Annotated in this window: 188 protein-coding genes, 9 pseudogenes and 1 other annotated feature (1 of these 198 cut by a window edge); of the genes and pseudogenes, 85 read left to right on the top strand and 112 right to left on the bottom strand. The window is 62.9% G+C overall.

Annotated features, from left to right (window positions below; all coding sequences use genetic code 11):
* Window positions 1-248: IS3 family transposase (locus QMG56_RS13770; protein ID WP_281822885.1), on the top strand; the 248-nt coding region annotated here is incomplete at its 5' end.
* Window positions 249-418: 170 nt separating this feature from the next.
* Here QMG56_RS13770 and QMG56_RS13765 read toward each other — a convergent pair.
* From QMG56_RS13765 to QMG56_RS13730, 8 genes are all read right to left on the bottom strand, one after another.
* The gene (locus QMG56_RS13765) at window positions 419-856 is read right to left on the bottom strand and encodes a DUF411 domain-containing protein (RefSeq protein WP_021244004.1); all 438 of its coding nucleotides are present in this window, start codon (window positions 854-856) and stop codon (window positions 419-421) included.
* Window positions 857-937: 81 nt separating this feature from the next.
* Window positions 938-2,182 carry an MFS transporter gene (locus QMG56_RS13760; protein ID WP_281822884.1) on the bottom strand — a complete coding sequence of 415 codons (1,245 nt, stop codon included), beginning with the start codon at window positions 2,180-2,182 and terminating at the stop codon, window positions 938-940.
* The gene (locus QMG56_RS13755) at window positions 2,179-2,964 is read right to left on the bottom strand and encodes a copper resistance protein B (RefSeq protein WP_051187084.1); all 786 of its coding nucleotides are present in this window, start codon (window positions 2,962-2,964) and stop codon (window positions 2,179-2,181) included. The genes QMG56_RS13760 and QMG56_RS13755 overlap by 4 nt, the downstream gene beginning before the upstream one ends.
* A gap of 173 nt (window positions 2,965-3,137) precedes the next feature.
* Window positions 3,138-4,829: a copper resistance system multicopper oxidase gene (locus QMG56_RS13750; RefSeq protein WP_021244001.1), complete on the bottom strand. Its 1,692-nt coding sequence runs from the start codon at window positions 4,827-4,829 to the stop codon at window positions 3,138-3,140.
* A gap of 191 nt (window positions 4,830-5,020) precedes the next feature.
* Window positions 5,021-5,521 carry a MucR family transcriptional regulator gene (locus tag QMG56_RS13745; RefSeq protein WP_281822883.1) on the bottom strand — a complete coding sequence of 167 codons (501 nt, stop codon included), beginning with the start codon at window positions 5,519-5,521 and terminating at the stop codon, window positions 5,021-5,023.
* A gap of 163 nt (window positions 5,522-5,684) precedes the next feature.
* Window positions 5,685-6,059, bottom strand: a complete 375-nt coding sequence (locus tag QMG56_RS13740; protein ID WP_281822882.1) for a hypothetical protein — start codon at window positions 6,057-6,059, stop codon at window positions 5,685-5,687.
* A gap of 39 nt (window positions 6,060-6,098) precedes the next feature.
* The gene (locus QMG56_RS13735) at window positions 6,099-8,786 is read right to left on the bottom strand and encodes a vitamin K epoxide reductase family protein (protein WP_281822881.1); all 2,688 of its coding nucleotides are present in this window, start codon (window positions 8,784-8,786) and stop codon (window positions 6,099-6,101) included.
* A 138-nt stretch (window positions 8,787-8,924) separates the two neighbouring features.
* Window positions 8,925-9,119, bottom strand: a complete 195-nt coding sequence (locus tag QMG56_RS13730; protein ID WP_230187306.1) for a heavy-metal-associated domain-containing protein — start codon at window positions 9,117-9,119, stop codon at window positions 8,925-8,927.
* Window positions 9,120-9,254: 135 nt separating this feature from the next.
* On the opposite strand from QMG56_RS13730, the gene QMG56_RS13725 reads away from it, so the two are divergent.
* Both QMG56_RS13725 and cueR read left to right on the top strand, forming a co-directional pair.
* A complete protein-coding gene (locus QMG56_RS13725; protein ID WP_281822880.1) occupies window positions 9,255-11,708 on the top strand; it encodes a heavy metal translocating P-type ATPase in 2,454 nt (817 codons plus the stop codon).
* Window positions 11,709-11,719: 11 nt separating this feature from the next.
* Window positions 11,720-12,115 (top strand): Cu(I)-responsive transcriptional regulator, encoded by a 396-nt coding sequence (gene cueR, locus QMG56_RS13720; RefSeq protein WP_281822879.1) that lies wholly within the window; start codon window positions 11,720-11,722, stop codon window positions 12,113-12,115.
* 379 nt (window positions 12,116-12,494) lie between these two features.
* Here the strand turns inward: cueR and QMG56_RS13715 are convergent, their stop codons facing one another.
* From QMG56_RS13715 to copC (QMG56_RS13695), 5 genes are all read right to left on the bottom strand, one after another.
* Entirely contained in the window at window positions 12,495-12,965 is a 471-nt protein-coding gene (locus QMG56_RS13715) for a nuclear transport factor 2 family protein (RefSeq protein WP_281822878.1), read from the bottom strand.
* Between the two features lie 16 nt (window positions 12,966-12,981).
* Window positions 12,982-13,707 carry a DUF2231 domain-containing protein gene (locus tag QMG56_RS13710; protein WP_281822877.1) on the bottom strand — a complete coding sequence of 242 codons (726 nt, stop codon included), beginning with the start codon at window positions 13,705-13,707 and terminating at the stop codon, window positions 12,982-12,984.
* A 190-nt stretch (window positions 13,708-13,897) separates the two neighbouring features.
* The gene (gene copD, locus QMG56_RS13705; protein WP_281822876.1) at window positions 13,898-14,536 is read right to left on the bottom strand and encodes a copper homeostasis membrane protein CopD; all 639 of its coding nucleotides are present in this window, start codon (window positions 14,534-14,536) and stop codon (window positions 13,898-13,900) included.
* A complete protein-coding gene (locus QMG56_RS13700; RefSeq protein ID WP_281822875.1) occupies window positions 14,473-14,832 on the bottom strand; it encodes a hypothetical protein in 360 nt (119 codons plus the stop codon). Before QMG56_RS13700 ends, copD (QMG56_RS13705) begins: the two co-directional genes overlap by 64 nt.
* Window positions 14,833-14,837: 5 nt before the next feature.
* On the bottom strand, window positions 14,838-15,152 hold the full coding sequence (copC, locus tag QMG56_RS13695; RefSeq protein ID WP_281822873.1) for a copper homeostasis periplasmic binding protein CopC: 315 nt from the start codon (window positions 15,150-15,152) through the stop codon (window positions 14,838-14,840).
* Window positions 15,153-15,712: 560 nt separating this feature from the next.
* Here copC (QMG56_RS13695) and QMG56_RS13690 point away from each other — a divergent pair.
* The 7 genes and pseudogenes from QMG56_RS13690 to QMG56_RS13660 all read left to right on the top strand — a co-directional run bounded on the left by QMG56_RS13690 (window position 15,713) and on the right by QMG56_RS13660 (window position 18,823).
* A complete protein-coding gene (locus tag QMG56_RS13690) occupies window positions 15,713-15,958 on the top strand; it encodes a hypothetical protein (RefSeq protein ID WP_281822872.1) in 246 nt (81 codons plus the stop codon).
* Window positions 15,959-16,184: 226 nt separating this feature from the next.
* Window positions 16,185-16,313 (top strand): hypothetical protein, encoded by a 129-nt coding sequence (locus tag QMG56_RS23480; RefSeq protein ID WP_375713697.1) that lies wholly within the window; start codon window positions 16,185-16,187, stop codon window positions 16,311-16,313.
* A 388-nt stretch (window positions 16,314-16,701) separates the two neighbouring features.
* On the top strand, window positions 16,702-16,980 hold the full coding sequence (locus QMG56_RS13680; protein ID WP_281822871.1) for a hypothetical protein: 279 nt from the start codon (window positions 16,702-16,704) through the stop codon (window positions 16,978-16,980).
* On the top strand, window positions 16,977-17,414 hold the full coding sequence (locus tag QMG56_RS13675; RefSeq protein WP_281822870.1) for a periplasmic heavy metal sensor: 438 nt from the start codon (window positions 16,977-16,979) through the stop codon (window positions 17,412-17,414). Before QMG56_RS13680 ends, QMG56_RS13675 begins: the two co-directional genes overlap by 4 nt.
* Window positions 17,411-17,983, top strand: a complete 573-nt coding sequence (locus QMG56_RS13670) for an RNA polymerase sigma factor (RefSeq protein WP_281822869.1) — start codon at window positions 17,411-17,413, stop codon at window positions 17,981-17,983. Before QMG56_RS13675 ends, QMG56_RS13670 begins: the two co-directional genes overlap by 4 nt.
* 91 nt (window positions 17,984-18,074) lie before the next feature.
* Window positions 18,075-18,185 (top strand): annotated as a pseudogene (locus tag QMG56_RS23475) (twin-arginine translocation signal domain-containing protein); the annotation flags it as partial.
* Between the two features lie 203 nt (window positions 18,186-18,388).
* A complete protein-coding gene (locus tag QMG56_RS13660; protein ID WP_245648918.1) occupies window positions 18,389-18,823 on the top strand; it encodes a potassium channel family protein in 435 nt (144 codons plus the stop codon).
* An 8-nt stretch (window positions 18,824-18,831) separates the two neighbouring features.
* Here the strand turns inward: QMG56_RS13660 and QMG56_RS13655 are convergent, their stop codons facing one another.
* From QMG56_RS13655 to QMG56_RS13645, 3 genes and pseudogenes are all read right to left on the bottom strand, one after another.
* Window positions 18,832-20,049 carry an acetate/propionate family kinase gene (locus tag QMG56_RS13655; protein WP_281822867.1) on the bottom strand — a complete coding sequence of 406 codons (1,218 nt, stop codon included), beginning with the start codon at window positions 20,047-20,049 and terminating at the stop codon, window positions 18,832-18,834.
* Window positions 20,046-21,005 (bottom strand): bifunctional enoyl-CoA hydratase/phosphate acetyltransferase, encoded by a 960-nt coding sequence (locus tag QMG56_RS13650; protein ID WP_375713696.1) that lies wholly within the window; start codon window positions 21,003-21,005, stop codon window positions 20,046-20,048. Before QMG56_RS13650 ends, QMG56_RS13655 begins: the two co-directional genes overlap by 4 nt.
* A pseudogene (locus QMG56_RS13645) lies at window positions 21,002-21,217 on the bottom strand (integrase core domain-containing protein); the annotation flags it as partial. The gene QMG56_RS13650 and the pseudogene QMG56_RS13645, both read right to left, overlap by 4 nt.
* Window positions 21,218-21,447: 230 nt before the next feature.
* Here QMG56_RS13645 and QMG56_RS13640 point away from each other — a divergent pair.
* The 12 genes and pseudogenes from QMG56_RS13640 to QMG56_RS13585 all read left to right on the top strand — a co-directional run.
* Window positions 21,448-22,443: pseudogene (locus QMG56_RS13640) on the top strand (glycoside hydrolase family 130 protein); the annotation flags it as partial.
* Between the two features lie 174 nt (window positions 22,444-22,617).
* Entirely contained in the window at window positions 22,618-22,779 is a 162-nt protein-coding gene (locus QMG56_RS13635; RefSeq protein ID WP_281822866.1) for a hypothetical protein, read from the top strand.
* Window positions 22,780-23,017: 238 nt separating this feature from the next.
* A complete protein-coding gene (tkt, locus tag QMG56_RS13630) occupies window positions 23,018-25,120 on the top strand; it encodes a transketolase (RefSeq protein WP_281822865.1) in 2,103 nt (700 codons plus the stop codon).
* On the top strand, window positions 25,105-27,912 hold the full coding sequence (locus QMG56_RS13625; protein ID WP_281822864.1) for a bifunctional transaldolase/phosoglucose isomerase: 2,808 nt from the start codon (window positions 25,105-25,107) through the stop codon (window positions 27,910-27,912). Before tkt (QMG56_RS13630) ends, QMG56_RS13625 begins: the two co-directional genes overlap by 16 nt.
* Before the next feature lie 11 nt (window positions 27,913-27,923).
* On the top strand, window positions 27,924-28,907 hold the full coding sequence (gnd, locus tag QMG56_RS13620) for a phosphogluconate dehydrogenase (NAD(+)-dependent, decarboxylating) (protein WP_047100356.1): 984 nt from the start codon (window positions 27,924-27,926) through the stop codon (window positions 28,905-28,907).
* Entirely contained in the window at window positions 28,904-30,334 is a 1,431-nt protein-coding gene (gene zwf, locus QMG56_RS13615; RefSeq protein ID WP_047100357.1) for a glucose-6-phosphate dehydrogenase, read from the top strand. The genes gnd (QMG56_RS13620) and zwf (QMG56_RS13615) overlap by 4 nt, the downstream gene beginning before the upstream one ends.
* Before the next feature lie 20 nt (window positions 30,335-30,354).
* The gene (locus QMG56_RS13610) at window positions 30,355-31,146 is read left to right on the top strand and encodes a Cof-type HAD-IIB family hydrolase (protein WP_281822863.1); all 792 of its coding nucleotides are present in this window, start codon (window positions 30,355-30,357) and stop codon (window positions 31,144-31,146) included.
* A gap of 54 nt (window positions 31,147-31,200) precedes the next feature.
* Window positions 31,201-31,980 (top strand): HAD-IIB family hydrolase, encoded by a 780-nt coding sequence (locus QMG56_RS13605; protein ID WP_230187284.1) that lies wholly within the window; start codon window positions 31,201-31,203, stop codon window positions 31,978-31,980.
* Window positions 31,981-32,061: 81 nt separating this feature from the next.
* Window positions 32,062-33,363, top strand: coding sequence for a glycoside hydrolase family 130 protein (locus QMG56_RS13600; RefSeq protein WP_084718454.1), 1,302 nt, complete (start codon window positions 32,062-32,064; stop codon window positions 33,361-33,363).
* Window positions 33,364-33,494: 131 nt separating this feature from the next.
* Window positions 33,495-34,199 (top strand): 6-phosphogluconolactonase, encoded by a 705-nt coding sequence (pgl, locus tag QMG56_RS13595; protein ID WP_281822862.1) that lies wholly within the window; start codon window positions 33,495-33,497, stop codon window positions 34,197-34,199.
* Between the two features lie 883 nt (window positions 34,200-35,082).
* On the top strand, window positions 35,083-35,457 hold the full coding sequence (locus QMG56_RS13590; protein WP_230187282.1) for a hypothetical protein: 375 nt from the start codon (window positions 35,083-35,085) through the stop codon (window positions 35,455-35,457).
* A gap of 68 nt (window positions 35,458-35,525) precedes the next feature.
* Window positions 35,526-36,368, top strand: coding sequence for a class I mannose-6-phosphate isomerase (locus QMG56_RS13585; protein WP_281822861.1), 843 nt, complete (start codon window positions 35,526-35,528; stop codon window positions 36,366-36,368).
* 133 nt (window positions 36,369-36,501) lie between these two features.
* Here QMG56_RS13585 and QMG56_RS13580 read toward each other — a convergent pair whose 3' ends face one another.
* The 3 genes from QMG56_RS13580 to QMG56_RS13570 all read right to left on the bottom strand — a co-directional run bounded on the left by QMG56_RS13580 (window position 36,502) and on the right by QMG56_RS13570 (window position 41,215).
* Window positions 36,502-38,073 carry an oleate hydratase gene (locus QMG56_RS13580; RefSeq protein WP_281822860.1) on the bottom strand — a complete coding sequence of 524 codons (1,572 nt, stop codon included), beginning with the start codon at window positions 38,071-38,073 and terminating at the stop codon, window positions 36,502-36,504.
* Between the two features lie 349 nt (window positions 38,074-38,422).
* Window positions 38,423-40,837 (bottom strand): phosphoketolase, encoded by a 2,415-nt coding sequence (locus QMG56_RS13575; protein WP_309298566.1) that lies wholly within the window; start codon window positions 40,835-40,837, stop codon window positions 38,423-38,425.
* 81 nt (window positions 40,838-40,918) lie between these two features.
* Window positions 40,919-41,215 (bottom strand): hypothetical protein, encoded by a 297-nt coding sequence (locus tag QMG56_RS13570; RefSeq protein WP_281822859.1) that lies wholly within the window; start codon window positions 41,213-41,215, stop codon window positions 40,919-40,921.
* Window positions 41,216-41,274: 59 nt separating this feature from the next.
* Here QMG56_RS13570 and QMG56_RS13565 point away from each other — a divergent pair, with 59 nt between their 5' ends.
* The 13 genes and pseudogenes from QMG56_RS13565 to QMG56_RS23365 all read left to right on the top strand — a co-directional run.
* Window positions 41,275-41,712 carry a heavy metal-responsive transcriptional regulator gene (locus QMG56_RS13565; RefSeq protein ID WP_047100364.1) on the top strand — a complete coding sequence of 146 codons (438 nt, stop codon included), beginning with the start codon at window positions 41,275-41,277 and terminating at the stop codon, window positions 41,710-41,712.
* 174 nt (window positions 41,713-41,886) lie between these two features.
* On the top strand, window positions 41,887-42,105 hold the full coding sequence (locus tag QMG56_RS13560) for a hypothetical protein (protein WP_281822858.1): 219 nt from the start codon (window positions 41,887-41,889) through the stop codon (window positions 42,103-42,105).
* 169 nt (window positions 42,106-42,274) lie between these two features.
* Window positions 42,275-42,685, top strand: a complete 411-nt coding sequence (locus QMG56_RS13555; RefSeq protein WP_158014297.1) for a hypothetical protein — start codon at window positions 42,275-42,277, stop codon at window positions 42,683-42,685.
* 45 nt (window positions 42,686-42,730) lie between these two features.
* Window positions 42,731-42,898 (top strand): hypothetical protein, encoded by a 168-nt coding sequence (locus QMG56_RS13550; protein WP_281822857.1) that lies wholly within the window; start codon window positions 42,731-42,733, stop codon window positions 42,896-42,898.
* 429 nt (window positions 42,899-43,327) lie between these two features.
* On the top strand, window positions 43,328-45,067 hold the full coding sequence (locus tag QMG56_RS13545) for an FAD-binding oxidoreductase (protein WP_281822856.1): 1,740 nt from the start codon (window positions 43,328-43,330) through the stop codon (window positions 45,065-45,067).
* 1 nt (window position 45,068) lies between these two features.
* Window positions 45,069-45,752 (top strand): iron reductase, encoded by a 684-nt coding sequence (locus tag QMG56_RS13540; protein ID WP_230187277.1) that lies wholly within the window; start codon window positions 45,069-45,071, stop codon window positions 45,750-45,752.
* On the top strand, window positions 45,749-46,444 hold the full coding sequence (locus QMG56_RS13535) for a cytochrome c3 family protein (RefSeq protein WP_281822855.1): 696 nt from the start codon (window positions 45,749-45,751) through the stop codon (window positions 46,442-46,444). The genes QMG56_RS13540 and QMG56_RS13535 overlap by 4 nt, the downstream gene beginning before the upstream one ends.
* A gap of 529 nt (window positions 46,445-46,973) precedes the next feature.
* Window positions 46,974-48,356 carry an NAD-dependent succinate-semialdehyde dehydrogenase gene (locus QMG56_RS13530; RefSeq protein WP_047100369.1) on the top strand — a complete coding sequence of 461 codons (1,383 nt, stop codon included), beginning with the start codon at window positions 46,974-46,976 and terminating at the stop codon, window positions 48,354-48,356.
* A gap of 74 nt (window positions 48,357-48,430) precedes the next feature.
* Window positions 48,431-49,465: an alcohol dehydrogenase AdhP gene (gene adhP / locus QMG56_RS13525; protein WP_047100370.1), complete on the top strand. Its 1,035-nt coding sequence runs from the start codon at window positions 48,431-48,433 to the stop codon at window positions 49,463-49,465.
* Window positions 49,466-49,470: 5 nt separating this feature from the next.
* Window positions 49,471-51,417 carry a copper resistance system multicopper oxidase gene (locus QMG56_RS13520; protein ID WP_281822854.1) on the top strand — a complete coding sequence of 649 codons (1,947 nt, stop codon included), beginning with the start codon at window positions 49,471-49,473 and terminating at the stop codon, window positions 51,415-51,417.
* Window positions 51,418-51,430: 13 nt separating this feature from the next.
* A complete protein-coding gene (locus QMG56_RS13515; protein ID WP_158014298.1) occupies window positions 51,431-52,306 on the top strand; it encodes a copper resistance protein B in 876 nt (291 codons plus the stop codon).
* Between the two features lie 58 nt (window positions 52,307-52,364).
* Window positions 52,365-52,676 (top strand): DUF2933 domain-containing protein, encoded by a 312-nt coding sequence (locus QMG56_RS23470; RefSeq protein ID WP_375713695.1) that lies wholly within the window; start codon window positions 52,365-52,367, stop codon window positions 52,674-52,676.
* 598 nt (window positions 52,677-53,274) lie between these two features.
* Window positions 53,275-53,439: pseudogene (locus QMG56_RS23365) on the top strand (hypothetical protein); the annotation flags it as partial.
* Between the two features lie 111 nt (window positions 53,440-53,550).
* Here the strand turns inward: QMG56_RS23365 and QMG56_RS13505 are convergent.
* Window positions 53,551-56,391, bottom strand: a pseudogene (locus QMG56_RS13505) (Tn3 family transposase); the annotation flags it as partial.
* 296 nt (window positions 56,392-56,687) lie between these two features.
* Here QMG56_RS13505 and QMG56_RS13500 point away from each other — a divergent pair.
* On the top strand, window positions 56,688-57,137 hold the full coding sequence (locus tag QMG56_RS13500; protein WP_235209629.1) for a flagellar hook-basal body complex protein FliE: 450 nt from the start codon (window positions 56,688-56,690) through the stop codon (window positions 57,135-57,137).
* A gap of 356 nt (window positions 57,138-57,493) precedes the next feature.
* Here the strand turns inward: QMG56_RS13500 and QMG56_RS13495 are convergent, their stop codons facing one another.
* Window positions 57,494-58,003 (bottom strand): nuclear transport factor 2 family protein, encoded by a 510-nt coding sequence (locus tag QMG56_RS13495; RefSeq protein ID WP_235209630.1) that lies wholly within the window; start codon window positions 58,001-58,003, stop codon window positions 57,494-57,496.
* A gap of 256 nt (window positions 58,004-58,259) precedes the next feature.
* Between QMG56_RS13495 and QMG56_RS13490 the strand changes: the two genes are divergently transcribed.
* On the top strand, window positions 58,260-58,466 hold the full coding sequence (locus tag QMG56_RS13490; protein ID WP_051519908.1) for a DUF6118 family protein: 207 nt from the start codon (window positions 58,260-58,262) through the stop codon (window positions 58,464-58,466).
* 63 nt (window positions 58,467-58,529) lie between these two features.
* Here QMG56_RS13490 and QMG56_RS13485 read toward each other — a convergent pair whose 3' ends face one another.
* From QMG56_RS13485 to copC (QMG56_RS13470), 4 genes are all read right to left on the bottom strand, one after another.
* Window positions 58,530-60,395 (bottom strand): cytochrome c/FTR1 family iron permease, encoded by a 1,866-nt coding sequence (locus tag QMG56_RS13485; RefSeq protein WP_281822888.1) that lies wholly within the window; start codon window positions 60,393-60,395, stop codon window positions 58,530-58,532.
* A 308-nt stretch (window positions 60,396-60,703) separates the two neighbouring features.
* On the bottom strand, window positions 60,704-63,391 hold the full coding sequence (locus tag QMG56_RS13480; RefSeq protein ID WP_043150630.1) for a vitamin K epoxide reductase family protein: 2,688 nt from the start codon (window positions 63,389-63,391) through the stop codon (window positions 60,704-60,706).
* A 63-nt stretch (window positions 63,392-63,454) separates the two neighbouring features.
* Window positions 63,455-64,381 (bottom strand): copper homeostasis membrane protein CopD, encoded by a 927-nt coding sequence (gene copD / locus QMG56_RS13475; RefSeq protein ID WP_037475979.1) that lies wholly within the window; start codon window positions 64,379-64,381, stop codon window positions 63,455-63,457.
* A gap of 4 nt (window positions 64,382-64,385) precedes the next feature.
* On the bottom strand, window positions 64,386-64,754 hold the full coding sequence (copC, locus tag QMG56_RS13470; protein ID WP_037475981.1) for a copper homeostasis periplasmic binding protein CopC: 369 nt from the start codon (window positions 64,752-64,754) through the stop codon (window positions 64,386-64,388).
* Window positions 64,755-64,974: 220 nt separating this feature from the next.
* Here copC (QMG56_RS13470) and QMG56_RS13465 point away from each other — a divergent pair, with 220 nt between their 5' ends.
* Together QMG56_RS13465 and QMG56_RS13460 are read left to right on the top strand one after the other, a co-directional pair.
* Window positions 64,975-65,958 carry an NAD(P)/FAD-dependent oxidoreductase gene (locus QMG56_RS13465; protein ID WP_309298564.1) on the top strand — a complete coding sequence of 328 codons (984 nt, stop codon included), beginning with the start codon at window positions 64,975-64,977 and terminating at the stop codon, window positions 65,956-65,958.
* A 281-nt stretch (window positions 65,959-66,239) separates the two neighbouring features.
* Window positions 66,240-66,644 carry a four-helix bundle copper-binding protein gene (locus tag QMG56_RS13460; RefSeq protein ID WP_043150631.1) on the top strand — a complete coding sequence of 135 codons (405 nt, stop codon included), beginning with the start codon at window positions 66,240-66,242 and terminating at the stop codon, window positions 66,642-66,644.
* 87 nt (window positions 66,645-66,731) lie between these two features.
* On the opposite strand, the gene QMG56_RS13455 is transcribed toward QMG56_RS13460, so the two are convergent.
* From QMG56_RS13455 to QMG56_RS13405, 11 genes are all read right to left on the bottom strand, one after another.
* Window positions 66,732-67,457, bottom strand: coding sequence for a DUF2231 domain-containing protein (locus QMG56_RS13455; protein ID WP_281822851.1), 726 nt, complete (start codon window positions 67,455-67,457; stop codon window positions 66,732-66,734).
* 158 nt (window positions 67,458-67,615) lie between these two features.
* The gene (locus tag QMG56_RS13450; RefSeq protein ID WP_051519909.1) at window positions 67,616-68,065 is read right to left on the bottom strand and encodes a DUF411 domain-containing protein; all 450 of its coding nucleotides are present in this window, start codon (window positions 68,063-68,065) and stop codon (window positions 67,616-67,618) included.
* 58 nt (window positions 68,066-68,123) lie between these two features.
* Window positions 68,124-68,507: a DUF305 domain-containing protein gene (locus tag QMG56_RS13445; protein ID WP_037472990.1), complete on the bottom strand. Its 384-nt coding sequence runs from the start codon at window positions 68,505-68,507 to the stop codon at window positions 68,124-68,126.
* 48 nt (window positions 68,508-68,555) lie between these two features.
* Window positions 68,556-69,833, bottom strand: coding sequence for a copper resistance protein B (locus QMG56_RS13440; RefSeq protein WP_047100381.1), 1,278 nt, complete (start codon window positions 69,831-69,833; stop codon window positions 68,556-68,558).
* A complete protein-coding gene (locus QMG56_RS13435) occupies window positions 69,823-71,883 on the bottom strand; it encodes a copper resistance system multicopper oxidase (RefSeq protein WP_043150636.1) in 2,061 nt (686 codons plus the stop codon). Before QMG56_RS13435 ends, QMG56_RS13440 begins: the two co-directional genes overlap by 11 nt.
* Window positions 71,884-71,971: 88 nt before the next feature.
* Window positions 71,972-72,544 carry an RNA polymerase sigma factor gene (locus QMG56_RS13430; protein ID WP_281822850.1) on the bottom strand — a complete coding sequence of 191 codons (573 nt, stop codon included), beginning with the start codon at window positions 72,542-72,544 and terminating at the stop codon, window positions 71,972-71,974.
* Window positions 72,541-72,960: a periplasmic heavy metal sensor gene (locus tag QMG56_RS13425; protein WP_037473048.1), complete on the bottom strand. Its 420-nt coding sequence runs from the start codon at window positions 72,958-72,960 to the stop codon at window positions 72,541-72,543. The genes QMG56_RS13430 and QMG56_RS13425 overlap by 4 nt, the downstream gene beginning before the upstream one ends.
* A gap of 20 nt (window positions 72,961-72,980) precedes the next feature.
* Entirely contained in the window at window positions 72,981-73,265 is a 285-nt protein-coding gene (locus QMG56_RS13420) for a hypothetical protein (RefSeq protein ID WP_043150728.1), read from the bottom strand.
* Between the two features lie 589 nt (window positions 73,266-73,854).
* Entirely contained in the window at window positions 73,855-76,005 is a 2,151-nt protein-coding gene (locus QMG56_RS13415) for a TonB-dependent siderophore receptor (protein WP_043150640.1), read from the bottom strand.
* Between the two features lie 210 nt (window positions 76,006-76,215).
* A complete protein-coding gene (locus QMG56_RS13410) occupies window positions 76,216-76,812 on the bottom strand; it encodes a recombinase family protein (protein WP_021245550.1) in 597 nt (198 codons plus the stop codon).
* Window positions 76,813-77,051: 239 nt separating this feature from the next.
* On the bottom strand, window positions 77,052-78,095 hold the full coding sequence (locus QMG56_RS13405; protein WP_256960009.1) for an IS110 family transposase: 1,044 nt from the start codon (window positions 78,093-78,095) through the stop codon (window positions 77,052-77,054).
* 191 nt (window positions 78,096-78,286) lie between these two features.
* Between QMG56_RS13405 and QMG56_RS13400 the strand changes: the two genes are divergently transcribed.
* Window positions 78,287-79,147, top strand: coding sequence for an APC family permease (locus QMG56_RS13400; protein ID WP_051519911.1), 861 nt, complete (start codon window positions 78,287-78,289; stop codon window positions 79,145-79,147).
* Window positions 79,148-79,170: 23 nt separating this feature from the next.
* Here QMG56_RS13400 and QMG56_RS13395 read toward each other — a convergent pair whose 3' ends face one another.
* The 3 genes and pseudogenes from QMG56_RS13395 to QMG56_RS13385 all read right to left on the bottom strand — a co-directional run.
* Window positions 79,171-79,608 carry a DUF411 domain-containing protein gene (locus QMG56_RS13395; RefSeq protein WP_043150644.1) on the bottom strand — a complete coding sequence of 146 codons (438 nt, stop codon included), beginning with the start codon at window positions 79,606-79,608 and terminating at the stop codon, window positions 79,171-79,173.
* 76 nt (window positions 79,609-79,684) lie between these two features.
* A pseudogene (locus tag QMG56_RS13390) lies at window positions 79,685-80,041 on the bottom strand (MFS transporter); the annotation flags it as partial.
* Between the two features lie 27 nt (window positions 80,042-80,068).
* Window positions 80,069-81,316: pseudogene (locus QMG56_RS13385) on the bottom strand (Tn3 family transposase); the annotation flags it as partial.
* Here QMG56_RS13385 and QMG56_RS23465 point away from each other — a divergent pair.
* From QMG56_RS23465 to QMG56_RS13375, 3 genes and pseudogenes are all read left to right on the top strand, one after another.
* A pseudogene (locus QMG56_RS23465) lies at window positions 81,245-81,445 on the top strand (hypothetical protein); the annotation flags it as partial. The pseudogenes QMG56_RS13385 and QMG56_RS23465 sit on opposite strands and share 72 nt — an antisense overlap.
* Before the next feature lie 162 nt (window positions 81,446-81,607).
* Window positions 81,608-81,769: a hypothetical protein gene (locus QMG56_RS13380; RefSeq protein WP_281822847.1), complete on the top strand. Its 162-nt coding sequence runs from the start codon at window positions 81,608-81,610 to the stop codon at window positions 81,767-81,769.
* On the top strand, window positions 81,769-82,917 hold the full coding sequence (locus QMG56_RS13375) for a DGQHR domain-containing protein (protein ID WP_281822846.1): 1,149 nt from the start codon (window positions 81,769-81,771) through the stop codon (window positions 82,915-82,917). Before QMG56_RS13380 ends, QMG56_RS13375 begins: the two co-directional genes overlap by 1 nt.
* Window positions 82,918-83,424: 507 nt before the next feature.
* On the opposite strand, the gene QMG56_RS13370 is transcribed toward QMG56_RS13375, so the two are convergent.
* Window positions 83,425-83,769: a WGR domain-containing protein gene (locus QMG56_RS13370; protein ID WP_281822845.1), complete on the bottom strand. Its 345-nt coding sequence runs from the start codon at window positions 83,767-83,769 to the stop codon at window positions 83,425-83,427.
* 88 nt (window positions 83,770-83,857) lie between these two features.
* Between QMG56_RS13370 and QMG56_RS13365 the strand changes: the two genes are divergently transcribed.
* Window positions 83,858-84,184: a hypothetical protein gene (locus QMG56_RS13365; RefSeq protein WP_281822844.1), complete on the top strand. Its 327-nt coding sequence runs from the start codon at window positions 83,858-83,860 to the stop codon at window positions 84,182-84,184.
* 22 nt (window positions 84,185-84,206) lie between these two features.
* Window positions 84,207-84,647 (top strand): DUF1810 domain-containing protein, encoded by a 441-nt coding sequence (locus QMG56_RS13360; protein ID WP_281822843.1) that lies wholly within the window; start codon window positions 84,207-84,209, stop codon window positions 84,645-84,647.
* Here QMG56_RS13360 and QMG56_RS13355 read toward each other — a convergent pair.
* Both QMG56_RS13355 and QMG56_RS13350 read right to left on the bottom strand, forming a co-directional pair.
* Window positions 84,631-85,017: a type II toxin-antitoxin system VapC family toxin gene (locus QMG56_RS13355; protein ID WP_281822842.1), complete on the bottom strand. Its 387-nt coding sequence runs from the start codon at window positions 85,015-85,017 to the stop codon at window positions 84,631-84,633. The genes QMG56_RS13360 and QMG56_RS13355 overlap by 17 nt on opposite strands.
* 3 nt (window positions 85,018-85,020) lie before the next feature.
* Window positions 85,021-85,272, bottom strand: coding sequence for an AbrB/MazE/SpoVT family DNA-binding domain-containing protein (locus tag QMG56_RS13350; protein WP_375713694.1), 252 nt, complete (start codon window positions 85,270-85,272; stop codon window positions 85,021-85,023).
* Between the two features lie 250 nt (window positions 85,273-85,522).
* Here QMG56_RS13350 and QMG56_RS13345 point away from each other — a divergent pair, with 250 nt between their 5' ends.
* The 4 genes from QMG56_RS13345 (at window position 85,523) to QMG56_RS13330 (ending at window position 89,818) form a co-directional block, all read left to right on the top strand.
* The gene (locus QMG56_RS13345) at window positions 85,523-86,110 is read left to right on the top strand and encodes a recombinase family protein (RefSeq protein ID WP_281822840.1); all 588 of its coding nucleotides are present in this window, start codon (window positions 85,523-85,525) and stop codon (window positions 86,108-86,110) included.
* Window positions 86,111-86,343: 233 nt separating this feature from the next.
* Window positions 86,344-87,147 carry an abortive infection family protein gene (locus tag QMG56_RS13340; protein ID WP_230189220.1) on the top strand — a complete coding sequence of 268 codons (804 nt, stop codon included), beginning with the start codon at window positions 86,344-86,346 and terminating at the stop codon, window positions 87,145-87,147.
* A gap of 427 nt (window positions 87,148-87,574) precedes the next feature.
* Window positions 87,575-88,150 (top strand): hypothetical protein, encoded by a 576-nt coding sequence (locus tag QMG56_RS13335; RefSeq protein WP_281822839.1) that lies wholly within the window; start codon window positions 87,575-87,577, stop codon window positions 88,148-88,150.
* A 357-nt stretch (window positions 88,151-88,507) separates the two neighbouring features.
* Entirely contained in the window at window positions 88,508-89,818 is a 1,311-nt protein-coding gene (locus QMG56_RS13330) for a hypothetical protein (RefSeq protein WP_230189216.1), read from the top strand.
* Window positions 89,819-89,844: 26 nt separating this feature from the next.
* Here the strand turns inward: QMG56_RS13330 and QMG56_RS13325 are convergent, their stop codons facing one another.
* The 11 genes from QMG56_RS13325 to QMG56_RS13275 form a co-directional block, all read right to left on the bottom strand.
* Entirely contained in the window at window positions 89,845-95,007 is a 5,163-nt protein-coding gene (locus QMG56_RS13325) for an AAA family ATPase (RefSeq protein WP_230189215.1), read from the bottom strand.
* Window positions 95,008-95,856: 849 nt separating this feature from the next.
* Window positions 95,857-96,300 carry an MgtC/SapB family protein gene (locus QMG56_RS13320; RefSeq protein WP_375713693.1) on the bottom strand — a complete coding sequence of 148 codons (444 nt, stop codon included), beginning with the start codon at window positions 96,298-96,300 and terminating at the stop codon, window positions 95,857-95,859.
* Between the two features lie 123 nt (window positions 96,301-96,423).
* Window positions 96,424-97,344 (bottom strand): NAD(P)/FAD-dependent oxidoreductase, encoded by a 921-nt coding sequence (locus tag QMG56_RS13315; RefSeq protein ID WP_230189212.1) that lies wholly within the window; start codon window positions 97,342-97,344, stop codon window positions 96,424-96,426.
* Entirely contained in the window at window positions 97,341-99,851 is a 2,511-nt protein-coding gene (locus QMG56_RS13310; protein ID WP_230189211.1) for a heavy metal translocating P-type ATPase, read from the bottom strand. The genes QMG56_RS13315 and QMG56_RS13310 overlap by 4 nt, the downstream gene beginning before the upstream one ends.
* Complete coding sequence (locus QMG56_RS13305; protein ID WP_230189210.1) at window positions 99,851-100,456, bottom strand: cation transporter; 606 nt, start codon at window positions 100,454-100,456, stop codon at window positions 99,851-99,853. Before QMG56_RS13305 ends, QMG56_RS13310 begins: the two co-directional genes overlap by 1 nt.
* The gene (locus tag QMG56_RS13300; protein ID WP_230189209.1) at window positions 100,453-101,136 is read right to left on the bottom strand and encodes a ZIP family metal transporter; all 684 of its coding nucleotides are present in this window, start codon (window positions 101,134-101,136) and stop codon (window positions 100,453-100,455) included. The genes QMG56_RS13305 and QMG56_RS13300 overlap by 4 nt, the downstream gene beginning before the upstream one ends.
* Before the next feature lie 31 nt (window positions 101,137-101,167).
* Window positions 101,168-101,371: a hypothetical protein gene (locus QMG56_RS23360; RefSeq protein WP_309298563.1), complete on the bottom strand. Its 204-nt coding sequence runs from the start codon at window positions 101,369-101,371 to the stop codon at window positions 101,168-101,170.
* A gap of 173 nt (window positions 101,372-101,544) precedes the next feature.
* Window positions 101,545-102,042: an SRPBCC family protein gene (locus QMG56_RS13290; RefSeq protein ID WP_230189207.1), complete on the bottom strand. Its 498-nt coding sequence runs from the start codon at window positions 102,040-102,042 to the stop codon at window positions 101,545-101,547.
* A 63-nt stretch (window positions 102,043-102,105) separates the two neighbouring features.
* Window positions 102,106-105,333, bottom strand: coding sequence for an efflux RND transporter permease subunit (locus QMG56_RS13285; protein ID WP_230189206.1), 3,228 nt, complete (start codon window positions 105,331-105,333; stop codon window positions 102,106-102,108).
* 4 nt (window positions 105,334-105,337) lie between these two features.
* Window positions 105,338-106,510 (bottom strand): efflux RND transporter periplasmic adaptor subunit, encoded by a 1,173-nt coding sequence (locus QMG56_RS13280; protein ID WP_375713698.1) that lies wholly within the window; start codon window positions 106,508-106,510, stop codon window positions 105,338-105,340.
* A 9-nt stretch (window positions 106,511-106,519) separates the two neighbouring features.
* The gene (locus tag QMG56_RS13275) at window positions 106,520-107,833 is read right to left on the bottom strand and encodes a TolC family protein (protein ID WP_230189204.1); all 1,314 of its coding nucleotides are present in this window, start codon (window positions 107,831-107,833) and stop codon (window positions 106,520-106,522) included.
* Window positions 107,834-108,852: 1,019 nt separating this feature from the next.
* Between QMG56_RS13275 and QMG56_RS13270 the strand changes: the two genes are divergently transcribed.
* On the top strand, window positions 108,853-109,041 hold the full coding sequence (locus tag QMG56_RS13270; protein ID WP_281822836.1) for a hypothetical protein: 189 nt from the start codon (window positions 108,853-108,855) through the stop codon (window positions 109,039-109,041).
* Between the two features lie 193 nt (window positions 109,042-109,234).
* Here the strand turns inward: QMG56_RS13270 and QMG56_RS13265 are convergent.
* A pseudogene (locus tag QMG56_RS13265) lies at window positions 109,235-109,791 on the bottom strand (HAD family hydrolase); the annotation flags it as partial.
* A 51-nt stretch (window positions 109,792-109,842) separates the two neighbouring features.
* Window positions 109,843-111,074, bottom strand: a protein-coding gene (locus tag QMG56_RS13260) for an IS3 family transposase (protein WP_230189203.1) whose coding sequence is annotated in 2 segments (ribosomal slippage) — window positions 109,843-110,783 and window positions 110,783-111,074 — 1,233 coding nt in all. Because the reading frame shifts where the segments join, the coding sequence is not laid out codon by codon here.
* Window positions 110,674-110,790: a sequence feature (AL1L pseudoknot), on the bottom strand. Its footprint overlaps the gene before it by 117 nt.
* A gap of 191 nt (window positions 111,075-111,265) precedes the next feature.
* Here QMG56_RS13260 and QMG56_RS13255 point away from each other — a divergent pair.
* Window positions 111,266-112,483, top strand: a complete 1,218-nt coding sequence (locus QMG56_RS13255; RefSeq protein WP_230189202.1) for an NRAMP family divalent metal transporter — start codon at window positions 111,266-111,268, stop codon at window positions 112,481-112,483.
* 19 nt (window positions 112,484-112,502) lie between these two features.
* Here the strand turns inward: QMG56_RS13255 and QMG56_RS13250 are convergent, their stop codons facing one another.
* The 9 genes from QMG56_RS13250 to QMG56_RS13210 all read right to left on the bottom strand — a co-directional run bounded on the left by QMG56_RS13250 (window position 112,503) and on the right by QMG56_RS13210 (window position 119,059).
* Window positions 112,503-114,146: an IS66 family transposase gene (locus QMG56_RS13250; protein ID WP_281822835.1), complete on the bottom strand. Its 1,644-nt coding sequence runs from the start codon at window positions 114,144-114,146 to the stop codon at window positions 112,503-112,505.
* A 72-nt stretch (window positions 114,147-114,218) separates the two neighbouring features.
* Window positions 114,219-114,539: an IS66 family insertion sequence element accessory protein TnpB gene (tnpB, locus tag QMG56_RS13245; RefSeq protein ID WP_354957993.1), complete on the bottom strand. Its 321-nt coding sequence runs from the start codon at window positions 114,537-114,539 to the stop codon at window positions 114,219-114,221.
* 17 nt (window positions 114,540-114,556) lie between these two features.
* Window positions 114,557-114,925, bottom strand: coding sequence for a transposase (locus tag QMG56_RS13240; protein ID WP_281822833.1), 369 nt, complete (start codon window positions 114,923-114,925; stop codon window positions 114,557-114,559).
* A 353-nt stretch (window positions 114,926-115,278) separates the two neighbouring features.
* Complete coding sequence (locus QMG56_RS13235; protein WP_281822832.1) at window positions 115,279-116,766, bottom strand: phospholipase D-like domain-containing protein; 1,488 nt, start codon at window positions 116,764-116,766, stop codon at window positions 115,279-115,281.
* Window positions 116,767-116,827: 61 nt separating this feature from the next.
* The gene (locus QMG56_RS13230) at window positions 116,828-117,157 is read right to left on the bottom strand and encodes a DedA family protein (protein ID WP_281822887.1); all 330 of its coding nucleotides are present in this window, start codon (window positions 117,155-117,157) and stop codon (window positions 116,828-116,830) included.
* Window positions 117,112-117,435 (bottom strand): DedA family protein, encoded by a 324-nt coding sequence (locus QMG56_RS13225; RefSeq protein WP_281822890.1) that lies wholly within the window; start codon window positions 117,433-117,435, stop codon window positions 117,112-117,114. The genes QMG56_RS13230 and QMG56_RS13225 overlap by 46 nt, the downstream gene beginning before the upstream one ends.
* A 312-nt stretch (window positions 117,436-117,747) precedes the next feature.
* On the bottom strand, window positions 117,748-118,056 hold the full coding sequence (locus QMG56_RS13220; protein WP_281822831.1) for a hypothetical protein: 309 nt from the start codon (window positions 118,054-118,056) through the stop codon (window positions 117,748-117,750).
* A gap of 288 nt (window positions 118,057-118,344) precedes the next feature.
* Complete coding sequence (locus QMG56_RS13215) at window positions 118,345-118,680, bottom strand: hypothetical protein (RefSeq protein WP_281822830.1); 336 nt, start codon at window positions 118,678-118,680, stop codon at window positions 118,345-118,347.
* Window positions 118,681-118,732: 52 nt separating this feature from the next.
* Window positions 118,733-119,059 carry a hypothetical protein gene (locus tag QMG56_RS13210; RefSeq protein ID WP_230189199.1) on the bottom strand — a complete coding sequence of 109 codons (327 nt, stop codon included), beginning with the start codon at window positions 119,057-119,059 and terminating at the stop codon, window positions 118,733-118,735.
* An 836-nt stretch (window positions 119,060-119,895) separates the two neighbouring features.
* Here QMG56_RS13210 and QMG56_RS13205 point away from each other — a divergent pair.
* Window positions 119,896-120,228, top strand: coding sequence for a zf-TFIIB domain-containing protein (locus QMG56_RS13205; protein ID WP_230189230.1), 333 nt, complete (start codon window positions 119,896-119,898; stop codon window positions 120,226-120,228).
* A 59-nt stretch (window positions 120,229-120,287) separates the two neighbouring features.
* On the opposite strand, the gene fliE is transcribed toward QMG56_RS13205, so the two are convergent.
* The 4 genes from fliE to QMG56_RS13185 all read right to left on the bottom strand — a co-directional run bounded on the left by fliE (window position 120,288) and on the right by QMG56_RS13185 (window position 125,199).
* Entirely contained in the window at window positions 120,288-120,656 is a 369-nt protein-coding gene (fliE, locus tag QMG56_RS13200; protein ID WP_375713692.1) for a flagellar hook-basal body complex protein FliE, read from the bottom strand.
* Window positions 120,657-120,993: 337 nt separating this feature from the next.
* A complete protein-coding gene (locus tag QMG56_RS13195; protein ID WP_230189198.1) occupies window positions 120,994-122,286 on the bottom strand; it encodes a glycoside hydrolase family 130 protein in 1,293 nt (430 codons plus the stop codon).
* 409 nt (window positions 122,287-122,695) lie between these two features.
* On the bottom strand, window positions 122,696-124,675 hold the full coding sequence (locus tag QMG56_RS13190) for a cytochrome c/FTR1 family iron permease (RefSeq protein WP_230189197.1): 1,980 nt from the start codon (window positions 124,673-124,675) through the stop codon (window positions 122,696-122,698).
* Window positions 124,676-124,779: 104 nt separating this feature from the next.
* Complete coding sequence (locus QMG56_RS13185; protein WP_230189196.1) at window positions 124,780-125,199, bottom strand: helix-turn-helix domain-containing protein; 420 nt, start codon at window positions 125,197-125,199, stop codon at window positions 124,780-124,782.
* 67 nt (window positions 125,200-125,266) lie between these two features.
* On the opposite strand from QMG56_RS13185, the gene QMG56_RS13180 reads away from it, so the two are divergent.
* Together QMG56_RS13180 and uppP are read left to right on the top strand one after the other, a co-directional pair.
* Window positions 125,267-127,789 (top strand): cation-translocating P-type ATPase, encoded by a 2,523-nt coding sequence (locus tag QMG56_RS13180; RefSeq protein ID WP_230189195.1) that lies wholly within the window; start codon window positions 125,267-125,269, stop codon window positions 127,787-127,789.
* 66 nt (window positions 127,790-127,855) lie between these two features.
* Window positions 127,856-128,728 (top strand): undecaprenyl-diphosphatase UppP, encoded by an 873-nt coding sequence (gene uppP / locus QMG56_RS13175; RefSeq protein WP_230189194.1) that lies wholly within the window; start codon window positions 127,856-127,858, stop codon window positions 128,726-128,728.
* Window positions 128,729-128,936: 208 nt separating this feature from the next.
* Here uppP and QMG56_RS13170 read toward each other — a convergent pair whose 3' ends face one another.
* Window positions 128,937-129,350 carry a helix-turn-helix domain-containing protein gene (locus QMG56_RS13170; RefSeq protein ID WP_137788256.1) on the bottom strand — a complete coding sequence of 138 codons (414 nt, stop codon included), beginning with the start codon at window positions 129,348-129,350 and terminating at the stop codon, window positions 128,937-128,939.
* An 89-nt stretch (window positions 129,351-129,439) separates the two neighbouring features.
* Here QMG56_RS13170 and QMG56_RS13165 point away from each other — a divergent pair, with 89 nt between their 5' ends.
* Entirely contained in the window at window positions 129,440-129,811 is a 372-nt protein-coding gene (locus QMG56_RS13165) for a mercuric reductase (RefSeq protein ID WP_230189193.1), read from the top strand.
* Window positions 129,804-130,031 (top strand): GDCCVxC domain-containing (seleno)protein, encoded by a 228-nt coding sequence (locus QMG56_RS13160; protein ID WP_088185132.1) that lies wholly within the window; start codon window positions 129,804-129,806, stop codon window positions 130,029-130,031. Before QMG56_RS13165 ends, QMG56_RS13160 begins: the two co-directional genes overlap by 8 nt.
* Before the next feature lie 82 nt (window positions 130,032-130,113).
* Here the strand turns inward: QMG56_RS13160 and QMG56_RS13155 are convergent, their stop codons facing one another.
* The 8 genes from QMG56_RS13155 to QMG56_RS13120 form a co-directional block, all read right to left on the bottom strand.
* Window positions 130,114-130,314: a copper-binding protein gene (locus QMG56_RS13155; protein WP_137788257.1), complete on the bottom strand. Its 201-nt coding sequence runs from the start codon at window positions 130,312-130,314 to the stop codon at window positions 130,114-130,116.
* Window positions 130,315-130,685: 371 nt separating this feature from the next.
* Window positions 130,686-131,036 (bottom strand): PDZ domain-containing protein, encoded by a 351-nt coding sequence (locus QMG56_RS13150; RefSeq protein WP_230189192.1) that lies wholly within the window; start codon window positions 131,034-131,036, stop codon window positions 130,686-130,688.
* Between the two features lie 11 nt (window positions 131,037-131,047).
* Window positions 131,048-131,920, bottom strand: a complete 873-nt coding sequence (locus QMG56_RS13145) for a retropepsin-like aspartic protease (protein ID WP_281822829.1) — start codon at window positions 131,918-131,920, stop codon at window positions 131,048-131,050.
* Window positions 131,921-131,943: 23 nt separating this feature from the next.
* Window positions 131,944-135,180, bottom strand: coding sequence for an efflux RND transporter permease subunit (locus QMG56_RS13140; RefSeq protein ID WP_137788258.1), 3,237 nt, complete (start codon window positions 135,178-135,180; stop codon window positions 131,944-131,946).
* On the bottom strand, window positions 135,177-136,331 hold the full coding sequence (locus QMG56_RS13135; protein ID WP_230189190.1) for an efflux RND transporter periplasmic adaptor subunit: 1,155 nt from the start codon (window positions 136,329-136,331) through the stop codon (window positions 135,177-135,179). Before QMG56_RS13135 ends, QMG56_RS13140 begins: the two co-directional genes overlap by 4 nt.
* Window positions 136,328-137,596, bottom strand: a complete 1,269-nt coding sequence (locus QMG56_RS13130; protein ID WP_137788260.1) for a TolC family protein — start codon at window positions 137,594-137,596, stop codon at window positions 136,328-136,330. The genes QMG56_RS13135 and QMG56_RS13130 overlap by 4 nt, the downstream gene beginning before the upstream one ends.
* A 52-nt stretch (window positions 137,597-137,648) precedes the next feature.
* A complete protein-coding gene (locus QMG56_RS13125) occupies window positions 137,649-138,149 on the bottom strand; it encodes a hypothetical protein (protein ID WP_137788261.1) in 501 nt (166 codons plus the stop codon).
* Window positions 138,103-139,440 carry an MFS transporter gene (locus tag QMG56_RS13120; protein WP_137788269.1) on the bottom strand — a complete coding sequence of 446 codons (1,338 nt, stop codon included), beginning with the start codon at window positions 139,438-139,440 and terminating at the stop codon, window positions 138,103-138,105. Before QMG56_RS13120 ends, QMG56_RS13125 begins: the two co-directional genes overlap by 47 nt.
* A gap of 117 nt (window positions 139,441-139,557) precedes the next feature.
* Here QMG56_RS13120 and QMG56_RS13115 point away from each other — a divergent pair, with 117 nt between their 5' ends.
* Entirely contained in the window at window positions 139,558-139,827 is a 270-nt protein-coding gene (locus QMG56_RS13115) for a metal-sensing transcriptional repressor (protein WP_088185138.1), read from the top strand.
* A gap of 33 nt (window positions 139,828-139,860) precedes the next feature.
* Here QMG56_RS13115 and QMG56_RS13110 read toward each other — a convergent pair whose 3' ends face one another.
* The 10 genes from QMG56_RS13110 to QMG56_RS13065 form a co-directional block, all read right to left on the bottom strand.
* Window positions 139,861-140,436, bottom strand: a complete 576-nt coding sequence (locus tag QMG56_RS13110) for a YgjV family protein (RefSeq protein ID WP_230189189.1) — start codon at window positions 140,434-140,436, stop codon at window positions 139,861-139,863.
* Window positions 140,437-140,563: 127 nt separating this feature from the next.
* On the bottom strand, window positions 140,564-140,956 hold the full coding sequence (locus QMG56_RS13105; RefSeq protein ID WP_171007680.1) for a copper-binding protein: 393 nt from the start codon (window positions 140,954-140,956) through the stop codon (window positions 140,564-140,566).
* A gap of 11 nt (window positions 140,957-140,967) precedes the next feature.
* The gene (locus QMG56_RS13100; protein ID WP_137788263.1) at window positions 140,968-144,111 is read right to left on the bottom strand and encodes an efflux RND transporter permease subunit; all 3,144 of its coding nucleotides are present in this window, start codon (window positions 144,109-144,111) and stop codon (window positions 140,968-140,970) included.
* Complete coding sequence (locus QMG56_RS13095) at window positions 144,108-145,589, bottom strand: efflux RND transporter periplasmic adaptor subunit (protein ID WP_230189188.1); 1,482 nt, start codon at window positions 145,587-145,589, stop codon at window positions 144,108-144,110. Before QMG56_RS13095 ends, QMG56_RS13100 begins: the two co-directional genes overlap by 4 nt.
* The gene (locus QMG56_RS13090; RefSeq protein ID WP_230189187.1) at window positions 145,586-146,815 is read right to left on the bottom strand and encodes a TolC family protein; all 1,230 of its coding nucleotides are present in this window, start codon (window positions 146,813-146,815) and stop codon (window positions 145,586-145,588) included. Before QMG56_RS13090 ends, QMG56_RS13095 begins: the two co-directional genes overlap by 4 nt.
* Before the next feature lie 128 nt (window positions 146,816-146,943).
* A complete protein-coding gene (locus QMG56_RS13085) occupies window positions 146,944-147,225 on the bottom strand; it encodes a hypothetical protein (RefSeq protein ID WP_024018517.1) in 282 nt (93 codons plus the stop codon).
* Window positions 147,226-147,328: 103 nt separating this feature from the next.
* The gene (locus QMG56_RS13080) at window positions 147,329-147,688 is read right to left on the bottom strand and encodes a hypothetical protein (protein WP_024018516.1); all 360 of its coding nucleotides are present in this window, start codon (window positions 147,686-147,688) and stop codon (window positions 147,329-147,331) included.
* A 43-nt stretch (window positions 147,689-147,731) separates the two neighbouring features.
* On the bottom strand, window positions 147,732-148,178 hold the full coding sequence (locus tag QMG56_RS13075) for a DUF411 domain-containing protein (protein ID WP_031308719.1): 447 nt from the start codon (window positions 148,176-148,178) through the stop codon (window positions 147,732-147,734).
* 328 nt (window positions 148,179-148,506) lie between these two features.
* Complete coding sequence (locus QMG56_RS13070) at window positions 148,507-151,191, bottom strand: NAD-dependent epimerase/dehydratase family protein (protein ID WP_024018514.1); 2,685 nt, start codon at window positions 151,189-151,191, stop codon at window positions 148,507-148,509.
* Window positions 151,192-151,318: 127 nt separating this feature from the next.
* Window positions 151,319-151,909 carry a DUF305 domain-containing protein gene (locus QMG56_RS13065; RefSeq protein ID WP_024018513.1) on the bottom strand — a complete coding sequence of 197 codons (591 nt, stop codon included), beginning with the start codon at window positions 151,907-151,909 and terminating at the stop codon, window positions 151,319-151,321.
* Between the two features lie 612 nt (window positions 151,910-152,521).
* On the opposite strand from QMG56_RS13065, the gene QMG56_RS13060 reads away from it, so the two are divergent.
* The 21 genes from QMG56_RS13060 (at window position 152,522) to QMG56_RS12960 (ending at window position 173,404) form a co-directional block, all read left to right on the top strand.
* Window positions 152,522-152,881, top strand: a complete 360-nt coding sequence (locus QMG56_RS13060; RefSeq protein ID WP_024018512.1) for a hypothetical protein — start codon at window positions 152,522-152,524, stop codon at window positions 152,879-152,881.
* A 135-nt stretch (window positions 152,882-153,016) separates the two neighbouring features.
* Window positions 153,017-153,397 carry a hypothetical protein gene (locus QMG56_RS13055; RefSeq protein WP_230189186.1) on the top strand — a complete coding sequence of 127 codons (381 nt, stop codon included), beginning with the start codon at window positions 153,017-153,019 and terminating at the stop codon, window positions 153,395-153,397.
* 174 nt (window positions 153,398-153,571) lie between these two features.
* A complete protein-coding gene (locus tag QMG56_RS13050; protein ID WP_230189185.1) occupies window positions 153,572-154,051 on the top strand; it encodes a MerR family transcriptional regulator in 480 nt (159 codons plus the stop codon).
* Between the two features lie 2 nt (window positions 154,052-154,053).
* Window positions 154,054-154,269, top strand: a complete 216-nt coding sequence (locus tag QMG56_RS13045; protein WP_024018509.1) for a hypothetical protein — start codon at window positions 154,054-154,056, stop codon at window positions 154,267-154,269.
* An 86-nt stretch (window positions 154,270-154,355) separates the two neighbouring features.
* Complete coding sequence (locus QMG56_RS13040; RefSeq protein ID WP_024018508.1) at window positions 154,356-154,694, top strand: hypothetical protein; 339 nt, start codon at window positions 154,356-154,358, stop codon at window positions 154,692-154,694.
* A 102-nt stretch (window positions 154,695-154,796) separates the two neighbouring features.
* A complete protein-coding gene (locus tag QMG56_RS13035) occupies window positions 154,797-155,261 on the top strand; it encodes a heavy metal-responsive transcriptional regulator (RefSeq protein WP_230189184.1) in 465 nt (154 codons plus the stop codon).
* Between the two features lie 80 nt (window positions 155,262-155,341).
* Entirely contained in the window at window positions 155,342-155,716 is a 375-nt protein-coding gene (locus QMG56_RS13030; RefSeq protein ID WP_147418818.1) for a hypothetical protein, read from the top strand.
* Window positions 155,716-156,087 (top strand): DUF1622 domain-containing protein, encoded by a 372-nt coding sequence (locus tag QMG56_RS13025; protein ID WP_230189182.1) that lies wholly within the window; start codon window positions 155,716-155,718, stop codon window positions 156,085-156,087. The genes QMG56_RS13030 and QMG56_RS13025 overlap by 1 nt, the downstream gene beginning before the upstream one ends.
* 195 nt (window positions 156,088-156,282) lie before the next feature.
* Window positions 156,283-156,609: a hypothetical protein gene (locus QMG56_RS13020; RefSeq protein WP_230189181.1), complete on the top strand. Its 327-nt coding sequence runs from the start codon at window positions 156,283-156,285 to the stop codon at window positions 156,607-156,609.
* Between the two features lie 12 nt (window positions 156,610-156,621).
* Window positions 156,622-158,601, top strand: a complete 1,980-nt coding sequence (locus QMG56_RS13015; protein ID WP_230189180.1) for an FAD-binding oxidoreductase — start codon at window positions 156,622-156,624, stop codon at window positions 158,599-158,601.
* A 1-nt stretch (window position 158,602) separates the two neighbouring features.
* The gene (locus QMG56_RS13010; RefSeq protein WP_029622672.1) at window positions 158,603-159,286 is read left to right on the top strand and encodes an iron reductase; all 684 of its coding nucleotides are present in this window, start codon (window positions 158,603-158,605) and stop codon (window positions 159,284-159,286) included.
* On the top strand, window positions 159,283-159,978 hold the full coding sequence (locus tag QMG56_RS13005) for a cytochrome c3 family protein (RefSeq protein WP_230189179.1): 696 nt from the start codon (window positions 159,283-159,285) through the stop codon (window positions 159,976-159,978). The genes QMG56_RS13010 and QMG56_RS13005 overlap by 4 nt, the downstream gene beginning before the upstream one ends.
* Window positions 159,975-161,468 (top strand): NRAMP family divalent metal transporter, encoded by a 1,494-nt coding sequence (locus tag QMG56_RS13000; RefSeq protein ID WP_230189178.1) that lies wholly within the window; start codon window positions 159,975-159,977, stop codon window positions 161,466-161,468. Before QMG56_RS13005 ends, QMG56_RS13000 begins: the two co-directional genes overlap by 4 nt.
* A gap of 465 nt (window positions 161,469-161,933) precedes the next feature.
* The gene (locus QMG56_RS12995) at window positions 161,934-164,339 is read left to right on the top strand and encodes a glycosyltransferase family 4 protein (protein WP_230189177.1); all 2,406 of its coding nucleotides are present in this window, start codon (window positions 161,934-161,936) and stop codon (window positions 164,337-164,339) included.
* Window positions 164,336-166,420: a transketolase gene (gene tkt / locus QMG56_RS12990; protein WP_230189176.1), complete on the top strand. Its 2,085-nt coding sequence runs from the start codon at window positions 164,336-164,338 to the stop codon at window positions 166,418-166,420. Before QMG56_RS12995 ends, tkt (QMG56_RS12990) begins: the two co-directional genes overlap by 4 nt.
* Window positions 166,417-169,224 carry a bifunctional transaldolase/phosoglucose isomerase gene (locus QMG56_RS12985; protein WP_281822828.1) on the top strand — a complete coding sequence of 936 codons (2,808 nt, stop codon included), beginning with the start codon at window positions 166,417-166,419 and terminating at the stop codon, window positions 169,222-169,224. The genes tkt (QMG56_RS12990) and QMG56_RS12985 overlap by 4 nt, the downstream gene beginning before the upstream one ends.
* 11 nt (window positions 169,225-169,235) lie before the next feature.
* Window positions 169,236-170,219: a phosphogluconate dehydrogenase (NAD(+)-dependent, decarboxylating) gene (gnd, locus tag QMG56_RS12980; protein ID WP_230189174.1), complete on the top strand. Its 984-nt coding sequence runs from the start codon at window positions 169,236-169,238 to the stop codon at window positions 170,217-170,219.
* Complete coding sequence (gene zwf / locus QMG56_RS12975) at window positions 170,216-171,646, top strand: glucose-6-phosphate dehydrogenase (RefSeq protein ID WP_230189173.1); 1,431 nt, start codon at window positions 170,216-170,218, stop codon at window positions 171,644-171,646. Before gnd (QMG56_RS12980) ends, zwf (QMG56_RS12975) begins: the two co-directional genes overlap by 4 nt.
* Window positions 171,643-172,458: a Cof-type HAD-IIB family hydrolase gene (locus tag QMG56_RS12970; RefSeq protein WP_281822827.1), complete on the top strand. Its 816-nt coding sequence runs from the start codon at window positions 171,643-171,645 to the stop codon at window positions 172,456-172,458. The genes zwf (QMG56_RS12975) and QMG56_RS12970 overlap by 4 nt, the downstream gene beginning before the upstream one ends.
* A complete protein-coding gene (locus QMG56_RS12965) occupies window positions 172,455-172,661 on the top strand; it encodes a hypothetical protein (protein ID WP_230189171.1) in 207 nt (68 codons plus the stop codon). The genes QMG56_RS12970 and QMG56_RS12965 overlap by 4 nt, the downstream gene beginning before the upstream one ends.
* Complete coding sequence (locus QMG56_RS12960) at window positions 172,658-173,404, top strand: HAD-IIB family hydrolase (RefSeq protein ID WP_230189170.1); 747 nt, start codon at window positions 172,658-172,660, stop codon at window positions 173,402-173,404. The genes QMG56_RS12965 and QMG56_RS12960 overlap by 4 nt, the downstream gene beginning before the upstream one ends.
* A gap of 138 nt (window positions 173,405-173,542) precedes the next feature.
* Here the strand turns inward: QMG56_RS12960 and QMG56_RS12955 are convergent, their stop codons facing one another.
* The 5 genes from QMG56_RS12955 to QMG56_RS12935 all read right to left on the bottom strand — a co-directional run bounded on the left by QMG56_RS12955 (window position 173,543) and on the right by QMG56_RS12935 (window position 180,892).
* The gene (locus QMG56_RS12955) at window positions 173,543-174,832 is read right to left on the bottom strand and encodes a glycoside hydrolase family 130 protein (protein WP_230189169.1); all 1,290 of its coding nucleotides are present in this window, start codon (window positions 174,830-174,832) and stop codon (window positions 173,543-173,545) included.
* Window positions 174,833-175,066: 234 nt separating this feature from the next.
* Window positions 175,067-176,650 carry an oleate hydratase gene (locus tag QMG56_RS12950; protein ID WP_281822826.1) on the bottom strand — a complete coding sequence of 528 codons (1,584 nt, stop codon included), beginning with the start codon at window positions 176,648-176,650 and terminating at the stop codon, window positions 175,067-175,069.
* Window positions 176,651-176,826: 176 nt separating this feature from the next.
* Window positions 176,827-177,864, bottom strand: coding sequence for an alcohol dehydrogenase AdhP (adhP, locus tag QMG56_RS12945; RefSeq protein ID WP_230189167.1), 1,038 nt, complete (start codon window positions 177,862-177,864; stop codon window positions 176,827-176,829).
* A 57-nt stretch (window positions 177,865-177,921) separates the two neighbouring features.
* Window positions 177,922-179,442 carry an aldehyde dehydrogenase family protein gene (locus tag QMG56_RS12940; RefSeq protein WP_024018492.1) on the bottom strand — a complete coding sequence of 507 codons (1,521 nt, stop codon included), beginning with the start codon at window positions 179,440-179,442 and terminating at the stop codon, window positions 177,922-177,924.
* A gap of 226 nt (window positions 179,443-179,668) precedes the next feature.
* Window positions 179,669-180,892, bottom strand: coding sequence for a retropepsin-like aspartic protease (locus QMG56_RS12935; protein WP_024018491.1), 1,224 nt, complete (start codon window positions 180,890-180,892; stop codon window positions 179,669-179,671).
* 213 nt (window positions 180,893-181,105) lie between these two features.
* On the opposite strand from QMG56_RS12935, the gene QMG56_RS12930 reads away from it, so the two are divergent.
* The 7 genes from QMG56_RS12930 (at window position 181,106) to QMG56_RS12900 (ending at window position 186,547) form a co-directional block, all read left to right on the top strand.
* A complete protein-coding gene (locus tag QMG56_RS12930; RefSeq protein ID WP_024018490.1) occupies window positions 181,106-181,468 on the top strand; it encodes a hypothetical protein in 363 nt (120 codons plus the stop codon).
* A gap of 225 nt (window positions 181,469-181,693) precedes the next feature.
* Window positions 181,694-183,412, top strand: a complete 1,719-nt coding sequence (locus QMG56_RS12925) for a copper resistance system multicopper oxidase (protein ID WP_031308709.1) — start codon at window positions 181,694-181,696, stop codon at window positions 183,410-183,412.
* A 44-nt stretch (window positions 183,413-183,456) separates the two neighbouring features.
* Entirely contained in the window at window positions 183,457-184,347 is an 891-nt protein-coding gene (locus tag QMG56_RS12920; RefSeq protein WP_375713691.1) for a copper resistance protein B, read from the top strand.
* Window positions 184,348-184,395: 48 nt separating this feature from the next.
* Complete coding sequence (locus tag QMG56_RS12915; RefSeq protein WP_024018487.1) at window positions 184,396-184,845, top strand: four-helix bundle copper-binding protein; 450 nt, start codon at window positions 184,396-184,398, stop codon at window positions 184,843-184,845.
* 300 nt (window positions 184,846-185,145) lie between these two features.
* Complete coding sequence (locus QMG56_RS12910) at window positions 185,146-185,652, top strand: hypothetical protein (protein ID WP_169574011.1); 507 nt, start codon at window positions 185,146-185,148, stop codon at window positions 185,650-185,652.
* A gap of 35 nt (window positions 185,653-185,687) precedes the next feature.
* Window positions 185,688-186,125 (top strand): YeeE/YedE family protein, encoded by a 438-nt coding sequence (locus tag QMG56_RS12905; RefSeq protein WP_024018485.1) that lies wholly within the window; start codon window positions 185,688-185,690, stop codon window positions 186,123-186,125.
* Window positions 186,122-186,547, top strand: a complete 426-nt coding sequence (locus QMG56_RS12900) for a DUF6691 family protein (RefSeq protein ID WP_031308708.1) — start codon at window positions 186,122-186,124, stop codon at window positions 186,545-186,547. Before QMG56_RS12905 ends, QMG56_RS12900 begins: the two co-directional genes overlap by 4 nt.
* A gap of 52 nt (window positions 186,548-186,599) precedes the next feature.
* On the opposite strand, the gene QMG56_RS12895 is transcribed toward QMG56_RS12900, so the two are convergent.
* From QMG56_RS12895 to QMG56_RS12795, 20 genes are all read right to left on the bottom strand, one after another.
* A complete protein-coding gene (locus QMG56_RS12895) occupies window positions 186,600-187,775 on the bottom strand; it encodes an MFS transporter (RefSeq protein ID WP_024018484.1) in 1,176 nt (391 codons plus the stop codon).
* Between the two features lie 214 nt (window positions 187,776-187,989).
* On the bottom strand, window positions 187,990-188,457 hold the full coding sequence (locus QMG56_RS12890) for a response regulator (protein WP_309298561.1): 468 nt from the start codon (window positions 188,455-188,457) through the stop codon (window positions 187,990-187,992).
* A gap of 46 nt (window positions 188,458-188,503) precedes the next feature.
* Window positions 188,504-189,130, bottom strand: a complete 627-nt coding sequence (locus QMG56_RS12885; RefSeq protein WP_031308706.1) for a response regulator transcription factor — start codon at window positions 189,128-189,130, stop codon at window positions 188,504-188,506.
* Window positions 189,120-190,652: a PAS domain S-box protein gene (locus QMG56_RS12880; protein ID WP_088181988.1), complete on the bottom strand. Its 1,533-nt coding sequence runs from the start codon at window positions 190,650-190,652 to the stop codon at window positions 189,120-189,122. The genes QMG56_RS12885 and QMG56_RS12880 overlap by 11 nt, the downstream gene beginning before the upstream one ends.
* 467 nt (window positions 190,653-191,119) lie before the next feature.
* Window positions 191,120-192,679, bottom strand: a complete 1,560-nt coding sequence (locus tag QMG56_RS12875; RefSeq protein WP_024018479.1) for a multicopper oxidase family protein — start codon at window positions 192,677-192,679, stop codon at window positions 191,120-191,122.
* A gap of 366 nt (window positions 192,680-193,045) precedes the next feature.
* On the bottom strand, window positions 193,046-194,242 hold the full coding sequence (locus QMG56_RS12865) for an acetate/propionate family kinase (RefSeq protein WP_031308703.1): 1,197 nt from the start codon (window positions 194,240-194,242) through the stop codon (window positions 193,046-193,048).
* Window positions 194,239-195,660: a bifunctional enoyl-CoA hydratase/phosphate acetyltransferase gene (locus QMG56_RS12860; RefSeq protein WP_066608841.1), complete on the bottom strand. Its 1,422-nt coding sequence runs from the start codon at window positions 195,658-195,660 to the stop codon at window positions 194,239-194,241. Before QMG56_RS12860 ends, QMG56_RS12865 begins: the two co-directional genes overlap by 4 nt.
* Window positions 195,661-195,663: 3 nt before the next feature.
* Window positions 195,664-197,421, bottom strand: a complete 1,758-nt coding sequence (locus QMG56_RS12855) for an alpha/beta hydrolase (RefSeq protein WP_024018194.1) — start codon at window positions 197,419-197,421, stop codon at window positions 195,664-195,666.
* A 158-nt stretch (window positions 197,422-197,579) separates the two neighbouring features.
* Window positions 197,580-199,961, bottom strand: a complete 2,382-nt coding sequence (locus QMG56_RS12850) for a phosphoketolase (protein WP_031308588.1) — start codon at window positions 199,959-199,961, stop codon at window positions 197,580-197,582.
* Window positions 199,962-199,963: 2 nt separating this feature from the next.
* A complete protein-coding gene (locus tag QMG56_RS12845) occupies window positions 199,964-200,131 on the bottom strand; it encodes a hypothetical protein (protein ID WP_169793963.1) in 168 nt (55 codons plus the stop codon).
* Window positions 200,132-200,174: 43 nt separating this feature from the next.
* Window positions 200,175-201,041 carry a F0F1 ATP synthase subunit gamma gene (locus tag QMG56_RS12840; protein ID WP_024018191.1) on the bottom strand — a complete coding sequence of 289 codons (867 nt, stop codon included), beginning with the start codon at window positions 201,039-201,041 and terminating at the stop codon, window positions 200,175-200,177.
* Window positions 201,038-202,558, bottom strand: coding sequence for a F0F1 ATP synthase subunit alpha (locus QMG56_RS12835; RefSeq protein ID WP_024018190.1), 1,521 nt, complete (start codon window positions 202,556-202,558; stop codon window positions 201,038-201,040). Before QMG56_RS12835 ends, QMG56_RS12840 begins: the two co-directional genes overlap by 4 nt.
* Complete coding sequence (locus QMG56_RS12830; RefSeq protein WP_024018189.1) at window positions 202,539-203,291, bottom strand: ATP synthase F0 subunit B; 753 nt, start codon at window positions 203,289-203,291, stop codon at window positions 202,539-202,541. Before QMG56_RS12830 ends, QMG56_RS12835 begins: the two co-directional genes overlap by 20 nt.
* Window position 203,292: 1 nt before the next feature.
* The gene (locus tag QMG56_RS12825; RefSeq protein ID WP_010405656.1) at window positions 203,293-203,535 is read right to left on the bottom strand and encodes a F0F1 ATP synthase subunit C; all 243 of its coding nucleotides are present in this window, start codon (window positions 203,533-203,535) and stop codon (window positions 203,293-203,295) included.
* Window positions 203,532-204,236: a F0F1 ATP synthase subunit A gene (locus QMG56_RS12820; protein ID WP_024018188.1), complete on the bottom strand. Its 705-nt coding sequence runs from the start codon at window positions 204,234-204,236 to the stop codon at window positions 203,532-203,534. The genes QMG56_RS12825 and QMG56_RS12820 overlap by 4 nt, the downstream gene beginning before the upstream one ends.
* The gene (locus tag QMG56_RS12815; protein WP_024018187.1) at window positions 204,233-204,499 is read right to left on the bottom strand and encodes an ATP synthase subunit I; all 267 of its coding nucleotides are present in this window, start codon (window positions 204,497-204,499) and stop codon (window positions 204,233-204,235) included. The genes QMG56_RS12820 and QMG56_RS12815 overlap by 4 nt, the downstream gene beginning before the upstream one ends.
* Window positions 204,496-204,777 (bottom strand): AtpZ/AtpI family protein, encoded by a 282-nt coding sequence (locus QMG56_RS12810; RefSeq protein WP_024018186.1) that lies wholly within the window; start codon window positions 204,775-204,777, stop codon window positions 204,496-204,498. The genes QMG56_RS12815 and QMG56_RS12810 overlap by 4 nt, the downstream gene beginning before the upstream one ends.
* A complete protein-coding gene (locus QMG56_RS12805) occupies window positions 204,774-205,184 on the bottom strand; it encodes a F0F1 ATP synthase subunit epsilon (protein ID WP_024018185.1) in 411 nt (136 codons plus the stop codon). Before QMG56_RS12805 ends, QMG56_RS12810 begins: the two co-directional genes overlap by 4 nt.
* Window positions 205,181-206,599 (bottom strand): F0F1 ATP synthase subunit beta, encoded by a 1,419-nt coding sequence (atpD, locus tag QMG56_RS12800; RefSeq protein ID WP_024018184.1) that lies wholly within the window; start codon window positions 206,597-206,599, stop codon window positions 205,181-205,183. The genes QMG56_RS12805 and atpD overlap by 4 nt, the downstream gene beginning before the upstream one ends.
* 171 nt (window positions 206,600-206,770) lie before the next feature.
* A protein-coding gene (locus QMG56_RS12795) for a hypothetical protein (protein WP_281822825.1) crosses the window boundary here: on the bottom strand, window positions 206,771-206,886 show its 3' portion. 1,123 nt of this gene lie beyond the right edge of the window; only the last 116 of its 1,239 coding nucleotides appear in the window; the start codon falls outside the window, past its right edge; it ends in the stop codon at window positions 206,771-206,773.

Raw genomic sequence — 206,886 nt, 5'->3', positions numbered from 1 at the left:
AGAAAAAGCTGCAGGCCTATGGCCTGCGTCCATCGATGAGCGGCAAGGGAAATTGCTACGACAATGCGTCCGTCGAGACCTTCTTCAAATCCCTGAAGGCCGAACTCATCTGGCGGCAGAGCTGGCCGACACGGCGTCAGGCAGAAGCCGCCATCTTTCAGTACATCAACGGGTTCTACAACACCCGCCGCCGACATTCATATCTGGGCGGCATCAGCCCGCTCGCCTTCGAAGCCAAGGTGGCTTAATGAGATAGGTGACCGGCACAAAACCGTTACAAGTCCACACAGCGCGCAAAATCGCCGGGGTCATTAAAGGGGTCTTCTAATCCGCTCCGCGTGACAGCGCAGAGGTTGAAGGTGCAGCGGCCACCAAAGGTCCGAACGCTCCGACAATGCGAGACCGGCATCTATGCAATTCAATGTCGTGCGAAGACCCGCGGGCCGGCAGCGCCAAAGGCGATGACATCATAGCTATGGGACTTGACGCCCGGCACTTCCATGCCTTCCGAGCCAAGCGGCATGCCAGCGACGGCGAGCCCCTTGACGCCTGCGGGACGGGTGGCGAGCAAACGCTTCATGTCGGAAATCGGGACATGGCCTTCGAACGCATATCCGTCGATCAGGGCCGTATGGCAGGAAGAAAATTGCACGGGGACGCCGACCCTGCGCCGCAAAGCAGGCCGCGCGGCATCGTCCTCCATGATGACCTTGCGGCCGAGCTTCGCCTGGACAGCCCGCGCCCACTTCTCACAGCATCCACATCCCGGGTCCCGGCGAACGACGACATCGCTGGCGGCGAGAGCGACGCCCGGCATGGTGAGGAACAACAAGGCGGCAGACAAACGGGTCTTCATGGACAGATTCCTGAACAGTGACGATGAACGGTAGACGTTTGCACCTATTGTTCAATACGCACCAATGCCGCCTCCCCCTCATCAAACGGTGGCATTTGTCGAACCCGGCCTGCGTCGCCAGACCAGCGGCAGCGCCACAAGGAGAAGGATCGACATCCAGCCGATGCCTATCAGGATCAACGACTGCTCCCCTGGATCGGCTAAGGCAATCGCCAGTGGCGCCAGAGCCTGGCCAATGCTGGCTGCGGCATGCTGCAGCCCCAGCTTCCAGCCGGACGGAAGCGGGGGGCCGCTGATCCAGAAGCTCGTCACGAGACGAAGGCTCGCGGAACTCCAGCCGGCCGCGACAATGAGGCCGGCGATCACGATCATCGACGACGCATAGGGAAAGACGAACAAGGCGGCGGCGAGAAGCCCAAGCGTAAGGCACGCGAGCAATCTGGGGGCTGTCACCAGCCACGGGACCCTGGTGTGGAACAGCTGCGCCGCCAACATCGCCAGTCCGCAAAGGCTGAGCATCCATGCAATCGCCTCGCGGTTGAGACTGGCTTCAACGCGGGTCACCAACAAGCTGACATGCATGGCGGCAAGGCCCCCACCGCCGACGACCGTGACAAGGAGCAGGATCGAAGTGGTCGGAAGCGACTGTGCTTCGCCATCACCACCGCTCCCGGGCCGCGCGGCGCCGCGCACCGGCAGGGGCGCAACCAACATGAGCACGGCGATCATGGCGACGGCGACCGACAGCATCAGGAGCGGCGCTCGAGGAAATACCGCCCCGGAGACCTCCGCGAGCAGCGGAGCGGACAGATCGCCCAGGAAAACGAAGGCGGTGAGCCAGGTGAAGTGCATCGCCCGCTCGGCCCGTCCACCTCCGGCAAAGCTCGTGGAGAGCAATGCGAGCGGTATGATCGCGGCCGCGGACATGCCCGCGAGAGCGCGCAGGAGATAGAGTGTCGGAAGCGCCACGACCCCGACCGGCGCCAAGGCAAAAGCGAGAAGGATGAGCGCGGCGCGCAGCAGGACCCGATAGTCCATGCGGTCCGCGAGCCAGCCCCAGAGCGGCGCAAAGAGCAATGCCGCAAGGGGATGCGCCGCACTCAGGCTCGCTACGTGGAAGTCATGGGCGCGCAGCGACAGTGGGACCGGTCCCTCGTCGACGAGCGACGGCAGGAACGCAAGGATAGCGGTCTGGCCCGCCGCCGCAGCGGCGACGGCGAACTGCAGCAAGATCGGCGAGCGGAAGGCTGTCTCCTTCTCGCCGTCCCCTTCGTCGCGACGCCCGGGTTCGTTCAATGATCCTGCCGGCGCCGCATTGCGGGTCACCACCACACGCGCAAGCCGACCACGACGCGATGCTCGGTCACAAGCTCGCGATCCGCGCGCCGGAAATCGGCGGTGCCGCCCAGCGCGCGTTCCCAGACGAAGCCGACATAGGGCGCGAACTTGCGCGAGATTTCATAGCGCAGCCGGCCGCTCAGTTCGACATTGCTGAAGCCGCTGCCGAGCTCGCGGTCGGTGGAGCGCTTGGAATAGACGTTGGTCTCGACCTGCGGCGTCAGGATGAGCCGATTGGTGAAGAGCACTTCATAGGAAGCCTTGGCACGGGCCGCCACACGGCCGTCGTCACCTACATAGCCGGTCAGCTGGACGTCGAACCAGTAGGGCGCCAGACCCTCGACGCCGGCGGCGAGCCAGGTCGTGGCACCCTTGCCGAGATCTTGGCGAACGCCCAACAGCGTGCCCCAGAACGGGTTCTTGCTGTGCCACCAGAGCGCCTCGACGCTGCTCTCGGGATCGAGGCGATCGCCGGAGTTCTTCAGTCCCTGGCTGCGCAGCCAGAGCTTGTCGTTGTCCTGTCCCCTGGTGACCAGCACCGTCCAACCGAAACCTTGCCCTTCGTTGCCGGTGGCAAACTCCAGTTCGTCGACGAGGATCTTGGGGATCGAGAGCTTGTCGGCCATCTCATAACCCGGCAGGCTGGAATTACGGTAGCCGTCGGCATAGTCGTTGGAGTCGCGCGCGTCCGGCGGGGCCTTGCCGCCCTGCATCCGGCCCATGTCCATCTTCGTGCTGCCGCCCGACACGTCGACCCCGGACATATCCATGCCGGCATGGTCCTCGGCCCGGGGCGGTTCTTCCGGTTGAACCTGCTGCGCGATCGGCGGCGCGGCCGGGACGTGTTGGTGAGGCGCGACCTGAGCATGGGCGGGCGCGACCGCCACAGCCAAGAGCGCAATGACAAAGGCGAACGGAGCACCTTGTGGGCGAGCAAGGCCGGTCATGCGACCACCACCTCCCGGAACATGCCGGCGGCCATATGGTAGAGCAGATGGCAGTGGAACGCCCAACGGCCCATCGCATCCGCCGTGACCCGGAAGCTCACCCGCTGGGCCGGCTGGACCACCACGGTATGCTTGCGGACCTGGAAAGTGCCGTCCGGCGCTTCGACGTCGCTCCACATGCCGTGGAGGTGCATCGGATGGGCCATCATCGTATCGTTGACCAGGGTGATGCGCAGCCGCTCGTTCGGCTTGAAGTGAAGCGGCCGCGAGTCGTTGAGCTTGATCCCGTCGAGCGCCCAGATGAACCGCTCCATATTGCCGTTGAGGTGGAGCTCGATCTCGCGTTCCGGCTCGCGCGGATCGGGATCTCCGGTCGGTGTCCTCAAGTCTGCCAGCGTCAGGACGCGCCATGATCGACCGCGCAAGCCCGCCCCCGGGTCGTCGAGATTGGCGCGAGGATAGTCGACGCGCATGTCGGTGTTCGCGCCATATTCGGTGCGGGCATGCCGGGCCTTGGGCGGCATCTCCGTCATGCCGTGCCCCGCATGTTCGCCGCCCATTGCGGTCATGGCGCCCATCATGTCGACGGGGTCGAGCCAGGGCCGCGCATCGAGCGCCGGCACGGGCGCGACCATGCCGGGCGCGGGCGCGATCGTGCCGCGGGCGAACCCCGTGCGGTCGATCGACTGGGCGAAGATCGTGCGGGCATCACCGTCCGGCATGGTGAACTCGACATCATAGGTCTCGCCGGGCCCGATCCGGAACTCCTCGACCGTCACCGGCACCACCGCCTGCCCGTCGGTCGAGACGATCGTGAGCGCGACACCGGGGATACGCACGTCGAAGAAGGTCGCCGTCCCGGCGCCGACGAAGCGGAGGCGAACATGCTCGCCCGGCGCGGCGATGGCGGTCCAGTTGCCCGCGGGCGTCGTCCCGTTCATGAGATAGGTGTAGGTCGCGGCGGAAATATCGCTGTAATCGGTCGGATTCATGCGCGACGTGTTCCACATTCGCCGGCGCTCGAGGGCCTTGCCAAGCCCCATCGAGCCGACGTCCTTGAGGAAGTCGCCTGCGGTCGGCTGCGCGAAATTGTAATAGCTGCTCAGCTTCTTGAGGTTCGTGAAGATCTGGAGCGGCGGCTCGTCCGACCAGTCGCTCAGCATGATCGTATAATCGCGGTCGGGAACAGAACCCGTCGGCACCTTGGGATCGATGACGATCGCACCGTAAAGCCCGGTCTGCTCGGCGAGCGTGTGGGCATGATACCAGTAGGTCCCCGTCTGGCAAACCTCGAACCGGTAGGTAAAGGTCTCGCCCGGCGCGATGCCCGCGAAGCTGATGCCCGGGACGCCGTCCATTTCGGCGGGCAGGATGATCCCGTGCCAGTGGATGCTCGACATTTCCTTGAGGCTGTTGCGAACCCGCAGCGTGACGGTGTCGCCCTCGCGCAGGCGCAAGACGGGTGCCGGGACCGCCCCGTTCACCGCCGTCGCGACCCGGCGCTTGCCGGTATAGTTGACCGGCAGCTCGGCGATCTCGAGGTCGAACTCGGTTCCGCGCAGTTCGCCGGCCGACGCGGAAAGGGATTTCGCCAGCAGCGCCGGAGCGAATCCGGCAACGCCTGCGCCGACCGCCAGCCCCTGGACGAAGCGGCGCCGCGCGATCGGGAAACTATGAAACGAGGGCATGACCGTCGCTTTCGTCAAATATGGTCAGGGGTGCCGGCAATTGCCAATGGTGCGCTTACGTTTCAGCATGGTCACGGCGGTCCGCCAGACTTACTGGAGGGATGCCCACGCGCAATCAATACCGGTCTGAAGGCCGCCACCGCTAGGAGATGCTGAGTAAAGGATCAGGTGCGCGAGCACCGCCCGCCCCGTCAGCCCTTTGCCGCGATCTTCAGCTTGCGTCGCGGGGTCTTAGGCGAGGGAGCCGACTCCGGGGTGGGTTCAGGTTCGGGAGCTGCCGGTGCTGGCTCCGCCATCGGTGAGCGCTTCCGACCGAGTCCGATGCTGTGCGCAAGCTCGCGTCGCCGCTCGGCATAATTGGGAGCCACCATTGGATAATCCGCGGGCAGCTTCCACTTTGCTCTGTATTCCGCCGGCGTGAGATTGTAACGCGTCGCGAGATAGCGCTTCAGCATCTTCACGTGCCGGCCGTCCTCTAGGCAAATGAGATATTCCGGCTTGATCGAGGCGCGGAGCGCCACAGCCGGCTTTGTGGCTTCGGCTGCGGGCACCAGCGGCCGACCCAGACTGACAAGCGCGGTGTGGACAACCGAGATCAATGCCGACACGTCGCCTACGGAGACGCTGTTATGGACAACGTACGCCGCAACAATGTCGGTGGTGAGGCTAACAAGATCCTCCGGCGAAGTCATATCCGGCAAGGTCGGTTCTCCAGGGTGCACCGCGAAAGAGTGAAGTACGAGCCGATGCGCGGGAACGGCGAACATCCATAACCGTCCACTTGCGTTAGCGCCAGCACGGGTGCCAACCTCGGAAAACGAGCACGCACAATCCCCCCTGTCGGCTGAACGGTCGTCATTCTTTGCGTTCGGCGGCGGCGGTCTTGTAGTGAGCGGCTCGCTCTACAAGCGCCAGCATGTTGCGGGCCGCCTCGACCGTCAGTCGGTGAGGCGTCATGCCGGGCCTGGGTGAAATATACGCAGCCATCTCGCGTACCAGCGCGGACTGGCTGTCAGGTGCTCCGGCGAGCAAGGCGACGACGAGGTTCTCAAGCGCGATAAGGCGCACGCGCAGGTTGCCGGCCTCGGCATCGCCGATCTCGCCGGCGACCGTCGGCGTCCGGTGCTGGTGCAAGCCGGCGAACGAGCCGCCTTCGTTTTCCCACCGCCCGATCGCACGGTCGTGGACCTGGCACCGCGCCGCGTCGAAGCCGGCGCCCTCAATAGACATGGCGTACCCTTCCCTGCTCGATCCCCAGCGAAGCGAGCCTCAGATCACGTATTTGTCCCAGCTCGCATAATGTTCGGCGCTGCGCTTGCCGCGCGGCAGACTGAGGCCGATGAGGGCGATCCCCAATACCACCGACGTGACAGCGCCCAGATGGCCGACGCCGGTCAGCAGGAAGGGCGCGGCGACGAGCCAGGCGCCGAACGCGACGTTGATAAAGCGCAGGGCGCGGGCGACCTCGGCGGTGGCGATGATCGCGACGGTGATAACCAGCGCACCCACCACATGGTCGCTGTTCGCCATTGCGCCTTCGTTGCCCAGGGTCACCCGCGTCAGCATGAGGAAGACGCCGAGCGCGATGCTAGCTGCCAGCGTCCACGGCAGCGTCAGCCCGCGCTTCGCATCCGCCCAGAAGGCAGAAGGAGAGGCCATCACGTCGGATGCGTCCTCGGCCCCCGCCTCGATCGCGTCACCCTGGAAGAAGGTGCGGATCAGCGGCTTGCCGCGGCGCTTCGCCCAGGCGAGGAACTGGCCCATGGCGATGACCTCGTCCAATGCGAACGGGATCATGATCAGCATGGCGAGCGCCGCGATCAGCGCCAGTGTGCTCCACGTGCCGATGACGATCGGCTGGCTGATGATGAAATAGATGCTGATGACGCCGAGCGGGATGACGAGGATGCCGAAGAAGGTCACCATCCACGGCATGGTCCGCCAGCGGTCGCGGGTGCCCATCACCGCCATCAGGATCTCGAGCACGTAGCTGATTGTGCCAAGGCCCCCATCAGGGATCGGCCACGCCTTCGACATGCCCGAAGTGATTATCTCCTCGGTGCCGTTGCGAGGATCACTCAGCGAACCAGCGAAAAAAGGCTCCCAAGCGGTATCGATGTGCCCCAACTGGTAAGCCGTCAGGATGCGCGAGGTGAGAAGCCCGATCAGGCCCATGGCAACGATCGGCAGGCGTTGCGCATCGGTCGACGGCGAATAGGTCCAGCCGGGCGGGATGTTCTTGGGGTCCATCATGCCTGCCATGCTCATGCCCGGCATCATTGGCACGAGCACCGACAGGGCGATCACGGCCGAGCCGATGAGCAGGTTGTTGTTGTACTGCGCGGCGCTCGGGCTCCAGAAGATCAGCGGCGCGAAGAACAGCCAGATGCCGACGAACGCGACAGCCCACTGCGCCCATGTCTTGGTGCGCGGGGCGAGCGACAGCGCGCCGAACAGCGCGATGGCGAGCCCGCTGACGACATCGCTGATAGCCAGTGCGCTAGCCCGCCATTCGATCGAAGGCAGCCCGCGATCGACGGTTACGAAACGCGCGGCTTCGCCGACGCTCTGCGTGGTCATGGAGTCATAGATGAGCGGGCTGGAGGCGAGCCACAGACCGAGACCAATGTTGGCGTAAAGCGCCCAGCGTGCGCGGCGCTCATCGCGGTCCATCAAGGCCATGTGATCGCCGTGCCCGCCGTGGTCCGACATGGCCGCGACCGCGGCGCCGGGCCCGTGCCCCATCGCCGCGTGGTCCATTTTGCTGTGATCCATCCCGCCGTGATCTATGCCGCCCGTTCCGGCGGCCGCTGCGGGCTGGTGGTGGCCAGACCCCGCAAGCTCGGCCTCTGGCTCTTCATCCCACGCGACCAGGTTCTCGTTGAGCTTGTTGTTCCGGTACCAGGCCCGCGGATGCCGCTTGAGCGCAGCGACGATCGCCGGGAGCGTGTCGCGAAGGCTGTGCTTCGGTTCCCACCCGAGCAGCGACCGTGCGCGCGAGATGTCGAGGATATAGTGGTCGTTGCTGCTGTCGATCATCCAGGGCTGGATAAAGTCGTCGCCGCCGAGCGCTTCGTTCTGCAGGATGATCCCGGCCTTCGCGAGCGGCTGCGGGATGCGGATCGTCTTCCAGCCCTCGCCGTGGAGCGCCTCCCCGATGATGTCCTGGATCTCGGCATAGCCGGGCGGGTCGGGTTCGCCGACGAGCAGCGGCAGTTCTGACGGCAATTCGTGCCGCCGATCGACCAGGCGCAACACGGCGTCGGCCAAGTCCTCGCGGTGCACCGATGACTGTGCCGCGCACAGCATGCCGGGATAGAAATGCGAGATCAGGCGGTGCTCGTAGATCTGCGATATCTGCTGCGCGAGAAACGCCGAGCGCCCGTCGTCGTCATAAACTCCGGCGGCGCGGAGGAAGACAACGGGGATCTTCCCGCGCCGCGCGTGCAGCAGTGCTTCCGTATCGACTTTGGACTGCGGATACGCCCAAGACGCGCCGATGGGCGACTTCTCGCTGATGCGCTCGTCCGGAGTAGGGGTCGGCTTGTGGACCAGCATCGTGCTCGCGAAGAGGAACTGCTCGACCTCGAACGACTGCAGCCCGTCGATCAGTCGGCGGGTGCCCTGCACGGTGACCTTCTCATAGAGCGGATTAGGATCGCCCGTGACGTCGTAATAAGCGGCAAGGTGGATCACCGAGGCGATGCGATTGCCAAACCGCGCGCGCACCTCGTCGAGCGCGGCGCGGACCGCTTCGTCCGATCCGAGGTCTATGTCGATCGCCGCCGCGGGCGGCGGCGGGTCCGGCGGACCGGCGCGATCGAAGCCGACAACCGTGTAGCGTTCGCCAAGCCTAGCGATCAGCGCGGCGGCTATAAAACCGCTCGCACCGGTGATGAGGACCAGTTCGCGCGCGTCCTTGTCGCTCACGGACCCGCTGCGTTCGATGTCGGTCATGACGCTGCCACCCTCATTCATTTGTGCTGCGGAACGTGGACAGGCCCGCTGCACTTATGATCGCGAGGCGGGCACGTGCGGATCACCGCACAATCCCTTTACGCGCCCGCCCCGCAAAGCCCTCAGATAAAATCGGGTTTATTGCGTCACCACAAAGCCGGCCTTCTCGATGGCCTGCTTGAGTTGCTGTACATCGGCTGCCGAGCTTACCGACACCGTCTTGCTCGCCAGGTCGACGTTGACGACGGCATCCGCATCGACGCGTTGAAGCGCGTTCGTCACACCCCGCACGCAACCGCCGCAGGTCATTCCCTGTACCTTGAAATCGATCATCTTCGTTCTCCCATGAGGTGAATGAAGCAAATGTGGGGTTTGACACTGTGTCAGGGTCAAGGGGTAAGTTTTCGTTGTTGACCTTGACACGATGTCAGGGACGATAAGCTCGTCGACTCGATATTGGAGACGACCATGAACGCACCGGCACGACTGCAGGCGACAGCGCACGCGGGAAGAGAAGAGATGCTGTCGCTGCCCATCGAAGGCATGACCTGCGCGACGTGCGTTGGTCGGGTCGAGCGTGCTATCGCCGGGGTGCCCGGCGTCGTCGTCGCCTCGGTCAACCTCGCGACCGAGCGGGCAAATGTCGAATTCGTCGACGGACGATCCGATGTCGGCGCCGTGGCCGATGCGGTGCTCGCGGCGGGCTACACGCCGGTGACGCAAACGACCGAGCTGACGATCACCGGCATGACCTGCGCGACGTGCGTCGGTCGGGTAGAAAAGGCGCTGCTGAAAGTGCCCGGCGTCCGCTCCGCGAGTGTCAACTTGGCGGCCGAAACGGCGAGGATCGAAGCGGTAGGGGACGTCCCCGCGTATGTCCTGATCGAGGCCGTCGAAAGCGCCGGTTACACCGCATCCGCGCGCACCGGCTCGGCGGAGACGGAGCGGGGCATCGAGGACGCCCGCCGCAACGCCGCCGCGACAAGAGAGCTCCGCCATGTGCTGATCGCCGCGGCGCTGTCGCTGCCGCTGGTCGTGCCGATGCTGCTGGCCCCGTTCGGTATCGAGGTGGCGGTGCCAGGCTGGATCCAGCTACTGCTCGCGACACCCGTGCAGTTCTGGCTGGGCGCGCGCTTCTACCGCGCGGGTTGGAAGGCCGCGCGTGCCCGCACCGGCAGTATGGACCTCCTGGTCGCGATCGGCACATCGGCCGCCTATGGGCTCAGCCTCTACCAGCTGCTGTTCGCGCCGATGCACGGCATGGACGCGCATTACTACTTCGAGGCTTCGGCCGTCGTCATCACGCTCATCCTGCTTGGCAAGTGGCTCGAAGGCCGCGCCAAGCGCCAGACCGGCGAGGCGATCCGCGCGCTGATGGCGCTGCGACCCGACCAGGCGCGCGTCGTCGGCGCCGACGGTGCCGAACGAGAGGTCGCCCTCTCCGAGGTGCGTAACGGCGACCGGGTGCGCGTCCGGCCCGGCGAGCGCATCCCGGTCGACGGGCTGTTGATCGACGGGGCTACCCATGTCGACGAGTCGATGCTCACGGGAGAAAGCCTGCCGGTGCCCAAAGCCGCCGGAGACAAGGTGACCGGCGGGTCGATCAATGCGGACGGGCTCATCCTGGTCGAGACGACAGCCGTGGGCGCCGAGACCACCCTCGCGCGCATCGTGCGCCTGGTCGAGAGCGCGCAAGGCGCCAAGGCTCCGATCCAGCGGCTCGTCGACCGGGTTAGCGCCGTGTTCGTTCCGATCGTCCTCGTCATAGCCTCGCTTACCCTCGCCGGCTGGCTGATCGCCGGCGCCGGAGTGGAAGTTGCGATCCTGAACGCGGTGGCGGTGCTCGTCATCGCCTGCCCGTGCGCGCTTGGCCTGGCCACGCCGACCGCAATCATGGCCGGCACCGGGGTCGCCGCGCGAGCAGGAGTGCTGATCAAGGACGCGGAGGCGCTCGAGACCGCGCACCGCATCAACGTCGTCGCGTTCGACAAGACCGGCACGCTCACCGAAGGCAAGCCCTCGCTGCTGGCGGGACTGCCCGCCGCCGGAGTGGAGCGCACCCAACTCATCGAGCTCGCCGCAGCACTGCAGGATGGAAGCGAGCATCCGCTCGCGCGGGCCGTCATGGCATGGGCCAAATCGGAAGGCGTCCAACCCGTCAGCGCTGAAGGCATGCGCGGCCTGCCGGGTCGCGGCGTCGCTGCGGACGTCAACGGCCGCAACTTGATCCTCGGCAGCACGCGCTTGATGGCGGACGAAGGTATCGCCCTGGAGCAGCTGGCCGTCGAAGCGGCCAGACTGGAATCGGAGGGACGGACGGTCTCCTGGGTCGCGGAACGCGCTCCCGAGCGCCGCCTCCTCGGCCTCCTCGCGTTCGGTGACGAGGTGAAGGCCTCCGCTGCGGCCGCCGTGGCGGCGCTGCATGGCCGCGGTATACGCAGCGTGATGCTTACCGGGGACAATGCGGGAAGCGCGCGCGCAGCGGCCGCCAAGCTGGGCATCGCCGACGTCGTCGCCAATGTCCTGCCGGAAGGAAAGTCGGATGCGGTGGCAGCCTTGCGAGGAGAGGACCGCACGGTCGCCATGGTCGGCGACGGGGTCAACGACGCCCCTGCCCTCGCGGCAGCCGATGTCGGCATCGCCATGTCGACGGGAACGGACGTCGCCATGCACGCGGCCGGCATCACGCTGATGCGCGGCGACCCGCGCCTGGTCGCGGATGCGATCGACATCTCGAAGCGGACCTATGCCAAAATCCGCCAAGGGCTGTTCTGGGCGTTCATCTACAATCTTGTCGGCATTCCGTTGGCGGCCTTAGGTTATCTGAGCCCGGTGATCGCCGGCGCGGCCATGGCGCTGTCGAGCGTCAGCGTCGTCGCCAACGCTCTGACGCTTCGCCGTTGGCGCCCAACCGCGGCTTGAGGAGAGGACAAGTGAACATAGGACAGGCCGCGAAAGCCTCAGGGGTCAGCCAGCGAATGATCCGCCACTATGAGGCGATCGGCCTCATTCCGAAGGCCGCACGGCGTGATTCCGGCTACCGTGACTATGGCGACCGCGAGGTTCACATGCTGCGCTTCATCCGACGCGCGCGCGATCTCGGCTTTCCCATTCCCGAGATCGCGCAGCTCGTCGCGCTCTGGCAGGACGGTGACCGGTCGAGCGGCGAGGTCAAGGCACTCGCGCTCGCACGGGCACGGGAAATGGAGCGCAAGGAGCGGGAGCTCCGCACGATGCGCAAGTCGCTCGAAGATCTGGCTCGTCGTTGCGCTGGTGGAAATCGGCCGGACTGCCCGATCCTGGACGATCTTGCGATCGGGACGGCCTAACCACCTCCGACGCTCAGTGCAGGCAGATCCAGCGGGAGGGCTCGCCGTCGAACCATTCACTATGCCGCAATTCGCCCGCGCCAACGTTATCAGCCCTTTTGCGGTGCGATCGACTGAGGTGAGGGCGAGCCCTTGAAGAGGGCAAAAGGATTGGTTTGCCTCAGGCGCTTCGGTTGGCGCCACACACCGCCGATACAGGCGTGGCCGCTGGATCGACATTGAATGTTGTGCGGGCGCCGCCGCTCGAGCGCGTTCGCTAGTCTAGACTTGGTAGACAGCCGTGACGCGCGTTCGCGCTGTTGCTGCTCAGCGGATGCCGCGTCGAACGCTGACCCGCAATGAGCAGCCCAGAGATCTTGGTATATGACAGATGTGGCGGTCAGGATCCCTTGGGGCGGCGGCCGCTATTGTGCATGCTGACGATTTTCCACGTGCCGCCGACCTTCTTGAGCACGCTCGTCGCGACACCGATCCGCTCCGCGACATCTCCAGTCTTGGGCTCGATCCGGTAGCGATAGGTTTCGGTGGCGAGCGCAATCGGCCCTTCGAACCGCACGTCGACCTTGTAGTCTGAGAATTTGAAAGACTTGAAGGCAGCGAGCTCCGGCCGGAGGTGATGGCTGAGGTAGTTGGCGTAGGTTCCTTCCGAGCCGCCAGTTTCGAATATCTGCGAATCCGGCGTGAACAGCCGCTCGGTCCCCGCCCCGTCAAGTTTCTCGATCGCCGCTTTATATTGCGACAGAACTGCCTGCACGGCGAGCGTGTCGGTGGCATGGTTCGAAGGCTGCGCGGTTGCTGCGGTAGGCAGTAGCAGCGACGCCACCAATATCTTCTGCAAGCGGAAAGCCATATCTTCACCCACGATTTCAGAATGCCAGATGGTTCAAGCCGCCGTGCATGAACGTTCCTCCAAGAAAGCCTTGTACCGAGATCGCCAGCGTCATCAAGCCGAGCAGGACCAGGTAGAGCTTGCGTGATCGCTCCGGCGCGCGGCGGTGACCTGCCGCCAAGTAGACCAGCACCAGCCCGACACCGGCAATGGCGGTTCCAAGCCAGCGGTGCGTCATTAGAATCGGATTGCGGTCGGTTAGGTAGAAGCCGCCTGCGAACCAGCCCAGGAACGCTGCGACGATCGCGCCTAATGCCCCGACCACGAGCATCACGTGAGCAACGTGCTGCATGTCACGGTTGCGGCGCCATAGTCCGAACAACTCGACGGCAAATGCACCGATGAACATGGCGATTGGAAAATGAATGACCATCGTGTGTAGGCGGCCGAGCCAGCTCACGATGCGCTGTCCGAAGGTCTTGTTCTTGTTCGCGGCTTCTTCGTGCATTCCGCCCATGTCCATGTCATCGCCCGCAATGCCGCGCCCGCCCAGGTTCATATCGACGGTCGACATCGATCCCATGCCCACGTGGCCGTCGGTCGCGTCCGCCTTGTCGGCTCGCTGGTTCGGGGTGGCATTTTTCGCCGGCCCTGGGCCCGCGCCTATAGCGTCATGATTCTCGTGCGCCGATGCGATCGAACCGGCCGACAAAGCCAGCACGGCAAACACCATCAGGATCGCGCGTCTTGCCCCGTCGAACATCCAGCTGCCCCTTCTCAATCCATAGTGTCTCCGTTCCTCATACGCATGGGCCCGCACTTGCCCTCACACAGGAAGCGGTTTTATCGCGGACGCGGCCCTCCCGACTCTTGTCGCGATTAGCGGAGCCGATCGCTCCACCATCGAGGTGCTGTAGCCTAAAAACAGACACGCGTAGCGCTATGAGGCGCACTCAAATCGCGCCTGACGCCGGAGGCGCCAGAAGTCCGAGCCAGGCGACCGCGGCCAGGATGGTGATCGCTATCGCGCTCTCAAGAGCCAGGCTTCTCCGCAAGGCGGCGACGGCCGTAGCGTGATCCCCGTTGTCGAGCGATGCCTCGAGAGCGGGCGTTAGACGGAATCGATTGCTCGCCGCCAGACCGAGTATTCCTGCAAACAGCACGAGCTTGGCGATAAGAAGCTGGCCGTAAAGAGTCGTGGGCAGGGCCGCCAGATTGGCTGGGCCAACGAGTATCCAGCTATTGATCAGACCGGACACGATGATAAGGCCCACCACTAGCGACCCCACTGCCGTGAAGCCGTCCAGAGTGCGGTGCGAAAGGATGATGTGATCGGCGGTCAGTGTGGCGGACGGTCGCAACAGGAGCATGGTGAGCGCAAGCAGCGCACCGATCCAAACGCCGGCCGCCAGAAGATGAATGATATCGGCGACCAGGTGGGCCCACCCTAAAGCGCCCTCGTCGGCCGCCCCATGCCCGGTCCACGCCAGCGAGCCAAGCGCAACTGCGGCAGCGGCCGTCGTAAGCGTCAACAGGACGACCGGCCGGCGCCACCCGGAAAAAGCGAGCCATGCAGCGGCAAACAGCGCCATGATGCGGGCCTGCCACGCAGTGCCGATGCTCCCGTTACCACCATGCCGATTGCTTCGCGGTCGACAGCACCAGGTCCCACCCCGCTCATCGCGGCCGCAAGGAGGATCAGCGCTACGGACGATAGCGCTACACCGATAAGGGCAAGCGGCCAGATCAATCGTCGGAACGGGAGGACCGAGCCGGACACCCGCTCGGTCCCACGAAGGGCGTACAGACCGAACAGCGGCAGGCCGAAGAGAAGCATCAGGTCCCCATAGAGCGCGAACCGGACGGCGACCGAAGCCACCTCGATCATGGGTGTCACTTCACCTTGAAGCTGTAGCCGCCATTGATGCGGTGCGTGTCGGCCGAAACGACATGATAGTCGAGCTTGTAGGTGCCAGCGGTCAACGGCTTGGCGGGCAGTAGCATCAAAGTCTTGCCATCGGGCCCGAACATCGTCTTCACCGCCACTTTCATCGGTGCGTTCATTTTCATCCCTGGCATGTCGGTCATGACGAGTTCGGCGCCCGAGAACTTGTTCACTAGCTTCTCGCTAAAGCGCAGCATGATGCGCGCCGGACTCGCGACCGTGGCGTTGGCGGCGGGCGTCGAGGAGGCAAGCTTCGGGATCATGGCGACGGTTCAGCTCATGGGAGCGTAGGGAGGAGGGACCCTGATCGAGCGCGTCGTTGGCAGATCAATGACGCCGGCGCTTAAGGAAAAAGGTACCCGGCCGCCTTTCGCTGGCGGCCGGGGTCAGGTGACGCCATCACCGTGACGAACGGCGGTAGCGCCGAAGGCCGACCTATTTTGCTCTAGGTGCCGACCTGCCGCACGGTCAGGACCGGGGCGTTTTCGCCTTTTCCGTTCGCCCGATTCGTACGCATTCATGTGGCTTGATACCTGCCGCGAGCGCCCGCCTTGTCGCTTCGCCTGCAATGTACCGCTTTGATCTGCGTCAATGACGCGACCTGCGTCCACGCGCAGGGCTTAGCAGCAGTCCGCTAACCTGATTTCCTGGGCGAGCGGAGAAAACTTACCGATCAATTGAGCCCAGGCTTTGATCCTAATGAAAAGGATTTCACATGAACATCTCGATATCGCGCTCCCAGATGGGCCTAATCTTCTCAGCACTGCTGCTAACTTCGGGCACCGCACTTGCTCAAGACCGCGCGGCACCGCCGGCGAAGCCGATGGGCGGCGGCATGATGGGCCATGACAACATGATGCCGGGGATGAAGGACGGCAAGATGAAGGGCAACATGCCTGCCTCGTCGTGTATGTCGAAAGCTGGCATGCAAAAAATGGGCATGAGCCAGAAAAAGATGGCCGAAATGGGTGCCAAGTGTCGCGCGGAGAAGAAGCGCGGTACCGGGCCCGTCGGCGCCAAGCCCAAACCCGACGCGATGAAGCCGATGCCTATGGAACACGATATGTGAGAAGTCGGCGGGGACGGCTTAAACCTGAGCGATGAGCAGTGTCTGCGCCGCGCTTATGCGCGCGCGGCGGGCGAGTTTCTGGCTGGCGCGAGGCGCGCGAGGTGGCGTCGAGCGCGGACGTCCAGCCGCTGCAAGGCGGTGCCTGGATCGAGGCGCTAGCGCGAAAGGTGAGCGCGCCCACGGTCAAGCAGCGCTCGCCGGCGTGCGGCACCTGTTCGATTGATTGGTGACCGGCCAGGTGGTGCCGGCGAACCCGGCAGCGTCGGTGCGCGGGCGGGCGCATAACGTCAGGCGCGGCAAGACCCCCGTGCTGGAACTCGACGAGGCGCGGCTGCTGCTCGACGCGATCGACTGACGACCCCAGTCGGCTTGCGCGACGATCGTATGGGGCCGCTGTTCCGCACGATCGCGCGCGGGACTTAGGGACGAGGCGACACCCCCTGCCCCAGGCCAATGCGTTCCAGATGGTCGCCGACGTGTGGGCGCGGGCGGGATCAGACGGCGAGTGGCACCTACTCGTTCCGGTCAACCGGCATCGCCGCCCATCTGAATACGGTGGCACGCTTGAACCCGCCGCGAGGATGGCGAACCAAAGGCAAGTGCCACGACGCGGACTTGCGTCCTTCGCCGAAGATGGCGACAGCCCTCATTGGCTGGTCGCCCTGCCAGGTTCATCGCGTCGCAACCCGATTTGAGGGATGATCGATTATGACGCGTATTCCAGGTGAGAGGAGCAGATCGACATGAACATTGATTTGGAGGCGGCGCTGAGCCGACTTGCTGTGGCGCCGACGCATCCGGGTCTCGCCAACCTGGAAGCGGCTGTGTTTCAGAAGATCGCGGAGCAGCGGCGGTATGATTCGCGCTCGCCGCTCCGTTTCGGACTGCTCGCCGCGACCGGAGCGGTGCTGATGGGCGTCGCCGGCGCAAGCCTTACTTCGGCTGCGCCGGCGCCGATGCTCTCTCCCTTCGGTCCAGCAGCGCCACTCGCGCCTTCGACTATGCTGGCCAGCATTCAATGACCCCGGCACGGCGAACGTTGCTGATTGGCGCGATTGCTTTCGTCGCAGCGCTCGGTGGGGTGCTACTTGGGCGCACCCTGTTCCTTCCGGCTCCCCATGGTGTCGAATTGCACGACGTACTGCATGACCAGCTCGATCTGGATGAGCGCCAGCGCGCACAACTTCAAGTGGTGGAGCAACGATTTGCCGTTCGACGACGCGCGCTAGAGCTAGAGCTCCGCGCGGACAATGCCCGCTTGGCCGACGCCATAGAGGCGGAGCATGGCAACGGCCCGCAGGTGGCAGCGGCCGTCGACCGGTCGCACGAGGCAATGGGCGAACTGCAGAAGGAGACGCTCGCCCATATCTTCGCGATGCGGCAATTGCTTCGTCCCAACCAAGCCGCCAAATTCGACCAGGCGGTGGTGCAAGCGCTCACCGCCGACGAGCGGTGACGCTCGAGCTCGCGGGCTGCTCCGACGGCGAACTGGCGGCGTTGACGCTCGGCGGGCGCCAGGCCGCCTTTGCGGAGATCATGCGTCGTCATCGAGAGCCGATCTATCGGATGATCCGCGGTCATATCGGGGACCCCGAAGAGGCGCTCGATCTGACCCAGGACTGCTTTTTGGCCGCTTTCCAGCATCTCGGCGGTTATGACGGGAACCGCCCGTTGCGCGCTTGGCTAACCAGCGTCGCAATCAACAAGAGCCGCGACTGGATGCGGCGTAGGCGGGTGCGGCAAATCCTGACGTTCGCATCAGCGCTGCCGTTTGATACGATCGAGAACGTGCAGGATCAGGCGCCAGCCGTGGACGTGGCGACCGCGGACCGGGCGGAACTCGCGCGCTTGTGGCAAGCGGTGGCGCGGTTACCTGCCGCGCTCAAGGAAACTCTTCTGCTCCGCACGGTGGAGGGATTGTCTCAGTCCGAAACGGCGGCAGCGCTGGCGATCAGTGAGAAGGCGGTCGAGACCCGCCTTCACCGCGCCCGAGCCCGCTTGGGCGAAATCCTGGAAATAATCTGAGGGCTTTGGCGGGCCCGTGCGTAATCGAGTGTGAGGGCGGTCGGGTTTCCCGTTCGCACGTACCACCGTGACTGATCCACGAGGAGACGGCATGAGCCGGAATTTCGACCGCCGCCAGCTGTTGCGCGGTGCTACCTTGGCGGGAGGCGGGCTTGCGCTCTCCGCCTACATGCCCGCATGGGCGCAGCCCGTCTCCGCGGGTACCTGCCGCGACGGTAGAGCCGCCGGCGCTAGAGACACATTGACGCACGTCAAAGTGCATGCGCGAGGAATGATCAATGCGAGCTGAATGACACGCCGGCGACCTAGAGCCCACGAGCGATGATTGATTCTTAGTTCCTGCCAAGGTTCTAGCAGGTCGTCGAGGATCGAACGTCCGGCGATCCCCTGAGACACGGAGATATTGTGCCGCAGCTTGTCATCGCCAGCATCATGGTCGCGCTGACCGTCGTCATGCACCTGGTTGGACTTGGATTGCTTGTCGCGCTCATGCGCCGACACCAGCGCCGGCTTCAGGTCCGTCGCACTCGGCTTCACCAGCTCATTGTCATCTTTGGCGCCGCGTTCGGGCTGTTCGCCCTCCACACCATCGAGATCTGGACCTACGCGATTCTGTACGCGGCGGTCGGGGCGCTCCCGACCTTCGACGACGCGCTCTATTTCTCGACCACGACCTACTCCACTCTCGGATACGGCGACGTCGTTCTCCCGAGAGCCTGGCGGTTGGTCGGCGCCATCGAAGGTGCCAACGGAATCATCCTGCTTGGATGGTCGACCGCGTTCTTCGTCTCCGTCATCAACCGGATCAGGCTTTTCGAGGAGGATGCCGAAGAACGCTGATGCGAAGCTCATCGGACCGAAGGCGGCGAGCGCCGCTTACCGCCGCTGCGCCCTGCCAGGCCCGCCGTCAACTCTCGCGTCGCGGTCGCTATCACAAGCTCCTCATTGGCCGGTATGACGAAGACCTTCACGCGTGCTGCCTCCGCGCTGATGCGGGGCAGGCCCTGCTCATTTCGGGCGGGATCAAGGATAACGTCAGCCCAACGCAGCCGTTCGCAGATGGCGGCGCGAAGGGACGCAGAGTTTTCGCCGATGCCCCCGGTAAATACGAGGAGGTCCAAGCCGCCGACCGCCACCATCAACGAGCCAATCTCGCGCGCTGCCCGGTACGCGAACAGGTCGAGCGCCTCGGCGGCGGAGGGATCCGGGCTCTGCGCCAAGATGCGAACATCATCGCTCAGCCCTGACACGCCGAGAAGACCGGAGCGGCTGTTCAAAAGGTCGCCAACGGCTTCTACCGTCATGCCGCGGTCGCGTATCAGATAGAGGATTAGCCCGGGATCAATCGACCCCGAACGGGTTCCCATCATCAGCCCCTCGAGAGAGGTGAACCCCATCGTCGTGGCGACGCTCTGTCGATTCCGCATCGCGCAGAGGCTCGCACCGTGCCCGAGATGCGCCGCGATCACGCGGCCATTGGCGTGATCAGGGGCCACCTCGACAAGTGCCTGTGCGACATGCTCGTAAGAGAGTCCGTGAAAGCCGAACCGCAGCAATCCCTCGTCGCTGAGTGCCCGCGGCAGCGGATAGAGCTGCGCCACCCGCGGTTGGGTGCGATGAAACGCCGTGTCGAAGCAGGCAATCTGGGGCAAGTCCGGCGCCATCGCCGTTACGGCGGCGATCGCAGCGATGTTGTGCGGCTGGTGAGCCGGCGCAAGCGGAATGAGCCGCCCCAGTTCGTCGAGCATCGCTGCATTCACGATGGCCGGTTCCGCAAACGTTGTGCCGCCGTGGACCACTCGGTGTCCGACGGCCGCCAGCGGCCTGTCGACAAGCTTGGTTGCGGCGGTCCTCAGTAGCCATTCGATCCGGGCCGGCAGGGTTGCCCCTGCAGCTCCCGGCAGAGCGGCGAAGGCGGGGGCATAGGGGCCGCTTGTACTGACCGGGAATCCAGCGCCCCGATCTTCGATTACACCCCGACACAAGAGATCAAGTCCGGCACCGTCAAAGAGCGCGAACTTCAGCGTAGACGAGCCGACATTGAGGACCAGGATGGAGGATGTCATAGGGCACGCGACAAGCGGCTGCGAATGAAGATCTGCGCCAGCGCGCAGGACGCGACCCGTGCCAACGCGCCGTCGGCACGGCTGGTCAGCATGATCGGCACGCGGGCGCCGAGGACCAGGCCCGCGGCATCGGCCCCGGCGAGATAGATCAGCTGCTTGGCGATCATATTGCCCGACTCCAAGTCTGGCGCGAGAAGAATATCGGCATCGCCGGCCACGGACGATGCGATGTGCTTTGCTGCCGCTGCCTCCTTTGAGATGGCGTTGTCGAACGCGAGCGGCCCGTCCAGCAAGCCGCCCGTAATCTGCCCGCGCTCGGCCATCTTGCACAGCGCGGCCGCCTCGACCGTGGAACTGATCTTGGCATGGACCATCTCTGTCGCTGAGAGGATGGCGACCTTAGGTGGGTCGATCCCGAGCGCGACACACAGTTCGATTGCGTTCTGGACAATGTCTCGCTTGTCGTCGAGCGTCGGGTAGATGTTGATCGCAGCATCGGTGATGAACAGCGGCTTGTGGTAGCTCGGGACATCCAGCGCGAAGATGTGGCTTATCCGCCGCTCGGTCTTGAGACCGCTGCCACTGGCCACGACCGCGCCCATGAGCTCGTCGGTATGGAGCGCCCCCTTCATGAGGGCCTCCACCTGCCCTTCGCGGACCAGTGCCACGGACTTTTCCGCAGCAGCATGACTATGGGGAACGTCGATCAGCTCGAATGCGCCCAGGGGAAGCCCAGCCGCCTCTGCCGCTTGCGCGATCCGGGCGGCGGGGCCGACCAGGATTGGCACGATCAGCCCAGCATCAGCCGCTTCGACCGCCCCGCGAAGCGAAGCTTCGTCAACTGAATGCACGACCGCGGTTCCGATCGGGGGCAGGCCTTGCGCCTTCTCCAGCGCCGCCCGATAGCGGGCACTGAACCGCCCCGGGTCTGCCGGAGGCCTTGGGTTGTGAGTCATGCTGCCATATCGATGTTGTCCGCGGCAGCATAATATTGATCTTCGGCTTCGGCGGGCGGGATGTTGCCGATGGGCTCCAGCAGCCGACGGTGGTTGAACCAATCGACCCATTCGAGCGTGGCGTACTCGACGGCTTCGAAGCTGCGCCAGGGTCCGCGCCGGTGGATCACCTCGGCTTTGTAGAGACCGTTGATCGTTTCGGCCAAAGCGTTGAGGCTCCTATATTTGTCAAGCGCTGGTCAGAGATGCTTTTGGGCGACATAGGTGGGTAAAGATTTCGCGAACGATGTATCGCTTAAGGCAGCGTATAATCTCCCGGTTGCTCTTTCCCTCCATTTTTCGTTTGCTGACATAGGCAAGTGTCGGCGGATGGTTGCGCATCCGAACGATTGCAACCCGATATAGCGCGGCATTGGCTTGCCGGTTTCCACCACGGTTGAGTCGGAAGCGGTTGATCGGTGCCTACTGCAGCGAAGAGTATGCCTATGAGGCTGCGGCCTTGTTCAACCCGAGCGCGGTGCTCCATCCCGACCAGTCGGGTCTCCCTGAGGGCACCATCCGTTTCGTGATGTCGCTGCGAGGCATCGGCGAGGGGCATGTGTCTTCGGTGACGTTCCGCACCGGCACCTGGACACCGGGCGGCGAACTCGTAGTCGATGATCCCAGCCCCACAGCGGTGCCACCACTCATCGAGACCTGCGAGAAGGGGGGAGGCGTGGCAGTGCGCCTGTGCTGCGCGGGCAGTCGAACGATCTCGGAGATCGTGCTTTTTCCGGTTCTGCCGAGCCAGCGCCAAGGTATCGAGGATATGCGCCTCGTCCGCTTCTGCGACGATGATGGCAGCATAATCTATCACGGAACTTACACCGCGTTCAGCGGTGCCGAGGCGCTCTCGGAATTGCTGAGCAGCACCGATTTCAGGTCGTTCGAGATGCGCGTTCTGACCGGCAAAGCGGCCATAGGGAAGGGGATGGCACTGTTCCCTCGGCGTATCGCGGGCAATTACGCCATGCTCGGACGTCAGGACAACAAAAATATCTGGCTGCACGTTTCTGATGACATACTCCACTGGGAGGGCGGCGCGAAAATCATCGCGCCGCGATTCCCTTGGGAGTTCGTCCAGATGGGTAACTGCGGGTCGCCGATCGAGATCGCCGAAGGCTGGCTAGTAATAGTCCACGGCGTCGGCACCGTGCGCAACTATTGCATTGGCGCATGCCTGCTCGACAAGAATGACCCATCAAAACTGCTTGCGCGCACGCCGCGGCCGGTACTGGCACCGAGCCCACACGAACGGGACGGGTACGTGCCCAACGTCGTCTATAGCTGTGGTGCGATCGTCCAGGATCGGACGATGTTCCTGCCATATGCGGTGGCTGACAGCTTCACAGCCTTTGCTGCGGCCTCAATCGATAACCTCCTAAGTGTGATGGAATAGGCGGCTTCACCTAATCTCGACCATTGCACGGCTACGTTGATGCGCGGAGCCTTCCACCGCATCAAATCATTCGTGACAGCTCACTGTTGTTCTCCCCTAAAGGCCGGACAGGTTCTCTCCGATCGAGCGTTCGATAAACTCGCGAAGCGCCCGGTAGGCGAGTGCGCGATGCGAATGCCCGCGATTGCAGTGATCGAGCCAGGCGGGCAGCCGCCCGATGACGCCGGCGACGCCGGGACGCAGGATGACCTGGGCGTAGCCACGCTTGAGCGTGCGGACGAAAGCCCCAGCAATGGCCGTTTCTCTGCGGGCTTTCGACGGGCGTGGTCCGTGTGAGCAAGATGTCGCGGACGAAGCGCCTGGTATCGTGCGCGGTGTAGCAGCTGCATTGTCGGTCGGCCATCCGATGGTGTGCGGCAGCTTGTTACCCGTTGCCTCGCCCGCAATGTCACGCTTTGATCTGCGTCAATGACGCGACCTGTCGCCACGCCAATCTTCGGCAGGCGCAGCGAGCGTCCTTCGGATGGAGTCGTGCTGTGCACGTGCGTCGAACAAAGGGATCGCGAGGAGGTATATGCCCGGTACAACGGCGTCGGCACAGCCATCGCATGAGGACGGATCGAGGGAAAGACTCGCGATCGACACCATCCGCACGCTGGCGATGGATGCCGTGCAGAAGGCCAATTCGGGCCATCCAGGCACGCCGATGGCGCTCGCGCCGGTGGCTCATACGCTGTGGCGAGACTTCATCCGCTATGATCCGGACACGCCCGATTGGCCGAACCGCGATCGCTTCATTCTGTCGGTCGGCCATGCCTCGATGCTGCTCTATGCGGTGTTGCACCTGGCCGGGGTCAAGGAGATCGATGCTGACGGCAAGCTTACGGGCAAGCCCGCTGTCAGTCTCGACGACATCAAGCAGTTCCGGCAATTGGGTTCGAAGACTCCCGGCCATCCAGAGTATCGTATGACGACTGGGGTCGAGACGACGACCGGTCCGCTCGGCCAGGGTTGCGGCAATTCGGTGGGGATGGCGATTGCCGAGCATGCGCTGGCTTCCCGCTTCAATCGCGACAGCTTCGACCTGTTCGATCACGACATCTATGTGCTGTGCGGCGACGGCGACATGATGGAGGGCGTTTCCGGCGAGGCCGCCTCGGTCGCCGGTCACCTCGCGCTTTCCAACCTCTGCTGGATCTACGACAGCAACCATATCTCGATCGAGGGGTCGACCAAGCTCGCCTTCACCGAGGATGTGGGCCAGCGGTTCGTGGGCTATGGCTGGAACGTCATCCACCTCGACGACGCCAACGACACCCACGCCTTCGCGGAGGCATTGACGACCTTCCGCGCGACGGACGACCGGCCAACCTTCATCGTCGTTCAGTCTGTGATAGGCTGGGGCAGCCCGAAGGCGGGCAGCGAAAAGGTGCATGGCGAGCCGCTCGGCGACGCTAATGTTCGCGCGACCAAGAAGGCCTATGGGTGGCCCGAGGGTGCGCAATTCCTCGTGCCAGACGGCGTTGCCGAGGCCTTTCACGATGCCGTCTCCGGCCGCGGCAAGCCCGCGCGCGAGGCATGGGAAGCGACGTTCGCGCGCTACCGCGAGAGCTTCCCGGCGGAGGCCGCCGAAATAGGCTTGCTACGCCAAGGCAAGCTGCCGGACGGGTGGGACGCCGATATCCCGCCCTTCCCGACCGACGCCAAGGGCCTCGCCTCGCGCGACAGCGGTGGCAAGGTGCTGAACGCCATCGCACCCCACGTGCCGCTACTGATCGGCGGCGCGGCCGATCTCGCCCCCTCGACCAAGACGAACCTCACCTTCGAGGGCGCCGGCGCTTTCGAGCGGGACGATTATTCAGGCCGCAACATGCATTTCGGCGTGCGCGAACATGCGATGGGATCGATCGCCAACGGCATGGCGCTGAGTTACCTGCGTCCGTACACCGGCACCTTCCTGGTCTTCGCGGACTATATGCGGCCCCCGATCCGGCTCGCGGCGATCATGGAATTGCCGGTGGTCTTCGTGTTCACCCATGACAGCATCGGCGTGGGCGAGGACGGGCCGACCCACCAGCCGATCGAGCATCTGGCAACGCTGCGAGCGATCCCCGGGCTCGACACGATCCGGCCGGGCGATGCCAACGAGGTGGCGATGGCGTGGAAAGTCGCGCTCTCGCACACCAGCGAGCCGACCGCGCTGATCTTCTCCCGCCAGGTGATCCAGACGCTCGACCGCGAGAAATATGCGTCCGCCGACGGGCTGGAGCGGGGCGGCTATATCCTCGCGGATGTCGAGGACCGCGATCCCGACGTGATCCTGATCGGCACCGGCAGCGAACTGCCGATGGTGGTCGCTGCGCACGAGCAGCTGGTCGCCGAGGGGGTGAAGTCCCGCGTAGTATCGCTGCCGAGCTGGTACCTGTTCGAGAAGCAGGACGATGCCTATCGCGAGACGGTGTTCCCCAATGCGGTGCGCGCCCGCCTCGCGGTGGAGCAGGCCGGTTCGATGGGGTGGGATCGCTATGTCGGCCATGATGGCGGCACGATCACGATGAAGACGTTCGGCTCCTCCGCCCCGCTTGCCAAGCTGCAGGAGAAATACGGCTTCACCGTCGCCAATATCTGCGCCGTGGCGCGCGAGCTGATCGAGAAGAACACATGGCCAGCCGCTTGAAGCAACTCAGCGAAGCGGGTCAGGCCGTCTGGCTCGATTTCGTCGACCGCAAGTTTTTGGGCCAAGGCGGGCTGCGCAAGCTCATCGAGGAGGATGGGCTCACCGGCGTCACCTCCAATCCTTCCATCTTCGAGAAGGCTATGGGGCATGGGGACGCCTATGACGCCGGCTTCACGGAATTCCTCGGCAAGGCCGATGCGAGCGTGGTGGACACCTATGAAAGCCAGGCGATCGCCGACATCAAGGCGGCGGCGACCAACCTGCGGCCGGCCTATGACAGGCTCCGCGGCAAGGACGGCTATGTCAGCCTCGAAGTCTCGCCCTATCTCGCCAACAACACCGATGCGACGATCGAGGAAGCGCAGCGGCTTTGGGCGGCCGTCGGCGCGCCGAACCTGATGGTGAAGGTGCCGGGCACGAAGGCCGGCATGCCCGCGATCCGCCGGCTGATCACGGACGGCATCAACATCAACGTCACTTTGCTGTTCTCGCTCGAAGCCTATCAGGCCGTCGCGGAGGCCTATGTCGGCGGCCTGGAGGCGCGGGTGCAGCGCGCCGAGCCGATCGACCGTGTCGCGAGCGTCGCCAGCTTCTTCGTCAGCCGGATCGACGCGCAGATCGACAAATCGATCGATGCGCGGGTGGCGGCCAACGATCCCGAGAGCGACGCGCTGAAGGCGATCCGTGGTAAGGTAGCCATCGCCAACGCCAAGCTCGCCTATGACTGGTATCGCCGCTTTATCGCGGGCAACCGCTGGCAGGCGCTCGCCGCCAAGGGCGCGATGCCGCAGCGGCTGCTCTGGGCGTCCACCGGCACCAAGGATCCGGCCTATCCGGACACGCTCTATATCGACACGCTGATCGGCCCCGACACGATCAACACGATGCCGCCCCAGACGATGGACGCATTCCGGGACCGCGGCAGCGTCCACGGAACGCTCACTAAAAGGTTGGACGAGGCGCGGCATGTTCTCGACGAGGCGAAGCGCCTCGGCCTCGATCTCGGCGGCGTCACCACGGGGCTGGTCGACGATGGCGTGCGGCTGTTCGCCGATGCGGCCGATGCGCTGCTCGGCGCGGTCGCGCAGAAGCGCACCGCCTTCCTCGGAGATCGCCAGAACGGGATGACGGCCACGCTGCCGACCGGGCTGAACGAAGCCGTTGAGAAGCGGCTGGAACAAGCCCGCGCAGATGCCTGGGCACGGCAGCTGTGGGCGGGCGACGCAACGCTCTGGACGGGCAAGGACGAGAGCAAATGGCTCGGATGGCTGCCGGCCGCACGCGGGCAGCAGGTCGATCCCGCCGCATTGAAGGCGCTCGGCGAGGAAGCGAAGCGCTACCGCCACGCCGTTCTGCTCGGCATGGGCGGATCGAGCCTCGGGCCCGAGGTGCTGGCGAACATCCTCGGCAACGCGCCGGGCAGCCCGATGCTGCACGTGCTCGACACCACCGATCCTGGCCAGATCACCACCGTCGCCGCCGCGATCGATCCGGCCGACACCTTGTTCATCGTCTCGTCCAAGTCGGGCTCGACGATGGAGCCGGAGCTGCTGCGCGCTTTTTTCTACGATCTAGCCGGCAAGGATGGCGCACGCTTCGTCGCCGTGACCGATCCGGGATCGAAGCTGGAGGCGACGGCCAAAGCGGATGGCTTCGCGCATGTTTTTCCCGGCGATCCCACGATCGGCGGGCGCTACTCGGTGCTCTCCGCCTTCGGCATGGTGCCGGCCGCCGCGATGGGGATCGACGTCCACGCCTTCTACGAGGCGACGGCGCCGATGGTGTTCGCCTGTGGGGCAGATGCGCCGCCGGCGGCGAATCCGGGCATCCGGCTTGGCGCGCTCATCGGCGAGGCCGCGCTCGCCGGGCGCGACAAGCTCACCATCCTGACTTCGCCGAAGCTCGCGCCATTCGGCGCGTGGCTCGAGCAATTGCTTGCGGAGTCGACCGGCAAGGAGGGCAAGGGCATCGTCCCGGTCGATCTGGAGCCAATCGGCGCGATCGAAGCCTATGGGGCCGACCGGCTATTCGTCCACTTCGAGATGGCGGGCGACGCCGAGGATGGCCTTGATACGGCGCTGACGAAATTGGCCGAAGCCGGGCATCCAGTGGTCCGCATCACGGTCGCCAAGCCCGAGCTGATCGGGCAGGAATTCTTCCGCTGGGAGATCGCGACCGCGGTCGCCGGCGCGGTGATCGGCATCGATCCGTTCGACCAGCCCGACGTGGAAGATGCCAAGATCGCCACGCGCAAGCTGGTGGATGCCTATGAGGCGTCGGGCGCGCTGGAGCCCGAGACCGCCGCGGCGGAGGATAATGACTTCGCCATCTTTACCGCAGACGACAGCGGCTTTGGTTCAGCCCAACCGGCAGCGCTGCTGCGGATGCACTTCGCAGGCCTGGCGCCTGGCGATTATGCCGGGTTCCTTGGCTATGTGGAGCGCGACGAGACGAACGCGGCGGCAATCGCGGCGATGCGGGTAGCGGTACGCGATGCCAAGGCGGTGGCGACGGTCGCGGGCTTCGGGCCGCGCTTCCTCCACTCGACGGGCCAGGCCTACAAGGGCGGCCCGGCGAGCGGCGTCTTCCTGACGATCACGCGCGATCCCGATCCCGATCTGGCGATTCCCGGCAGGACGGCGAGCTTCGGCACCGTCCAGATCGCGCAGGCGCGCGGCGACATGGACGTGCTCGCCGCGCGCGGCCGGCGCGTTCTGCGCGTCCACCTGAAAAAGGCCGGCGGGCGCATCGAAGCCTTGCGCGCGGCGATCGTCGCGGCAGCCCAGAATTAAGGAACCAGCGCATGCGTCTCGCAATGATCGGCCTCGGCAGGATGGGAGCCAATATAGCGCGCCGGCTAATGCGCGGCGGTCACGAGATCGTCGCCTTCGATCGCAACGCTCCGGCGGTGGCAGAGCTGGCCGGCGAAGGCGCGACCGCCGCCGCCTCGCTTGAGGAGGTCGCCGACAAGCTGGAGAGCCCGCGAATCTTCTGGGTAATGCTGCCGGCGGGGCCGCCGACGGAGAGCACGATCGCGACGCTGATGGCCTTGGCTGCCCCAGGCGACATCATCATCGACGGCGGCAACAGCTTCTACAAGGACGACATCCGCCGGGCGAAGCTGTGCGCAATGCAAGGCCTCCACTATGTCGATGTGGGCACCTCGGGCGGCGTATGGGGACTCGAGCGCGGCTATTGCATGATGATCGGCGGCGATTTTGCTACTCTCGACAGCCTCGATCCCCTGTTCGAGGTGCTGGCGCCGGGCCATGGCACCATCCCGCGCACGCCGGAGCGCGGCGACCCCAATGAGGATGCGCGCGCCGAGAAGGGCTATATCCACACCGGTCCCGCGGGTTCGGGCCACTTCGTCAAGATGGTGCACAACGGCATCGAATATGGCCTGATGCAGGCCTATGCTGAGGGGTTCGACATCCTGAAGGGCAAGTCTTCCGACAAGCTGCCGGAAGACGAGCGCTTCGACCTCAACCTGACCGACATCGCCGAGGTCTGGCGGCGCGGTAGCGTCATTTCCTCTTGGCTGCTCGACCTATCGGCCGCGGCGCTCGCCAAGGATCAGATGCTCGAGCAATTCTCTGGCCAAGTCGCGGATTCCGGCGAGGGTCACTGGACGATCGAGGCGGCAATGGAGGAGGCGGTTCCTGCCTACGTCCTCTCTGCAGCACTGTTCGCGCGCTACCGCAGCCGGGTCGACACGACATTCGGCGACAAGCTGCTCTCGGCGATGCGGTTCGGCTTTGGGGGCCATGTCGAGATGCCCCAATGAGCGATGCTCCGGCTGCACCCCCTGCTACCTTCGTCATCTTCGGCGCTCTAGGGGACCTCACCCGCCGGTTGCTGGTACCCGCGCTCGTTAACCTCGCCCGGGCCGGCTTGCTCGCCGATGACATGACGCTGCTCGGCGTCAGCCATCATGACGGCGACGACGAGCATCTGCGCCAGGCGCTTGACGATTTCGTGAAGGACGATGCCGACTGGCAGCGGCTCCGCGGCCGTATCCGCTATTTGCGGGGAGATTTCGCCGATCCCGCCACGTACCAGGCGCTCGGCACCCAACTCACCGGCAACGCGGTCTTCTACCTCGCCACCGCACCGAGCTTCTTCGGGACCGTCGTCGATCAGCTCGGCGAAGGGGGGCTGCTCAACGCGACTGCCGGCTTCCGCCGCATCGTGATCGAAAAGCCGTTCGGCACCGACCTCGCCACTGCGCAGGCGCTCAACAGGCAGATCCTTACCCAGGCGAGAGAGGATCAGATTTACCGGATCGACCATTTCCTGGGAAAGGAGACGGTGCAGAACATCATGGTCGCACGCTTCGGCAACGCCATGATCGAAGCCGTCTGGAACAACCGCTACGTCGATCATGTCCAGATTACCGCCGCCGAGGCCGTGACTGTCGGCACGCGCGGCAGATTCTATGACGGCACGGGCGCATTGCGCGACATGGTACCCAATCACCTCTTTCAGCTGCTGGCGATGATTGGGATGGAGCCGCCGATCAGCTTCGATGCCGAGGCAATCCATACCGAGAAGGGGAAGGTCATCGCCGCCATCCGCCCGATCGATCCGGCCGAGGCCATTCGCGGCCGCTATGCAGCTGGCAGCATAGCCGGCAAGCCAGTGCCCGCTTACCTCGCCGAACCGGACGTCGATCCCGCCAGCCGCACCGAGACCTTCGCCGCGCTCAAGGTGCACGTGGAGACCTGGCGATGGTCGGGCGTGCCTTTCTATCTACGCACCGGTAAGGCGATGCCGGTACGCGATACCGAGATCGTGGTTCAGTTCCGTGACGTGCCACTGGCGCTGTTCCGGGAGACGGTGGTGGATCGCCTGCCCCCCAACCGCCTCGTCGTGCAAATTCAGCCGGACGAGGGCATCAGCCTCGAGTTTGTGGTCAAGCGGCCGGGGCCCGTCGTGAACACCGCGCCCGTCGCCATGAACTTTCGCTACAAGGACCATTTCGAGGTCGGCCACCAGACTGGCTACGAAACTTTGCTCTACGACGTGCTAACCGGCGATCAGACGCTGTTCCAGCGAGCCGACCAGATCGAAGGTGGCTGGCGCGCGGTGCAGCCGCTCCTCGATGTGTGGGCTCAGGGCACTCCGGAGGAATATGCTGCGGGCAGCGCCGGTCCCGAAAGTGCGGATGCGCTGATGCACCGCTCGCACCGACGCTGGCATCACCTCGGGTGAGCGGGCGCATCCGCCTACTCGTGTCCGATATCGACGGCACGCTCGTCCGCCGCGACAAGAGCCTCTCCGAAGGCGTGATCGCAGCGGTCGGGCGGGCCAAGGCGGCCGGCATCGCGGTGAGCCTGATCAGCGCCCGACCGCCCAGCGGCATGCTGTGGATCGCGGAACGGCTGGAGCTCACGGGCGTCCTCGGCGCCTTCAATGGTGGCACGATCGTCCAGCCCGACGGGACTGTCGTCTCGGCCGACCAGCTCGAGCCCGAATGCGCCGCACGGGCGCTCGCGCTGCTGGATCACCCGGCCATCACCCCGTGGCTGTTCGCGGGCGGCCTCTGGTATGCCCGCGCAATTGACGGTGTGTATGTTCCGCGCGAGCGCCGCGCGGCCAACATCGACCTGATCATCAGGCGCGACTTCGCGGGACTGCTCGCCCATCCCGACAAGATCGTCGGCGTCAGCGACGACCATGCACTGCTCGCGCGACTTGACGGAGAGATCGCGGCCGCACTCGGGCAGGACGTCACCGTTGGCCGTTCCCAGCCCTACTATCTCGACATCACCGCCCCCCGCGCCAACAAGGGCGATGGCGTCGCCGCACTGGCCGCCGCGATCGGCGTGCCGCTCGCTAACGTCGCCGTGCTCGGCGATGAGCGCAATGACCTGCCGATGTTCGCGCGCGCAGGTCTCTCGATTGCAATGGGACAGGGTCCCGATGCCGTCCGGGCCGCCGCTGACCGGGTAACTCGGTCGAACGAGGAGGACGGCGTTGCCCATGCGATAGACGAGATCATCCTGCCGGAAGCGGCTCCATGAGCGAGGCGATTTCAACGATCCGCCGGACGACGGCATCATGAGTGGAGCTTGCCGATGAAGCGACTTATCGCTTTCGACTTGGACGGCACCCTGGCCGAGAGCAAACAGCCGATCGACCAAGCGACGGCCGAGTTGCTTGCCGAGCTTCTCGATCTCCTCCGCGTTGCGGTGATCTCCGGGGGCGACTGGCCACAGTTCGAGACACAAGTCGTGTCGCGGCTGCCCAGGAAAGCCAACCTCCGTCAGCTGTTCATCATGCCGACCACGGGTACCAAGCTCTACCGTTTCGATGAGGGCTGGCAGGTCGTGTACGCCGACGTCTTCTCGCAAGAAGAGCGCAGCCGCATCCTCGATGCGTTAACCAGGGCAGCCGACGAGAGTGGGCTCCGCGAGACCCAGATATGGGGCGAACGAGTGGAGGATCGCGGCAGCCAGATCACGTTTTCCGGGCTCGGGCAGCTCGCTCCCCTCGACGCAAAGACCGCGTGGGATCCAGACTTCGCCAAGCGCAAACGCCTCCAGGCGGCCCTCCGAACGACGCTCCACGATCTCTCGGTCAACATTGGCGGATCAACCTCGATCGACATCACTCGTCATGGCATCGACAAAGCTTACGGAATGCGCAAGCTAGCCAAGCATGCCGGCGTTCCCTTCGCCGAAATGCTCTTCCTCGGCGACGCGATCTACCCGGGGGGCAACGACAACCCTGTTCGTGAGGCGGGGATTGATACGATCGCAGTCCGGGACGTCGCCGAGACCAGGACCGCGATCTCGGCGATCATCGCTTGCCTGAGGCCTTCACAGGCAAATGGTCGAGGGGATCCAGTGCCCTGAACAAAGGCTTCCCGAACAAGCGCACCGAGATTCTATCCGACCGGCGGACGAAGCCGCGAGACAACAGCAATGGAGCTCATCATGTCGAAGGCTGATTTTGTGACCCGCCTGCCTGTGTTGCTTCGGTCCGATCCAGCGCGCGTGGTCATTCGGCCTTACACCCCAGCGGCGGATCCGAAGGGGTTCGACCAGGGAGATCGTCCGCGCGCACAACGCATCGCAGATCGGGTGCTTGCGCTCGATGAAGCCGAGTTGCGCGAAGAATTGCGACGCCTCCTGACCGACTTCTCAGGTCGTCACCGGGACGTGGAGTCAGTCTTCCTTCGGCGGTTTCAAGAGGTGAACGGATTGATTATATGCAAATGCGAAGTCAGCCGCGACCGCGCAATCTTGATTGGGGCTTACTTCAGCAATGAATATTCCTACGAGGCCGCGGCTTTGTTCAACCCGAGCATTGTCCCTCACCCCGACCAGTCCGGCGTCGCAGCCGATGCCATCCGCTTCGTTCTTTCGCTGCGAGCGGTCGGCGAAGGACATGTTTCATCGGTCGCCTTCCGCACGGGCGTGTGCGGAGCGAACGGTGTCGTCGCGATCGATCCCTCCAGTCCAAGGCCGGTCGTGCTGCAGATGGAAAACATGCCCGGCGACGGGACGAGCGAGCCGGGCGTGCGTATCATCTGCGATGGGAGTCATGATCTGTCGGAAATCGTATTGTTTCCAATGACGCCCAGCCAGCGCAACGGCATCGAAGACCTCCGTCTCGTTCGTTTTGTCGATGATGACGGGAGCGCAACTTACCTCGGCACTTACACCGCTTTCAATGGTCAAGCGATCCGACAGGAGTTGCTCCGCACCACTGATTTTAGAACCTTCGAACTCAAAGCCCTCCACGGAGACGCCACGAGCAGCAAGGGGATGGCGCTGTTCCCGCGTCGTATCGACGGGCAATACGCAATACTCGGTCGGCAGGACAACGAGAACATCTTGTTCCTGACGTCGGACGATCTATACGACTGGAACGGCGGCGTGAAAACGGTTTCGCCGCGCTGGCCTTGGGAATTCGTTCAGATCGGCAATTGCGGGTCGCCCATCGAGATCGATGAGGGCTGGCTGCTGATCACGCATGGCGTCGGTTCAGTGCGAAACTATTGCATCGGGGCATGCCTCCTGGACCGCAACGATCCGTCGAAACTGCTGGCGCGCGTGACTCAACCGCTGCTCCGATCAGATGCCGAAGAACGCGAAGGCTATGTTCCGAACGTGGCTTACAGTTGCGGCGCGATGGTCCACAATCGCGTGCTGGTGCTGCCCTATGCCGTTGCCGACAGCTTCACCACCTTCGCGACGGTGCCACTCGACCAGCTTCTGGCGGCGATGGCGTAGGAAACATCTTGGGAGCCTGACGGAGTGACGGAGTAGGGTGACCGGGAATAAATGTGGCAAACATGCTGCTTCCTCCCGGCGCATGCTTAGCTCGCAGGTAGCCGCCCTCGCTTTCCAATGAGGCTTTGGTGATGCACGAGGTCGAGTGGCTGGAATTCGACGACCGAGCCGCAATGGTGTGGCAGGTCGTCAACGATGTTGAGATCGCGGTAGAATGCGCGGTCGACGCGCGCGGGTGCGCGTTGCTTGCAGTGCCGGGCGGCAAGACGCCAGTGCCGATATTCCGCGCGTTGGCCGCTCGCTCACTGAACTGGCCGAAGGTCATGCTGCTGCCGACTGATGAAAGGTTGGTCGCGGAGGATGATCCGCTCAGCAATGCCGGCTTGATTCGCGCTCATTTCGGCACCACGGGCGCTACCATAATGCCGCTGTGCGAGCGCGTGGATATCGACCCAGGGGCGGCGGGCCGCGCCGCGGATCGGCGCCTGCGGGTGCTGCAATGGCCATTCGACCTTGTCTGGCTCGGGATGGGTGAGGATGGCCATACCGCCTCGATCCTGCCGGGGCCGGATTTTGAGGCGGCGTTGAGCGCTCCGTTATCACGCCGCGCCTGCGGCGTCGTTCCCGACCCACCACCAAAGGAGGCACCGGTCGCGCGCGTTACCCTCACTCGAGCGGCGCTTGTGGCGACACGGACGCTGATGTTGACGATCAGCGGTGACAAGAAGCGCGCGGTTGCGAGGCAGGCAATCGAAGACGGCCCGCGGTCAGCAACCGCGATTGGGCGCGTGCTGGCCGAGTGCAGCGCACCAATTAAAGTCGTTTGGTGCAAGTGAAGCGCGTACCGTCCGGGGATTTCCTGCGTTGGCGATGATGTTCGCTGTGATCGGCCTCGTAGTGGGCGTTAGGATATCTTGTGCGACCGAGCCCAATGACCGGCAAGTCGGCTGAAAACAAAGGAACGAAAGTGATGATGAAACCTACTCACCATAATCGGCGGTCATTCATTTCTGGTAGTGTTGCGCTTGCGGCGGCGGGGACGGTCATTTCCGCCGCCGAGGCGCAGCAAAGCAGGGGGATGGCGAGTATGAAACGGGGAATGACGTTATCGGACTGTGTACAGGATTGTCTCGAATCACATAAGATGTGCCTGGAAACTGCCCGTTACTGCATGGACAAAGGCGGAAAACACGTTAGCACCAAGCATCTTTCACTCCTGCTTGACTGCGCGGAGATATGCCAGACGACAGCTAACTCTTTATTGCGGCGCTCTTCGCAGCATGCAGTGATTTGCGAGGCCTGCGCTCGGGTTTGCGAAGCCTGCGCGCGCGACTGCGACAGCTTTGCCGCAGACGCTCAGATGCGACAGTGTGCTTTAACCTGTCGGACATGTGCCCAAAGCTGTCGCGATATGGTCGGGATGGCCATCTGACGCGGACTTTTTTTGGTAGCGGCGGGCCCGAAGAATGCGCCGCATCTCTGTGCGGCGTGGCAGATCTTCCCGGCTGAGAGCTCTCGAGCGGAACGGACGATGACGGCTGCATCATCTCGCGCGGGGTCATTGGTTCGGAGCGCCCCTCCCATTTCCCTCACCTCAGCTTTTGACCCGAATCAAAACACCGGCCTTGGCTCGGGACTATAGTCGAAGCGCGACAGGGGCCTCGGAGGTAGATGATGCTGGTTTCCGATCAGCCGATATGCCGTTAGACACAGGAGACGATGATGTTTACCGAGCTTCTGCAGCTCGCCGCCGACAAGAAGCTGATCGTGGGCATGTGCGTCTATCCTCCAGGAGCTTCCGGGTATCACGTGCAAATCTGGACCGGCCCTAGCATGGGTGAGCGTACAGAATGGTGGGAGCGATTTCCGTGCGATATTCCGCACCGGGAGGCGCTTGATCGAGTCGCCGGAATCGCCGGGCGCGCCCTGGCACAAACGTGGCGCCGTGAGGCAGCCTCGAGTGCATTTTTCCAGCCCGCGCCTCGCCATGACCTGATCGAGCCGAACGTGAACCAGGCGGCAGACGAACCCGACAGGCGACGCCTCCGCATCCTGCACGGAGAGAGCGTCGGGAACCCTACGACTCCCCAGTGATGCACGAATGGATCGCGTGGTCATAGGTTCGCGACTACTGGGCGTCGCGTGACGAAGGAACCCGCTTCATGGCCGCCATCCGCCTGACCACCAAGCGAGTCGAGAAACCCTGGGGGCGGACCAACCTGTGGCCGGGCTTCGGCAGCGTGGCGCCAGGCGGTGAGCCCGTCGGAGAGATTTGGTTCGAGGCACCCGGCGATCCCGAGCTGCTCATAAAATATCTATTCACCAGCGAGAAGCTGTCGATCCAGGTTCACCCCGACGACACGGTGGCGCAGGCGCACGGCTATCCGCGCGGAAAGGACGAGGCGTGGGTGGTACTCGCCGCGGAGCCGCGTGCAACAATCGCGATTGGCACGGTGGCCCCAATGACCCAGGACGAACTTCGCCGCGCCGCGCTTGATGGCACGATCGAGAAGCTCGTCGACTGGAAGGCGGTCAAGGCGGGCGACGTCTATTATTCGCCCGCGCGCACCGTCCATGCGATCGGGCCGGGGCTGACGCTGGTCGAGGTGCAGCAGAATGTCGACCTGACATACCGCCTCTACGATTATGGCCGGCCGCGAGAGCTGCATCTCGACGAAGGCGTCGCAGCGAGCAATCCCGTCCCGTACGTCGCACCGTATGTAGCCAAGGAGGTCACGCCAGGTCGTACCATCCTCTCCGATCGCGCTGCCTTCGTGCTCGAGCGTTGGACGCGCTCGGGCGAGGCGACGCTTGCCAGTGACGGTCGGCCGATCTGGCTAGTGCCGCTCCAGGGCGGCGGCGCGATCGACAACGACGGCTTCGAGGCGTGCGGGGTGTGGCTCGCCGAGGGTGAAACCACGCTCCGCGTGGATCCAGGCACCGAACTGCTCGTCGTCTATCCCGGCGTGGGCGTGATCGACCGACTATGGGAGCCCGACGTGTGACATCCACCCTCCTCGCGGTTCAGCCGCGGTGACGGAGCCACTCTGGCGCCCGAGCAACAACGAGCGGCACAGCCAGGTGCCGAACTTCGTCTATAGTCTCAGGATACAGGCGCCTGACTGGGCTGACGGCGTACTACCGAAATGCCTTGATCACCGCGTTGAGGTTTACCATCGCCGACTTATCGTGATGTATTATTGATGGAATCACCGCATCGATCCCAAGCAGTTGATAAACCGCCATTTGCGCGACCCTCACAGAGTATTCGACGGTGAAGACTACATCTTCGGGTATTTCGACGAATTGACTGACGAAGGCGAGGTTCTTCGAGTTCTTTGGGACCGGCAGCGGACGGTCTTCGCTCGCACGCGGCATGAACATGCTGGTGATATAGGGCATTCGGCAAGGAATGCAGTTCGCCGTTTCGAATACCGTCAGGTCGAGGTTGAGGTGACCAGAAAGCTCGATCAATATCTCCTGACCGGTGCACTCCGACATTGGCTTCGCTACAAAGTCGCCCACCCGGTCGGGGTGCAACGCATAGCCCCAGAAAACGCGGGTCCCGGCAGGCTGGTCGGGGAAATGCGGTTGATGTGCCAGCACTACCGACATGAACCAATTGGAGTCCTTGAACGTAACGAGGCCGCCCGTGCCTGCCTCGTTGCCCGTAAAAGCCTGCATATGATCGAAGAAGGCGGTATTCTGCTGGGTGACAGTGAACGACAGCCAGTAGGACTCAGGGATTGAGGAATTAAACACGGCAGGATTTCCAAACTCGGGCCGCCCCTTGGCCAGCTTCTCCCACAGAGCCCAACCGGCGCTGTCATCCTTCGTCAGACGTTCGGGCGCCTTTGTCATCGATCCAAGGCTAGACGCGTCCGTCATCGAGCCGTTTTGAAAAAAGACAAGATCGTCAGCGTCGACGTTGACGGATCCGTTTCCACCAGCATCGCTCGTCTCGATGCTGGTGACTACTATCTTTCCGTTCATTGTCGACAGAGTGATGTCTGTCACCCGACAGTCAATGACGAAATGAACACCCCTCTCCCTCAGCCAGCTCGCCAGCGGACGAACCAATGAGTCATACTGGTTGTAGATCGTGCGCTTCACGCCCGCGAGCGTTTCGATGCGTGAGAATTCTTTCATGAAACGATGCAGGTAGCGTTTGAATTCGACCGCGCTATGCCAAGGCTGAAAAGCGAATGTCGTGGCCCACATATACCAGAACTTGGTCTCGAAGAATGTTGGCGACAGCCACTCGGTAATTCGACTTGAGCCCAGCGTTTCCTCGCTCGCCCCGGTGAGCTTCAGCAACTCGACGCGATCCTTCATTGAAAAACCCATGGAGGTGACGTTGAGGATCGCGCAGTTGCGGTCCACGAGGCGCGCTTTGGAATGCGATTTCACACGCTCGTTGAACGCGACCGTTTCTTCGAAGACGGTCCTGCCAGGCTGTTCGAGCGAAGGGATCGTCTTGAACAAGCCCCAGGTACATTCATAATTGTCCGTCGTCAGCATCCGCCCTCCCCGCATCGAATAACCATCCGCCGGGTTGCCACCGCCGTCCAGGCTTCCGCCCAGGACCGGCAGGGTCTCATAGACAGTGATGTTCTTGCCCCGCATGCCGCCATCGCGGATCATGAAGGCTGCTGCCGCCAGGGAGCCGATGCCTCCACCAACTAAGTGCGCTCTTCTGTCGTTTGCCATTTTGTTCTCCGGCGGACACCGCGTGCTTCCCTTGCGAATGTAGAGGAATCCCGTCCCTTAGCCGTTGACTCAGGTCAAAGGCTGACGTTCCGGAGCTCGGGTTTAGGTGGGGATGAAGCGCCCGCGAGCGGATGGCGCGCTGCCAAACGCTAGCGCCTACCACGCGCTCGACATTGTTCTTGAGTATGGCAGGCGGTGTGTCGAACCATATCAGGCAAATCAGGAAGAACCCTGCGGCCCCCACGATCACCGCAACCTCACGAGCGACATCTCGGGTAGTCCGCTGCTCGAGCAGTCTCGCCTTGAGCCTTGAGCAGCCGACGCTACGCAGCACACTTCGACGGGCGGTTCAATCGCCTGCGTCGGACGCAGCCCGGTAAGGCCAACTCCACTCGCGAATCCCGGGCATGTCCTCACCATAGGCCGTTATATATTGTTTGTGCTCGATCAGCCGGTCGCGAAACGCTTGCTTGGCGTGCGCGGTGGTGTCGGCAAGGCCCGGCACACGGTCGATCACATCCATTGCCAGATGGAACCGATCAAGATCGTTGCGCACGACCATGTCGAACGGTGTTGTGGTCGTCCCCTCCTCCTTGAAGCCGCGGACATGAAGATTGGCGTGGTTGGCTCGCCGGTAGGTCAGCCGGTGAATGAGGTACGGATAGCCATGGAAGGCAAAGACGATTGGCTTGTTTCGAGTGAACAGGCTGTCGAAGTCGTTGTCACTGAGGCCGTGTGGATGTTCGCTTCTTGGCTGAAGCGTCATCAAGTCGACGACGTTCACCACCCGGATCTTCAGTTCGGGAATGTGCTGACGAAGGAGGTCGACGGCCGCAAGCGTCTCGAGCGTTGGCACGTCGCCGGCGCAAGCCATGACGACATCCGGCTCCCTGCCGTCGCGATCGGTGCCCGCCCAGTCCCATATGCCCACCCCCGCAGCGCAATGCGTCTCCGCCTCGTCGGCGGTCAGCCATTGAGGTGCCGGTTGCTTGCCGGCCACGATCACGTTGATCCGGTCGTGGGTGCCCAGGCAGTGGTCAGCCACGCGCAGCAGGCAGTTGGCATCCGGTGGCAGATATACCCTGACCACATCGGCCTTTTTATTGACAACCAGATCGATGAAACCCGGATCCTGATGGCTGAAGCCGTTGTGGTCCTGCCGCCAGACATGACTGGTCAGCAGATAGTTGAATGAGGCGATCGGCCGACGCCAGTCCAGTCCGCGCGAGACCTTCAGCCATTTGGCATGCTGGTTGAACATCGAGTCGACGATGTGGACGAACGCCTCGTAGCAGTTGAACAGTCCGTGCCGTCCGGTCAGCAGATAGCCTTCAAGCCAGCCCTGGCAGAGATGCTCGGACAGTATTTCCATGACCCGCCCGCCGCGGGCAAGGTGCTCGTCATAAGGCTCGATCCGCTGCATCCAGGCGCGGTCGGTCACCTCGAACACCGCGTCCAGGCGGTTCGACGCGGTCTCGTCTGGTCCCATGACACGGAAGTTGCGGGCGTCCGCATTCAGTCGGAGCACGTCGGCGAGATACTTGCCCAGTTCCCGCGTCGCCTCGCCGATCGCGCCGCCGGGGCTCGGGACCGCCACCGCATGGTCGCGCCAGTCGGGGCGCCTGAGTGCGCGACGCAGCCGGCCGCCATTGGCATAAGGTGTGGATCCCATCCGCTTGTCACCGGCGGGAGCCAGCGCGCGTAGCTCGGGCAAAAGCCGGCCGGCCGCATCAAACAGCTCCTCGGGACGATAGCTTTGCATCCATTCCTCGAGCAGCCGGCGGTGGGCGGCATTCTCCCGCGCCTCGGCGATCGGCACTTGATGCGCCCGCCAGAAGCCTTCGACCCTCTTGCCGTCGACGTCCTTGGGACCAGTCCAGCCCTTCGGACTGCGCAACACGATCATGGGCCAACGGATCGTGCCAGGAGCCTCCCCGGCGCGCGCAGCGTGCTGAAATTCCGCGATCCGGTCGAAGACGCGGTCCAACGTCGCCGCCATTTGCCGGTGCATGTCCATCGGATCGCTGCCCTCAACGAAGAAGGGCTCGTGACCATAGGCCTCGAACAGCTTGCGCAGTACCGCATCGTCCTCCCGCCCCAGGATTGTTGGCCCGGCGATTTTGTAGCCGTTAAGGTGCAGAATCGGCAGCACTGCGCCGTCATGGACCGGATCGAGGAACTTGTTGCTGTGCCAGGAAGCGGCCAGCGGACCGGTCTCGGCTTCACCATCACCGATCACGCAGGCGACCACCAACTCGGGATTGTCGAATGCCGCGCCATAGGCGTGGACGAGCGCATAGCCGAGTTCCCCACCCTCGTGAATGGAGCCCGGGGTTTCCGGCGCGGCGTGGCTGGGGATGCCGCCGGGGAAGGAGAATTGACGGAAGAGCTGGCGCATGCCCTCCTCGTCATCGCTGATCGCCGGATAGATCTCGCTGTAGGTACCTTCGAGCCAGGTGTTGGCGACCATTCCGGGCCCGCCATGACCCGGCCCACAAACATAGAGGAGATCGGTATCGCGCGCCAGAATGATGCGATTGAGATGGGCGTAGATGAAGTTCAGCCCCGGCGTCGTCCCCCAATGGCCGAGCAACCGCGGCTTGACGTGTTCGTGCGTCAACGGCTCTCGAAGGAGCGGGTTATCGAGCAAGTAAATCTGCCCGACAGAGACATAATTCGCCGCGCGCCAATAACGGTCGATCAGCATCGCCTGCGTGTCCGAGAGACCGCTTATCGCCGGACTATTGTCTGCATGATCGGTCAAGCTCAATCTCCTCGACGTGAACAGCTTGTGCCCGACCCACTTGCTTTTCGTCCGACCTGCACTGGCAGGCTTTGATCTGCGTCAAAGACGTGACGCGATCGAGCCGAATGATCGGGTGAACCAATCGCAGGCAGCAACCACAGCATGGCCGCTGACGACCAGAAAAATCGACCGGGCGGCGCGCCAGGCAGGGCCCGAGCTACCGCCGTCGTGATCGCCGCTCGCGGCGACGCCTTTAGCACCGTCGGGCTGCCGGGCATCAACGACGAGCTTGACGTGCAGTCGGAACCACCAACCGCCTCGATGGTCGAGGTACGACGCCCCCTTGGCCCTTTTTTCTATCCCGATCTCGGACCTTGGATTTTTGACCTCGGTCAAAAGAACGGCCTTGACCCTGGACTATGGTCCAAGCGCGATAGGGGTGGCGGAGGTAATTCATGGCTGGCTTGACCATTGGCGCTTTCGCGAAGGCAGTTGGCGTCCGGCCCGACACCATTCGCTATTATGAGCGCAACGGTCTCCTGCCGCACCCCGCACGCTCGTCGGCGGGTTACCGCTTGTACGCGGAGAGCGACCTCGAGCGAGTGCGCTTCATCCGCAAGGCGCAACAGCTTGGCTTTACGCTCGCCGAAATCGGTCTGCTTCTCACGTTGCAGGCTTCGGACACCGCTCGCGCCGCGGACGTTCTGGACATTACGGAGAGGAAGATCGCGGAGTCCACTTCCCGGATCATCGATCTCAATCGCATCAAGGATGCACTCGAGGGGCTCGCCGCCGAGTGCCCGGTGGATGCTCCGGTTTCTGACTGTCCGATTCTTGCGCACCTCGCGAACACAAGCGCCCCTGCTTTCGGCGCCAGCGGGGCGACGGCATGAGATTTGGCCCCCTACCCCAATGTGACCCGCGCGGAGGCAGCGGAGCTGGCGATCCGCGCGCTGCGACTAACTGCCGGCGGTCTCTACCCGCAAATCGATCGGACAGAAGAACGGGCCATTTGAGCTCGGGAGAGGGACTGCGGGGCATACAACCGAACAGAGAAAGGTAACATCATGAAACTTCTTATGGCAGCAACCGCGTCGCTCTCCCTGGTTCCGCTTGCGGGGTGCGCGACGATGAGGGACGCAACTCCCGAACAGCGGGCTAGTTGCGAGCGCATGGAACAAACCATGGGCACCAACACGACGCACGACCACAACGAGATGAAGGGCATGGGCATGAACTCGATGAATCTCAGCCACGCACGGTGCCAGCAGATCCTCGCACAATAGTCGCGCGACCTGAGTCGCTCGTCGAGTCGCCATAGAGTCTCTGCGTCGGGCAACCGACTGCTTTACTTGTAGCGACTTGGCGAGCGACGAGGGTGACAGCATCTCTCCGCTGCCGGGAATTACGCTGCGGAGACAGTACAGAGTTTCAACCGTTGAAAGGAGTAAGACTATGAAGAACCTAAGAAGGAGTATCCGCCGACCGGTTTTCGCCTCCACAGCCGCCATGTTAGCGCTCTTGAGCGTGACAGCGTGCGACGGTTCAAAAGACGCACCGGCCAATATCACGGCTGGTGACGAGAACGTCGCGCTGCCGGAAGACGAAAGCAGGGAAGAGCACCACGAGCAGGGAGTGGCGGCCGAGATGCACAATCGGATGTCCACTCAGCAAGGCAACCAGATGGGTGCAGGCCAGGGCGGAATGGCGGACGATCAGATGGGGGCCGGCGGCATGATGGATGATAAGATGCCGATGGGCAACTCCACGGCCAAGCCGGATACCGGCAAGGATAAGGCCATGCCGAAGGATAAGGCCATGCCGATGGAAGACGACGAGCCCATGCCGATGAAAGACGACATGTAGCGTGAAACTCTCGCCCGCGGGGAATTTGGCAATGGTGGTTCAACAATGGCTCTTTGGACGGTGAGCGGCGCGACAACGATCGTCGATGCTTGCCTGGAACGGGTGGCGTGGGTTCAGGCTCCAGTGCTCGCGCCCCTGATCTCGATGTCGTCGGCGCAGCGGCCCCCCCCCGGCCCTGCGCCGGCGGCACTGCTCGCGACACTTGTCGCATGACGAATAACTCGATAAGTCACCCATCAACTGCGGAAATTTCAGCACAAAGAGGCCGCAACTCGTGCCTGAGGGAGCGGCACCAGCGCCGCTCCGCCGGCAGTCCAAGCTGTCGATTGCCAAGCCGGCGCCGATGCCGGCCGCGGCCCAACCGATGCCGATGAAGGATGACAAGTAAGGAATCCTGATGTGAAGTACGGTCCTGCCCAGATCATCTCGCGCCGTACGTGGACGACGATGAAAATCGTTCGGCTGGGATTCGCGGCGCCAATGGCGCTCTTCGGATCCTCAGCGGCGCTGGCGCAGGCGTCGCCCTCCGAGCACGCTTCGCATCATCCGGGCGCCGCTGCCGCACCGGCGAACGCAATGCCGGCAGCCGACACAAAGGTGGCAGCCCCGCAGGGCGCACCCGCCCCTCCCCCCGCGGGCGGAATGACGGGCATGATGAAGGGGATGATGTCGCCATCCCCAGGTGGCGGGGAAGCAGCTGGAGCCGAAGCAGGCTGCTGCGGGATCGTAGGCGGCAAGCCGTTCTACCCGGCCATGATGAACTTCCCAGCGCTGACGGACAAGACGCGCGCAGCCATCAGGACCGAAGCGATCGCGCGCCTCGGATCGGGCGCGGCGGCCGTCACGGCCGGGCAGGTCGAACTCCATCGCGCCCAATCGTCGAACGACCCGGTGGCTGCGCAGGCAGCCATCGGCCTGGTGCGCGATGGGGTGTCGCTCGCGGAAAGCGGCAACAGTGCGTTGCAAGGCCTGAACCAAAATCAGCCGCCGCCACGCATCGCGCTCGCCTGGTTCAAGCGCGAGATGAGCGTGACACCGGAAAGCGACATGATCATGGACGGCGGCTTTCGTGACCTGTCCTGGCTTCACGTCGCCGCCATGCTGCTGCTTGCAGCCGCGCTCGTTGCGGCATTCCTGCTACGCCGGGCGCGGCTACAGCGTATCGGCGCCCTGGCGCAGCGGCTGACTCCCGGGGGTCAGCCGCCCGGCACCGCGCCTGCGGCGGCGGCCACACCGAAGGCGCCGGGGCCCGTCGCGGGCGCTCCGGTTGCTGCGGCCGCCCCGGTCAAGCCGCCGGTCAAACGGCCCTGGAAGGGCGTCCTGCGGATCAAGGCGATCTTCGACGAGACGCCGACGGTCAAGACTTTCCGGCTGATGGAACCCAATCTAGAGTCGATCCCCTTTACGTTCCTGCCGGGACAATATGCGTCGATCACCTCCGAGATTGACGGTCAAAAAGTGCGGCGCTCCTACACGATCTCTTCTTCGCCCACCCAGCACGACTATATCGAGCTTACCGTAAAGCGCGAGGAGCATGGCCTAGAGTCCCGCCACCTCCACGATCATGCACAGACTGGCGATCTGCTCGAGATCACCGCGCCGGCCGGAAATTTCTTCTTCACCGGCAAGGAAGCCGACGGCATCGTCCTGATCGCCGGGGGTGTGGGCATCACGCCGATGATGAGTGTTTTGCGCTACCTTACTGATCGATCGTACCCGTATGAAATCCACCTTATCTACGGTGTTCGTACTCCCGCTGACCTGATTTTCCGCGAGGAATGCGCGTATCTCGCCAGTCGGCACCCGAACGTCACCATCCTGTCGATCGTCTCGTCCGCGGAAGGCACCGACTGGAAGGGCCCGGTCGGCTTCATCACGGCGGACTTCATCGCCGGCTGTGTCGACGATATCGTGAAACGCCGCATTCATCTTTGCGGCCCGCCGCCGATGATGGACGCGGTCAAAGCGGCGCTGGAGGAACTCCACGTCCCGTCGGATCAGGTCAAGACCGAGGACTTCGCGCCGCCCAAAGGCGGTCCCGTTCCCGATAAGGAGCCCGACGACGAGCCCCCGGCTCCGCCGGCGGATGCGGCTGGCGGCGGTGCGGCGCCACCTTCGGCTCAGGCGACCGTCAACTTTTCCAAGTCCGGGAAGTCAGGAAACCTGGCGCCGGACCAATCCGTGCTCGAGGCTGCCGAAGCGATCGGCGTTGTGATCGACTTCGAATGCCGGGTCGGGATCTGCGGGCGCTGCAAGGTGCCGCTTAGCGAAGGTACGGTGACGATGGAGGTTGAGGACGCGCTCTCGGCCGACGAGAAGGCGGGCGGCATGATCCTCGCATGCCAAGCAAAATCTGCGAGCAACCTGGTCGTGGACGCCTGACGTGACCGAAAGCGAGAAGGTCACCGTTGGCGGCATGCTCAGCGCTCTCGTCCTGATCGTGCCCGCGTTCCTGGTGCACGTCGCGCCTCGCTTTCCCGGCAGCCTGACAGGCTCATTGTTCGGCATCGCCGCGGCAGTGCTCTTCCTGCTGCTGCTGTCCTATTCGGCCGTGAAGCGGCTGCCGTGGGTAAAGGAGCGCACGAAAGAGCATGTCTCGATCGGCGCTGTTCTGACCTTTCACGTCTATGCTGGCGCAGTCGGGGCGCTGCTCGGCATCATTCACTCGGGACACAAGTTCCAGAGCCCGCTCGGAATTGCACTGACCCTGTCCATGCTCACGGTCGTGGCAAGCGGGTTCGTTGGTCGATACTACCTCGCTCACATCGGCCAGGACTTGCGCGACCAGCAGAAGGAGCTCGGTGTCTTGCGCACTCGCTACGACAGTCTCGCGCTGGCCGCGGCGGGGCTCAAGGATCAGGCCGTGGTCGACCCTAACGGTGTCCCGCTCGGGCAACTGCTCGGAGCGATGTCGGATCTCGAATTCGCGATCACCGCACGCGAGACGCTCAAGCGCACGCTGGCACGCTGGGTCGTCCTGCACATCGCCGCCTCGATCGTGATGTATGCGTTGCTGGTGCTGCACATCTGGAGCGGGATCTATTACGGGCTGAGGTGGCTTGGATGAAATTTTCGGCCGCATCCCTGCTGATCCTGGTGGCAGCGGCGATCCTCGCGGCGATCGCCGTGCCGATCTCGATCTATCGCTCCGGCAGCGACGCGATACCGGGCTGGAGTGCGGCCGTCCGTCCTGGGCCGTTGTCCAAGGCTCACGCATTCCTCGGAGATAAATGTGCGAGCTGTCATACGCCCAACGAGGGCGTCACTGTCGACAAGTGCGTTGCCTGCCACGTGCCGGCCAAGGAACTGCTGTCGAAGCCCTCGACGGTGTTCCACGCCAATGTGACGACCTGCAGTGGTTGTCATGTGGAGCACCAAGGGCTCGACAAACGCCCCATCAAGATGGACCACGCCGTTCTCGAGAAGCTCGCGATCCGCCAAGCGGGCAAGCCCGTCGCGCTCGATTGCAAGGGGTGCCACGTCTTCAAGGACAAGCACCAGGAATTCTTCGGGCCAAAATGTGCGACTTGCCATGCCATCGACACGTGGAAAATCGTCGGCTTCCTTCACCCAAGCCCGAAATCGAAGGAATGCGCGCAGTGCCACAAGCCGCCGCCGAGCCATCTGATGATGCATTTCGAGATGATGGACAGGTCGATCACCGGCCAACGAAACGCAACCGTCAACCAGTGCTTCGCCTGTCACCAGACCGATTCGTTCAACAACATCAAAGGGGTAGGTCGGGTCGATATGCACTGAAACGCTAGTAACGGGGAACTGAAGTTTCACCGCGAAAGGCCAAAGCTCGACACTTTCTCACCGGATGCAATGTGGCCGCCGCACAGCGCTGACGCTGGACCGGATCCTCGACGCAATGCGACACCTTCGCCCATGCGGCCGGCACGCAAGCCCAAGGTGATCATCGCGGCTTGGTCGCATTCGTCCACAGCACCGACGCGCGCACGAGCTGGATGGGAAACGGGCAACCCAGTCCTTTTTTGTCGTTGTCGCTTTTGACTAAGGTCAAAAGAACGGCCTTGACCCTGGACTATGATCCAGGCGCGATAGAGCGATTGGAGGTCAGTGATGGGTGATTTCACAACTGGCGTATTTGCAGAGGCCGTTAGCCTCCGGACCGATTCATCCGCTCTTGTAAGCGTCACGATGTTCGACACGCGCTGCGCAGCGACAGCCGCTCTGTCAAAATGAGAAGAGCCGAAATCGAACGATATTTTGCGTGGGGTTGGCGAGCAGACCCCCCAGGCGCGATCCGGATGGAGACGAGACGATGACCTACCAGAGCATCAACCCCTACGACGGCAAACTCCTGCAAAGCTTCGACGATCTTACCGAGGAGAGCCTTGAGACAAAGATTGCGACGGCCGCCGCGTGCTTCGAGAGCTGGCGGCAGACGACGTTCGCGCAGCGGGCGGCCATCGCCGCGAAAGCCGCCGCCATCATGCGGGCCCGCGCCGACGAGTTCGCGCGGCCGGTAACGCTCGAAATGGGCAAGCGCATCGCCGAAGCGCGGGGCGAAGTGGCGCTCAGCGCGGACATCATCGATTACTACGCGCAGAACGCCGAACGCTTCCTCGCGCCCGAACGCCTCCATCCGAGTTCAGGCGAAGCGGAGATCGAAAGCACCCCCCTCGGCGTACTCTTCGGAGTTCAACCATGGAACTTTCCCTATTATCAGCTCGCGCGCTTCGCAGCGCCCAACCTGATGGCGGGCAACGTCGTGATGGTGAAGCACGCCGGGAACGTTCCGCAATGCGCCATCGCGTTCGAAGAGCTGTGGCTGGAGGCCGGGGCACCAAAGGGCGCCTACACCAACCTGCTGATCTCCCACGACCAGGTGAACCGCGTCATCGACGACCCGCGGATCAAGGGCGTGGCGCTGACGGGCAGCGTCGAAGCCGGAAAATCCGTCGCTGCGCGGGCGGGGCAGAACCTGAAGAAATCGACGATGGAGCTTGGCGGCAGCGATGCCTTCATCGTCCTTGATGACGCCGATCTGGAAAAGACCGTCGAGTGGGCGGTCTGGGCCAAGATGAACAATACGGGCCAGTGCTGCGTGGCGGGCAAGCGCTACATCGTCGTCGAGGAGTTGGCCGATCGGTTCCTCGACAAGTTCCGCACCGCGCTCGCGAAGCTGGAACCCGGGGACCCGATGGACGAGGCGACAACGCTCGGTCCGTTGTCCACCGAAGGCGCCCTGGTGAACCTCCTGGACCAGGTCGATCGGGCGGTCGGCGACGGCGCCACGGTCGTGATGGGCGGCAAGAGGATCGACCGTCCGGGCTCCTTCATGCAGCCCACGATCCTGGCCGATATCGCGCCCGATAGCGCCGCATTCCGGGAGGAGTTCTTCGGGCCGGTCGCGCTCTTCTTCCGGGTCAAGGATGAAGACGAAGCGGTGGCGCTCGCCAACGACTCGGCTTTCGGGCTTGGCGGCTCGGTCTTCACCGGCGACGTCGCGCGCGGCAAACGCGTCGCGAGCCGCATCGATACGGGCATGATGTTCGTCAATCACCCAACTTGGACGACGCCCGACCTGCCGTTCGGTGGGGTCAAGGACTCAGGCTACGGCCGCGAGCTTTCGAACATGGGCATCCAGGAATTCGTCAACAAGAAACTGGTTCGCGTCGAGGCGATCGACGCGCCAGCCTAGATCGCAAGGCGCGGATTTCGAACCAGCGCGACGTCAACAGCGCGCTCTCGACTGAGCTAAAAAGGAAAACAGCCATGGCTTCTACAATGCAGGCCGCAGTGGTCGAAACGTTCGGCCAGCCTTTGGTCCTCCGCGAATGGGACATGCCGACGCCTGGCCCAGGTCAGATCGTCGTCAAGACCGAAGCGTGCGGCGTGTGCCACACCGATCTCCATGCCGCAAATGGCGATTGGCCGGTCAAGCCGACGCCCCCGTTCATTCCGGGTCACGAGGCGATCGGTCCGGTCGTCGCGGTCGGAGCGGGCGTGACGATCGTCAAGGAAGGCGACCGGGTCGGAGTGCCCTGGCTCTATTCAGCATGCGGCCGCTGCGAATATTGCCTGAAGGCTCAGGAGACGGTTTGCGCCAAGGCGCAGTTCGGCGGCTACACGAAGAATGGCGGCTTCGCCGAATACATCCTGGCCGACCCCAATTACGTCGCCCACATCCCCGACGGCCTGTCGTCGATCGAGGCCGCGCCGCTCGTCTGCGCCGGCATCACCACCTACAAGGGCATCAAGGAAACCGGAGCCAGGCCCGGCGAATGGATCGCCGTTTCCGGCGCCGGAGGCCTCGGCCATCTGGCCATCCAGTATGCCAAGGCCATGGGACTGTCCGTCGCGGCGATCGACATCGACGACACAAAGCTCGAACATGCAAAACGCCTCGGCGCCGATCTTGCGATCAACGCCAAAGAGGGCGACCCGGCGGAGGCCTTGAAAAAGGCGACGGGCGGCGGTGCTCACGGGGTCCTGATTACAGCGCCCTCCCTCCCGGCGTTCAAGCAGGGAGTCGCCATGACGCGTAAGCGCGGAACCTGCGTGCTGGTCGGGCTGCCGCCCGGCGAGTTTCCGGTCCCGCTCTTCGATGTAGTCGTTGACTGCATCACCATTCGGGGATCATTCGTCGGCACACGCCAGGACATGGCCGAGGCCCTCGCATTCGCCGCCGAAGGCAAGGTCAAGGCGAACATCGAACTGCAGCCGCTTTCGGCGATCAACGAGGTTTTGAGCCGGCTGCAACGCGGCGATGTGGCCGCACGCGTCGTCCTCGATTTCGCGGGCAAGTGATCGTTATGACAAGGTCTTTGGATCGCATCGGCCGACGCGAGGTGATGGCGGGCGCGGGTCTGCTTGGCCTATCGGCGGTTCTCGCGCGCTCGGCGCCGGCTTATGCCTGGACGCAGGACAGCCAGGCCTTGCCGGTCCCGCGGCCCTCCTCCGCGAACGTGCGCAGCTACGATCTGGAGATCGACGACTACCGACTGATGGTCGACGGACGTCCCGGCAAAGCGATGGCGATTAACGGAACCGTGCCGGGGCCGCTCCTGCGTTTCCGCGAGGGCGAAGACGCCGTCATACGGGTCACGAACCGCTTGAAGGAGATCGCCTCGATCCACTGGCACGGGATCCTCCTGCCCCCGGGCATGGACGGGGTTCCCGGCGTGAGCTTCGCCGGCATCGCGCCGGGCGAGACGTTCACCTACCGCTTTCCGCTGCTTCAGAGCGGCACCTACTGGTGCCACAGCCATTCGGGCGGGCAGGAGCTGCTCGGCGTCTACGCGCCCTTCGTCATCGATCCGGCCGGTCCCGATCCCGTCGCCTTCGACCGGGACTATGTCGTGTTGATGTCCGACTGGAGCTTCGAGGCTCCAGAAAAGATTATCGCCAATCTCAAGAAGCAGTCCGGATATTACAATTATCAGAAGCGCACGCTGGCCGATCTCGTGCGCGATGTCAGCGCGAACGGCTGGTCGGCGACGCTCATGGAACGGCTCAGCTGGTCCAAGATGAGGATGGACCCGACCGACTTCGCCGACGTCACCGGTTACACCTACACCTACCTCGTTAACGGTCTGACCAGCGACGCCAATTGGACGGGGCTGTTCCGGCCGGGTGAGCGCGTACGCCTGCGTTTCATCGCGGCCGGCGCGATGACCTATTTCGATATCCGCATCCCCGGGCTCAAGATGACCGTGGTCCAGGCCGACGGGCAGGACATCCAGCCGCTGGAGGTAGACGAGTTCCGGATCGCGCCCGGCGAAACATTCGACGTCATCGTCGTGCCCGAGGACCGCGCCTACACGCTGATGGCGGAGACGATGGACCGCAGCGGGTTCGCGCGCGGCACCCTGGCCCCGCGCGCTGGCATGACCGCCCCGATCCCGCCGCGCCGACCGCGGCCGATCCGCACCATGGCCGACATGGGGATGGACATGGGCGGCATGGACATGGGCGCGGGCAAGGCCGGGATGGGGAGCATGTCCGGGATGCCGGGCGCCGCCGCTCCCGCGTCACCGCCGATCATGGACATGAGCGGCCACCAGATGCAGAACATGGGCGCGGCCGAGCGGGTTCGCGCGGACGCCGCCGGAAAACTGAAGACGGCGCACCAATCGGGCATGGCCGACATGCCGACGACCGGCGGCGCGATGGGCGCCATGGGTGCGATGCCGGGCATGAGCGGCGAAGGCGCCTCGGTCAAAGATCAGCGCTTCGCTCACGGCCCCGACACGCACGGGGTCGGCAATTCCTCGATCGCCATGGTCGCGAAGAACCGTCTCGGCGAACCGGGCTCGGGGTTCGACACCGAGAATTCGCGCGTCCTGGTCTACGCCGATCTTCGCAGCGTGATCCCGCAAACCGATCTGCGTGCGCCCGAGCGCGAGATCGAACTGCACATCACGGGCAACATGGACCGCTACAGCTGGTCCTTCGACGGCAAGAAATACTCCGAAGCGCGCACCCCAATCGCGTTCAGATATGGCGAACGGCTGCGCATGGTGTTCGTCAACGACACCATGATGGAACATCCGATCCACCTTCACGGCATGTGGATGGAGCTCGAGAACGGCGGCGGAGCGAACCAGCCGCGCAAGCATACGGTCAGCGTCAAACCCGCCGAGCGCCTGACGGTGGCTGTGACCGCCGACGCACCTGGGCAATGGGCGATGCACTGCCACCTGTTGCTCCACATGGAGATGGGCATGTTCCGCGTCGTCGAAGTCTCCTCCCCCGCCTGACCGGAGAAAGCCGTTGCGCTTCGCACCTTCATTATTGCCCGTCCTGTTCCTGCTGCCCACCGGTCTTCAAGCACAAGAGACGGGCGCGCGGGGAGCCGGCGAACCGATGTCCATGCCGATGCCGGCTCCCGGCCAAACTTCGCATGCCGAACCGGTTGCTGCACCTGCCCCGACAGACCAGGAGACAGCAACGCTGCCCAACCTGGAGGACCGCTCAGGATGGCCGGAGCCGACCGCCGACAGCGCGAACTACAGCTACCTGGTGACAGAACTGCTCGAGTATCGCGAAAGTCGCGCCGCGGGAGCGATCCGCTGGGACATTTACGGCTGGTACGGCGGCGACGTGAACCGGCTCTGGGTCAAGACCGAAGGGCTGCAAGACGTATCGGGGCCAGGCGGAGGCGAGCAGGAGGCCCAGCTTCTTTACGGCCGCCTGATCTCGCCCTTCTTCGACTTTCAGGCCGGCGTCCGTTTTGCGCACCGCTCGGGGCCAGGCCCCAATCAATCGCGAACCTATGCCGCGATCGGCGTGCAGGGCCTCGCTCCTTACCGCTATTCGCTCGAACCGACGTTGTTCATAAGCCAGGACGGCAAGGTCTCCATGCGGGCGACCGCCACCTATGATCAGCAGCTGACACAGCGGCTCATCCTGCAACCCCGCTTCGAGTTCGACGCCGCAGTCCAAAAGGATCGGTCGTTCGGCGTCGGTTCCGGGCTGAACAAGACCGAACTCGGTCTCCGGCTGCGGTATGAAGTAAAGCGCGAGTTCGCCCCGTATGTGGGCGTGTCGTGGACACAGAGCTACGGAAGCACGAAACGACTGGCGCGCGCGGAAGGTGAAGACACCAGCCTCGTTTCTGTCGTCGCGGGAGTCCGGATGTGGTTCTGAGAAAGGCGCGCGCCTCGATGGACCTGACCAACCTCGCCCGGCAGTCGAGGTGTGAAGAATGTTAGACGGAAATGGAGCGGTCGATATGAGTAATTCCGGACGGCGATTGGCACAACGGCTCCGAGCGCACCCCCTGACTTCGGTCGTCTCCGGCATTCTCGTCATTGTGGCACTATATCTGGTGTACGAGCACCGCACCTCCCCGCTTGCAATGCTCCCCTACCTCCTCCTGCTCGCTTGTCCGCTGATGCATTTTTTCATGCATGGTGGTCATCGCCGGCGCACCAGCGAACGTGCGGAGAACTCGGGAGGTCCAGCGGGGACAATCGGCAACCGCCTTGTTAGCCGCGAAGCAGAGGGTGGGCAGTGATATGCAACTGCGGAGCGCCCATTGGCTCCGCGCGATCGCTCTGATGGCATTTGCAGCCGGTGCGTCCACTACGAGCGCCTCGCAAGCAGCGACGGTTCAGCCGGAGGCGAGCCTTGTCGGAACTTGGTCTTTCGACGGCCGCCAAGCCTGCAAGTCCGGACCAGCCTGGGTTTTCAGCTCTGACGGTTCGTATTCGGAAGTGATGCTCCCCGACAGAACGTCGCGAGGGACTGGTGGCTGGCGCGAGCAGGGAGGAAGTATCTTCTATTCGCTGGCCGTTCCTTCTTCGAGAACGCAGCGCCAGCCACGGCTTGAACGCCGCATGACCATCATCGAGCGCTCACCGGACCGGATTGTTGCGGTGACACAACAGCGGGTCCGACATGTGATGCACCGGTGCCGGTAGGAACTTTGTGCTCGTGCCGCCATGGTGGCTGGCGGGGCACCATCCCGCCAGCTTTCATGGCTTTGAGCAAACTCCTGCGCCTCCAGTATGATCTCATACGACAGCCGGTTGGTGGGAGCCGGCTTGGCGCTCCTGCGAAGCTCTGGTTCCGCGTAAAAGGTGCTCCTGCCGGTCGCCCACGCCTGCGTCTGAATGAAGGAAAATATTGTGGATCACATGCATGAACACGCGGAAGGCGACCGCCAAATGAAGCCATCCGGCCTCGCGGACGGAGCGGTCAGGGATCCGGTATGCGGAATGACGGTGGACCCAGCTACCGCAAAGCACCGCCATGATCTGGGCGACACCATCTACTATTTCTGCAGCGAGGGGTGCCGGTCGAAGTTTGCCGCGCATCCTGAGCGATATCTCAACCCTCCCGCTACAAAGCCCGCGATCACCAGTCCGGCGATGGGCATAAGGGTTCACATGACTGTAGATCAACGGCGTGAGACCACGATAATCTTCCGGCGTCATCCGCCCCGCCCACTTCGGCTCAACCAGTACGGTCTGAAGCATGCGGGTGTTCACATACACCAGCGACGCTTGCAGGAGGTGTAGCGCCAGAACGGAGATTTCCTGCTCATGGATGCGGTTGGTGGCGATCTCGCCGCCCTTGCCGAAGAACACGAAACCATTAGCGCCGTTCCAGTTCTCAACCACATTCAGCCCTTCGTGGATCTCGCGGCGGAATGCCTCCTGACGCAAATACCGGCATAGGAAGATTGTTTTGACCGCGCGGCCGAGTTCACTCAGCGCCTTGTAGGTCGGGTGCATCACTTCGGCTCTGGCAAACCGGAGCAGGATCGCTTCCGGATCGGCGGTGCGCGATTGCATGGCAGCGGCATATTTGACCATTTCGTCATATTGTTGCTCGATCTCGTCCCAGTCGATCGGGCTGGAGAGGATCGGCAGTAAATTGGAAAGCCGCGTGCGCATGCCGGCTTGGGGAAGGGCCAGTTTCTGGCGTGCCACTGCTTTCAGCCGCGGGGCAAGCTCAAATCCAAGGAGTCGGCAGAACGCAAAGCCGACTGCGCTCTGGCCGTGGCTATCGACGTACTGGCGCTGGATTTCCATGTCGGTGCAATGGCGTAGCACGCCTTCGATCATGGGGGCGACCTCCGAGGAAGAGCACCGCTTGAGCTGGGAATAAACGCAGGTCGCGCGCTTCTCCACATGCCAGTAGATCATGACGCCACGGCCGCCATAGCGGGCGTGCCATTCCGTCATCAGGTTGCGGTCCCACGCGCCGAACTTCGTTGAATCGGACGCGCATGCCGTGCCCGCATCTCCCCATACTGCGGCATTGCGGATTGCCAGTGTCGCGTTTGCTACCCGCGCGCACGCCTCCCTCAGCGCTGGCGCGTGGATGAAACGGCGATGGACATGCAGCAATTCCTCGTAACTGACATCGGGTGTTGCGCCAGCGACCCGCTTGAGCCCGGCGTTCGTGCCCAAGCCATAGAGACACAGCAAAAGACGCTGAGCCAAGGCTGCTTTCGACAGGGTAACCCGCGAGGCCGACGTTTCGAAAGCATCCATCAATCCCGTGTCCAGAGCAGCCTCTTTCAACACGTCCAGCAGTCCGGTCATCGGCCAGCGCTGACCGATCTCGCTTTTGATCGAAGCGAGACCCTTCGGTTCGGGCAAGGGCTTGAACGGTGTAATCGATATCCGGTTGTCGCCGCGCCACAGGAGCCGGACCTTGTCGTTTTGTGGAATATTGGCATTGAGGAGCAACAGTTCCCGTTCAAGCTCCTCCCGGATCGAGGCGCAAAACGCCTGCGCATCTGGCGTCAGGCTGAGGCCGGAATAGTACGCATCTCGCCTGATCTCGAAGTCCTTGGGAAGATCGTCATCGGGATTGCGATAGCGATCCGCCCCGACCACCCAGATTTCTTTGGAGCGGATGCGGTCGCGCAGTTGCGTCAGGACGCAAAGCTCATAGCTGATCCGGTTTACCCGCCCATCGTCATCAATGACGGAACTGCGCCATCGCGCTGGAATCACCTCATCGATCGGAACATCCTGCAATGGCACGAAGCGGCATCCGCCATCCACCTTGCTCCTGATCCAGTCGAGGGCCGCCAGGACCGGCCGCCACACCGCGTTGTTCGACCGGAACTCAAGTACGGAAAGCAGGCTTGGCAGCATGCGCCGGTAATGATTGGCCCAGGAACCACGCATCACCTTGTAGATGCGCCGGTCCAGAGCGCCCTTCGCATGGCTCTCCTTGACGATCGCCGCCAGCTTGGCCTTACCGGCGATCGGGAAAATGACATCGCAGATGCGCCCCGATGGTTCATTGATCGAGGCGCTGGCGATCTCGACCAGCAGGCGCTCCTTTCCATAGACCCGCTCGATGTCTTTCGCGATATCGCCCACCACCTTGCGTTTCGAGCGCGTTCCGATCTTGTGAACGGTTTCGATCAGCAGGTCGATCATCGCGTCAGTGAGTTGCGCCTCCCGCGACATTAGATAAATCGCATAAAGGCCGAGCTGTCGCGCCGGCGCATGCCGGCGCATCTCCGAGGCCTTTTCACCGGCAACGCGGCGAACAATCTGATCGACCCATGGCTTGCCCGTAGCCGTCAGGAGATCATGGGGAAGATCAAGTCTCTGGATAAAGGCGAGTTTCTCGGTCACGTCGAGAATGTTGTCGAGCGTTGCCTGTCCGGCGTCACCCTTCATCCTGTTGAATCCGGTCGAGCTGTCCGGATCGGCAAGCGAGGCTTCCAATAACGCCACCGCATCTGACGAAAGCCGATCACTGGCTCCGATCAGCCAGGTGTCCAGATAATCTTGCCGTTGTGAGCGAACGACACGTTCAAGCTCCTTGCGCGACGGCCCATAAATACGCCGGTCCCGGCACCACAGGAAAACATGCTCAAGCATGGCATTGATCGACTGGCCGCCCGGGCACAGCTCGCCAGCAATCCATTCCGTCAATTGCGCGCGATCCACCCGCTTCATGCGGTGATATCCAAGATGGATCAGGATCTCCGCACAATGCCGTCGTGCTGTCCGACTGGAAAAGTCATAACCGGCTATCTCGCCAGCCTCGACACCGAGTTGCTCGGCCAGATACGAGAGGCCATCGGTAGGGATTGAGCCGGGATCGATCGCGAAAAACCCCAGGGAAGCGAAGAATTTCAGCTGTGCGGCGAGGCCAAGGCGCGTCAGGGCCGGCTTCGAATTTACAAAATCAATATCGGCAAAGCTCAGGCTCCATCGTCCGATCAAATCCCCGCCCGGAATACTCCGATCCATCAACCCACTCCCTATGATGGAGCGAACTGTCCTCTTCTATGATTTCCATCGTCAATACCGAATGCCACGTTCCCAAAACGTTCTCCGACTTGGCCAAAATCGCAGCTTGGGGCCGACTGGGCCAAGTGCCAATGATTGGATCATCTGGTCGCGCGTCATCTGGCAGGCTTGGGCAAATCCGATAACGATCGACGCCTGGCTTTACGATGAAGAAATCATTCCTAAGCGTCGTTAACCATCCTCTAACGCTTGCGATGCGATCATGCAGCTATGCTAGAGGTCGCACCGGGGTGAACATGAGCAGCATCTTCATCAACGACGTCATGGCCGTGCGAAGCGCCATTCTCGACAGGAATGCGGCGCTTCGGAATGTAGCAAGCAGCGCGGTTTCTGTTGGTAGCCCCGAGGGTGCGGGAGCAAAATTCGAAGCAGCGATGAATACCGTGCTTGGAAAGGCGGACGGTGCAGACTCGGTCGTAGGTCCAGGTTCGACCCAAGGGATCTCGGCTGCCGGGCGCGCGGAACCAGGTGGCTTTACCTCTACACTGCAAACACAGCTTCAAAAGATCAATGAAATCAACGCTCGCGCCGGAAAGTTGACGGTTGCCTATGAACGCGGCGAAGAGGTCGATATTGCAAAGGTAATGCTCGCGCGGCAGGAGTCGTCGATCGCGTTCGAGGCGACGTTGCAAGTTCGCAATAAGTTGCTTTCCGCGTATAAGGACATCATGAGCATGCCAGTCTAGCGAAAACCTTGTCGATCATATCATTGTAAGGAAGTCAGATACGAGCATCCCACCGTATCAGCTATGATGGGTTCAGATCGGCATCGAAGGGTATTCTGTTATGAGAAGATCGAGGGCGATTATCACAGCCATGTTTCTGTTACCTCTGGCCGTAACGGCTTGTGGCAGCAGCGAGGAAACGTCGGACATCTCCGAGGATCAGATGAACCATTATGCTGGCATACCGGAGCACGATCACCCGACGAATTCTACAAATGCGACACCGCAGTCGGCTACGCCGAATCCAGCGAAGAAGCAGTAGCGGCCATATTGCCGACCCCTGAAGCTGGGTCCGGGCGCAATGTGATCTTGACCGATCAGGAGCCTTTCGGCTTGCGAGCGCTACTGTGCATGCTGATGATCTTCCAGCTGCTCCCCGAGCGCGTTAAGACGCTGGTTGCGACGCCAATACGTTCGGCAACAGCCCCGTTCTTCGGCTCGATCCGATAGCGGTAGGTCTCGGTGGCAAGTGCGACCGGACCCTCAAAGCGAACCTTCACCTTGTAGTCGGAAAATGTAAACGACTTGAAGGCTGCCAGCTCTGGCCCAAGATGATGGGCGAGGTATGTCGCGTAGGTTCCCTCCGAGCCACCCGTTTCGAATATCTGGGAGTCGGCCGCGAAGAGTCGCTCTGTTCCTTTCGCATCGAGCTTTTCAATCGCCGCCTTGTACTGCGACAGTACTGCCTCCACGGCCTTCGTATCCGCGAAGCGCGATGCAGGCTGGGCGGCGACCGCGATCGGCATCGCCAGTGCTGTGGCCATTGCCACCCTAAACGCCAAAATCATGTTTCCCCCTTCAAAATGCCAGATGGTTGAGGCCGCCATGCATGAAGGCGCGCCCCAGGAACCCTTGTACCGATATCGCCAGCGTCATCAAACCGAGCAAACCCCCAATACACCGCGCACGATCGGTCGGGCGCGGTGCGGTGCACTGTGGCCAGTTAGGCGAGGCCTATTCCAAATGTCGCGATCGAGGTGCCGAGCCAGCGGCGGCGGGAAGCTTTTGGTGCTGCTACTCTAGGTCCGCTGGCGGGGCCGATCGCGCACCTTGCACCGGCGAGCTGGCAAATGGCCCGAGCGCATGGCGGCGCGCGTGCTGGATGAACCCACCCTTTGGGATGCCGGCCAGCATCTGATGGTCAGCGCATCGCAGCCGAGCTGGGAGGTGATAGTCACGGCCGACAGGGTCTTGCGCGACAATCGCGAGACGATCAAGGGATGCCGCAAAGCCGCTGTGAAGGCGAAGCAGGCGGTGCGCTGCACGATCCAGAAAAAGGCGGCGGAATAGCTACGGACGCCTCCCGGCTCAGCCGCAAGAGGTGATGGTCTCCGTCATGGACTCGCATCGGTGCTAGTGAGCCGATGCCCTGCCCCGATCGCCGCGACGGTTCCAGGCGAACCCGATCGCGATAGCCACCGCCATCAGGAGCTGCGCCAGCACCGACTGCCATGTAGGGAACAGGCCAAGCATTGAGAGCCTGGGCACATCGCGAAGCGGCGCTATGGCAATGATGCCCGCCTCTTGAAGGGCCGCGACGCCCTTCCCCGCGAGCACGACCGTCAGGATCGCCATCAGCCAGGAGCTGTAGCGGAAGAACTGCGTGATCGGCAGCGTGCGGCTGTAGCGAAGCATGGCCCAGGCGATCACCGCAAGCAGGAGAACGGCCGAGCCCGCCCCGGCCAGCAGCACGGGACCGTTTCCTTGCGACCAGAGCGCCGCGTAGAACAGGATTGTCTCAAAGACCTCCCGATAGACCACCACGAACGCCAGCCCGAACAGGAACCAGCCCGATCCTCCGGTGAGCGCCCGTGACATTTTTTCCCGGATATAGCGTTGCCACTGATCGGCTTGCGCCTTGCCGTGCATCCATATTCCAACCGAGAGCAGCACGACCGCAGCGAACAGCGACCCAAACCCTTCGGTCAGCTCCCGGCTCGCGCCGCTGATCCCGATTGCATAGGTGGCCACCACCCAGGTGATCCCCCCGGCAACGAGCGCGCTGATCCAACCGCCATGCACGTATCGCAGCGCCTCTCCTCGCTCCGCCTTGCGAAGGAACGCGATCATGGCGACGACGATGAGCAAGGCTTCGAGCCCCTCGCGCAGCAAGATCGTGAATGCGCCCAGGAACGTGGACGCTTCCGTGGCGGCATCAGGCGCCAGCGCCGCTTCCGCATCGTCGAACAGCCCGTCGAGCACTGACACCTTTTCCGCGAGCTCGTTGGGCGAGGCACCGCGGTCGATCGCGGCGCGAAACTCGCCCATCGCGCCTTCGATCCGGCCCATCAGCGCCGCGTCGCGCGCGGTGAGCGTTGGTTCGACCGGCTCGAACCCGTCGAGATAAGCCGACAAGGCCAGCTCCCTCGCCCCGCGCGCATCGCCACGCCGCGCTGCCGCTAGGCTTTGGGCGAGCTTGGCGCGCGCAACCGCAAGCGAGCCAGGCGCGTGTTGCATCACCTGATCGGGATGGCGGCGGAGATAGGCCATGACCGCATCGGCCTTCGCTTCGCCAATCGAGGTGGCGAGCGCGGCCGGGGTGAGCGCGACGAGGGTTTTCAGGTCCGGTATGCGCTGGCGAAGCGCCGGGTTTGACTTCCACAGCCGCTCGCCTTCGCGCGCCTGTTCGTCGGTGAAGGCGAAGCTCCCGGCGCGGAAGGCGAGCGCCCAGCGCTGATCGTTCGCCACATCGGCGAAGCTCTGCATCCCTGTCCCGTCGATCCCTTGCGTCACCACCTGATAGAGCGCGAACACGCTTCGCTGGCGGGCGCGCTCGGCATCAGTGAACGCGATCGGCGGCGGATCGAGCTTGGCGGCGTCGGGGCCATGCCCGTCGCCCGTCATGCCGTGGCAGGACGCGCAGGATTGTCGAAACAGCGCATCGGCCGAGGCGAGGTCCGGAGCCTTGTCGGGCGCGAGCGGCACTGGATAGGCGCGCAGCAGATCAGCCGCCAGCCCGTGCGCGGTGGTCGCCACCTGTTCAGCCGATGCCTTGCGCGCGATCATCCCTTGCAGGTTGTCGGCTCCTTGAACCAGCGCCGGCCGTTCCGGCTTCGCCGGCAGATCGCGCAGCCGCGTCGTAACGGACGCGGAGAACTCGTTCATCTCGGCATATTCGGCCGCGCTCTTGACCCGGCCCTCGGCAACCGCACCGCCATAATCGACGGCGATATAGTCGAGCAGCCGCCATGCGGTTTGCACGTCGCCGGGTTCGGCCATTGTCGCGGCCGGGATGAACAGCGCGGTGAGCGTGATGGCAAGCCGCAGGAGGACAAGTTTGAGGCGCTTCACTTCATATTATCTTTGTCTCGATGCGATGCAGCTTAGCCGCAGGCCACCAACGATCCTGCGAAGGAATCGCATTAGCATGCTGGACCGTACCGGAACAGTGTCGATGCTCGCTTAAAGCTGTAGCCGCGGTCCACCGCCCCCGTCATCACCCCCGCCGCCTGAATGACCGCCCGGATAGAACTCGGTACCTGGACTGCGCCATGCTGTGCCCCTCCTCTCTGGAGGCGAGTAAGGCCTCAAATTACGTATTTGTCCCAGCTCGCATAATGTTCGGGGCTGCGCTTGCCGCGCGGCAGGCTGAGCCCGATGAGCGCGATTCCCACGACCACCGACACGATCGCCCCAAGGGGGCCGGCCCCTGTCAGCAGGAACGGGGCAGCGACGAGCCATGCCCCGAACGCGACATTGATGAAGCGGAGAGCGCGGGCCACCTCTGCGGTGGCAATGATCGCGACTGTGATCACGAGGGCGCCGACCACATGGTCGCTGTTCGCCATGGCCCCGTCGTTGCCCAGGATCACCCGTGACAGCATCAGGAACGCACCGAGGGCGATGCTAGCTGCCAGAGTCCATGGCATCGTCAGACCTCGCTTCGCATCCGCCCACAAGATCGAAGGTGAAGCCATTACGTCAGCCGCATCCATCTCGCCTGCTTCGAGCGTGTCGCCCTGGAAGAAGGTGCGGATCAGCGGCCTGCCTTTGCGTTTCGCCCAGGCGAGAAACTGGCCCATGGCGATGACCTCGTCCAGTGCGAACGGGATCATGATCAGCATCGCGAGCGCAGCGACCAGCGCCAGCGTGCTCCACGTGCCGATCACGATCGGCTGACTGATGATGAAGTAGATGCTGACCACGCCGAGAGGAATGACCAGGATGCCAAAGAAGGTCACCATCCACGGCATGGTCCGCCAGCGATCGCGCGTGCCCATCACCGCCATCAGGATCTCGAGTACGTAGCTGATCGTGCCAAGGCCCCCATCAGGGATCGGCCACGCCTTCGACATGCCCGAAGTGATGATCTCCTCGGTCCCGTTGCGCGGGTCGCTGAGCGATCCGACGAAGAACGGCTCCCACGCGGTGTCGATGTGCCCCAGCTGGTAGGCGGTCAGGATGCGCGAGGTGAGAAGGCCGACCAGGCCCATGGCGACGATCGGCAGCCGCTGCGCGTCCGTCGACGGCGAATAGGTCCAGCCGGGCGGGATGTTCTTGGGGTCCATCATGCCCGCCATGCTCATGCCCGGCATCATCGGCACGAGCACCGACAGGGCGATCACGGCCGAGCCGATGAGCAGGTTGTTGTTGTACTGAGCGGCGCTCGGGCTCCAGAAGATCAAAGGCGCAAAGAACAGCCAGATGCCGACGAACGCCACTGCCCATTGCGCCCAGGTCTTGGTTCGAGGCCACAGCGACAGTACGCCAAACAGCGCGATCGCCAGACCGCTGACGAGATCGCTGATCGCCAGTGCGCTTGCGCGCCATTCGACTGAAGGCAGGCCGCGATCGACCGTGACGAAGCGCACCGCCTCGCCGACGCTCTGCGTCGTGACGGAGTCGTAGATAAGCGGGCTGGAGGCGAGCCACAGCCCGAGGCCGATGTTGGCGTAAAGAGCCCAGCGCGCACGGCGCTCGTCGCGGTCCATTATGGCCATGTGATCGCCGTGTGCACCGTGGCCGGTCATCGCCATGTCCGCCGCGCCAGGTCCGTGCCCCATGGCTGCATGGTCCATGCTGCTATGATCCACAGCCCCGTGATCCATGCCGGCCATCCCATCGCCTGCCGCTGCGGGTTGATGGCCCGGTCCGACAGGTTCGGCCCCTGGTTTATCGTGCCAGGCAACCAGATTCTCGTTGAGCTTGTTGTTCCGATACCAGGCCCGCGGATGGCGCTTCAACGCGGCAACGATCGCGGGCAGCGTGTCGCGGAGACTGTGTTTCGGCTCCCATCCGAGCAGCGAACGCGCGCGCGAGATGTCGAGGATATAGTGGTCGTTGCTGCTGTCGATCATCCAGGGCTGGATGAAGTCGTCGCTGCCGAGCGCCTCGTTCTGCAGGATGATTCCGGCCTTTGCGATCGGCTGCGGGATCCGGATCGTCTTCCAGCCCTCGCCGTGGAGCGTCTCGCCGACGATGTCCTGGATTTCGGCATAGCCGGGCGCGTCGGGCTCGCCGACGAGCAGTGGCAGTTCTGACGGCAATTCGTGCCGCCGATCGACCAGGCGCAGCACGGCGTCAGCCAAGTCGTCGCGGTGCACGGACGACTGCGCCGCACACAGCATGCCGGGATAGAAGTGCGAGATCAGGCGGTGCTCGTAGATCTGCGATATCTGCTGCGCGAGAAACGCCGAGCGCCCGTCGTCGTCGTAAACTCCTGCGGCGCGGAGGAAGACGACGGGGATGTTCCCGTGGCGCTCATGCAGCAATGCCTCGGTGTCGACCTTGGACTGCGGATACGCCCAGGACGCACCGATTGGCGACTCCTCGCTGATGCGCTCCTCCGGAGTGGCGGTCGGCTTATGGACCAGCATCGTGCTGGCGAAGACGAATTGCTCGACCTCGAACGATTGCAGCCCGTCAATCAGCCGGCGGGTGCCCTGCACGGTGACCTTGTCGTAGAGCGGATTCGGATCGCCCGTAATGTCGTAATAGGCGGCGAGGTGGATCACCGAGGCGATGCGGTTACCGTACCGTGCGCGCACTTCGTCGAGTGCAACCCGGACCGCTTCGTCCGACCCGAGGTCTATGTCGATCGCCGCTGCGGGCGGCGGCGGGTCTGGAGGACCGGCACGATCCAGGCCAACAACGGTGTAGCGTTTCCCGAGCCGGGCGATCAGCGCGGCGGCGATGAAGCCGCTCGCGCCCGTGGTCAGAACGACGTCGCCGTCGGCCTGGCCGCTGCCGGCTTCACTGCGTTTGACATCGGCCATGACTTGCTACCCTCGTTCGTTCACCTTTGAATACATCAACAGACCCAGCAGAGCTAACCTCACCTACATGCCCGATGCGGGCGGTGCGAGGGTGCCGAGCCATGCTACGAGCGCCAAGATACCAATCACGCAGGTTGTCTCGACCGCCAGGCTGACCCGCAGCGTCATAAGCGCTCCGTCATGATCGTTCATGGCAATCGAGCGTTCGAAGGCCGGCGTGAGGCGGAACCGATTAAGCGACGCGAGTCCCAGCATCGCTGCGAACAAGACCAGCTTGGCGAGCAGCAGCAAGCCGTAGAGCGTCGTGCCCAAGGCCGTGAAATTGGCTGGGCCCACGAGCAGCCAGCTGTTGATCAAGCCGGTGATCACTAAAATGGCAACCACGAGCGTGCCCACCGCCCCGAAGCCGTGCAGCGCCCGATGGGTAAGCTGAAGGTGCGCGGCATCGATCGCCTCGGCGCGGCGCATCATCAGGAGAAGCAATCCGAACAGTGCGCCAACCCATATACCGCCTGCGAGGAGATGGAGAATGTCCGCGCCCAGGTGAAGCCATCCGGTGCTTCCCTCGTCCATGGCACCGTGCCCGTTCCATGCGAGTGTCGCCAACGCCGTAGCGGCGGCAATCATGGCCATCGCCAGCCATGATGCTCTGCCTCGCGCCAGTAGGACCGCGCCCCCGGCAATGACCAGCGCTACCATGCGCACCTTCCAGGCGGAGCCAACCGGTGGCCCTCCGAGCAAGGCAGCCACCGCGGCCTCGTCGACCGGCCAGAATGGAGATCCGGCCATCGACGAGGCCATGAGGATCAGGCCAGCGGCTGAGAGCAGCAACCCGAGCACAGCACTTCCCGAAAGCCAAGGCCGCAGAGCGATTGCATCCTCGCGCTCGCCGAGCCGAAGGCCATAGAGGCTGAACGCCGACAGGCCGAACAGCACCGCCAGGACGAGGTATAACGCCAAGCGGATGGCGACGGTCGGCCAGTCAATCATCCGCTCACTTCACCGTGAAGGTGTAGCTGCCAGTGATTTTGTGCGTGTCGCCGGAAACGACCTGCCAGTCGACGTTGTAACGCCCACGCGGGAGACGCTGCTTCGGGATGATCGTGAGCGTACGCCCGTCGGAGCCGACCGCGGCGCTGCTCGGCATCTTCATGGCCGCCATGCCAGGCATCGCGGCCATGATCAGTTCGGCCTTGGAGAAAGCAGGCACGAGTTTCTCGCTGAACTGGAGGCTGATCTTCTCCGGGGTCGCAACCGCCGCGTTGGCGGCGGGGCTGGCGGATACCAGCTTCGGGTGCGCGTTTGCGACGCCGCCTGCGAAGAACAAGGCGGCGGCGGCAGTCGTGATGAACAAGCGACGCATCTGGGCAATCTCCATTTCCATTGGGTTCACTTGTATTACGCAGCCGGACGTTTCACCCCTCACGATCTTTTTCGTGCCGCCGCACCCTCTCGATGAGGGGTCAACGGCACCGGCGCGTATTCAGAAGGGAGTACAGAGCGCTTTTCACTGCGCCTTCCCGTCCGGACGAGCTGTGGCCGCGGGCCTGACGGGCGCTCGCGGGGTAATGATGAGGTTGCGGTTGACCAATCAAGGCTGGACTGGCGATCCCGAGGAGGTCCTCGATTGTCTGATTGTGGGCGGTGGTCCCGCTGGCCTCACGACCGCGATCTATCTGTCCCGCTTTCTCAGGAGCTGCGTCGTTTACGACGCGGCGGCGGGGCGCGCCGCCTCCATCCCGCGCTCGCACAACCTCCCAGGATTTCCCGGCGGCATTTCGGGCGCCTCGTTTCTTGCGCGCCTGCAGGCTCAGCTGCATGAATATGGCGGTACGGTCCAGAACGGTGAGATCGACGCGATCGTCGCATCAGGCGACCACTTCTCGGCAAGTTGCGGACTGAACGTCCTGCACGCGCGGACCGTCGTGCTCGCGACCGGTGTCGTCAATCGACGCCCCGAGATGCCTGATGCGATGCATGACATCGGCGTTGCGCGTGGTCTTATTCGCTACTGCCCGATTTGCGATGGTTATGAGGCTCGGCGAATGAACGTGGCGGTGCTCGGCTGCGACGGCCACGGCGCTGACGAAGCCGAATTCCTGCGCGCTTATGGCGCGAAGGTCATGCTTCTCGCCGAACGGTCGCTCGACCTCGCACCGACCGAATTTGCCAAGCTGAACCAGCAGGGCATCGATGTCGCGCCCTCGCCTGTCGAGCAGCTGCGTCTTGGCGATTGTGTCGAGGTGCGGTTGGCCAATGGCCTGGAGCTACAATTCGACACGCTTTACCCTGCGCTCGGCTCGTCGCCTCGAACGCGGCTTGCCACTTCGCTGGGCGCGAAGCTCAGCGAATCAGGTTGCGTGCTGACCAACGCCCACCAACAATCCTCTGTTGCTGGCCTCTACGCGGTTGGCGACGTTGTGGAAGGGCTCGATCAGATCAGCGTCGCGACCGGACAAGCAGCGGTCGCTGCGACCGCAATCCATAACCTGTTGCGCGACCGCGACAGCGGATTGGCATCCGCCATGGCCGGGCTGTGTCCCGCTCGGGGCGTACTGCCGACGTAGCGCGAACCATCGGCAGTGCAACGAGTGAAAGCCGCCACCCAGCGCTGATTTGTACCCACACGACGATCGGCGACACGGCGCTTCTCGGTTCGATGATCCCGCAGCACGATCCCGGGACTCGCTCACGCAGGCGGCGTGGGCGTCGACGGTGCGCTACGACCAGCGCCGGCGGTTACTCGACACGCCCAAGCGGCCGCACGGTCCAACGCAAAGGCCGGAACATTTCAGGTTTGTAACCTCTTGCTTCGACAGTTGTTAGACCGCGCTACCAGGAGAGAACCATGCAACACATGCAAGAGATGATCGCCACGCATCCGGACGTGAAGGGAAGCACGAACGACGCACTGATCCGCTGTATCGAGGAGTGCTACTCATGTGCTCAGACTTGTACGTCGTGCGCTGATGCCTGTCTGGCAGAAGACATGGTCGCACAGCTTCGCCAGTGCATTCGTCTGAACCTTGACTGCGCCGACATCTGCTTGGCGGCAGGTTCGCTCGGCACCCGCCGCACCGGCAGCAATGAGCAAGCGCTGATCGCCGTTCTTCAAGCCTGCGCCATCGCCTGCGGGTTGTGCGCGGAGGAGTGCGAGAAGCATGCGAGCATGCACGAGCATTGCCGCATCTGCGCTGAACACTGTCGCCGCTGCGAACAGGCTTGCAACGAAGCGGTTCAGTCGATCCGCTGATCAGCCGAGGACGCGTCCTTGGCGGAGACGCGTCCTCGACGGTCCCTGTTCAGGAAACGACCGCTTCACGCACACAGCCGGACTGGGTCAGAACGCCAAGTGGTTTATTCCGCCATGCATGAAGGTTCCGCCAAGGAACCCCTGGATGGAGATCGCCAGCGTCATCAGGCCAAGCAACACCCAGTACAACGTCCGCGACCGCTCGGGACCCTTACGGTGGCGCGCTGCCATCCAAGCCAGCGCAACGCCGAAGACCGCGATCAACGTCCCTAGCCAGCGATGCGTCATCAGGATCGGGTTGCGGTCGGTCAGGTAGAACCCGCCTGCGAACCAGCCCAGGAATGCTGCCGCGATAGCTCCGAGCGCGCCTACGACCAGCATTATGTGTGCGACATGCTGATAGTCCCGGTTGCGGCGCCACAACCCGAACAACTCCACCCCGAATGCACCGATGAACAGTGCGATGGGAAAATGAATGACCATGGTGTGAAGCCGGCCCAGCCAACTCACAAGCCGTTCGCCGAAACTTTTGTTCTTGTTGGCGGTCTCCTCGTGCATGCCGCCCATGTCCATGTCGTCGCCGGCGATATCGCGGCCGCCCATGTTCATGTCCACGGTCGACATAGAGCCCATGTCCATATGGCCGTCGCCGGCGTCCGCTCTATCCTTTTTCTGAGTCTCGACTGCGCTGTTAGCGGTGGGCCCGGGACCGGCCCCAAGCGCATCATGATCTTCATGCGCCGATGCCGACGTGCTTACTGACATTGCAACCGCAAGGAGCAAAGCGAAGGCCCCGCCTCGTTTACCGCCCATCACCCAACTCCTTGATTCATACTCATCAATTCCCGTTGCCTCACCCGTCCGAATCCTCTTGTGAAACTCATCGTCTGCTCTCCAAGACGAACTGGACCGTGGAGCTACACCAGCTGCGGCGACCGCGTCCTGCGGCCCCGCCCCGAAAAAATCGCCAATCAGCTGCCGTGGCGGGCAAATAGGCGGCGCCCGGTGGAGCCGAAGGCGACCACGTCATAGGCCTGCGCCTTGACGCCCGGCACTTCCATTCCCGGCGAGCCGAGCGGCATACCGCCGACCGCGAGGCCTCGCACACCCTTGGGCCGGGTCGCCAGAGCCCGCTTCATGTCGGCAATCGGCACGTGGCCCTCGAAAGCCATCCCATCGGCGATTGCTGTGTGGCAAGACGAGACGTCCGCAGGGACCCCCGCGCGCTTCTGCAGCGCCGGGCGATTGGAATCATCGACGACGCGCACCTGGCGCCCGAGCTGCCGCTGCACCTGTGCTGCCCACTTGGCGCAACAGCCGCAGCCGGGATCGCGGTGCATAACGATCGGGGTGGCCGCGCTGACGGCAACCGGAACCAACAAGGCTGCGGCAGTAAGCGCGGATCGTAAAGCTGTCTTCATGGAAAAACTCCTTGGTCATTCCTCCCGCCCCCTCGTGGGGCGGGAGGAACGAAGATTATCACTGAGGTCGCTTGCTCATCGACCGGAGCATCGCCTGGAGTTCACCGATGCTCTTGTTTTGCTCGGCAATAGACTTCTGAGCCATTTGCCGGGTCTTCGCATCGGGCGCCTCGCGGAGAACGATCTGCGACATGGCAATCGCACCGCGGTGATGCTCGATCATCTTGCGGGCCCACGTCTCATTTGCATTGGCGCCTTTGGCCCTCATCATCTTCTCGTGCATCGCCATCTCGGCGGGCATGAAGGGCGTGTTCATGCCAGGCATGTTGTCGTGGTTCATGCCCTGCATTTTCGAGTGGTCCATGCCTTGCATCTGCTGCTGAGCCAAAGCCGGGCTCGCTGCCATCGCCGCCAGAGCCAGAGCTGTAAGTGTCTTAAACATTGCCTGCTCCTTCTTGGACTTAGTCAACGCAACAAAGCCCAATCGGCCTCAAAACCATGTGCGAATGCCCAGAACAAGGCTGGTCGATGACGCATCCTCGCCGTCCTCGCGTGCAAAACGAGCAGAGCGGCCCACTCTGCGCTCGTATGAAACACCGATATAAGGGGCAAACTCGCGCTTCACCTCGTAGCGCAGCCGCAAGCCAAGCTCGAGGTCCGACAAGCCCGAGCCGATCCGGTCTTCCGGAACGTCTTGCGCCGCAAATTCCGCTTCGAGACGAGGCTGGAGGATCAGGCGCTGGGTGATACGCTGATCGTAATACCCTTCAACGCGGCCGAGCACGTCACCCTTGCTAGACAAGAACAGTGCGCCCTCCACATCGAAAAAGCCTGGGGCCAGGCTCTCGAACCCAACCGTAGCGTAGACACGGGAGGGGTTGGGCTTGAAGTCGTAACGAATCCCGGCCTGGAAGTCGGTGAAGGGTCCGATCGCCCGTGCATAGAGCGCCTGCAGCTCCGCCCTTTCCAGGCTTCTCCCAAAGTTCCCTTCGCCTTCGGTTTTAAGAACCAGGCGATTGATGTCGCCACCGTACCAGGCACCGCCATCCCATCGATAGGCGTCGCGACCGTCGCGGACCTGGTATTCGGCCAGATTAAATATGACCTGCGAGAAATTCTGGCCGCCGTGCATCGACTGCAGATGCTGCTGCGAATGCGCCATGGCGGGGGCAGAGTAGACTTGGTCTGCGGCCCGATCCATCGGGATGGGCGGCGGCGGAGCGTTGCCGGCCGGCAGGTTGGTCCCGACCATTGTCGTGCCGGTCGCCGAAGGAGGCATGCTTCCCATGTCGTGACCTGCCATGCCTTGCATAGCGCCCGAACCATGGTCCATGCCCTGCATGGCACCTGGCTGGCCGGGGGCGGCACCGCCGGAGGTATCTGGCATCGCCGACATGTCGTGCCCGGCACCAGGATTGGGGTTGGCTCCAGGCGTAGTCATGCCCGGCATGGCCGTCATGTCATGACCGGCGTGAGGATCGGCAACGACCGCTCCAGGGGCCGGCGGCTTGGCGGACCGACTTGCGGCGGGCTTGGCCCCCGATCCCGCCTTCGCGCGCGGTGTCGACTTGGCGGCGGGCTTCACGGACTTCTTGCGCGCGGCGGGCTTGGTCGCTGCTGGCTTCTTAGCGGCAGGCTTTTTCACCGCTGGCGTCTTTGGCGGCGGCATCTTCATGCCGGGCATATTGGAATGGTCCATCTGCGCGGCCGCCGGGGTTGCCAGGCCGAGCGCTGCGCCGCTCGCGATCAGGAGGAGCTTAAGCTGCATCGCGATTCTCCTCGCCCATCGGGCGAACGGTCACGACACGCATCATCCCTGCGGTCATGTGATAGAGATTGTGGCAGTGGAACGCCCAGTCGCCGACCGCATCGGTCGTCACGTCGAACGTCATCTTGCCGCCAGGCGCTACATTCACCGTGTGCTTGCGAGGCGCCAAGTCGCCATGCCCGGTCACCAGTTCAAAGAAGTGCCCGTGCAAGTGGATTGGGTGCGGCATCATCGTGTCATTGATCAGGGTGACGCGCGCGCGTTCGTCCTTGCGGAACGGGATGGGGTCGGCGGGGTCGCTGAGCTTCTGGCCGTCAAAGCCCCACATATAGCGCTCCATATTGCCCGTCAGGTGGATCTCCAACTGGCGCGCCGGGGCACGAGCGTCCGGGTTGCGATCCAGCGCGACAAGGTCGCGATAGGTGAGCACGCGATGATCGACGTCCTCCAGCCCCTGCGGCGGCTCGGCCGTGCGGTCCTTCGGCATCGGCGAGATGGTCTGCACCCCCGGCCCCATCTTGACGCCGGGCGCGTTCTTCGGGTTGCGCATGTTCATGTCCATGCCCCCGGAGCCGTGATCCATTCCGGCCATCCCACCGGCCTGCCCTGCACCGCCTTGCATGGCGCCGTGGTCCATCCCCGCCATGCCGCCGCTGCCCGTCTGGCTTGGGGTTATGCCCGACGCGCTGGCACCCATTTGGCTGTGGTCCATTCCCGCCATCGCGCCGGAGTTCATTTGGCCATGATCCATGCCGGCCATGCCGGCCATCCCGGACGCAACCGCGACCGCCCCGTGGTCAGTCGGTCCCTTCCAGCCGGTTAGCTTCCACAGGTTACGCGATGCGTTCTGCTGGACCGTGGGGTCGAGGCCGCGCTTCGCCACCGGGTTCTCGTCGGACATCCCCGACATTCCCTCCATCCCCTTCATGCCTCCCATATCCATGCCCATGTCGGTCATGGTCAGGAGCGTGCGCGGGCGAAGCGGCGGGACTGGGGCGATCATGCCCTCGCGCGGTGCCAGGGTGGCGCGCCCCATGCCGGAACGGTCGATCGCTTCGGACACGAAGCTGTAGGCGCGGTCGCCGGGCGTCACGATCACGTCGAACGTCTCCGCGACCCCGATCTGGAACTCGTCCACTTCGACGGGCCGGACGTTCTGGCCGTCGGCCTGCACCACTGTCATTGGCAGGTCAGGGATGCGGACGTTGAAGTTGGTCTGCGCCGCGGCGTTGACGATGCGTAGCCGGACGCGCTCCCCCGGCCGGAAGAGACCCGTCCAATTGTCGTAAGGCCCAAAGCCATTGACCAGGAAGGTGTAGGTCGAACCCGTGACGTCCGCGATGTCCGCCGGGTCCATCCGCATCTGCCCCCACTTCAGGCGATCCTTGAGGGGCATTTCCCGTCCGGCGAGCAGTCCACTCAGCGTCGGGCGCTGATAGTTGAAATAGGCACCGCCCATCTGCTTGAGCTTGCGGAAGATCTCCTCACCGGTCATCTGGCTGTGATCGGAGAGCACGATCACATGCTCGCGGTCGAATGCGATCGGGTCGGGTCCCGCGGGATCGATGACGATGGGGCCGTAGAGCCCGCCCTGCTCCTGCTCGCCCGAGTGGCTGTGGTACCAGTAGGTGCCTGACTGCACGACTGGAAATTCGTACACGAAAGTCGAACGTGCCTTGATGCCGGGGAAACTGATGCCCGGCACGCCGTCCATTTGGAACGGCAGAATGAGACCGTGCCAGTGGATCGAGCTATCCTCGTCAAGATTGTTGGTCACCGCGAGCCGGACCTTCTGGCCCTCCTTGAGGCGGACGAGTGGCGCCGGGACCGTGCCGTTCACCCCGATCGCGGGCGTTGTAATTCCGTCCATGACCAGCTTCATCCGGTCGATCGTCAGCGCGATTTCCGTGCCTGATACGGTCGGCAGCGGCTTGGCGATGCCGCGCGACACAGGTTGCGCCCAGGCTGGCAGATAGGCCGACATGGCCAGCGTGCCGCCGAGCATGGCGGTTCCGCGCATCACGTCGCGCCGGTTCAGATTGCGGCTCATGCTGTTCCTTCACTCCAATTCAATGCTTGCAGCCGGGGGACGCCGCCGCTGACATTACCCCTTATTACGCATGAACCAGCCCGCCCCCTCATGCGCAATTAAGAATATTCGACAATTTTATTCGCGCGCGCCGGAGCCGCGTCTCCACGGCCTTGCCGCTGATCCCCAGCGCGGCGGCAGTTTCCCCTTGGGACAAGCCTTCCACGGTCCGCAGCAAGAGCGTCTCCTTAAGCGTGGCCGGCAGCTGGGACACCGCGCGCGAAAGCCGGACTAGTTCTGCGCGATCGAAGGTTACCGCGTCGGCGCCTGGCGCCTCGTCCCACTCACTTTCCATCGTCTCGGGCGGCAGCGAAGAGGCGAACGATAATATCTGGCGTATGCGACGCCGCCGATGCCAGTCGCGGCTCTTGTTGATCGCCACGCGGGCCAGCCACGCAGCGAGCGGCCGATCTCCGTCACATCTTGGCAGGTTCTGAAAGGCGGACGCGAAGCATTCCCGAGTGAGGTCAAGCGCCTCTTCGGCATCGCCGATATGTGCACGGATCAGGCGGTAAACCGGCCCCTTGTGCCGGCGCATGATCTCGGCGAAGGCGGCCTGACGTCCAGCGAGCGTCAAGGCGGCGAGTTCGCCGTCCGTGCAGGCCGAAAGTTCAAGACTCACCGCGCGTCTGCGGTCAGCGCCTTCACCACCGCGCGGTCGAACGTCCTCGCCTGGTCGGGCCGCAGGATCTGCCGCATCGCGAACATATGGTTCAACGTCTCCTTTTGGAGCTCGCCCATCGCGCCGTGCGAACGATCGACGGCCGCCGCGACCTGCGGCCCGTTACCATGTTCGGCCTCGATGGCGTCGGCAAGCCGGGCGTTGTCGGCCCTGAGTTCAAGCTCCAAGGCACGCCTTCGAACGGCGAAGCGTGACTCCAGCGTCTCGAGCTTGGTCCGTTGAGCTTCGTCCAGCTCGAGCCCGTCGTGGAGCAAGCTATGAAGTTCCACGCCCGGGCTCGGTGGGGAAGGGAACAACTCGCGCCCAGCCCACACGCCTGCGATCGCTGCCAAGAACACGACGGCCGCGATCAGCATCGTTCTCCGGGCGCTGCTCGTCACTGGAACGCCAGCAAGGTCGAAGGCGCTAGCGGCGTGGCGGGCCCGAAAGGTGTCAGCGCCGGCACCTGCGCAGTCGCCGCTGCGGACGACAAGCCGCCGCCCACCACTCCCAAGGCGACTGCGCCTACCGCTGCCAGCATGCCAGTCCGCAGTGTCACTCCGCCGCCGGCGCGCCGCTCCGCCGCGATCAACCGCATGACATCGCCTTCCAGTTCAGCGAGCCGGGGATGAAGCGGCTGCTCGGCAAGGCGGCGCAAGGCGCTGTCCAAATCCATATCCATGTTCATTCCTCCGCCGTGCTCACATCCTTTACGCACGGCCGGCGAACACCCCTCGAATCCGACGTGAACGAATGTCACTAAGCGGGAACGCCCCCGGGCGCGGCGGCGCACTTTTCCATTGCGTCCAATCGTTCACAGCTCGCACGCAGGCCGGCGATCCACGCGTCCCGCTGTTTCAATTTCCCTGATTAACCTCTGTTGACATTCCGAGCGCAGCTACGGCGGCAACCATGGTGCTCGTTAGGTCAAGCGAGGCGGCGACTATTATGTGCGTGGCGGCTGCCGGCAAGGGCATGGCCGTACATATGCCGACGTTTATCGCGGCCACATAGCGCGATTGGCGACAAGCCGCCGATATTGCTCGTGAGCCGGGCAGCGGCACATGGCCATGCCGCTGCCCGCAGGAGCTGGACGATGGCCAGCGGAATCGTCAAAGAATGGTAGCGGCTCGGTAGATGGACCGACACTATCGACTTCTGGAGGAAATGAATGGGGCGGTTCAGTGTGCCCCCCCAACGAGGAGGCGGTTTAGCGCATGCTGAACGACTGTGGTGAAGCATCCAGCAGCAACGGGAAAACTCCCACCTGTCTAAAAGCTCATTCTAACCGTCGCTCGCGCCGTCGTCGGTGCACCGGGCATGATGTTGTTGTCGTTGTAGGCGGACGAGAAATAGTTGCTGTTGAGGAGGTTCTCGACGTTGATTTGCGCCTCGACCCGGGGGGTGAGTTTGAAGAATGCGGCGGCATCGACGCGGGTGAACGCGGGCAGGACGGCGGTATTGCTGACCGAGGTGAAGCTTTTGGACTGGCGGTAGACGCCGACACCGGCCCCGAAGCGAGGGGTGAAATCGTAGCGGGTCCAGAGCGAGGCCTGCTGCTTGGGCACGAGCGGGACATCGCGGCCGGCAGGAGCCGCACTCGTTGTCTTGCGGATTTCCGCGTCCTGCAAGGCATAGCCCGCACTAACCTGCCATTGGGGTGTGATCGCGCCGCTGAGGCCGATCTCTAGCCCTTTGCTGCGCTGCGCGCCCGTAAGCACCGTCCGCGTGGCGTCGTTGGGGTCGGTCGCGCGAGTGTTGGTGCGGTCGAGCCGGTAGACGGCAGCGGTCAGGTTAAGCGTTGGAAAGATATCCCATTTGAGGCCGAGTTCGTAATTGTCGAATTTCTCCGGCTCCAGCGCGGCGCTTGTTATGTCGAGCGATGAAAACTGATCGCCTGACTGGGGCAGGAAGGACCGGCTATAGCTGGCGTAGATCGATACGGGTTGCACCGGCTTCAACACTACGCCCAAACGGGGAGACCAGAGGGTGTCGGTCCGGCTATAGCTCCGCCCGGCGACGAGATCGTCGATGCTAAGCTTGAAGCGGTCGCGGCGAACGCCGCCGATGACATCGACATGTTCGCCGATCGAGATCTGGTCCTGCACATAGAAGGCAGTGGCGTCGGCGTTTGTCCGGATCGACCGGTAGCCGGTATTGGCGGTGGTGCGCAGCGTGACCGGCGGCACCGTGATCCGGTCAGCTAACCCAACAAACGCGCGCCGGCCCCCGTTCACGATATCGCCGCTTTCGAAAAAGCCATTGATCCGCTGGTTGCGCGTGCGCTGATCGCCGAACTCGAAGCCGGCGAGCAGCACATGGCGAACGGGTCCGGTCGTAACCGTCCAGACGAGATCGTTCTGGTTGAGCAGGTTTTTGCGCGTCGTGGGATCGCTATAGGCTTCAAGGCCGACGCTCTGGACGCCCCCGCGCAGGGTGACCGGGGTTACCGCGAAGGCATTTCGATAGAGCTTGTCATAGTCGCCATACAGGACCCGACTTGTCAGAATCAGGTTGTCGCCGAACCGATGCTCGATGCGCCCGCTCAGGACCTTGGCCTCGAAATCGCTGACGTTGAACCCCGGCACACCGAAGAAGGTGTCGCGGAAGCCGGTGAGGGGGCGTGACGGGCTCGTCAGAGAGCCTTGCGTAGCTGAGGGGACGCCCCGATCGATCGTGCGCTTGTCATTATTGTATTCGAAGCCCAGGTCTATCCGGGTGGTGGCGCCAAGTGAGAGCGCGACGGTGGGATTGATCGCAAACCGGCGTCCGTCGTAGAAGTCGCGGTTGCTGCTGAACTCCTCGTAAACGGCGTTCAGCCGAGCGGAGGCGGACCCACTGATCGGCTGATTGATGTCGGTATCGACATACCATGCGCCATATGTGTCCGCCGAGCCGCTGCTGCTGATGAAGGCGTTGGCACCCGGGCGCTTGGTGACGCGGTTAACGATCCCGCCCCCACCGCCGCGCCCGAAGATCATCGCGTTGGGGCCTTTCAGAACCTCGATCCGCTCTGCGTTGTAGAGGCCGCGGTAATATTGCACGTCGTCACGCAGGCCATCGACGAAGAAATCCGCGGTGCTGTTGTTACCGCGCAGGATGATCTGATCGCGGTGGCCTTCGCCTTGAGAGATCACCGCGCCGGGTACATAGCGAAGCACGTCGGCGATCGAGCGCATCGCCTGATCGTCAATCTGCGCTTCCGTGATAACGGAGACTGATTGGGGGACGTCGTTGAGCTCCGTCGGCGTGCGGGTGGCGGTGCTGGTCGTATCAGCCTGGTAGCCGTCCCGAACGCCGGTCACGATGATCGTCTGCGAGGGACTTCCCTGCGCCAAGGCAAGCTGATCCTGAGCCTGAGCCGCTGCTGGGACGGCAATCACCCCAAAGCTGAACATAGCTGCAAAACCAGATTTTTTCACCACACCGCCCCTTTGCGAACTATTCTCAACTGAGTAGAGAAGTTGGTAATGCATCGCAATAGACAATCCGGGAGGCATTGCGTCGATTTCGAGTAATCTCCCGCGAACGGTCGTTCGCGCGACAGCCCCGCCGATCGCGGCCGGAGCTGTCGGTTTTCAAAGTCGATGTCAGCTATATGTCAGAGACGATGACAGCCACGACGTTACGGCTCATTCTGCGGCGTTGAGTGCGGGCGTGGTGGGTGCCTCGGTTTTGAGTGCAGCGAGTTCGCGGTAGAGAGTGGATCGGCCAAGCCCAAGCTGCTTCGCCGCCTGCGCCGGACGCACGCCGGCCTCGATCAGCTTGAGCGCCGACGCCAGCTTGTCGGCGTCGAGCGTAGGGCGTCCAGGCACTTTTCCCCGCGCGCGCGCCGCGGCGATGCCGTCGCGGGTGCGCTCGACGATCAGCCGCCGCTCGAAATGCGCGATGGCACCGAACACATGGAACACCAGCTCGCCTGCAGCCGAGGATGTATCGAGCCGTTCCTCCAGCGAACGGAATGCGAGCCCGCGCGCCTTGAACATGTCGACGGTTTCCAGCAGCTCCTTGAGCGATCGGCCGAGGCGATCGAGCCGGACGACGCAGATGATATCGCCGGGTCGGCAGAAGCCAATCAGCTCGTTTAGGCCGGGCCGATCGAAGCTCTTGCCCGAGATCACATCGTCGAACACGCGGATCGCGCCCGCTTCGTCGCGCAACCGGCGACGCTGCACCTCCAGGTCCTGGTCGCTGGTGGAGACGCGGGCATAGCCCAGCACGTCCGGCATCGTTCTCTAATCGCCACTGTCAACAGCTGACCTCTTTGCGGTTCGTCACGCGCGCTGGGCTCCAGGGTTCTCTCCGCGGTCGTCGCGCTGGACGCCGCATGTTAGCGTTCAAAGTAGGGTGAATCTAAGTGGTGTGCGCGGTCCGTGCCGCACTCGCGGGAACGATCTCACCCTCGCTAAGCGTCCCAGCGGGACGCGTTCTGTCGCGCTTGAGTTCAGCGTATTGCTTCGGATTTGGATCAGGCCATGGCCGCCTCCCGGAAGGTCGTGTTGGTACGCCACATTGCGTGCAATGTTACCGCCAGCTTCCTGGCCAGGGCGACTTTCGCTTTGCGAGGCCCGGTTCGGCCTGCGATCGCCTGTGCCCACTCACGCAGGCGAGGGCCGCCAAGCTTTCGAGACAAGATCGCATTTGCTGCTTCGTACAGGCATTTTCGAGCGAACCTGTCACCGCTTTTCGAGATGCGCCCGTTCCGGCTGATTTCGCCAGATTCGTAGCGCCTTGGCGTCAGACCGAGATAAGCGCCCGCGCTGGAAGATCGGTTGAAGCGTTCGGCGTCGTCGAATGCTGCAGTTACCGCCATCGCGGTGATCGGTCCGACTCCCGGCGCTGTCATCAAAAGACGTACCGTACCATGCTGTTTGGCTACCGCCCGGATTTTGCCATCGAGAGCGGCAATACGGGCTAGAATTTCACTCCGGGCGTGCATCAACGCTTCAAAGATAGGTATGAGCTCCGGTGCGACTGCCAGCTCGCCTGTGATGATCTCCGTCGCACGGCGTTTGAAGCCCCCAACCCGTTTTCCGAACATCACGCCAAACGTTTTCAGCAACCCTCTGATCTCATTTTCAAGCTTCACACGCATGCCAACCAGCGTATCGCGCGCTGTCAGCATCGCCCGGTTAACATAGGCCTCATGACTCTTTATCCGGGCAGCCTTGAACCAACCTGTGCGGACAATCTGAGCCAAGCCGCGAGCATCATGTCTGTCGGTTTTATTTGGCATCATTTTGAGGACCGCATTAGCGTGACGCGCATCCAGGCAAATGATCGGGACACGCCGCTTCGTCAGCGCGTTCCAGAGCCAGACGGCAAGGGGACCTGTCTCCATTCCCACCCGTTCGACATCCGCGGCGCGCTTCGCTAGCCAGTCGGCTATCGCGTCAGGGCAGGTCGGCACCTTCGCCTCCGCGAGAATCTCACCTTCCGCCCCAACCAGGCAAATCGCCGTCTCCTCCTGTGACACATCCAGTGCTGCAAAAACTCCCATAACGTCCTCCACGTTCGACTCCGGCCGAGCGCCGAAGCGGCAATGACATCCTACCGCAACAAAGCGGAGGTCGAGTGTGGCGATTACGTTAAGTGGTGTAACCCCTGTCCCTAATCCGCTCCCGACGAAGACGGTGTCAGGCGAGCTGAACGGTAGCTTCGGGACGGTCAACTCTTCTGAATGCCATGGGCGTGCGCGCCGGTATGACGGTCCTGTACCTGATCAGCATCCTGAAACTCGCCCCATTGCTGCTACTGATCGTCATCGGCTTCCCCGCCATCGAGTGGGCACGTGTCGTCGACAGCGGTCTGATCGCGCCCACGCAGCTTGGCCAGTCGATGCTCGTCCTGATGTACGCCTTTATCGGCTTTGAGTTCAGCCTCATCGCCGCGGGTGAAACACGGAATGCAAAGGCAACCGTTCCCCGCGCCTTGATCGGTACGGTGATCGCCATCGCCCTTTGCTATGCTCTGATCCAGCTCGTAGCCGTCTCGGTAGGCCCCGACCTCGGAAACAGCGCCTCACCACTCGTCGAGCTGGCGAGGCGATTGACAGGAGCGACCGGGGCAATAGCCCTTTCGCTGGGCGCTATATTCTCGATTGGCGGAGGCAGTCTGACGTCTTTGCTCACCGCGCCACGCCTCACCTTCGCACTGGCCCGCGATGGAACGCTCCCCATGTGGTTCGGTATTGTGAACGAGAGAACCCGCACGCCGGCGAACTCGATCCTGTTCTGCGGAGCGCTCAGTCTGGCGCTTGCCGTCGGGCAGCAGTTCGTGTGGCTCGTGCTCTTGAGCACCTCGGTCCGCTTGATGACCTACGCCTTGTGCATTGCAGCCTTGCCGAAGATCGAGAAGAGCTTGCCGAAAGATCCAGGGCAATTCGCGCTGCCCGGGGGGCTTGTCATTCCTGCATGTGGCCTCCTTCTCACGATCTGGCTTTTGAGCCATTCAAGCATGGAATCCTTTGCCATCATGGGCATTGTCGTCGCCCTTGGCAGCATCATCTATTGGGCCTGCATCAGCCGGTCAGGCGATGCCTTCCCTATAGACAGGCAATCCTGACCAGACCTGTGACGCGAGCGATATCAGTGCCGGGCGAAAGTACGCTGACCGGCGCTGCCGAACGACACTACTGTATAGGGTTGGTGGGCAGCGCCTGCCACTTCCATGCCCTCCGAACCGATCGGCATCCCTGCAACCGCAATGCCTTTGACACCCGCAGGACGGGTCGCCAGCAAGCGCTTGACGTCGGATATCGGGACATGGCCCTCGATCATATAGCCATCGACGATCGCGCTGTGGCAGGACGCCAGCGTCCGGGGCATGCCGGCCCTGCGCTGAAGCTCGTTGCGCGACGCATCGTCACGCATGACGACCTTGCGTCCCAGCTTCTCGCGCACGGCCTGCGCCCACTTCTCGCAGCATCCACATCCCGGATCCCGGTGGACGACGACATCACTGGCCGCAAGCGCTACGCCGGGCATGGCGAGGAACAGCAAGGCGGCGGATAGGCGGGTCTTCATGAAATGACTCCCGGAAGAACGATGAGCATGGGACAGTGGCCCCTCCTTTACTCTACGCATCAATGCGCCCCTCCCCTCATCGCGCAGATGATTTTCCGATGGCGGGCGGCCTCCAGGCTAGCGGCAGGGACACAAGCAGCGCTAGCGATAGACCACCAATCCCCCACAAGACTAAGTGCTGTGCCCCCGGAGCGACCACAGCGATCGCCAGCGGCGCGAGCGCCTGCCCGATGCTGGCGGCGGAATGCTGGAGACCGAGCTTCAGACCCGAAGGGGCTGCCGCACCGCTGATCCAGAAGCTGGTGACCAATCGAAGGGTTGCCGAGCTCCAGCCGGCAGCAACGATGATCCCACTGAGCTCGGCCATGCTCGCGGCGACAGGGAACAGGAAGAGCGCCACGGCCAGCAGGCCGAGCGTCAGCCCCGCAAGCCGGCCCCTGTGCATTGTAGGGACACAGATTCACGGTAGCGGTTTGATGAGCAGCGGCATGAGGCCATTGGCATCGAGATCGAGGCGATCGGACCAGACGTAATCGCCGGTGAGATTGATGCGATCCCATCCCAACGGTGAGAGCCGGGACAGCATAGCCGGATCGATCTGGCTTCCTCGCTGGCGCATTTCGTCAATGGCGCGCCCGAGATAGCGGCAGTTGAACAGGATGATCGCAGCGGTGACGAGGTTGAGCGCGGCTGCTCGGGTCTGCTGGTTCTCCAGGCCACGGTCGCGAAAACGGCCGAGCCGATGGAAGGCGACTGCTCGGGCAAGGCTGTTGCGGGCCTCGCCCTTGTTCAACTCGGCAGTGACAGTACGGCGCAGAGCCGGATCCTCGAACCAGCGCAACGTGAACAGCGTGCGCTCGATCCGCCCGATCTCGCGCAGCGCCGCGGCGAGGCTGTTCTGCTGGCGGTAGGCGGATAGCTTCTTGAGGATCAGCGAGGGCGTAACGGTGCGGTTACGCATCGCGCCAATGACACGTTCGATATCCGGCCAGTGGCTGACGATCAGGTCGCGGTCGAGCCTGTGACCGAACAGTGGCGCAAGCCTGCCATAACGCTTCGAGGGTTCGAACGCGTAGAGGCGGCGGTCGGACAGGCGGGGAATGCGCGGCTCGAAATCGAGCCCGAGGAGATGCATGGTCGCGAACACGATGTCGGAAACGCCGCCTCCATCGACGTGCAGCGCGGTCAGATCGGCGTTGCTGTCATGGCCGAGAATGCCGTCGAGCGCATGGATGGCTTCTCCTGCCGTGCCGGCGATCACGGTCTGGTGCAGCGGCGCATAGCGGTCGGTGATGGTGGTGTAGATCTTGACCACCGGGTCGCGACCATAGTGGGCATTGACCGCTCCGCCGGCTTCGCCCGGCCCGCCCAGGTAGAAGGCCTGGCCATCTGCGGAAGCCCGGTGTCCTTGCCCAAACCAGGCCGCGATCGGCTCAGCGTGGATGGCGTCGGTCAGACAGGCGAGCGCCGCCCGAAAGGTTTCCTCGCGCATGTGCCATGTTTGCATGCGCAGCAGCGCGCGGCGTGACCCTGCGCCGCATACCTCGGCCATGCGCGACAACCCAAGATTGGTCGCTTCGGCAATCAGGGTAGCAAGAAAGGCCCGCTCGTCCGTAGGCGGCAGCCCGCTCGAGACATGCCCGAAGTGCCGGGTGAAGCCGGTCCAGCGTTCGACCTGCGAAAGTACGTCGGTGATATTCGAGGCGGGCCTGCCAGTTGCTACAGTTGTGGTCGCATGTTCGGGATTGCCTATGAGGACGCACCAGGGCCGGATGGGCTTGCGGCGACCGCCGACCATATTTGGCCCCGCGCGCTCGGGGGTGACACGGTCCTGGAGAACCTTCTCCCGGCCTGTCCGCGGTGCAACAACGCCAAAAGCCATATAGCTTCATGGCAGATGGCCTGGGTCCAACCCATAGCCTTCTCTGATATCGACGAAGAGAGCGGATTGAGGAGCCTACCTCGCGAAGTCAGGGTAGCCCTCCACATCCGAGCCGCGATGTCTTATGCACAAGTCAATGGTAGCTCTCTCAAGGACGCCCTGCTCGCTATCGGTCCGCGCGAAGCGCCAGTGCGGATCGACGCCGATCAGGGCTACGACTTTTTCAATTTGCGGGTTCATGACGTGGACCGCACCAGCGTAAACTGGACGCCGAACTAATGCAGTATGAGTATGATGCCTTTGTGTTTCACCAACGAGCGGACGGTTTAGGCCCGTTGTTGGCGATGTTCCACGCTCCTGCAGGCCAAGTCTCGGAATGGGCCGATGTCGATCGGCTCGGGCCCGACAACCGTTTGGCGCCGCAGCGCGAGCCCAAGAAAAGTCGCATCGCGAGCATCCGACGCTTTTTCGCCGACAATCCTTCTAATACGATCCCAACTGCCATCGTGATTGGTCTTCGCGGCGTCATTGTTGAAGGCGAAGGGGTAGTCCGAAAGCTGCGGTTCGAAACACAAGAGGGCCGATCTCATCCAGGCCTCATAATCGATGGTCAGCACCGCATGCGCGGGTTGGAGGCCGTTGACCCAAACACCATTATACCAGTGGTCGGCCTCATCGAAGCCTCAGATCTTGAGATGGCCTTCCAATTCCTCGTGATCAATAACAAATCCGCGAAGGTTCCGCCGGACCATCTCCGCGCGCTTGCGCTCAACTACGCCGATGATCAACTCGAGACGAGGCTCAAGAGCGCGCGCTTAGCTTTGAACGCCAACCTAGGGTCGGTGGGCGTTCTGGACGAAGATCCAGATAGCCCGTTTCGGGGAATGGTCGCGTGGCCGAACAATCCCCCAGAGCAGCGCATCGTCGTGCCGGCAGCGATCGAGGCGATGGCGTCTGAAGCAAAGTCGCTCGGTTTTGGCGAACTCGAAGATCTCGACAGCCTCAATGCGTTTCTGATCGCCATGTGGACGGTCATCAAGGAAGAATGGGCTGACCTTTTTGTCGCCAACAGCAAGCTGCTCTCCAAAGTCGGCATGACTTGCATGACGCAGTTCGTTTGCTCCACCATCAAGACCTGGGCGCGAAACCCTCGCCTGCGGGATCAGGTTGATCCCGGCGATCCGGATAAAGTCCGCGACGTTACGAAGGACGTCCTCGCGACGCTGGACCCGCAATTCTTTGAGGCGGAGTGGGCTAGTACGAGCTACGATACCAGGGCTGGTCGTGATCTCATCATGGCTGACCTTGAAGCCTTGTCGTTCAACATATCTAGTAACGAGCCTTGGCACGAAGGTCTGAAGGTCATTAGCCGCACGTGGCTTCAGCAGCGCTTATCTGAAAGCGGGGGTGCACCTGCACCGGAATAACAAGGCGGATATTTGGTCTAGTCTACGCCGCAGTGCAATACTCGTCGATGGAGGTGATCGCCCTCACCTCCTCGTAAAGCTTAGCGGTGCCCGGGAGTAGAGTTCCTACGCTGGCTCAGCGAACCTTTTTGTTGCATGTTTCGCAGTAAACCTCTGCAGTATCGGGGTAGGCGGCTCGGCGCACACTGAACCCCAATGTAACATCGCTAACGTAAGTGGCTGTTGGGTTGTAAGGGTGGTCCGTCTCTGAAATCTCTGCAGAGCCATTAGTTTTGCATTTCTTGCATCGGAAGGTGATCGTGTTTCGCAGGGTAGCCATGGCCCCATTTCGCATAAGAAGCGACATGAGTGCACCCCAATTCCGACCGACCCACCACTACCCGATGGTTTCATGCGAATGTGGCTTTACCCAATGAGCGGCTAAAAGTCGGCGCTCGCCAGCCGTTCTGAAGAATGTCGGCGCAATAGCACTGATAGAGCCCGGCATCAGGTCCCCAACCGCCGGGCTCACAACCCTTGGTTGTCAGCAGCCTCTATATGGAACGCCAATGCGACGGGGCGCGGATGCGCGACGAGCCAAAGTACGTGCTCCAACCGGCGGGCGGCGCTGTCGCTCTCAAATGTAAGCTTCAGCCCCGTTCCTAAAGTACCGATCCTCCCCCACCTCAGATCCACGATCCATTGGCCAAACAGATCTTGGGTCACGCTGACACTGTAGGCGCGGGCGATGTTCCAACCGTCGTCGACTGCTTCGAGGTCACAGCGCCATTCGACCAATTGAGTGGGCAGCGTCATCATGGCGCCATTAAACCAGCGTCGCTCGGCGCCGGTCCAACTGATCTTTTGAATCACTACCGCTCCAGTGATTCTCGCAGTCAATCTGAGCGTGGCCTGCAAACATCATGGCCTCGCTGCGTTATGGGATCGAGAGGAACATTAAATGATCAACGCATTCTCCAGGCTCGGGGTTGTCTTCGCCATAGCCTCCGCGCTCGGCCTTGGCGCGTGCGACGGGCCAAATGAGACCGCGGGCCAGGCTCAAGACCGCGCGTCCGCTCTTGCCAACAACAGCACACAGGTGGGCGAAGGGATGAATGAGGTTCGCGGTCGGGCATTGGATCGATCCCTGCAGGCGGCTCAGGAGGTGCAGGAAGCCAAGGCCGATGCGCTGGAAAAGCAAGGCGACCAGATGCGAGTGAACGCGGACATCGCGGCCGATCGCCTCGACGCGCAGGCGAAGAAGGTGCGGAATGGGGAAGGGAAGTAAGGAACGCATGCTAGGGGACGGCATGACCATTCCCTTTGACCTCGACCGCTTTATTGAAGCCCAAACTGCCGCTTTTGAAACGGCAATCGCCGAAATTCGGCGTGGCCGTAAACGCTCCCACTGGATGTGGTACATCTTCCCGCAACTGGCCGGCCTGGGCCGGAGTGACATAGCGGAGCGCTATGCCATCAGGTCGATTGCCGAAGCTCAAGCCTATCTCGCGCATCCGCTTTTGGGACGACGGCTTGAGGAGTGCGTCGCGGCAGTTCAGGATTTGACCGCGGCGAACCCCGAAGCCGTATTTGGCGAGATCGACGCTATGAAATTGCGCTCAAGTCTCACCTTGTTCATCAATGCCGGCGGCGGCCCGCTGTTCGAAGCGGCGCTTGCTCGCTGGTTTAGCGGTGAGCAAGATGGTGCCACCTTACACCTGCTCAAGTCTGCACCTAGCGGACCAGCATAACTTTCAAACCCTTCACCTTGACCTTTGACCATTCCTTGTCGGCGGTCAGGGCCGGCAGCTTCTCCGATATCGCAAGGGCCATGCAGCTGCGATCACCCAGGCCACTGCCGTACTTTTCAGTCGAAAGATAAAGCTCCCCCGCAGCAAAGGCATCCTCAATCTTGTGGGGCCGAACATCGAGATGGAGTGCGTCGATCATCTCGCGGACCACTTCGATCCCGATACCGCGACGCAGCAGAGCTTTGATGACCTCCTGCAAATTGACTGCGGAAATCAGACCGTCACCCATGTGCGAGGCCACGACGTCAGCGCCCGGCTCATCACGCAGCAACGCCAGGAGCGCTGACGCGTCGAACACGACACTCGCCATTCCTTACTGCTCCGCCGCAGCTTCAACGCGACGCTCGGCCAGAAAGTCGGCGACTGTGCCATCGTCTTTGACATGCTGGCGGTAGAGTTCCTGCGCCCGCACAATGCTCCTTCGGATCGATGTCAGCTTTACCTCGTCGCCTTCAATTGAAAGAACGACAGTTCCGCCGTCCACCATGCCCAGCGCTTCCCGCACCGCCCGTGGCAGAACCATGCGTCCATTCTGTGCAACACGAATATCGACCGCTTTTCCCATAGTTGTACCGCACCTATTATGCCACGTTCGAAATTATGGCATTTCTATGCGACCGCCGCCACTAACAATTTGGTCTCCCACTCAAAAGGCCTAAAAATACCCGCAGTTCGAGACTGTCATTCTAGGGTGTACCCTATCCTTACGTAACGGCTCTTGTCGGAAAGATGTCACTTTAGCACCAATTTCGCAATTGTTTGACATATGACTGACCACATCTTAGACTCTAACGTGACATATTTGGAGTTTTTGTGTGAAGGGGCAGAGGGTCGGCTACATCCGGGTCAGTTCGGTCGACCAGAACGTTGACCGACAGCTCGAGGGCGTGGACGTAGATCGGACGTTTATAGATCGGGCATCCGGTCGGGACGCTAGCCGCCCCCAGTTGGAAGCTCTGCTCTCATTCATCCGCGAGGGTGACACGCTGGTCGTTCACAGTATGGATCGCCTTGCGCGCAACCTCGATGACCTACGCCGACTGGTTCAGTCGATGACTGCACGCGGCATCAAGATTGAGTTTGTGAAAGAGCATCTTGCTTTCACAGGCGAGGATTCTCCGATGGCCAACCTCATGCTCTCGGTCATGGGCGCATTTGCGGAGTTCGAGCGCGCCCTCATCAACGAGCGTCAGCGTGAGGGGATCGCCCTGGCCAAAAAACGCGGCGCCTATAGAGGACGGAAAAGGTCTCTCTCCAACGATACGGTTGCCGAGCTGCTGCTGCGGCTTGCGTCCGGAGAAGGCAAAGCGGCCCTCGCCCGCCATTACAATGTCTCCCGGCAAACGCTCTATAGGTATATCGGTGAACTACACGACCGTACCGAGGAAGCCCCGGAGGAGTAACCCAATCCGCCCTCCCCTTTCCCCAATATCAGCCACGCCACCATCGAGACCGAGCAGGCATGACGAAACCGAAAATCGCTAAAAATTGGTGAAGCAGACATTCACGCTCGATAGGGGCATAGTCGCGTTCGGCCCTGAGCGGACAGTCAACCTAGATGCAGCTGCCGCTGGCCTAATCGCTCGTAGCTGGCAATACTCCGGACCAAATGGGTAGGCGAAGGGGCATAGAAAAGATGCAGAGTTACGAAACGCTTATCACGCGGCTTGACCGCGCCGTGTTCGAAGAAGCGCTTAATATGCAGTCGGGCTACGTTTTGGATTTTTCAGATCGCACTTTTGGGGATTTCTTCTGCACAGAAGTTGGTGTCGATCCTGATGCCCCGCCCGGATCTTCGTTGTTTTCAGCCTATGGCACTTCGAAAGCCAAGCGCCTGCGGTCATTTATAGCACGAGCGCAACCTCACCTTGTCGCTCGTGCGCTACGTGCGCTCTGGGAGTACCGGGAGAACAACATCCTAGGCAGCAGCGGGCCACGCGAGGATCGTTTGAGAGAAGTCTATTTCAAGATAGTTGGCAAGTTCGAAGGGGAAGAGCACGTAGTTGATTCAACGGGGATAGAAGCATTCGAGGCAAATGAAACCCTTCAAGAATTAGTCGCTGCGATCCGCAGGGACTTGGACGCTGGCCGTCCAAATGCTGGATTGGACCGACTGCATACGTATTGCATGAAGCGCTTCGCGTCCCTTGTAGTCAAACACGGGGGTGAGCCCTGTGGCGAAAATGACGCCCTGCACGCCAGAGTGGGGAAATATGCTAAGGCACTGAAAGCATCACGAAACCTCACGGAAATGTCGGACCGCATCATCAAGAGTTCCATTTCCACTTTCGAGTCGATGAACGAGATTCGGAACAACAAGTCCTTTGCGCACGACAATGAAAGCCTTGTCTCGATGGATGAAGCGAAGTTCATCTATGACAGCGTGACCGCCCTGCTACGTTTCATCAAAACGATGGATGCGCAAAAGTTTGAGGATTGATGCAGATGGCACATGCGGGCTTGAGTGCCCGCAATGTCCCGCGGAGCTGATGTTCGAACTTGCCTTAGCGTTGGTCAATTCTTGGGTCGGAGGCGCTGAGCGCCGCACTGCGCCTGCAAGGCAGCTTTCGGGGTGTGAACTGAGGTCGGGAACGTCCACTTCTGACGCGGTGCAGTCCGCAGCTGCCGACCAAAATTCGCCATTCCGATCCAACGCTCCGTACGGCAGCTCACGCCGAAAGCTGCCGATAAGGCTCTGCGAAGCGGTGGCTCATCATTTCGGGCGTCGCCTCAGACACTGAAATTAGCAAGGTCGAACCGGCAGAAGAAGAAAACGCCGGACTGAACAGCTTCGCTTCTCTTCGACTTTCGCCCTATAGACAGCTGCGCAGCAATCCCGAGCTTGCTACCATGACTTCGAGGTCCAATTGCCTTATACCGCCCGCGCGGACGGCCGCGTGGCCGTCACCATCGACAGCAATGTCTGGGATCAGTTCTTTGCCCTCGGCTTCGATCTGGCTGCCGAACTTCCCGTCACGCGCTTTGCGCTATTCGTGCCGCGCGAGATCGAAATCGAAATCGCCGCCATCCCCGATCGGCCGGACAAGGTCGCTCTGAAGGCGTACATCCGGGAGCAGATGCGAGACGCCTCCGTCAAGGTCTCCGCCGTCTTCGGCTTCACCACCCAAAAGGGTCCACAGCGGCGCGGCGGCTTCGGCTTCGGCACGTTCCAGTCTGAAGATGCGCGCGCATTCTACGCTGCGATCCGAGAGCCCTTTCTGATCGGAAAGCCGACCCGTAACAGCCAGCTTAGCCATAACGAGGGCGATGCGGCCCTTGGCGCGGCGTCGCTCGCATCTGTCGTCCTGACCCGTGACCTCAAGAAGGCCGGCCCGCTGCGCGTCGCGCGCGATCATGGCGGCAAGCTGATCGATATGACGACGTTCGATCGCGCGGGGCCATCCCTCGCCTCTCTCATCGATACCTGTCACGCGGAAGACTGACCGATGCGGGAGCAGGCCCGCCCCCGGGCACAATGTTGGCCATAAGGACGCAGTAACCGATTGCCTGCCCGTCGCCCGCTGCTTACCTTTGTCCTGCCTATCTCCGAGGAAGATTCACGACGTGCCGGCATTCGCGCAAAACTTCTCGAGTTATGCCCAGTCGTCATTCGAGGTCCTCTGCGACATCGCCAATGTCACCAAGAACCCCTCGATCCAGGATCGCGAGGGTTGGGACTATATGGTCGAGTTTGCTCGCGAAAGGGTCCATGGCCTCCCGCACGATCGGCAACCGGGGAACGCCACGGTGCGGGTTCAGGTAAGTCCAAGACCGATGGAAAGCCGACCACGAGCGTCAAATTGAGCAATGCGCTCCGGTTCGCCAATGAGCCGGATCCGTGCTTCATCACGCTCTGGTGGCGCAACAGCGACCATAGCGAGGAGAGGATCTACGCCCGTCACTTCGACAAGCCGCTGATCGAGGCCGCCCTGCGCCGCGCCCGGGAAGCGCAGCGCGACGGTAAGACGGATCTCCATCGTCTCCGCTTGTCGATCGCCTTCGACGAAGCCGACGATCGCACCGATGATCTTCTGCCGTGGATACGCTCGATCGGCGACACCGACCAGCACGACTATGCCAACCAGAAGCGCCAGTTGACCCGCGAGTTGGGCTTCGACGAAGGCCATTTCGGCGGCACGGTGACGATCCCCTTCGACGACGTCCAAAAGCTGATCGATGCCGCCGTCGGACTGCCGACAAGCCCGGCCGACGTCGAGATCATCTTTGGCGACAAGCGGTTCGACATCGTTTCACCGCTTTTCGCCGGCAAGCCCACCATCTTCAACCTCGACGCCATTCCGCAACCCGGGCAGCTCACCTTTCAGAACGCGGCCGGCCAAGCCGCCACCTTCGCCGGCGAGGTCCGCAAGTTCGCCATGGACAATCTCCCGTTGGAGACGGTCCGCGCGACCTTCACCTCACCGACCATAAGCGCTGTCCTGCGCGGCCCCGAGCTCAACATCAGCTACCAGTTCCGCGGCACCGATGTTCACCCTTTCGATCACCTCCAGAATCTTGCGCGGTTCATGGTGATCTCGGGCGAGCGCTGCACGGTTTCGCTTATGCTCGACGACCAGGACGAGCCGCTCGAGACGACCTGCCCTCCTGTCGCAATCGAGGACCGTGAGATTTTCGTCTGGTTGGACGACGCCTTGGGATATCTCCGAAGCTGCTGCAGCCCCGACGATAATCCGCCAATGCGCGCCGCCGACGTGTTTGCCGCGCATGACGAGGTCGTCAATTTCGCGATCGCCGGCGCCGCCGGCACGCCCACTTTCGATTTCGAAACCGACCGCGACATCAGCCTCCCGCTCGTGAGAAGCATGGTGGCCTTTCGTCTCGTCCAGTTCGGAGACCTGAGCTTCTACTCGATCTTCCGCCGCGCCTGCCTCGAACAGTCGGCCGAGGCCAGGAGGATCCATCTCCGTTTCAACGATCCCGTCGAGCTTGAGGCCGGTATGTTGGCGACCGACAGTGTGTCCGCGCGCGCCACCGTCGCGCGAAGCTTCGGCGCGCTCGCCACGCGTATCGGCAAGGGTGCGCTCATTCTCAATGGCGGTGACTACCTATCGCTGATGCGCAAGGAAGGCCCCCTCATCGAGGTGCTGTGAGCTCCTTGCCAGAAGACGCCCTGCGTTCATGCGTCTCGCAGACGGCTTTGGGCCGGGCCGTTACGCGCCGCCTCTAACTTCAGCTCGAGCTCATGGGCTTCTGACACGCCAAGGCTGACAAGTCTCCCGAGCATGGCGTCGATCCGCAGGCGCTGCCCATGATCGTGGTAATAGAGCGACGGGTCGCCCTTCGACGCACTTTCGAACCACTGCGCGACCTTTCGGCCGATCGCCAGTTCATGCCACATCGCCCGGTCGCCCGCCGTGGCCTCTAGCCAGGATTCGATGGCGAAGAGAAGGAAGTCGAGGTGACGCGCGGTCGGCCCAATCAGGAGAGTGTTCATCGTGCAAAGCGCCACAAAGGCGGTCGGCCCGCCCGGCATCATGGGGCGCAGCGCTTCGAGCAGCGGATCGATCCGGTCGAAGATGGCTGGAACGAGATAACTCTGACTGCCCGAACCGAAGACATATTCATTCATCAGCATCACGGCGATCGTCGGACCTGATTCAAGGTCGATGCTCAGGTCGCCCGGTCGGCGGTGCCGGGACCAGCGATCGAGAGCTATGGTGCGCGTCACCAGCTGCCGCCGGATCGTGAGGGCGCGATTGGGCGGGCGCCCCCGATCATTGAAGTAGGAGGCATCGGCCGCGCGTGTGAGCGTGTCGGCGACGTCGCAGAACGAGCGGTCGGGAAGTTCCAGGATCGGCGTCAGGATAGCATCGAGCCGGTCATGCGCCGAATCCATGATGACTGCGGCGACCAGCAGATAGAATTGCTGGTTCCAGTCGTCAGGCGATCGGTCGAGCTCGGCGTCGGCGGGATAGCCATGAGCGTTGAGCCGCGCCGACCACGGCGCATAGGTATCGACAATCTCGCCGAACCACGCCGGCCTCGGGCACGCCTCGCGATTCAAAAGCGCGAGCCACTTCGCAATGCCTTGCGTCTCGACATGGATCGATGCCTTTTTCGAGCGCGGCGCCCAACTCTCCTCTGCCTCGTCCTGTTCGAACTCGATCCGCGCCCCGTCGCGCGAGAGGATCGCGCGCGGACTGTTCCGCAGAAAGGGTCTTTCGTCTAGCAGCGCTGGCCACTCAGGCTCGGGCCCGCCGTCCAGCCATGCGATCTCGGCAGAAACCGCCTCCCTGTCCTGACGCGCGCGCTCTGTCTCATAGGCGACCTCATCGGCGGGATCATCATCATAGGGGTGCCACCGATAGCGGCGACGGGCGAACGCCATCCGGATCGCCGACTTGATGAGCCGCGGATCAGCGTGATCGATCGTCGCCCGGGCCGCGGTGAACGCCGGTATCGCTGCCCTGTCGCCTCGCACGGCGGCTTCCACGATCCGATCGCGATCTGCCGTCACCTTGCGACGATGCCAGAGATGAACAAGCGCGCAAATCGCCATCCCGGGCCGGTTGAAGCCGAGTGTCTCGCCGGAGCCGTAGGCGTCCACCTCCTCAATCAGAGCGATATCTATGACTGCCCTGACCCAGGCTTCATGTTCGGCGAGAAGGGCGTCATCGCCGTCGCGCGCGACCAGCATGGCGGTGGCAATGAGGCGGGTGGACCGTGCTTTTAGATAATCTTCGTCGCGGTCGTCGGGCAGATCGCCCGCCGCATGCTCCGCCGCTTGTCGTGCGGTCTCCGCCGAGCCTCTCGCCGGATCGTTGGTCGCGAGCTGGATTCTCGCCTCGATATCACTCGACAAGGCGAGCGCGCGGCTTGCGGTTTCGAGGCGCGCTAGATGCTCGGCTTCGGCGGGCGGCGGCACGAAGCTAAATAGGCCGTCGACCTCGACCCAGTTGGCCCGGTCCAATAGGTTCAGCGCATGCGCTCCCATGAACGTTGGATCGCGAAAAGTATCGCTCTCGTTACAAGGTCCGAGTTCATCGACCGCTTGGGCAAGAAGCCGCCGGACGGCGGAACTGGCATCGTCGTTCCCGGAATAGGAGAACATCAGTTGCTCGAGGGTGAAGCGGCGGGAGCCGCGTTTTGCAAGATCGGCGAGCCGCACGCGGCCGCTCGGCTCTTTCTGGAAAGCCATCATGTCTCCGAACATCTCGATCGACGCGCGGTCGCGATCGCTGGCGAGGATATGCGGGTTGGCCACAAACGGAACGAGCGCGTCGCGCGTCGCGGGCCAATGGGACATGAGGACGTCGATCGCGACCACGAGATAGGCAGCGCAGCTTCCCTCCGGCCCGAGGATGTCCTGCAGCACCGTGGCGACATCCTCGCCGCGCTCGAGCCGCTCATGCGACCAAGCTTCGAGGGCCTTGAGGGCGGAGCCGACCGAGGATTCCGGTGCCTGAAACTGCCGTGACCAGAAATAGGTCTGGACCCAAGGGAAGAACCGCGGCGTACCGTCGACGACGACCGTGAAGCCATTGGTCTCGGTCGCCTTGCCAGCGGCATGACCGTCGACTGCCGCTGCGACGAGCGTGCGAATGAGCGCAAGTCCGATTTGCTGATTGGCATCGAGCAGATCGAGAAACGGGGTCTGTGCTGGTGACGCCGGCATGTAATCGCTATCCGCGAAACCGAAGACGCGGCCCATTGACTCGCGGCGAGACCGTCCCTTGCGCGGATTCTCGATGAGGCTGGCTTCGATGAGCGCCGCAAGTTCTGCGGGCGCGACGCTCGCTAGAGCCTTGCTGAACAGCCGGATCGCCTTGACCTTGTAAGTGTCGTTCTCGCCCGCCACCGCCCGCAGATAGGCCTTTGCCTTCTCCGGCGCGTTGGCCGCGAGCAGCAGCGTCATGCTGCGAAGATCCTCGATCATGCGCGAGCGCGCTTCACCCTGCATCCTCGGGGCGTCCGCCGGCGACGGGATCGCGATCGCCGTCTCTCGCACATCGAGCTGCAACAGCCAATCAAACAGCATCCCGGCGGCCGCTTGTCCGTAAGCGGAAATGGTCATTGCGAGGAAGAACTGGATCTCCACGAGTTTGACCACGGACGCGATAGCGTGAACCGGGATCTGCGCCTGATGGTCCAAACACCACATCAGCATCGCGGGCGCCGATGGTGAGGATGCCGCACGAAGGGACGTCGTGCCTTCGGGAACCTCGAACCCCTGGGCCTTGATCCGTGCGAACAGCGCCGCCGCCGACATCGTTTCCACGGCTATGATCGCGGTGCAGAGTTCGATGAGGAGCGCACCGCCCTGCGCAAGCAACGTGTCGGAGCATCGGTTGAGCAGCTCGGCCGACAGTTCCGACCTCACGATGGCGAGGAGCGCTTGCCGACGCCACGCTGCATGCGCGCCAGGGCGCGCCAGAGCCTCAAGGAGCGCCTGCCATACCGCGCCGTTTGTTGCCCTCTCCAACGCAAACCGGCCGGCAAACTCGATACCGCGCGCGAGGCGCGGCGAAGGCTGCACCGTCAGGTCGACGCCATCGAGCAGGGTGATGTTCTCATGGAGGCGCGCGCCGATCGCCCAGTCGCGCAGCACGTCATGGCGGAAACCCAGCTTGTCGCGGTGCGGCTCGCTCAGGCTCCGGCTGTCCAACAAATGCGTGCGTGCATCCGAATCGGTGGCGACATCGATTGTGTCGCGGCCGCCGAGCGCCGCTTCGGCCAGTCCGGCGAGCAGGCGTTGGGCCGCGCGCTTGTCTTTCGGCTCCGCCCCGTCGGCGCTGTCCCACCAATGGTGCGCCAGCGCCGCCTCCGTGCGGATGTCGACCGTGCTCGGCACCTTCAGCAGCCGGGTCAGCCGGTACAGATTGCGGGCGATCGGAGCGGCTGGATGGTCCGGCGACAGCAGGGCGTGCAATTCCGGCGCCATCTCGACCAGAACCGCGACCTCGTCCTCGTCGAGCTCACCCACGAATACGCGATGCGGGGCGCCGAGCCTGGCGATGGCGTCTTCGGCGAGCCAGCTGCAGTCCTCGACGCCGAGGTCGGGCCGCGTCGAGACAACGACCGAGAACCCCTCGATACCGGCGATTTCCCGCAGGACGTCGTTGACCGTGCGGCGCCGCTCCGCTGTCGCGAACATCTCGAGCCCATCGATGAACAGGATCCCGCCGCCGCTGGCCGCGATATCGCCGAGAAATTCCCCGGCGGTCCCCGGGACGCCCAACCGCTCCGAGAGCGCCGACCAGCCCCCGTCGGGCGTTGTAATCGGATCAAGGACGATGACCTGGCCTTCGCGCGCTTGCCTCTCGGCAAAATGACGCAGCACCCAGGATTTGCCGACGCCGGGATCGCCGGTGATTTCGATGAAGCGGTGCGCGTCGCGCGCCTCTTCCATCGCCGCCACAGCGCCCAGGCGAGGCAGGGTGATCCCGCCGACGCTCGTGCCGATGTCCATGAGTGCGTGGCGCGACAACTCCGCAAGCTTGCCGCGGGCCAGGGAAAAGTTCCGGTCGCCGGCGAGGCGAAAGCCGTGCGCCGTCACCGTGTCGATCAGCACCTCGCGCGTGAGCGATCCACCGGTCGTGCCGGTCTTGATGGCCACCGCGATCAGATCGCTCCAGAGCCCTTCGGCGCGGCCGGCATCTTCGGGCGCGAGCACCTGCCGCGCCAGCATGAGCGCATAGTCCCGCGCCTGTGGTGCGCCGGATTCAAAGTCGAACTCTAGGATCAGGAAGCGTCGGATGATATTCCAGATCACCTCGTCGTCGTCCGCGATCCCATGCGCGACGAGATGGGTCCGGAACGCTTGGCCGAAATTGCGCATTTTCGGGCTGGCCACGCCATTAAGCGCAAGCCGGGCGAAGAATTGAGCCCCGGAACTCGCGGCGCGCGCCCAGGCGAGCACATCCTGATACGGGCCGGAGATCGCAAAACTGGTGCGCTGGGTCGCGGCAGCCAGGAGGTGCCGGTCGGTCGGCGGACTGTCCGGCGCGGTGCGCGCGATCTGTTCGCACAGGTTGATGAAAATCGCGTCCTTCGGCGCGAAGGTGGCGGTGCGCTTGGACTGGATTTCGAGAACCGAGCTTCCGCTTTTCGACGCCGCGTGGACGATCAGATCGTCAAGCGCATAGCCTTCATCCACGCCCTGGAACTGAACCCGTTTGATCACGGCATCGGGGAGACCACGCGCTTCGCTGCCAGCCAACATCTGAAGCAGATAATAAGCGCCAAGCTCACCCTCAATGTAAGTGCCTGCACCCCCGCGCCCGACCGGGCTCGAGCTGCTGACTTCATCTTTGGGAGGCTTCTCCGGTTCCTGTTTCATCCATCTGCATTCGAAATCTCGGCGGCCCTCACGTGGCCGCCCACCAGTAGCGCGAAGCAGGACTTAACTCGACTAGTTTTGATCGCGATTTTGCCTATCTATACCTTCCGAGCTTGCACTTGGGGAGCGGCTCGACAGGGGAATGCCGTAACCTACGTGCCGGCAACCGAGCAGGTCTTGAGATCGAAGAAACTGCGAGGGATGGCGGCTTACCGCAAGAGCTGCCGTTCAGTATTTGGATTCGGAACGGCAGGAATGTCCCAATCGAGGTCATCGAGCAACCAGATGACGGAAAACCCGGTTGCCGTCATGACTGGCGACAAACAGGTTTTTTCAGACACCATGAGCGGGGCTGTCGGGCCTTAGCGTATATCTGGGTCCGTTCTATGTACCGACGCCAAACCGAAGGAGACGACGTTGCGTCATTCCTGTTGGAGCGGGTCCATAGCCTTACGGAGAGCGGAGGCGATGACGGCGTGTCGACCTGGCTGGCCATTGCCAATCGCGTTAGGCAACTTGTGACCGCGCCAGATCGGATCCACGGACTGAACCAACAGGTCGTGGCAAGTGCCTTTTGCGGAGGATTATTTTGCACCTTCCCACTTGAACCCTTCTCAGCTCGAACCCTCTCCGATACCAATGGAATGTCACGGGCGGAATCCCCCCAAACATTGCTGTCCGTGACACCTCCGGTAAGATGCAGGATTATCCCCGGGTGCCGAACACGATCCCTTTCGGACTTCCCCTCATGGGGCGCACGCACATTGCAAAAGGAGGTGAACCTCGCTCATAGCGCGTAAAGAACCGATGTGATGCACATATGCAGGACTTGTTGTTGTACAGGCTCAATTACTGTTGGATGTTAGCAGCCTTTTTTAGATGGCGGGAACCGCGGAGCGTCATAAAGGTCATCAGGCCGAGGAATGCCGCTATATCATAGAGCCCGTATCCCACGGCGGCTCCCAGGGCGCCAGTTGCCCAAAGGCTCGCAGCGGTTGCTGTGCCAGAAGCTTGCCCCCCATGCTTGAGGATAGCCCCTCCACCGATGAATCCCACGCCGGTGATCAAGCCTTCTAGAATTCGAGCTTGGCCAGCCGACTCTTTGCCAAGAACCGCGATTGCAATAAGCACAAATCCGCAGCTGGCCACCGCGACCAAAGGGAAAGTCCGAATCCCGGCACTACGCTCTTCAGTTTCCCGGTCCCATCCAATAGGAAGAGCAAGACCATAAGCGGCACCCAGATTTATGAGGTGAGATCCAATCTCATAAAGAGAGCTAATTTCAATACGCATACGGCCCGCCTCCTTCGGCCCTATCATCATCGGGCAGGCGTGAACCCGTCGTTGCCATGTCGGCCGACAAAAACAGCTTGGTCTCCGCAAATCTCCCGTTGAAAACGTATAGGATCCACCATTTCATGAAGCCGGGCCGTTTCCGTCGTGGTCGCGCAGATCATTGTGAAGGGCCGTTGCTGCTATTGCGGCGTGGCCCATTGCGACGCTGATCTGATCGAGCGACATGACAATATCGCCGGCTGCGTACACGCCCGCGACGCTGGTGCGTTGCTTGGTATCGACAAGGATGCAGCGACCATCGCTCAGTTCGATGCCAAGCTGCAGCGCGAGCGAGTGGTTGCTGTCCGATCCTAGCGCGGGATAGATAGTGTCAAAACGGCAAGCGGTTCCATCACGCAGCCGGGCCGTAGCGCGTCCTCCGAACTCGAGCTCTTCAAGCGGGCTTTCATTCACCTTCACCCCGGCACGCCAAAGGTCGGCGCGATCCGTCCCGTTGAGTTCCATAGTTTCATAAACGAGGAGCGTTACGTCATCGGAGTAGGTCGTGAGGAACAGCGCCTCTGCAACCCCGTGACGATTGGCCCCGATCACCCCGATCGCCTGTCCGGAAGCTTCATATCCATCGCAGACAGGACAATAGCGCAGCAAGCCGCTCGCGAGGGCGTCGCGATGTGTGGCAGCATCCATTTTCGGGCGCCTGTTTTCGACGCCGGTTGCCAGCAAGACGGCGCGAGCGGTAACTGCAATATCTCTGCCGCGCGCCACGAACACGTCATCGCCACCCTCAAGGGCGATGAGGCGGTCGTTGACGATCACCGCGCCATATTGCTCGGCCTGCTTGCGCATCCTGGCTAGCAGATCCTCCCCGCCTATCCCTTCCGGGAAGCCGGCATGATTGTGGGAGAGGGGTATCCATTTTGCACGGCTGTGCCCGTCATCGACCACGACAACGCGGCGATGATAACGGGCAAGGTAGATTGCGGCTGTGAGGCCGGCAGGGCCGCCGCCGACGACGAGGGCGTCGTAGCGATCAGCGGTCATGCCGCCTGCCTCGCCGGATCGCGATAAGCGAGCAGGCGAAGAGCGTTGACGACGACCAGTAGAGTCGAGCCTTCGTGCATCGCTACCGCCGGGCCTATACCTAGCCCGAGGATCGTAGCGGGTACAAGAAACGCCACTACCCCGAGGCTGACGAAGACATTTTGCCGTATGATGCCGCGAGTGTGGCGGCTCAAACCCACTGCAAACGGAAGATGTGCCAAATCGTCGGCCATCAGCGCGACGTCAGCGGTTTCCAACGCCACGTCCGAACCCGCAGCGCCCATGGCGATACCGACCGTCGCACTGGCCATGGCTGGCGCGTCGTTAACGCCGTCGCCGACCATCGCAACCTTGTCCTCACCCGCCAGTTTCTTGATTGCAGCGACCTTGTCCTCCGGCATCAAGTCGCCCCATGCCTCGTCGATACCAACCTCCCTAGCGATGGCATCAGCCACCTTCTGGTGATCTCCAGAGATCATGATCATGCGCGTGACGCCCATGTCATGGAGGCGCTTGAGCGCCACCTTCGCTGCCTCTCTGGGTGTGTCCATGAGCCCGATTGCGCCAATGTCCCGCTCGCCCTTCCGCACCACCATCGTGGTGCGCCCACCCTCGCGCAGCGTGGCAATGGCATCAGTCGCGGCCGCGTTTAGCGTAGGGATGCCTTCCACGCCGAACATCTCGGCCTTGCCGATCCACACTGTCTCTCCATCGACGGTTGCAGTGACACCGCGTCCGGTCAGGCTTTTAAGAGCGGTCGCGCTCGGCAGCTCGCGCCCGCCTAGCCGCTCGCGTCCATCCTTCACTATCGCCTGTGCCAGCGGGTGATCACTCAAGGCTTCGACCGCAACGGCGAGCATCAGTAGATCCTCCTCGGTTGCGCCATCGACGGGCACGACATCGGTGATACGGGGACGACCTTCGGTTAGGGTGCCGGTCTTGTCGAACGCGATTGCCTTAAGCGAGCCTAGGTTTTCAAGCGGCGCACCGCCCTTCACCAACACGCCGCCGCGTGCGGCCCTTGCAACCCCGGACAGCACCGCGCTTGGGGTGGCGATGGCCAGCGCGCAGGGGCTGGCGGCGACCAGCACCGCCATCGCGCGATAAAAGCTGTCGCGGAACGGCTCGTCGACCACAACCCACGCAAAGAGAAGAAGAAACGAGAGGGCCAGCACAGCTGGCACGAAGACACGCTCGAACCTATCGGTAAAGCGCTGAGTGGGAGACTTTTGCGTCTCCGCTTCGCTCACCATCTTCACAACCTTGGCAAGCGCACTTTCGTTGGAACGCCGTGTCACCTCGATTTCAATCGCGCCGCCGCCATTAATCGTGCCCGCGAACACCCGCGACGTCGCCTCGACTGCATCGGGCTTCGCACGCGCGGCCTCGACATCGGCAACAGGTTCCTTGTCGACGGGGATGCTCTCGCCTGTAACGGGGGCCTGGTCGATCGCGCTCGAGCCGCTGGTGATGAAGCCGTCGGCGGGCAAGCGCTCGTTCGGACGGACAATCACAACGTCGCCGACCACCAGTTCCTCAACAGGAATCTCCGCAGTCTGCCCGTCGCGGCGCACGGTCGCTTTTTCAGGCGCGAGTTTCGCCAGCGCCTCAATCGCGCGCTTTGCGCGGCCCATCGCATAATGTTCAAGCGCATGGCCAAGGCTAAACAGGAAAAGCAGCAGGGCGCCTTCCGCCCAAGCGCCGAGCGCAGCGGCTCCGGCAGCTGCCACAAGCATCAGCGTGTCGATCTCGAATTTCCTGAGCTTCAGATTGTCGATCGCCTCGCGCAGCGTGAAGAAGCCGCCGAACACATAGGCGCCGATATAGAAGGCGGTGGGCAGCCAGTCCGGCGCGCCCGCTACCAGCTTCTCGATTCCGAACCCGATCGCCAGCATTGCGCCGCACGCAACCGCGAAGATCAGCTCAGTGTTGGGACCAAGGAAATTGGCGTGTGCGTGATCATGTCCATCACCCGGCCCATGCTTCTCCGCGCCTCCGGCATGGCCGCCACTTCCATGCGCGTGCCCAGAATGGTCGACGGTCTGATCCGATCCAGTCCGCTTCCCGGGTTTGACGTTGAGCTTGCCCAGCGCGGCCAGGATCGCCCGTTCGTCCGCGCGCTCTTTGTCATATTCCACCCGGACACTACCCGAGGCGCTGGCATCGGCCTGCAGCACGCCGGGCACCCGGCACAGGGTTTCGCCAACTGTACGGGCGCGGCGCTCATGGCCGATACCCTCGACCTGCCATGTTGCATGGCCGTAACGTCCGCTGAGCTCGGCACCTGCCGCCCGCACTATGTCGCGCACGCGTGACAACGGTAAGGCGTCACTGTCGAAATGGATGCACAGTTTTGCCGGCGTATCGCCATCAGCTGGCAGGACATGCGCACGCTCGACGCCGGGTTTAGCGCTCAAAGTCGAGACAAGGCGGCCGACACAAGCATCGGCCGCATCTGGAACTTCCGGCAGAAGGACGGGAATGTCGAGTTCGAGCTTTTCGGTCATCACGCCGTCTCCGTATTGGTCTTGGTTTCTGTCCGCGCATCGCGCAGGATTTCGATGCCGCCCTTGATCGCGATAAGCGCGGTAGCCAGGCCGACCAGAAGATCGGGCCAGTTGGCCCCCAACCAGAGCACGAGCGCGCCGGCGATCAATATGCCGCCATTGGAGATGAAATCGTTGAAGCTGAACGTGGTCGCGGCACGCAGGTTCACGTCAGGTTGCTTGAGCCGCTGCAGAAGTCGCAAACAGAGATAGTTGACGACGCCGGCGATCGCCGACATGACCATCATAGTCGGCCCGATCGGTTCACTGCCCTGGATGTAGCGGCGACCCACGTCGATCAAGATACCGCCGGCAAAGATCAGCAGCATGACGCCGGAGACCGTTGCAGCACGCGTCTTCCACCTAATCCCGCGGCTCAGCGCGACGAGGCTCAGCCCGTAAACCGCGGTATCGGACAAGTTGTCGACGCCGTTAGCGATAAGCGCGCTGGAATCGCCGGCTAGGCCGGTGGCGAAAAACCCAACCGCGATCGCCGCGTTGAGCAGCAGCACGATCCAGAGCGTGCGTCGCTCGGCTGAAACCTTGCCGTTCGGTGCAGCCGTCATACCATGATCTCCTCGATGAGCAGGAGGGTCAGGAAGCCGACGAAGAACATCGCGCTGATTAGTGGCGAGTCTGGCGTCTCGTGCGCCTCGACCAGCAGTTCTTCGGTGACCAAGTAGAGCAGCGCCATCAGGCCGAAGCTTAGGAAGCCAGTGATCCATATCGGAGTCAGCAACGCCACCGGCTGCGCGATAAGCGCGCCGATCGGCACCAGCACTGCCAGCGCACAGGTCAGGCCGATCGCCTTAGCCTTGCGATACCGGCCTGTCAGATCGTTGGTGAGGGTGAGCGCGAGAAACAGCACTTCGAGAGTCAGCGCGACGGCCAGCAGCGTACCCGCCTTCTCACCAGCGATGAACGCAAGACCGAGGACCAAGCCGTCGATGGCCAAATCGAGACCGATCGCGGCTAGCAGCGCGACCGGCCCCTCAAACCGGCCTTCTGCCGCCTTCAGGCCAAGCATCACAGCGACTCCTAGCGCTCCGCCGATGAGAGTTGCGGTCGGAGAACCACCGTGCATTACCAGCGGCAGTATCTCCGTTGCAGCGGCGGCGAACACCACGCCGGCTGCGAGGTGCTGCATGGCCGCGACCAATTTCGCGCCGGGCTGCCGCCACCCGGCAATGAATGCACCGATCATGATCGCGATCATGGGGATCATGGAAAATTTGAGCGCTGCCATTGTCAGCGCCTCGCTGTGGCGGGTGGGTTAGTCACAAGCTCGTTGCCTTCCTGCACAGGATAGGAAGCTTGTCCGCTTCCTCGATCTTGATGTCGCTACCGGAGAAGGTCGCGCTGACTCCGTCGCCGACATATTGCAGACCTTGAGACGGCGCGGTCAGGACGGTCGGCACCGCGGTCGGATCGCTTCGCAACACAAGGGTAAGTCCCGCATCCTTAAAGTCGATAAGGAGCATGCGATCGTCGCTGCATCGATACGGATGGCGACCCGGAGTTCCGCTGGCGTCTCCTCTGTCGTTCGCATGGATTTCCTGCTCGGTTGGCGGCGCCTTGCGAGGCTGCTCCGAGCACGCGGCCAACGGCAAAGCCGCACTGCAGGCGAGTCTCGTGGCCCAACGAATAGTCGATGTCATCGCTGCCTCCTGCTCCTGCTTCCCTTGGCTCCATGACGAGCGGGTGAAGACCTGACGTTGGGATTCGGTTGGGCTGACAGACGCCGCAAATAGCGCTCAAGACAGATATCTGACCAAATGAGACTGGCGTGAAGCTTACGGCGCATCAGTGCCGCAAGCGTGTCCCCCAGCAGTCCTGAAAACCTCAGGGTATGGCGCAACCGCGTGCCCGTCGGCTCACGTTCGAGCGCATACGCCTCTTCGAACATTAGGAGCTTGGGGACGCCCGCAACCCAGGCAAATGTCACCGGCTTGTCGAAACTTGTGATGTCGGCCCTTGCGGTTACTGATTTATCGATGCGGTCGATGCGGAACGTATACGCTGTGTCACCGCCAAGCGTGGCTGCACCCGACAGCTGGAAGGCCGGCTTCCATTGCGAATGGCCCGCAAAATCGGTGAGCACCGACCAAACACGCAGCGGCGATGCCTTCAGACTCGTAACATTGTCGATCATTGGCACCTCACTCCTCCTTTCTGGACAAAGCGGGGAGAGCGGATGCCGCCCTCCCCTTCTCGATCATGTGAGCTGCGGCGACGCTTCGATGCCTTCCACCTTGTCCGGTTCTTGAGCCTTCACTGCTTGCTGACCGAACCGCGCGTAAAGCGTCGGAAGCACGAACAATGTCAGCAGGGTGGCCGAGATCAGACCGCCGATTACGACGGTGGCGAGCGGCTTCTGGACCTCTGCGCCCGCGCCGCTGGCGAACGCCATCGGCACGAAGCCCAAGCTCGCGACGAGCGCCGTCATAACGACGGGGCGCAGGCGCTGGATCGCTCCTGTGCGCGCCGCCTCTGCGCGGTCCATCCCGGACCGGATCAAATCCTGCACCGAACTGACCATCACAAGTCCGTTGAGGACTGCGATGCCCGACAGCGCGATAAAGCCCACCGCGGCCGAGATCGAGAAGTCCATCCCGCGCGCGAACAACAGCAGCACACCGCCGACCAACGCGAATGGCACGCCGGTGAACACGATCGCGGCATCGCGCGCTGACCCCAACGCCCCATAGAGTAACAGTAGGATCAGGATGAAGCAGGCCGGGATCACGAGCTGAAGCCGCTCGCTGGCCGACTTCAGATTCTCGAATTGGCCGCCCCACTCGAGATAGCTGCCCGCCGGCAGGCGTACGCCCTGCCCGACGGCCGCCTGCGCGTCCGCCACCACGCTGCCGACGTCACGACCACGCACGTTTGCCTGGACGACGACGCGGCGCTTGCCATTCTCGCGGCTGATCTGGTTAGGCCCGTCAACCACCCCAATGCTGGCGACGCTGGAGAGTGGTACATAGCCACCGCCCGCCACTGGCACTTGCACCTGTTCGAGCAGCCCAAGATCGGCACGCTCGGCATCGGACAGCCGGATGACCACCGGGAAGCGTCGATCACCTTCGAAGATCATGCCGGATTCCCGTCCGCCAAGCGTGGCGGTGATGGTGTCCTGCACATCCTGCGCGGTGACGCCGACCCGGGCCATCGCGTCACGATTGACGCGAATATCAAGCATCGGAAGACCCGTCGTTTGCTCGACCTTCACGTCCGCTGCCCCTTGCGTCTTGCGCAGGACGCCGGCGATCTGCTCGGCAGTGCGGTTCATGGAAGCGAAGTCGTCGCCGAACACCTTGACCGCGATGTCGCCGCGCACGCCGGCAATCAGCTCGTTGAACCGCATCTGGATCGGCTGCGTGATCTCATAGGCGTTGCCCGGGATTTTCCCCAGCTTCGTCTCTAGACGTTCGACCAGATCAGCCTTCGCCAGCTTGGGATCCGGCCACTGATCGCGGGGCTTCAGGATGACGAACATGTCGGTCGCGTTAGGCGGCATCGGGTCCGACGCCAGTTCGGCCGTGCCAGTTTTCGAGAAGACAAACCGCACTTCTGGTTGCTTCGACACCATTTGCTCGATCGGCACCTGCATAGCCTGGCTTTGCTGGACCGAGGTCGCCGGGATGCGCAGCGACTGGATGAGCAAGTCACCCTCATCGAGCTGCGGAAGGAACACCGATCCCAACGTCGTGAAAGCCAACGCTGCCACAACGAGGCTGCCGATCCCCGCCCCGATCGTGAGCGAGGGTCGCTTCATCGCCTTTACCAAGCTCGGCTCATAGCGGGCCTTGAGCCAGCTAATGATCCTTCCGTCCTTTTCCTCAACCCGCTTCGACAGCCAGATGGCGATCGCCGCAGGCACGAATGTGAGAGAGAGCACGAAGGCGAACAACAAGGCGATGATGACGGTGAGCGCCATCGGAACGAACGTTTTGCCCTCGACCCCGGTGAGGGTGAGCAGCGGCACATAGACGAGGATGATGATCGCCTGTCCGTAGACCGAGGGCCGGATCATCTCGCGGGCTGCGGTGGCCACTGCTTCAAGCCGCTCCTTCACGGTCAGCAGTCGGCCTTCGTGATGTTGCTGCTCGGCCAGACGCCGCAGCGCATTTTCGACGATGATGACCGCGCCATCGACGATAAGACCGAAGTCGAGCGCGCCGAGGCTCATAAGGTTCGCCGAAACGCCCAGGCGGAGCATTCCGAAGCCCGTAAGCATCATTGTCACGGGGATGACGGCCGCGGCGATCAGCGCCGCCCGGAAGTTGCCGAGGAGCAGGAACAGCACGACGATCACCAGCAGCGCGCCCTCGGAGAGGTTCTTGGCGACAGTCTTGATGGTAGAATTGACCAACGCGGTGCGATCGAGAACCGGCTGCACCACGACGTCAGGCGGCAGCGAGGCATTGATCTCCTTGAGCCGGTCGGCGACTGCGGTGGCGACATTGCGGCTATTTTCGCCGATCCGCATAATTGCGGTGCCGACGACCACTTCTGTACCATTCTCCGATGCCGACCCCATCCGGATCGCCTGCCCGTTGCGGACCCGCGCGACCTGGTCGAGCGTGATCGGCACGCCCTCGCGGGTCGCGACGACGGTTCGGGCGAGTTCCGCCGCATTGCGCACCAGCGCGTCGGAGCGGACCGCAAGGCCTTCGCCGTTGCGGTTGACGAACCCCCCGCCGACGCTCGTGTTGTTGCGTTCGAGCGCGGTGCCGAGTTCAGTAAGTGTGATCTTAAGCGACGCGAGTTTCTGGACGTCGGGGACGACCAGATACTGCTTGGAATAGCCACCGATCGAGTCGATGCCCGCAAGCCCATTCGTGTTTTTCAGGAGCGGGGTGACAATCCAGTCCTGCGCGGTGCGCAGATAGGTTGCCTTGTCCTCCGCGGTGGTCAGCCGCTCGCCTTCCGGCGTGATGTAGCTGCCATCGGGTTGCTGGCCCGGCTCTCCGGGCCGATGCTCGTCATCCTTTCGGTGATCGAGCCGAACGGTCCACATATAGACTTCGCCAAGACCCGTCGCGATCGGCCCCATCTCGGGATTCACGCCGTCGGGCAGGTTCTCGGCGACGCCTGCTAACCGCTCGCCGACCTGTTGGCGGGCGAAATAGATATCCGTCGAGTCATCGAACACCGCAGTGATTTGCGCGAAGCCGTTGCGGCTGAGCGAGCGCGTGTTGTCGAGGCCGGGAATGCCGGCTAGCGCGGTTTCAATCGGGAACGACACCTGCTTCTCGACCAGCTCGGGCGAGAGTGCAGGTGCGCGGACGTTGATCTGCACTTGATTGTTGGTGATATCCGGCACCGCGTCGATCGGGAGCCGGTAAAGCGAATAGCCGCCGATTACGGTGGCGATGGCAGTGAGAAGCAGGACGAGCCAGCGCTTCTCGACCGCCCATGTGACAATGCGCGCGATCATGGCATCAATCCTCGTGCGCCGCTTCGCCCTTGCCGATTTCGGCCTTGAGCGTGAAGCTGCCTGTGGTGGCGATCTGCTCGCGGCCGGTGAGGCCAGAGCCAATGATGACGGTTGCCCCGGCAGCGTCCCCGAGCGTGACCGGGGTTGCCTGGAATCCAGTTGGCGTTCGTACGAACACGACCGACTTGCCCTCGACTGTCTGAACGGCGGTGGTGGGCACTAGAATGGCCGTGTTAGCGGCGCCGCCGGTGCCGCTGAGCTGCACCGAGGCCGTCACCGCCTCACCGACTCGCCACTGACCGCCACCATTTTCGAGAGTTGCGATAACCGGCACCTGCCGCGTTTGCGGATCCAGGGCTGGCGACACGAAGCTGATCCGTGCGCTCGCCTGCCGTCCCGAAGCCGTCACCATTACGGTGTTACCGGGCTTCACCCGACCTGCATCTTCCGGTTTGAGGTTTAGCGCCAACGACACGCGGCTAAGGTTCGCGATGCGGTAAAGTTCGGCATCGGCCGCGACCGTTTGCCCCAACACGACCGGGCGGGCGATGATCTGGCCGCCTATCGGCGCGACAATGCCGAGACGGTTGAGTCCGCCCCCGCCGCCGCCTGCGGCCGAAACCTGGCTTTGAGCCTGCCGATAGGCGATGCCCGCCTCAATCGACGCGGTGCGCGCCGCGATCAGATCCTGCTCGGGCGACACCCGCTGCGCGAACAGCCGCTGCTCGCGCGCCAGGTTCGAGTTGGCAAGAGCAAGCCGGGCACGTGATGCCTCGACCTCACCTTTGAGCTGCGCAGCCTCACGACTTTCGATGACGGCGATGGTCTGTCCGCGTCCGACCGACTGGCCGAGATTAAGGGTCAGAGAAACGACACGGCCACCGATCGCCGCCGAGACGACCTGCGTTCCTTGCGGATCCCCCTCAATCGTGGCCGGCAGCTCGATCGTGCCCGATCCGCCAAGCGTCGGGCGGCCGACCTGAATGCCCGCCGCCGCTATCTGATCGGCGCTAAGCGTAACCTTGCCCTCATCGGCATGTCCGCCTCCTGCGCCTTCTTCGCCACTCTTGGCCGACGCGGCCTCGTTTGCAGTCTCATTAGCGGGCTCAGGTGAGCCGCCACACGCTACGAGAGCGAGGGCAAGCGTCAGTGAAGCCGCGGTACGCGGCATGAACATCGACATGGATCAATTCCCCTGTTGGTCTGGCGCCGGAGCGGTCAATCGCTCAAGACGGGCGCGGGTATTTTGGTAGTTGGCGAGCGCATCGATCGCGGCGACGCGCGTCTCTGCTAATGTGCGTTCGGCATCGAGTAGATCGAGCTGCCCGAATTTGCCCTCGCGGTAGCCGATGCGTGCGATCCTGGCGGCCTCTTGTGCGGCGGCTAGAGCCGGACCGGCGGCAGCTCTAGCCGAAGTCGCAGCATTAGCCGCTTCCGCTTCCGCGTCGGTGATCGCCTGCTCGACATCGAGCGCAGTCACACGACGCACAGCTTCGGCGCGCGTTCGTTCGGCGGTCGCTTGGGCAATGGCGGCGCGCCCATTGTTGAACACTGGGATCGGTATCGAGATCGCGAACACCGCAGCGGTGTCTTTCGTCGCCTCCAGACGCCGCAGCGCCGGTCCTATATTGATGTCGGGAATGCGGTTGGCTTTGGCGAGCCGGATACCTGCGTCGGCGATGGCAAGGTCGGCATCAGCTGCCGCCAGCGCAAGGGTTCCCGCCGCCGCGGTCGGGGCCATCGGTCCATAGGTCGGTGCGGGGAGTCGATCGAGCAATCCTACATCGAGAGGCCCGTCGATAGGGCGACCTATCCGGCGTGCAAGATTGATCCGTGCGGCTGCTGTGAGGCGCGTTAGCCGCTCGACATTGGCATCTGCATTGATCCGCGCGACATCGGCACGTTGTTGTTCAAGTGGCGATGCGCGGCCAGCCTGAACTCGGACCCCGGCTCCGCGCAGCACCTCGCTCGCGATCCGTGCCTGGTCACGTGCCGTCGTCAACCGCCGTTCAGCGGCGATCGCATCCACGTAAAGCTGTGTAACCTGCACCCGGATATCGGCGGCTACTATTGCGGCTTGCAATTCCGCCCGAGAGACTTGCGCGCTTGCGACTGCGACACGCGCGCTACGCTTTCCACCCAGTTCCAATGGTACGGCTACACCGACCGTAGTCTCGGCGCTTCGAAGTCCCCGATAGGGCCCTGAGCCGACCACATTCTCGACCTGACTCTGAAAAGTCGGGTTGGGACGCAGACCCGCAACGGAACGTCCGGCCTGCGCGGCCTCGACCCCCGCTGCAGCTGCTACGTTGGAAGGCGCGACGCCGCCCGCCTCCATCACAGCCTGATCCAACGTGAATGCCGACGAGGGCTGTGCGGATGCTAGCGTCGCCAATGAAGGCTCCGCTGTCGGCGCAGGCGCTTGTTGCGCCTGTCCTTGCGCCTGTGCAATCGATGCACAGGACGCCGCAGCCAGTGCGGCCGCGATCATCTTTTTCATTACGTGGTAATCCTGACAAATTGCGTCAAACCAGCATGCGCTGGCCGGCGAAAATGTCAGGCGGAGGGCGGCCTTAGTGCAGGGTCAACCGCATGCGATGCGATTCCTGCGTCTGAGCTGGGGAAAGGGCGTACGTCTGCGGCACGCAAAGTAGCCGCCAGCTCACCCGAAGCCGGGACATTCATCGACGACCCGTGGCAACTGCCGTGATGGTGCGGAACAGCGTTGTCCGAATCACCTTGCGATTGATCGGCATCGCCATCGATATGTACGATACCGCTGCACTCGAATGTGACTGATTCCGGCCTTTCTTGCGCGTGCACGGTCGCCGTCACCACCAAGGATGACGCGAGCATTACCAACACGAGGGACCAGAACCTCTTCAACATAACTGCTTTGTGTAGTCAAAACACAGCGCCAAGTCATCGTAAAACTTCAAGCGGCACCGTTGTGCCCCGAGACACGCGGAATCTCCGCTGCCAAAGCCTCCAAGCCGAGCGCATAACGATTACCGGTATTGTGAGTCTACCGAGATATCGAGTTAGGCGGCCCCGACCGCCCAACCACTGCGGCTGCGATCAGAATATTGACCTTTGGGGCCCCGCTTTTGCGAGTTCGGCGGTCGGCATCAATAGCCCGCCCATGCCATGTTGCTGGTGGGTAAGGTATCGAAAGCACAGCGGGCCTGGGAGTGGCGATTGTCGACAATTGGATTGCTTAGTGGGCGGGCAATCTCTCAGGCACATGCGAATGATCGTCGCTGACAACCAGTGCCCTGCCAATTTATGGTCCTGCAGCTCCTAGCCGGTGAGTGTGCAGGAGCTAGCCTTCATCGATCTGTGGCGGCGACTTTGCAATGACAGGTCGTACAAATTCATCTATGGAGATGAATATGGTTCGTTGGGGCTTCCTGATGCTTTGCACGATTGTTGCGTCGCTGACAGCGACTGCGGCGGTGCACGCAGGTGAGTTTTCCAGTTCCTTTACAACCAGCGCGACAACGATCGAATGCTCTGGATATGTCCATAGCGATGGGGATCAGGATCAGTCGCAAGGGGACGCCGATGGGTCTCTGCCCCATCATCATGGTGGCTGCCATGGCGTGGCGTCGCTCGTTTCGGCCCGATCAATTGTTCCAATCCTATTCGACCTTCGGAGCGCCCCCGCTGTATTTGTCGATTCGACGGCCGTTGGTCGCCTGGGCCTGATCTTAGACCCCCTATCGCCTGATTGATGCTCAAACGACCGTGCGCTGCCTAGAGCAGACGCACAACTTGATGCCTATCAATCGGAATTTTCATGCATGAACAAGGTCATCGCGGCCTTTCTGGCTGCCACGTCGCGTCGCCGCGGCGCGGGCCTAGGACACCATTGCGGTGGGCCAAGCCCTGGACGTGGCATTCACACCGCACGTTGCGGTTTCAAACGCTGGCTGGATCGCGCACGCACCGTGTCCAGGCCAAGCGTCTTCGCGGGATAGTCATTCCTCCCAGGGAATATCGCTCCTCGATGAAGAACATCGCATCAAAGGCTATGCCGCTGGACGCGCTCAATTATTTAAGGCCATAGGCTTTTTCGACGCCTCTTTGGGTGACGTCGATGGACGTAGCGCCCCATGTTGATGGATAGACCGGGTAAGCGCCCCGCAAGATCGGATCGTATGATCTTGCGTTTGGCAAAATCGGGTTCCCATTTTTCTTTCGCATCCCGCGGCGCCCCTGTCCAAGCGCGGAAAACTTGATCTGGCTGCCGCGATCTTCTATCCGCTCGCCCCATGTCACCGTCTGGGTAGAACCGGTTGCTGCAAGAGCTGCATCGAGCGCCTCAAGAATGGCGCGCCGCTGCTTACCATCAAAGACTTCGGCATCGATGCGCCGCCACCCACCATCGTATCGGTATAATTTTGTTCCCGTAGTAGGCATGAGCCAGAGTTTCGAGGCGTCAGCACTCGCCGGAAGCGTTGCGCGACCTGAACCGCGCCGGGTTTGCCGGAGGCTATTTGGTTTGGGTCATGCGGCCATAGGCCGTTGTTCGATCATGGCATAGTATTGCTCCTCTGCTTCTGCGGGCGGGATGTTGCCGATGGGTTCGAGCAACCGGCGGTGATTGAACCAGTCGACCCATTCGAGCGTCGCGTATTCGACGGTCTCGAACGATCGCCACGGTCCCCGCCGGTGGATCACCTCGGCCTTGTAAAGGCCATTGATCGTCTCGGCCAAAGCGTTGTCATAGCTGTCGCCGACACTGCCGACCGAGGGCTCGATGCCCGCTTCGGCGAGGCGTTCGGTGTACTTGATCGAGACGTACTGGCTACCGCGATCGGAGTGATGGATGAGACCGCCGCTGTGCGTCGGTCGGCGATCGTGGAGGGCCTGCTCGAGTGCATCAAGGACGAAGCCGGCATGGGCCGTGCGGCTTGCTCGCCAACCCACGATCCGCCGTGCGAACGTATCGATGACGAACGCGACGTACACGAACCCCGCCCAGGTCGCGACATAGGTGAAGTCCGAGACCCAGAGCATATCGGGCGCTGGCGCGCGGAACTGCCGGTTGACGTGATCACTCGGGCACGGTGCCGAGCGGTCGCCGATCGTCGTGCGCACCGGCTTGCCACGGATGACGCCCGCCAAGCCCATCGCCCGCATGAGCCGTGCGACCGTGCAGCGCGCGACGTCGAACCCCTCGCGCTGCAGCTGCCGCCAGACCTTGCGCACACCGTAGACGCGGTAGTTGGCTTCGAACACGCGCCGCACCTCGATCCGAAGTGCAAGGTCGCGGCGCGCCCGCGCCGACAGGCGCAATGGATCACGGCGCTTCGCCTCGTGTGCATGGTAGGTTGACGGGGCGATCGGCAGGACCTTGCAGATCGGCTCGACCCCATGAATGGCACGCTGATCGTCGATGAACGCGATCATCGCTTGAACGGGCGGTCGAGCTCCGCCTGAGCAAAATACGCCGATGCTTTGCGCAGGATCTCGTTGGCCTGGCGCAGCTCGCGGTTCTCGCGCTCCAGTGCCTTCAGCTGGGCCGCGACCTCGGTCGGCACGCCGACGCGTCGGCCGCTATCGACCTCGGCCTTCTTGACCCACTCGTGCAGCGTCTGCGCCGCACAGCCGATCTTGGCTGCGATCGACATCACCGCCGCCCATCGCGATGCGTGGTCGCGCTCGTGATCGAGCACCATCCGCACCGCGCGCTCGCGGACTTCCGGCGCATATTTGTTCGTCGTCTTGCTCGTCATGGCTCCACCTTCTCAGGAGTTGGAGCGTCCGACAAACCCGGGGCGGTTCAACCTGCTTTTCAGACTGCGGCCAATCATCCCCCAGAGATGACCGCAACTTGCGCAACGACGCGAAGCTTTTCGTCTCCGAGCGCTACGTTAAAGCAGCTTCTTTTAGTAACCTTTAGCGATTTTCAAAAGACAGGATTTTTATGAAACTTGGCGCCCGCTTGCGGTCGATCGCACTCTTCAAGCAACTCGGCCCTGGCCTCGTCACAGGCGCAGCGGACGACGACCCTAGCGGAATCGCGACTTACTCCCAAGCCGGTGCGCAGTTTGGCTTTGGGCTGCTTTGGACCATGGTACTAGCCTATCCGCTCATGTGTTCCGTTCAGCTTGTTAGCGCACATATCGGCCGGGTGACCGGCTGCGGACTCGCCAAGAATATGGGTGACATATTACCAAGGTGGTTGGTGACGGGTTTGGTCTCACTCCTGTTTATCGCCAACACAATCAATATCGGTGCCGACATCGCAGCAATGGGTGCCGCAGCCGAAATGGTTGTGGGTTGGGGCTCGCATATTTTCACGATCCTGTTTGCCCTCGTGTCCCTCACTCTGCAACTCTTTGTCCCCTACCGTCGATATTCCAGTCTGTTGAAGTGGCTCACACTGGTCCTCTTGGCCTATGTAGCAGTATTGTTCATGGTAAAGCTTGACTGGTCTCTCATAGGCCTTGGCTTGATCATGCCCTCCGTCAGCAGCAAGGAAGCCGTCGTCACGATCGTCGCGATCTTCGGCACGACGATCAGTCCATATCTTTTTTTCTGGCAAAGCGCGCAGGAAGTGGAAGAGGTCACCCAAGATGATGATGCTGAGCCGCTCGTCGAAGCCCCCTGGCAGGCCAGGCGGGAGTTTCGCCGCATGCGGCTCGACACTTTTTCTGGCATGGCAATTTCCAATTTGGTGGCCCTGGCGATCATGATTGCGACCGCGGCGACCCTTCACGCGTCAGGTCAAACATCGATCGGAACCGCAGCCGACGCGGCGAAAGCGCTTGAGCCTGTTGCTGGCAGATTTGCCTTCCTGCTGTTCGCCCTTGGCATCATCGGCACCGGCTTGCTCGCGGTGCCGGTCCTGGCGGGTTCGGCAGCATATGCCATAGGTGAAAGCCGCGGATGGAAGTGCGGCCTCGAACATAAACCTTGGGAAGCGGTCGGATTTTACGTCGTTATAGGGCTAGCCACGCTACTCGGAATTGGCATCGACTGGTCAGAGCTGGATCCCTTGAAGGCACTCTTTTGGAGTGCCGTTATCAATGGAATTACGGCAGTACCGATAATGATCGCTATGATGATCGTCGTATCAAAGCACTCCGCCATGGGTAAGTTTACCGCCCGCCCACAGTTGCTGTTCGTAGCCATCCGGTGAGGGCCGCGGCGGACGTGTGTCAGGCGGCGATGTCAGCGCGGTGGGTTTGCCAATTCCAGGGCAGCAGGTCATCGAGCCGACTGGCGGGATGGCTGGCGATGCGGGCGAGGACATCGGCAAGCCAGGCCTGAGGATCGACGTCGTTAAGGCGTGCGGTCTGGATCAACGTGTAGATCACCGCTGCACGCTCGCCGCCTCGATCGGACCCGCAGAACAGCCAGGCCTTGCGGCCAAGCGGCACGCAGCGAAGTCCGCGTTCGGCGGCGTTGTTGGTGAGGCACACGCGCCCGTCTTCAAGGAACCGGGTGAACGCGTCCCAGCGCCGCAGCATGTAGTTGATGGCCTTGGCGAGGTCGTGATTACGCGACAGCTTGGCGAGCTGGGTAGTGAGCCAGGCGTGCAGCTCGGTCACCAGCGGTGCGCTTAGTTCGCGCCGCATAGCGAGGCGTTCGCCGGCGTGCTTGCCGTTGATGGCGCGCTCGACATCGAACAAGGCGTCGATCCGCTGCACGGCTTCGAGCGCGATCGGATAGATCATGCCGGCGCGCTCGCCGCGGCTCTTCCTGCGCGCCGCGCCCTCGACGTCGGCCAGCTCGAAGAACTTGCGCCTCGCGTGAGCAAAGCAGCCAGCCTCGAGCACGGGTGCCGGCATGCGGGTAGGTGCATAGAGCTCGATGTAGCCGCCATAGGCATCGTCCTGCAGGATACCTGACCAGGATGCCAGATGCGCGCGGGGATGCTCGCCGCGGCGATCGCGCGAGTAGTGAAACAGCGCCGCTGGCGGATCGGCGCCGGCGAATGGCCGATCGTCGCGGACATAGACCCACAGCCTGGCCGTATCGGTCTTGCCCTTGGCCATGACCGGCACAGTGGTATCGTCGCCGTGCAATCGCTCGGCGGCCAGGACATGGGCCTCGATGCGGCGGTAGAGCGGCATCAGCGCAAAGGCGGCGGCGCCGACCTGATCGGCGAGCGTCGAAGTGCTGAGCGGCACGCCCTCGCGGGCAAAGCGGTCAGCCTGGCGGTTGAGAGGCTGGTGCTGTCCGTACTTATCGAACAGGAGCATGGCCAGGAAGCTGGGACCTGCCCATCCGCGCGGTACGACATGGAACGGCGCTGGCGGCTGCGTAATCAGCTCGCAGTCCCGGCAGGCGACCTTCTCGCGCACGGTCTGGATGACCTTCCAGGAGCGCGGAATCACCTCGAGCGTCTCTGTGACGTCTTCGCCGAGCTTGGACAGGCGGCTGCTGCCGCAGGCCGGGCAAGCGCAAGGCGCAGGGATCACCACCCGCTCGCGCGGCAGGTGCTCGGGGAACGGCTTACGGGAAGGCTTCTTGCGCTCGAACGGGGTGACGCTCGCGCTCCTTTGAGCGGCGGCCTCGGCGGCGAGATCGTCCTGGGCGGCGTCACCTTCGAGATCTTCGAGGCTCAGCTCCATCTGCTCGAGCAAACGGCGAGTACGCTCGGCGCTGAGCCCGTACTGCTCGCGGCGCAGCTTGGCGATCTGCAACTTGAGGTGGGCGATCATCGCCTCGGTGGCGCTTGCGCGGGCATGGGCGTTGGCGAGCTTGGCCTCGGCCTCATCAGCTCGTCCGATCGCGGTCGCCAGCAGCGCCTTGAGCGCTTCGACATCGTCCGGAACGGGCGAAACCGCAGCTTCCATGAGCACGATGGAATCACAAAATACCGCCCGGATGAAGCACAAAATGCGCCGCTGACGAAGAAAGTGCGCGGTCTACCCCGCGCTTTGCGGGCGCCAGGAATACTGCGGGTTACGCCAGTCGATCCCGTCGAGCAGACAGGCCAGCTGCGAGGCCGTCAGCGACACCATGCCGTCCTTCGCCGACGGCCAGACGAAGCGCCCCTTCTCAAGCCGCTTGGCGTAGAGCGACATGCCGATCCCGTCATGCCAGATGAGCTTTACCAGCGAACCTGCCCGCCCGCGGAACACGAACAGATCGCCGCCGTGGGGATCGCGGCTGAGGCCTTGCTGGACCAGCAGCGCCAAGCCTTGCATCCCCTTTCTCATATCCGTGTGACCCATCGCGATCCACACGCGTGCACCTGCAGGGATCACCGCAGCGCTCTCAAGGCGGCGGCGACCAGCGCCGGCGATGCCGAGGGGAAGATGCTGACCCGGTTGCCGCGCGCCAGGTCGACGACGATCGCGGGGTTGAGGCTGGGCCGAGCTGAGCCGGGCTCCGGAGCCATCATCGCCTCGGCAAACTGCGGCGCCGATCGCTCGGTCATCGTCGGCTCGGTGCTAGCCGCACGCAGCTTGCGTCGCCACGTGTAGACCAATGACGTCGAAACATCGTGCCGCTGGGCAACCCTCGCCACACAAGCGCCGGGCGAAAACGCCTCGCTCAAGATCCGCAGCCGCTCATCGTCGCTCCAGCGCCTGCGCCGCTCAGGCCCCGAAAATACCGTCACCTGACCCATCAACCGCTCCTAAGCGCGCTCTTGAGCACGAGCTTAAGACCGGTTCCTCACCTCATCGACAAGGCGGGTCACGCCGGATGGATACTGCTGTTCTTGGGGTGGCTTGCGACATGCGTGATGGCAGCAGCCGCAATTGCCATGCTCGTCGTGCGATGATTGTCAACGCTGGAAACGACGCCAGACCATGCAACTTTAAATTCGGTCAGCCGGCTACTACGTCGCCCCCCAAGATCCTGCTTCTGTTCCCAGCGGGCTCTTAAAGAGGAGGGGAGCGACACCGGCCTGTCGAGGAGCATTAAACATGAAAGCGTCGGCGAGAGATCTAGAGCAATACCCCACGCGGCTAGCTCCGGCTATCGTCGGCCACCCCTCCCTCTGACTGGGTGGTGGTGCCTCAAGCGAGACAGCAAGCTCTCTCGCCGGGAAAAGGTTTCGAACATCTCGTCGGGTCCTTCGGGATCGAGCAGCTTGGTATCAGCTAGCCACCGCTCTACGGGAGCGAGGGCGGGTAGCTCGTACTCGCGCAGCGACCTTGCCCACGTCTGTAACGCAGAAATAGTGGCGATGAGCGACCCGGTTTCGGCAAGTTTCGCCTGCACGATCGCGCAATCGCTGTGAAGATGTTCTGCAAGGAGGGAATTCCGGATGCCCGCGATCACCATGCGCTCGGCCTCCGGATGGTCGCTATTCGTAGCGTCGATCGTCACATCGCATTCAGAGTCGAGACGGAGCGAACGGTTGTTGAAATTCGATGATCCCACGCGCAAAATTTCATCGTCGATCACTGTAACTTTCGCATGAACGTAGATTGGCTCACCCCCGCCGGTGACGGGATGATACATCCGGAACCGGCCATAGGTGTCACACTCACGTAGTGCCGCAATCAGACGAGCGCGGGCTGAGTCCATGGCGATCGGCTCCAGCCACCCGTTAGCGGTGGCAGGATTGATCATGACGATTTCCGGGCCATCGGGCTCGTGCAACCGCTGCGCGATCGCTTCCGCGATGAAACGCGAGGCGAAATACTGACTTTCCGCATAGATCCACCGCCGCGCTCGCTTGATCAATGCAACATAGAGCGCCTCGATCTCATAGATTGGTTCGCGATCGGCCATTTTCGGCAACGTCCGCGATATACCCACAGACACGTTCGTGAAATCGGCAGACAGACCGTCCGGCCAGCAATCGCCGCCGCCGCCCACAGGTTCAAGCGCACGGCCACCGGCAGCCTGCCACCGTGCCCGGCACATGTCCCCCAGCGCGATCGCCACGGGCCCTTCAAGCGCCGTCGTCGCATCATGCCAGGGACCGTAGGGCCGGCCGCTCGGTTCGACGCGCCGAGGCTCGTCGTCGACGTGTTCGCGCGTATCCCAGCGGTCTTCCGTCATGTCGATGCCGCCGCAAAACGCCACAGCGTCGTCGATCACCACCACTTTTTGATGATGCGACCCGGCGAAGGGATGATGTCCATCAAGCTTGAGGTGGATTTGCGGGTCGCGGATCCAGCGAAGGATTGTGAGCAGAGTGCGACCGTGAAAGAGTGTCTTGAGAGCGCCAGTATCCCAGCGCAAGATATGAACGTGAAGGCCAGGCTTCTGCTTCACCAGCCAGCTTATGAACGCCCCCACGGTCGGCGGACCGCCATCTTGTCCGCCGTGTGCGAAATTGATGCGCGCGTCAAAATCCCAGCCGACAAGCAAGATGCGCCTTTCGGCTTTCAGCATCGCCGAACGTAGGGCTGTGAAATAACCGTCCGCATCGACGATTACGGTGGCGCGTGTCGCCCGTTCCACCCGCCAATATAAATCCGCGGCCGCAGGAACTTCATCGTGAACTTTCATTTTACGCCGCCATGCTCGTTGGCTCGCATAAGCGCAAGCACCACTCTGTTAAGCGCGCGCGTCATGGCTTGCGGTGCCATCGCGCGACCCGCCAGCCGTAGCCGATTACCACCAGCACGGTGATAGCGGTGGAGACCGGCCCGACATAACGCTCCACCTGCGTATATTGTTGTCCCAGCGCATATCCGGCAACCGTCAGCGCGGCCGTCCAGGCGACTGTTCCAGCTGCAGACCAGGCTGCAAAACGAGGCAGCGGCATCTTAAGCATTCCTGCCGGAACCGACACGACTGATCTAACCGTCGGAATGAGTCGCCCGAGACACACAAAAGCTGCGCCGTGTCGGTCTAACCAGTCCCTCGAACGCTCGACCTCCGACCAATCGAGTGCCAGCCATCGCCCATGGCGCTCGAGCAGCCGACGAAACCGGTGAACGCCGAGCGATCGCGCGATCGCGCGGCGAAATACCAGCAAAGGTTCCCCGCCATCGCGCCCGCAGAACCCGCAGCGACTGCGCCCGCCAGCGACAGCGATCCGCGCGCTGCGCGGAGCCCGGCAAGCGGCATGATCACCTCGGATGGGAGGGGCGGAAAAACCGTCTCGGCAAACATCAGGATGGCAATGCCGACATAGCCGAGTTGGTCAATCAGTTGTTGAATCCACTCCCCCACATCGGCTCCATCTGGCGCTTAACGTATGTCCGCGACGGCGGGTTGGAACCATGTGCCGCCACTGGCGGCAAAAAACCACCCACGCTCTAATTGCGCAGCGCCGTCGCATTTTGCCGCTGTAAGTTGCATGACCAGACTGTTCAGCGCTTGCGGCGGCGAAATGGCCAGCTCTGCCGTTTCGGCGAGCCGGCCACACGGCCCCCGCAGCGCCGAGGTGCACCGCGCTTGATTGCGCGGCAAGGATGCCTATTCGTCCGTGAACAAATTAACACCCGATCGAGGCGCCCGGCCCAACACTTTCAGACAACAAGCCTAGTAGCGATCATCGCGGCGGTGCTCACGGCGCTCCTGTCGTTCGTGACGCCATTCGTTGCGATATCCCCGATCGTTGCGATATTCTTGATTGTTGTGCCGATAAGCCTGTCGGCGCTCGTTGCGATATGTCTGACGATAGTTGCTGTCATAATCATACGCCCCGTTATAACCGTAACCGCCTGAGTTGCCGTAGCCACGTTGCGCACCATGGTCCTGGCCACCGCGATATCCATCCCGAGACTGGGCCATCGCCGCCGGGGCGGTAAAGGTCAGGAGCGCTGCGGCTGCGATCAAATACTTCCTCATGATCTATCCTTCAGTTTATGACGGAGCGTCATGGATATGTATTGAGCCCGTTGGGATGAATACTTCCGGAATAGTGGCTGCAGCAATCGTTCACTTAAGGCTCTTATTGATAGTGGGCTAGTGGCTCGCGATGGTGGTGACGCGGCATCGGCGGGTAATTGCCGATGCGACCCCTTTCTTGAATAAGCAACGGCGGCCAATCTTGGAACCCTGGTGACCATTTTCGTAATTGGCAGGCTCCTCGCTGGCCCGGCGTTGTATGAAACGGAAAGAACTGAGATGATCGACTTAGCGGCCGCCGCGTCCGTGGCGGTCGCTGCTATCACCACCGGCGCGCGGTAGCGCCGGCATCGGGCGGACGTTGTCGGGTCTGATGAGTTGACCGCGGCGCTGCGGCATGTTCGCAGACTGCTGGGCTGCAGGCGCGCGGTATGTGGGTGGCGAATTGCTCACAGGATAGCCGCGATAATCCCCCCCGCCATAGCCGTGCCCGCCATCCCAGCTAACGCCGCCATGTCCTCCGCTCCAATTGACACCTGCTCCGTGAGATTGCGTCTGCGCGACGCTCGGAGATGCAAGCGCCGCCGCGAAAGCTGACATCGACAACATCTGCGCTATTTTCATGGTCATATTGTCCTTAATCCGCTGGCCGATCGACCCATGGCTGCAATTTGTGTCAATGATGCCGCTCTTCCCGCCGTCTGTCATGATGGTCACGGCGATAGCCTCGATTACCGTCGTAGTAGCCGCGTTGCTGGTAGCTGATGCGCCGATCATAAAAATAAGGGTCATCATAGTAGGCGGACCGGGGGGCATAGCGGTAGCCACCGTAGTCGCCACCATAGCCACCGTAATATCCAGCTCCGTGACCAACGTTGATGCCAACCCCGCCATGCCCGCCCCGATGGTGGCCGCCGCCATGCCGGTCCCGCGCCAAGGCGGGAGACGCAGTCAATGTCGCGAGGGCGGCACTAGCGAGAACGAGAAGGATCTTTCGCTGCATCTCTTCTCTCCTTAGCGCTTCGAACCAGCCACTCTTGCCGATCTCCGTAGCCACGCAGCACTGAACTCATCGTGAACCACAAAGCCTGAAATTGTCTGTCAAGCCAGTTCGTCGTGAAGGCATGCCAAGTAAAAGGTGGCCGACCGCAGGACGAGCGCCTCGCCGACAGATGGCGCACTCTTCTCGGTGAAGCGATAGAACAGGCGCAACAATATAAATGACGATGCAAGATGCTGCGGACTTTGGGTGGGACAGTGGGGAGGATGTCGTCGATCGCCTTGCGGGGCGATTGCACGACCATGCAGGACGAACCTCGCTATGCCTACGCCCATTAACGGGTGCCCTGCATACCCCGAGTGCCGTCGTCGCGATCAGAGTTACGCTTCAACCTGCGAACGGAGCCGCCCGAACGAGGCGCCTTCAGCGGTCGCGGTCGCGGTCGCAGCGACGGAAGGGGAAGCGACGTGCGTGGTCAAGGTGTCGGACGTCGGCCCGGTCGTGGACGATCCTACTATCCATTTTGTGGCACCTATTCCGGGCAACCTTATTTTGGCTCCATCTGGTTGGAATCGGCGTAGGCGGTCACGGTGGCGGGCATGGTTCCTTCGGTGGTCACCGCTCCGGTCCTCATCGCTAGAGGCGGATCGGTATTTGACCAAAAATGCAACCGCCAGGCTGCGCCATTCGGGTTAGGTTCATTGCGAGACGCGCATCATGCTCTGGTCAATGGCCGTCGCGGTGTCCTGTTGTCAGTCGCAAGCCGCATCCGAACGAGCGAGGAATTCAGCATGTCCGATATCGTCCCAGCATCTGCATCCACGGCCCGCGCGCAGGGGATGCTCTGCCCGGTATGCAGAGTTGATCTCCTGCTTTCCGATCGACAGGGGATCGAGATCGATTATTGTCCGCAGTGCCGGGGCGTCTGGCTCGATCGTGGCGAACTCGACAAGATCATCGAACGGAACGCCGCTTTCGAGGCCGATGCACCGCCGCAGTCTATCGGCGGCGGCGCACCTGGGCCCGGCTACGGCCAGTCAGCCCCGTGGGGTGGAGGTCATGGCGAGGATCGTTACAGTGGCGGGCACGGAGGGGGCCATGGCGGAGGTCACGGCGGAGGCCACGGCAGCGGCCATCAGCGAGGCGGCTTTCTGGGCGGTCTGTTCCGATAACACCAGCATCCGCTCGTGACACGTTGCCGCTCGGGTCTGATCAGGTGGCCGGAGACTGATCAGACCGGCATGTTCATTATATCCTTGTAGGCAGAAAGAAGCTTGTTTCTGACCTGCAAGGTCGCTTCGAAACTGATTGATGCGCGCTGCTGCATGAGCACTACCGACGCGATGTCGGTTGTTTCACCGCGTTCATAGGCCTCAGTCGCGACATCTTCCTGCTCCTGGAGGGTGTTGACCTGCTGGAGGGCATTTTGAAAAGTTGTCGCGAAGGATGCCGAACCGGCAGCGACACCGTCAACGCGGGCTGTATCGGTCGTTTGGCCAGTGTTCGCAACGGGGCGGGTGGCGGCATCCCGCAAGGCAGCATTTCGCTGCAGCACTGCGTTGCGAATAGCCATGACATCTGCAGCACCGACGCTCGTCACTATGGCTTCCTTCAGGACATCAGTGGGGCCGGGAAATCTGTCGCACTGGAATGAACCGCAAAGACTATAAGAACGCCCCCGCAGTCCTTGGTTACGCCGGATGCGTTACGATCTCGTTAACCATCATGATCGGGCCAAGGGTCCCGCACATCGAAACGCGCCGAGTAAACGGGATCCTCGTCTGGTGGTGATACCACTGATCGAGCACGCATTCATAAAAAGAAGAACCGACCTTCCAGTGGCGTGCGCAATGGCAATGACATTGGCTACGCCTGCCTGGCGGAATCTCGACGCTACCGCTGCCCTAAAAAGCGAATTACTGTCGGCCATTGAAACGTCACGTCATTGCCCTGACCAGCGCGTCGATCGAAACGGTCGCGAAGCGCGTATAGTTGTCGGCGACGCCGTAGGGCAGGAGTAGCGACCGACCGCGCACCAATCCGCCGCAGCTATAGACGACGTTGGGAACATAGCCATCGCGGTCGTCCACGCTAGGCTCGATGAGCGGACTGGCGAGGCGCCCAAGAACCTTCGAAGGGTCATTGCGGTCGAGTAGCGCCGCGCCGATGCTATAGTTGCGGACCTCCCCGACCCCGTGGGTGAGTAGCAGCCACCCTTCATCGATCTCGATGGGCGAGCCGCAATTGCCGAGCTGGATAAATTCCCACGACTCGGCCGGCTCGAGAATCTTTCTGCCGCCGACCCAGTGGAACCGGTCGTTTGAAGCAAACAGCCAGAGGTTCTCGCTGTCCTGTCGTCCGATTGCCATGTAACGCCCTCCGATCTGACGCGGGAACAGCGCCATACCTTTACCGTCAGCGAGGTCGCCGGTGACCGGGCGCATCGCAAAGCGATGGAAGTCGTCGGTTTCGAGCATCTCCTGCCGCACGCCGCGCAGGCCCAGCGCGGTATAGGTGCCGGCATAGGTGTACGTGCCGTCGGCGCGCTCCACGCGGGTTAGCCGCAGGTCCTCGATCCCGCCGCTCTGGCTTTCGACGAAGGGGAACAGGACGGTCTGCGACACATCGTGGCTGGCCGAGCAATCGAGCGAGAAGGGATCGCCGTCCTTCCAGTCGTCCGGCAGGATCAACTCCGGCGGAACCGAGACCGCACTGGGCGTATCGAGCATCACCGATCCATCCGCCGCCCAGATGCCCGTGCGGAACGTCACCGACGAGAGGTGGCCCTCACCTATCCCGCGCAGCGACAAGATAAAGCGTAAGGCGCCCGCGGGCGTCGCACCCTGGTCGGGGTGGGCGACCACGCTGGGGTTGAACAACGCGGCCGATTCATAGGAATACTCCGCACTGAAATAAGCTCCGATGAGCAAGCGCTGGTCGCGCCTGAGCGCAGCCTGGCCGGGTACGAGGTCCGCGACCGCTTCGAAACGGCGAAGCAACGTCGCCTCAACATCCGGATAACGCGCATCGAGCGAGAGGCGGACCCGCGCGAGGTCCCGATCGAGCTTCGCGGCGTCGAGGAAGAGTACGCGCGCAATGATGCGCGCGCCGCGCGACCGGCCAGCTATGGCGTAACGCGGGGGATCGGAGGGTAAGAACGGACGAGTCACCGTCCGCGCCGGATCGGGACGCAATAGGATCGGCAGGTGGGACACGGGAACGGTAGTCATCTGAACACTTATGCTCCCGTAACCCCATATGTTGGCTCGTGAAGGATGGGCATGATTGTGCCAAGCGCCGTCGTGCTCGCGTCCCTGCAAGCGGGTGGACGTCTCGAGCTCTTGAACGGCTCTACTGCGCAGTGAGGCGTCAGCGTGTCGCTTGATCCTGGATGCTGCCTGAGCCCTACGGCGTTCCAGAAGCCGGGATATCCTCGACGCTCTCCCGGCCATCGTCGTCGGCGGGGGCGAGCTGCTCCGGCGTCTCGTCTGAACCGCTAGGAAGCGAGTCGGGGTGGGGGTCGGGCGGCGCGCTTGCCATTGAGTTTCTCCTCTAGCCTAGCTTCTCAAACTTGTGATTTTCCAGATTAGTTCCGGTACTGCAAAGAGAATAAGGGGGTTGCTGGCTGGCGCGGCCGCATCAATCGGCAGCCGCGGCGGCACGGCGACGGTTCAGGAAGAAGCCGCCGAGCACCGCGATCAACATCAGAAGCTGGGCGGCCATCGATTGCAAGGTCGGGAAGATACCGAGCATGGAAACGCGGATCCCGCCTCCAAGCGGCGCAATGTCGATGATGCCGGCTTCCTGTAGCGCCGACACGCCCTTGCCGGCAAGGACGATGGTGAGGATTGCCATAAGCCAAGAACTGTAGGAAAAGAATTTCGCGATCGGCAGGTCGCGGCTGTAGCGCAGCATGGCCCAGGCGATGAGGCCGAGCAGAACGACAGCCGAGCCGGCGCCCGCCAACATCGTGCCGCCATTGCCCTGGGTCCAGAGCGCGGCGTAGAACAGGATCGTCTCGAACACCTCGCGATAGACGACGATGAAGGCCAGGCCGAACAGGAACCAGGCCGACTGCTTCGACAATGCGTGCGACATCTTCTGGCGGATGTAGCGTTGCCATTGGTCCGCCTGCGCCTTGCCGTGCATCCATATCCCCACGGAGAGCAGGACGACAGCCGCGAACAGCGACCCGAACCCTTCGGTAAGCTCCCGGCTCGCGCCGCTGATCCCGATCGCATAGGTCGCGATTCCCCATGTGATCGCGCCGACTATGAGCGCCCCGATCCAGCCGCCATGGACATAGGGCAGCACTTCAGGCCGCTCGGCCTTGCGCAGGAAAGCGATCATCGCGACGACGATCAGCAGGGCTTCGAGCCCCTCGCGCAGCAGAATGGTGAAGGCGCCCAGGAAGGTCGATGCGCTGCTCGCTGCGTCCGGGGACAATGCCGCGTCGGCATCGTCGAACAGGCCGTCGAGCACCTGGACGCGCTTGGCAACCTCGTCGGCGGGGCGACCTTGCTGGAGCGATGCCCGAAATTCGCCCATGGCGCTTTCGATGTGCCCCATGAGCGTTGCGTCGCGCGCGGTCAGCATCGGCTCGAGTGGCTCGAAGCCATCGAGATAGGCGGAGAGCGCGAGTTCCTTGGCGGCGTGGCGGTCGCCACCACGATAGGCCGCAAGGCTCTGTGCCAGCTTTGCGCGCGCGATGGTCAGCGAACCGGGTGCCTGCCGGATCACCGCGTCCGGGTGACGGCGCAGATAGGCGATCACCGCGTCTGCCTTGTCTGGTCCGATCGTCTTCGCAAGCACCTCGGGTGTCAGCCCCGCTAATGTCGTCAGGTCGGGGATCCTGTTCCGCAAGTCCGGATCGGACTTCCACAGCCGCTCGCCCTGGCTTGCAAGAGCATCGGGAAAGGCGAAGCGACCGGCATAGAAGGCCAACGCCCAGCGATCGTCGCTCGGCAAGGTCGCAAAGCTTTGCATCGCCGTCCCGTCGATGCCCTGGTCGATGACCTGGTAGAGCGCGAACGGGCTGCGCTGCCGCGCACGCACTACCTCGCTAAAAGCGATCGGCGGCGTCTTGAGCTTTGCAGCATCGGGGCCATGCCCATCCCCGGTCATGCCGTGGCAGCTCGCGCAATTCTGCGCGAACAAGGTAGCGCCGCGGGCCAGATCGGGCGCCTTGCTCGGCGCGAGGGGCACAGGGTACGCCTTGAGCAGATCGGCGGCGAGGCCATGGGCGATGCGGGCGACCTCCTCGGGCGTTCCTTTCGCGGCGATGACGCCCTGAAGTCGAGCTGCACCCGCGATCAGCTGCTTGCGCGCCGGCGTGGGCGACAGCGTCGAAAGGCGGGTCGATACCGAAGCCGCGAATTCGGTCATCTCGGCATATTCGGAAGGACTCTTCACCCGTCCGCCGCTGACAGCACCGCCATAATCGACCGCTATATAGTCGAGCAGCCGCCATGCCGTCTGCACGTCGGTCGTTTGCGCATCGGCAGCGACGCTTGTGGCAAGGGCAAGCAAGACGGCACCGAGAACCGCCAACACGCGCCACAGCGCAACCGTCCGCCGACGAATCGATAAAAGGTGAAGGCTGCCAGAAAGCGTGAACATACGTCGCGTCTACACCCTCTAGCTGCTAGAGGGTCAAGCAGTTTTGCGACTTATTTGCATTAGCTGCTGATAATTGCGAACGGTGACATCATCGACCGCCCTGCTCAGCCGAACGCAGTGCAATCCGGCGCCAATGTCTCGATGATGCGGCACTCGGAAATGGTGCCATGCCCGCACTGGACAATGACGTTGCTCAATTCGGACCTCAGCGTGTTCAGATCGCGAAGCTTTCGGTCGATTTCGGCGAGATGCTCCCGCGCGATCGCGTCCACCGCCTTGCAAGAAATATCCTTCTGGTCGGCAAGCTTGAGCAACTCCTGAACCTGGTCGATCGAGAAACCCAGCGCGCGAGCCCTGCGAATGAAACTGAGCCGTGCGAGATGTTGGGCGGTGTAGGCGCGATAGTTGTTCTTTGTTCGGGCGGGCGCCGCCAACAAGCCGATGCTCTCATAATAGCGGATCGTCTCCACCTTGGTGTCGGTGGCTTTGGCCAGACTCCCGATGCTGAGCGGCTCGGTGGACATATCGTTTGACCCTCTAGTGACTTCAGACTGTATAGAGGGTGTCATGTCGAAAAGTCGAGGTGACGCTATGTTCGATCAAATCGGGACGAGCCCCATAGCGATAGAGCGCCGATGGCGCTTCAAGGTGCAGGGGCTAGACTGTCAGAACGAGGTTCGGTTGCTCAGGGAAGCGCTGCTCCCACTCGGTGGAGATGAGCGGTTTTTGTCGTTCCAGCCGAAGCTTGGCCTGCTCGACGTCGACGTCGCGTCCGGCCTCACAGTCGAAGCCGTGATCGCGGCCGTATCGACCACCGGGATGACCGCTGAGCTAGACGGTCAGAGCGGTATCTCAAAAGATGCCGCGGGAGCCGATGGTTGCAGAAGCTGCTCGGGTGAACCGGCGCCCGTTGCCCAGGCCCTGCCGGACCGTCCGGACGGCGTCATTTTCGCAATCCATGGCATGGACTGCGGTGACGAAGTCGCGGTGCTCAAGCGCGAACTCGGTCCGATCGTCGGGCCGGAAAAACTGTCGTTCGATCTGATCAACGGTCGCATGTCGATCGCGAGCGATGCCGATCTCTCTCTTCACGCCGACATCCTAAGGGCAGTCGAACGCACGGGGATGCGCGCCGAACTGTGGAATGAAGGCGAGCGCAGTGTCGGTGCGCCAGAGGAACAGCGGCGGCGCCGTGTTCAGGCCGGGCTGACCATCGCAAGCGGCGCTTTGGTCCTGATCGGTTTTGCGATTCACGCGCGCGCGAACGGCTTCGCTGCGGTACTGCACGAGAGCCTGGCGCGCGAGGCGCACCCCCCGCTTCTGGCGATGCTCGCTTATTCCTTGGCGATTCTGTCGGCCGTTCGATACGTCGCGCCCAAGGCGATCCTCGCGGCGCGGCGACTCCGGCCGGACATGAACCTGCTCATGCTGGTCGCGGTGGCGGGCGCCCTCGGCATCGGCCAATGGTTCGAAGCGGCGACTGTCGCATTTTTCTTCGCCCTTGCGCTGGCGCTTGAGGCATGGAGCCTGGGACGTGCCCGCCGTGCCGTCGCCGCCCTTTTGGAAATCGCGCCGGATTCGGCCCGGATACGGGATGCGGCCGGCGTCGAGAGGGACGTGCCCGTTGCCGACGTTGCGGTCGGAACGCACGTGATCGTTCCGCCGGGCGGAAAGATACCGCTCGATGGCCAGGTGGTTGCGGGGACCAGCGCGGTCAATCAGGCACCAATCACGGGTGAAAGCGTACCCGTCACGGTCATGCAGGACGCAACCGTCTATGCCGGGACCATCAATGGCATGGGCGCGCTCGAAATCGTAACCACCCGGCCAGCCTCCGACACGACCCTCGCGCGTATCGTGCGGATGGTCGGCGAGGCGCAGAGCAAACGGGCTCCGACCGAACAATGGGTGGAACGCTTCGCGCGGATATACACGCCGGTCGTGATGGCGCTTTCCCTGGCGGTATTCCTCGTGCCGCCTCTTCTGCTGGGAGGCGGTTGGGCCGCCTGGTTCTATCAAGCGCTCGTGTTGCTCGTCATCGCCTGCCCCTGTGCGCTGGTCATCTCGACCCCTGTCAGCATAGTCGCCGGATTGACGGGCGCGGCCCGGCGGGGCGTGCTGATCAAGGGAGGTGTCCACCTGGAAACGCCTGCCCGCCTCACAGCGATTGCGATGGACAAGACCGGCACGCTCACGCTTGGGCGCCCCGAGGTAATCGAGCTTGTCCCGCTTGGCGGTCGGGGCGAGATCGAGCTGCTGGCGCTCGCGGCTGCCATCGAAGCGCGAAGCGAGCATCCGATTGCCCACGCGATCCTTGATGCCGCAGCAGTGCGCGGCGTCGATATCGTCCCTGCAACGGCGGTGACGGCCTTGCCCGGGCAAGGAGTCGTTGGCGCGATCGGTGGTCGCGAGATCTGGGTCGGCTCCCCTGGCTATCTCGGCGAGAGGCTGGGGGGTGCAGGCGATGATGAGCTTGCCGCCCAGTTGCGTCGAATCGCTGCGGCCGGACTGACCGGGATCGTTGTCGGCGAGGGCCAGTCGGTCATCGGATTAATTTCAATTGGTGATGCAGTGCGTCCTGAGGCCAGGCAAATCGTCGCGCAACTGCATGAACTTGGCATCGCACAGGTCGTGATGCTGACGGGAGACAGCCGCGCGCCCGCTCAGGCCATCGCGCATGAAACCGGTGTGGATGAAGTTTACGCCGAGCTGCTTCCCGAACAGAAGGTCGAGGCGATAGAAAGACTGGTGGCGCAGCATGGCCTTGTCGCGATGGTCGGTGACGGCGTCAACGACGCGCCGGCGATGGCGCGGGCCAGCCTCGGCATCGCGATGGGCGCGATTGGGAGCGATGCGGCGATCGAGACGGCGGATATCGCACTGATGCAGGATGATCTCTCCCAGCTACCGTGGCTTATTCGGCACTCCCGTGCGACGCTCACCATCGTCCGGCAGAACATCGGCTTCTCGCTTGCGGTCAAGCTCGTCTTCGGGGGGCTGACGCTGCTCGGAATGGCGTCGCTTTGGGGCGCGATAGCAGCAGATGTCGGAGCATCGCTCCTGGTCGTGCTCAACGGGCTGCGTCTTATCAATCGCGACCAGCGGGCGCGATAGCTCGGTTTCCGAGCGTCACGAAGCCACGATCTTCGCTCTTCGATCCCGCAAAAGGACCACATTGATATGGCCGGACAATGTACCGCGAGCATCGACACGGGCTTTGTGACATTGGGCTATGCCAAGGTCGCCCTCTTGGGCGTGGTGCAGGGCATTACCGAACTTCTGCCGATTTCGTCGACGGCCCATATGCGCGTCGTACCTGCCGTGCTGGGGTGGCGAGATCCGGGTTCGGCCTTTTCGGCCGCAATGCAGCTCGCGGCGCTCGCCGCCGTTATCAGCTATTTCTGGCAGGACGTTCGCCGTCTTGCCGTCGAGTCTGTGTCGGCGATCAGCCGCCGCGAATTCGGCGATCCCGATCTGCGTCTTGCGACCTGGATCGTGCTGGCGACGATCCCTATCGCGCTGGCGGGCGTGCTCCTTTCGAGCAGCCTCAATACCTGCAACTCGCCCCTTCGCGCATTGCCGGTGATCGGCTGGGCGTGTATCGTAATGGCGGTGCTGATGGCGCTCACTGAAATCCTGGCACGCCACCGCCGCAGCGTCGAGAACGCATCACTGGTGGACGCGCTGCTCGTCGGCCTGGCCCAGGTCGGAGCCCTCATCCCAGGCGTCTCACGCTCCGGATCGACTCTCACCGCTGCGCTCGCACTCGGATTTAAGCGTGAAGAAGCTGCGCGCTTTTCATTCCTGTTGGGCATCCCGGCTATCGCTCTCGCCGGATTGAAGGAATTGTGGGAGCTGCACAAAGTCCACCTCGACATGCACGGCTGGTCCATTCTGGCGGTCGGCCTTGTCGTCGCATCCATTTCGGCATTCGCGGCGATCTGGGCCCTAATGCGCGTCCTCGAGCGCTTCTCCGCCTGGCCTTTCGTCATCTATCGCGGAGTGCTTGGCGTTCTTCTGGTCATCGCGACCACCAACGCCTGGCTAGTCTGAGGCGTCAGCCTCCCAGCACATCGGGAAATGGGCATGGCAATGCCTCATCGACGCATCGCGATGCCTATGACTATGAGCTGCGCCCAATCTGGTATCCGGCGAATGGTCGTGCAGCTCAGTCAGATGTAGCCACAGTCCGATAGATACCAGGATTTCGGCGACGGTGAGAGGCGCCGTGACAGGTTCGCCGATCTTGCAGAAACATCGATCAAATCGTGCCCAATTGGGCGGTAGCAGACAATGTCGTGATCAACGGGCATCCGACCTGATCGCCGGCGTCGCAGGCACGAACGGTGTCGGCAAGCACGCGCTCCATACGCCTCAAGTCGGTAATCCGCGCGCGCACTTGCCGGAGGTGCGAAGCCGCGATTTCGCGGGCGTCGCCGCATGCCATATCTTCGGCGGTGGCGATTCCGAGCAGCGCCCGAATTTCGTCTAGCGTAAAGCCCAGCTCGCGCGCGCGCCGGACGAAATGGACCCGCGCAACATCCGCGAGGCCAAAGCTGCGGTACCGGCCCCGGCGGGCCGGCATAGGCAGCAGTCCGATACGCTCATAATAGCGGATCGTCTCAATGTTGCAGCGCGTGCGCCGCGACAGCTCCCCAATCGCGATGGTTTCCATGGCCGCCCCTCGCCTTTCGAAATTGGGGGTTGAGTCTGTAGTTCCTACAGATGGTAGAGTTCCAGCCAATTGATCGCAAGGAGTCGCCGATGATGTCCAAACCATATGTCCTGGGCCGCTTTTCGAGCGTGCGTGGGGCGCTGTTTCTCGCCTTCGGCGCAATAGCGTCGGCATTCGGCGTAGCCTCCTGCTGCGCCTTGCCGATCTTGCTGACCACCGTTGGCGTCAGTGTGGGGTGGCTGGGCGGGATCGCCGTTGCCGCAGCTCCCTATCGGACGCTTCTCCTCGGCTTGAGCGCACTTTGCCTTGTCGGTGGTGCGATCATGCTCTGGCGGCAACAGCGCGTGGCGATGACCTGTGGGCCCAACGGCGCCTGCACGCCGGCTGCCTTGCGTGTTGTGGTGTTCGTCGGCTTGACGGTCGGCGCGATCCTGCTCTGGCTTGGATATTCCTATGTCTGAGCGAGCGCCCCTTCTCGAATCGACTATCACTTGCCCGCAATGCGGCTCGGTGAAGGCGGAAACGATGCCGACGAACGCCTGCCAATATTTCTACGATTGCACCGGCTGCGGTGCCTTGTTGCGCCCGAAGGCAGGAGATTGCTGCGTGTTCTGCTCCTATGGAACGGTAGCGTGCCCACCAATTCAACTTTCGGGTCCAGACGCGTCTTGCTGCGCCTGACTGATCTCCATGGGGTCAGGCTGTTCTTCAAGACATCTCCCCCAGGCGGACATACTCAATGGCCGCCTCGGGCAAATAGTGCCTATTGCGGCCGCACGGCAGTGACCTCGGCGGCCACGCCTTGGGTCTGGACGTCGAACCCGATCCGCTCGCCCACCCGCAGGCCGCGAAACAGCGTCGGCGGATTAGCCTTGAACGCCATGGTCATTGTGGGCCAGCCCACCGCCGGAATCGGTCCGTGCTGGATCGTGTGCTTGTTCGCCTTGGTATCGATCGCGGTGATGACACCGACACCCTGCCCCGTCTTGTCGGCAGGCGCCCTTTGTCCATGCCCCCATACCGGACATGCCTTTCACATCTCCGCTCATGGATTAGGCGTGGGCCGGACCGGCGGCCAAAATGGCGGCGGTAAACAGTGCGATGCGTAGCGCTCTTATCATGACCTCCTTTTGCTGAGAGGCTGGGGTAGTTTCAAAAGATGGACGTAGCGGCCTGCGCAGCAGCAGCGGGTAAGCGGCCGCCAAAACGAACATTGACACCGGCGAGGCTGCCAGCATGCCACCGACAGAGTACGGCGATCCGGCTCATCACCTCCAAACCCGCGCCTAAACCGAGAAGTATCCGCAGCTTCCCTTTGCTTTCCTGCCGGACCGCTCAGTAGTAATCGGCAAGCTTTAGAATCCGCGTAGTTCCGTCCGCGACCTTAAGCGTTACCCGGCTTCCTGCGGGGCCGTAGCGCCATTGCCAAAGCAATCCCCGCGTATAGGAGTCGTCGATAGGACGACCGTCCACGGCTACGACGTGCTCACCGACAGCCCACCCCGCCCGATCCGCAGGGCTGCCGGATGCCACATGCACCACAGTCAGGTCAGTAGTGGAGGCGGCGAGGCCGAGGCCGCTTCGATCCTTCAGCATCGGCAGGCGCGCCCGAGGAGGGGCGGAACGCAACCACAACTGCCCTTGAGACACGTCCAGGACGATATCGAATTGTCCGAGCAACGGCATCCCCACATTCCCTACGTGCTCACCGAGGTCCACCGATCAAGGGCGAGCGCCGGAACTAAGGCGCTCGAGAGCGCGCCCAGGCTCACCGTGTCGGCAACGAAGGCCTTGACGATTTGCACTCCCTCGACCCCGCCAAGGGCGGCGGTGGAGACGGTCTTGCCGACGAGAACGGAGTGCGCCTCGATATAGGCGGAGGATAGCATCAACGCCGACGAACTGCCGAAATCGAGCATCAGCGGCACCGGGTCCAGTCCGGCGATGGATGCGAGCACAAACAATTCCTGTTTGGCACCGTGCCCGAGCGGGAGCGCAGTCCATTCCGGCCCCGGCACAAAGCTGGCCGGCCTTTCAAATGCGAACCGTCGCGTCGCAAAATCGAGCGCCACGCAGCCGCCAGCCAGCACGTCTGCCCCGAGCAGCATATCGATTGGCCGACCAAAGGCAGCCGAGATCGCCCCCAAGTCTGCGATCACCGCGAATGGGAGGACGGGAGCATAAGCGCCCAACATCACCGCGACATTGCGGACCAGATCGACCGGAGCCTTGCCGCTCAGGCCGTTGATCCGTCGCGGCTCCAGGTTCGTCAAGCCAAGCTTGGCCGCGAGCGGTTTGCTGATAATTGACGCGCCGCTTCCGCTGTCGAGCACCGCGTCGATTGCTACGCCGGACACCTTGGCAGGCACAATCAGCGTGTCCCCGGTTGCAACTTCTATCGGGTGCCAGACCGGAGGCGTGGCGAAGCCGCCCCAAGACTGACCCCGATCGGTCCTCGCCGCCCATAGCGGAAGCGGAATACTGGTTACGACAAGCCCGGCGGCCAGACATTTGAGTGCCGTTCGCCGGTTAGTGTGACAGGGCGTCACCTTTTCAGCCCAGCTTTCCACCAAATTTGTCGGAGGGGACTCCTTCACGCCGCCACAACCGTTCTCGGAGGCTCCTGGACAGTCTTCCCTTTCGCTAATAACCGGAACATTAGCGCCGAGATCGCCGGAAGAACCAGCAGCGTCAGCGCTGTCGACGTGATGAGCCCCCCAATTACCACGGTTGCAAGCGGTCGTTGCACCTCCGCTCCGGTTCCGGTGGCAAGCGCCATCGGGATGAAGCCGAGGCTCGCGACCAGGGCCGTCATCAGAACCGGCCGTACTCGTTCCATCGCGCCACCAATGATCGCGCCGTCGATCCCTTCGCCGTCATCAAGCCGCTTGCGGATCGCGCTCATCATGACAAGGCCGTTGAGAACCGCCACGCCCGAAAGCGCGATGAACCCGACCGACGCCGTGATGGAGAAGGGTATCCCGCGCAGGGCCAGAGCAAACACACCTCCGGCCAGCGCCATGGGAACGGCCGTAAACACGACCAGCGCCGGCCAGGCACCGCCCAGTGCCATGTAGAGCAGCGCGAAGATCAGGACGAAGCAAAGCGGCACGACGATCGCCAACCGCTCGGAAGCGGACTGAAGGCTCTCGAACTGGCCGCCCCATTCGGTGAAGGTGCCGGCGGGCAGCTTCACATCGGCGATCTTCGCCTGGGCTTCGGCGACGAATCCGCCAAGATCGCGGCCTCGCACATTGGCCTGGATGACGACCATCCGCTTACCGTTCTCCCGGCTGATCTGGTTGAGCCCCTCGGTGTAGGTGAAACGCGCGACTTCGCTGAGCGGGATGGAACGCGCGTTCCCGGCACCGTTGGATGGTAGCATGACCGGGATCGAGCCCAGGGTGTCGATATCGTCGCGCTGTGCGTCGGGCAGACGCACCACGACAGCGAAGCGCCGATCGCCTTCGAACAACAAGCCCGCTTCGCGTCCACCCAGGGCGGCCGCGACCGTACTGGCGACCTCCTCGACCGACAGGCCGTAACGGCCCGCCGCCTGGCGATCGACCTTGATGTCGAAGGTCGGCGCACCAGATGTCTGTTCCGCCTGCACGTCCGCCGCGCCTGGAATGGTCCGCAGCGCTGTCGCGATTCTGCCTCCCGCCTCGCTCATCGCGTCCAGGTCGTCGCCATAGAGCTTCACCGCGACGTCAGAGCGGACGCCCGCGATCAGCTCGTTGAACCGCATCTGGATCGGTTGCTGGATTTCGGTGCGGTTGCCGATCAGCGGCTTCATCCGTTCCTCGATCCGCCGAAGGATGTCCTCCTTGGATTTGACCTCGGCGGGCCACTCCTTTTCAGGCTTTGGGATGACATAGGTATCGGACGCATTAGGCGGCATCGGATCGGTACCCAGATCGGCATTGCCGTTCTTGGAAAAGACCAATGCCACCTCGGGTAACGTCTTGAGTGCATTTTCGATCTGGAGCTGCATCGCGGTCGACTGGTCGATCGAGGCGGACGGAATACGGAAGTTGGTGACCGTGATGTCCTTCTCGTCGAGCTGCGGCATGAACTCCTGACCAAGCGTGCCGAACAGCAGCACCGCCGCCGCAAACACGCCTACGCCGCCCAGGATGAACGGCATTGGCCGCGCCACGGCGCGGGTGAGCGCTGGCTGATATTTCTCCTTGAACCAGCGGATCGATCTGACCTCGGTCTCGCTGACCTTGCCGGTCACCAGCAACGCGACCATCGCCGGCACGAACGTGATCGACAGGATGAACGCGCTGGCCAGCGCCAGCATCAGCGTGATCGCCATCGGTGCGAACGTCTTGCCCTCCACGCCCTGGAAGGTGAGCAAAGGTATGAACACGAGGAAGATGATGGCCTGGCCATAGACGGTTGGCCGGACCATCTCCTGCGCGGCGTGAGTGGTTTCAGCGAGACGTTCGGTCCGTGTCAGCAGCCTGCCTTCGCGGTGCTGCCGCTCGGCGAGGCGCCGGAGCGCGTTTTCGACGATGATGACCGCGCCGTCGACGATCAGGCCGAAATCCAGCGCGCCGAGACTCATCAGATTGCCCGAAACACCAAGCTCATTCATGCCCGCAGCGGTCATCAGCATCGTGATCGGAATCACGGCTGCGGTGATGAGCGCCGCGCGGATGTTGCCGAGCAGCAGGAACAGCACGACGATGACGAGCAGTGCGCCTTCGACCAGATTCTTCTCGACCGTGGCGATGGTCGCATTGACCAGCTTGGAGCGGTTATAGGCTTGGCTTGCGACAACGTCCGGCGGCAACGTCTTGTTGATTTCGACCAGCTTGTCGGCGACGCGATTGGCGACGATGCGGCTGTTCTCGCCAGTGAGCATCAGGATAGTCGAGATGACTGCTTCTGACCCGCCGACGCTGCCAGATCCGGTCCGCACCGCGCCCCCGATGACGACCTGGCCGACGTCCTTCACGCGCACCGGGACGCCGGCACGCGTGGCGATCACCGCCTCTTCTATGTCGGCGACCGAGCGCAGCCGCGCGTCGGCGCGAACGAGAAAGGATTCGCCGGCACGGCGGACATAGTTGGAGCCCGCCGACAGGTTCGACCGTTCGAGCGCGTCGGCGAGGTCAGTGACCGAGACGCCATAGGATGCAAGCGCGGTCAGATTCGGCTCGACGACATACTGCTTCACATAGCCGCCGTTGGAATCGACACCGGCAACACCCTGCACGGTCCGCATCTGCGGCCTGATGATCCAATCCTGGACCGTTCGCAGATAAGCGGCCTTGGCAACCACCGTGGTCAGTTTCTCGCCCTCGGGCGTCAGATAGGAACCATCGGACTGCCAGCCGGGCTGACCGTCGACCACCTTAACGCCCTTGCCGTCGGGATGTTCGAACGCGACGCTGAACATGAAGATCTCGCCCAGACCCGTCGTGAGCGGCGCGAGTTGGGGTTGAACGCCAGCAGGCAGGCTGTCCTTGGCCTGAGCGACCCGTTCGGTCACCTGCTGCCGAGCAAAATAGATGTCGGTGCTGTCCTTGAAGACCGCGGTGACCTGGCTGAACCCGTTACGCGTGAGCGAGCGGGTCGTCTGCAGACCGGGAATACCGGCAAGCGCTGTCTCGACGGGAAAGGTGACCTGCTTCTCCATGTCGACCGGTCCGAGGGTCGGCACGAAGCTGTTGATCTGGACCTGGCGGTTGGTGACGTCCGGGACCGCGTCGATCGGCAGCAGGGTGATCTGCCAGGCACCGAACAGGACGACGAGGAAGGTGATGAACACAACGGCCCATCGCGCTCTGACCGAGAGCCCTAATATGCGCGCGATCATTCCGCCGACTCCTTGCCAAGCTCGGCCTTGAGAAGGAAGGCATTGGTGGTGGCGATCACCGTGTTTGCAGGGAGGCCCGAGGCAATCTCGACCATGCCCCCGCTGCGCGTTCCAACCCGCACGGTCTGCGCCTTGAACCCCTGGCGGGTTCGCACGAACACCACCGAGCGATCCCCTAGCGTCTGGACCGCATCCTGCGGCACATTCACGCCCGAGGCCACATCGCCGCCGCTGGCGAAGATACGCGCCTGGACAAGCTGGCCGGGTGCGATCAGGCCGCCGCCGCCGCTTGGCGTCACGACCACCGTCGCTTGCCGCGTCTGCGGATCGACCACGCCAGTCGCCGAGCGGACCCGGCCTTCCACCTTCTGGCCATTATTGGTCGTCAGTTCGGCCCTGTCACCCGCCTTCACACGCAATGCGTCCGCTGCCGGCATGCTCGCCTCGATCTGAAGGCGGCGCGGATCGGCGACACGGAACAACTCGGTCTCGGCCTGCACAAACGCGCCGAGATTGACGGGTGCGGACGTTATACGGCCGGAGATCGAACTGACCACCGCAACCGACCTGCCATCGCGCGAGACCTTTGCCGCGCTGGCGGCAGCGCTCGCTTGCCGGGCTTCGGCCTGCGCGACCGCCAGATTGGCTTCAGCGGTCTCATAGTCTGCCCGGGGCGACACCCCTTGATTGAGCAGTATTCGCTCGCGCGCCAGTTGTCGGCTTGCAAGCGTAACCCTTGCGGCAGCCGTACTGCGATCGGCGGCGATCGCCGACGCATCGCGGCTCTCGACAAGGGCGATCGTTTCGCCCGCGCTGACCGGATCACCGATCCGCTTGAAGATCCGGGTAACGGTGCCCGCTGCCCGGGCAGTGAGCACTGCTTCGGCATCTGGCGTTGCCTCAACGGTGGCACTGGCGAGGATGATGCCGGCGACGCCACCGGCTGCCGCTTGTGCAAGGCCAATCCCCGAGGTCTTGATACCATCCTGGTTGATCACGACCGTGTCGGTTGGAGCGGTGGAGGCGGCCGCCTCCGTCTCGGCTGTCGGTGCGGATGGGCCAGCCATTCTGGCGACACCGAAACCGGCAAGGGCGGCGAGGACGAGACCGATCGCGGCCCCGGCATAAAGCATGTTGCGTTCGGGGTTCATTGGATCTCATCTCCGGAAAGGGTGCGGCCCTGGAGGCGGGCGAGCTGCGCGCGCGCCTCGAAACTGGCGACTCTGGCATCGAGCACGATGCCGCGTGCCGCGCCAAGGCCTTGGCGGGCGTTCAACAATTCGACGAGCGGGGATTTGCCAGCCTCATAGGCAATGCGAGCGAGACGATAGGTTTCTTCGGCGGTGCGTTGCGACGCCTCCGCAGCAGCAACCCGCGACTGTGCGGCCGCAATCTGCGCCCCGGCCGCGCGGGCTTCGGCAATCGCATCGTTACGCGCCATGGCCAATCTGGCGGCGGCGGCCTGTGCCTCTGCTTGCGAGGCAGCAATATTGCCACGGTTGCGATCGAAGATGTTGAGCGGGATCGAGACGCCTGCCGTCAGTGCGGTCGCATTCTCATAATCGAGACGCCGCACGCCGACGATTGCCGTCACATCGGGGATTGCCCGCTTCTGTTCGGCGGTCAGGCGGCGCTCGGCAGCCTCTCGCTCTGCCTGCGCGGCAAGAAAGGACGAACTCGTCATCGGATCGACTGGGCCATAAGTCGGTGCCGCGACCGGCACGGCCAGGAGCGATTCCGATAAGCCGGTGAAGGTCTCTTCGACGCCGGCGAGTGCGGAGAGACGGGCATAGGCCGCAATGCGATCCGCTTTCGCCCCTTCAAGATCGGCGGTCACGGCGTTCAGCGCGGCTTCTGCTTGCAGGGCGCGCAGCCGCGCTTCCTTGCCGGCATCGACCAGCACGCGAGCGGCGCGCAGGATATTCTGCGCTTGCTCGACCTCGCCTTCGGCCAGCATTATCCGCTGGTCTGAAACGTCCGCCGCTGCATAAGCGCGCGCAAGATCATAAGCGTAGCGGATCTTCGCATCACGATCGCGGGCGCGGGACGCGGCGACGCCGGCCTCTCCGGCTGCGATCCTCGCCGAACGCTTGCCGCCGATTTCCAGCGGCTGGCTATATTGCAGTGTCGTCTCGGCGCGGTCGACCCCGCGATAGGGAGACGATCCCGCGACATTCTCGGTGAGAATGCCAATGGTCGGATTGGGTCGGGCGCGGGCCTGGCGTGCAAGACCTTCGGACCGGCGGACCTCGGCTTCGCTTTCGATGCGCCGGGGCGCCTCGGCGGTCTGGCGTAGCAGTGTAGCGAACGGCGGCGCCACTTGCGCCTGTGCGGGTGCGCACAGCGCCGCGACGCAGGTCGCGACCATCATGCCGGACACCACGCAACGCGGCAGCCGGCCTATAAAGGCTCTCATATTCTTATCCCCAAAAAAGGCTGCAATGACGGCACGCGCTACGCGCGTGAATTCAGCCTCGCGGGGGACGCAGAATTGACGAAGGTGCGATAGAGCGCGCCGCTTCGGCAGGGTCGCGCGCCCAGATTGCGGTGACAGGCTTCAAGAGCGCAACAATCACAGCCTGCGCAGGCACGTCGATTGTCTGGAGCACCGCATGAGCCGCCAGATGCATCAGGTCGGGCGTGTCCGGCTGCTCGGCCGGGGCGTGATCATGATGATCCCGATCGACGCTGATGACATGCGCGGCATCATGAATGTGCGGAATAGCGTCATGCCAGGTGGCAAGCGCCAGCATCCCGAACAGCGCCAGAATCGCCGAGAGCGCAAAAAGGCGCATGCGGGCACAGGCCCGCACCGAAGCGCGCAATCTGACCGACGATGCCGTCATGTCGTTACGGGTATCGCGAACACGGCCGGTCCACAAGCACGTCGCATGGTGCCGATCATGGCGGGCCAGACGAAAATCATTGGCGGGGCCAGCGCTGATGAAGTTCGTCGATGACGAACGCATGCTCCCGCGCCTTGCCGTGATCGCCGCGCAGATGGGGATGATCGGGCGCGAGATCCGCATGGTCATGGTTCACCGTATCTGGGTCGGCGCTGGGCCAGAGCCACAAAGCGGCCAGGGTTCCGACGGCCGCAATCGCCGCCATTGCCGCAAAGGCCGCCGTCTGCCCGATACTGGCGCCCAACAGACCCACCAGGGGATAGCAGATCAGCCAGGCGCAATGGCTGAGCGCGAATTGTGCGGCGAACAATGCCGGGCGGTCGTCGGCATTGGCCGACCGTCGAAGCAATCGGCCCGATGGCGTCACGCTCATCGAATAGGCGATACCGAGTATGAACCATCCGATCAGGACCATTCGCCAATAACCGGGCGCTGCCCCAAAGCTTGCCGTGAGCACCGCCAGAAGGGCGAGACCGATCGCCATTGCTGCCGCAGCACCAATCATGATCGTACGATCGGCGATCCGATCGAGGATGCGTGGCAGGGTCAGCGCGGCCAGGATCGAGCCTCCGCCAAAAGCGGCGAGCGTGAAGGCAACATCGCGCTGCGTGAGGCCAAGATTGCCACGCACGATTACCACCGTGTTGACGATGACCATCGAGCTGGCCGCGGCTGAAGCAAGGGTCAACGCCAGCAGCCCCCGCAGGCGCGGGGTCTTCAGATAGATGCGCGTACCCCGCGTGGTCTTGGCGTAGATGCCCCCAGTTCTTGGTTCTGATTTCGCCGCGCACGGCAGGACCGTCGTCACGACGAGCAGCGCCGAGCACAGAAACCCGATCGCCGTTCCCGAAAATAGCCAGTGGAAGTTGATGACGGTCAGCAGCCCGGCAGCGAGGATCGGGCTGGTCAGGCTTTCCATGTCATAGGCGAGCCGCGACAGCGACAGCGCGCGGGTATAGTCGCGCTCCTCGGGCAGGATATCGGGGATGGTTGCCTGGAAGGTCGGCGTGAACGCCGCGGAGGCCGATTGCAGCACGAAGATCAGGACATAGACCTGCCAGACCTGGCTCACGAACGGCAGGCAGATCGCCACCACCATCCGCACGAGATCCATGCTGACGAGAAACGCGCGACGTGGCAGGCGGTCGGCAAAGGCGCCAACGACCGGCGCGACACCGATATAGGCAACCATCTTGATCGCGAGCGCAGTGCCGAGCACCGCGCCAGCGCTGCCGCCGGCGATGTCATAGGCAAGCAGGCCGAGCGCAACTGTTGCGAGCCCCGTGCCGATGAGCGCGATGACCTGAGCCATGAACAGATGGCGATAGGTGCGGTTTGCCAAGACAGAGAGCACGTGACGCTGATCCAGTTCGCGTGGAATGTATCCCCCAGGGGGGATATCGACCATGCTTGAGCTATCCTCCTGGGGAGGATATGTAAAGCCTTGCTGCGCGTCGCACGGAGTTTGCGGATGACCGAACACAGGCACGAAAGTCACCCCGCGATCGTTAAGCGGCTCAACCGAGCGGGCGGTCATCTGCGGAGCATCGTCGAAATGATCGAAGCCGGGCGGTCGTGTGTCGATGTTGCCCAGCAGCTCCATGCCGTCGAAAAGGCGGTCGCCAGCGCGAAGAGAGCGCTGATCAACGACCATATCGATCACTGCCTCGCCCATGCCGAAGTAAGCGATGGTGTCGGATCGGCGGTCGAGGAGTTCCGGACGATTTCGAAATATCTTTAGCTTTGTCGCGCGATCGTCAGAATCTGACGAACGTCAATATTTTGTCCGGGCGGGTTGGGTAGAGGCAGATTTCGACAGGGTGATCGGCCAAAAACTCCTGTCCTCAACGGCGCTGCGCCGTCGCCCGGCCATGAATTTCAGCAAGTTTGCCATGTTCGAGGTCAGCGATACCAGATCCGTGCCCAATGCGAACAAGGCTCCGACCATCAAATTATGGGCGAGCCAAAACGGTGCACCGATGAGGAACAGGCCTTTCATCCGCGTGGTTGAGGTCTGCAGTCGTGCGAGACTGCCCAATGAACTGCCGGCAAATGCCAAGGCCGACGCTATGCCGTGCCACGTCACGACCGAGAGGCAGGCCAACAGAATAAGAGACGCTCCATAAAGTCTCGTAACCACATAGCGATCGCGCACTGACGCGGAAATGACGAGCTGTGAGCATGAAATGAGGCAGGCTATCGCAGCGGTGGGCGAGCCCAGCATCAGGAAATAGAGCGCGAATGCGGCAGCACCCGCGCTCTGGATCTTGACCACCGTTCGATAGTCACTGAAAAATGGCCAACTCACGACGCACAACAACGCCACGCAGCCGAGGGTTGTGGCAATCACAACCGCCACCGCGCAGTTTTCGTGAACTTGATCCGCTTTTCGCGCTCGGCTTTCTTTTTTCTCATAGCTGAAGCGTAAAGGAACGAGGTTAATTACGCTTAAAGGTGGCCCTCATAAAATCGGCCATTCAAGGCTTCTTTTGGATTGCCGTCACCTCACCGGCACTGCCAACAAGCGTAAGGTCGAAATCGACCTTGTCGCCGACCTTCGCCGCATCGGTGATTGTCGGCGCTGCCTTGAACGCCATCGTCATCGCCGGCCATTTGGCTTCCGGAATCGGTCCGTGATCGAGCGTGATCGTGCCTGCGGCCTTGCCGATCGCGGTGACCGTGCCATGCCCCTTGGCCTTGATCGGCGAAGTGGCCGCTGGCGCCATCGCCATATTGCTCATGTCGCCACTCATGGCGGCGGCGGGCGCCGCCTGGCTCGTCTCCGCCGCAACCGGCGTCTCCGCCTGCTTGCCGCAGGCAGCGGTCAGGGCGGCGAGGCCGAGGGCGATGGTCAGTCGTGCATAGGTCATGATCTTGTCCTTCATGATGAAACGGGTTGGTGGAGGGGCGTAGTCTTTCGTCGCCTGAGCAACAGATAGGCGGCAGGCAGTACGAACATGGACAGCAGCGGCGCGGTCAGCATGCCGCCGATCATCGGCGCGGCGATCCGGCTCATTACCTCGGAGCCGGCGCCCGATCCCAGCAAGATCGGCAGCAGGCCGGCGAGGATGACCGCGACCGTCATTGCCTTGGGGCGGACGCGCAACAGCGCACCTTCGCGCACCGCCGCTTCGACCTGATCGGCATCAGGATCGTCACCGCGCCCCTCCAGGGCATTTTTCAGGTAGATCAGCATCACCACGCCGAACTCGGCGGAGACACCGGCCAGCGCGATGAACCCGACGCCGGTCGCGACCGACTGGTTGAAGCCGAGCAGATAGAGGATCCAGATCCCGCCCGTGAGCGCGAAGGGCAAAGTCCCCATGATCAATGCCGCTTCATCGAACCGGCCGAAGATCATATAGAGCAACACGAAGATGATCAGCAGCGTTGCCGGCACGACCAGCTTCAATTTGGCGACGGCGCGCTGGAGATATTCGAACTGGCCGGAATAAGCGATGCTGACGCCGGGAGAGAGCTTCACCTGTTTCGCGACCGCACGCTGGAGGTCACCGACCACCGAGGCAAGATCACGGCCGCGGACATCAACATAGACCCATGTAGAAGGCCGGGCATTCTCGGTCTTGAGCATCGGCGGCCCTTCGGCGATCGAGACTTGGGCCACATTGCCGAGGGTGATCTGCTGACCCGATGGGGTCAGGACCGGCAGTGTCCGCAGGCCTTCGAGGCTATCGCGCAGCTCACGCGGATAGCGCACGCTGATCGGGTAGCGCGCGAGGCCCTCGACCGTCTCCCCGATGGTCTCGCCGCCGATCGCGCCCGAGACGATCGCTTGGACGTCGCTTATGTTTAGCCCGAACCGCGCCGCCGCGGCCCGGTCGATATCGACATCGACATAGCGCCCGCCGGTCAGCCGTTCGGCGAGTGCCGAACTGACCCCCGGCACGGTCTTCGCTACCGTCTCGACATCATGAGCAATGCGGTCGAGCTGGGCGAGATCGGCACCCGATACCTTGACCCCGATCGGGCTCTTGATGCCGGTCGCCAGCATGTCGATCCGGTTGCGGATCGGCGGCACCCAGACATTGGCAAGGCCGGGAAGCTTCACCGTGCGATCAAGTTCGTCGACCAATTTTTCGGGCGTCATGCCCGGTCGCCATTGATCGTGCGGCTTGAACTGGATCGTGGTCTCGAACATTTCGAGCGGGGCCGGGTCGGTGGCGGTCTCGGCGCGGCCGGCCTTGCCGAACACACTCTCGACCTCGGGCACAGTCTTGATCAGCCGATCGGTCTGCTGGAGCAACTGCGAGGCCTTGGCCGCCGAGAGGCCCGGCAGCGCCGAGGGCATATAGAGCAGGTCGCCTTCGTCCATGTTCGGCATGAACTCACCGCCAAGGCGCGTAAGCGGCCATGCCGTGGTCGCAAAGGCGAGCGCCGCGATCAGCAGCACCGTCTTCGGTCGCTGCATCGTCCAGTCAAGCGCGGGCCGGTAGATGTTGGTCAACCAGCGATTGACCGGGTTGAACTGCTCAGGCGGGATTTTCCCCCGGATCAGCAAACCCATCAGCACCGGCACCAATGTCACCGACAGGATCGCCGCCGACGCCATCGCGTAGGTCTTGGTGAAAGCGAGAGGTGCGAACAGCCGCCCTTCCTGTCCTTCGAGCGTAAACACCGGGATGAAGGAGAGCGTGATGATCAACAGACTGAAGAACAGAGCCGGGCCAACCTCTGCGGCAGCCTCGGTGATGACGATCCACCGCATCTCGCCCTCGAGATGCTTGTTCGGGTGATCCTGTTCCCAGTGCTCGATCTTCTTGTGCGCGTTCTCGATCATGACCACGGCTGCATCGACCATCGCGCCGATCGCGATGGCGATGCCGCCCAGTGACATGATGTTGGCATTCACCCCCTGAAACCGCATCACGGCAAATGCTGCCAGCACCCCCAAGGGCAGGGTAAGGATCGCGACCAGCGCCGATCTGACGTGCCAAAGGAACAGGCCGCAGACGATAGCGACGACGATGAACTCCTCGACCAGCTTGTGGGTGAGGTTCTCCACCGCGCGATCGATCAGCTGCGAACGATCATAGACCGTCACCACCTCGACACCGGGTGGCAGGCTTTTCTTCAGTTCGGTGAGCTTGTCTTTCACCGCCGCGATCGTCTCACGGGCATTCTTGCCCGAGCGCAGGATGACGACGCCGCCGGCGACTTCGCCCTCGCCGTTCAATTCGGCGATGCCGCGCCGCATCTCTGGGCCGATCTGGATTGTGGCGACATCGCCCAATCGTACAGGCACGCCGCCGGCCGCGGTCTTCAGCGGGATCGCGCGGAAATCGTCGAGCGTCTTCAGATAACCCGAGGCGCGGACCATATATTCGGCCTCGGCCATCTCCAGCACCGAGCCGCCCGATTCCTGATTGGCTTGGCTGATCGCCTGAACGGCTTGCTGATGGGTGACGCCATAGGCAGCGAGTTTCACCGGATCGAGCAGCACCTGATACTGCTTCACCATCCCGCCGATGCTTGCGACCTCGGCGACGCCGGTCCCGGTCTTCAACTCATAGCGCAGGAACCAGTCCTGCAATCCACGAAGCTGCGACAGATCGTGGCGACCGGTCCGGTCGACCAGCGCATATTCATAGACCCAACCGACGCCGGTCGCATCGGGACCAAGCGCGCTGCGGGCGCTGGCCGGTAGCCGTCCCTGCACCTGGTTGAGATATTCGAGCACGCGGCTGCGCGCCCAATAGAGATCGGTGCCGTCCTCGAAGATCACATAGACGAAGCTGTCGCCGAAGAAGGAATATCCGCGCACGGTCCTCGCGCCCGGCACCGAGAGCATCGTGGTAGTGAGCGGATAGGTAACCTGATTCTCGACAATCTGCGGCGCCTGTCCGGGATAGGAGGTGCGGATGATGACCTGCGTGTCGGAGAGGTCCGGCAGCGCATCGATCGCGGTCGATCGCACCGCCCAGACACCCACGCCGATGAGGGCCAGTACGCCGATCAGGACGAAGAAGCGGTTCCTGACCGACCAGTGGATAAGATGGGCGATCACTGGCCCGCCACCTTGGTCATGCGCCGAACGGTCGGTCCCGTAGGCGGCCGATCAAAGCCGAAACGCACGCCGTCGCCGGTCTTCAGGCCCCGCGCGATCTTGGGGTCGGGAAGCTGGAAGGTCATCGTCATCGCCGGCCAGCCGATGGCGGGCACCGGCTCATGGCTGAGTGTCACCGAAGTGGCGGTGATCTGTTCGATCTTGCCGACAGTCTCATATAGAGCAGCGGTTGAGGCGGATTTTGCCGCAGCAGCACCGCCGATCGGCCTCGCCTTGACACCCGAGAGACTCGCCTCAGAATCGATCAGGAACTGGCCCGAGGCGACGATCTTCTCGCCCTCGCTCAGACCCGCCAGGATTTCGGTGTCATCGCCGGCTTCACGACCGGTCTGCACCTCAGCGGGCCGGTAGCGCCCCTTGTCGAGCGCAAGCATTATCAAGGTCCGCTTGCCGGTACGGATCAGCGCTTCGGAGGGCACCAGCAGCGCAGGCTGCGTACTGCCGCCGAGCGAGACTGTGGCGAACATGCCGGGACGCAGACGCCCGCCGCGATTGGGCAGCTCGATCCGGACGGTGAGCGTCCTGCTGTCCGCCTGGGTCTGCGGCAGGATCGCCGAGACACGGCCCGACAACGTCTCACCGGGAAATGCGGCAAGTGTCGCCTGTACGCTTTGTCCGGGTTTAAGTGGCCCGGCGATCGCTTCGGGCACGGCGGCATTGAGCCAGACCGTTCCCAGGCCGTTGACCTCGGCAAGCGTCTGCCCTGCCGTCATCGTCATGCCGGTCCGGACGTCCAATGTCTTGATCACCCCGCCGGTCGGGGTGGAGATTGTGACGACATTGTGCGGCCGTCCCGTACGCTCGACAGATGCGATCGTGCCCGAGGGCATGCCAAGCAGCACGAGCCGCTGGCGCGCTGCCTGGGTGAGCGCCGCATTCCCGGTGCGACGGACCGCAAGAAATTCCGCCTGTGCACCGCCCCATTCCGGCACGAGAATGTCGGCGAGCGGCGCCCCCGCGCCGACCACGTCACCCGGCGCGCGACCATAGACTCGCTGCACGAAGCCCCCGGCACGTGCCTGGACGATCGCGACATCGCGCTGGTTGAAGTCGATTGTACCGGTCGCGGTGAGGCTGCTAGCCAGCTCGCCGCGTTGCACCGTGGCGATCCGCAGACCGAGCGCCTGCGAGGCGGAAGCGTCGACCGAAATGCCCGGCACCTGCGCGCTTGCTCCGCCCTCGTCCGCATACCGAGGGATCGTCTGCATACCCATGGATGAGAGACCCGGACCCTCATGGTGCTCGGCCGGTATCATCGGATCGTACCAATAAAGAATCTTGCGCGCTGCCGGCTTTACGGCCCCACCATCTTTTGTGCCCTGGAAGCCCGCTAGAGCGAACCCGAGACCGCCGGCAGCAAGCGCAAGAGCAGCAGCTGCGCCAAAGAGCCACCCGCGGGCTATCATAACCTGGCTCATCGATTTGCGCTCCGGTAGGTGAGTGTCAGCCGCGCACCGTCCGCGGTGACCAGGGCTTCACGATCAAGAGTCGTGATGGTGGCATCGGCCAGCGCGGCATAGGCGTCGGCGATATCGACGAGACTGGCACGACCAGCCGCATAACTGGCGGTTTCCAATTTCACGCGCTGCTCAGCGAGCGGTTGCAGTGTGCTCTGCGCACGCATCCATTGCTCATGGTGCATGACATGGTCGGCGATATCCGCATCAAGGTCGGCGGCGAGCGCGCGCCGCGAGGCCTCGCGTTCAGCCATCACTCGTCCGGCATTTGCCTGGGCTGCCGCGATCCCGGCATTCTGGCGACTGCGCGTGAAGAACGGCAGGCTGACCGTCACACCGGCCGAGACATAGTCGCCGAACCGGGGATCGCGGCGCTGGTAGGCCAGGTTGACACCAAAATCGGAACGCCGGCCGGCATCGGCTACGCGCACATCGGCATCCGCCTGCCCGGCCTGGGCATCGATCATCTGGATGGTGGGGTGGCGGTCGAGTCCTGCGCGCAGACCCGCTGCGTCGACCGCAAAATCGGGGATCGGTCCGGCGATCTCCGGCGCGGGGTCTCCGGTCCACCGGGTTAGCGTCGCGCGTGCCCGCGCCACGTTCGAGACCAGTTCACTGCGGCGATCCTGCATCGCGGCGACGGCTTGGCGCCCTGCAAGGGTCTGCGCCGGGCGCGCGCCTCCCGATGCGACCGCACCTGGCGTCGTTCCCACCACACGCTCGAGACCGGACAGAATATCGTCGAGCACGGCGAGCCTGCGCTCGGCATAGGCCAAGTTGATCCAGGCTAGCGCGGTGCCAACCTCGACCGTGCGCGCCTGGACTGCGGTATCAGCCTCGGCCGCCTTTATGTCGCTGTCGGCGCGCGCCTGTTGCGCATGGCGCTTGGCGAGATTGGGAATGTCCTGGGACACGCCGACCCGCGCCATGCTGAAATTGTCGCGCTGCGGCTCGAACGCGAGCGGTCCCGATACCGGGAAACTGTCGATCCCAACTGCAAGCGTCGGATCAGGCAGGGCGCCGGCCGCGCCGCGCACGGAACGGGCGGCGTTGGCACCGAGCGCCTTCGCCTTGAGCGACGGCGCTTCCTGCCGGGCGCGCTGGAGGGCCGCGTCGAAGGTGAGCGGCTCGGCGAAGGCAATGCCGGGGATTGCCGCTAACAGCGGCATACACAAAAATAATCGCATGGAGATCTCCTGATCGGAGGTTCAGGCAAGCGTGGCACACCAGGCATGTCAGTGGCGGCAGGAAGGGGTATCCCGCCGCCACTGCTGGCCTAGCCGTCTATGCGACCTGAAGCGGCCAGAACCTGCTGCTAGCCAGCCGAGGCGCCGGACGGAGACATCATGCCATGCATCTCCTTCATACAATCCGCGGAGCTCATCTTCATCATGTCGCAGTCGCAGTTGGCCATCTTCGCGGTATCAGGCACCCAGACGCGCCGCTGAGCCGGTCCCGTGGCGCGCGGGCCATATTGGGGAACCGACTTCCACTCATAATGACCGGATTGTTGGCTGTGGTCGGGCTGGCCGGCGAATGCGGCGGCAGGCGCGGCAAGGGCTACGCCCAGCAGGGCGTAGAAAACACGGTTTTTCATGACTGTAATCCTTTGGCAAATCATCGTGGTAGCCGCAGATCGGACAGGATGTTTGAGTGCGCGATAGGCGCACCGATCCTGTCAGCCTGACGGCTGTGGTCGATCAGCCAAGGATAGTCGGTGGTTCAGGCTCGGGGGTCAGATCACTGCCATGCAGGGTCGACGTCGTGGTCCAGAATGCCATAGCTCCGTGAGCCACCGGCGATGCCGGGACGCGCGGCGCGTCGCGCAGAACCATCGGAACGACACAGCCCATTGATGCGACGCAGTCGAGCGTCAGCCCCTTGCAGGGCTTGCCCGAGGGCTGTTGTTTCTGAGCCATCGCATTCATGCAATCTGCGCTCATTCCCGAAATCGCCATCGGCGCGGAAACCGGGGCCGGGTTAGAGGCATAGGCCGCCGCTTGGCCCATGAGGCCAACCAAGGCTCCCAGCAGGAGGAAGAGATGCAGTACCCGTTTCACAGCCGTTACTTCTTACACCCGTCCTTATCGTAGAACAACGACATCATCGTCCGCCATGACGCGCAAAGACATGCTGTCCACCTGGACCGAAGGCGACGACATTATAGGGGTCCACGTGTTGCCCCGGGACTTCCATCCCCGGCGAGCCCATCGGCATCCCGGCAACCGCAAGTCCACGCACGCCGCGCGGCTTCTGGGCAAGGACGCGCTTCATGTCGGTAATCGGGACATGACCCTCGAATGCCATGCCGTCTACAATCGCTGTATGGCAGGATGACAGGCCCGAAGGAACGCCTTGGGTCCGCTGGAAGCTGGAGCGCTGGCGATCGTCGATGATGGTTACTTGGCGCCCGAACTGCTTACGCACCTGCGCCGCCCACTGCGCGCAGCAGCCACAGCCCGGATCGCGGTGAACCACGATAGGCGTCGCCGCCGCGCTGGCGACCGAAACCGACGCAAGGACCAACGACAATGCGACTTTGAGTTTCATATCGTCCTTCACCGCACCCATTCATCAAGGCTACCACTCTTCATAATACGCGCGACCGCCGCCTACCCCTCAAAAAGTGGCAGACGGTCGCAAGATTACCGTAGCGATCACGAACCGACATTCGTCGATGGGCAATCCAGGGTCGTTGCAGACCTCTCGCACTCGCGTCGATTTATGCAGTCGAAAAGCATTATTGCACCCGAGCAGGCCGCATTTCACATCTCAGCGACCCGGTCGCACGGCCGTAAGTTGACCGTTCGGAGTCCCGCATTCCCAACAGACGTGACGTATCTTTTCCTGTTCAATTCCACGTCGAGCAGAGCGACCCTCAGATCACATATTTGTCCCAGCTCGCATAATGTTCAGCGCTGCGCTTGCCGCGCGGAAGGCTGAGACCGACGAGGGCGAGCCCTATGATCACCGAAACGATCGTTCCCAGGTGGCCGGCCCCCGTCAGCAGGAAAGGGGCAGCAACCAGCCAGGCGCCGAGCGCGCCATTGATGAAGCGCACGGCGCGGGCAACTTCGGCGGTGGCGATGATCGCGACGGTGATGACCAGGGCACCAATGACATGGTCGCTGTTCGCCATGGCGCCCTCATTGCCCAGTGTCACCCGCGTGAGCATGAGGAATGCGCCGAGCGCGATACTGACCGCCAGCGTCCACGGCAGGGTCAGCCCCCGCTTTGCATCGGCCCAAAATGCGGCAGGCGACGACATCAGGTCGGAGGCGTCCTCACTGCCGGCCTCGCTCGCGTCGCCCTGGAAGAAGGTGCGAATCAGCGGCTTGCCGCGGCATTTCGCCCACACAAGGAACTGACCCATGGCGATGACCTCGTCGAGCGCGAAAGGGATCATGATCAGCATGGCGAGGGCGGCGATCAGCGCCAGCGTGCTCCAGGTGCCAATGACGATGGGCTGGCTGATGATGAAATAGATGCTGACCACGCCGAGTGGAATGACCAGGATGCCGAAGAAGGTCACCATCCACGGCATCGTGCGCCAGCGGTCGCGGGTGCCCATCACCGCCATCAGGATCTCGAGCACGTAGCTGATGGTGCCGAGACCGCCGTCGGGAATCGGCCACGCCTTTGACATGTTAGACGTGATGATCTCCTCGGTACCATTGCGCGGATCGCTCAACGAGCCGACAAAGAAGGGTTCCCAGACGCTATCGATGTGGCCCAGTTGGTATGCCGTCAGGATGCGCGAGGTAAGAAGACCTATCAGACCCATCACGACGATCGGCAGCCGCTGGGCATCGGTAGACGGGGAATAGGTCCAGCCGGGTGGGATGTTCTTGGGGTCCATCATCCCTGCCATGCTCATACCCGGCATCATCGGCACGAGCACCGACAGCGCGATCACAGCCGAGCCGATGAGCAAATCGTTGTTGTACTGCGCCGCGCTCGGGCTCCAAAAGATCAACGGCGCGAACAGCAGCCAGATCCCAACGAATGCGACCGCCCACTGAGCCCACGTCTTGGTGCGTGGTACAAGCGACAGCGCACCGAACAGCGCGATGGCAAGCCCGCTGACAAGATCGCTTACGGCCAGCGCGCTTGCACGCCACTCGATCGACGGCAGACCGCGATCGACCGTTACGAACCGCGCCGCCTCACCGACGCGCTGCGCGGTCATGGAGTCGTAGATGAGCGGGCTCGAGGCGAGCCACAGACCGAGGCCGATGTTGGCGTAGAGCGCCCAGCGCGCACGGCGCTCGTCGCGGTCCATCATGGCCATGTGATCGCCATGTGCACCGTGGCTGGACATCGCCATGTCCCCAGCCCCGTGCCCCACAGCGGCATGATCCATGTTGCCATGGTCCTTAGCTCCGTGCTCCATGCCGGGCATCGCGCCGGCTGCCGCTTCAGGCGGGTTATGGTCCAGCTCGGCCGGCTTCGGATCGGACTTGTCGTTCCAGGCGACGAGGTTTTCGTTGAGCTTGTTGTTCCGGTACCAGGCGCGCGGGTGGCGCTTCAACGCCGCAACGATCGTCGGAAGCGTTTCGCGAAGACTGTGCTTCGGCTCCCATCCAAGTAGCGACCGTGCGCGCGAGATATCGAGAATGTAGTGGTCGTTGCTGCTGTCGATCATCCAGGGCTGGATGAAATCGTCGTCGCCGAGTGCCTCGTTCTGAAGAACGATACCAGCCTTCGCGAGCGGCTGCGGGATGCGGATCGTCTTCCAGCCCTCGCCGTGGAGCGCCTCGCCGACGATGTCCTGGATTTCGGCGTAGCCGGGGGCATCGGGTTCGCCGATGAGCAGGGGCAGTTCAGACGGAAGATCGTGCCGCCGATCGACCAGGCGCACCACGGCTTCCGCCAGGTCATCGCGGTGCACCGATGATTGCGCCGCGCACAGCATGCCAGGATAGAAATGCGAGATCAGGCGGTGCTCGTAGATCTGCGATATCTGCTGTGCGAGGAACGCTGAGCGTCCCTCGTCGGCATAGACTCCTGCGGGTCGCAGGTAGACGACGGGTATCCGTCCGTGACGCTCGTGCAGCAGCGCCTCTGTGTCGACTTTGGACTGCGGGTACGCCCAGGAGGCACCGATCGGCGATTCCTCGTTGATGCGCTCCTGCGGAGTGGCGGTCGGTTTATGGACCAGCATCGTGCTGGCGAAGACGAATTGCTCGACATCGAACGACTGGAGTCCGTCGATCAGCCGCCGTGTCCCTTGGACGGTTACCTTGTCGTAGAGCGGATTGGGATCGCCAGAAATGTCATAATACGCGGCGAGATGAATGACGGAAGCAATGCGGTTGCCGTATCGCGCGCGAACCTCCTCGAGCGCAGCGTGAACCGCTTCATCCGAGCCGACATCAATGTCGATAGCGGCGGCGGGCGGTGGTGGCTCGGGCGGACCGGCGCGATCGAGACCGACGACCGTGTAGCGCTCGCCGAGCCGGGCGATCAGGGCCGCGGCGATAAAACCGCTCGCTCCGGTGACGAGGACGATCTCAGAAGCGCCTTTGGCGCCACTCGGACCGCTGCGCTCGATGTCGGTCATACTTCCACCATCCTGCTTCTTTCGCGAAGAGCGTCGATCGCTGGATATTTGAGCAAGATGCGCATGACGAAGCCTTTCCGACAGTACCCGATCATGTGCCCATCCTGTTTACTTCGAAGAACACACCTCAGGAAATCGGCTTTCGTGTATCTATTCCGGTGCTTTCGTCGGTTTGCGGTGGCGGGGGCGACGCACCGCGATCGCGATAGGAGGGCAGGTCCGGAGCGCCATCCGGCGCCGGGTTAGCTTGCAGGCGCGCGATCATCTGTTTCATTTGGGCGATCTCGCGTACCTGCGCGTCGATGATGCCATCGGCCAGCTTTCGAACCTCGGGGTCCTTGATGTGCGCGCGCTCGCTGGTCATGATCGCAATCGAGTGGTGCGGGATCATCGCCTTCATGTAGGAGACGTCGTCGACCGTTTCCTGGCTCCGCACCAGCCAAAGCGCTAAACCAAAAATGGCAGCGCTACCGAGCAGGATGCCGATATTGAGGCGGGTGTTCTTGTACATGCCCCACATGAAACTGAGCATGATCACCGCCATGACCGCGCCCATGACGAGCGCCATCCAGGTGCGCGTCTGGCTGAACTGGACATGGCTCAGCGCATAGGTGTTGAGATACATCAGCCCGAACATCACGACCGTAGACGTCGCAATCATCGCCACGAACCGGCCATAGCCCATGCCTATGCCCATGCCATTCTTCTTGTCTTCCATTGACCGACTCCGTCCTACCTCTAGGCTCCTCACCCTCCTCGGCTGCCAAGGGGGCATGCCTGCAACTCACTTCATACCCAAAGGGATCCAAGATCACCTGGAGTATGACCGGGAGGATGGACATTCAACTTTGATCATAGCCGGGTTTCCGCTGCGCCGTACCTCTGCATTGTTCAGCCAGGCTCTTGGGCGGCGACGCTTAACCGGCCAAGTTCTGAGGGCGCCCTGATGTCGACCGGCTTTGTCGCTATCAATTCCTTGAGCGGCCCGAGCAGCTATGATGATCCTGTTGCATACTGCGGGCGTGAGTGATTTGATCCTTGTACCGCCCGACGGCACCCTGGACCGCGAGAATCGCCCTAATTTACAGGCCATCGAGTACGCGTACCCCTTATCGCCAGAGCACAACCCGCTAGTAGCGGGAGCGTATCAAAAGATGCGATTAGTGCGACGACGTTTTGGCACGGGGTTTGCCCGGAGCTTTGATGGGGCTTCGTAACATTACGCATATTGAGTCGGGAGCCGGGTCCATAGTCTTGGTGGCGAAGAAAGGTTCTTCACCGCCAGTTTTCCTCGGCGGGTCTTGTAAACTCAGCCAAGGAGGCTTCCACCATGTTGCTCAAGAAGAAGATCACCATCGCGCTTGCAGGCCTCGCCGTGCTCGGCGCCGCGCCTACCTACGCCCAGGGCATCGGCCACAGCTTTTTCATGCGTGGATCGATCGTCGGCAAGGACACGACCGGAACGGTCGTTTGTGTGGGTAAGGCCGACGGCGCGACCGTAGGCCAGGTCCTCGAGGTCTACCGTGTGGAAAGCACACCTGGACCTTCGAAGACCCCCGGCGCGGGCTTCCGGCGCGTGGCCGTCGGGCACGTCAAGATCGATCACATTTTCGATGACCATTTCGCGCATGTGAGCATCGCCGACGGCACGCCGAAGGTCCACGACATCGTCGAACTCCGCAGGAAATAAGTCGGCAGCGGGGACGGCGACCGCCGTCCCCACCATCAACGCCACCTCGCTGCAGAACGAGACCGGCACGATCGCTCGCAACCAAGCGACGAACACCGGCCTGGGTGCACGAGACATGAATTGAAAGGAATCGAGATGCGCTTCAAGAAGTCAATATCGATGGCCATGGCGAGTATCGCCCTCGCCGGCGCGGTCCCCGCTCTGGCGACCGGCATCGGCCACAGCTTTTTTATGCGTGGATCGATCATCGGCAAGGACACGACCGGAACGATCGTGTGTGTCGGCAAAGCAGATGGCGCGACAGTCGGACAGGTGCTTGACGTCTATCGCGTGAAGACGCTGCCCGGCTCCGGCTACAAAGGAAGCGGCCCCGCTTATCGCCGAGACCTCATCGGCCACGTCAGGGTCGATCATATATTTGACGACCATTTTGCGCATGTGAGCGTCGCCGACGGCGCTCCCGCAGTTCACGACATCGTCGAGCTCCGCAAGAAAGTCGAGCTCCGCAAGAAATAAGGGCGTGCCGGGGAGGGGCTTGCCGCTCCCCATGATGCCTGATGGCGGCCGCAAGCGACGAAAAGTCGCGCGGCCTTTGAGCGGACAGGAGAGCGGCGATGATCGACCGACGTCCAAATATTTCTCTTGACCCTGGACCTAGGTCCAAGCGGCACTGTGCCTCCGAGACTTGCCATGTCACGGCTTAGAATCGGTGAGCTGGCCGAGGCTGCCGGCGTTCGAAAGGACACCATACGTTATTATGAGCGCACCGGCCTGCTCCCCGCTCCGCAACGGACCAGTGCAGGATACCGCGTCTATCATCCTGCAGACGTCGAACGCATCAAGTTCGTTCGCGCTGCACAGGGGCTCGGTTACACCCTCACCGAAACGCACGCGCTCCTGCTGGTGCGGGCCGGAGACGCCCTCGCCGGGTCGGATATCCTCGCCGTCACGCGGGTCAAACTGCGCGAAGCACTGGTCAGGGTGGAACAGCTCAAGCTTATCGAAACAGGCCTTGAGCAGCTGGGTGAAGCGCCCTCGCACGAAGCCGAAAGCGACCCTTGCCCGATCCTCTTTCTGGTTCGGGACGGGCGGCTGTCTCAATTGGCCGCAGGGCAACCAGAACAAATTTCCGTGGGAGAGGACCACACCACCTCAACAGGGAAGGACTGAACATGAAATACTCTATCTCGCTCGGGTTGCTCCCGCTGGCGCTGCTCGGCGCTTGCGCGACCCTTCCGCCGACCAGCGCGCAGATCGCGAGCTGCAAGGCCATGGAAGACAATATGGGTCTCGCGACGCCCCATGATCACAACGAGATGAAGGGACAGGGGCGCAACCCGATGAATCTCTCGCACGATCGCTGCCTGCAGATTCTCAAGCAGCAATGACACCCTGATCTGTCGGTCGAGCACGCTTATCAAGCTCGTCCGACGGGATTTGCGTTCGACCGCTCACTCTCATTCGGAGACACATCATGAAGACTCACCTCACGAATACGTCCGGGAAGATCGTCTCGGGGCTCACAGCCCTTGCGCTTCTCGGAACGCTTGCTGCGTGCGGCAAGAAGACGGACGGCACGCAAAACCAGGCTGCCTCCAATGCCTCTGCAAGCGCGCCCGGCGCTCTTGAAAACGACACCGCCGCCGCCACGGACTCTGTCGGGACCGACAACACGGCGGCCGATATGGATGAGCGCCACCGTCAGGATATGGACCACAGCGACATGCGCCGGGGTGGGCCGATGATGCCCAATGGCGCCCCGCCTACGAGCACGCCCGACAACAGTCAGTCCGCCCCGATGAAGGATATGTAAGCCGAGCAGGCTGAAAACCCCGGCACTGCCCGACCTGAGCAAGATCAAATCGAAGGAATAATGCCGCGACCTGTCGAATGGTCGCGGCAACGGAGACGCGCCATGACATATTTCACGATCGGAAAGCTGTCGCGTGCGCTCGGCATCCGTCCCGATACCATCCGCTATTACGAGCGCAACGGTCTGCTTCCTCCGCCCGCCCGGTCTTCTGCCGGTTACCGCACCTATGGCGACGCCGATCTCGAGCGCGTGCGGTTCATTCGCAAGGGGCAGCAGCTGGGTTTCACGCTTCGCGAAATCGGAAGCCTGCTCGATTTGCGCGCGTCCGACACCGCGACAACCGCCGATGTCCTGGCCATCACCGAGAGCAAGATAAATGAAGCGACCACCCGTATCGATGATCTGACCCGCATCAAGACCGCCCTGTCCGCCCTGTCCGCCCAATGCTCGATCGACATTCCCATCGCGGATTGCCCGATCCTCGCGCATCTCGCGAGCATTCCCAGGGAAGACGCACCAGGGCACGGAAACCCTCCTGCAGCCGGCGCGGTGAAGGCGCCCTCATGAGACCCGTTTTGCAGCGCTTGGGTCCGCCGTTGCTTTGGCCCGGCCGGTCCCCGTCGCTCCGCCGCCGAGCAGGTTTGGCCTTGGCTATCGTCGCTGCAGCTGGCGGCCTGGCCCAGCCTTCTGTCGCGGAGAGCCAGCCCGCCCAGGGTCGTGGCACGAAAACGGATCTTGTCGGTATCTGGTCGTTCGATGCCCGGTCCGGATGCGAGACCGGCACAGCCTGGGAGTTCAGGGCAGACGGGTCTTACAACGAACTCCGTTTGCCCGACCGGACACCGCGCGCCACCGGGAAGTGGTACGAACTCGGTGACGTCATCTTTTATTCCCTGGCACGGCCGGAGACGGTCGCCCCGGGACGGCCTGACAAACGCATGGTGATCATCGAACGCGAACCCGATCGCCTCGTCGCATTGGGAGGTCGCAGGGTTCGCCACGTGATGCACCGGTGTCCGTGATGACCGAGAGCCTCATTGTGGAGGGCATCCACTGGATCACGCGAGCAATTGAAGTCACCGGGACGGCGATCATCGTCGTGGGCGCCGGTTCCTCGCTGATCAAATTCCTGCAGCAATCCGTGAAAGGTCCGATCGACCAGGATGTGGTGGGCAGCTTCAGGTCGAGCCTTGGCGAAGCCATTCTTCTCGGACTCGAATTCCTGGTTGCGGCCGACATCATCAACACCATCGCGATCCAGCCCACGCTCAGCAGCCTCGCGGTGCTTGCTGGCATCGTGCTGATACGAACCTTCCTGAGTTTCTCGCTCGAGGTCGAGATCAAGGGCCGTTGGCCGTGGCAGAGAGCGACAGGAACCCCACGCGATGATTGAGTGTCGTCGCCGGCTCCTGGCGGCCAGGCGACGACGCCGGGCGAATAGGAAATTACGTATATTGGCCAAAATCCATCTGTGGTCCCTCAGAACCGTGGCCAGCCGGATGATCGGCCAGGTCATTGCAATGGAGTATTGATTATGATCATGACAGGTTCTTTCCGCTTGCGAGCGCTTGCGCTGGCAGGTTCCATCTTGCTGTCGCCCGCCATCGCTTCCGCCCAAGGGCAAGCCGCCGGCCAGACTTCGGCCCAGCCCGCGCCTCCCGCCGACAGGTCGATGCCGGCAGGCGGCATGATGGAGAAGCACGACGCGATGCCGGGCATGGCCGGCATGCCGATGCAGCACGACAAGATGCCCGCGGCCATGCCTCCGATGGCGAAGAAGGCCGGATGCTGCGGCATGAAGAAGAAGCCGATGGCCAAGCACAAGGCCGCCCCGCATCGCCATGCGAAACCCGCCGCCGCGAAGCCGGCGCCGATGCCCGCGGACCAGCCGATGCCCATGAAGGATGACATGTAAGGAAGTCCTCAGGTGACGCGCCCTGACAACAACATCACCGGCCTCAAGCTATCGCGGGCTTTGAGGACGAGCGGTATCGCGCTCGCGCTGGCGATGATCTCCGGATCACCGCCAGCGTCGGCGCAGATGGCCGAGTCCGAGCACGCGTCGCATCATCCAGGGGGCGGAGCCGCCGCGCCAGCGGCGATGCCAGCGGGCAACGTGATGGGGGCCGCAGCTCCGGCCGCGGCGAAAGCTGCCGATCCCATGGCGGCGATGATGAAAGGGATGATGGCGCCGTCGCCGGGCGCCAAAATGGCCGCGGGACCGGCGGGATGCTGCGGGAACGGCGGCGCCAAACCCTTCTACCCCTCGCTGATGGACTGGCCCGTCCTGACCGATGAGGCCCGGCGGACGGTACGCGCCGCGGCTCTCGCCCGTCTGGGGTCGGGCGCCGAGGTCCTGACCGCGGAGCAAGCCCGGCTTCACCACGCTCTCATGTCGAACGACACGAAAGGAGCCCAGGATGCGATCAGGGGCGCTCGCGAAGGCCTCGCACTCGCGGACAGCGGAGCAGGCGCGCTCAGGGGCCTCGAAGAGGGCCGCCCTCCCCGGCAGATTGCCCTGAGATGGTTCAAGACCCAATCGGGTTTGGCAGACAGCGACCAGATGGCATCCGGAAATAAGCTGACGGGCCTTTCCTGGTGGCACCTGATCGCCATGGCGCTGCTGGCGGCGGCTCTGGTTGCGGCGCTGCTACTCCGATGGGCGCGGCTGCGCCGCATCGCAAGCTTGGTGGAGCGGCTCGCACCAGGCGGGGCTGCACCACCGGCCAGTCCGGCCACCGCTCCGGCCCCGGCCGCTATCGTGCCGGCGCCCGCTGCTCCTGCAGGCGCAGCTACGCCCGGAAGCGCCACGCCGGCAGCACCGCGACTGTGGAAAGGCGTCCTGCGGATCACCGCGATCTTCGACGAGACCCCGAGCGTCAAGACGTTCCGGCTCATGGAACCGAACCGCGGGCCGATGCCGTTCACGTTCCTGCCCGGCCAATACGCCTCGATCACCTCGGAGATCGAAGGCCAGAAGGTCCGCCGATCCTACACGATCTCGTCATCGCCCACACAGCGCGACTATATCGAGCTCACGATCAAGCGCGAACAATATGGGCTGGAATCGCGCCATCTCCATGATCATGCCGCCATGGGCGACCTTCTCGAGATTGCGGCGCCCGCGGGCAGGTTCTTCTTCACCGGCAAGGAAGCCGAGGGGATCGTCCTGATCGCCGGCGGAGTCGGCATCACACCGATGATGAGCGTGCTGCGCAGCCTGACGGACCGTTCCTATGAACACGACATCTACCTCCTCTACGGTGTCAACACGCCGACCGATCTGATCTTTCGCGAGGAATGCGACTATCTGGCGCGGCGCCACCACAAGCTTCACATCGTCTCCATCGTCGCAAAGCCCGAAGGGACCGACTGGGCCGGGCCTTCCGGTTATTTGACGGCCGATTTCATCGCCGCTTCCGTTCCCGAAATCGCCAGCAGGCGCGTTCACCTGTGCGGCCCACCGCCGATGATGGACGCGGTGAAGGCGGCGCTCGCGCAACTCAAGGTGCCGGCGGAGCAGGTCAAGACAGAGGAATTCGCGCCCCCCAAAGGCGGTCCCGTCCTTGAAGATGAACCGGCAGCGACCGCGACCGACAGCCAGGCATCGGCCGCCCCGCAGACGCCGCCCGCCATTCCTTCCGCGCAGGCGAAGATCGCATTTTCGAAGTCCGGCAAGAGCGGCGCGCTCGCGCCCGATCAGTCCGTGCTCGAAGCGGCCGAGGCGATCGGAGTGGCCATCGACTATGAATGCCGGGTCGGCATCTGCGGAAGGTGCAAGGTCCCGCTGCGGCAGGGCCAGGTGACGATGGAAGTGGAAGACGCGCTTGCCGCCGACGAGAAGGCCGACGGCATCATCCTCGCCTGCCAGGCAAAATCGGTGGGTGATCTCGTGGTGGACGCATGAAATGACCGAAACCGAGAAAGTAACGGTCGGCGCTCTGCTGAGCGCTCTTGCGCTGCTGGTCCCGGCCTTCCTGCTGCATTCCGCACCGCGTTTCCCCGGGAGCCTGGCAGGCGGACTGTTCGGCATCGCCGCCGCCCTGCTTTTCGTGCTTCTGCTCGTCTACAGCATCGTAAAGCGGCAGGCGTGGGTCAAGGAGCGCACGCAGCGCCTCGTCTCCCTCGGAGGACTGCTCAGCTTCCATGTGTATGCCGGCGCGATCGGCGCTCTGCTCGGAATCATCCATTCGGGGCACAAGTTTCAAAGCCCGATCGGCATCGCCCTCGTGATCGCGATGCTGACTGTCGTCGTCACGGGCTTCATTGGCCGATATTATCTGGCGCAGGTCGGGCAGGAATTGCGGTTTCAGCAAAAGGAACTCAAGGTTCTGCGCGACCGCTATGATGTGCTTGCCGCCGTATCGGCCGATCTGCGCCATCAAAGCGTCGTTGATCCGTCCGGGTTGCCGTTGGACTCGCTCCTCGGCGCAATATCCGACCTCGAATTCACGATTACTGCACGCGACGTCATCAAGGCCACGCTCGACAAGTGGGTCGTCGTGCATATTGTCGCTGCGATCATCATGTACGGATTGCTGACGATCCACATCTGGAGCAGCGTCTACTTCGGCTTGCGGTGGTGGCCATGAAGCGGACTGGTATCGTCTGCCTGATCCTCGCGACACTGGTCCTGGCCACCGCGATCATCATCCCCCTTACCATTTACCGCTCGGGCAGCACCGCGCTACCGCAATGGGCGGCGTCGGTTCGACCCGGGCCGCTGTCGAACGCGCATGCTTTTCTCGAGGGCAAATGCGAGAGCTGTCACACGCCCAATCGCGGGATCAAGGCCGAGACCTGCATAGCCTGCCACGCAGCTTCGCCGGAAATCCTGAAGAAGCCTTCGACCGCTTTCCATGTCAACATCAAGGAATGCAGTGGCTGCCATATCGAGCATCAGGGTAACACGCTCCGTCCGGTCCGGATGGATCACCAGGTTCTCGAGCGCATCGCCGAACGGGCGACAGGGCGTGACACTCCCCTCGATTGCCAGTCCTGTCACGCCCCCCGCGACAAGCACCTGGGGTTCTTCGGCAGTGATTGTGCAAGCTGCCACACCACAACGAGCTGGAAAATCAGCGGGTATCTGCACCCCAGCCCCAAATCCACCGAATGCTCGCAGTGCCACAAGCCGCCGCCGAGCCATAACATGATGCACTTCGAAATGATGGACAAGATGATCAGCGGTGAAAAACGGGCGCGGGTTGATCAATGCTTCAGTTGCCACCAGACCGACTCGTTCAACAATATCAAGGGTGTCGGCATGGTCAAAGTGCATTGAAAATCCTCGCCAAACCCGACCTGCCATCGAAGAGCCCTCCAATTATCAAACCCGGCGACATCTTCGCCCAGGCGAGGAGTGTCACCGTGAACGCGCCCAATGATCCTGCGGAACGCTGTGTCCCCTTGCCCGGGCAGGCCGGGCAAGGGACCACGCTTCTTGAAGCCGATCTGCACTTGCCGCCGACCCCTGGCCAGGCCGCGAGCGAGGGGCACGTGGCGATCCCGCACGCTCACCGGCTTCAGAGTATCGGGCGGATTTTTGGCCCGGGATTCATTGCCGGGGCGGCCGACGACGATCCAAGCGGGATTGCAACCTATGCGCAAGCGGGAGCGGCTTACGGTTACACGCTCGGTTGGACGATGTTGCTTACCTGGCCGCTCGCCGCAGCTGTGCAGGAGACGTGCGGGCGGATCGGCAGAACGACGGGCGAAGGTTTGACGGCGGCGATCAGCAAGCGCTGCCCGCTCGCGCTGCTCCGAACGGTCGTTCTGCTCCTCGTGGTCGCCAATGTCATCAACCTTGGTGCTGATCTGGGAGCGATGGGTTCGGCAATGTCGCTCATCGGCGGCGGCGCGCCGCACCTCTGGGTCATCATATTCGCCTTGCTCTCAACGCTGTTAGAGACCTTTCTCGACTACAAGCGCTACGCGCGTTTCCTGAGATGGATGACGCTGGCATTGCTGGCCTATGCGGCTACGGCATTTGCCGTGCACCTGTCATGGAGCGATGTGCTGCGTGGAGTCCTACTACCGAGCATGCCGGACTCAAGCGCCTGGATGCTGGTAGCCGCGATCTTCGGCACCACGATCAGCCCCTATTTGTTTTTCTGGCAGGCCTCCCAGGAAGCAGAAGATGCCAGAGCTAAAGCGAAAAGCCTTTCGACATCGGAAGTCAGCGCCGGCGAAGAGCGCCGGATTAGCCTCGATAGCTGGTTCGGTATGTTTTTTTCAAACCTCATTGCCATTTTTATCATCATAACCACCGCCGCGACCTTGCATATCGCTGGTATTACGCAGATCGATACGGCCGCGCAGGCGGCCGAAGCACTCAGGCCGCTGGCGGGCGACTTTGCCTTTGCACTTTTTGCCAGCGGTATCATCGGGACCGGCCTTCTTGCCGTCCCGGTTCTAGCCGGCTCGGCGGCGTATGCGGTCTCCGAAGCCTTTGGGTGGCGTGCGGGCCTTGGGCTGGCACCTCGGAATGCCAAGGCTTTTTACAGCGTGATAGCTTCGGCCGGCATTCTGGGCATTCTCGTTCATTTCTCGCCGATCAGTCCCATGCAGGCGCTGCTGTGGAGTGCTGTCATCAACGGCTTTGTTGCAGCCCCACTTATTGCCCTGGTGATATGGCTCGGCTCGGATTCCGAAGCGATGAACGGTCACCCCATTCCCCGGCGGCTGCAACTGCTCGGTGGCGCGGCCTGTCTGGTCATGGTTGGCGTCGCCATCATGACGACGGTTTCGTGGATCGCGCCGGCCGCGCGGTAAATGATGATTGGCGCCTAGCGATCCAGCTTTCGCACTGACAGGTCAAGCTCGGCTTGAGATTGAAGCTTTCCGCCTCAGCCAATGCAGCATCGCGAATCCGAACGACGCGCGGCCTCGCTCAGGACGACATCGGTCAGCAAGTCTTGTGAACATTACGTAACGCTACGTGTGTGTGCCTGACATAAATCAAGGAAATGCAAGCCAATCGCCCAAGCCACCGCGCAAGCACTGACGCCTTAAAGCCGGCTTGGGTGCGCAATCCTGCGTCCAAGCTGCTCGGGCCGTGGGGACAGAATATCGGCCTTGACTCTGGACGGTGGTCGAAGCCCGACAACATGGTCGGGTCACGAATCCCACTCCTCAGAAACCGGCGTCCTGCCGCGGCGCGATCATGAGGGAGCAGCGGACGCGGCCTCCAGCCAGTGTAAGCCACTCCCAGAGACACTTTCATATTTGAGGTTGAGCATGAACCACTCTGTGATCATTCCCCCGCTCAAGCGTATTGCCGTGATAGGAACGTGCGTTCCAAGGCAGTGTGGCATCGCCACCTTCACCAACGATCTGCAGCAGGCATTGAAGAACTGCGATTCCGATCTTTCTTCAACGACGATTGCGCTGACGGACGATGCCAACACTTACGCCTATCCGCCCGATGTCGCCCTGGAGATCCAGCAGGCCACGCCCGCGTCCTATGCAGTCGCCGCCGATTTCCTCAACGTGTCGAACGTCGATCTCGTTTCTCTTCAGCACGAGTTCGGGATCTTCGGAGGCGAGGCCGGTGAATACATCCTTGGCCTTCTCAGCGGCCTCAGCGCTCCGATCGTCACGACGCTACACACCGTACTGGCCAACCCCAACCCTGCACAACGTCGCGTCATGGATGGCATCATCGAACATTCATCGCGCCTCGTCGTCATGGCGGACAAAGGACGGCGCATTCTGCAGGACGTCTATGATGTCCCGGCCGAGCACATCGCCGTGATACCACACGGCGTTCCGGACCGGGCCTTTATCGATCCGGCGATGGCGAAGCACAAACTGGGGCTTGCAGACCGGACCCTGTTGATGACCTTTGGCCTGCTTGGTCCAGGCAAGGGTATCGAAACGGCAATTCGTGCAGTGCCGGCACTCGTTCGCGACCATCCCAATCTGCTCTATATGATCGTCGGCGCAACCCACCCCAACCTCGTTAGGGATGAAGGCGAACGCTATCGCGATAGCCTCGTTGCACTCGCAGCCGAACTCGGCGTCATCGAGAATATTTGCTTTGTCGACCGATATCTCTCACTGGATGAGCTGCTCGACCATTTGGCTGCATGCGATATCTACCTATCGCCTTACCCCAATGAAGCGCAGATTGTTTCAGGAACGCTGGCCTACGCTGTTGCCCTTGGTAAAGCGGTCGTCTCGACGCCCTTCTGGTATGCGCAGGAACTGCTCGCCGACCATTGTGGCGTTCTGGTGCCGTTTTCGGAACCGGATGCACTCGGAGCTGCCGTCGCTCGATTGATCGTCGATGGCGCGTCGCGTAGCGAGATTCGAACCCGCGCGTACGAGCGCGGTCGCGCGATGATCTGGTCGAGCGTGGCGAAGCAGTACCTGAAAGTCTTCTCCGATGTCCGATTTGAAAGACGCTCCGGTGCGTCGCGGGCTATACGTCCTTCAAATGACGAAGCCTGGAACAGGGCGCTTCCACCGATAACGACGGACCATCTCGCCGCTCTTACCGACATGGTCGGCATAACCCAGCACACAAAATTCGCGGTTCCGGACCGGAGGCACGGCTACTGTCTCGATGACAACGCGCGCGCGCTGTTGCTTCTCTCTGAACTCTCGACGCTGCGTTCTCTCACGCCACAGGAGGAGCAGCTTGCGCTGACATATGCCGCGTTCGTTGAGCACGCCTGGTCGCCAACGGATAACCGCGTTCATAATTTCATGGGGTTCGACCGCACATGGCTCGACGATGCGGGAGCCGACGACGCGCATGGTCGCACGGTCTGGGCACTGGGCGCGGTCGCAATGCGAAAAGACGATCGATTCCTGGACGGATGGGCCGCCGCGCGCTTGCTGGAGATGGCACCTGCGTTGGTAGCGCTGACCACGCCGCGCGCCTGGGCCTACGGGCTGCTCGGCATCTCAAAACTTCTCCGGCGCTTCCCAGGCCATCGCAACCTGGAGCAGCTGCGAGGAGAACTGTCCAATCGCTTGTTCCAACGTTGGTGTGACGCAGCTGCGCCCGACTGGGTCTGGTTCGAAGACAGGCTCGGCTATGATAATGCCCGATTGTGTGAAGCTCTCATCGAAAGCGGCCATGACACCGGCAACCAGTCTCACCTTGATGCCGGCCTCGATACGCTACGGTGGCTGATGACGCTGCAGACGGCCGAAGTGGGGCACTTTCGGCCTATCGGAACCGAAACATTTGGAAGCGATCGGCGTCATCCGCAGCCATTCGACCAACAGCCCCTGGAAGCCTGTGCAGCGGTTGGTGCATGCCTTACCGCGGCGCGAGTCACGAGCGACGCATGGTGGCAGCGCGAAGCGCGCCGTGCATTCAACTGGTTTCTCGGGGCAAACGACCTTGGCATTCCCGTCGTGGACGTCAAACGAGGCGCCTGCTTCGATGGTCTCCATCCGGACCGGCGCAATGCCAACCAAGGCGCTGAATCGACGCTCGCATATCTTTCCGCGCTGACCGCGATCCTGAGCGCGGCCGAGAAGGATGCCTCGTTGAGTAAAGCCCCGCGCGTGGTCGAACTTTGCACGGCCCGTAATAAACCTCTCAGGCGGGTACCCAACGCATTCCGAACAGGTCTTCCCGAAGACCGTCCAGAATCTCAGCTCTCCTGTGGATGCCCAAATTCATGAAAGCGGACTCGGCACAGCTGGCTCAACCGGACGAAGCACTCGAAAGGCTCGCGATCGACACCATCCGCACGTTGGCGATGGATGCCGTACAGAAGGCCAATTCGGGCCATCCGGGCACGCCGATGGCGATGGCGCCGGTGGCCTACACGCTGTGGCGGGACTTCGTCCGCTACGATCCGGACACGCCCGACTGGCCGAACCGCGATCGCTTCGTTCTTTCGGTCGGCCATGCCTCGATGCTGCTCTATGCGGTGCTGCACTTGGCCTTGGTCAAGGAGATCGACCCGGACGGCAAGCCGACGGGCAGGCCCGCGGTCGGTCTCGACGACATCAAGCAGTTCCGCCAACTCGGCTCGAAGACCCCGGGCCACCCCGAGTACCGTATGACTACCGGTGTCGAGACGACGACCGGCCCGCTCGGCCAAGGGTGCGGCAATTCGGTCGGCATGGCGATTGCCGAGCGTGCGCTTGCCTCGCACTTCAACCGCGACGGTTTCAAGCTGTTCGATCACAACATCTATGTGCTGTGCGGCGATGGCGATATGATGGAGGGCGTCTCGAGTGAGGCCGCATCACTCGCCGGACATCTCGCCCTGTCAAATCTCTGCTGGATCTACGACAGCAATCATATCTCGATCGAAGGTTCGACCGAGCTCGCCTTCACCGAGGATGTCGGCAAACGATTCGAGGGCTATGGCTGGAACGTCATCCAGGTCGATGACGCTAACGACACCAGGGCCGTCGCGCGCGCAATCGCGGCCTTTCGCGATGCCCATGACCGGCCGACTCTCATCGTCATCCGCTCGGTGATCGGCTGGGGCAGCCCCAGAGCAGGTAGCGAGAAGGCGCACGGCGAGCCACTGGGCGAAGACAATGTCCGCGCTACCAAGAAAGCCTATGGCTGGCCCGAAGGCGCCCAGTTTCTCGTGCCGGACGGTGTGGCAGAAGCGTTCAACGCAGCGGTTGCGGGACGCGGCAGGCCGGCACGCGAGGCGTGGGAGGAAACCTTGGCCCGCTACCGCGAGAGCTTTCCAGCTGAGGCCAGGGAGATGGACCTGCTGCGCCGGGGCAAGCTGCCGAGTGACTGGCAGGCAACAATCCCCACCTTTCCTCCCGATGCCGTGGGGCTGGCCTCGCGCGACAGCGGCGGCAAGGTGCTGAACGCAATCGCACCGCACGTGCCGCTGCTGATCGGCGGCGCGGCGGATCTCTCGCCCTCTACCAAGACTAGCCTGACTTTTCAGGGGGCGGGATCGTTTGGGAAGAACGACCATTCGGGTCGCAACATGCACTTCGGCGTGCGGGAGCATGCGATGGGATCGATCGCCAACGGCATGGCGCTATCCTACCTGCGCTCCTACACCGGCACCTTCCTGGTTTTCGCGGATTATATGCGCGCGCCGATAAGGCTGGCAGCGATCATGGAACTGCCGGTCGTGTTCGTGTTCACGCACGATTCTATCGGCGTTGGCGAGGACGGGCCGACCCACCAACCGATCGAGCATCTGGCCACGCTTCGAGCCATCCCCGGGCTCGACACTATCCGGCCGGGCGACGCCAACGAGGTGGCAGCCGCGTGGAAGGTCGCTCTCAGCCATAGCAACGAGCCGACCGCGCTGATCCTCTCGCGCCAGGCGATCCCCACGCTCGATCGAAGAAAATATGCGTCCGCCGATGCGCTAGAGAAAGGCGGCTACATCCTTGGCGACGCCGAGCGCGGCGCTCCCGAGATCATCCTTATCGGTACCGGCAGCGAACTGCCGATGGTGGTGGCCGCGCACGAGAAGCTGGCTAGCGAAGGTGTCCGATCGCGCGTGGTATCGCTGCCGAGCTGGTTCTTGTTCGAAAAGCAGGCCGACGCCTATCGCGAGAGCGTGTTCCCCGATGCGGTGCGCGCGCGGCTCGCCGTCGAGCAGGGCGGATCGATGGGCTGGGACCGCTATGTCGGACATGACGGCGGGACAATAACTATGAAGACCTTCGGAGCCTCGGCGCCGCTCGCCAAGCTCCAGGAAAAATTCGGTTTCACCGTCGACAATATCTGCGCCGTGGCGCGCGATCTGATCGAGAAGAACAAATGACCAGCCGTCTCAAAAACCTTGGCGCTGCGGGACAGGCCGTGTGGCTAGACTTCGTAGACCGCAAAATTCTGAACGAAGGCGGGCTGCGCAAGCTGGTTGAGGAGGACGGTCTGACCGGCGTCACCTCCAACCCCTCGATCTTCGAGAAGGCGATGGGCCATGGCGACGCCTATGACGAGGGTTTTAACAACTTCCTCGGCAAGGCCGACGCGAGCGTCACCGATACCTACGAAAGCCAGGCGATCGCCGACATCAAGGCGGCAGCCGCCGATCTACGACCGGTGTACGACCGGCTCGGCGGCGGGGACGGCTATGTCAGCCTTGAGGTTTCGCCCCATCTCGCCAACAGCACCGACGACACGATCGAGGAAGCACGGCGACTGTGCGATATGGTGGCCGAGCCCAATCTGATGGTGAAGGTGCCCGGCACACGGGCTGGCATTCCTGCGATCCGTCAACTGATCGAGGATGGGCTCAACATCAATGTGACATTGCTTTTCTCGCTCGCCGCTTATCAGGCGGTCGCGGAGGCCTATATGGCCGGCCTCGAGGCGCGGGTGAAGAAGGGAGAAGCGATCAACCGGATCGCGAGCGTCGCGAGCTTCTTCGTCAGCCGCATCGATGCGCAGATCGACAAGACGATTGATGCGCGCGTCAGGGAAGGCGACCCGGAAAGCGAGGCTCTAAATGCCATTCGCGGCCAAGTCGCAATCGCCAATGCCAAGCTTGCCTATGCCTGGTACCAGGAGTTGCTGGCGAGCGACCGATGGCAAGCGCTGGCCGCCAGGGGAGCGATGCCGCAGCGACTATTGTGGGCCTCGACCGGGGTTAAGGACCCCGCCTACCCCGATACGCTCTACATCGACTCGCTGATCGGACCCGACACCGTCAATACGATGCCGCCTGGGACGATGGACGCGTTCCGTGACCATGGCACGGCCCTGGCCACACTGACCGATAATCTGGATAAAGCACTCCATGTGCTGGCCGAAACCGAGCGTCTCGGCCTTAAACTGGGTGATATTGCGGACAGGTTGGTCGAGGCGGGTGTGACGCTGTTCGCCGATGCGGCGGATGCACTGCTTGGCGCGGTCGCGGGCAAGCGTACCGCGTTCCTCGGCCGCCGACAAAACTTGATGGCAGTCGATCTCCCGGCAGGACTTCAGGAGGCTGTCGCCACGCGCCTCGAAACCGCTCGCGCCGAGGCTTGGCCGCGCCGGCTGTGGAAGGGCGATGCCTCGCTCTGGACCGGCAAGGACGAGGGCAAATGGCTCGGGTGGCTCGCCGCCGCCCGCAGTGAGCAGGTTGATCCAGACACGCTCAAGATGCTCGGTGAAGAAGCCAAAGGCTTCAAGGACGCGGTGCTGCTCGGCATGGGCGGATCGAGCCTCGGCCCCGAGGTGATCGCGCGCATCCTCGGCAGCGCAAAGGGTAGCCCAAAGCTGCACGTGCTCGACACCAGCGACCCCGGCCAGATCGCGACGGTCGCGGCAGCGATTGACCCGGCGAACACGCTGTTCATAATATCCTCCAAATCGGGATCGACAATGGAGCCTGAGCTCCTGCGCGCCTATTTCTATGCAGCGGCCGGCCAGGACGGCAGCCATTTCGTTGCGGTCACCGACCCTGGATCAAAGCTGGACCAGACCGCGAAGGCGGATGGCTTCGCGCATATCTTCGCAGGCGATCCAGCGGTCGGCGGGCGCTATTCGGTGCTGTCGGCTTTCGGCATGGTTCCCGCCGCCGCGATGGGCATCGATATCCAGGATTTCTACGAGAAAACCCAGCCAATGGTCTTCGCCTGCGGTGCCGATTCACCTCCTGCAGCAAACCCTGGCGTGCGCCTTGGGGTGATAATCGGCGAGGCGGCTATCAACGGGCGCGACAAGCTAACCATCTTGGCATCCATGGGACTAGAACCGTTCGGGGCCTGGCTCGAGCAGTTGCTTGCTGAGTCGACGGGCAAGAAAGGCAAGGGGATTATTCCGGTCGACCTTGAGCCCGCGGGACCGCCGGAGGTTTACGGGAGCGATCGCCTGTTCGTGCATCTTCACCTCGAAGGAGACGCGGAGGACGGGCTGGACAGCAAGCTCGCGCAGCTAAAGCAGGCCGGCCATCCCCTCATCCGGATCACGGTCGCCTCACGCGATTTGATCGGCCAGGAGTTCTTCCGCTGGGAAATCGCGACGGCAATTGCAAGCGCCATTATTGGGATCAATCCGTTCGACCAGCCCGACGTGGAGGATGCCAAAATCGCCACGCGCAAGCTCGTCGATGCTTATGAAGCTTCCAGTGCGCTTGAACCAGAGATTGCGATCGCGGAAGACGCAGACTTGGCGATCTACACTGCCGGCGAAAGCGGATTCGGCTCGGGCGATCCGGCGAACCTGCTGCGGCTCCACTTTGCCCGGCTGGAGCCCGGGCATTATGCCGGATTCCTCGGATTTATCGAGCGCGACGAGGCGAACGCGGCGGCAATGGCTGCGATGCGGGTGGCGGTGCGCGCTACCAAGGCGGTGGCGACGGTCGCGGGTTTTGGGCCGCGTTTCCTGCACTCGACGGGCCAGGCCTATAAAGGCGGCCCGGCGAGCGGGTTGTTTCTGACGATCACGCGCGATCCCCATCCCGATCTGTCGATCCCAGGCAGGAAAGCGAGCTTCGGCACCATTCAGATTGCGCAGGCGCGCGGCGACATGGCCGTGCTTGTTGCGCGCGGGCGGCCCGTTCTGCGTGTCCACATCAAGAAGGACGGCGGCGGCATCGAAGCCTTGCGCGCAGCTGTCATCGCGGCAACCCAAAACTGAGGAATGAGCACATGCGTATAGCGATGATCGGCCTCGGCAGAATGGGAGCCAATATTGCGCGCCGTCTGATGCGCGGCGGTCACGAGATCGTCGCCTTCGATCGGAACCCGCCGCTGGTGGACATGCTGGCCGGCGAAGGCGCGACCGCCGCCGCTTCGCTTGAGGAGGTCGCAGCCAAGCTGGAGAGCCCGCGCATTTTCTGGGTGATGCTGCCGGCTGGGCCGCCGACGGAGAGCACGATCGAGATGCTGATGGGCTTGGCCTCCCCAGGCGACATAATTATCGACGGCGGCAACAGCTTCTACAAGGACGACATCCGCCGGGCGAAGCTGTGCGCCATGAAGGGGCTCCACTATGTCGATGTGGGCACCTCGGGCGGTGTGTGGGGCCTTGACCGAGGCTATTGCATGATGATCGGAGGCGATGCCGCGACGCTCGACAGTCTCGATCCTCTCTTCGAGGCCATGGCACCAGGCTTTGGGACGATCGCACGCACACCGGATCGCGGCGGTCCCAACGAGGACACCCGCGCCGAGAAGGGGTATATCCATGCCGGTCCAGCCGGCTCGGGCCATTTCGTCAAGATGGTTCACAACGGCATCGAATATGGCTTGATGCAGGCCTATGCTGAGGGGTTCGACATCCTGAAGGGCAAGTCATCCGCCAAGCTGCCGGAAGACGAGCGCTTCGACCTCAACCTCACTGACATCGCCGAGGTCTGGCGCCGCGGCAGCGTGATCTCGTCCTGGTTGCTCGATCTGACGGCGACGGCGCTCGCCAAAGACCAAATGCTGGAGCAGTTCTCGGGGCAGGTCGCGGATTCCGGCGAGGGTCACTGGACGATCGAGGCGGCAATGGAGGAGGCAGTCCCTGCCTACGTGCTCTCAGCGGCACTGTTCGCGCGCTACCGCAGCCGAGTCGACACGACGTTCGGCGACAAGCTGCTCTCGGCTATGCGGTTCGGCTTCGGCGGCCACGTCGAGATGCCGCAATGAGCGATGCTCTGACTGCACCCTCTGCTACCTTCGTTATCTTCGGCGCATTTGGGGACCTCGCCCGCCGATTGCTGATACCCGCGCTCGTTAACCTCGCTCGGGCCGGCTTGCTGAATGAGGACATGGCGCTCGTCGGTGTCAGCCATCATGACAGCGACGACGAGCAGCTGCGCCAGGCGCTTGACGAATTCGTGAAGGACGATGCCAACTGGCCATGGCTCCGCAGTCGTATCCGCTATTTGAAGGGCGATTTCGCCGATTCGACTATGTATCAGGCTCTCGGCAGCCAACTTACCGGGAACGCGATCTTCTACCTCGCCACCGCGCCGGCCTTCTTCGGTACCGTCGTCAATCAGCTCGGCGATGAAGGGCTGCTCAACGAGACCGATGGTTTCCGCCGCGTCGTGATCGAAAAACCGTTCGGGACCGACCTTGCCTCCGCACAGGCGCTGAACCGGCAAATCCTTTCCCGCGCCAGCGAGTCCCAGATCTACCGGATCGATCACTTCCTTGGGAAGGAGACCGTACAGAACATCATGGTCACGCGCTTCGGCAACACCATGATGGAAGCCGTCTGGAACAACCGCTATGTCGATCATGTCCAAATAACGGCGGCCGAGGCGGTGACCGTCGGCACGCGCGGCAGATTCTACGATGCCACCGGCGCATTGCGCGACATGGTTCCCAATCACCTCTGCCAGCTGCTGGCGCTGATAGCGATGGAACCGCCGATCAGCTTCGATGCCGATGCGATCCGGACGGAGAAAGAGAAGGTCATTGCCGCCATCCGCCCGATCGACCCCACCGAGGCAATTCGCGGGCGCTATTGCTCCGGCGCCATCGCTGGCAAGGCCGTCTCCGCCTATCTCGATGAGCCCGACGTTGACCCTGCCAGCCGCACGGAGACCTTCGCCGCGCTCAAGTTGCACGTGGAGACGTGGCGGTGGTCGGGCGTGCCCTTTTATCTGCGCACCGGGAAGGCGCTGGCGACACGTGATACCGAGATCGTCGTCCAATTCCGCGACGTGCCGCTGGCGCTTTTCCAGGAGACGGTGGTGGACCGGCTGCCCCCCAACCGTCTTGTGGTGCAAATTCAGCCCGACGAGGGCATCAGCCTTGAGTTTGTGGTCAAGCGGCCTGGGCTCGTCGTGAACACCGCGCCGGTCGCCATGGATTTCCGCTACCGGGACCATTTCGACGTGGGCCACCAGACCGGCTACGAAACTTTGCTGTATGACGTGCAATCGGGCGACCAGACGCTGTTTCAACGTGCCGCGCAGATCGAAGGCGGCTGGCGCGCCGTGCAGCCGCTCCTCGATCTGTGGGCGCAAGGCACCCCCGAGGAATACGCCGCAGGCAGCGCCGGCCCCGAAAGTGCAGATGCGCTGATGCACCGCTCCCACCGACGCTGGCATCACCTCGGATGAGCGACCCTATTCGCCTAATCGTTTCCGATATAGATGGCACGCTCCTCCGCCAGGACAAAACCCTCTCCGACGGTGTGATCTCTGCGGTTGGACGGGCCAGGACGGCTGGTATTGCGGTGAGCCTGATCAGTGCCCGCCCGCCCAGCGGCATGCTCTGGATCGCGAAACGGCTGGAGCTCACAGGCGTCATCGGCGCCTTCAACGGCGGCACGATCGTCCGGCCCGACGGGACTGTCGTTTCGGCAGATCAGCTTGATCCCGAATGCGCCGCGCGAGCACTCGCCCTGCTTGAGCACCCGGCCGTCACGCCGTGGCTGTTCTCGGGCGGCCTCTGGTATGCCCAAGCAACCGACGATGTGTATGTTCCGCGCGAGCAACGCGCGGCAAGCATTGAGCCGATAATCAAGGACGACTTCGCGGCATTGCTCGCTCATCCCGACAAGATCGTCGGCGTCAGCGGTGATCATGCATTCCTCGCGCGACTTGACGGCGAGATCGCGGCAGCGCTCGGACAGTTTGCGACTGTCGGCCGTTCGCAGCCTTACTATCTCGACATTACCGCTCCCCAGGCCAACAAGGGCGATGGCGTCGCCGCGCTGGCAGCCGCGATCGGCGTACCGCTCGCCAACGTTGCCGTGCTCGGCGACGAGCGTAATGACCTGCCGATGTTCGCGCGCGCCGGCCTCTCGATTGCGATGGGGCAGGGTCCCGATGCGGTCCGCTCCGCCGCTGACCAGGTGACCCTGTCGAACGAGGAGGACGGCGCTGCCCAAGCGATAGACAATATCATCCTGATGGAGGCTTCGAGATGATCGAGCCTGGCCAAGAGCGGATCCGCCGCGACATCTTGGAAAGGTGCACCGCGTTCGGAGGGCCGTCAAAGCCGGCTATCGCGCAAGCGATCCTCGATGCAACCGTCGCACCGGTTACCGTCCGCCTGAAGAATATCGAACCCGATCGCTCGAGCGCCGCCTATCCGCCGAGCGACAGCACCCTGATTGGAGTCCACCGATGAAGCGACTCATCGCCTTCGACCTTGACGGCACCCTGGCCGAGAGCAAACAACCTATAGACCAAGAGACGGCCGAGTTGCTTGCCAAGCTGCTTGATCTCGTCGACGTCGCAGTGATCTCCGGTGGCGACTGGCCTCAGTTTGAAGCACAAGTCGTGTCGCGATTGCCCATCAGAGCTGACCTCCGTCAGCTGTTCATCATGCCAACCACAGGCACCAAGCTCTACCGCTTCACGGATGTCTGGAAGCCGGTCTATGCTGATGTATTCGACCCCGACGAGCGCAGGCGCATTCTTCAGGCGTTTGAACTGGCCCCAAGGGAAGTGGGCCTTCCGGACGAGAGGACATGGGGTGAGCGGATCGAGGACCGCGGGAGCCAGATTACTTTCTCTGGACTTGGACAGGAGGCGCCGCTCGACGCAAAGAAAGCGTGGGATCCCGACTTCGCCAAGCGCAAGGCACTGCATGCAGCGCTTCGATCACGACTGCCCGAGCTGTCCGTCAACGTGGGGGGATCAACCTCCATCGACATTACTCGCCAAGGCATCGACAAGGCTTATGGAATGCGCCGTCTTTCCGAGGAATCCGGCATTCCGCAGTCGGCTATGCTGTTCATGGGAGACGCGATCTATCCCGGTGGCAACGATGATCCCGTTCGCACAGCCGGAATCGACGTAATCCCCGTGCGAGACGTGGCGGAGACCCGGACCGTGATGATGGCAATTCTCGCTTGCCTCACACCCTGATCCGATTGCCATGGCATGGAATCCCCTGTGCACAGCCAACATCGCTAAACGACGCGCGCCGCCCCGAATTGGCGTTCGTCTTCCTTGAACGGCATCCACCGCTCGAACAGTCAGCAATTCCCAATCAGTTCGAGTGACCTACTCCATCACACTTAGGAGGTTATCAATTGAGACCGTAGCGAAGGCAGTGAAGCTGTCAGCCACCCCATAGGGTAGTAACATCGCCCGATCTTGAACGATCGCACCGCAACTATAGACAACGTTGGGTACGTACCCGTCCCTCTCGTGCGGACTCGGGGCGAGTACCGGGCGCGGCGTGCGCGCCAGCAGCTTTGATGGGTCATTCTTGTCGAGCAGGCATGCGCCAATGCAATAGTTGCGAACCGTACCAACGCCGTGGGTCATCACTAACCAGCCTTCGTCAATCTCGATCGGCGACCCGCAATTGCCCATCTGGACGAATTCCCAAGGGAATTTTGGTGTAATGAGCTTTTCGCCACCTGCCCAGTTAAGCAGTTCATCGGAGAAGTGAAGCCAGATGTTCTTGCTGTCCTGACGCCCAAGCATGGCGTATTTTCCCGCTATGCGGCGAGGGAAAAGGGCCATGCCCTTTCCACTCGAGGCCTGGCCGGTCAGGACGCGCATCTCGAACGATCTAAAATCGGCCGTGCTCAGCAATTCCGATCGCACTTGGCCACCGCCGAACGCTGTATATGTACCATGGTAGCTGATGCTGCCATCATCCTCGCAGAAGCGAACAAGGCGCGTATCCTCGATACCCTGCGTTTGGCTCGGCAGGACCGGGAAAAGCACTGTCTCCGAGATCGTGCGACTGCCGGCGCAACACAGGCGTGCTGCTATGCCCTCCCCTCTCCCGCACGTATCGATGAGGGGCGATACCGATGTCGGGCTGGGATCATCGACCAAAAGTGCGCCGCCAGGCGTCCAGGTGCCGGTGCGGAACGTCACGGAAGATACATGCCCCTCGCCGATGCCTCGCAGCGACATCACGAAACGAAGCGTGCCCTCGGGCAGACCCGACTGGTCGGGATGGAGCACGGCGCTTGGGTTGAACAAGGCGGCGGCCTCATATGCAAATTCTTCGCTGCAGTAGGCGCCTATTAATCGCCGCTGCTTGGCGTTGATACGATCGGCACCCGCGATCCCGCTGGCGACTTCGTTGAACCGGCGAAGCAACATCGCATCGACGTCGCGGTGGTTCTCGTCCAGGGATAGTGTGACGCCTTTCAGCTGACGCGCCAACTCAGCCTCATCGAGCGCCACGATCAGATCGACAGTCTCCTGGGTGCGGGACGTGCCGCCGTCGAAATCTCTGGGATAATTCGGCTCAAAAGGACGGACGACGGTGCGCGATGGATCGGGTCGAAGAACGCGATCATAGAAGTTTAGCTTTGCGCGTGAGGTCATGCTGATCGGTCTCCATTCGAATAATCCGCGCAGATCAATAAAGGCGCGAGCGCCAATATCGCGAGCCCGTCCTGGGCCCGACATTCGCCCTCGGTGGATGGCACTGTCGCGTCGGTAGGGCATGGTGCCTTCGCGCCGAATTGGGATTGTTACGTAGCCATTTCAGTGCCGCGCGCAGCGCACCAGGGAAACGTGATGCCTGCGTTTGGCCTGCTCGATCGAATGCGCGATGTTCTAGCGGAATGCCTTGATCGCCGCGCTCAGATTGACCCTGGCAGATCGATCGTAGTGACTGACTGGCGGGATCTGCGCATCGATTCCGAGAAGCTGATAGACCGCCATTTGCGCGGCCCGCACCGAATATTCGACGGTGAAGACGACATCTTCGGGTATTTCGACGAACTGACTGACAAAGGCGAGATTCCGCGTCGTTTCGGGAACCGGGAACGGCCGTTCGCCTTTCGAGCGCGGCATGAACATGCTCGTAATATAGGGCATCCGGCAGGGGATGCAGTTTGCCGTTTCAAAGACTGTCATGTCGATATTGAGATGGCCACATAGCTCGATCAGAAGGTCCTCCCCATAGCAGGCTGACATCGGCTTTGGCACGAAATCGCCGATGCGATCGGGGTGCAGAGCATACCCCCAGAACACCCGGCTCGTCGCCGGCTGGTCGGGGAAATGCGGTTGATGCGCCAATACCACCGACATCAACCAGCTCGAATCCTTGAAGGTCACAAGTCCGCCCGTGCCCGCCACGTTTCCGGTGAAGGATTCCATATGGTCGAAGAAGCGCGTGTTTCCCTGCGTGACCGTGAACGATATCCAGCAAGATTCGGCGATCGAGCTATTGAAGGCGGCTGGGTTCCCAAAGCCGGGATGCTCCGCGGCGAGCTTCTCCCATAGGGCCCACCCGCCGCTGTCATGTTTCGTCCGATGCGGCGGCGCACTGGTCATGGATCCCAGGCTCGAGGCGTCGGTCATCGAACCGTTCTGAAAAAAGACGAGGTCTTCGGGTCCGACGTCAATGGCTTCGGCCGCTTCGCCGTGGCGCAGCAGGATGCGGCTGACCGCTGACTTGCCGCCGATCGGGGCGAGGACGAGGTCTGTGACCAATGTGTCCCTGGCGAAATGGACGCCCCGTTCTTCGAGCCAGGCGGCCAGAGGACGGACCAGGGAATCATATTGGTTGTAGACCGTGCGCTTTACGCCCGCGAGCGTTTCGATCCTCGAGAATTCCTTGATGAAACGATGGAGGTAGCGCCTGAATTCGACCGCGCTGTGCCATGGCTGAAAGGCGAAGGTCGTTGCCCACATATACCAGAATTTGGTCTCGAAAAATGAAGGCGAGAGCCAATCGGTAATCCGTGTGGCGCCCAATCGCTCTTCACTGGCGACGGAAAGGCTGAGCAATTCCAGCCGGTCGTTCATCGAGAAGCCCATCGAGGTCACGTCGAGGATGGCACAATCGCGGTCGATCAGGCGTGCCTTCGAATGCGATCGTACACGTTCGTTGAACGCGATCGTCTCCTCGAAGACGGTCAAGCCGGGATGTTCGAGCGAGGGGATCGTCTTGAACAGACCCCAGGTGCATTCGTAATTATCCGTTGTCAGCATCCGGCCGCCGCGCATCGAATAGCCATCCGATGCGCTGCCGGCGCCGTCGAGGCTGCCGCCAAGGATCGGAAGCATTTCATAGACGGTAATGTCGCTGCCCTTCAGGCCACCGTCGCGGATCAGGAAGGCCGCTGCGGCCAGGGAGCCGATGCCGCCGCCGACAAGATACGCTTTTCTACCGCTTGCCATGTTGTTCTCCACTGGCGCCAAGTGGCGCCATGATCGAAATGAGCCGGAGTCCCGGTCCGAGCGATGCCACTATGCCGGGGGCCGACGGCGCGGCGGGTCTCACCAAAAGATCGGACCTGCCGGGACGATGTGGGCGCACGCACGGGTGGTTGGCACAGGCGGGGCACACCGTCAGAGCATTCGCTTGGTCAGTGGGCGCCGCCCTCGAAATCGATCACGATCCGCCCCTCGATTTCACCGTGATGCATGCGCGCGAAGATGTCGTTGATGTTCTCCAACGTGTCCGTCGTGACGGTCGCGCGAACCTTGCCCTCCGAGGCAAAATCTAGCGCTTCCTGCAGATCGAGCCGCGTGCCGACGATGGAGCCACGAACAGTGATCCCGTTCAGGACCGTGTCGAAAATCGACAGCGGAAAGTCGCCTGGCGGAAGCCCGTTCAACGCCACCGTGCCGCCCCGCCTGACCATGCCGAGTGCCTGCTTGAATGCGATCGGCGACACGGCGGTGACAAGTGCGCCATGGGCGCCCCCGATCTCCTTCTTGATGAATGCCGCGGGGTCGACGTTGCGCGCGTTGACGGAGAGATCTGCGCCCAGTCGCTCCGCGAGCGCGAGCTTGGCGTCGTCGATATCGACGGCCACGACATTGAGCCCCATCGCCTTGGCATATTGCACGGCCATATGCCCGAGACCGCCGATGCCCGAGATCGCCACCCAATTGCCGGGCCGTGTGTCCGTGACCTTCAGCCCCTTGTAGACCGTCACGCCGGCGCACAGGATCGGGGCGATGTCGATGAACCCGATATTGGCCGGCAGGTGACCGACATAGTTGGGATCGGCGAGAACATATTCGGCAAAACTGCCATTCACCGAATAGCCGGTATTCTGCTGGGCCTCGCAGAGCGTTTCCCATCCGCCGAGGCAATGAACACAGTGCCCGCAGGCGGTGTAGAGCCAGGGGACGCCGACACGGTCGCCCTCCTTCACATAGGTCACGCCGCTACCCACCGCGACCACATGACCGACACCCTCATGGCCGGGAATGAACGGTGGATTGGGCTTGACCGGCCAGTCCCCCTCGGCCGCGTGAAGGTCTGTATGACAAACGCCGGTCGCCGCGATCTTCACCAGGATCTGGCCCGGGCCAGGCATCGTGACCGGCACTTCCTCGATCACCAGCGGTTGGCCAAATTCGCGTACGACCGCAGCTTTCATGGTCTTGTTCATCGTGGTGTTCCTTGCAGAGGCGGCCGCGCGGATTGGCCGCGGCCTGGGTGAGCCGGGTCAAAAGAGGCCGAGGGCCGTCTCGTCGTAGCTGACCAGCAGATTCTTGGTCTGCTGATAGTGGTCGAGCATCATCTTGTGGTTTTCACGCCCGAACCCGGAGGCCTTATATCCTCCGAACGCCGCGTGCGCGGGATAGGCATGATAGCAGTTGGTCCACACCCGACCGGCCTCGATCGCGCGGCCCAGCCGATAGGCATGATTGCCGTTACGGGTCCACACACCGGCGCCCAATCCGTAGATGGTGTCGTTGGCGATCGAGATCGCGTCCTCGATCGTCTTGAACGGGGTCACCGACAGGACCGGCCCGAAAATCTCCTCCTGGAAGATCCGCATCTTGTTGTTGCCGACAAACACGGTGGGCTCGACGAAGAAGCCGTCGTCGAGCTCGCCTCCCGGACGGGCGCGCTGCCCCCCCGTCAGGCACTCGGCGCCTTCCTGCTTGCCGATGTCGATATAGCCCAGGATCTTGTGGAGCTGGTCCTCCGACGCCTGCGCGCCCATCTGCGTGAGCGGATCGAGCGGGTCGCCGACCCGGATCGCCGCGACGCGCGCGACCGCCCTTTCGACAAACCGGTCGAAGATCGATTCGTGGACCAGCGCGCGCGAGGGGCAGGTGCAGACCTCACCCTTGTTGAACGCGAACAGGGCGAAGCCTTCCAGCGCCTTGTCGAGGAAATTGTCGTCCTCGTTCATGACGTCCGCCAGGAAGATGTTCGGGGACTTTCCGCCCAGCTCCATCGTCTGCGGGATCAGGTGCTCGGCGGCATAGCCCATGATCTGCCGGCCGGTCGTCGTTTCGCCGGTGAAGGACACTTTCGCAATCCGCGGATTGGCCGCGATCGCGCGTCCGACCGACCCACCCGGTCCGGTCACGATATTGACCACCCCCGGCGGCAGGATATCGGCGGTCAGCTCGGCGAACAGCAGCAGCGAAAGCGGCGTCTGCGAGGCGGGCTTGATGACCGTGCAGTTGCCGGCCGCGAGCGCCGGGGCAATCTTCCAGGCCGCCATCAGCAGCGGGAAATTCCACGGAATGATCTGTCCGACGACGCCCAGCGGCTCGCGGAAATGATAGGCGATCGTCTTCTCGTCGATTGTCGAGATCGACCCTTCCTCCGCGCGGACGCAGCCGGCGAAATAGCGGAAGTGATCGATGGCCAGCGGCACATCGGCGGCGCGGGTCTCCCGGATCGGCTTCCCGTTGTCCATGGTCTCGGCCAGCGCGAGCAGCTCGAGATTGTCCTCGAGCCGGTCAGCCACGCGATTGAGGATCCTTGCGCGCTCGGCGGGGCACATGCGCGCCCAGCCCTCCTTCGCCCGGTGGGCAGCATCCAGCGCTGCCTCCACATCCTCTGGCGAAGACTTCGCGATCTCGGCGAGCTGCCGGCCGTTGATCGGACTATGGTCCGTAAAATATTCGCCGCGTATCGGCTCCACCCATCGTCCACCGATGAAGTTGCCATAACGCGACGGTGCGTGACCCTTCGCCCGGACGGTGTCGATCGCTTGCTGGAACATGAAACATCTCCGCTATACATGGCCCGGCGCCCAGGTGTGCGGCACCGCGGACTCAATATTCTCCCTCGCAGGAGGGCTGCGTTGCGGATGTGCGAGATGACGACTTTGCGAAGTATTGGGATTGTTACGTAGCGGCTGATAGAGCAATCCGGGGCCGGTTGGATGCGGTGTCGATCGGCAACAAGAAGCCGTGCGTCGCGACCGAACGCCGACACGGGCGTCAACGTCAGTAATAATCTGCGAGCGTCAGCAGCCGCACGATACCGGATCCGTCGACGAGCCTGAAGTGGGTGCCGGCAGGAAGGAAGCGCCAGCGCCAAAGCTGCCCACGCGTGTAGCTTGCATTGATTGGCCGCCCGTCGATACGGACGATCCGATCGCCGACCGACCAGCCGCTCTTCTCGGCCGGACTATGGACCGCGACATGGGCGACGGTCAGGGCGGAAGGCGAAACCGCCAGGCCGAAGCCTGAACGGTCTTTCAGCATCGGGAGCCTGTGTTTTGGCGGCGCCGGACGCAGCCACAGGCTTTCCGCAGTGATATCCATGATCACATCGAATTGCGCGATGAGCGGCAATCCGATGCTCCCCACCGCGCTGTCGGATTGCCAATGATCCAGCCCCGCCACCGGCACCCCGGCAATGTGCACTTCGCCGATAACAATGTCGTCCAGAACAAAGGCGGTCACAATCTGGACCCCATCAAGGCTTCCCAGCGCCGCGGTCGACCGGGCCTTGCCGGCGAGGAGGTCCTGCGCAGCGACAAAGGGGGTAGAGAGCATGAGCGCATTTGCGCTCCCGAGATCGAAAATGAGTTGCACGGGGCTCCCGCCCCCGATCGACGCTGTGACCAGCAGTTCGCTGCGAGTCCCGTGCGTCAGAGGAAGGCGACGCCAGCCGCTCCCGCCGGCAAAACTCCCCGTCGGGGCGAAGCCGATCCGGTCCTGCGTGAAGTCGAGGGCGACACAGCGCCCCGCCAAGATGTCCTCCCCCAGGACCAGATCGATCGGGCGCCCGAATGCGGACGATATCGCCGCAAGGTCGCTCACGATGGCGAACGGCAAGCGCCTGCGATCGTCGGCGACGGTGAGGGCAACGTCGCTGATCTCGGTGACCTCGACGCGGCCACCGGTGCCGCGAATGATCCGTTTCCCGGATGGGGCGATATCCAGACTCTCCACCAGGCGCGTATTGATGATCGAAGCGGCGCTTCCGCTGTCTAGAATGGCGCGGACGGGACTGCCGGCCACCTCTGCCGAGACCATCAGCGTATCGCCCATCGCGATCTCCGCTGACGTCCAGGCAAAGGAACCCCACCCATCGCCTGCGCGGGCGAGAGACGTCAGAGGGAAGCCAGCCGACGAGGCGCCCAGGAGCGACGCGGCGGACAGGCCGCGGGCGAGAAGCGTCCGGCGATGCATCCTGTGATAAGCGTCCGCGTCGTTTTCCAATCTGCCCTGCCTGCTTCTGGAAAACCGCCCCGTTCGATCGACGCCGCACAGGCGGTCTCATTGCCCGGCATGATCGTTCGCATGCTGCGCCGGCGGCAGGCATCCGTAACAAAACGTATATTTCCCGAACGGCTCGAACGGCACTTCTGCTGGCATCTTCAAACGGATCGAAATCTTGCGGTCCCCACGTCCAATTCTTCGAGGAGCCAAGTCATGCAGAATATTTTCCGTAGCAAAGCTGGCCTGATCGTCCCCGCCATCGCTGCGCTTGTCGCGCTCTCGGCGACGCAGGCTTGGGCGGATGAGGCCCCGCCGGTGCCGGCAAAAGTCGTCAAGCACCAGAACCACGAGGCGCATCAGGCCCATCAGGCAGGGATGAAGCATGGCGCGAGACAGATGCATGACGAGATGATGCACGACCATCAGATGGGCGTGAACGCGTCGGGCGGCATGCAGATGGGATGTGGCGGGGCGGCCGGGTGCAAGGACAAGATGCCGATGGCGCCCAAAGCGAAGCCGGACCAGGCGCCGCCCGCCGCCAGCATGCCCGCCACGCCGATGAGCGACGACATGTAGGAAGCGCGGAAGTGAAGGGCCGACAGCGTTGGCGAGACAGATGCGAGGGTCCGGCAGATACGGATGTCTCCACCGGACGCTGATCCTGCGCGCCTTTCACTTCCTCGGCCGGGTTTCATGCGCCCCTGACCCCGCCTGCCCGGTCGGCCGTCTCTGCGACCATGCCCCCGCGGGGCAATCGGCTCCGCGGCGTCTCTTCAGGTCTGGTTCCGAAAGTTCAAATTGATGCGGACTCTACTTCCCCCGCTTGCCGATACGACCACCGGTCGCCGAGGCTTCGTGCAAGGTCTTTTGCTCGCGACAGCCCTTGCCACGCTGGGTTGGCCCGCGCACGCGCTCGCGGCACCGGCGGTGAAGACGCCGGACGTGCTGAGCGGCACCGAGATCGATCTCGACATCAGCCGGGTCACGGTCAACTATTCCGGAAAAGCGAGCGTCGCCACGGCCGTCAACGGGAGCGTGCCGGGCCCGCTGATCAGGCTGCGCGAAGGCGACGCTGTAACGATCAGGGTCAAGAACAGTCTGGATGAAATGACCAGCATCCATTGGCATGGCCTGATCCTGCCGACGGACATGGATGGCGTGCCAGGGATCAGCTTTGGCGGAATAGCGCCGGGCGAAACCTTTACCTACCGCTTTGTCGTGAAGCAGAGCGGCACCTTCTGGTACCATGCTCATACATTGGCGGAGCAGACGGGCCTTTATGGCCCGATGATCATCGAATCGAAGAGCGAGACGCCCCTCGCCGCCGACCGCGACTATACGGTCATGCTCAGCGACTGGACGGACGAGGCTCCGCTTCAGGTCTATCTGAACCTGAAGAAGATGAGCAGCTATTATAATTTCGCGCAGCCGACCGCCGGCGATTTTGCGCGCGATGCCGGCAAGCTCGGGCTGGGCGGTGCTTTGTCGAAGCGCGCGATGTGGAACAAGGCGCGCATGAATCCGACCGATCTGAGCGACGTGTCCGCCGCCACCTACACCTATCTCCTGAACGGCGCGCCCTCCGCCAGGCACTGGACGGGCATCGCGAGCAAGGGCGAAAGGGTTCGCCTGCGCTTTATCGGCGCCGGAACCGCCACCTATTTCGACGTTCGGATTCCCGGCCTGATGCTCACGGTCGTCGCCGCCGACGGACAACCCGTCGAGCCGGTCGACGTGGATGAATTCCGGATCGGACCCGGTGAAACCTACGACGTCATCGCGACCATCGCGGACGACAAGGCCTATGCGATCTTCGCCCAGTCCATGGATCGCACCGGCTTTGTCCACGGCGTGCTCGCGCCGCGTGACGGCATGAGCGCGGACATTCCCCCGGTCGATCCGCGCTCCTGGCTCGATCCGATCGACATGATGGGTGGGATGGCCGGGATGGCGGGGATGGGACCGGCCGGTCACGACCATGGCATGGTCGAGACGACACCCAAAGCCCGCCATGCGCGTACCGAATATGGTGCCAATACCGACATGCGCGTCGACTTTCCGCGTACCAATCTCGATGATCCCGGCGTCGGGCTGCGGCGCAATGGGCGCCGGACCCTGACCTATGCGGATCTGAAGACAGCAGGGCCGGCGGCAGACCCCCGCGAACCGCAGCGCGAGATCGAACTCCATCTGACCGGCAACATGGAACGCTTCGTGTGGGCATTCGACGGCGTGAAGCTCAACGATTCGAAGCCCCTGCATTTCACCCCGAACGAACGGCTCAGGATCATCCTCGTCAACGATACGATGATGACCCACCCGATGCACCTGCACGGGATGTGGAGCGATCTTGAATCGCCCGACGGACAGTTCCAGGTCCGCAAGCACACCATTTCGGTGCAACCGGCCCAGCGCGTGGCCTTTCGCGTGACGGCCGACGCGATGGGCCGGTGGGCCTTTCACTGCCACCTTCTCTACCACATGGCGGCGGGCATGTTCCGCGAGGTGGTCGTGGCATGACAAGCTCGCGCTCAACTTGGTTGCTGGCTCTCACCGGGCTCGCGATGACCACCATCACCGAACCCGCGCTCAGCCAGCAGGTGAAACCCGCGGGCAACGCCGAGGCCGCCAGCTCCAATGATCAGGCCATGCCGCCGGATATGCAGATGGGCGACCAGCAAAAAGATGGCAGCAGCGCGCCCCCGATGAACATGCCCGGCATGGACATGAGTGGCGGAAAGCCCGGCGCCGATGCGCGCGACCCGGACGCTTATTCCGACGGCTACAGGAATTCGACGCTGCCCGGCTATGAGATGGCCGACAAAATTTCGGTGGCCAAGGTGCTCGTGGATGAGCTCGAGTTCCTCACGAACAAGCAAGGCCAAGGCATCAGCTGGTCGGGTCAGATTATCAATGGCCCGGACAACGACAAACTCTTGCTGCGGAGCCAGGGCCTGAAACAATCCGGTGAGCGGCTTGATCCGGAATCCTCGGTCGAGGCGTTCTGGTGGCACGGACAGCGCCCGTTTTGGGGAACGATCCTTGGCGTGCGTCAGGACATCGGCCCGGGAGCCCATCGCTGGATCGCCGGGGGGATCGAGGGCCTGGCCCCCTATTGGTTCGATGTCCAGCTGACCGGCTACGTTGGAGACGATGGCCGTCTCGCGGCACGTCTGAAGGCATCCTATGACGTGCTGCTCACCAACCGCCTCATCCTCGTACCGCAGCTGGAATCGAACGCCTACAGCAAGGCGGCTCCCGAGCGCGGGCTCGGCGGAGGCCTGAGCAACCTCGAGCTCGGCTTGCGGATGCGCTACGAGATTCACCGAAAAGTCGCTCCCTATGTCGGCTTTGTATGGGAGCGCTCCTTTGGTGAGACGGCGGATTTTCGTCGCCTTGCTGGCGAAAATCCCACCGAACACCGGTTTGTGGCTGGCTTACGGATCTGGTGGTGAGACGCGCGCTGAACCGCAGCGGCTAAACTTTTTGGAAAGGACCAAATCATGCTTGATCGTCGCGCCGTCATCGGTTCGGGACTCACCTTCGCGGCGCTTACCGGGGCTGTCGCCGCGGCAGGCCCGGCCATCGCGGCGCCAAGGAAGCGTGGTGACGGCATGATGACGCTCGACGAGTGCGTCGACAGCTGTATCGCATCGCACCGCATGTGCCTGGAAACCGCGCGATACTGCACCGAGCAAGGCGCACCGGCTCATATCGAGGCGACGCACATCGCTTTGCTTCTGGACTGCGCGGAGCTCTGCCAGACAACCGCCAATTCCATGCTGCGCCGATCGCCGCAGCATGCCCTGTTGTGCGACGCCTGTGCCCGGATGTGCGAAGCCTGCGCGCGCGATTGCGCGAAGATCTCCGGCGACGCCCGCATGCAGGCCTGCGCCCAGACCTGCAGGGATTGCGCGGCGAGCTGCAAGGAAATGGCCAGTATGGGAATGTGATCTGGCCGGTCACCGCTTGCCTCCGGATCCGCACCCGACGTTCATTCCGCAAGCCACGCGACCGGCCAATCAGCCGCGGGCACGATCGTGCCAGATTTCCGCTGCGGACCGCATGTTTGCCGGCCCCAGGCCACCCGTCTGAGCCAGCAACAACTTCCCGGCGCTTTGCGTTCTGGCGCAACAGCATCTGGCATATCCGTCCCGCACTCATAGGGCGCCGCATCCGAGCCGGCATAAGCACGAGAAGCATTCGTATATTTCCGTAGAGACCCGGCGCGACCCAATTGCGACTTTCAATGCATGGAGGCGGTCATGAACGAGTGCGATATTCCTTACTTGCTACGGCGCGTGCGCGCCCACCGGTCACAGGCAGCGGCGGCGAATTGCCCCGAGGCGCGCTTGATCCACCGACGCTTCGTCGAGAATTATCAGCATTTGCTGGTGGGAATACGGCGGGACCAACTTCGTGAGCGAGGCGACCGGGGAAGCCAGCCTTGTGCTGAACGCGCCTGCCTTTGCGAAGGGCAAGACCCGGAAATGGCCCAGAGCCGTCGCGCAACATCCGCAGCCGCCGCAGCGGGTGAACGTGGAGAAAATGAGGCGGTCCCAGCCATTCGGTACAAGCCGGCCAGCGTACTGGTCCATCACGACCTGACCGCCCTTGGCCGACAGAGCGTTCCTGAAGCCCCTCAGCTTTTCAACGCGAACGTAACTGTCGCGACGGCCAGTGCTGCGACGGCGGCACACCAACGCATCAACCCTGCCGACCGCCAGGCTCAAGCGATGGCGATGGACGCCACAGCCTGAATGGCGCCATTGAGGTTGCCGCTGGATATGCTCTGATGGACTGGACCAACGCCACGCCGCTCGCTGCCTTGACGGGCGGAATATTGATCGGATTGGCGTGCGCGATCATGTTGCTCGGCCTCGGCCGGATAGCGGGCGTGAGCGGCCTCGCCGCGCGTGCCTTCGCCCTCTCACAGACTGGCCCGCCCTGGAGCATCGCTGCGGCTTTCATTGTCGGCCTGCCGTTCGGAGCGGGGATCGTGAACCTGATCTCAGGTCCGGTAATTGCCCGTTTTCCATCCTCGCCGGCGGTGGTCCTGATCGGCGGGCTGCTGGTCGGCTTCGGTACCCGGATGGGCAGCGGCTGTACCAGCGGCCACGGCGTGTGTGGCCTCTCCCGCCTGTCAGCGCGATCGATCGTAGCAACTTTGAGCTTCGTGAGCTTTGGCTTCGCGACCGTCGCGGTGATGCGCGTGCTAGGCGTTTCGTGGTGAGGGTCCGCATCCCTATCGCACTCATTGCCGGGCTCCTGTTTGGCGCAGGACTCGCCTGTTCCGGCATGTCAGATCCGACCCGCGTGCGTGCCTTCCTCGATCTGTTCGGAGGCCGCTGGGACCCTACGCTTGCTTTCGTGATGGGAGGCGCCATCGCCCCGATGGCCTTGGCCTGGGTGATCCGGCGGCGGATGGAGACGCCACTTGCCGACAGCCGCTTCTCGCTGCCGGATGCCCGCGAGATCACCGCGCGCCTGATCGGCGGTAGTGCAATCTTCGGGATCGGCTGGGGAATTGCCGGCCTCTGCCCCGGTCCGGCGATTGCGGACCTTGCCATCCGCCCGACGCTTGCCGCGCCCTTCGTGATCGCGATGCTGGCAGGGTTCGCGGTGCACCGCTTCATCGATCGCCCGAAGATCTGAATCGGAGCCGGCCCTTTGATGTACTTTGACGACGGAGCAAACGAGAGGCGCCTCAATCTTTCAACCGTAACGTCATCGCCGTGACCGCCAACGCGGCGGCAGCGGCAAGCCACAGCATCAAATGCTCCGACGCGCTTGCCCATCCAGTGACGATCGACGCCGCAGCCTGACTGGCGCTCACCGCCGCGTACTGGAGCGCAAGGCCCGAACCCTGCGTGCCCGGAGACGCTTTCGACGTCAGATAATTGGTGAGCAGCTTCAGCGTCGCGGTGCTCCAGCCGGCGAGCAGAAATACAGGCACGAGCACCCACAAGGTCCGGGCGAAGACGGCAATGATCAATGCGGCGGCCAGCCCGGCGAGCATTGGCCGCAACAGCCAGGCCGCGCCGACCGTGACTCTGCGCCCTGTGAACGGGACGAGCTGCGCCACCAGCATCGCTGCACCGCACAGAGCGAACAGCATCGAGACGTTCTCGCGGAACAGATCCCGCGCGCCCGATCCAAGCGACAACGTCAGATGCAGAACGGTGAGGCACCCGGACGCAATGGCCGAGATCAGGAGCAGCGGGACAAGCGCCTCACGCGCTTTCGGGCGTGGAACGCTGCCGACCGGACCAGTGGCACTTTCCCGTGAAACCAGAAGAAGACCGGGCATGGCGATCGCGCTCAATGCAGCTGGCGCCAGGAATGGCGACGTTGCTCCGAGCGCCACCGAAATTTCTCCAAGGAGCGGGCCGGTCAGGTCGCCCGCGAAGACCAGGGCGTTCAGCCAGGTGAACTGACGCGCTCGCCGAACCAGATCTGGTGAACGATCGGCGACCATCGCAAATGCCGTCGGCACGACGGCCGCCGCAAACACGCCATTGAGCAACCGCAAAACATAGAGTCGCTCGAATCCGACCGCGGAATACAACGCCATTGTCAGGCTGAAACCCAACAGCCCCACGACCAGGATCGGCCACCGTTTCCACCGGTCGGAAATCCAGCCCCATAACGGCGCCGAGAGACACCCTGCGATCTGGGAAACCGTGACCAGGGCGACGACAAGGCGCCCTCTCGCGAGGGCACTCGCGTCCGGAGACATTTGACCCACCATTTCTGGCAGGAATGGCAGGACGACGCTATTACCCAGGGCAACCGCCGTGGCCGCGAAGAGAAGAACGACGAAGCCAAGTTCGCCCCGATCGCGCGCCGCTTCGATGACCGTGGCGGGCAAGCTCGCCTCCATATGCTACGACCCGGCCATGAATACCCGGATCGCGCTGGCCCCGCCCTTGCAGTCACCAGGGCCGGGCGCGCCCGCGAAGAAGATCGCACGCGGAATCGCGCGCATATCCACCATCAGAAGGCGGCGGAGAAAATGCCTTGTGGGACGAGCGCCGGTCCCGGGAAGGTGCGAGGATGTCGCAGAGGTTCCGATCACGGCGCGATATTCCATTTCCCTAGCAGTGATCGCTGCCAACTTTCCGCCCGGCGGAGATTACTTCGCCGATGGTCTGTACCAGCACACCATCGCGCAGAGGTTTCTCGAGCACAGCGGCAAAGCCCGCTTCCTGCGCGCTTTCGGCGAGCTTATCGGCGTAATGCGCCGTGATCAGGATCGCCGGCCCACACCAGCCCGCCGACCGAAGCTTCCTCAGGATCGAAATGCCGTCGATGTCCGGCATAAGATAATCGACCACGAGGCAATCGCCCGATTGCGTTTGCGGATCGAGCAGCAAGGCAGTGCCACTCGCATAGGACAGGACGCCAAAGCCGCGGGACCGCAACAAGAGATGAAGGGACCTGCGTACCGAGACATCGTCGTCAGACAACAGGATCAGGGCCGCTTTCTCGCTCGTTTGGTGATCGATAACGCCCATGACCGACGATGCTGCCTCTTCGCTGATCCACCCTCGGATCCTGGGCATGCATCGCAAATGAACAGGAGGCCGTCGCTACGTAGTGATCCCAAGCTCACGATTCCGGCGCATCGCCCAATCCGGCCGAAAACGCGATCCTCAGCGCGTCCGACAGGCTATGCACTTCGAGCTTGGTCATGAGGTTCGCCCGATGAACTTCCACCGTTCGAGTCGATATGTCGAGATCATAGGCGATGGTCTTGTTGGGAAAGCCGTTGGCGAGGCCGATGAGAACCTCTCGTTCGCGAGGCGTGAGCACGGCGACCCGCACCCTCGCCTCCGCCTCTCGAAGCGACCGCGCGTCGGACTTATCGAGCCTCGAGAAAGCCACGCCGATCGAGGCCAGGAGCGCGGTCTTCTCGAACGGCTTCTCCAGGAAATCGACCGCCCCTGCCTTCATGACGCGAACCGCGATCCCGACATCGCCATGCCCGGTCAAAACGATCACCGGCATGGTGACACCACGCTCTGCAAGCACCTCCTGGACCTCGAGCCCGTCCATGCCGGGCATGCGAACGTCAAGCAGAATGCATCCCGGCTCAGCGGTCTTGACGGCTTTCAGAAACGCAATGCCGGAGGCATAGGTCTGGACGGCGAATCCCGATGTCTTCAGCATGAAGCCGGCCGACTTGCGGATGGATTCTTCGTCATCGACCAAATGGACAATACGTTTAGGCGTCATGCTCATCCTCCGGGCGGGCCTGCATCAAGGTGAAATGAAAAGCAGCGCCTCCGTTCGGCGCGCCGTCGGTCCAGATCCGGCCGCCATGGGCTTCGATGATCGTTCGACAGATCGAAAGGCCAAGGCCCATGCCGTCGGTCTTGCTGCTCACAAAGGCTTCGAAAAGTTGGGGCGCGACCTGCTCGGATATGCCTGGGCCCGTGTCCGCCACGGACACCTGAACCATTGCCTTCGGCCGCCGCCGCGTCGTGATCGTGAGGTCGCGAATGGCGACCTGCGCCATCGCCTCGACCGCATTGCGGATCAGATTCACGAGGACCTGCTGAACCTGTATGCGATCGGCGAGCACCGGCGAGGCCGCCGGATCAAAATCGAAAAAACTGCGAACGCCTCGTTCACGGGCGCCGACAAGGCCGAGAGCAGCGGCTTCCTCAATCAGCCGCGGCAAATCCTCGATCCGCTTCTCGGTCTCCCCTCGCGCCACGAAATCACGAAGTCTTCGGACGATATGCCCCGCGCGGTGGGACTCCTTAGCTGCCTCGTCGAGCGCGTCGCGCACGATCGCGACGGTCTCGGCATCGGGATCGACAAGCAGGTCGCGCGTCGTTTCCAGATAATTGGCGATCGCGGTAAGCGGCTGGTTCAACTCATGGGCCAGCGTCGACGCCATCGTGCCCATCGCGCTGAGGCGCGAGACGTGAATCAATTCGGCTTGCAGCTCCTTGAGCTGCAGTTCGTTGCGGTCGCTTTCTGTCAGGTCGTGAATGAAGCCCGTGAAGACGCGGTGGCCACGGTGACCGGCCTCTCCGATCGAGAGTTCCATCGGAAAGGTGGTACCGTCCCGCCGTTGGCCAACGACGATCCTGCCAATACCGATGATCCGCCGTTCGCTCGTCGACAGATATCGGCCGATATAGGAATCATGCCGTTCACGGTCCGGGGACGGCATGAGGCTGCTCACATTGGCGCCGAGCACCTCTGCTTCCGAATATCCGAACAAGCGCTCGGCCGCGGCGCTGAAGGACGTTATCAGCCCGCGCTCATCGATGATGACCATGGCATCGGGAACTGTATCCAGGATCGACTGGAGATGCTGCTCGCGGGCAACGATCGCTTCCTTGGTCGCGGCTTCATCGGTCGTGTCGCGCAGGATCTTGCCATAGCCGCTCAGCTGGCCGGCCTCATCGTGGAGCGCCGTCGTCGTCAGATGGGCGAGGAACTCCGACCCGTTTTTCCGAACGCGCCAAGACTCTTGCTCGACCCGGCCAAGCTGCTCCACCTGCGCGAGGTGCCTATCCGCAACGCCCGCCGCGATATCTTCCGCGCAATACAGGAACGAATGGTGTTTCCCGATCGCATCGGAGCTGGCCCATCCCGTAATTTCTTCACAGCCGGCGGTCCAAACTGTCACGAGGCCCTTAGGGTCAAGCGCATAGACGGCGTAATTTGGCGCGCTCTTCACTACCTGAATGATCGTGCCCGAATCGGGATCGAGGCCATTCGCCTTTTGGCTCTCAATCATGCCCCCATCCATCTCCCCGTCATCCACAGTCAAACAAGGTTAGAATGGATTTGCGGACAGGCGCCGACAGCCGTCGGAGGCAGGGTTTCTGCCATCGTTCCCACCATGCACCCGGCGAGCGAAAATCGGCGTTGGCTTTCGAAACGAGACATCAAGCGTGGCTCCCCATAACTCTATACGCAGGAGCAGCGGTTACCCCTCACGCTCCGTTTCCCCGGTCACGGCGTCCGAGCTATCGGGCTGCGCCAAGATCATCATTGTGGACCTTGGACCATAGTCCTGGGTCAAGCGATATTGACGAGCCTAAAACGGCAGCGCCTGGAGAGTTCATGCTGTCACGAAGATGTCGCTGGACGAGAGTGGCACGGCCAGGCGTTGCCGTCCGAGCGACAGGGGCCACCGGCGTTGGCCGCGTCCGTGAGATGCACCCGCTCCTGGCAGGCTTTGGGCGACGCACCCGGATTGAATCAACCGACCGTGAATTGCCCCATCATGCCTTCATCCTCATGTTCCAGGATATGGCAGTGATACATAAAAGGTGCTTTGGTGGCCGGCTGGTCGAACCGGACCAACAATTCTACCGCCTCCTTCACGACGATCGTATCGCGAGGCCCCTGATCGAGAAGGTCCGGGTCGTCGCCATCGCGGCGTAGCACGTCGAAATGCACGCCGTGGATATGGAAGGGATGCGCCATCTTCTTCCCGGAGACTTTCCATATCTCGACGTCCCCGAGACCGACTTCCTCGTCGATGCGATCAATGTCGAACGGCCTGTCGTTGATCGCGTATGCGCCGTCATCGCTGTCCATCATACCGCCCATCGACATATTGAGCACGAAGCGCCGGCGCCTTACGGCCGCTTCAGGATCTGGTACGGTGCGTGCCGCCAGGAGCAGTGGTACAGCGGCTGCGGCCCGCCCGCCCAAGCCCGGGCGCGGTGAGAAGGTCAGCACCGTCTCCGTCGTTGAAGCGTCGTCTTCATCGTCGTGATGGTCGCCCATCATTCCCATACCTCCCATCATCCCCATCATCGACGCGCTCGCATCTTGAGCGGTGACCAGAGCGACCGGCTTGCCATCGGCGAAGCTTACCAATATCTCGGCACGCTGGCCGGGTGCCAGGGTGAGGGCCTGCAGTTCGACGGACCTCGCCAGGAGACCGCCCTCGGTGCCGATCCAATGAAACGTCCGGTCATCGCTGAACGAAAGCTCATAGATGCGGGCGTTCGAACCGTTCACGAGCCGCAACCGCACCAGGCGGTCCGGAACATCGGCCCGAGGCGTGGGTGCGCCATTGACCAGAATCGTGTTGCCACGGCGGCCCTGCGAAGCAACCATCATGCCGGTCGGCATGACCAGCCGGCCATCCTCGAATTGCCGGTCCTGAATCAGGACGGGCAGATCATCAACGCCATAGTCCGACGGCAGTCCAAGGCCCTGCTCTTCCTCATCCGTCACAACCAGCATGCCCGCGAGCCCCGAATAGACTTGCTCACCCGTCAACCCATGCGCATGCGAGTGATAGAAGAGGGTCGCCGCCGGCTGGCGGATCGGCAGCGTAGGACGCCAGGTCGCACCGGGAGCGATCAGCTGGTGCGGGCTACCGTCCAGTTCGCCCGGCACGAGCAGCCCGTGCCAGTGAACCGTTGTGTCAGCCGACAGGCTGTTGCCGACGGTCATCGTCACATCGTCGCCGCGGTGAACCCGCAGCGTCGGGCCGAGATAGCTACCATTGTACCCGAGCGTGGCGCTTCGCCGGCCAGGGAAGAACGTGGTCTCGCCTTCCTGTGCTCTCAGGTTGATCAGCTGGCCGTGTTGGCGCGCGTCGACCAGGCGCGGGATCGGAAGCGTCCCGGCACGCTCGGGCGAACCGAATTTTCGCGTACACGCCGCCGCCAGGAGCAGACCCCCGCTCGCCAGCAACGTCCGCCGGTTCAGTAACATCATGACCGCCTCCTGGTTGGCGCGGAGCGCCTGCTTTGCTAAATGCGAATTCAGCGAGCCACCAGCTGATCGAGGATCGGGCATCCCGACCGGTCGTCACCACCGCATCGATCCGCGAGATCGAGCAGCGGCACGCGCGTCGTCTGGAGCTTGCGAGCCTGACAGCTGTTCGGCGCGCGTGATGGGCAAGCGACATGACCTCGGCCTGGAGCGCTCGAAATCGCTCCAAAGGGAGAGGGAGACGAGATCCGCGATCTCCACGATAGGAAAACCGAGATCGCGAGCGATCGCGCGATAAAATGGCAACTGGTGGGCGGGAAACGAACAGTCGCGATAACCCGTTATCGCTGCGAAGCCTGGTTCGCATCAGGGCGATCTTCTCATAGTGCCGGATCACCCGCGGTGATACACTGCTCCGCCGGTGCGTGACCGAAGGATCAACACGCGGCCTCACCGCCGCCCCCTTCCATGGCGATTGATAAGAGCGACCGTATGATCGGCGATCACGCGCTCCTCATCAGTGGGAACGATCCGCACGATCACTCTGCTATCTGGCGCGCTGATGACAGGCGCATTCGATGCATTTGCGTCGAGATCAAGAATGACGCCAGTCCAAGCTAAGCGCTCGCAAATCGCAGCCCTAATCTCTGAATCATTCTCGCCAATGCCGGCGGTGAAGACGAGACCGTCGAGACCGCCGAGCGCGGGAATGAGAGCGGCGGCCTGACGGCCAGCTTGCTGGACGAAAAGGGCGACCGCCTCCTTCGCTTCCGGCGCGTCGCTTGCATGCAACGTACGCATATCGCCTGAAATCCCGGACACACCGAGTAAGCCCGACTGCTCATAGAGCAACGTCTCCACCGCCTGTGCGGCCATACCGACCTGAGTCTGAAGATGAAGCACCACGCCGGGGTCGATCGCGCCCGAGCGCGTGCCCATCATCAATCCGTCAAGCGCCGTGAAGCCCATCGTCGTATCGACGCTCGCCCCGGCACGCATTGCGCACATGCTCGCACCGTTGCCTAGGTGCGCGGCGATGACGCGGCCTGCGGCCAGAGCAGGGTCGATCTCGCGAAGGCGGCCCGCAATGTATTCATAGGACAAACCGTGAAAGCCATACCGGCGCACGCCCTGGCCGTGAAAAGCGCGCGGAATCGGCAGGCGCGTCGCCAACGGCGGCATGCCATGGTGAAACGCGGTATCGAAGCAGGCGATCTGCGGCAGCAAAGGCGCCAGCAGGCGCAAGGCCCGGACCGCGGCGAGGTTATGCGGCTGATGGAGCGGCGCCAATGGGATCAAGGCATCGAGCGCATCCAGCAAAGTATCATCGATGATCTGCGGCGCGGCGAAGCGCACGCCGCCATGGACGATACGATGGCCGATCGCGGCGACCTTGCGGTCTCCCAATTGGGTTGCCGCCCAGGCAAAGAGGTCCTCGAGCAGATTCTCGTGCGAGAGTGCGTCCCCGCCCGGCCACGTCTTTTCCACGATGGTCTCGCTGCCCGCGTCGCGCGCGACGAGCCGGGGGCTAGTGCCGATACCCTCGATCTTGCCGCCCGCATCGAAGTCGAGCTGTCCGCCCGACAAGCGATAGAGCGCGAACTTGATGCTCGACGAGCCGGCATTGAGACTGACGATCGCCTTCATGCCGGCTTCGCGATCGGGCCGGGCGTGGCTCTGGGGGCGGCCCGCGCCAGCAACAGCGCGATTGCGCATGACGCTACGCTGGTGCGGAGCGAATCCGCCCGGCTGGTGAGAATGATGGGTACCCGCGCGCCCAGCACCACGCCGGCCGCGTCCGCGCCGCCGAGAAAGGTCAGCTGCTTGGCAAGCATATTGCCGGCTTCCAGATTGGGAACGACGAGGACTTCGGCGCGCCCTGCAACGGGGGAGACGATGCCCTTGTCCTTTGCCGCCTTCTCGCTGATCGCGTTGTCGAAGGCGAGCGGACCGTCAAGGACGCCGCCGACGATCTGTCCGCGATCGGCCATCTTGCACAAGGCGGCCGCATCGAGCGTCGAGCGGATCGCCGGATTGACCGTCTCCACGGCAGACAAGATCGCGACCTTCGGACAGGCGATGCCGATGACATGCGCGAGGTCGATCGCATTGCGGATGATATCGGCCTTGTCTTCCAGGCTCGGATCGATGTTGATCGCCGCGTCGGTGATGATGAGCGGCGCCGGATGCCCGGGGACGTCCAGCAGATAGGCATGACTGATGCGGCGCTCGGTTCGCAGGCCCGTCGCAGCCGGAACGACAGCACCCATAAGTTCGTCGGTGTGCAGCGATCCCTTCATCAGCAGCAGTGCTTCGCCCGAGCGGACCAGTTCGACCGCACGCGCCGCGGCGGCATGGCTGTGGGGCACGTCGATCAGGCGGAGGGCACCGATATCCTTGCCGGCGTCCTTGGCAGCCACACGGATGCGAGCCTCGGGGCCGATCAGGATCGGCACGATCAGGCCGGCTTCGGCAGCGGCTGCCGCAGCCAGGATCGCGGCGGTGGTGCAGGGATGTGCGATCGCCGTGGGAACGGGCTCGACGCTTCTCGTCATCTCGATCAGCCGGCGGAAGCCGTCATGATCCGAGAGCTGGATATCGGGCAGCGCCATGCGCGGGCGCCTTACTTTCTCGGTTGGCGCTTTGACCTCAGCCTCGCCGTTGATCACCTCCTCGCCGGCCTGGTTGATGCAGCAACAGTCGAAGACGACGATATGATGCTTGGCGCGCTTCTCGCGTACCGTGACCGACGCGACAATCGTATCCCCCAACCCTACGGGTCGCTTGAACCGAAGGCTCTGGCTCAGATAGATCGCGCCCGGCCCAGGGAGCTGCGTGCCGAGCACGGCCGAGATCAGACCACCACCCCATAGGCCGTGCGCGATCACCCGCCCGAACATGTCGCCGGCGGCATATTCGGCATCGAGATGGGCCGGATTGACGTCGCCCGAAACCAGGGCGAACAGCTGAATGTCCTGCTCGCCCAAGGTCCGCGTGACGCTCGCCGTCTCACCCACGACGATCTCGTCGAAGGTCCGGTTCTCGATCATTTTGAGGCTGCCCATTGCTCAGCGCTCCAGCACATAATGGCCGGGTGCATCGCAGAGCGCTACGAGGCCCCTGTCCGGATTACCCATCGGCGGCGGGGCCTGCGGCGCGCCGGAATGATCGCCGAGCCAGGCCACCCAGTCCGTCCACCATCCCTCGCGCGCCTCGGCCTGGTCCAGCCAATCGTCCGGATCGAGCGCGGGGCGGTCGAGGACGCGGGTCGCGACATGATAGCTGCGGTGGCGATGCCCGGGCTCGGACACGATGCCGGCATTGTGGCCGCCGCTGGTCAGGACGAAGCGGATCTCGGCGCTGCTCAGCCAGTGCAGCTTGTGGACCGACCGCCACGGCGCGACAAGATCGCGCTCGGTCCCCACCACGAAGATCGGCTGACGCAGCGACGAGAGCGTGATCGTGCGCCCTTCGACCTTGAACCGGCCTTCGGCCAGATCGTCGTCGAGAAAGAGCGTGCGCAGATATTCGCTGTGCATGGCGTAGGGCATGCGGGTGCCGTCCGCATTCCATGCCATCAGGTCGGTCATGGGTTCGCGCTCGCCCATCAGGTAGGTGCCGAGGATGTGCGACCAGATCAGGTCGTTGGACCGCAATATCTGGAAGGCGCCGCCCATCTGGCTACTGTCGAGATAGCCACGGCTCCACATCATATTGTCGAGCAGGTTGAGCTGCGCCTCGTCGATGAACAGGCCGAGCTCGCCCGGCTCGCTGAACTCGGTCTGCACCGCGAACAGGCTGAGCGATGCGAAGCGTTCGTCGCCGTCGCGAGCCATGGCCGCCGCCGTGATCGCCAGCAGCGTCCCGCCCAGGCAATAGCCGACGCCGTGGACCTTGTCCGAGCCCGTGATCGCTATGACCGCGTCGAGCGCCGCCATCGGCCCGAGGCGAAGATAGGCGTCGATATCGAGGTCGCGGTCCGCGCTCTGGGGATTGTGCCAGGACAGGACGAACACGGTATAGCCCTCGGCCACCAGCCAGCGGATTAGCGAGTTCTCCGGCGACAGGTCGAGAATGTAATATTTCATGATCCAGGCGGGAACGATGAGGATCGGCTCGGGGCGGACAATCCCGGTCGTCGGCGCATATTGGATGAGCTCGACCAGCGCGTTGCGGAACACCACCTTGCCGGGCGTGATCGCCACCGTCTCCCCGGCGCGGAACGCCTCAGTCCCTACGGGCGGCTCGCCTCGGGCGCGCCGCTCCGCATCCTCCATCCAATGCTTCGCACCCTCGACCAGGCACTCACCACCGGACTCGATGATCTTGCGCTGGAGCACGGGATTGGTCGCGAGGAAGTTGGTGGGCGCGATGACGTCGAGCATCTGCCGTGCCGCGAACGCCACCATCTCTTCATGATGCCTGGACACGCCGCTGATGCCGGTGGTCGCCGCATGCCACCATTGCTGGGTGAGAAGGAAGGATTGCGAGATCAGGTCGAAAGGGAACTGCCGCCAGGCGGGATCGATAAAGCGCCGGTCCTGCGGTAGCGGCTCGATCGCCGGCGCGGCATCGACCTGCCCCACACGTCGCACGGCATAATCGGCAATCCGCTGGACCTTTCGCCCTGCCTTGCCGGCAAGCTGCAGCCGCTTGCCCGGCGATATGGTGAGATGAGCACACCAGTCCAGCCACGCCTGCATCATTGTCACCGGCGACAGGCCAGAGGTCATCTGCGCGATTGCCGCGGCCGAGGCATGGTCGAGCGTCCGAGCGATGCCGTCGAGTGGGTCGCACTTGGCACAGTCTGCGGACGTATCGATCATGCAGCGTTTCTCCGGGGGACGTCGCGGCATGCCCGGCATGGCTCGAAACAACATTACGTGATGTCCCCAGATGCTTGTCCGTTAACGAGCGCACGCGCATAATGCCTGCCATGTCTCTCGAGGCGGGGCTCTCCCAAACCGCCCGTCTCGGTGACCCCTCAGGCTCCAGAGGGCCACCGCCAGTCGCGAACGGCAGGCATATCGATCCCGTGTGCCGCGATGTACCGCTTGTGCTCGACCAGCTGATCATCGATCGTCTGCTTGGCGTAGGCGGCCGCGCTATCGGGCAGCTCCACATGGTCGATAACCTTCCCCATGAGATGGAAGCGGTCGAGATGGTTGCGGACCACCATGTCGAACGGCGTCGTCGTCGAGCCCTCCTCTTCGAACCCGTGGACGTGGATATTCTGGTGGTTGGTACGCTTGTAGGTGAGCCGATGAATTAGTGCCGGATAGCCATGATAGGCGAAGATGACCGGCTTATCCGTCGTGAAGAGCGCGTCGAACGCGCTGTCGCTGAGCCCATGAGGGTGCTGGCTGTTGGGCTGCAACGTCATCAGATCGACGACGTTGACGACGCGGACCTTGAGCTCGGGGAGTTGCACACGCAACAGGCTGACCGCGGCCAGTGTCTCCAGCGTTGGAACGTCGCCAGCACACGCCATGACGACATCCGGCTCTCCGCTGCGATCGTTGCTGGCCCAATCCCAGATACCGATGCCGCGCGTGCAGTGCTTGATCGCCGCATTCATGTCGAGCCACTGGGGTGAAGGTTGCTTGCCGGCAACGATGACATTGATTCGGTCCCAGCTGCGCAGGCAATGGTCGGTGACAAAAAGCAGGGTATTGGCGTCGGGCGGGAAATAGACCCGCACGATGTCAGCCTTCTTGTTGACGACATGATCGACAAATCCGGGATCCTGATGGCTGAAGCCATTATGATCCTGGCGCCAGACGTGAGAGGTCAGCAGATAATTGAGCGAAGCGATCGGGCGACGCCAGGGCACCTCCTTCGCCGTCTTCAGCCATTTGGCGTGCTGGTTGACCATCGAATCGACGATGTGGATGAACGCCTCATAGCAGGAAAACAGGCCGTGGCGGCCCGTCAGCAGATAGCCTTCCAGCCATCCCTGGCAGCAATGTTCGCTCAGCACCTCCATCACGCGTCCGCTGGGATCGAGATGGACATCGTCCGCGATCGTCTCCGCGTCCCAGCTCCGGTCGGTGGCTTCGAAGATCGTCTGCAACCGGTTGGATGCTGTCTCGTCCGGACCGAAAACGCGGAAGTTGCGGGCCTGGGCGTTCTCCCGCACCACGTCGCGCAGGAACGTACCCATCACCTGGGTCGCCTCGCCGTCGCTCTCGCCGGGATGAACAACCGGGACCGCGTAGGATGCGAAGTCGGGTAACCGCAGAGGGCGCATCAGAGCCCCGCCATTGGCATGCGGATTGGCACTCATCCGCCGGTCGCCGCGCGGAGCCAGAGCCGCAATTTCGGGCCGAAGCCGCCCGCCATCATCGAACAGTTCTTCCGGATGGTAGCTGCGCATCCATTCCTCGAGCAGCCCAAGATGCTCGGGCTTGTCCATCGTGAACGGGACCTGGTGCGCCCGCCAGAAGCCTTCGCTCTTCTGCCCGTCGACGATCTTGGGTCCGGTCCAGCCCTTTAGGCTGCGCAGGACGATCATCGGCCAGAGCGGACGCGTCGTGACCCCACCGTCGCGCGCGGCCTTCTGGATCGCGTGTATCCGATCGACCGCGTCGTCTAGCGCGGCCGCTATCGCCCGGTGCATCGCGTCCGGCTCCTCGCCGTCGACGAAGATCGGCAGGTAGCCATAACCGCGAAACAGCGCGTCGAGCTCGGTGTGCGAAATGCGCGCAAGGACAGTCGGACTTGCGATCTTGTAACCGTTGAGATGCAGGATTGGCAGAACGGCCCCGTCGGTCGCGGGATTAAGGAACTTGTTGCTGTGCCACGAGGTCGCCAGCGGTCCGGTCTCCGCTTCGCCGTCGCCGACGACGCAAGCAACGATCAGATCGGGATTGTCGAAGGCGGCGCCAAACGCATGCAGAAGAGAATAACCCAGTTCACCACCTTCATGGATTGAACCGGGCGTATCGGGTGACGCATGACTGGGAATGCCGCCAGGGAAGGAGAATTGCCGGAAAAGCTGGCGCAGGCCATCTTCGTCGGGACCGATGGCAGGATAGACTTCGCTATAGGTGCCCTCGAGCCATGTGTTGGCGACGACACCTGGTGCGCCATGACCAGGCCCGGCGATGAAGAGCGCATTGAGGCCGCGCGCCTTGATGACACGATTGAGGTGCACATAGAGGAAGTTAAGCCCGGGGGTCGTACCCCAGTGTCCAAGCAGCCGCGGCTTGACGTGATCCATCTTGAGCGGTTCGCGGAGCAGCGGATTATCGAGCAGATAAATCTGTCCAACCGAGAGGTAATTGGCGGCGCGCCACCAAGCGTGGATCAGGCCGATCTCATCGCTGGAGAGTGGCTGGCCTGTCGCCTCGGGCTGCGGGTCCATGGTCATTCTTCCTGAAACTGAAAAGGCATGGTTTCCCGGCCGCCGAGCCGGAGCTGGTGTTTGCCGGAGCGCTGATGCGCCACCGCGCAGCGCTCAAACTGCTTGCGCACCCATGAATGGCGCAGACTGCTCACAACATGCGTATTGATACGGATGGCAGTGCCGCACACTTATACCAGGCAATCACGTCGCTTCCGGCATCAGCTCGGCCCCCTACTCCGATACCGCCCTGGTTCGGCCGCGTGCGCGTGCCCCGGCCGCCAGCTCAACCACCTCGGCGGTGATTTCCTCCTGACGCGTCAGCCGTTCCTCGCGTTCAAGTGCCTGGAGTCTGGCGTCGATATTGGTTTTCGCGGCCGCCATCGTCGCCATGCGAGCCTCGTTTTCAGCGGCGAAGGCCTCGGTGGCCGCTTCGCACAGCTGGGCGAAGACATATTCCTGGGCCAAGCGCTCGACGAGGTCGCTTGCCGGCAGATTGATCAGGGGTATCGACCCAACTGGCTCCGGCGGAAACATATCGGGATCGAGCGGCAAAAGGCTGCGGCGGACGACCGACGCACCATGCCCTGCCGTCCAGACCGGATAGATCATTGCGACCGGGACCGCGCCGGCCACGGCCACATAATCGTAGAGGGCGCCAAGCAGTTCGGTTGCCATATTGGCAAGCGCAGCGGCGCGACTGGGAAGGCTGGTGGCCCAAGCGACGGGCAGTGACCGCTCGGCAGCAAGCGCGGCGGCACGGTCGCCGACGAGGAAGAAGTGCGCCGCTTGGGAATCGCTCGCAGCGGCGTTCAAGACCTGCTCTGGAAAGGCGCCCGCGAACCCCTGCTCTGCGCCGAAGACGATAAGACCTGTCTTGCCCTTTGCGCTGTTCAGCGGCGGTGCCGCAGGTCCTGTCTGTAGCTGCCGCGCCTTCCCAATCGCATGACCCGCCGTCGCGGCATAGGCGCGGATCGCGGGCAACAACGCGCGGCCCTGCTGGGCACGGGCGCCGGCGATGCCGCGCATCGCATTGACCACCGCACCGAGTTGCCGCACAGTGGCGATCCGTCGCCCGACAGTGGCCAGACGATCGCTCATGTCGCGGCGCCAGCGCTGGAACTGGCGATCATCCGTTGCACGGCCGCCAACAATGCGGCCCGCAACGTCGCATCCATTGTCCCCTTATCCTCGACCTGCCCTGTGAGCTCGGCGGCGTTGGCATCGAGCCATGACGGCAGCGTCGCGCGGATCGCAGTGATGTCGGGGATCGCCAGGGCATCCAGGAGGCCCTCCGTGAGCGCGATTGCCAGCGCCACCTGATCGACGACCCGCAGAGGCTGGAAGCGCGGCTGGGAGAGTAATGCGCGCAGCCGCCTGCCACGCTCGATCTGGGCCTTCACGCGCGGCTCTGGCTGCTCGCCGAAGCGGGTGAACATCTCGAGTTCGAGGAACTGGGCATAGTCGAGCCGCATCGTGCCGCTCGCGTCCCGCAGCGCCCGGGCCTGCGTCTTGCCGCCCACGCGGCTGACGCTGGTGCCGACATCGACCGCGGGTTTGTGGCCTTCGGCGAACAACCGGGTGTCGAGCACGATCTGCCCGTCGGTGATCGAGATCAGGTTGGTCGGGATATAGGCGCTGACATTGCCGGCATCGGTCTCCGCGATCGGCAGCGCCGTGAGCGAACCGCCGCCCTTTTCGGGCGACATGCGGGCGGCGCGCTCCAGCAGCCGCGAATGGAGGTAGAAAACGTCGCCTGGATAGGCCTCGCGTCCCGGCGGCTGGCCGGTCAGCAGCGCGATCTCGCGGTGCGTGGCGGCATGCCTGGTGAGGTCGTCGAGCACAACGAGCGCATGGCCGCCCTGATCGCGGAAATATTCCGCCATGGTGAACGCGGCAAACGGCGCGATCCATTGCAACCCCGGTGCGGAAGCCGGGCTCGCGACCACGAAGATGCAGCGTTCCGGCGCGCCATGGCGGCGCACCTGATCGATCACGCGCGCGACACTGGAGGATTTCTGGCCGATCGCGACATAGATGCATATCATGTCGCTCGACCGCTGGTTGATGATCGCATCGACGGCGAGCGCGGTCTTGCCGGTCGCGCGGTCGCCCAGGATCAGCTCGCGCTGGCCGCGGCCGAGCGCGAACATCGCGTCGATGACCAATATCCCGGTCTGCACCGGCTGAACGACGAGGTCGCGATCGATGATCGACGGCGCGGGGCGCTCCACCGACTCGAACCGCTCGGCGACGATCGCCGCCCCGCCATCGAGTGGTCGGCCGAGTGGATCGACGATACGGCCGAGCAGTCCTCGCCCCACCGGCGTGCGCACCACTGCGCCGGTGCCCGAGACGATGTCCCCCGCCTCGATGCTGTCAGCATCCTCAAGCATCACGCAGCCGATGCGATCGCGGTCGAGCGTTTGTACGAAGCCCGCCTGACCTCCGGCAAACTGCAGCAATTCGTCGAGCCGTGCCTCCGCCAAACCCGAGACCAGCGCTACGCCATCGCCGATTGATTCGACGCGGCCGATCTGGCGGACCTGTGCGCCGATTTCCGCCGCGGCCACGCGCGTCGCGGCCCGGGCAAGCCATTCATCCGCGGAGCCCGGCATGATCGTCCTCCTTGAGTGCCGCCAGCTGCGTGTCGAGATCGGCTCGCCAGCTGTTACGGACGAGCATGTGCGGTCCATGGAGCTCGAACCCGGCAATCAGCGCGGGATCGACGGTGAAGTTCGGTGCTGCAAGCCCCGGCAGTGCCTCTTCGAGCTTTTGCACGCATCGCGCTTGGGTCTCCCCATCGAGCGCGGCCGGCGTCACGATGGCGAGAGGAGTGTCACCGGCCAGGGCTCGGCGTTCCTCGACCGGCAAGCGTTCGACCCGTTCGAGCAGGGCAGTGAACATCATATCGGTGGTGCCCGCGGCCGGTAGCCGGCGCAGCAACGCAGACGCCATCTGGCCCGCGAGCACGGCCGCGTTTTCCTCTAGCTGTGTCGCCATGCCCTTTTGCGCGTCCTCGACAGAAGCAAGCGCCTGCTTCGCTTTTGCATCGGTCTCGATCGTGGCCGCATCAAGGAGGCGGCTGCGTTCGGCCTCTATGCTGGCCAGCAAAGCTGACCGGCGTGCCTCTCCATCGGCGGCGAAGGCGTCGGTCTGCGCCTTAAGATCCGCTTCCAGCTTGAGCGCAGCTGCCTTTGCAGACTCCGCATCGGCGAGCAGCTGGTCCATAGCCGTCTGGCGCGCGGTGATAGCCCCCATCACCGGACGAAAAAGGAAGCGTGCGAGCAGCCAGACGAGGATGACGACGTTGATCGCCTGCAGCGCCAGCGTCCACCAGTCGATACGCATGTCAAGCGAAGGGATTGGCGAAGAGCAGCAGCAGCGCGATCACGAGACAATAGATCGCCATCGTCTCGATCATGGCCAGGCCCACGAACAGGGTGCGCGAGACGGTGTTCGCCGCCTCAGGCTGGCGAGCGATCGCATCCATCGCTGCGGCGACCGCCTTGCCTTGGGCGAGTGCCGGCGCGATCGCGCCGATGGCGATGGCGAACGCCGCGCCGAGGATGCTGACGATGTGGATCCAGTTCATGAAGAGACCTCGTGGTTCGGCGCTTTCGGGGATGGGTTCGCTTCGCTGATGGCGCTGCCGATAAAGACCATTGCGAGCGCGCCGAAGATGTAGGCCTGGACGGCTCCGGTCAGCATCTCGAGCGCCATCAGCGGGATCGGTACGAGCAACCCGGCAAGGCTCAGCACGACGCCGATCATGAACACGCCGCTCATGACATTGCCGAACAGGCGCACCATCAAGGAGAAGCTGCGGGTGAACAGCTCAACGAGATTGAGCGGCACGAGCAGGATCGACGGCTGCGCGAAACTGCGCAGATAACCGCGCGCGCCAAGCGCCCGGACACCGAACCAGAGCGTCGCGCCGAACACGATCAAGGCCAGCGCCGCATCGGTTTCGAGGGCCGCCGTAGGCGGTTCGACGCCGGGCAAGAGCGATGACCAGTTTGCGACGAGCAGGAAGATGAAGAGCGTCCCGATCAGGGGCAGATAGGGCCGTGGCTCAGCGTCCATCGTCTCGCGAATCTGGCGCGCGATCACTTCGACCACCAGTTCCAGCGCCGCCTGGGTCCTGGTGGGACGAAGGCCGAGCCGCCGGGTCAGAAGCCAACAACCGATCGTCAGCACCGCCATGATGCCCCATGTCGTGACGACCGGCTGGCTGATCGGAACCGGTCCGATCGTGAACAGGATATGGCTTTCGAGCGGAGAGGCGAACTTCACGACACCGCTTTCAGTCGGTGCAGCACGACCTGTCGCGCCGCCATGAACCCGGCCGCAGCCGCGAGTAGGTCCACCCAGCCCTGCCTTGCGGCAACGAGCAGCACGCCGAGCGTCAGAAGCATCCGACCGAGCCGCAGGCCGAGCGACAGCATAATCGATCCGCCATGGACGAGCAGGTCAGCATCCTTCGCGATAGCCAGGTAATGTGCTGTTCCGGCAGCGGCGCCGAGCAGCAGAAACAGGAGGACGGCCCAGGGCGTCATTGCCGCCCGATCCACTTCCAGGCCGACCAGCAGCCGAGGCTCACGCCAAGGATCAGCAGCGGCGCGGTCCAGAAGATACCGCTGGACAGCCGATGGTCGAGCCAGCGGCCGATCGCGAGCGCAATTAACGCCGGCACGACGACCTGCCAGCCAAGCACGCCGATCTGGCCGAAATTGCGCGCAAAGGAGGGCAATCCCCGCGCCCTGCGTCGACGTTCAGCGCGCTGTTTGACCGCGTCCACGAGCCGTTCCTGCTCGGGTGGCAGATCCTGGGTCATAGACCGATCTCCGCCGGCACGCCCTGCAGCGCCTCGACCATGCGCCGGATCGCGCGCATGCGCAGCCGCGTCGCGGCGGTGCGACCGCTGCGTTCGGCATCGCCGCGCTCACGGTAACCCCTAAGCACTACCGTCTCGAGTTCGTCGAGATCATCGCCGACATGCGCCTCGCGCGTCGCGATCGAGACGTCATTGCCGCCACTCACCGTCAGAATGCCGTTGCGCACCGCGCAGTAGCCGGCGCGCCCGTCCATGTCGCGCCAGGAGACGACCGAGATATCGAGCGCGGTCAGGAAATCGGCGTGACCGTTCAGGATCCCAAAGCTGCCCGTCGCATCCTCGGCGCGGATTGCGGCGACCTCCCGGTCGACCATGATCGCGGTGGGATCAGTGATGCGCAGCCTCATGGCTTGGGCCCCACCTTGCCGCGCGCCTCTTCCAGGTCTCCGACCATATAGAAGGCACTTTCGTGCCAGTCGTCGGTCTCGCCACCGAGGATAGCGCGCACGCCATCGAGTGTGGCGTGGAGCGGCACCGATCGTCCGGGCTGGCCTGTAAAAGCCTGTGTTACGACAAAAGGCTGCGTCAGGAAGCGCTGGAGTCGGCGGGCACGGCCAACGATCAGCCGATCCTCCTGTCCCAGCTCCTCCATGCCGAGCAGCGCGATGATGTCCTGCAGCTCGCGATAATGAGCGATCGTCTCGCGGACCTTTTGGGCCAGCGCATAATGGTCCTCGCCCACGACCAGCGGATCGAGCAGGATCGAGGTGGAGGCAAGCGGATCGATCGCCGGGTACATGCCCTCCGCGGCCATCGTGCGTGACAGGAGCACATTGCTGTCGAGATGCGCCGAGATCGCCGTCACGGCCGGATCGGTGAAATCATCCGCAGGCACATAGACCGCTTCGATCGCGGTCACCGATGCGCCCGCGACCGAGGCGATCCGCTCCTGGAGCGCCGCGACTTCGCTCGCGAGCGTCGGCTGATAGCCGACCCGCGACGGCATCCGCCCTAAGAGCCCCGAAACTTCGCTGCCCGCCTGGACGAAGCGGAAGACATTATCCATCAACAGCAGCACATTGCGTTTCTGCTCGTCGCGAAAATATTCGGCGATGGTAAGCGCGGTCAGACCGACCCGCCAGCGCGCGCCCGGCGGCTCGTTCATCTGTCCGAAGACCAGCACGGTCTTCGCGATCACGCCGGAAGTGCGCATGTCGGTGAGCAGTTCATGCCCTTCGCGCGAGCGCTCGCCGATACCAGCAAACACCGACACGCCCTCGTAACGTGCGACCATTGCGTTGATCAGTTCCATCACCAGCACGGTTTTGCCGACCCCGGCGCCACCGAACATCGCCGCCTTGCCGCCCTGCGCGAGGGGCGCAAGCAGATCGATCACCTTGATCCCGGTCTCGAACATCGTCGTCGCTGTGCTCTGGGCATCGAGTGGCGGCGGTTGGCGATGGATTGGGCGAAGCGGAACGTCCACTGGAAGCGCCGCCCCGCCGTCGCCGATGACGCCGGTGGCATCGAGCAGGCGGCCCAGAACCGCATCGCCGACCGGGACCATGATCGCTGCACCCGTGGCCTCGACGTGGGCGCCGCGCGCGAGTCCGCTGGTGGTCTGGAGTGCGACCGCTCGCACGGTGCGCGCATCGACATGGCTCTGCACCTCGGCGATGTGCTTCCCTGTTGGGGTTACGATGCACAGCGCATCGTTGACCGGCGGAAGCGAGCCGGCGGCAAATTCCACGTCGAGCACGGGACCGCGGATCGCGCAAACGCGTCCGCTCGCCTTATCGATGTCGGGTGCCGCGCTGCTCATCTCAAGCTTCTCATGACGGGAGCTAAAGCGAGATCGGGCGGCATCGATATGCGGGACTATACGGATGCTCGTCTCTGCGCCGCGGCTTCGCCGGATCGCTAATGCAATCCGGTCTGGCGAAGTCCGATGTATCCCGACTTTCAGGACGCCAGTTTCGCTGTTCTGTCCGGCTCACGCCTCGCCAGTGGCGCACCTGTCGCAGTCCTGCGACGGATCGCCGCCGCCCGTCAGCAGCACCGGCGCGAAACCACCACCGGCGGTGCGCATATTGGTGGTTTGGCCCTGAT

Source organism: Sphingobium sp. BS19 (assembly GCF_027925545.1).
In the GTDB taxonomy this organism is placed as follows: domain Bacteria; phylum Pseudomonadota; class Alphaproteobacteria; order Sphingomonadales; family Sphingomonadaceae; genus Sphingobium.
This window is presented reverse-complemented; position numbering and strand designations above follow the sequence as displayed.

Bases quoted from the DNA above. Each gene is read 5' to 3' on its own strand.
- QMG56_RS13210 (WP_230189199.1), bottom strand. From the start codon at position 119,059: ATGCAGCGAAAGATCCTTCTCGTTCTCGCTAGTGCCGCCCTCGCGACA.
- QMG56_RS13085 (WP_024018517.1), bottom strand. From the start codon at position 147,225: ATGAAAAACCGTGTTTTCTACGCCCTGCTGGGCGTAGCCCTTGCCGCG.
- QMG56_RS13025 (WP_230189182.1), top strand. From the start codon at position 155,716: ATGACCGAGAGCCTCATTGTGGAGGGCATCCACTGGATCACGCGAGCA.
- QMG56_RS13400 (WP_051519911.1), top strand. From the start codon at position 78,287: ATGACGGTCCTGTACCTGATCAGCATCCTGAAACTCGCCCCATTGCTG.
- QMG56_RS13050 (WP_230189185.1), top strand. From the start codon at position 153,572: ATGTCACGGCTTAGAATCGGTGAGCTGGCCGAGGCTGCCGGCGTTCGA.
- QMG56_RS13125 (WP_137788261.1), bottom strand. From the start codon at position 138,149: ATGCGTTCGTCATCGACGAACTTCATCAGCGCTGGCCCCGCCAATGAT.
- QMG56_RS13160 (WP_088185132.1), top strand. From the start codon at position 129,804: ATGTCTGAGCGAGCGCCCCTTCTCGAATCGACTATCACTTGCCCGCAA.
- QMG56_RS13395 (WP_043150644.1), bottom strand. From the start codon at position 79,608: ATGAAGACCCGCCTATCCGCCGCCTTGCTGTTCCTCGCCATGCCCGGC.
- adhP (WP_230189167.1), bottom strand. From the start codon at position 177,864: ATGAACAAGACCATGAAAGCTGCGGTCGTACGCGAATTTGGCCAACCG.
- QMG56_RS13545 (WP_281822856.1), top strand. From the start codon at position 43,328: ATGACGGGCATGATGAAGGGGATGATGTCGCCATCCCCAGGTGGCGGG.
- QMG56_RS13500 (WP_235209629.1), top strand. From the start codon at position 56,688: ATGAGCAGCATCTTCATCAACGACGTCATGGCCGTGCGAAGCGCCATT.
- QMG56_RS13725 (WP_281822880.1), top strand. From the start codon at position 9,255: ATGAACGCACCGGCACGACTGCAGGCGACAGCGCACGCGGGAAGAGAA.
- QMG56_RS12965 (WP_230189171.1), top strand. From the start codon at position 172,455: ATGATCGAGCCTGGCCAAGAGCGGATCCGCCGCGACATCTTGGAAAGG.
- QMG56_RS13635 (WP_281822866.1), top strand. From the start codon at position 22,618: ATGCCCGCGATTGCAGTGATCGAGCCAGGCGGGCAGCCGCCCGATGAC.
- QMG56_RS13590 (WP_230187282.1), top strand. From the start codon at position 35,083: ATGATGTTTACCGAGCTTCTGCAGCTCGCCGCCGACAAGAAGCTGATC.
- QMG56_RS13140 (WP_137788258.1), bottom strand. From the start codon at position 135,180: ATGATCGCGCGCATATTAGGGCTCTCGGTCAGAGCGCGATGGGCCGTT.
- QMG56_RS12930 (WP_024018490.1), top strand. From the start codon at position 181,106: ATGCAGAATATTTTCCGTAGCAAAGCTGGCCTGATCGTCCCCGCCATC.
- copC (WP_281822873.1), bottom strand. From the start codon at position 15,152: ATGATCCCGAAGCTTGCCTCCTCGACGCCCGCCGCCAACGCCACGGTC.
- QMG56_RS13445 (WP_037472990.1), bottom strand. From the start codon at position 68,507: ATGTTTAAGACACTTACAGCTCTGGCTCTGGCGGCGATGGCAGCGAGC.
- QMG56_RS13240 (WP_281822833.1), bottom strand. From the start codon at position 114,925: ATGGGTCAGGTGACGGTATTTTCGGGGCCTGAGCGGCGCAGGCGCTGG.
- QMG56_RS13185 (WP_230189196.1), bottom strand. From the start codon at position 125,199: ATGTCCACCGAGCCGCTCAGCATCGGGAGTCTGGCCAAAGCCACCGAC.
- QMG56_RS13555 (WP_158014297.1), top strand. From the start codon at position 42,275: ATGAAGAACCTAAGAAGGAGTATCCGCCGACCGGTTTTCGCCTCCACA.
- QMG56_RS13095 (WP_230189188.1), bottom strand. From the start codon at position 145,589: ATGAGCCAGGTTATGATAGCCCGCGGGTGGCTCTTTGGCGCAGCTGCT.
- QMG56_RS13300 (WP_230189209.1), bottom strand. From the start codon at position 101,136: ATGGCAGCGCTCAAATTTTCCATGATCCCCATGATCGCGATCATGATC.
- zwf (WP_047100357.1), top strand. From the start codon at position 28,904: ATGAGCGATGCTCCGGCTGCACCCCCTGCTACCTTCGTCATCTTCGGC.
- QMG56_RS13580 (WP_281822860.1), bottom strand. From the start codon at position 38,073: ATGGCAAACGACAGAAGAGCGCACTTAGTTGGTGGAGGCATCGGCTCC.
- QMG56_RS13750 (WP_021244001.1), bottom strand. From the start codon at position 4,829: ATGCCCTCGTTTCATAGTTTCCCGATCGCGCGGCGCCGCTTCGTCCAG.
- QMG56_RS13070 (WP_024018514.1), bottom strand. From the start codon at position 151,191: ATGACCGACATCGAGCGCAGCGGTCCGAGTGGCGCCAAAGGCGCTTCT.
- QMG56_RS13650 (WP_375713696.1), bottom strand. From the start codon at position 21,005: ATGACTCACAACCCAAGGCCTCCGGCAGACCCGGGGCGGTTCAGTGCC.
- QMG56_RS13655 (WP_281822867.1), bottom strand. From the start codon at position 20,049: ATGACATCCTCCATCCTGGTCCTCAATGTCGGCTCGTCTACGCTGAAG.
- QMG56_RS13090 (WP_230189187.1), bottom strand. From the start codon at position 146,815: ATGCGATTATTTTTGTGTATGCCGCTGTTAGCGGCAATCCCCGGCATT.
- QMG56_RS13735 (WP_281822881.1), bottom strand. From the start codon at position 8,786: ATGACCGACATCGAACGCAGCGGGTCCGTGAGCGACAAGGACGCGCGC.
- QMG56_RS13010 (WP_029622672.1), top strand. From the start codon at position 158,603: ATGACCGAAACCGAGAAAGTAACGGTCGGCGCTCTGCTGAGCGCTCTT.
- QMG56_RS13710 (WP_281822877.1), bottom strand. From the start codon at position 13,707: ATGTTCGACGGGGCAAGACGCGCGATCCTGATGGTGTTTGCCGTGCTG.
- QMG56_RS12940 (WP_024018492.1), bottom strand. From the start codon at position 179,442: ATGTTCCAGCAAGCGATCGACACCGTCCGGGCGAAGGGTCACGCACCG.
- QMG56_RS13375 (WP_281822846.1), top strand. From the start codon at position 81,769: ATGCAGTATGAGTATGATGCCTTTGTGTTTCACCAACGAGCGGACGGT.
- QMG56_RS13305 (WP_230189210.1), bottom strand. From the start codon at position 100,456: ATGACGGCTGCACCGAACGGCAAGGTTTCAGCCGAGCGACGCACGCTC.
- QMG56_RS13700 (WP_281822875.1), bottom strand. From the start codon at position 14,832: ATGATCGAGGTGGCTTCGGTCGCCGTCCGGTTCGCGCTCTATGGGGAC.
- QMG56_RS13550 (WP_281822857.1), top strand. From the start codon at position 42,731: ATGGCTCTTTGGACGGTGAGCGGCGCGACAACGATCGTCGATGCTTGC.
- QMG56_RS13315 (WP_230189212.1), bottom strand. From the start codon at position 97,344: ATGACCGCTGATCGCTACGACGCCCTCGTCGTCGGCGGCGGCCCTGCC.
- pgl (WP_281822862.1), top strand. From the start codon at position 33,495: ATGCACGAGGTCGAGTGGCTGGAATTCGACGACCGAGCCGCAATGGTG.
- QMG56_RS12810 (WP_024018186.1), bottom strand. From the start codon at position 204,777: ATGACCCAGGATCTGCCACCCGAGCAGGAACGGCTCGTGGACGCGGTC.
- QMG56_RS13190 (WP_230189197.1), bottom strand. From the start codon at position 124,675: ATGTTCACGCTTTCTGGCAGCCTTCACCTTTTATCGATTCGTCGGCGG.
- QMG56_RS13715 (WP_281822878.1), bottom strand. From the start codon at position 12,965: ATGGCTTTCCGCTTGCAGAAGATATTGGTGGCGTCGCTGCTACTGCCT.
- QMG56_RS13350 (WP_375713694.1), bottom strand. From the start codon at position 85,272: ATGGGAAAAGCGGTCGATATTCGTGTTGCACAGAATGGACGCATGGTT.
- QMG56_RS13455 (WP_281822851.1), bottom strand. From the start codon at position 67,457: ATGGGCGGTAAACGAGGCGGGGCCTTCGCTTTGCTCCTTGCGGTTGCA.
- QMG56_RS12925 (WP_031308709.1), top strand. From the start codon at position 181,694: ATGCGGACTCTACTTCCCCCGCTTGCCGATACGACCACCGGTCGCCGA.
- QMG56_RS12895 (WP_024018484.1), bottom strand. From the start codon at position 187,775: ATGGAGGCGAGCTTGCCCGCCACGGTCATCGAAGCGGCGCGCGATCGG.
- QMG56_RS13495 (WP_235209630.1), bottom strand. From the start codon at position 58,003: ATGGCGGCCTCAACCATCTGGCATTTTGAAGGGGGAAACATGATTTTG.
- QMG56_RS13055 (WP_230189186.1), top strand. From the start codon at position 153,017: ATGCGCTTCAAGAAGTCAATATCGATGGCCATGGCGAGTATCGCCCTC.
- QMG56_RS13035 (WP_230189184.1), top strand. From the start codon at position 154,797: ATGACATATTTCACGATCGGAAAGCTGTCGCGTGCGCTCGGCATCCGT.
- QMG56_RS13310 (WP_230189211.1), bottom strand. From the start codon at position 99,851: ATGACCGAAAAGCTCGAACTCGACATTCCCGTCCTTCTGCCGGAAGTT.
- QMG56_RS12905 (WP_024018485.1), top strand. From the start codon at position 185,688: ATGGACTGGACCAACGCCACGCCGCTCGCTGCCTTGACGGGCGGAATA.
- QMG56_RS13680 (WP_281822871.1), top strand. From the start codon at position 16,702: ATGAACATTGATTTGGAGGCGGCGCTGAGCCGACTTGCTGTGGCGCCG.
- QMG56_RS12885 (WP_031308706.1), bottom strand. From the start codon at position 189,130: ATGACGCCTAAACGTATTGTCCATTTGGTCGATGACGAAGAATCCATC.
- QMG56_RS12915 (WP_024018487.1), top strand. From the start codon at position 184,396: ATGCTTGATCGTCGCGCCGTCATCGGTTCGGGACTCACCTTCGCGGCG.
- QMG56_RS13275 (WP_230189204.1), bottom strand. From the start codon at position 107,833: ATGAAAAAGATGATCGCGGCCGCACTGGCTGCGGCGTCCTGTGCATCG.
- copD (WP_037475979.1), bottom strand. From the start codon at position 64,381: ATGATTGACTGGCCGACCGTCGCCATCCGCTTGGCGTTATACCTCGTC.
- QMG56_RS13485 (WP_281822888.1), bottom strand. From the start codon at position 60,395: ATGGCCGAACCCGGCGACGTGCAAACCGCATGGCGGCTGCTCGACTAT.
- QMG56_RS13560 (WP_281822858.1), top strand. From the start codon at position 41,887: ATGAAACTTCTTATGGCAGCAACCGCGTCGCTCTCCCTGGTTCCGCTT.
- QMG56_RS13060 (WP_024018512.1), top strand. From the start codon at position 152,522: ATGTTGCTCAAGAAGAAGATCACCATCGCGCTTGCAGGCCTCGCCGTG.
- gnd (WP_230189174.1), top strand. From the start codon at position 169,236: ATGCGTATAGCGATGATCGGCCTCGGCAGAATGGGAGCCAATATTGCG.
- QMG56_RS23360 (WP_309298563.1), bottom strand. From the start codon at position 101,371: ATGCTCCTTATCGACTTTAAGGATGCGGGACTTACCCTTGTGTTGCGA.
- uppP (WP_230189194.1), top strand. From the start codon at position 127,856: ATGGCCGGACAATGTACCGCGAGCATCGACACGGGCTTTGTGACATTG.
- QMG56_RS13690 (WP_281822872.1), top strand. From the start codon at position 15,713: ATGGGCGGCGGCATGATGGGCCATGACAACATGATGCCGGGGATGAAG.
- QMG56_RS13585 (WP_281822861.1), top strand. From the start codon at position 35,526: ATGGCCGCCATCCGCCTGACCACCAAGCGAGTCGAGAAACCCTGGGGG.
- QMG56_RS13440 (WP_047100381.1), bottom strand. From the start codon at position 69,833: ATGCAGCTTAAGCTCCTCCTGATCGCGAGCGGCGCAGCGCTCGGCCTG.
- QMG56_RS13195 (WP_230189198.1), bottom strand. From the start codon at position 122,286: ATGACTACCGTTCCCGTGTCCCACCTGCCGATCCTATTGCGTCCCGAT.
- QMG56_RS12840 (WP_024018191.1), bottom strand. From the start codon at position 201,041: ATGAGCGATCGTCTGGCCACTGTCGGGCGACGGATCGCCACTGTGCGG.
- QMG56_RS13745 (WP_281822883.1), bottom strand. From the start codon at position 5,521: ATGACTTCGCCGGAGGATCTTGTTAGCCTCACCACCGACATTGTTGCG.
- QMG56_RS12860 (WP_066608841.1), bottom strand. From the start codon at position 195,660: ATGGGCAGCCTCAAAATGATCGAGAACCGGACCTTCGACGAGATCGTC.
- QMG56_RS12865 (WP_031308703.1), bottom strand. From the start codon at position 194,242: ATGAAGGCGATCGTCAGTCTCAATGCCGGCTCGTCGAGCATCAAGTTC.
- QMG56_RS12815 (WP_024018187.1), bottom strand. From the start codon at position 204,499: ATGACGCCCTGGGCCGTCCTCCTGTTTCTGCTGCTCGGCGCCGCTGCC.
- QMG56_RS12875 (WP_024018479.1), bottom strand. From the start codon at position 192,679: ATGCCCGATCCTCGATCAGCTGGTGGCTCGCTGAATTCGCATTTAGCA.
- QMG56_RS13740 (WP_281822882.1), bottom strand. From the start codon at position 6,059: ATGTCTATTGAGGGCGCCGGCTTCGACGCGGCGCGGTGCCAGGTCCAC.
- QMG56_RS13325 (WP_230189215.1), bottom strand. From the start codon at position 95,007: ATGAAACAGGAACCGGAGAAGCCTCCCAAAGATGAAGTCAGCAGCTCG.
- QMG56_RS13600 (WP_084718454.1), top strand. From the start codon at position 32,062: ATGTCGAAGGCTGATTTTGTGACCCGCCTGCCTGTGTTGCTTCGGTCC.
- QMG56_RS13320 (WP_375713693.1), bottom strand. From the start codon at position 96,300: ATGCGTATTGAAATTAGCTCTCTTTATGAGATTGGATCTCACCTCATA.
- QMG56_RS13435 (WP_043150636.1), bottom strand. From the start codon at position 71,883: ATGAGCCGCAATCTGAACCGGCGCGACGTGATGCGCGGAACCGCCATG.
- QMG56_RS13490 (WP_051519908.1), top strand. From the start codon at position 58,260: ATGGCGGCGCGCGTGCTGGATGAACCCACCCTTTGGGATGCCGGCCAG.
- QMG56_RS13360 (WP_281822843.1), top strand. From the start codon at position 84,207: ATGACCATTCCCTTTGACCTCGACCGCTTTATTGAAGCCCAAACTGCC.
- QMG56_RS13765 (WP_021244004.1), bottom strand. From the start codon at position 856: ATGAAGACCCGTTTGTCTGCCGCCTTGTTGTTCCTCACCATGCCGGGC.
- QMG56_RS13075 (WP_031308719.1), bottom strand. From the start codon at position 148,178: ATGAAACTCAAAGTCGCATTGTCGTTGGTCCTTGCGTCGGTTTCGGTC.
- zwf (WP_230189173.1), top strand. From the start codon at position 170,216: ATGAGCGATGCTCTGACTGCACCCTCTGCTACCTTCGTTATCTTCGGC.
- QMG56_RS13130 (WP_137788260.1), bottom strand. From the start codon at position 137,596: ATGAGAGCCTTTATAGGCCGGCTGCCGCGTTGCGTGGTGTCCGGCATG.
- QMG56_RS13520 (WP_281822854.1), top strand. From the start codon at position 49,471: ATGACAAGGTCTTTGGATCGCATCGGCCGACGCGAGGTGATGGCGGGC.
- QMG56_RS13365 (WP_281822844.1), top strand. From the start codon at position 83,858: ATGATCAACGCATTCTCCAGGCTCGGGGTTGTCTTCGCCATAGCCTCC.
- QMG56_RS13165 (WP_230189193.1), top strand. From the start codon at position 129,440: ATGATGTCCAAACCATATGTCCTGGGCCGCTTTTCGAGCGTGCGTGGG.
- QMG56_RS13115 (WP_088185138.1), top strand. From the start codon at position 139,558: ATGACCGAACACAGGCACGAAAGTCACCCCGCGATCGTTAAGCGGCTC.
- QMG56_RS12855 (WP_024018194.1), bottom strand. From the start codon at position 197,421: ATGATCGATACGTCCGCAGACTGTGCCAAGTGCGACCCACTCGACGGC.
- tkt (WP_281822865.1), top strand. From the start codon at position 23,018: ATGCCCGGTACAACGGCGTCGGCACAGCCATCGCATGAGGACGGATCG.
- QMG56_RS12835 (WP_024018190.1), bottom strand. From the start codon at position 202,558: ATGCCGGGCTCCGCGGATGAATGGCTTGCCCGGGCCGCGACGCGCGTG.
- QMG56_RS13480 (WP_043150630.1), bottom strand. From the start codon at position 63,391: ATGGCCGATGTCAAACGCAGTGAAGCCGGCAGCGGCCAGGCCGACGGC.
- QMG56_RS13005 (WP_230189179.1), top strand. From the start codon at position 159,283: ATGAAGCGGACTGGTATCGTCTGCCTGATCCTCGCGACACTGGTCCTG.
- QMG56_RS13235 (WP_281822832.1), bottom strand. From the start codon at position 116,766: ATGAAAGTTCACGATGAAGTTCCTGCGGCCGCGGATTTATATTGGCGG.
- QMG56_RS13180 (WP_230189195.1), top strand. From the start codon at position 125,267: ATGTTCGATCAAATCGGGACGAGCCCCATAGCGATAGAGCGCCGATGG.
- QMG56_RS12960 (WP_230189170.1), top strand. From the start codon at position 172,658: ATGAAGCGACTCATCGCCTTCGACCTTGACGGCACCCTGGCCGAGAGC.
- QMG56_RS13410 (WP_021245550.1), bottom strand. From the start codon at position 76,812: ATGCCGGACGTGCTGGGCTATGCCCGCGTCTCCACCAGCGACCAGGAC.
- QMG56_RS13255 (WP_230189202.1), top strand. From the start codon at position 111,266: ATGAAACTTGGCGCCCGCTTGCGGTCGATCGCACTCTTCAAGCAACTC.
- QMG56_RS12805 (WP_024018185.1), bottom strand. From the start codon at position 205,184: ATGAGGCTGCGCATCACTGATCCCACCGCGATCATGGTCGACCGGGAG.
- QMG56_RS12920 (WP_375713691.1), top strand. From the start codon at position 183,457: ATGACCACCATCACCGAACCCGCGCTCAGCCAGCAGGTGAAACCCGCG.
- QMG56_RS13280 (WP_375713698.1), bottom strand. From the start codon at position 106,510: ATGTTCATGCCGCGTACCGCGGCTTCACTGACGCTTGCCCTCGCTCTC.
- QMG56_RS13450 (WP_051519909.1), bottom strand. From the start codon at position 68,065: ATGAAGACAGCTTTACGATCCGCGCTTACTGCCGCAGCCTTGTTGGTT.
- QMG56_RS13355 (WP_281822842.1), bottom strand. From the start codon at position 85,017: ATGGCGAGTGTCGTGTTCGACGCGTCAGCGCTCCTGGCGTTGCTGCGT.
- QMG56_RS13605 (WP_230187284.1), top strand. From the start codon at position 31,201: ATGAAGCGACTTATCGCTTTCGACTTGGACGGCACCCTGGCCGAGAGC.
- QMG56_RS12995 (WP_230189177.1), top strand. From the start codon at position 161,934: ATGAACCACTCTGTGATCATTCCCCCGCTCAAGCGTATTGCCGTGATA.
- QMG56_RS13270 (WP_281822836.1), top strand. From the start codon at position 108,853: ATGTCCATAGCGATGGGGATCAGGATCAGTCGCAAGGGGACGCCGATG.
- atpD (WP_024018184.1), bottom strand. From the start codon at position 206,599: ATGAGCAGCGCGGCACCCGACATCGATAAGGCGAGCGGACGCGTTTGC.
- QMG56_RS13040 (WP_024018508.1), top strand. From the start codon at position 154,356: ATGAAGACTCACCTCACGAATACGTCCGGGAAGATCGTCTCGGGGCTC.
- QMG56_RS12985 (WP_281822828.1), top strand. From the start codon at position 166,417: ATGACCAGCCGTCTCAAAAACCTTGGCGCTGCGGGACAGGCCGTGTGG.
- QMG56_RS13675 (WP_281822870.1), top strand. From the start codon at position 16,977: ATGACCCCGGCACGGCGAACGTTGCTGATTGGCGCGATTGCTTTCGTC.
- gnd (WP_047100356.1), top strand. From the start codon at position 27,924: ATGCGTCTCGCAATGATCGGCCTCGGCAGGATGGGAGCCAATATAGCG.
- QMG56_RS13340 (WP_230189220.1), top strand. From the start codon at position 86,344: ATGCAGAGTTACGAAACGCTTATCACGCGGCTTGACCGCGCCGTGTTC.
- QMG56_RS13065 (WP_024018513.1), bottom strand. From the start codon at position 151,909: ATGGAAGACAAGAAGAATGGCATGGGCATAGGCATGGGCTATGGCCGG.
- QMG56_RS13150 (WP_230189192.1), bottom strand. From the start codon at position 131,036: ATGCCGTTGCTCGGACAATTCGATATCGTCCTGGACGTGTCTCAAGGG.
- QMG56_RS13290 (WP_230189207.1), bottom strand. From the start codon at position 102,042: ATGATCGACAATGTTACGAGTCTGAAGGCATCGCCGCTGCGTGTTTGG.
- QMG56_RS12850 (WP_031308588.1), bottom strand. From the start codon at position 199,961: ATGGACCCGCAGCCCGAGGCGACAGGCCAGCCACTCTCCAGCGATGAG.
- QMG56_RS13420 (WP_043150728.1), bottom strand. From the start codon at position 73,265: ATGGATATGGATTTGGACAGCGCCTTGCGCCGCCTTGCCGAGCAGCCG.
- QMG56_RS13135 (WP_230189190.1), bottom strand. From the start codon at position 136,331: ATGAACCCCGAACGCAACATGCTTTATGCCGGGGCCGCGATCGGTCTC.
- QMG56_RS13565 (WP_047100364.1), top strand. From the start codon at position 41,275: ATGGCTGGCTTGACCATTGGCGCTTTCGCGAAGGCAGTTGGCGTCCGG.
- QMG56_RS13730 (WP_230187306.1), bottom strand. From the start codon at position 9,119: ATGATCGATTTCAAGGTACAGGGAATGACCTGCGGCGGTTGCGTGCGG.
- copD (WP_281822876.1), bottom strand. From the start codon at position 14,536: ATGGCGCTGTTTGCCGCTGCATGGCTCGCTTTTTCCGGGTGGCGCCGG.
- QMG56_RS13250 (WP_281822835.1), bottom strand. From the start codon at position 114,146: ATGGAAGCTGCGGTTTCGCCCGTTCCGGACGATGTCGAAGCGCTCAAG.
- QMG56_RS13625 (WP_281822864.1), top strand. From the start codon at position 25,105: ATGGCCAGCCGCTTGAAGCAACTCAGCGAAGCGGGTCAGGCCGTCTGG.
- QMG56_RS12830 (WP_024018189.1), bottom strand. From the start codon at position 203,291: ATGCGTATCGACTGGTGGACGCTGGCGCTGCAGGCGATCAACGTCGTC.
- QMG56_RS13755 (WP_051187084.1), bottom strand. From the start codon at position 2,964: ATGGATATGTCCGGGGTCGACGTGTCGGGCGGCAGCACGAAGATGGAC.
- QMG56_RS13215 (WP_281822830.1), bottom strand. From the start codon at position 118,680: ATGAAAATAGCGCAGATGTTGTCGATGTCAGCTTTCGCGGCGGCGCTT.
- QMG56_RS13460 (WP_043150631.1), top strand. From the start codon at position 66,240: ATGCAACACATGCAAGAGATGATCGCCACGCATCCGGACGTGAAGGGA.
- QMG56_RS23470 (WP_375713695.1), top strand. From the start codon at position 52,365: ATGTTAGACGGAAATGGAGCGGTCGATATGAGTAATTCCGGACGGCGA.
- QMG56_RS12890 (WP_309298561.1), bottom strand. From the start codon at position 188,457: ATGCCCAGGATCCGAGGGTGGATCAGCGAAGAGGCAGCATCGTCGGTC.
- tkt (WP_230189176.1), top strand. From the start codon at position 164,336: ATGAAAGCGGACTCGGCACAGCTGGCTCAACCGGACGAAGCACTCGAA.
- QMG56_RS12910 (WP_169574011.1), top strand. From the start codon at position 185,146: ATGGAGGCGGTCATGAACGAGTGCGATATTCCTTACTTGCTACGGCGC.
- QMG56_RS13285 (WP_230189206.1), bottom strand. From the start codon at position 105,333: ATGATCGCGCGCATTGTCACATGGGCGGTCGAGAAGCGCTGGCTCGTC.
- QMG56_RS13380 (WP_281822847.1), top strand. From the start codon at position 81,608: ATGTCTTATGCACAAGTCAATGGTAGCTCTCTCAAGGACGCCCTGCTC.
- QMG56_RS12880 (WP_088181988.1), bottom strand. From the start codon at position 190,652: ATGATTGAGAGCCAAAAGGCGAATGGCCTCGATCCCGATTCGGGCACG.
- QMG56_RS13530 (WP_047100369.1), top strand. From the start codon at position 46,974: ATGACCTACCAGAGCATCAACCCCTACGACGGCAAACTCCTGCAAAGC.
- QMG56_RS13105 (WP_171007680.1), bottom strand. From the start codon at position 140,956: ATGACCTATGCACGACTGACCATCGCCCTCGGCCTCGCCGCCCTGACC.
- QMG56_RS13535 (WP_281822855.1), top strand. From the start codon at position 45,749: ATGAAATTTTCGGCCGCATCCCTGCTGATCCTGGTGGCAGCGGCGATC.
- QMG56_RS13205 (WP_230189230.1), top strand. From the start codon at position 119,896: ATGCTCTGCCCGGTATGCAGAGTTGATCTCCTGCTTTCCGATCGACAG.
- QMG56_RS13170 (WP_137788256.1), bottom strand. From the start codon at position 129,350: ATGGAAACCATCGCGATTGGGGAGCTGTCGCGGCGCACGCGCTGCAAC.
- QMG56_RS13425 (WP_037473048.1), bottom strand. From the start codon at position 72,960: ATGCTGATCGCGGCCGTCGTGTTCTTGGCAGCGATCGCAGGCGTGTGG.
- copC (WP_037475981.1), bottom strand. From the start codon at position 64,754: ATGCGTCGCTTGTTCATCACGACTGCCGCCGCCGCCTTGTTCTTCGCA.
- QMG56_RS12825 (WP_010405656.1), bottom strand. From the start codon at position 203,535: ATGAACTGGATCCACATCGTCAGCATCCTCGGCGCGGCGTTCGCCATC.
- QMG56_RS13220 (WP_281822831.1), bottom strand. From the start codon at position 118,056: ATGAGGAAGTATTTGATCGCAGCCGCAGCGCTCCTGACCTTTACCGCC.
- QMG56_RS12970 (WP_281822827.1), top strand. From the start codon at position 171,643: ATGAGCGACCCTATTCGCCTAATCGTTTCCGATATAGATGGCACGCTC.
- QMG56_RS12955 (WP_230189169.1), bottom strand. From the start codon at position 174,832: ATGACCTCACGCGCAAAGCTAAACTTCTATGATCGCGTTCTTCGACCC.
- QMG56_RS13045 (WP_024018509.1), top strand. From the start codon at position 154,054: ATGAAATACTCTATCTCGCTCGGGTTGCTCCCGCTGGCGCTGCTCGGC.
- adhP (WP_047100370.1), top strand. From the start codon at position 48,431: ATGGCTTCTACAATGCAGGCCGCAGTGGTCGAAACGTTCGGCCAGCCT.